Here is a 173881-nt window from a genome sequence, read left to right as displayed (position 1 = left end):
GTACCTCCACGATTGAAACTGTCAGGATGAAATCTATGACCCGCAGCAACGTGTGTCAATAAATCGACGACATGACTTTACTCTGACAGGTGACAGGCATCATGCCTGACGTCCGGTTGGGGTATACCCCAACCGGATACATGGGGCCCAGCGCGCAATTTCACGCCGTTACTACCGAAACCCCACTCCGATGGTCGGTACTCGTGGAACACCAAGATCTCGGAGCGTGTTGGCGGCTTGATGCTTCCACCCTGAACTTCAGGATTTCTACAAGGCTATTCTTCTGTCCTTACCCGGTGTGGGGCGGTGGAGAAATGTGCGAGGGTGCCCAGAATGAATATGAAGATGGGAAGATACCAATATTGAAGGTCGCCATCGCCAAGGGGCCAGGCCCAGAAGGATACCGTAGTCGAATAGGTGCGACCAAAAAGAGCACTTAAGAACACGTAGACCACGGGAACGAGACTTTGAAGACGGTATCCGAGAATTGGTGCCGCAATCATTTGGATGCCAATAAATCCGATGGCGTTACGGACTAGTTCCGAGCCGATGACCGATCCTAAGAGTGACGAAAGAATCGCAACTACCACGGTAACGATAATGGGTGTAATTATTAGGATGTAGTCCAGGTTTGAGATCCTTCGTGCGGCGGTTACGTATCCGGGACGTTCACCTGCTTCCAGACTGTACGAGACGGCTATGCCACATGCGAGAGGGAAGATTGCATAAAGTCGAACGCTGCTAAATGGTGATGATGTTCCCATGGATGGGAAAGAAAGTTCGAAATCGATCATCACTATACAAAGCACTATGGCCACAGCTGGCACGGCAAATAGCAGCATTGTTCTGCTGGACTTCAACCACCACCTCACGGCAGCTCAATTGAAACGGAACAGTCCATCAGTGCCGGCAGCGTTGCATTAAACCATTTCCCTTGATCTTTCTCCGACATGGCCAAGATTTTGGTGACAGACCCGGTCATGTCATCGGACCCCCCAACATTTTGCGGGGACACCCCGGTTTCGGGGGCTGCCATCTTATGAATCAGCCAACTGACAATGGTCATGGAAGCATTCTGACGGTCCAGCAATGCTTGCTCATCGCTACAGTATGCGTACCCTGATGGTTGGAGGAAGCCATTGGCTAGGGACTGGATGACAACTTCAGGTGTGCCGCGGAGGCCGATTCCAATACGAAGGCGGTCCGGATTAGTTGCCTCGGCACTCGCTTCGACGACAGGGGGGACAATGGCCCCGGTCGCCCTTAGCGCTTGTAGCGCTGCCGGGATAGTGGCACGTAGGTTGGGGTTATTCTCCTGCTCGGGGTACAGGCAGACTACTGGCTGGCTTCCTTCGCATCTGACATCGGAGGGTGGCCGCGCTGTGGTTGGATACGGGCCAAGTGGAGCTGCGATGGCGACGCTAGCCATGACCGCGATGGTCATCAAAACCAAGGATGAAATGGTGCGGCGAATGACATTGCGTTTGCTGACTTGCATGCCAATCATCGTTGCCCACATTAGAAAAACGATGAAGCAAGAGATATTGAACACGATGGTCGTCGCGACTGCTCGGTAATCCATCGCGTACTGGATTCGACAACAATCCGAGAGGGACAATCCAGCCATATATCGGAGAGGAAAATAGGGTACCGCCCAGGCGAATCCCAGCCATGTGTAGGAGAGTAAAAATACCAGCGGCAGACCAATCGGAAGCGCGGCTACTCGACCAATCAACAATCCCATACCTGAATGTGCTGCAACAACGGCCATAAACGCAACGAAGATCCAGGGATTCGGTGCCCCTGTGGCTCCCCAAGTGTTGCGCGCAGCCAGGAGGAATGCCACGATCTGGATCACGCCACCCAAGGCTAGGGAGGGCCATATTCGTTGCCAGTATATTGACATGCCGGATCTAACTGGTGTGATCTGTGCTTTGGTACCCCTGCGAATTCGCGATCCTTCGATGGCTGCGACAGCAGCACAAATAGGCGCAGAGAGAATGATGAAGATTCCGGAGCTTGAGAGTGTCGCCTCCCAATATCCAGCAAATCTCGTTGGATCAAATGTTGAAAGAACGAAGACGCCGACGAGAACTAAGGATGCCGGCAGCGCCCACAGAGAAGGGCGAGACACCCACGGCAAGACAGGACGGGGCATTAGGCTTCATCTTCAATCAGATCAGCATAGGAATTAGCAACACGCTCTGGAAGCGTTGCTCCGATACTTGACCGATTAATGAAATTCGACACAGCGTCCGAATATACGGCGGAGCCACGGTCCAAGACGGTGATTCGGTCGAACACGTCGTGGACGTCTTCGATTTGATGGGTTGAAACTATGGCATGGACTTCATCGGGGAGATCCAGGAGCAACTTGCGGAATCGATTCCGCTGGTTTGGGTCCAAGCCAGCAGTCGGCTCATCCAAAAGCAGAACTTCAGCTTGATGGACCAAAGCGCCGGCGATCCCCATTCTGCGCAGCTGTCCGCCCGAGAGCGTCTTGACCGCATCGCTACCCTTGTCCAGCAAACCAACGCGTTCAAGTGCTCCATGCGAGTCATCCCAAGCGTCCGCACGATTCATGCCCTTGAGCCAACCGACGTACGCTACGTGCTCACGCACACTAAGTCCCGGAAAGAAGCCCATCTGTTGTGGCAGCCATGCCACAGTCGCCCTGTAGGCTCGTTTTGACCGAGGGCTTGCGGGCGACAAACCATTGAGGGAAATTTTTCCGCGAATGGGACGGAAAACATCGGCGCACAATGATAGCAACGTCGATTTTCCCGCCCCATTCGGTCCCAGCAACACCGTTCTTCCCGACGAGAATTCAAGATTAAGGTCCTCAAAAACCCTGGGCCTATGTCCGTATGAGAATGTACAATTGCTGATCTCAAGCGTCAAGAAATGATTCCGAATCGTGTGTAGGTATGGGTGCTCGGTAGGTAAGAATGAATCTTAGTACCGGATTGTGACCGCTGACACGTTGACCGAGTAGGCGCCAGCGATACCATCGATCGTGTAGTGGAATTGGTCAGAATTGAGACCATGCCCCCAGTTGCTCACGCCGCAGGTATTTGCCCGCGTTCCGATACTGGCATCAGGAAAGATGCCGTGCTCGTCGTACATGTTCAGAGTGACGTTCGTTGCAACTCCTGAGGATGTGCTGCATCCGGAGAAAGTGACAGTCGTGTCGTTGGAATCAACCTGCGAGTCCTGCCAGCTTCGTGAAACTGAAGCCTTTTCCGGCCCCTGACATGCTGGTGTTGATTGTTCCCTCGGCGAATGCGGGTGACACCAAAAACATGCCACTTGACAATGCCATTGCACCCAACGTCATGGATGCCATCATGCGTTTTCTATTCATTTCATTCCCCAGAAGATGATAGTAATGAGCGTCACAGATATTTGAGCGACAGGCTTGACGTTTCCATCCGAGTCGTAAGTAGTCAAGCGTTGCCAGAATTATTAGCCATCCGGACCGTGGTTCAACTATGGATGAGAGGGCCGTCTCACGTGTTTGACACTTTTGAAATCTCTGCTTCGGGTCTGTTGCCTGTTGGTGGCCCAACGACGCCCATCGGTAGCCTGAAGCCGCCAACGAAACAGGGTCCTACAAGCAGATACTCAGATCGCCGACCGCCTCACCATGAAACAGCGCAACGTCCAACACCCGCACCGCTGCATTTGAACCGGTCACGTCATGAATGTCGTGGATAGATTGACCAAAAGGCTAGGTGATTCGCCGAGTCGGTCGTCAAATAGTGGGCTACTTGATACTCGTCCTTGTCACTACACCCGACTGATTTCATGGCCTTGGCCTGTAATCTCGGGGCGTTTCGCCAAAGACAGCCACACCTCAGCGCTGTTAGGTCGAGTCCGGCTCAACAGTGCTGCCGCCAGCCAATAGACGTCCATCTGGTGCACTGACACCCCGGCTCTGGAGAGATCGCAACCAGCCAGCTTGGTAGCTCACCCTTCCACAAGTTTCAGGGACGGCTTAGCGCCAGAATTCCGTGTGACGATCCCCGACCCCGTGTCATCTCTGCCTACCGGACCCAGGTTCAGGTGGGTGGTCATGTCGAGGGTGAAGCGTCCGTAGGGGTTGATGTGTGTCCAGAGCAGCGGGGTGAGCCCCCTGCGGTCTTCGGGCTCGAGCAGTTCGTTGAACTCTGGGACTTCGAGTACGGTTTGCAGCATCAAGGTATTGACCAGGACCAGCGAGGACTGGAGCAGGTGCAGGGCGAGCATGGACACTTCGGTCGTTTCACGGTCAGGACCGGTGAGGTCACGGTTTTTGCCGTAGAAGACAACGTCGTTGCCGCTATTCCAGTTCTCCACCACCTGCAGCCCGGAATTGATCTCTCTGCGGAGGTCTTCGTTGGCGAGGTAGTCTGCGGCGAAGATCGTCCGCACCGCCCTGCCAAGTTCCTCCAGCCCCTGGTAGGTGGGATGTTTCGGGCCTCCCCTGGTGAAACGGCGCAGGATCGTTTCCGACTCGGCGGTGCCGAGCTTGAGGGCGGTGGCGTATTTGACCATCTGGTCATATTGCTGGGCGATGATCTCCCAATTGACCGGACGGGACAGCACCGCATTGATCTCCCCGTAACTTTCTTCATTGCTGGCACGGTAGAGGCGGATGGAGCCGATGTTCTTCAACCGTGGCAGCAGCTTGAAGCCCAGGAGCTCGGTGAACGCGAAGCCCACGATCGAGGCGCCGTGGGTGTCAACGTAGTTCGCTTCAATCTCCGCTTCGGTGTCGTGGCGCAGGACGCCTTCGATCATCGCTGCAACCTCGGACGAGGAGCAGTTCTTCAACTGGCTATAGATGCAGGTCGACTTCTTCTCCACATGCCAGTAGATCATCACGCCGGGGCCGCCGTAGCGGTTGTGCCATTCTGTCATCAGATTCGATTCCCAGGACCCGAACTTCTTCGAATCCGATGCGCACGCGTTCCCTTCACCCCACCAGGCCGGGGTCCTGGCCTCGAACGTCGCGTTGACGACTTTCACGATGGCCCGGCGCAGGTTGTCCTTCGTGATGAAGGTCCGGCGGACATGGCGCAGCTCCCGCTCGCTCTCCCCATGACCCCCGGCATCAGTGACGGCCTTGATGCCCATGTTCGTCCCCAACCCAAAAAGACAGAGCAACAACCTTCGCTGAAGGGTTTCCCGGTCAAGGACCTCGCGGGAGGCGACAGAGACGAATTCCTCGGTAAACCCAGTCAGGAAGTCCGCCTCCTTGAGAACCTCAAGCAAGTCCAGGGTTCCCCACCGCGCCAGGACCTCGTCCTTGAGTTTGCCCAGGTTGGCCGGCTCGTCGAGCTTCTCCAGCTTGGGTACCTTGATCCAAGGCGCCCCGCGGCGTTTGGTAATCGTAACCCCACCGGTGGTATCACCCAGGAGCCCGTTGTCCAGTTGCTCCAGTGACCTGGCCATTCTCAACTTCAGATCGGAAATGAACGCGGCCGGGTCCAATGGCTTGCGCAGGGCCTCATAGTGAAGCTCACGTGAAGCGTCGAAGTCCTGGGGCAGGTCATCTTCGGGGTCACGCCACTTTCCTGCCCCATCGACAAAGACCTCCCGGCGGCGCAAAGCATCCCGTAAAGACACGAGCAGGCAGAGCTCATACGGGATCCGCTCAATCCTGCCCTTCTCATCCCGGAGAGCACCCTCCCCGGACTTGGGCACCACCCCGGCGACCGGAACTACCTCCGTGGCGGCGAAGAACTGGTTTTTACTGCCGGTATCCGCGTACCGTTTCAGCAACTCGATGGCGTCCATGATGGGGCGGAATGCCGTGTTGTGACAGCGGAACCGCAGCACGGACAGCAAGGCCGGCAGCATGCGGCGGTAATGATTCGAATATGAACCTCGCAGCACTGTCCGGACTTTGCCCTGGAACACGGTCTCGTTGGCTTTTGCTTCCTGGATCAGCTGCCGCAGGGTTTTCTCGCTCACCACCGGGAACACGGCCTTCCGGACCGTCTCATCCGGGCATGCGACCGCCGTTTCTGCCAGTTTGAAAAGCAACGCCGTCTTCCCACGGACCCTTTGCAGGTCCCCGGTCAGTTCCTTCTCAACCTTCCGGACGGCACTGGTGTTGATCTTCAGCACCAGCACGAGCAACAGATCCACCAGGCTGTCGGCGATCTCCGCCGTGCGTTGGTGACACAAGGCCGCCAACAACGTCAGCCGCACCGGGGCCGGCGCGCCCCAGAAATCGGATGGATACATCCGCGCGGCCCTGGACCGCCACGTGCTCACGACCTTCTCCGACACTCCGGCGAACAAACCGGAGGGAAGATCTAGGCCCTGAGCTGCTGAAAGCTTCTCCACTTCCGCCAGCAGCGATTCCAAACCAGCCGGGCCCGGGTCAGCCTTCAACACCGACAACAAGGACCCCGCTGTACCGTCAGCTATGAGCGCTTCTAGGCCAGCCGAGCCGTCCGGTCCCAGAACCTTGAGCACGCCAGCACACAGGCGCTGCTCAAATAACGCCCTGCCGGCACCAACAATCCTGCCCGCACGCCCAGGCGGCTCAATCTTCTCTTGACGGCACCGGGACAGCAAAGCCTCAAGAAGCGCAGCTTCACGTACCTCCGACGGGTAAACCCTCTCGGCCAGCCACTCCGCCAGCCGGTCCTCATCGGGCGACGTGAACTCCCGAAATCCAAAGTGAGACCTGATCTCGGCGCGATGGTATTTGATTGATCGCCCGCCCCAATAGGAATCCAGCGCATCGATAGGAACAGAATTCTGCGCGGCAATGTAGCTCAAAGCTCCCAGTGGTAGATCAGCAGGGCCAACCGGGAATCTGGCATGTTGCTGAAAGAACTTCAAAAGTACTGCAAACCCTGCTCGGGTCGCTCCTGACTTCCTAGCCAGCAATGCCACATCATCATCAACCAGCGTCCACGAATCCAGAAGTTCACTCGTCAGCTCAAGTCCCATGCCAGAACTCAACCACACCTAGATTGCCCCTGGCGACACATTCAGGAGTACCGGGCCTTAACTACATCGAGCAGAATCCAGCAACAGGTTACTGACCCAGCTCCACTACTGCCACCGGAAGGTTCTGCCAGCGAGTTGGGCCACTCCCCCGCAATGACAGATGATTGCACCGTGGAGGAATTAATAGAGATCGCGATCGAACGCGGGCTCGACGCTGAACTCGGAGCTGCGCAGATTTGGGCAGCTGCTACGGCCGAGCGGGACCGACTCCCCTCCATACCTCGTGCTGAAGACAAGCTGCCGGGTATTCACCAAGCGTTGAGCCAGACCGGAGCTACGCTACACATTGCACGTAGAGCGACGTCGATCGTCGGGTTCTACCTTCTCGTCCTTGGCCCACGAACCAATTCCTTTGAGGTGCTCTATTTGGCAACCGCGCCCCAAATGTGGGGCGAGGGCATCGCCCGCGCCCTGCTGGCCGACATCCAACATTTCGCATTGGAGCGCGCCGCTTCGCTTGAATTGTGGGTCATTGCGGACAACACCCGAGCCATCACTACCTACACCAGATCGGGTTGGCTGCAGACCTCGGACTCAAAAGTGCGAAATGCGTCAGGCAAGCTTGAACATCGCTTAGAACTGCTGCCCCACTAGCCGTTCCTGCGCCGGCTGCAACCTTCAGCTGGCTAGACTGGCATGCATGATTCAGATCGTTGACGGGCCATCAGCGCCAAGCGGCACGGCTGTTCTCCATGATGCTGTTCGCCCCATTTGGACGTCGGAGGTGATTTCGTGGCTGCTTGGCTCACCGCCCGATGATCGCCAACTAAACGTCCTGGATCTAGGAGCTGGGACTGGTCTAGGAACCCGTGCCCTTGCAACCCTCGGACACTCCGTCACCGCGGTTGATACAGCCGAGGACATGCTCTCGGTGCTCCGCAAAAGCTGTGAACGGCTCCCACCCGTAACTGCGAGTCGAATCACCACTGCCAGCGGCTCTGCGGAAGACATTCCTTTGGACGATCAAAGTGTTGACGCCATTATCTGCCTCCAAGCCTGGCACTGGGTTGACCCTACATTGGCTTTACATGAATGTGATCGTGTGCTGAGGGAAGACGGCATGATGAGTATGGCTTGGCATACTTGGGATCGCAGCAGCGAATGGGTGAAGGAGCTTGCCGCAATCGTGGAGCCGGGCGGTTCTCCTCCCGACCAAACCCGAAGTGTGCCCCGAGAGTTTGCCGGGCGGGGCACCTTTGATCGCAAAGAATTCCCCTTCAATTACGAGCTGTCCCTGGAGCAGCTCATTGGGCTTGCCAGCTCATGGACTTTCGTTTCTCAGAGACCCGATCAAGAAAACGTCCTGGAACGAATACGTTTACTGGGCGAACTGGCCCGGTCACCAGAAACTGGCCTAGTTAGCTTTCCCCACATCACAGCTGCCTTTCGGCTGAGCCAGCCCATAATGGGAGCTATCTCGTGAAACCTATTACTTTGACTGGACAATTGATATGTGGGGGCAGCGATGAGCTCGCAGCAGTCCAGGAGTTCCTACCTCGACATATTGAATTGACGCTTGCCGAATCAGGGTGCATTTCCTTCTCCGTGGAACAAAGCGAGGATCCATGGGTCTGGAATGTCTCCGAGCGTTTCCAAGACGCTAGCGCTTTTGAGTTGCACCAAGCGCGCGTTAAAGCCAGTGATTGGGGACGTGTAACTGCCAAAATCAAACGCAGTTATTCCGTGACTGGCCTGTCTTAGCTTCTAGTCAGATCCTCAGCGAGCATTACGATGATGCCGCTAGGGCCACGGACATAACTGAGTTTGTAAATGTCCTGGTAGTTGGCCACGCCACGAAGCGGGTAGCAGCCGTGACTCGCGGCAATTTTGAGTGCGGCGTCGATATCGTCAACAGAGAAAGCAACGCGATGCATGCCGATTTCGTTGGGCAGCGTGGGCTCAGTTTGAATGGCGTCAGGGTGAATGTACTCGAAGAGCTCAATCCGACCGGTGCCATCTGGTGTTTGGAGCATCGCGATTTTGGCATGGTTGTCATCTAGTCCGACGGCGGTGTCGGCCCAATCTCCACTGACTGTGTCCCGACCTACGAGGGTCAGTCCAAGGTCGGTAAAGAAGGCGATAGTCGCGTCGAGGTCCTGTACGGCGATACCGACGTTCTCGAGTTTTATGGGCATAGGCGGCACTGTATCAAGTGAAGAGCGACGGCGGGAGTCGTTTTCTGTTGATCAGCAATCAGAACGCGCATCCTCGGCCCGCTCATAGACGCCCAGGACAATACTAGATTCGGTGCGATTCTCGAGCGCCGAGGCTAGGCAGGACTTGGCGTTGCGCTGGCCCCGATAGTCGGAATCGACTGCTAGTTCATGCACCACCACTGTATTGCTCGGAGCCAAGACCATATTCTCGATCCGAACATCCGTGGTGATCATCGCTGAGAGAGCCGTCCGCCAACAAGAGCAAGCAGGCCTGGGCCCAGTCGGCTATCTCAGCCAGTGAATCCGAGTCCTCATAATATGGTGCAACAGAGAACGCTGCACTGAACACCGCCGCAACCTCCACCCAAACTGACTGGGGTGCTACGCCGTCGGACGTCTCATAGACGGGCTGCAGCTCGAGGGGAGCATCAAGCATCCCTAAATCCTAGTGGTGCCTCCTAGCTCGGGCGGCAAACTCGTCAAGGGCGCCCACAGTATCCTTCGCTAACCAAATGCGATTGCGCTTTCCGGTTGAGATTTGGCTCAGGATACCAGCGTCAACCAGGCGGTTGATGGCGACTTGGGCGTTGACGGTCGAGATACCAAGTTGAGTTGCGGCAGCAGCACTGTCAAGAACTGGCTGGCGAAGCAGTATGCCCAGGAGTCGGTGAGCTGAGGAATCTCGCCGCGCCTGAATGAGATCGCTCCAGCCGCGCTGGATGGTTTCAAGGTCCGCCACGAGAGTGCGGCCATTGTGCACCGCCGCAAACGAGGCCTCGGCAATAGAGCGGACAATCGGTGCAATATCCCCTGTGCGGTAAGCGCTCAAGGCATCAAAGTAACGGCCTGTGTCCTGGAGCAAACCTGCGGAGACTGGAATTGCCACATTGCGTGTTAGCTGCCCTCCGCGCAACATCGCCTGGATGAGCGCGCGGCCCACCCTGCCATTGCCATCGGGGAACGGGTGGATTGTTTCGAATTGGGCATGGGCAATCGCCGTCTGAGCAAGAACAGGGAGGTCTACGCGATTGGAGAACAGCACGAAGTCGTCCATCAGTTCAGCAACACGGTCGTGATGGGGTGGGACGAATTGGGCTGTATGCGGACCCAGACTCCCGCCGCCTATCCACACCTGCTGTTGGCGCCAGTGACCGACGATGTCGGGGCGACTTTCCTCGAGCAATGCGCGGTGTATTTCCAAGATCGCCGGGCCGTCAATGGTTTCGGCCAGGTTCAGGGCAGCTTGCATGGCTCTGACGTTGCCCACGATCAGCTGCGCATTCCGCGATGAATGGGCCCCGAGCTCTGCCAAGGCGATCTGCCGCGCTCCGCTGCTTAAGTTCTCAATTTCTGAGCTGGACGCACTTTCGGTGCGTAGGAGAATCGATGCGAACGGCGCCGCAACTTGTCCAACCTCTGCATCGAATCGGGCGAGTTCGCTAGCGGCCTCTTCCGTCAGTGCCTGTAGCTCGCCATCGAGATGGAATCTCAGATCGGCAATGAAGGGTGGCACCGCAGCCAGGTACGGCCCAGTGGTGGGGCGCTTCTGCGTTCGTGAGCCGTACGCGTCTTGAAGGCTCTGCCAGGGACGTTCTTCATAGCCCAGCGATGGCCAGGGAGCGTCGATTTTATCCGTTGGCATGAGTCAATCATAGCAATGCTTAGTTTGATATCCATTGCTATGGCGAATCTCTATTCCCAATTGTGCCGTGAACCAATCCCACTCCCCTGACGTATCTCTGGATGAAGGCAACTTTTGCCCGCATCAACCCGCATCAACAGGGAAGCGTGGGTCACCTCATGAGTGCACCGATTCCACAACGCCACAATCCTCTCAATACCACCCTGCGACTAGTGGTTCCTGCAGCGCTATCCCTTAACGCTGTGGTGCACCTGCAACTTGCTCCGTATTATCAAGAAGCCATCCCCGGTGGCATTGGGCAAGGAAACTTGTTCCGCATTGAGGCCGCAGCGGCAATACTCGCGGGCTTGTACGTTCTGATCCGTGGCAGCCGCCCTGCCTATGCAACAGCACTAGTGGTGGCTGGCGGTGGCCTCGTTGCCGTCCTGGTCTACCGCTACATCGATGTTCCGGCTTTGGGTCCCTTCCCTGCCATGTATGAGCCCGTTTGGTTCTTTCAAAAATCACTCAGCGCCGTTGCCCAAGCAGCGGGTGCCGCCCTGGCCGCCGTCGGACTTTTCAGGCTTCGCCACAGCAAGTAAACACCGCGCCGATAAACAGTTTCTGGCCAGCTGAACTATCCGGGCCCATACTGCGTATTAGCGGCAGGAGGATTGGATGCATCTGGATCAGCAGCAGGCACTGCGCGAGTTGCACGGCGACTATGCCCAGTTGCTCTGGCGCTTTGTGATGCGGCTGGTGCATGACCGGGCGCAGGCAGAGGACGTGGTCCAAGAAACCCTGCTGCGTGCCTGGCAGCATCCAGAGGTTTTGGCGCGGGAACCCAACGCTCTGCGGGCCTGGTTGTTCACCGTGGCCCGGAATCTGGTGATTGACGACTGGCGCAGCGCCCGCCATCGGCACGAGTTTGGCACGGCCCAGCCGCCCGAAACCCCCGACGATGATCAGAGCGAAAGGATTCTAGACGCCTGGCTGGTGGGTGACGCCCTGGCCACCCTCACCCCGGAGCATCGTGAGGTGATCCGGCAGGCGTACTACGGCGGCAAGGACACAACGTCGATCGCGGCGGCACTGGAGATCCCTGAGGGAACCGTCAAACCCCGGCTGCACTACGGCTTGCGGGCGCTGCGTCTGGCACTTGAAGAAAGAGGGGTGAGCGGCTGATGGATGCCTCGGATCCTTATGCGCTCTGGGATGCGGCCTACGTGCTCGGCTCCCTGCCCGCGGCCCAGCGCCGTGAATATGAGCAGCATCTTTCAGGCTGTTCGACGTGCCAGCATCAGGTGGCGGCGTTGTCCGGGATGCAAACTTTGCTGGCGCTCTGCCGTGCTGAAAATGCTGCCGCAGCAGCGCCGGCAGATGACGCGCCGTCGCCCGTAGTTGCGCCGCTCTATGCCGGATTGGCCGCGCATCTTGCCCGCAGGCGTCGCCGCTTTACCTTGGCTGCGGCAGCCGCTTCCATCATCTTGGCAGGTACGACGGCGGCCATCACCACCGGGATTAACTCCGGTACCACTCCCCCGTCGTCGGCTGTCAGTAGTGCCTCCTCGAGCGTGCCTCTCGCGTTCGTCGGTACCTCGCCGCGTGGACTTACCGCGACGGGTACGCTGTCCAGTTATCCTTGGGGCACGCAAATTAGTTGGCACTGCAACTACGCTCAGGGAGCTGCGTACGCAGGTGATCCGGCGGGCCAGGATTATGTGCTGGTGATGGTGTCTGCCGCCGGGGCGGAGACCACCGTGGCTAGTTGGACGGCCGGCCCAGGCAGTGAGGTGACACCCGCCGCAGCAACTGCCACCCCGGCGCAATCTATCGCACGGCTGGATATCCGGGACAGCAGCGGGGCCACGCTGCTCAGCGCGGCCCCGTAAGGTCTGCCGGTTCACCTCCCGCAGGAACCAGAGAGGTTGTGACTCTAGTATCCGCTGCCGATCTGTGCCGGAGCGGATGTGAGCGCCGGGGTTGGAGTGACTGTCGGGGCATGGGTGACCTTGGCGCCGTCGGCCCCGATGACCCACCAAATTCCACCGTAACCTTGGCCCGAGACATCCCCGGGATTCTTGTCTGCTGCATAGGTGTACAGGGGTAGGCCGTTGAGCGTGACTTGCGCGGCGCCGTCGACCCCTGTGATGGTACCGACGGTTCCGGTGACTCCAGTGATGGTGGGCACCATGCTACTGGTACTGACCGCCGGCCACAGGCTGGCGCAGGGGCCCGAACAGGTGCTGGCCTTCTCTTGGGGTGTGTCGTGATCGAAGAAGTAGACAGTCATTCCGGCCCCGTTGACCAACACCTTGCCCAAGGTGGTGCTCGCCGTATGAAGATCGCTGGTGGTCGAGGCGGGGTTGGGGCTTGTGTCATGTGAACCTGCCGGAGCGGTGGAGCTGCCGCAGGCAGTCAGGAGTGCCAGTGGCAGTGCCAGTGCTAAGGCTCTGACGGCAATCCAAAGTCTGGTGTGAGATTTCATGGGAGGCTCCCGTGGCCGATGTGACGTGGCTGGTGGAACCAGGACGGTTCCATATCCAGCAAACGGCACAGCGGCACCGAGGGTTCACCGCCGTCGAATATTTCTGGCAGCGGGTCACGAAAATATCCAGCAGCGGTTCCGTGGGTTATGGCGCGAACTGTACCGCAGCTGTCTCCACCGTTGACGCTGTCCGACCCGGAGCCTTCTGATTGTCCCAATTCTGATTGTCCCAATACAGGTTGGTATGAACAATGACCAGCTCCGGGGACGGCGCACCCCAATCGGTGAGGTCTGCTCCTGTATGAGCGTCACTGACCAGCGTGACATCATAGCCCCGGGCGAAGGCTCCGTGGATGGTGGAGCGAATGCACATATCGGTCTGAGCCCCGGCGACGACGAGCTTTCCGACGCCCTTGTGTGCCAGCACCTCTTCCAGAGCAGTGCCTTCGAAGGAATCTCCATACATCTTCGGAACCAGCGGCTCGCTTTCCAGCCGGACGAGTTCTGGGACGTAGTGCCAACCCTCGCTGCCCGGGACCAGCTCGGCGTCCGAGTGCTGCACCCACACCACGGCAGTTCCGGCCGAACGTGCCTTGTCAACGAGGGATTTAATATTGGCAATGACCGCTTCGGAATTGTAGCTCTCGGCCATCACGTCATTTTGAACATCGATCACAAGCAGCGCCGTATTCGGTCGATTACTGAGCGTTGTCAAGGGAAATCATCTCCTGCGTGGTTGAGTTTCACGTCCCCAAAAACACACTACGCGGTTGGCTAGCTGAGGTGAATAACCTCGGCGGATGGTTCATTACTGACGAGTGGTGTTACTCCCCTGGACTCTTGTGGACGGCGGGCAGCTCCACCATAGAGGAGGGATTGCCTGAGGGTTTACGGCTCATGGGTTTGAGCTCACTGACCAGCACGCTAAGCACAATGAGCACTGCGCCCACCAGGGCTAGAGCTGGCAACCGGTCCCCCGCGATGCGTCCGATGACGCCTGCCCATACGGGCTCCCCCGTGTAAATGATGGTGGCCCGCGTGGGATCAACCGATTTCTGCGCCCAATTCATGGTCAACTGAATGAGGCAACTGGCAAGACCCAGGCCCACTCCGGCCACAAGCCATACCCAGGAGAACTGCGGGATGGATTCGCCAGTGAGTGGCATAGCCAAGAATGACAGCACGCTGCACACCAGCAATTGCACCACCGTGACGCGGCCTAAATTGACCTTCGGGGCAAAGAGGCTGATCAGCACGATCTCTCCTGCAATGGCCACGGTGCTCACCAGGGTGGCCACCTCGCCTGGGCCCAACCCGACCTGGAAGGCATCTGGACCAGCCAACATCACCAGTCCGGCAAACGCCAGCGCCGCCCCGATGAAGGCCATGGTGTGAGGCCGCTTCCGGAAGACCGCCCACTGCAGAAAGGGCACTAGGGGAACGAAGAGTGCTGTGAGAAAAGCCGAGGTACTGCTGCTGATGGTTTGCAGCCCCACGGTTTGAAGGCCATAACCGAAGAAGATCATGACCCCAATCGCGGCCCCGGCGCCCAGATCGGCCCGGCTCATCCCCCGCAGGACGCGGCGGAAGATCAGGCACGCGACTAAAGCTGCGACGGCGAAGCGCAGGCCCACAAAGAACATCGGCCCGCTGTACCGCATGGCCAAGTGCACCACCAGATAGGTGCCACCCCACACGGCCGTGATGGCCAGCAGCGCCAATTCCGGCTTGCTGAGCGAAAGAGGGTGCGGTCGACGCGCGATGGGAACCATTCTGCCCATCTTAAGGCACACGGGCGAGAGGCACGCAGGCGAGTCACGGCGTTGTGCTTCTCGCCTCCGTTCGCGCCAGCTCAACGCGGGGGTTCAGGTGCTCCCAGCTTTTCAGTTCCCAGACCTGCCGTTCCCATCCCCAGCGCCGCATGGAGGTAGGCGATGGCGTCCTGATTGCCGAGTCCCAGGGAGCGGATTTGGTGGGCGTATTCTTCAGCGGCCTTCTGCGCCTGACGTGGGATGGGATCCTCGTGCACAGAGACGAAGGTGCCGTGCCGGCCGCGGGTCTCAATGGCTCCGTTGAGCTCAAGTTCGCGATACGCCCGGGCCACAGTATTGGGCGCTAATCCGAGATCCGCGGCGAGTTTCCGAACGGTCGGCAGCCTGGTTTCAGGAATGAGTTCGCCCTGGCTGATGAGTCGGAGGATTTGAATCCGGATTTGTTCGAACGGTGGCACTGCCGAACGGGGATCAACGCTCAGCATGGTTAGCGTTCGCCGCTCGTGGTGGCTTCGGTATCCATCAAAATCTTCGGCCACAACCGATACCGGAAGTAACTGTGGGAGCTGCCATAAGTAAACATTAGAAGAATGGCGAGGAATCCCCAAGAGATGAGTAGCTGGCCAAGATTGAGCCCCGCCGAGACGGCAAGGCTGGGCTCCATAGCCTCGGTCACGCCGAGGGCACCCGCACCAAGAGCCAGCCACGCAACGCTTGCCGTCAGCAGATGGAGCTTTCGGAAAGTGTCTGCCCGGATGGCGTCGGCCCACGCGAGCTCCAAGGGATCACTGACGGGCTGGGGCGTCTGCACAATTCTGCGGGACACCAAGACCGCGCCCAGCAGCGCTAGCACCGCTACCGCCAGGGATGGTAAAGCCATACTGCCCCAAAAGGCACTCAAGCTGATTGCCTCCATCGCGCCGAGCACCAAAGCAACGACGAACACCAGTCCCGCCAAAATGATCAGTAGCGGAGCCATTCGAACCCGCCATGGACTCAGGTAGTCCGCTGGTGAGATGGACATGGCCCTAGCCAGTCGAGGGGCATCCGGCCGCTTGGTGAATAGAGAATCCCGAAGTGCCAAGGCAACGTCAAAGACGTTCATTCCAATCAGGACTGCGGGCAACACCACCAGCCACGAATAGCTGAAGCTAAAGTCTGGCTCCGGCGTCAGAAACAAGATGCAGGACGCAACGAGAGCGCCTGCCAGTGCCCCAAACATTGATGCCGTGGCACTGCGATGGAGCCTGCGGCTGACGGAGGCATTGATTTCATCCGTCGCCATCGGTAGCCCCACCCGCTGCCAAAAGGTGAACACTTCCTTGCGTTGCACGCGTTTGCTTTGAGCGGCCAGCAAATTGCCCACGATGATGAGGAAGATTGTCCCCGTGGCGATCCATAGGAATACTGAGTCGGTTGGCATTGGGCTCCTCAAATTGATTGCTTGTACCAATGTATCATTACAATGTTTTTGAGCGCGATGTCTTTGAGTAATCGACTCAGGAACGCTTTTGTTACTACCTCTGTTGCTATCGCCAGTGCTAGCTGCGCGTATGACCGTTACAGGTGGGATTCGCTGTGAAGGTGAGCCCGTCCGCCGTCGTGATTGAGAATGCTGAGGATTTCCACAGGTGCCTCATGGGCACAGATGGCATGCGGGACCATGGTGGAGAACTCCGCCACCTCCCCCGGGTGAACCAGAATGGTGCGCTCCCCCAGTTCTAGGCGCACTATGCCGGTGAGCACGGTGAACCAGTCGCGGCCGGGATGGACACCGAGCTGCTCCGGTCGGTCGGGGGTGATGCGGAGCTTGGCGACCGTTTTGCCGTACAGGCCGTCGTCGCTGGAGAGGATCCAGGTTGTTAGGCCTTGTGACTGTCCGGGTTGTGGGCGGATTACCACGTCCTCATCGGCTGAAGATTCCACCAGCGCATCCAAGGTGGTGTCTAAGGCTCGACTGATGGGTATGAGTTGGTCTAGTGCAATCCGGCGGTGACCCGTTTCGATGCGGCTCAGGGTCGAGGTACTGAGTCCACAGCGCGCCGCGAGACTGTCCAAAGACCAGCCACGAGCCACACGCAGGCTACGGATTCGTTGGCGAATCACTGAATCAACATCGGATTCTTGCGTCATGCGCAATAGTCTATGCCGCTAACGAATGTGAAAGCTACCGTAGGAGCATGACTAAACATGAACCGCTCCCATCCCACGCCAGCAGCGGCCACTCGCATCATGGCGCCCCGGATCATGGCCACTCACATCATGGCCACTCGGGCCGCAACCATGAGGGCCATGGTCACGAGCATGCGAACGACGCCGAGCTGGCGCAAATGTTGGATCTGGACGCTCACATTTTGGGTTCCTACTTGGCGGAGGCAACGGCGTGGGCGGCAGAGCTTGCCGTGACTACACCGGCGGCCATTATTGACGTAGGCGCCGGGTCCGGCGTCGGCTCCCTCGCCCTGGCCCGTCGATTCCCAACAGCTCACGTGACAGCACTGGATATGTCGGCACAGATGCTCGGAAAAACCCTCGAGTTGGCCGCAGTGAATGGACTTGATGGCCGCATCACGGGTATCCAAGCCAATTTGAACGAGGGGTGGCCTGCGAGCGCAACTGCTGATCTGATCTGGGCTTCATCCTCGCTCCATGAACTGTCCGATCCGGAGCGAACCATGGCGGACATGTTTACCCATCTCAGCCCTGGCGGGCTCCTGATGGTGGTTGAGATGGACAGCCTCCCCAGCTTCCTTCCGGAGAGCGCAACGGAGGGGGACGTTGTAGAATCTGGCCTGGAATCACGTCTCCATGCGGCGTTGGCCAGTAATGGCTGGAATCAGTATCCCGAGTGGACGGCAGGGCTGGAGCGTGCCGGATTCGTCGTTGAGCGCCGTCACTTCCCCACTACTGGCAGCACGACCCAAGAGTTGGCTGCCCGCTACGGGCGCATCTTCCTGAGCAAGATCGGCGGGGCGCTCGCCGAGTCGTCCTCCGCCGTGGATCTGGCTGCCCTTGATGTGCTGTTGGGCGATGGGCCGGGGTCGTTAGAACGTCGCGGGGACTTGGTCGTTCGAGGACACAGGACGGCATGGGCGGCGCACAAGCCAGTGTCCTAGCCTCGTTACCAGGCTCGACGCCGGACCTTCCCTAGTTTCGATGGCGCATCCTAGCTAGTCTCGAATCATGACGACAATTATTTGGGCGCCCGGAGACCTGATCGTGGCCAGCAATGAAGGCGTCGAGGTACGCCTGGCCGGAGTTAGAACCAACTCGGAGGTTCCTTTCTACATGGGCGATGTTCCCGATGAGCGTGGCATCCGAGTGGATCTTGTGGGTGTCGCCAGCCGGGTGACCATGGATTTGGACATCGCCTACACGGCTGCCATCGAGTCGTGGATTCTCGAGCGCAAGTCTCATGGCCAGGAAGCCGCAGGCGCGCGCCCCCTCATGCCCGGCGAGGTGGTGCTCAGCGCCGTGAAGCCCGCTATTACGGACAACCACGACACCGACTACCGCTTAGTAGCCAGCCATAGTGCGGGGACAGGAACAGAGTGGGACGGTTCTTGGTTTTTTGTGCCAGAACCACCTGCAGCCGTCAATCACATAACTATCGAGTTCACCGTCAACGGCAGACCCACTGGCAAGAGCTGCCGGGTGCAGCTCGATTAGCGGTGCGCTAGATCCGCACGCCGACGGCTCCCCCGCGCACGCTGACGGCTCCCCGTAGGCTGGGCTCATGACGCTGAACTCCCCCGCCATGGAACCTGACACCTTACTTGCCGGCCCCCGTGGACGGCGGTTGTGCTTGGAGCTGGCGGGTCTTGCCGCTGCGGAAGGCGCCGGTCCCGGGGAGAATGCTTTTGCCTCGGCCATGTTCTATGCCGCGCATGAGATGGAGCCGGACCAAGGGAAATCGCGGGTCCTCTTTGGCCCCGGTGCAGAAGATCCGCCACACCCCACGGCAGAAGAGACCGCAACCCTGTTGGACGCCGTTCCGGTATCCCCGCTCACCGAGAAATCGCTGCTGACCGCCCTCACCGCCACGGTGAACTCTGCCCGCTACTGGCAGGAGCCCGACGGTGAAGATGTACTGGGTGCGAGCGCTCCCATGCGCCGTGCGCTGCATCGCTTCGCCGAACACCTACTGGCATCCCCGCTCGTGGAGTGGTGGATGGCTCCCCTAGACCCGGCCGGGCAATGGGCGGTCACCTTCGTTGATGATGAGCCCGGGCCTCCCGTCGAGTTGAGGGACTCCACGGATACGCTTGCTCAATGGCGCTTGGACACCCTGGCGGAGGAAGCCCGAGCCGCCAAGGAACGTCCCGCCGACCCCGCCGCGAACTGGAGCGGACAGTGGTGGTCCATGCCGCCGCAGGGTCTGAGACATAGCACCCGCATGATGCACGGGCGCGGCCCTGTAGGACTGTGGCTAGTTGAAGACGGGTTCGGGCAGGAGGAAGCCTACGTGGAGCATCTCGAGACAACCCCAGACCCGCGAGTCTTTGAGATCGAATCCCCTGAGGCATGGGCCCAGTTGTGCCGTGAGCATGCCGTGGAGGTCACAGCTTCCAAGCGTCACGATTGGTTCCGGACCACGGGGCGCACTGGGCGCTGGCTGGTGCCGGACTGGGCGCTCCTGAAAGACAAGTACGACGCCGTTCACCTCACCATGGGCGGCTACCTGAGCACCGCCGGCCGCGCCATAGCCGTTGATGGCGAGTTCTCCAGTGTCTTGGCGGGCTGGGACCCTGACGCCACGTTCTGGCTCAGTGACCTGGCTACACAACCCTCAGGTTCGCAGGTACCTGACGCGCTGAACTCTCCGCGGCAGCGATGGTTGCAGGGTACGGAAGGTCCACACGGCAGGGAAGGTCATGAATGGGCAATGTCCACGGATGCCATTGCTTCCCTATGGCGAGGCAAGACTCATCCCGGAATCGCAGAGTGGTCTCTTGCTGGGGTCACTCGTAGCACCGGTTACCGGGTGTCATCCGTAACCGGTGCGGTGGGAAGTGGCATGGAGGCATGGGACCGCGCCTCCGAGGATGTATTGCGATGGGCCGTCAAAACCCGCAGCGGTTTCACCGTCAATACAGCCGATCCCGTCGCTGAAGATCAGCGCGTACAGGTCACTGCTGGGCTATGGGGCGTACGGGTGATTGAACCCGTAGAGGTAGTAGCCGTGGTGAACACGCCAGACCGTGTGGGCTTCTCGTACCGTACCTTGCCGGGACACCCTGTCAGTGGTGAAGAAGCATTCATTGTGCATCGTAACGGTATTGGCGACGGTGATGAGGTGTTCTTGACCATCCGCTCATTGACGCGCGCGGCGCCGCAGCAACCTTGGCGCTTCCTTTTCCCGGCGTTGATGGTGGTGCAGAAGCTTGTTCGACGCCGTTATCTGCGAGCGCTGCGCTGAAGCGCCAGAAGTCAACGCCGGATGAGCAACAAAAACGTTAGAATATACTTTCGAATCCTTGTCTAGTGTGCCACGTGCCGTGTTTCCGTGACCGTCACCAACTCCGTCACCGTACACATATTTTCCGCCCCGCAGTGCCGACGCAACGGCCGCCACCAGACATGCAACGATGGCGAAAGCAAACGCCACGGCGAGCCCGTCGGCGAACGGGCCCGAAATCAGTGAGGGGAAGAACCCGCGGCCGGTGAGGTAAGCGGCGTCGGACGCGGGAAGCTGAGCCAACGCGGTGGGGCCCAACAAGGACTGGACGGGGTTGTAGCCCAACAACGAGGCGAACAAGACGGAGACCGGAGGCAGCCCGGCGACCCGTCCGGCGTCGGCCGCGGCAACACCATGGGTCATCAGGCCTGCATTGAGGGTCGCCGGTAGGGTTCGAGCCAGGCCGATGACCATGAGGGAGAAGAAAATGCCGATGGAGAGCACCATGGCGGAGTTCTGGAAGGTGGTGCTCATGCCGGCGCCCACACCCCTGTGGTTAGGTGGCAGGGCGTTCATGATGCCGGCACGGTTGGGGGCTGCGAACAAACCCATGCCGAGACCGTTGAGTAACAGGGCCAGGGCGAACGTCCAATAGTCGAAGTTGACGGGCAGGATCAGCAACCAACCGAAACTCAGCGCGGCCACTACCATGCCGCCTGTGGCGAGCAGCCGGGCGCCGTGGCGGTCCTAGATGGCACCGGAGATGGGGCCGGCGACCAGGAATCCGGCAGTCAGCGGGAGCATATAAATCCCGGCCCACAAGGGCGTGTCAGCGAAACTGTAGCCGTGGCGCGGTAGCCAAATCCCCTGCAACCAAATAATGAGAACGAACATCAGCCCGCCACGACCAATGGCGGAGAGCAGGCTGGCCAGGTTGCCGGCGGTGAATGCGCGGATGCGGAAAAGCGAGAGTTCGAACATGGGATCGGCCACCCGGTTTTCCACCCCCACAAAAATGCCCAGGACAGCCGCCCCGCCGATCAACGCGGCCAGCACCCACGGGTTGGTTCATCCCATAGTGTGCCCTCCGTAGGGCTGGATGCCGTAGGTAATACCCACCAAGACGGCAATCAGGCCCACGGCGAACGTGATGTTGCCCCACCAATCCAGACGTGCCGGCCGGCGTTTGCCAGTGTCGTGCAGGCGCAGGTACGCCCAGACGGTTCCGAAGACTCCCACCGGTACTGAAACGAGGAACACGAGTCGCCAGTCGATGGGCCCAAGCAGCCCGCCAATGATGAGCCCTCAGAAGGACCCAGCAATGCCGGCCACCTGGTTCAGGCCCAGGGCCAGGCCTCGCTGGTCGACAGGGAAGGCGTCGGTGATGATGGCGTTGGAATTGGCCATCAGCATGGCGCCGCCAACACCTTGGAGGATGCGCATGATGATCAGCCACATGACGGCCGGGGTGCCCTGCATCCATGTCACCGCCAGCAGGATCGAAAACACGGTGAAGATGGCGAAGCCGGCGTTGTACATTTTCACGCGGCCGTACATGTCGCCCAGCCGGCCAAAGCTGACCACCAGCACGGCTGTGACCACCATGTAACCCATGATCAGCCACAGCAGTAGGCTCGTGTTGCCCGGTGCCAAGGGGTTGATGCCCACCCCTCGGAAAATATCGGGCAAGGCGATCAGCAGGATTGAGGCGTTAATGGTCGCCATCAGCACGCCGAGGGTGGTGTTGGAGAGGACGATCCACTTGTAGTGCGGTTTGGCTAGGTCCCGGGCTCGTCGATCCGCCCGCTTGTTTATACCTTTGTTTATACCTTTGTTTACACCCTGCGGCTTTGCTTGAAGCATGCCTTGTCAGCCCCTCGAAGAGTTCCGGGGCAGGGGAATTTGCTTACCTCTGCTAACTAATAATGGTAGTCCTGCGGCGGCCTCAGGACCCTGTAAGAAGGCTGGGAAGAATCTGGACGCACTGCAGCGGCCATGGATAGGGTTGAGCCATGAGCCTGACACCAAGCACTGATGCGACCGCAGCCGATTGGATCAGTTCCTCTGAGCTGCTCTGGCCCGAATTAGTCTCTTTTGGTCCGGCAGGCTTCCCAGGCCATGCCCGGCTACGTTTTATCTCCGACCCCGTCCGGGGCGGACAGTCCGAAAACGAAGCCGGGACCTACGGCGGGACACTTTCCGAAGCGGAACGGCTGGCCATCGCGGTGTCCGTCCTGCGCAAACACACCTCGACGCCGGATGAGCTCTTCTTCGCATTTTGGGACGGCTTCGGATTTGCCATGCCCGCTGCCCGCTTCGAAGTCCCCAACCGTGAGTTCTTTTTGTACAGCGGAACGGTTGCGGAGAATGGAAGCTGGGACATTGCCGTTGCTGACCAGTCCCCCGGACAGCCGTGGATGCCTGATCCGGCCTTCATCTGGCCCGCCGATCATACGTGGTGCATCGCCAATGACGTGGACCCTCACTGGGCAGGCGTTGGTGCCGGCAGCGAAGCGATAGCTGAACTTTTGGCCGAACCGCGGTTGGATGCCGTGGCTGCCAAGCCCGCCGAAGACCAGCCACATTATTACTAGCCCTCACTGGCTAGCCCCTAATGACGGCTTGGGCAGGACGCGGGTAGGGGGATGCTGGCAGGATGTCACTATGCCCAGCGTCCACGAAGTACCCCAGCTAATGCCTCAGGTCCGCCAATCGTTGGAAGTGCACGGAGTCATCCATGAGGTGCTCCCCTGCCCCGACGAACTCTCCGACACCGCACTAACAGTGCAGCTCACAGGTATGCAGATTGGTGGCGTCACCCCCTTCGGCATCGAGGGGCTGCCCATTTATGTGGACAACGCCGTCCTCGAACAAGACCACCTCATCATGGGTGGCGGGAACCGCACCAGCAAAATCCGCCTCGTGCCCACAGAATTAGGCAAGCTCCCCGCCGTCGCGCTTGTGGCAGGATTGGCAACACCCAAGGAGGAAGCGGCCCTATGATCTTCGGTAAAACGCCCGTGCGCCATGTGGGGATAAACGACTTCAGCCCGCCGGACCCCGATGTGTGGCCAGCCACCTTGGCGCCGGTGCAGCAGATTCTGCGTGACGGGATGGATCTTGGCCGCGCCACGGTATTTGTCGGCGAGAACGGCTCCGGGAAGTCGACCCTCGTTGAGGCCATCGCCATGGCATTTGGGGTCAATCCCGAGGGCGGTTCCACCGGCGCCAGGCACCACAGCCGCCCCACCGAATCCGATCTCCATTCCTACCTGAAACTCACGCGCAACATTGGTACCAGCAAATTCGGCTATTTCCTGCGTGCCGAAACCATGCACGGCTTCTTCAGCTACTTGGAGGACAACCCTATATGGGGACTACCTGAAGCAAAGTTTCACGAAATGTCCCACGGCGAATCATTTCTGGCCCTGATCATCGACAGGTTCCGCGGCGGTGGCCTGTGGGTCCTCGATGAGCCCGAATCCGCGCTGTCCTTCTCCGGTTGCCTGTCGCTGTTGAGCGTCCTGACGCAATTGTTGGACGAGGGCGATTCCCAAGTCATCCTCTCAACGCACTCCCCCGTACTGGCATCGCTGCCGGGCGCGGATATTTATGAAGTGGGGCCTTGGGGGTTGCGCCAGAATAGTTGGGAAGACCTTGAACTCGTGCGCAACTGGCGTTCGTTCATGGACGCCCCGCAGCGGTTCCTAAAATACATTTAGCCGGGTGGCTCCGCCGCAATATGGCGGGGCCACCCGGCTTCACTACGCCTCTAGAGGCGTGCTTAGTGAGTCAATGCTCGGGCCAGGTGCGGCTCCACGAGTTCGGCGTAGCGGGCCTTGACGGTGTCGACTACCTCAGCGAACGGCAGGTTCCAGATGTCCTCGTTGAAGATTTCCACCTCCACCACCCCTTTGTAGCCTGCCTCGGCAACCCACTGGCCGATGGCTGCGAAGTCAATGACGCCGTCGCCCATGAACCCGCGCGACAGCAGCGCGTCGGCGGCGATGGGCAAGTTGAAGTCGCACACCTGGTAGGAGGCAATCCGCCCCTGCGCACCGGCGCGGGCAATCTGCTCCTGCAGGGAGGGATCCCACCAGACATGGAAGGTGTCCACCACGACGCCCACTGCCTCCACCGGGTGCGGCGCAGCCAAATCCAGTGCCTGCCCCAGCGTTGAGAGGACCGCACGGTCGGCGGCGAACATCGGATGCAGTGGTTCGAGCACCAGCCGCACTCCGTGTTCCAAAGCGAAGGGAACCAGCTCGGCCAGCCGGTCAGCCACGCGCTGGCGGGCCAGCACAATGTCCTTGCCACCTACGACGGCGGTTGCCTCGCCTCCCCCATCAACGGCACCCGGTGAGACGCTGAAGTCGGGAAGCCCGCCCACCACCATGATGATTTCCGTGGTGCCCAGGGCCTTCGCCTCAAGGATCGCTGCCTTGTTGTCTTCCAAAGCCGCAGCTTGGCCGGCCGGATCAGCAGCGGTCAAAAAACCGCCACGGCACAGGCTGGAGACCTGCAAACCCGATGCCTTGACCATCTCAACGGCATTCTCGAGTCCAACCTCTGCTACCTTGTCGCGCCACAGGCCAATGTGTTTCAGACCCGCTGCAACGCTCAGGGCAAGGGCTTCGGCGAGCGATGCCTTCTTGATCGTTGCGGTGTTAATGGACAACTTCTCAAAGCTGCTCATGCGTTAACTCCTTCCAAAACGCTGTTATCCAGCGTCGCAACAGAGTTGATACCCGCTGCGCTCAAGAAACCGGCCATGCGCGTGGCCGCCAGCTCAGGGTTGAGCAGCAGTCCCGCCGTGTTGGCCAGCCGGAACAGCTTGACCAAATGGTTCACGTCGCGGCCGGAATGCAACCCGCCAATCATCTGGAAACCTGCCTGGTAACCATTGAGCCAGGCCAGGAACGCGATGCCCGTCTTATAGAAATACGTGGGCGCTTCGAAGATGTGCAGACCCAGATCCCGGGTGGAATCGAGGATGGCACGCGCTTCGGTGGGGCGGCCGGCGTCGTACTCCTGCAAGGCGGTCGATGCAGCAGGGGCAATCGCAGCAAAGATGCCCAAGAGCGCATCCGAATAATGCGAACCATCGCCATCAATCAGCTCGGGGTAGTTGAAATCGTCCCCGGTGTACAGGCGTACCCCCTCCGGAAGCGAGGCCCGGAGCGCAACTTCATGTCCGGCGTCGAGCAAGGAAACCTTGACGCCGTCCACCTTTGCAGCGTGCGTCTCGATGAGTTGCTGGAAGGTGGCTGTGGCGGTAGCGACGTCATCGCTGCCCCAGTAACCTGCCAAGGAAGGATCAAACATGGTGCCCAGCCAGTGCAGGACAACAGGTTCCTTGACCTCTTTCAGCAGCGTGCCATACAGCGTTAGGTAATCTTCGGGGCCGCTGGCAACCTTGGCCAGAGCGCGGGAAGCCATGATGATGACCTTCGCGCCGGACGCCTCGACGACGGCGATCTGTTCCCGGTAGGCGGCCAATACGGCAGCCAACCCAGCCTGACCAGACTCGACGTCGGCCGGGTCCAGCTGGTCGGTGCCGGCGCCACAGGCGAGCAGATCGCGCACGGTGCGCTGCGGGGTCGCGATGAGCGCGGCCTCGGCAGCGGAACGGTTGATGAGCTCCTGCGTGGCGATCCAGTCCAGACCCATGCCGCGCTGAGCGGTGTCCATGGCGTCGGCAATACCCACGCCCCAGCTCCACAGCTCGCGGCGGAAGGCGAGTGTCGCGTCCCAATCAATATCAGCCGGCGCGCCGGGAACGTTGTTGCCCAATACCTTGGGGGTCACGTGCGCGGCGGCGTACACCTTGCGTGAGGTGATGAGTTCGGTGGGCTTGCGCCACGGTCCCGTTGCATTTAGCGTCAGCGTTTCCAGCTCACCGCCGGGTAGCGGAAGGGTGATTGAAAGTGTCATGGTTAGAGCTCGATTTCCGGGATGTCCAGGGTGCGGCGCTCTGCGGAGGACTGCAGTCCGAGTTCGGCCAACTGCACGCCGCGAGCTGCTGAGAGCAAGCCAAAGCGGTGCTCGCGGCCGGCGATGACATCGCGCAGGAACTCTTCCCACTGCAGCTTGAAGCCGTTGTCCAGATCGGCGTTCGCGGGAACTTCCTGCCACTGTGCGCGGAAGGATTCGGTGACGGGCAGATCCGGGTTCCATACGGGCTTGGGTGTGTGGGCGCGCTGCTGGGCGACACACTTGTTCAGGCCGGCCACGGCTGAACCGTGCGTGCCATCGATCTGGAATTCTACGAGCTCGTCGCGGTAAACGCGCACGGCCCACGATGAGTTGATCTGGCCGATGACTGGGTCCCCGGCCGGGGTTTCCAGTTCAAAGATGCCGTAAGCGGCGTCGTCGGCAGTTGCCGTGTACTCCTTGCCAGCCTCGTCCCAGCGCGCCGGGATATGCGTGGCGGTCTTGGCGTTGACGGTCTTGACCTTGCCGATGATGCCTTCGAGCACGTAGTTCCAGTGGCAGAACATGTCGGTGGTCATGCCGCCGCCGTCTTCCTTGCGGTAGTTCCACGAGGGGCGCTGAGCGCTCTGGTGATCGCCTTCGAACACCCAGTAGCCAAACTCACCCCGGATAGAAAGGATGCGGCCGAAGAAGCCTTCGTCCACCAAACGGCGCAGTTTGACCAGACCGGGCAGGTAGAGCTTGTCGTGCACGACGCCTGCGGTGATTCCGGCGTCCTTGCCGATCTGTGCCAGCTCGATGGCCTCTTCGAGGGTCTCAGCCGTGGGCTTCTCGGTGAAAATGTGCTTGCCGTTAGCCATGGCCTTCTTCAAGGTGGCGGCACGCAGGCTGGTCATGGAAGCGTCAAAAACGACGTCGACCGTGGGATCGGCGATGACGGCATCCAGATCGGTGGACCAGTGCTCAACGTTGTGTAGCTCGGCCAGTTCCCGGACCTTAGCTTCGTTGCGGCCAATAAGGATCGGCTCAATAGCCACCTTGGTGCCGTCTTCGAGCGTCAGTCCGCTATCGCGCAGGGGCAGGATGGAGCGCAACAGGTGCTGGCGGTAGCCCATGCGTCCGGTGATGCCATTCATGGCAATACGGATGACCCGCTGCTTGCTTCCTGACTCAGTGCTGGCGGCATTGCCTGCAGAAGTGGACACGGCAGCTGCCTGCTCAGTGGTTGCGGTAAGAGTCATGTGATGCTCCTGAATGGTGTTGTTGGTATGTACCGTGGTGGGGTGACGCGGCCGATAAAGTGGAAAGCGCTTTCCCATCTGTGTTTAATCTATCATTGGGTTGAGTAGTTCACAAGGCCACGTCGCTTTCGCCACACCGGCGAGTTTTCCCTGGTCACGAAGTTCTCACCCCGTCTACACAAATAAGAATAGGGATCCACTGTGCCCGTCAACCTCACCGAAGTGGCCCGCCATGCTGGCGTGTCGCTAGCCACTGCTTCACGCGTATTGAATGGTTCAGCGCGCAGTCCTGCCCCAGATATCAGCGAAAGGGTGCGGGCCTCCGCGGAAGAATTGGGCTATGTTGCAAACGCGCAGGCTCAGGCGTTAGCCCGTTCCACCACCGGCCTAGTGGGGCTGGTGGTTCATGACATTGCCGATCCATACTTCTCAGCGATCGCTCATGGGGTTCAGGAGATGGCGCTTCAATCACGCCGACAAGTCCTGTTGGCAGGCACTGATCTGGGCGGCGAAGATGGCACGCCGCGCAGCGCCGAGCTGGCGGCTGTAAAGGCGTTTATTTCCTACCGCACAGACGCCATCATATTGGCCACGTCCCGTTTCCTGGAGGAAGACCCGCTGCTGGCCAAGAGTTTGGAGCGTTACATCAAGAATGGGGGCAGAGTGGTCACATTGGGCACAACCTCCATCCCCGAGGCCAGAGTCGTGACCATCGGCAACTTTGACGGGGCCCGCGAGCTCGCGGCTGCACTACTGGCAAGAGGGCTCACTCGCTTTGCCATTCTTTCAGGCCCGCACGAACGTAATACTGCCCGGTCGCGCGTTGCGGGGTTCATGAGTGCCTTGGCGGCAAGTTCGCTTGAGCCTTTGGCTGTTGTCCCCGGACCGTTTACGAGTCGTGGCGGCTTCGATGCCACTATCGAGTGCCTTGATACTTTGAAAATCACCTCTGGCCAGGACGAGGCTGAGTCCCCCTTGTGTATCCTGGCGGCAAACGACGTCATGGCCCTTGGTGCCATGACAGCGATCCGTTCCCGAGGACTGCGGATTCCCGACGACGTGCAGGTGGCCGGTTTCGATGACATTCCAACCCTGCGGGATCACTTTCCCGGATTGAGTACTTACCGGTTGCCACTTGAAGAAATAGGTCGCCTCGCAGCAGGGTTGGCTCTAGACCCTGATGCCCGGCCTCTGGCGACAGTCACAGGAACTGTGATGTTGCGTGAAAGTGCTGGACAGCCCACCTTTGTTGCCGATGGGGCATAATCACATCATGAGCACAGAAGAGAGCCCCGGACAGATCATGAGCAACGATGAAGCCTGGCGCTTCCTCGAGCACACTCGCTTCGGCAGGTTGGCCCTGAGCGTGGGCAACCAGCCGGATATCTTCCCCATCAACTACCTTGCCCATGACGGAAAACTCCTCATGCGCACCAACCCTGGAACCAAGTTGGCTGAGTTGACCATCAACGACTCGGTGGCTTTTGAGATTGACGGACTCGCCGAGAACGAAGCCTGGAGCGTAGTACTCAAAGGCACGGCACGGGTCTTGGAATCGCAAACGGAAATTGATGCCGTTAGTGAGCTTCCCTTGGCACCGTGGCTCCAAACGCTGAAGTACACCTTCGTGGAAATCGTCCCGAGCAGTGTTAGTGGCTTCCGCTTTCAGCTGGGTACCGAGCCCGAGCGGTACTGAGTCCGAATCTGGCTGATCCAGAGTCCGGGGCTGGCTACACAGCGTATGGGAGTCCTAAGTGCGGATTCCTGCGCGCCGTTTCGAAGGCCATCCGAGTCCGGATCTCGTCGTCTTCTTGGTCGTAAGGTGTCGGCGCAGGAGGCTCGGGGAGATTATCGGGGTCCCAAGTCTCTTCATTGTCGTCTGCCTGAGTGAGGGCACTAGCGACTGCTTCGCTAACAGCTCCAGCCACTTGGTCAGCGACAGCTTCGGCGACCGCCAGTGAAAAAGCCTGAGCCAGCTCCGTTTCCTGCTGTCGAGTTGCATCATTGCGGTTCTTCTGGCTCTTGCCCGCCATTGCACGATCGATCAATTTCTTCAACCATTTCGGGTAGGCAGGCGGCTGCTTCTTCTCTGCGACTTCTGGTGGATGGAACCTGCCGGATGGGGAGGTCCAAGAGACCTTGCCATTGCTTTCCATATGCGGAGTCCAGCCTCGGAGCTTCACGTCCTGGCGCTCTGGTTCATCGATGCAGCGTCGCTTTCCGTGCCGATCCTTGTCGTCCTTGAAATGTTTGAGCAAGTGGTGGCGTGCGCACAAATTTTCAAGATTGTTGTAGATAGATCTACCCCCAGTTTCAAAGCTCTTTATGTGGTCCACATCGCAACTGATGGATTTTGCGAGGCAGCCGGGGAACTGACAGTACTCTTCCCGGATGCGCAGCATTGTCCGCATGGCTGAACCGATACGGTAGCGGTCAGGAGCAATGTCGAGCGGTTCGTTGCTGATGGGGTCAACGAGTAACCGGAGCATACTGGGGGCTTGAGAAGCAAGGCGTTTAGCGACTTCCATGCTGATGGGTCCGCATCCTTCCATCCATGCGGGTTCATTGGTCATGCCAAGGAGCGACAAGGCAGGAATCAGCACGATGGGAGTGACTTGCGGCAATGGTGGCCAAGGAGCCACGTCATAGGCCAAATCTTCGGCCACAGTGGTCCCCTGGAAGCTGGTTTCGCTACCGGCGCCTGGGTCAGAATCGGCTCCGGCACGCTTTAACGATGGGACATGAGCTGTGGCGTTCCAGTCGGGGAAGTTTCGAGGATCTGGTTCCCTAAAGTCTGGATGGTTGTAGTTAGGATCCTCAAAATCTGGGATCTGCCAGGGACTGAACTTGGCTGCGCACCGGTTTGGGTCGGGGAACGCGCCTTCACCGCAGGGATCCGGCTCTGGTTGGAGATACCAAAGATTCTTCCTCGGCGCCCCTTGCCAACCTAAAATCGGTCCTGCTGGCCCCTGTTCATTTTCATCCGGATTGTTTAGATCGGCCCCGGTTAGATCGGGATCGGCCACATCGGCCACATCGGCGCCATCCTGGCCCAGTTCGCTGGCCGAGGATACATTTGGGGCAGGTGATGACTCGGGTGCACTGGCAGGTGCGGGACTATGGATGCCGTTCTGGTCCATGCTTTGGCGCAGGAGCAGTGCCGCGGCAATATCTGCTCGCAATTGCGGTTGCGTTCTGCTCTCATGGGGCCCGCGTGCCGCCTGAGCTGTGAAGTTGCACTGATCCCAAATGGCTTCAATGGTGGGTGCTGGAGCATAGAGGCTGAGCCAGGACATGCCGTCCTGGCCACGCGATATGCGCACATTTCTCTCTGCAAAGGCACGACGGGTACGTGCCGTGATGGTTTCCGGGTAGCTGCGTTCACGCAACCGGCGGGCAGTGGCGCGAAAGCTTGGAAGTGTTTTGGTGAGAGCGTGCTCAAGTAGTGTCTGCTCAAAGGCGTCAATAGTTTCCTGAGCGATTCGTGCCGAACGCAGCAGAGACGTCTCTTCGGCGATGACCACCGCATGGTCCCAGCACAGCTCCCCTGCCGTGAGCACCTCCATGGTGGCCGGCAATTGCCGAACCAGCGTTACTGAATGATCGATCAGTCGCCAAGCGTATCCCTCCGCAACGTGCAAAATCGTTGCCAGTTCCGTGGTGATCTGCGCTAAGGCGCCATTCTTCTGCCACGCACCGAGGGATAGCAGTCCACCTTCTATGACGGAGGCTGAATCGAGCCGCTCAACCATGACGGCGACGAGAGCGGCGCACTGGTTTTGATGCCGACGTAAGGAAGCCACGGCGTCTCCACAGCTGTCCATCAAGGCGCGAATGCCCTCTAACTGTGAGTGCCGTTGTGCGCCGGAATTCTCGGGAAGGGGCAGTGCCGGCAGCCCGACGAGAGGCTCAATGTCAGAGGCAAGCGGTTCAATGGTGGGAAGAGCAAGCCCGTCAATCAATTCCGCCACACGAGCTGTGGCGGATAGATTCTCCCGATCAATCGGGAATCCAGATGAATTGCCCATACCACAATTCTAGATTATATGTATGGCAAGATCAATAGATTTTGAAATCTTCCCGTATAAATACTCTAAGATGTCCCCAGAATTCGCGACACAACACAGAAAAGCCAGCTGCCGCCGTCGTACTTGAGAAGAGTACGTCCGGCGGCAGCTGGGGTGGAGATCTGCGACGCTCGTGGCTTAGCAGCGGAATGTCAGTGGCTTACCAGCGATGCGCCACGTCAATCACAATCCGCGAGGTGTTCCCCGGTCCATCCAGGACAAACACCGTGAACGGGAGCCGTGCCCGGACTCCTAATGCGATGGTGGTGCTGCCTTCGAAGCTGCCTGCCATGGCCAGCTGGCGGAAGGTGGTGTACCCGGCCAGGTTGAAGAGTTCATTGGGGTTGGTCGGGGTGTAACTGGAGGTGCCGGAGCTGGTGTAGGCGGGGGCCAGCACGGTGACCTGGAGATCGGCCGCACCACGCACGGGAACCGCCTGGCCGCTACCGGGGCGCTGAACCACTGACACGTACTGCACGGAGTAGCCGTTGGCGTGACCGTTGACGTCGATCACCATGCGGTCAAAGCACGCATGCTGCCCGGCTCGGACATTAGCTACCGTGGCGCTGGAACCGGTCCCGGCAGTCTTGGCCAACGAACCCCACACGATGCCGCAATAGGGTGCTGCTTGAGCTGGCGCCGGTGCGACGAGAATGAATGCCGCCAGCAACCCCACAATTGCCAGCCAGGCCTTGATGTACTTCATGGGAAACACCCTCTTTGAAAGTGAGAACTTACCCAGGTTTGGGTTATTTCACGTTATGCCTTGGCTGGCTCTGCGGTACCCGTTAATACGGAAGATCCGCTGAACTGTTATGGCTACCCCCAGGAGCGCAGGGAATCGTTATCCAGGTCTCCTAAGATGCTGCTTCGTGATGCGCAGCAGTAAGCTGATTGCAATCACCTTTACACTCCTGGAGTTCCCCCATGACCGCGCGCAGTTCCTCTCAACCGGCCCATCAGCCCCACCTCGATGGCAAAGATAGTGCGCTGGCCGCTCGGGCCACCGGAGTTTCATGGCAGGCGTCGGTGCTGCGTTACTATTCGCTGACGAAACCGCGGGTGATGTTCGGGAATGTCCTCACGGCAGCGGCTGGTTTCCTCTTTGCCAGTCCGGGCCGAATCGACTGGTGGATGTTTCTGGCCGTCTGCCTCGGCACCACACTGGTTATTGCTTCCGCGTGTGTACTGAACAACGTCTTGGACCGAGATATTGACACCGTCATGGCCAGAACCAAGAAGCGTGCCACAGTCACCGGCGGGGTGGGTGCGCGCAATGCTGTCATCTACTCCACCATTTTGGGGCTAGCTGGCGTGGGCGCTCTGATGGCATGGACCAACACGCTCGTAGTCATCGTGGGCCTGGGCGGTTTCCTGGCCTATGTGGTGCTCTACGGAATGCTCGCCAAACGTCTGAGTATCCATGGCACATTGGTGGGCAGCATCTCGGGAGCGGCACCCATCTTGGGCGGATACGTAGGTGCCAGCAACGCGCTCGACGCCGGAGCCGGCATTGTCTTCCTCATGCTCTTCTTCTGGCAGATGCCAGCGTTTTACTCGATTGCGATTTACCGGCAGGCTGAATATGCCCGCGCCCAGGTGCCGATCATCTCGGTGGTCCGCGGCATCGCCGCCACCAAGGCCCAGATCCTGGTCTACACGGTTGTTTACGTTGCCGTCTCGCTCCTTCCCCAGCCCTTCGGCTACACAGGCTGGGTATACACCGCAGCCACGGCGGCACTCGGTGCCGGTTGGCTGTTTATGGCCGTTCGCGGACTGCGCGCCACTGATGATGACCGCTGGGCACGCGTGATGTTCCGCTATTCACTGATCATGCTGTGCGCTGTTTCCGTATTGCTCGCCGTTGGCCCACGACTGCCATAGCCTTCCCGGCCGTACCAGAAAGCATTTCCAGGGCTCTGCAACAGGCACGGAGCCCTTGACCTTCGGAGCGAATAGGCCTGAAATGGAGTAAGACCACAATGGCTCTGCCCACGTGGCTGGGCTTCAGGGTCTGGTTGACGGATTGCTTAAAGGTCTGATGACCGCGTCCATACAGGAGCGTGGCGGCTACGGTGCCGGGAGGTCGATGGAAATGATGTTCCTCGTACTTGCAGTGCTCGTCACAGTCACTACGGTGGCCACGGTTGCCTTGGCCGGATCGCGCAGTCATCGGAAAAACGATCCCGATGCCACCTTTTGGTATGTGTTCACGGGCATGTGCGTGGTCGCTCCGATGATCCTGATCCCGGCCATGAGCAACCGAGTACTCTCGTGTGCTCTGCTGCTGCTGGCCGCTGGCACCGCCGTCGCTACTCAGCTGTGGTGCCGCCGACATGCGGATCTGCTGGCCGCCACTGGGCACCAGGCCGAGTTGGCGGCAGCATTCACGCAGATATCTCACCGCCACCAAGCCCTGATCACGCAATGGAGTCGCTACGAGTTAGACCCGGGTGCCGCCATCGACTTCCCCACCATGAGCGATGTCCGTGTTCCTGAGACATCGGCCCTGATCCGGGCGGTGACGGCCGCTAACCAGTTGCAGCCAGTCACCGACGCCAGGATTGTCCCGGACACAGTGCACTCTGCTTTTTCCCTCATGACGGACGACGGCGTAGCCACCTACCAGCGTGCCGTCGCCGAGCTGGAGGTAGCTCTTGAGACGGCAGAAGCCGCGGCCCGCCGCTACCAGCGTGGCTGAGGCAGCAGCGCCGCTACTGAACCACTAGCACCGGAACCGGCGACTGGTTCACGACCGCGGAACTAACAGATCCCAGCAACAGCCCCATCAAGCCACCGTGACCACGGCGCCCAACGACGAGCATGCGTGCGCCCTGGGCCACTGATGCCAATCCGCTAGCTGCCGAACCCTGCAGCAGCCGTGCAGAAACGGAGGCCGGGACGTCTTCACCAAAGGCCTGAAAAAGTGCATCGCTCAAAACTTTACGGGCACCCTCCTCGAAGCTGCCAATGCCCAACGCGGCGTAACTGGAGTGTTTGGTTGGCATTTCCCAGACAGCAACAGCATCGACCACACCGCCCAATTCGGCTGCCAAGCGCGCGCCTTCCTTGAGTGCATTCACCGAGGATGGTGAGCCGTCAACACCGACAACAATACGAACTTCTGGTGTAGCTTCAGACACGAATTGCTCCTTAGAACTGCGGGCTTGTCCCGTTACCTGCATTCTTCCGTATGAAACATAAAGGAGGTAATTGGCGCTCTCTCGGTGCGCAACGTGGGCCACCGGCCCACTGATTCACGGGCTTGGGACCGGCTGCACAGGTGTGCCTTGCTGGCCCGGTTCGCCTGATGGCACCGGTTGCGCTGGTGCACTTGGTTGCACCGGCTGTGCGGGTTGCGCTGGTGCACTTGGTTGAGCGGATGGCTCCGGCTGTGCCGGCTGGTTGGGTTGGAGAGGAGCCTGCAGGGTCCCGGGCACGGGCGAGATCACCTCCCCGGGCTTGGGATCATTGACACCGGCCACGTACGGAGCGGTCGGCGCCAGCATGAGCGCCGGCGGCTGGTTCAGCGGCTTGGCGCTCAGTCCGGGAGTCTGGGCGGCTTGGTTCATGACAGCGGCCCAGTTGCTGCCGGCGAGCTGGTTTCCGTCAATGTTCGGGTAGTAGACGCCGTTGATGGTGATGTCTTGGTTGATGTACTTGTCCGCGTTGCCCTTGTAGCTGCCAAACCAGGAGGCCGTGGCAATGCCGGAGTTGGCACCGATGGTCCAGGTCTGGATGTTGCCGTCAGTTGTGCCGGTCTTGGCAAAGGAGGAGCTCTTGTCGTTGAGCGGAATCGCGTAGCCGGAACCATTGGTCAGCATGTACTGCAGCGCGTAAGTCACACCCGCCGCCACTTCGGAAGTCATGGCCCGCTGGCAGCCGGCGCCCGGAACCGGGTAATTGGTTCCTGCCGCATCCTTGACGGAGACCAGGGCAATGGGGCTGCAGCGCACACCATCGTTGGCGAAAGTGGCAAACGCCGTCGCCATGTCAATGGGGGCCACATCGTTGGTGCCGATCAGGGCGGGGATGTTGGAGAGGTCATAGGGCTTGTTGGTGTGCCCGTCCTTGACCCCGGCCGCCGTCGCCATCTTCTGGATGTTGCAGAAGTCCAGGGCCGTGGCCGTCTGGAACGTGACCGTGTTGATGGAGATGGCCAGGCCAAGGTAGGCCGTCATGGAATGGTAGTCGTTGGGGCCGTCGTTGGGCAGCAGGGATTCGCCCGGCACTGACGGGTCATAGGAACCGGTGGTGGTGCCGCAGGAATTCTTCCACGGATACCCTGCGGGGTAATAGCGCACGGCACCATTGATGGAGGTCATCATGGAGTGGCCGCTGTTGAGCCATTCGGCAAACACGAACGGCTTGAATGTGGAACCAATCTGGAAGCCGCCTGCACCGTGGAGGGGTTGGCCACTGGCATCGTTGACGGGCAGCGCAAAGTTGCCCATGTAGTTCCCGGGATCAGGTGCCGGGTTGTAAACCGTGTTCTGCGTCATGGTGAGGACCTTGCCGGTGCCCGGCTGCACACTGACGACGGCGGCACCGCGCTCGAGTGGGTCGGCCCCCGAGATGGTGCCATTGACCTGTTCCTGGGCCACGTTCTGCAGTGCCGGGTCCAGGGTCGTCTTGATGGTCAGTCCGCCACCGTACAGGAGCTTGGTGCGCTCCTCCACCGTGGCGCCGTAGGCCTTGTCGTTGAGTATCAGCTGCTGGACGTAGTCGCAAAAGTACGGTGCCATGGCGGCAGCAGTGCAGCCCTGGCCGGATTTTGTCACATGTAGCTCCAGCGGTGTCTTGACCGCGGCATCATGGTCCTTCTTGCTGATCTTGCCTTGCGTCAACATCCTGGCCAGGACGTCGTTTCGGCGCTCCACCAAATGATCGGGCTGCGTAATGGGGTCGTAATACCCCGGGTTATTGACCACCCCAGCCAGGGCGGCGGCCTGAGGCAGAGTCAGCTTGGCGGCGGTGGTGTTGAAGTACAGTTTGGCAGCGGATTCAATACCGTAGGCGCCGTTGCCGAAGTAGATGATATTCAGATATCCGGCCAAGATATCGTCCTTGGACATTTCTTTTTCTAAGCTGATCGCGAGGCGAATCTCATTGACCTTGTCGGTAACGGTCTTGTCCATCCCGAACTTGGCCTGGTCCGTTTTGCCTTCGGCCACGAGCTGTTCAATGAGCATGTTGTTCACGTACTGCTGGGTGATGGTGGAGGCGCCCTGCCTGCCGCCCTGGGCGGTAGCTACGAGAGCGCGCAAGATACCCGTGGGGTCTACTCCCCCATGGTCGTAAAAGCGGGAATCTTCGATGGAAACAATGCCCTCTTTGATGAAAGGTGACATGTCCGCCAACCCAACAATCTGACGGTCTTGGGCATAGAGGGTGGCGATCGTGGCGCCGTTGGCGGCCAGGATCGTCGTGGCCTGCGGCGGCGCCTTCATATCCAATACCTGTGGGGCATTGCTAATGAAGTCATCGGCGCCGTGCATAGCCGTTGTGGCGATTGCGGCGGCCGGGACAAAGAGGGCAGCCACGAGGGTTCCGGAGATGGCACAGATAGCAAAGAACCGCCCCCACTGGGCGAGGGTCTTGCCAGTTCCGAGACCCTTACTGCTTCCAAAGAGTCCACGCCAGCCTGTGAGCCAGCCTTCCCGACGGAGGAGACTAGTCCTAGCCGCCTTTCCGCTCGGACCCCCGTCAACCTTCTCGTATGCTTGCCCATTCGGGGGCATACCCTTTGCCGGGCCTGGTTTCGGTGTTGCGTCCTGGGCCATGCACGTTCCCCTCAATAGCTGCTGCCGTTTGGCTGGCCGCAATCAGTAGCTAGCGGTAATCAATTAGCACTTAGCGGCACGGGCCCTTTTAGAGTGTGCCTTAAAGATGGGAATTTCCTGAAAACGACCCTGAAAACGGCACCGTCATGCTCTGGGAAAGCGTGGTCTAAAACTGCTGCTCTGAAGGTGGTGTTGTGACAGTGTTCCCCGGTGGGACCTTCCACACAGCTTGTCATTCGTGAAAGTGTGGGTCCATGGAACAGCAGCTGCCCTACCCCACCGCCTACACGGTTGAAGACTTCGCTCAACGGCTGGCCTTGGTCAAAACTCGGATGGCAGCTGCCGCCCAGCGCGCCGGGCGCACGGTAGCGGATGTTCGGCTACTGCCGGTCAGTAAGACTGTGGACTCGGCAAGGATGCGCCACGCCATTGCGGTCGGCTGCAAAGACCTAGGCGAAAACAAAGTGCAGGAGGCCCTGCGTAAAAGTCGTGAACTAGCGGACATCCCCGGACTGCGATGGCATGTCATTGGCCATCTACAAAGTAACAAGGCAAAGTTAGTAGCCGAATTTGCCCACGAATTTCAGGCGTTGGACCGGCTCAGCGTCGCTACCGCCTTGAACAACCGGCTCGCCACAGCGGGACGAGTTTTGGAGGTCCTGGTCCAGGTCAACACCTCGGGCGAGGACAGCAAATTTGGGCTGCCACCGGAGGAAGTGGGGGCCTTCCTCAAAGAACTCCCAGCCTTCGAGCACCTGCGCATCAAAGGGTTCATGACACTGGCAATCCACAGTGCAGACGATGCCCGGGTTCGCGCTTGTTTCCAAAGTCTCCACAGCGTCAGGGAGCAATGGCGGTCGATGGCGCCATCCGGCGTCGACCTTTCAGAATTGTCTATGGGCATGTCCGGCGACTTTGAACTGGCCATTGAGGAGGGCTCCACGGTGGTGCGGGTGGGGCAAGCGATTTTTGGGGCCCGTGCCCTGCCAGACAGTTATTACTGGCCTGCCCCCGGAGCCTGAAGCCAAGGTAAAAATAGCCATGAAATGCGGTCAATGGCGGCGCCGTAGGCCATGGGGTCGTATGCTCGGGTCATGGCTAAATTTTTCGACATCCACCCGAACGATCCGCAGGCGCGCTCCGTCAGCCAGATCGTTGAAATCCTGCGGTCTGGCGGTTTGATCGCATACCCCACGGACTCCTGTTACGCGCTGGGTGCGCAACTGGGAAATCGTGAAGCTCTGGACCGTATCCGGACCATTCGCCAGCTCGACAAGCATCATCATTTCACGCTGGTCTGCAAAGACTTTGCTCAGTTGGGCCAATTTGTCATGATCGACAATGACATTTTCCGAAGCATCAAGGCCGTCACACCTGGTCCCTACACCTTTATCCTGCCGGCAACGCCGGAGGTCCCGAAGCGGCTGGCGCACCCGAAGAAGCGGACCGTTGGTGTCCGTATCCCGGACAGTCGCCTCATCCACGACATTCTTGAAGAACTCGGTGAGCCCATGCTCTCCAGCACATTGTTGCTCCCCGGCGAGGAAGAGCCGCTGACGCTGGGATGGGAAATCAAGGAAGCTCTGGACCACGTGGTTGACGCCGTGATTGATTCCGGCGACGTCGGCGCCGAGCCCACCACAGTGGTGGACTTCTCCAGCGGTTATGCAGAAGTGGTGCGCCGCGGCATGGGCGATCCCAGCCGTTTCGAATAATACGTTTCGAATAGGGTCTAGAGCCAAACGAGAGTGGCGTACCTGCGGCCTTTTGATAAGGCGTAGCTCTGGAACTTGAGGCTAGTTATGGTTAGCGTGGAAGTGGCCGGACAGCGCGCTGAGCCGGTCAGCTGAAAAGCTAGCCAACCAGTAAGAACAAGCAAGAACCTGAACAGAATAAGTGCAAGCACACAAACAGGATTCGAGGGAGTTTCAATGGTCACCAAGAGAACAGCCCACACAGGTTACACAGTGCCCGGTCTGTCACTGCAGGACGGACATCAGGTCGCAACGTTGCTTCAGGGGCGGTTACACGCCCTGAACGATCTCCAACTGACGCTCAAACACGCGCACTGGAACGTTGTTGGCAGGGATTTCATCAGCGTTCACGAGATGCTGGACCCCCAGATCGAGCTCGTCCGGGCCATGGTTGATGAGACCGCGGAACGGATTGCCACCCTCGGTGTCTCCCCCAACGGCCTGCCTGGAGCGCTCGTGACCGCACGTTCCTGGGACGATTACTCCATTGGGCGCGCACACACTTCGGCTCATCTCGCGGCGCTGGATATGGTGTATTCCGGATTCCTCAAGAGTCACCGCGAAACTCTGACTGCCGTGGGCGAGGTGGATCCGATCACCGAGGACATGATCATCACCCAGTGTGCCCAGCTGGAGTTGTTCCAGTGGTTTATGCGCGCGCATCTGGAGGACGACGCCGGTGACCTCGCCAATGCCGGCAGCAAGACCGAACGTTCGGCAGCGGCGAAAGCCCCCAAATAGTGCCGGGCCTTGTCCCTGTCCTGGGCGCTCGTACGGATTATCCGCACACCGCCATTGTGACCGGCGCCGACAGAGGCATTGGCAAGGCCACTGCCATTGCCTTGGCCCGCAGCGGATACGATGTGGGATTCACGTGGCATGACGATGAAACTGGTGCAGCAGACACCGTCCAGATGATTGAGGGTTTGGGTCAGCGAGCAGTTTCGGTGTGGCTGGATACCACCGATGCCGCCAGCTGTGCCCCGGCGATCACACTGCTGGCCGACGCCCTGGGGTCACTGGGGGTGTTCGTGAACAACGTGGGCATCGGGCTGACCAAATCAGTGGTGGACACCGAGCTGCACGAGTGGCAGCGAATTCTGGACACCAACCTCAATGGCGCCTTCCTCTGCCTGCAGGCGGCTGCCAAGTTGCTGATCGCCGGTGGTGTTGGTGGCCGGATCGTGGTGGTGACCAGCATTCATGCTCATCAGCCGCGTTTTGGGTACGGTGCGTATTGTGCCTCGAAGTTTGGCTTGGACGGTCTGACCAAGACCCTTGCCGTGGAACTGGCCGGTCACGGCATCACCGTCAATGCCGTTGCACCGGGAGAGATTGCCACGCATCTTCCCGACACCGAAACCAGGCACCCGCATCAGATCCTCCGCCCAGGCATTCCATTGGGATACGGCGGAACAGCCGAGGAAGTGGCCAACGTGATCGTCTTCCTGGCCTCCCCCGAGGCGAGTTACGTCACTGGCGCCAGCTGGGAGGTCGACGGCGGCATGGCGGAAGTAGGCGCCCAGGCCAGCTCGCACGTGAGCAACAATGACTGGCGAGAAGCCACCAACGCAGGCACCAGCCAAGCGCGACGATAACCGCTTGCAGCGTGGGCGCCGCCGGCGGTAGCCTCCGCCGGAGGCGCCGCTGGCTACATTCGCTTCTTGACCTTGGCGGTGGCCGGTGCACTCCATGGGTCTGCGGGCCAGGGATGCCTCGGATAACGTCCGCGCATCTCTGCCCGGACCTGAGAGTAGGGTCCGCTCCAGAAAGAGCTCAGATCATCCGTCACGGCGAGCGGCCTGCGGGCGGGCGACAGCAAATGGAACAGCACTCGCACCCGGCCGTTGACCAGCCGAGGCGTTTCTGCCAGCCCAAAACATTCCTGCAGCTTTACAGCGGCCACGGGAGGGCCGTCGTCGGATACCTCCGGGTACTCAATCCGGATGTTCGAGCCACTGGGTACAGCCAGTGTCTCCGGCGCCAGTTCCGCCAACCGGGATGCTTCGGGCCAGGGCAGCAGACGCCGTAACGGATCACTCAGTGACAGGGAGGAGAGTGCCTTACCAGCCGCCACAGATTCCAGTTCAGGCCCCAACCAGTCCGGTAAGCGCTGCAAAAGTGCGGCGTCACTGACGTCGGGCCACGGTGCCCCCAGTTCACGGTGCAGCAACGCCAAGCGGCGGCGAAGTTGATCCGCCGCTCCAGACCAGGCGAGCAGGCCCAGCCCCTCCTTAGCCACTGCGGAAGCCACAGCTTCGCGGCCTTGCGCTGGCGTGGCCTTCGCGGGAGTCGACAGCAAAACAATGGCGCCAAGCCTGCGTTCCCGGCGTCCGGAGACCTTGCCGTTGCTGAAAGTTGCTACCACCGAGTCCTGGAGCATATGTGCGGCGACCGTCTCCGCATGCTGCTGATCCAAGGGCGCTGCTGAGCGGATGATGGCGCCGGTTCCGGCCGCATCGCGGCCCTGCGCGCGGGAGACTTCTGCCACGGCCAGCCACTCATGACCTGTCAACGAACTGCCAGCCGGCAAGCCCGCACGGGTGCCCGAGGAGAGCAGATATTGCTGCCCGGCAGCGTTTTCCACCAGCCTGGCCACCCGGTCCGGGAAGGCGAGTCCGACGACGAACCCCACCCCCTCGGCGGCACTCACCTTCCGCGGGTGCGCACCAGCCGATGGACCGGCAGCGGGGCTAGCTGCTTTATCTGTGGCACCGTTGCGGGTGTCCTTGCGGAGAAGTTGTTCGAGCCTGCGTACTGCCTGACTCCAGCGGTGCGATCCCGGATCGCGGCCGGAGCGCATACCGGAGAGTAGAGCGCTCAGATCAGCGCCGGGGGCTCTGCCATCTCCGGACACCAGGGCCACAATCTCAGCTGCCATTTTGGCCCCAACGACTGGAGCGCCGTCGAGCAGGGCACGGGCGAGGCGTGGGTCGGCGGGTATATCAGCAAGTGTCCGGCCCAAGTCCGTGGCGTGACCGGTGGCATCGAGGGCTCCGAGCTCGCCGAGGATTTCCACGGCGGCGGCCAGGGCGGGAGCCGGAGGCGCGGTGGGTAAACGCAGCCCCACTCCCCCTGGTGCGCCCCAGCAAGCGAGCAACAGGGCCGCGGCGCTCAGCTCGGCAACTGCAATCTCCGGCATGGGATGCGCCGGAGCTGCCGCGAAAGTCTTCTGCTCATAGCAGCGCACCACGGTTCCGGGACCTAAGCGGGCAGCGCGGCCGGCACGCTGATCCGCCGAGGCGCGTGAGGTGGAGACGGTGACCAAACCGGTCATACCGCGGGCAGCATCACGCCGGGGTTCACGTGAAAGTCCAGAATCCACCACCAAGCGAACTCCGGGCACTGTCAGCGAAGATTCCGCCAGCGACGTGGAGACGATGATGCGCGGCAATCCCCCGGGCTCACGCGCAGAAACAGCACGGTCCTGCTCACGGGCCGACACCTGACCGTGCAGCTCCAACACGTCGATGCTGGGCTCAGCAGAATCATGTGGACCAGCAGAGTTGGGTTCGGCTGCGTGCTGGCGAGCGGAGCGCAGCCGGTTTGCTATATAGGAGACTTCCCAGGCCCCGGGGGCAAATACCAGCGCGTCAATGGATGGATCTACAGATAGGGCCGCGGCATGCGCGGTGGCAGCGGTGTCTGCTACGTGATCCAAAAAGGAGCGAGTGATGCCGCGCTGGTCCATGCGCGGCTGGGCTGAGGGGGCCCACCTGATCTCCAGGGGGAACAGCGCTGAGGGACAGTCAACCACGGGCGCCGGGGACCCGGCGTCGTCCGCTGCCAAGAGCTCAGCAAAGCGGGCGGCGTCGAGCGTGGCGGACATGGCGATGAGGGTCAGGTCGCTGCGCAACTGCCGGACTTCCCCGAGTAGGCCGAGCAAGAGGTCCGTGTCGAGGCCGCGTTCGTGGACTTCGTCAAGGATGACTGCGGCCACGCCCTCGAGCCCCGGATCGTGCAAGAGGCGGCGCAACAGGATGCCAGGGGTGAGGAATTCAATGATCGTCTCGGCGCTGCTGTGGCTCTCGCCGCGCACGGTGTAGCCGACTTTGCCACCTAGCGCCGTGCCATCAAGGGACGCTAACCGCCGGGCCGCCGAGCGGACGGCCACTCGACGCGGCGCAGTGACCAGAACCCGGTGGGCGGCGGTGGCGCCGAGTGCGTTGGCTGCCAGGGGTGGCACCAGCGTTGTTTTGCCGGTGCCAGGAGGCGCCTGGACAACGGCCGAGAGACTCTCGTGGGCGGCACCTCCGTTGGTCCGCTGTGGCCCGGCGCCCTTGAGGATGGCGGCCAGATCGGGCAGGGACTGAGCAAAAACCAGTCCCTGCCCGATCGTGGCAATGTTGAAGGGTCCGCCCGGGATTTCAGCCTGAGCGGGAGTCGACATAAGAAATCAGCCGATCTGCAGTTCGCCCATGTCATCCCAATCGCTGCCATCCACCTTGCGGGAAATGATCTTGGGTGTGGAGACCAGGGCCGGGCGCATGGTTTCCAGGCCGGCCTTGAAGTGCTCGCTATTGACGTGCTTGCCGGCGGCATCGTCGTCCAGGAAAGCCTCGACGAGAACGAACTCGTTCGGATCAACGACGCTGCGTGACCAGTCGAACCATAGGTTGCCTGGCTCGGCGCGGGTTGCTTCGGTGAAGGGGGTCACAAGGTCGATGAATGTTGCGGTGGCTTCGGGCTTGACTTGGTATTTAACAACAATGAAGTACATGCCTCTAGCCTATCTCGATGAGGGGACATGCTGGGATTGCGCCGGTGTTGCGAGGCGGTGTTGAGAGGCGGTGGACCAGTAGCGGGCTACCAGCCGCGCTCACGCCACTGGGGCAGGGAGGGGCGTTCGGCGCCGATGGTGGTTCCGTCACCATGACCGGGCAGCACTACTGCGTTGTCCGGGTAGACGTTGAAGAGGCGTTCCTCGACATCGTTCACCAGTGAGGTGAATCGTGCTGGATCGTCTTGGGTGTTGCCGACGCCGCCGGGGAACAGGGAATCTCCGCTGAAAATGATGGGCGCAGCATCAGATCCTGGCTGCAGGACATAAGCGATGGAACCGGGGGTGTGGCCGCGCAGATGAACTGCCACTAGCTCGATTCCAGCCACAGACAGCGTTCCATCGTGGACCAACGCCAGGTCAATGGCCACGCCGGATTCTTTGGCAATACCGGGGATGTCATCGGTGCCGGCAGCCGTGGGCACACCGCTGTGGGACACGAGCCCGGCCAGCGCGCGGACATGATCCCAGTGTTGGTGTGTCGTGGCGATCATGGCCAGAGATGTGGGCACCTCGGCGTCGCCGGTTGCATCCTGGAGTAGCTCCTTGATGGACGGGAGATCATCCGCTGCATCAATGAGGATCTGTGCGCCGGTGCCCTTGGCGGTAATCAAGTACACATTGTTCGCCATGGCCGAGACCACGTTCCGGCGCACTGTGTAGTCGGGAAGGTCGTATAGCAGCGAAGAGTCAACAGTCATAAGAGAACCCTATCCCCAGTGAAGGGAATCAAACTTGACTCAGCGCCGCTCTCGGCCGAACGAACGCGAACAATATGACGTATCTGAATCAAAAGGTTCGGAATAAGTGCCAGCCTAGGTGCCGGCGTCGAACTTGAGAGAAGTAACGTTTTGCTTCGGGGCAAGTTTGTGACGCAACAATTAGAAATATTACTTCTCTTTTGCGTTCGGAGCGTTCACGCTGGAGGAATGAGCAAAACACGCACCTCAGTCCCGGTTCTAGATCTCTCCACCGCCCGCAATTCGGACGGCTTTTTCAATATGGAGTTCATCGACGCGCTGCGCGACGCCGCGCACAATGTCGGGTTCTTCCAAGTCATCAATTACGGCGCCGCCGAGGGCCAAGTTGAGGAACTATTGGAGACGGTGGCAGGGTTCTTCCGCTTGCCGCTGGAGCAGCGCCTTGAGCTGGATAACCGCAGCTCCGCCCAGTTCCGCGGGTATACCCGCCTGGGCAAGGAAATTACCCGAGGCCGTGCCGACTCCCGCGAACAGATCGATTTCGGTCCCGACCGTGAGCCGCTGATCGATGTCCCGGAGGATCAGCTGTTCCTGCGCCTGCAGGGACACAACCAGTGGCCCGATCAGTACCCTGAGCTGGAACGCACGGCTTTGCAGTGGACGGCGTTGATGGCGCGGATCGGCGTGGATCTGCTCGAGGGCATCAGCGTTGCGTTGGGTCTGCCGGAGGATTACCTGGCCGAACCGTTCACCTTTGCGCCCGCATGGATGGGCAAGTTGGTGCACTATGTTGGTGGTCAGGTTCCAGAGGCTGGCACCCAGGGTGTTGGTGCGCACGCCGACTACGGCTTTGTCACCTTGCTGTTGCAGGACAATGTGGGCGGTTTGGAAGTTCAGCCGCACGGTCAAGAAGACTGGATCCCGGTCGAGCCGATTCCCGGTGCCCTCGTGGTGAACTTGGGCGAAATGCTTGAGGTGGCCACCAATGGCTACCTCATGGCCACCATCCACCGCGTAACCGCTCCCCCGCCCGGCGTGGACCGCTACTCGGTGCCGTTCTTCTGGTCCCCGCGCCTGGACGCCGTGATTGATACCGTGCCGTTGCCGCCTGCTCTCGCTGCCGAAGCCCGTGGCGTCAGCGATGATCCGGACAACCCGATGCTATCCTCCTACGGCTCCAACGTGCTCAAAGGCTGGGTACGTGCCCACCCGGAAACGGCAGCCATCCACTACCCCGAACTCGGCTAATACACGCGGCGCTTGAAGCCGCGCAGGACGACCCAGAAAAACGGCGACGCCGAGAACTGTAGAAGCAGTTCGCGGCGTCGCCGTTTGTTAATACCTGGGTGCTTGGTTGCTGCTAGCTGTTCTCGGAGCCGATTTCCGGGGTGCCCTTGCTGGACTGACCCTTGCTGGAATTCTCAGCGCTGGACTTGCCCTTGTTAACGGCATTGAGAAGTCCGCTGGCTGCTCCGCTGGAGGATTCCGTGGACCCGCCGCCGACCATGCCCTGCAGCAAGCCGATGATGTCCAGACCCGTGGAGTCCTTGATCAGCTGCGTTGTCTGCTGAACGCCGTTGGAGACGTTCTTGCTCAACTGGCTGGCGCCGTCGTTGGAGATGACTGTCATGTCCTTGATGGCTGCCATGGGAGCTGCCACCTCGCGGGCCATGGCGGGGAGAACTTCCAGGACCTTGCTGAGGATAGCGGCCTCGTTGAACTTCTCGTACGCCTCAGCCTGAGCTGCAATACCGGCGGCCTCGGCCACACCCTTTGCCTCCGTGGACTCGGCCTCAGCCTGACCGCGGGACTTGATGACAGCTGCATCGGCGCGGCCTCGAGCCTCGACCACAGCAGCTTCGGCGTTACCGCGAGCGGTGGATGACGCGGCGTCCGCCTCGGCGGCAACCCTGTCACCCTCGGCCGTGAGCTTGCGCTTGGCAAGTTCTACGGTTGCTTCGATTTCAGCAGCCTCGGAAGCACGACGGCGTTCCTCCAGTTTGGCGTCAGCCTGCTGGATCAAGCGGTATTTCTCGGCGTCGGCCGGCTTGCGAACTTCGGTGTCAAGTTCCCTCTCGCGCAGTTCCGCGCGGCGCAAGGCAACCTGCTGATCGCGGATGATGACCTGCTCCTGCTGTTCGGCGGCGGCGAGGGGGCCAGCCGCATCGGCCCGAGCCTGGCGGGCATCTGCCTCTTCCTTGAGCTCGGCACGCTTGATGATCAACTGCTGCTGAGCAAGCGCAACCTGCTCGTCAGCAATGGCTTTGGCCTGCTCTGCTTCCTGCAGGAACTGAGCTTCAGCGATCTTGGCGTTCTTTTCGGCCAAAGCGGCCTCGGGGCGACCCAAGTTCAGAAGGTAACCGGAGTCGTCGTCGACCGACTGGATCTGGAAGGTATCGATCTCCAGGCCCTGGTTGTGCATGGAGTGCTCGGCTTCTTCTTTCACACTCTTGGCGAAGGTGGCACGGTCCTTGATGATGGATTCCACTGTCAAGGTACCCACGATCGAACGCAGTGAACCGGAGAGGGTTTCCTGCGTGTAGTGGTCAATGGCGTCCTGCTGGTTGAGGAAACGCTGGGCTGCCTTGCGGACGGAATCGGCGTCGCCACCGACCTTGACCTGTGCGACGCCCGTGAGGTGAAGTTTGATGCCGTTCTTGGAGATGCCCTCAATCTTCAATGAAACCTGCCGTGAGGCCAGGGACAGAGGGTACGCGCGCTGCGTGAAGGGGTTGATGAAGATGCGGCCGAACACCACGCGCTGGCTGCTGGGATCTGGCTGGCTCTTGTTGTCCTTGGAGGAGATGACAAGGGCCTGGTCAGGACTGGCAATATGCAGAGCCATCCGGGAGATGACGGCAGCGACGATGATGAGCACCACCAACACGCCGAGCCCAATGAATAAGGGAATGAGGGTCAAATAAGACATGACGCCTTTCGGGTTCACGGCGGCCATGCTGAGACCCACGGCCCGCCTAGTGGCTTCAATCCTACGGACTCCGGCGGTATTCTCCATTTATTGGAGTAACGTGTTCGCACATTCAGGCACCGACACCGGCGATGCAGTGTGTCAGTTGGAGAACAAACCGCAGATTGGCTCCATTTCGGGGACACGAAAGGGACTTGACGTGAATGATTCAAACGGCTGGGGCATCATTATCGAAGATGACGGGCCGGCGCTGATCATCATCTTCCTATTCATTTGCCTTGCCTCCATCGCCTTCCAAATTATGGAGAACGCCCGCCAACGCAGGAAGCTCGCAGTGGTGGCGGGCCCCAACCAGGAAATGCGGGCGAACCGGCGGATGTTTTTCTACACAGTGCTCGTCATTGGCCTTTTGACCCTCGTTGGCAACTACATCATGGGCATCACCTCCAGCTTGGCAGCATCGCACCCTGGCTCGCTGGAGGATTCAGCCGGCTTCCTCTCCCTGCCGGGCACGGGCACCACCCTGGTGACAACGGGCCTCTATGCCCTGGCCATTCTGGTCACCGCCGCCTTGATGCAGAAGAAGGAAAGGCTGGCGTTTCCGGAGCTGCTGGCGGACCTCAATGACGCACGAATATTTGGCGTCCGTGACAGTGCCCGCCAAGTTGCCCATTACAGGACTGAACTGGACCAGCTCAGGGCGGAACATGACTCGAAACGTGCCGGCCCCTTCACCGGTGAAGACTTTGAACGCCTTTTCACCTCGCACGAGTCACCTGGGCGGCCCGGCCTCGTCGAGCAGCTGAAGTATTTGAAGACTGAACAGCACCACCGCGCCCGGACCCGGAACTTTCAACACAACATTTTGCTCAACTACCGGATCACCACCGGCAAGTGGATCCTGCCTTTTGCAGTGCTGGCCGGGCTCTCCTTGTTCTTCACCGTGCGGGAGTCACTGGCCGCGAACGACGGCGATGGTGACTTTTCGCTGGCCATCGCCTGGGCGGTGGCCAGCCTTTTGGGATTGGCAGCCACCGCGGGCCAGTATTTTAGTGACGTGGGCAAGGTACTGTTGGTTGCCCGCAGGGACTACATCTCACATCAGACGCAGGCGGAATGCCTGAAAATACTGGCCGATGCCGAGGCGGACCTGGCCGCGGTGGACGCGGCCGAACACGTTGGCGGCGCTGTGTGCGGCTGCATCCACGATGATGGATGGGAGCCGATCCTCAGCATGGGCCGGTGGGCCCTCCGGCGTCCTACACGCAGGCGCTAGCCAGGCATTCCGGCCTGGACGGGGACCAGGCTGATGGCGTTGCGCCGGTGGATGTTCTTGGCATTGCGGTCAAAGCCCTTGGCGTCCATGTTGTTGCCCAGCCTGAAGGCGGCAAGCGCCTCGTCGTAGAGCTCGTTCAGGCGCTTCCCGGAATATTCGCCCACTGTGCCGTCCGTAAACGTGATGGTGATTGTTGCCTTGGCCGGGAAATGCCGGGGCATGCGGACGAACCCGTCAGTGTCCTGCTTCAGTTCAATCATGGGGCTTCCGTTTCTGTTGGAGGCCGTTTCATTAGGAGTGAAAAGGCGCTGCCGCCGCCCATTTTGGGTTGGCGTGGAAATCAAGGTTCTCATACAGTGTGTGGGCCGCGTTATTCGAACCCCAACTGGCAGTTCCACGTGGGATTTCCAGCCCCGGGCGCTGCGCATGATGAGCAGGATCGTTCACGATAAGGGGCAGGCGCGGGAAATATGAAAAACCGAACAACGTTTTCAGTTATGGCCGGCGCTTTCCTGATCACGGTTCCCTGCGACTATTCAGCATCTCGCGATCGATCATGTGCCCGGGCGTGACCGCTAAGGGAGAGCAGTTTCGCTACGGCCCCATGCATGGAACACCGGAACCGGGCTTCGACGCCAAACGCCTCCCCTGCGACATGCGTACCCTCAAAGTGATCGGGACAGACCTCATCTACGAGGTCGATAAGACACCCACGGCAAACGTGCGGCCGAACATCACCATCAAGTTCACGCAGTACATCCGTCTGGCTCGGACGTGGCGAGATTGTCTCTTGGAAACGGTCGGAGGAGGATCTGATTGTAGAGATCCTGACGCTGGTGCAGGTGGACGATGCGGACCGCCCCGGCGCCGGAAGACGGCGTGCCCACGGAATCCGTTGCTGGTGTACTGCCCAGGACTGTGCAGCCGTCGTCGGCAATCATCTGGAGATCGACCCGGCCGGGCTTGCCTTCGCTAGTGTTAACTAGATCAGGTTCAACGGGTGTTCTCTCAGCCCCGCGTGGAGCACCCGTGTCACTGCAAGCGAATATAGCCACACGTCCTGGCCGCCCCGCAATCGGGGCCGCCCGGACGTGTGCCTTGTGTTAGGCGAGGCGCTTGCGGACCATTTCAGAGACGGCCTTGCCGTCAAAGCGGCCGGCGATTTCGGCGGTGACCGGCTTCATGGCCACACCCATCTGGCGCATGGACAGTTCGCCCTGTTCGGCTTCCAGCCCGCTGATGATCCGGTCTACAATGGCTGCGGCTTCCTCGGCATTCAGGGCCTTGGGCAGGTAGGCCTCGATGACTTCAGCTTCCGACAGCTCTGCTGCGGCACGGTCGGGTTCGCCGGCTTCGGTGTAGATTCCGGCGGTGTCGTGGCGCTTGGCCGCTTCCTTCTGCAGCAGGGTGATGACCTGTGCGTCGTCGAACTCAACGGGGGTCTTGCCGCCCTTTTCACGCGTTTCAATCTCGCCCAGCACGTTGCGGACAGTGGTCAGGGCAATCTTGTTGCCGGCTTTCATATGCGTGACGACGTCTTCTTTGAGTTTCTGCTTCAGCGTGGACATTGGATTCCTTAAATTTGGTCACTGTGGCCGCACTGCGGCCGCCATGGTCAATTATCCCATCCAGCAACAGCCGCAATGTGCACAGCGGGCTTGATGGCAGCGATCGGCAGTGCGGCTGCTGCGGGTGGCCCCTCTGGAGGCGGCGGTAGGCTGATGGCACTACTTGGGGAGGCAGTCATGGCTGGACAGGGCAGCAGTTCTTTGAAGAAGGTCCTCTGGATCGTGCTCGGGGCGGTGGCGCTCTGTTTCGCCATCGTCCTGCTCGTCACGGACCCGGCCGCGCTGGGAGGCTGGCTGGCCCTAGGACTTGGCATCGCCGTCGTACTGGGCATGGCGGTCAAGATGATCCGTGCGCCCAGAGGCAAGAAGCTGCGGGCAGGGCTGGCTCCCATCGCCGGCGCGGCCGAGACCTACCAGGAATTGCTGCTGGGCCGGGAGTCGACCAGTTCCGCGATTGAACATTCGTTCCCGGCTGTGCCGGACGACAAGGCGAGCAGCGGGAGCTGAGGGGCGCCGCATGCAAGCTTGCACGGAAATGGCGGCGCAGACGGCGAGTTGTTTGCGCGCTGCCCTCCACGGCACAGCAGTCCACTCAGCCACGGAAGCCAAAGGGCTCGAGTGGGATGCCACCCTGCTGGCCGACGCTCCCGTCATCATCACCGAACCGCGTGGCTGGAACGGACTCTATGTGGCGCTCACCCGTTGCACCCAGGAGCTGGGACAGCTGCTGGTGGCATGAGCGGCCAGCAGCTGGGTCGGACCTGTTCGAACATGTCTTCTATGTGACTGCCTGTCCGCCCGGCGTATAATTTCTACGCAGCCAAACCAACAGAATCCAGGTGGTTCGCATGCGGACCGAAATCAGCGGGAAATGGGTGCGCGCCATGGTGGGCGGCACAACGGTGGTGGACAGCAGGGCACCCCTCATCTTTTGGGAGCAGAAGTTCCCCATCCCTGCCTATGCCTTCAGCCTGGACGAGGTCCGGATGGACCTGTTGGTGCCGGCGAACTCCGCCCCATCTGGCGCGCCGACGTTCTTCGGACCCAAGGGGCCCGTGGCCCAATGGTTTGACGTGCATGCCGGCGGCAGGGTGCTGCCCCACGCCGCATGGTGCAGGGACGATCCCGCCCTCGAGGGCCGCATCACTCTCACCTGGGCCCCGGAGGCGTTTGACCGCTGGCTCGAGGAAGAAGAGGAAGTCCACAGCCATCCGCGTGATCCCCACAAGCGTGTCGAGGCACTGCCCAGCTCCCGGCACATCACCGTCAAGCTCGACGGCGTGCTGCTGGCGGACAGCACCGAACCTGTTCTGCTCTTTGAGACCTACTTGCCCACCCGGTACTACCTTCCGCGCGCTGACGTGCGCCTTGACCGGCTGAGCGCCAGCAACAACCGCAGCCACTGCCCGTACAAGGGATACGCCGAGGACTACTGGGACGCGCCGGGCTCCCCCTCGGTGGCCTGGTCCTACCCCGACCCCTACCCGTCAGTGGCGCGCATCAAAGACAGGATTGCGTTCTACAACGAATCAGTGGATATCACGGTCGACGGGGTGGCCGTTCGACGTCCCCGGTCCATCTTCTCCAACACCAAGAACCGGCCCAGCGCATGAACGGCGCCGGCCCAAAACACACCGGCCGGAGCGATAATGAAGGCCTTGACCCTGCCGCGCTCGCCGTCCGGGACGCGGTCACGGCCCAGAGCTTCGGTCCCACAGCCCCGCATCCAGGGCAAACAACGTGGCCGTGACCCTGTTGGAGGCGCCCGTCTTCTCATAAATGTGCTCCACATGGTTGCGCACCGTCTTGGGCGCGATGACCAGCTCCGCCGCAATGGCCTTGTTGTCCATCCCCCGGCACAGCAGCCTGAGCACCTCCGCCTCCCTTGCCGTCAAGGCGGCAGGCAGGATCCGCCGTCGTGCCTCCTTGTGCCCGGCAGCCTGCAGGACACTTTCGACGGCGGCCCCCGCCAACCTGCCCGACCCCACCTCCGCACGCAACCGCGCAGCAGCCGCGGCCGGGACCATGGCCGGCCGGTGCGGACGCAGCTCTAGAGCGCTCTGGTAGGCGTCGGCGGCGGCCAGGATGCGCTGTCCCGGATCCAGCCCGGAGGCACCAAGCCCGCGCGGATATCCCGATCCGTCCAGGCGCTCGCGGTGCGCACCGGCCAGCTCCGCCACCCGCCGCATGCCGGGCACCCGGCCCAGGATGCGCTCGCTCAGGAACGGGTACAGCTGCAGGCGCTCGCGGTCCATGGATGACAGCGGCCCGGCCTTGTCCCAGACCCCGTTGGAGACGCCCATCCGGCCGAGGTCATGCACCCAGCCAGCCCGGCGCAACGCCAGCACCTCCGGAGGGCTGCATCCCTGGTGCACCGCGGCATGCGCCGCCAGGAAAGCCACCTGGCGCGAATGCCCGGCCGTCCACGGCGACTTCAAGTCTGCAAAATCGCCCATCGCCGCCAGCACCGTGTCCAGTTCCGCGCCGCTGAGCAGGGGTTCGGCCGGGCCTGCCGCCAGTGCTGCGGGCCAGGGGTCCAGTTCCAGCAATCCGTCGGTCAGCTCTGCGGCGCGGGCGCAAAACAAATCCGCCAGCACGGGATCGAACGCGGTGCCGCGGCGTTCCTTGACAATCCCCACTGCGGCGGCCACACCGGCTGTGCGGAGGAAGACTTCCGCGGTGTCGGCCAACTGGGCTATGCGCATCTCCAGCGGGATCCGGGCTCCTGAAATCCCGGCGGGCAGCCCCTTGCCGTCCCATCGCTCAAAGGTGTGGCGCAGGATCGCCGGCATGTCCGCATCCAGGCCCACCCGGTTGGCCAGCTGGCCCGCGGAGGTGCAGTGGGACCGGATCAGTGTCCGCATGGCGGTTGCCGCGGTTGCCGCAAACTGGAAGCGGCGGGCCGTGCGCTGGACCAGCGGCAGCGCCGTGCCGGTGTGGCGCAGCATCAGTGAAAGCATGGGCAGCCCGTGCGCGTCGATGAAGTAATAGTCAGCACGGAAGGCAATGTCGTCCCCGAACAAGTCCGCGAGCTCGTGGGAATCGGCGTGGCAGCCGATCCATGCAATCAAGTTCGCGTAATAGATGCGGCCCCGGGCGCCCTGCCCGATTCCCAACAGTTCAGCCATCCGCAGCCCCAGCAGCGTGGCCCGCAGCATGTGCTCCATGGGCTGGCCGAGCCCCAGATCGATGGCCAGAGACAGTGCCGCCAGCAGTTCCGCGCGGCTGGTGGTGCCCGGATCCCGCAGCACGGCTTGGTTCCGCGGCGCTGCCGGCTGACCCCCTGGAACCCGGCCCGGGGGCGGTGTTTTGACGCTGTCCGAACCGCGCTCAGCCACCCTCCCATTGTAAAACCGGAGCGTGGTCATGCACCCGCCGCAGGTCGGCAATGTTCAGCTTTCGCACGCCCCTGTTCCGAGGCGCCCAGGATGATCACCGCCCGGTTCATGCCGCACCCGCCTTTCCGGCAAGCGCCGTGTGACCGCGTTGCGTCCGGACCCCTGCGCGCCCCGACTCCGCCTGCGGTGCTGTGGACGGGAATCGCACGGTCATCTCGGCCACGAACAGGCCGCGCTGCGGCAGCCAAAAGTCAGCCAGATGTGCCTGCTCCGGCAGCGGTTGCGGAGCTCCGGCACTGTCGCCGTCGATCGTCGCGTGGCTGTTCTTGACCATCCACACGCTCAGCGGCTGGGCCTGGTACTGCTGGCCGTTGGGGACGGTTCCGGTGAGCCTCAGCTTTCCGGCATGCAGCGCCGGGCCCATGAACCTGCCCATGGCGGCCAGCACCTTGGGCGAATGCCACCACGGATCAGGCATGAGGTGCGCCAGGGAGGTGAGTGCCGCCGTCGTGCGCGTTTCCCGGAACTCAAGGTCCCAACGCACGACGCCGGGCACGCCCACCGACAGTTTGAAGGGTCCCTCCCACCGGAACGGGACTTCGGCCAGACGGGTCCCGGCAAGGGCGGCGCCGAAGTACCGGGCGCAGCTCACCTCGGGCGGGGCGTCGGCATAAATGGTCCAGCCGACCGTGGGCCGGTAAAGCCACAGGGCGGTGTAGGCGGGGCCGACTGAGCTGGCCGGGAAGCGCCGGAATGCAAGGTAGTGCCCGGAACTGAACGGCATGCCCATGACGGCGTAGCCGGCGAACCGTTCGCAGTTTCCGGCCGGCAGGGCGGCGGTGGACTCCGCCAGCTCAGCATGGGACCGGGGTGAATTGCTGGTCATGATGTGCTCCTTCACGTTGTGTGAAAAGCGTAAATCCGCGGGGCCCGCCGGGGCATGGGGCCGACGACCCATCTTTGCGCAGAGTCTATGGTGTGGGTTTTCTATGGGTTGGCGTGGCGGAACTGTGCAGGGACGCCGCGGCAGGCTGACCCAACCCAGCAAGCCCGACCTTTCCAGACAGCCATGCTCGATCCCAATGATGCGCATGCCGCAATCCCGCGTTCCGAGATTCATGCCATCGGCGCGGCAATGGACATCCTGTGGGATGCAATGGCCCCTGCTACAGATACGACACGGTACCGATCATGGTCAGGGTGCGCATCGGCGCGATTGACGGTGCCCGGGTTTTCAGCCCACGTTTGAGCGATACGTCAATCCGCAGACCGTTGGCAAGATGACCGTGCGCGAGGTCTGCAAGGAGTACATGCTCTTCCTCAGGCACCAACAGTCCCCGGATGGATCCTTCCACGAATAAGCCATCGACGCCTTCCAGTTTGGGCTCCGGGAAGTCAAGGGCGCCGGCGCTGATGCCGCAGTTTTGAACAGTGAGACGCAGAACAATGAGACGCAGAAGTGGGAGAGTCTGGGCAGCATCGTAAAGCTGAACTGACGCTCACGCCCTCCCACTTCAGGGTTGCCGCGGCACCGGCGGGCTCAAGGGATCGGGCGGAAAAATCGGGTCCGGCGGGGTGGGGTGCGGATAAGGTTCGTTTGGCTCCAGGGGCCGGTAAGGATCGGGCGGCACCGGCGGGCCCGGAGGCTGTGTTGGATCGGGGTGCCGGGCGGTAGCTCGGGGTCTGGGATGCTCTGTGAGGCTGGTTTATGGCTCATGGTCTTACGCTACGCCGCACCAATTCGAGAGGGAACCCCCAAAGGCGGCAGGTCGGCGTCGTGCTTCAGGTCCGGTTGCTTCCCGGGACACTCAGGAAAAACGCAGCTGATGCTGGCATAGTTCCTACCTTCGGGAAGACTATTTCGTAGAGGCTGGGCATGCGCAAAAAGTTGATTGTCGCGGGAATATTGTTGGTGGTGGCCATCGCTGCCATCTGGGGTGGGAGCGTCATTTACGCGTCGGTGGAGAACGGAAGGGCCGCGGACCAGCTCTCGCTGTCGACTCCAACTTCCGGGGCCGGACCGGTGGGCACGCTCGACGCCGCCGAACTGTCCGGAACGTGGAAAATATCGGCAGGCTCGCAGGCAGGCTATCGGGTGAAGGAGGTGCTCAACGGCCAGGATGTGACGGTGGTCGGTCGGACAACTGAAGTATCCGGGGAAGCGGGCATTGACGGCACCAGTCTGACGTCCGCGACAGCCGTGGTGGAGATGGGCAATGTGGCCACCGATAACGGCAGCCGGGATCGGCAGTTTCAGGGCATCCTGAAAACGGCTGAATTCCCCACCTCAACATTCACGCTCACCTCGCCCGTGGATATTGCCGCAATTGCAGGTGGGTCCGCATCTGCCGAGGCGTCCGGGGAACTGACCATTGCCGGTGTGACGCGAGCCGTGACGGTCAGTTTAAAGGCGCAGACCATGGACGGCAGCGTCGAGGTTCAGGGCTCCATCCCGGTCACGTTCTCCGACTTCGGCATTGCCGCGCCGGACCTGGGCTTCGTCAAGGTGGAGAACACCGGCACCATCGAGATGCTGTTGCAGCTGAAGAGGTAGCGCCCGCCGGTTCAGTCGATCCTAAACGCGAGGCCTCGAACAGCCAGCTCTTCGCCAAGGATCCTGATTGCGTTGGGTCCTACGCCGTGCAGTGCCAGGAGTTCCTTGGCGCTGTGGGTGCTGAGTTGTTCGAAGTTGCTGATACCCGCAGTGGCCAACGCCCGGGCTGCCGGGTTCGAGATGGAGTTCGAGAATTCGGGCGCTGTGCCGCTGTTGGGATTGGTCATGGCTTCATTGTTGCACCAAGGATCCGCAGGGCACCGTGAGGAACGCCGCACTACTCGCCATACAGGGTTCCGGCTGGAATGTCGGTGCCTGCACATACCCTTGAGGCAGCAGGTTTTGTCCACGTATCACGGGTTCAGAACGAAGACCCGAGAATGCAAGGACGTGCCCTCATGATGGGAGCCCACCACGCCGCCAGCGGTGCCGCCGTTTGGCTGGCCCTGACCACCCAGTTCGACGTCGGACTGGGTCATCTTGCGCAGGTGGTTCCGGCACTTCCGGAGCAGCTCACCGTTGGCATGGGGCTGCTGGACCTGACGCCCACGTCCGTGGTGGCCGGGGCGCTGGTGACTGCCGGGGCCGCGCTGGTGCCCGACGCCGACCACCGGAATGCGACCATTGCCCATTCGCTGCCGCCGCTGTCCAACATCATGTGCATCCAGGTGGGGAAAATGTCCGGCGGACACCGGCACGGCACACACTCAATCCTGGGCATGGCCGTCTTCATCGCCATCGCAGCGCTGGCCGGCATGTGGACCATGGAACTGCGTGGTTGGGGCACGATATTTCCGGGTGCCGGACTGTTGGCGGTCATGCTGGCATCCTTTGCGGCCAAGGCGCTGAAGTTCGTTCCTGACACCATGCGCAAGTTTCCGTGGGCGTTGGGGATCGCCGTCGGCACGTTCGTCACGCTCTTTGCCCCGCAGCACGAGTACTGGTTCCCGTTGGCCATGGGACTCGGTGTGGCCGCGCACATCCTAGGCGACATGCTGACCACTGGCGGTTGCAACCTGTTGTGGCCGCTGCGTATCAGGCCGCCGCGCTGGCTGCGGAGGATGCCGCTGGTAAAGAACATCTGGCGCCCCAGCGGAAATGTGGCCATCCCCATCCTCGGCAACGCCGGCTCGGTGCGTGAATGGCTCGTGTTGGTTCCGGTCAGCGCCTACGTTCTCTGGGCCATGGCGGATGCGGTGTTTTCATGACACTGATGCCGGCTGACGGGGCTAAGGGTTCGGCGTCGCTTCACTTCGACGTACCAAAGGTCGGCCGTGTCTGCGCCTGTTCCGCCTGGCCGGTACATGCGCGTGGGATCCTGCTCGCGGCGGGCAACGACCCGGTACAGGTGGCCGTACAAATCCTCCGCGCGGCCGTTCATCTGGCTGCCAAGCAATCTACACCGCTGATCGATTTGCAGCGCCTCTAAAGGGTCCGCCAAGAGCTTGTCCATGGTTCCCGGATCAAAGCGCCGGACCCGGTACAGTCGGGGTGCAGCTTCTGGGCAGCGCGTCACCGCACCCGAAACGAGATGAAATCCACCTCCCGTGTGCCCTGCTGAACGATAGCTAGGGGCCGCCCCGCAAACGGTAGCTGGTGCCCGTGCGGAGATGAATGCAACTGGCTTCCTCGGCGTATTCGAATAGGCCAGCAAGCCCGAGGTCTGGGTGCGATAGGTGAAGATGTCGCCATCATCCATGGTCACCTAGTCCCTTTCCGCCGCACCGCGGCAAGAAATTAGCGAAACACTGACAGTATTTGCCGTGCTGCCGGTGTAGATCAACGCCTGATGATGGCCCAAATCAGCCATACCGGAACTTGAAGCATCGCCAGAATCCATGCCGTTCCAGTCATGGGAATCCAGAATTCTGATGCCGGAAATGCAAAGGACAGGGTCAGCCCCAGCACGGTTGCGCCGACCGTGAGCGACGTGAAAATACCCAACATGATCAGGTGGAACCTGGTCCGGCTCATGCGCCGCTTCTTTGGGTTAATTGTTCTTGGAACCTGAAAATGGGCAGGGTCCTGAGGCCGGATTTGTGCCGGGGATGGGGCTTGGACCATCGATTGCTGCGGCAATGACACAGACATCGGCACTGGCCGTGGCCGCGCCGGCGCATGGTAGCTCGGAGGCGCGTGCTGCGGCATTCTCTGGGTGGGCACTTGTTGTCTGGGAACATCAGGGCGCGGCGTGCTCCTGGCACCGGCGGCAGAATCAGGCTTCAACGCGTTGTAGGGGGCCGGCAAAAGGGTATCTGGGTCTGCCACCACTAGAGGCAGGCCGGCAGGGATTTTCCGCAATGTCAGGGGTGTATTTTGGGCGGGGACAGGGACCGGTGACGCCACCACGGCCAGCGGCTGTGCGGCAGGAGCGTCAGCAACCGGAACGTCAGCCGCACGCTGGGCAACAGCAACAGCAACAGCAACAGCAACAGTCTGGACAGGGGCCTCAGTCGCCCTGGCTACGAGCGCCAAGGTGAGCCGTTCGTCCTTCCTGACGTCTGCTGTGATCCAAGCACCCGGGTTCCGCGACCACTGAAGGAAGTCACCGGCGTCGAACGTTGGCTTGTTGTACTTGGCCGCATTCCTTGCCTTGCCGGATTGCGAACCGACTTCCGCAGTCACTAGCGCCTCGCACTTGGACTTGGTCACGCTGCCAACCGGCTCCAGGCCGAGAAAGACGGCGATGGCTTCCATTTCTTGGCGCGAGTACGTCTTGCCCGCTTCGTCGATGACGGTTCCGGTGAAGCAAACCCGCGCGCCCTTGACGAGGACGGCGGAAATGTCTTGATGGCCAGATTCATCATGGCACGGATCCAGGATCGGGTGCCCGGTCCTGGCTTCCACCCCGCGCAGGAGAGCCCGGGTATGGGCGTTCAGGCTGGTGCGTTCCGCGGTGGTTCGCAAGTGACCGGCCAGCACTGCGTCGGCGGAATCCCCGGCAGCGATCAGCCCTCCCAAGCTGAAGTTTCCGGGGTCCTGGCCGCGAGCCAGAAGGTATCCGGTGCGCTGCTCCGGATCAGGAAAGACGTCGGCGAAAGCATTGTATGTCGTGCCGGAGCCGGCCATGTCACGCACGGTGCGGGCACGGTCCAGCGCGCACGGTGCCCGCAGTCGTTCCGCCTCGCGGCGCGTGAGTTGGCTGCTGTCAATCTCCACACCGAGGGGCATGGGCATAAGGTACCCGTTCCGTTTCAATTCGTAGTCCAAATAGCCAAGGGACTGGTCAATGTCCACGCCCACAGGTGTCCTTCCTGCCAGATAAGGAGCCATGGCCGCCCACGCTTCCGTCAGCAGCGGCGCCAGTTGGACGTCGCTGGCACTGATTCCGTAGGCAGCCCGGGCATCCCCAAGATCGCGTTCGGGATTGACGAGGGTGGTGAGCTCGAGACCGTCGTCTGTCACGAGGGCAATCTCGATGGGGCGTGGACGCCACGCCCGCCCTTCATCGCCCACGCTGCTGACGCCCAGGTAGACATTGCCCCGGGAAGCCACTTCAGTTCCACCCGACTGCAGGAATCGTCGGATGCGCTGGTCCACCTTCAAATCCTTGGGCTGGATGTCACGCCGCAAGACCAGACCGTCCATGCTGGTGCAGCGGCTCAATGCCACATACAACTGGCCGTAGGCAAAAGTTCCGCCCGCCAGGTCAACAACCATGCGTTCAAGCGTCTGACCCTGGCTCTTGTGAATGGTGATGGCCCACGCAAGTCGGAACGGCAGCTGCGTATAGGTGCCAACAATTTCGTGGCGCAACCGCCCCGCCTCAACCACCGGGCGGTTGATTTCCCATGTGTGCGGTCCCACCTCAGCCTGGGCGCCGCCCGGGAGTTCAACGTCAACGCGGACTTGACCCTTCTCCGTCCGGTGACCCGTGATTCGGCCAATAGTGCCATTGGCCCAACGCCTGTCTGCATCATTGGAGAGAAGCATGATTTGGGCGCCGACCCGATATTCAAGGACATCCTCTGTTGGTCTGTCGAAACCGTCTGCATCCCCCGAGAAAGTCGCGACATGTTGCAGCGCAGGCAGAGGCAGCTGTTCAAGCATCTCGCGGTTCCTGGCACCGGCAATCCGGTTGGTTGTTGACAGAGTCAACCAGAACTCATCCAGCGGAGGCAGAAAGGAAGAGTCTGTTCTGGTGTTGAGAACCGCACGCTCGACATCCTGCAGTGCGCCTTCGCGGACCGAGTTGAGGACGTCCACCAGCTGTGAATCGCCGACCTGGCGAAAGACCTTGGTTAACTCCACGAGCGGGAATTGTTCACGGTCATAGCTGTCTGCTGCGAAGAAATAAGGTGAACTGTAGCGTGTGCTGAAGTATTCGGATTCTGCCTCGGTCACTACTGGCGGGAGCTGGTAAAGATCACCCACCAGCACAATTTGGACGCCGCCAAACCGTGTGCCGGGTTTTGGGCCAAACCGCTCAAGGGCAGCGGCAAGGCAGTCAAACAGATCGGCCCGGATCATGGACGCCTCATCAATGATCAGCGTGTCCAGGCTCTTGATGGTCTTGGAAAAGCGCCCCGGGTAGTACTCGGTGGAATTCACGAACTCCACGGTCGTTCGCGGACTGAAGGAGAACAACCTGTGAATGGTGTAGCCCTCGACATTCAGCGCCGCGATGCCCGTAGGCGCTGCCACTATGACATTTCTACCTGTTGAGGCGAGGAAGTGCCGCACCAAAGTGGACTTGCCAGTACCGGCCTTGCCCGTCAAGAACAGGCTGTTGCCACGGTCGAGCAAGGCCAGTGCTTCCCTGAACTCGTCAGTCAGCACAATATTGTCGGCACCTTCAGGCAGCATGTCCAAGTACTCCTTCATACGGTTGTAACCACAATCATGGCATCACGGTGTGACATGCCAGGCTTCCGTAGTACAAACGACTCCTCCCTGCGTCATCTTCCTGCCTCGCCAATGGCATTCTGCACGGGAGAGGCTGTTAACATGGCTCTTGGAAGCACGACGGCGGTTCCTTTCGTCGCGCCGTTGGTCAAAGTTAGGTTTAAGGCTGGGCATGTACATAAAGATTTGCGGTTTGCAGACTGCTGACACCGTCGCCGCGGCCGTGGATGCCGGTGCTGACGCCATCGGATTTATCTTTTCCCCCAGGAGCCCCCGCACCATCACGGCAGAACTCGCCGCGGAACTGGGGCGAAAGGTGCCAGTCGGCGTGGAGACTGTGGGCGTGTTCCGCAACCAGCCCATGGACGAGGTCCTGGACATGGCCCGCAAAGCGGCCGTGACCACCGTCCAATTGCATGGAGACGAGAGCCTGGCGGACATGGCAAGCGTGCACGCCGCTGGCTTCAAGGCGCTGCGGGCGTTCTCCGCAGATGCCTACAACAACCTCTCCCGTGACGAGAAGCGTGACTGGGAATCCGAGCGGATCCTCCTTGACGCCGTCGAACCTGGCGCCGGTTTCACCTTTGATGCGGCGGTGTTGACAGATGGCACACCCAACGGCTTCTGGCTGCTGGCCGGAGGACTCAACCCTGCAAATGTGGCTGCTGCCGCCTCGGCCATGAAACCTACCGGCGTGGATGTCTCCAGCGGAGTGGAATCCAGCAGGGGAATCAAGGATGAGCAGTTGATCCGCGATTTCATCCTAGCCGCACAGACAGACTCCTAGAGTCGCCAAACCACTGGTGCCTTTCACGCAATCCCGGAACTCAACTCGGCGGGTTCGGGGCCCAAGCCCGCAGCTGGAGAAAGCACGGCTCCGCACCAGGGTAGCGGAAACGTTAGCGGATCCACCTTTGACGTGGATGATGCCGCTACATACGAATTCACCAAGGAAGTTCTGACGCAGCTCGCTGCGCTTACTCCTGGCTCGTACCTGCACATTGGCGGCGACGAATCGCATGTGACCCCGCACAATAAATACGTGACCATGGTCGATGCATTCAGCCGCCAGGTCAACGATTTGGACAAGACGGTCATTGGTTGGAACGAGTACTCCTCTGCGAACCTGCCTGCTGGATCCGTGGTCCAGTACTGGAACCGCGGATTGCAGCAAGCTGCAGACCGTATTTTGGCCAACGATTCCAAGGTGATCCTCTCGCCGGCCTCGAAGACCTACATTCCGCAGCGGCAGGACAACTCCGAGACTGTCGGTGGAACCTGGGCCTGTGGTGGTCCTTACACCCTGGCGAACCATTACAACTGGGACACCGGGGACTTTCCTTCCCGGCGTTGGTGAAGATCGAGTGTTGGGTGTTGAAACGGTCCAGTGGGGCGAATGGTTCCGAGGAATGGAACAGACCGAAAGCTACCAGTACCCGCGGTCACTGGCCACCGCAGAAGTGGGCTGGTCTGCCCAGGCCAACAACCGTCGCTACGACGATTTCGTCCAGCGAGCCGGCGCCTTGGGTGGGAGGAATGGCGCTGCAAGATCTGACACACCTCAAGACCACCGGAGCTAATTGGGCCACGGCACCTGACGCACCTGAATCCGCGCCAAATCTGATAGATCCGGCAACTCTGCCCGCAACATCCCTTGTTGACTTGGCGATTCCCGCTACCGAGTTCGACGGCGGCGAGTACCTCACGCTTCAAAGCGTGCCGGCCAACGCGTGGCTGCTGCTGGCCGTCCACGATGGCTCCAGCGAAGCGAGAGCCGCGGCGACAAATCGTGGGGTGCGAAGCAATGCAGCAGGTGAAGCGCCGTTGAGTGTCCCCACTGGTCTCGCTGCTGGCGAGTACGTGGTGACCGTTCAGGACCCTGAAGGCGTACTGATTGGTTTTGCCGCTTTGGCCATCGCCGAAGAAGTCCTCCCGACAGAAGAGCCACCAGATGACCCAACGACGGACCCCACCACAGAACCCACAGCCACAGCCACTACAACGGCCCCGGTTGTCACAGACCCAGCCACGGACAGCACTACCAGCGCTGCCCCAACGCAGGGAACGGCGTCGCCCACGGCACCGTCCAACGGGACCAATCAGGATGATTTGGCCGCCACAGGCGCCTCATCAACCTTGATGATTGGTGGTGCAGCTTTCGCGCTCATCGCCGGTTTGGTCATTGTGGCCGAATCTCGCAGGCGCTCCAGCCAGCACTAGGTACGAACACACAGAAGCCGGGCACCCCTTTTCCCGAAGGGTGCCCGGCTTTTGCCGCCATATTTTCAAGCCTTGCGAACGCTCCATGCCCAAGCGATCAAGGGGATTTGCAGGGGAAGTCTGATGGCGTGGATTCGCTTGCTCGCAGCTGTTCCCTCTGGCCCGATCGCGCGTCTCAAAGCAGAGACGTGTCCGGCGGTGAATCCCACAAACATGATCGTTGTGGCAATAGCCGTGACTTTGCGGGTACGCGGAATTAGCAATCCAGCAACGGCGAGAGCCTCCGGGGCGGCTGACGCCAGAACCCACTGGTGACGTGTCATCACGCCCCGCTTGTCACCTTTGTCACTGCACAACGACGGCGGAACCACTGGATAGTAAAACGCAGGATTCCTCAGATGGTTGATAGCACTGGCACCCAGGAGGGCCGCCAAGCCCCACGTTTTCACGGTATCTACTCGCGGCATGGACTTCTCTCGATCGTTCCAAAATGGTTTTCGCACAAGCATAGTGGGGGCTCGGAGGAATGGTGTGAGGAAAACGGGAATAGAAGCACCACATTGGGTGCTTACTTTCGTGTGCCGTTGTTCTACAGCGGCAACTAGCCCTGTATATTTCTGGCACCTTTGAACTTTTCCGCACCATACGATCAGGACCCCACCATGTCACTTTCCACCGCTGAAGTCTCCGAAAGGCTTTCAGCCCGGGACCGCACCACCCTCGGCGTTCTCCTCGTTTCAGCCTTTGTGGTGATCCTCAACGAAACCGTCATGAACGTGGCCCTGGCCAAGTTGATGCACGAGTTTGATGTCTCATCCTCAGCCATCCAATGGCTGGCAACCGCGTTCATGTTGACCATGTCCGTGGTCATCCCCACCACGGGCTACCTGCTTAACCGTCTGTCATTGCGCACTATTTTCATCCTGGCGATGGGGCTTTTCTCGGCCGGTACACTCCTGGCAGGGCTGGCTCCGGGCTTTGAAATCTTGCTGGTGGCCCGCGTCGTTCAGGCTTCCGGCACCGCCATCATGTTGCCGCTGTTGATGACCACCATTTTGGATCTGGTTCCTTCACATCGCCGTGGTGCCATCATGGGCAACGTCTCGATCGTGATCTCGGTGGCTCCTGCCATTGGTCCCACACTGTCCGGGCTGATCTTGCATTCGCTGTCCTGGCGTTTCATCTTCCTACTGGTGCTTCCCATTGCATTGCTGGCCTTGATTTTGGGTGCACGGCTGCTGCCAACAGGTGGCGAACGCAGCCGCTCCAAGCTGTCCGTGCCCTCGCTGCTCATTTCCATTCCCGCCTTCGGTGGCTTGGTCTACGGACTCAGCGGTATTGGATCGCCCGACGCCGGCACTCACCTGATTGCCCTCGTGGCCCTAGGTGTCTCACTCGTTTCGCTGGCAGCGTTTGTGCTGCTGCAGCTGCGACTCCAGCGCAGCGATAGCGCGCTCCTAGACATGCGCCCCTTCTTGCACCGCCAGTTCACGCTGGCCCTAGCACTGATGGTCATGGCGATGCTGGCTCTGTTTGGTGTCATCATCTTGCTACCGCTGTACCTCCAAAACGTGCGCGGCCTGGATGTCCTGAATACCGGACTCGTGATGCTCCCCGGCGGCATTCTCATGGGCCTGCTGGCACCCGGGGTGGGTAAGTTGTTCGATAAAGTCGGCGCCCGCCCACTGCTCATGCCCGGTGGTCTGCTGCTATCTGCAGTCCTCTTCGGCTACACACAGCTGAACGAGACCACGCCCCTGGCCATGATCATCGGCATGCACCTTGCCATGTCCCTCGCGCTGGCGTTCATTTTCACGCCCGCTTTTACCGCTGGCCTGAACCCACTCCCGCATTCACTACATTCACACGGCTCGGCTCTGCTCTCCACCTTGCAGCAGCTCGGCGGTGCGGCTGGGACGGCCCTGCTGGTGGGTGTCATGGCTGCTGGAACCGTGGCCGCCGCCGCGGCAGGGAAGGATGAGATCGCTGCCCAGACCGCAGGATTCAGCAATGGTTTCATGGTCGCGGCATGCGTGGCCTTGGGCATTGTGGTCGTTGCCGCTTTCATGGGCAAGTCCGACGCCGAACCCTCCTCGGATGTGAGTGTCACCACCGAAAAGACTGCCACCGCCATCCACTAAAGTGTCCACCAGAGCTTGAGTCTGAGCTTGAGTCTGACTCGAAGTCGGGGACTGGGCCCGGTTCGTTGCCTGTAGTTGTGGCAGCGAGCCGGGCTTTGTCGTTTCTACAGTCGGGAGTCCAGCGAAGAGAACGGGTCAAAGACTGCACCTGGCCCAAAGGCTAATGCTGCGAACCGCTCACCAATGATGCGGTGGGTTTCGCCGTCCGGATGCAGCGCGTCCGGCAGAGGATGTTCCAAGGAGTCCGCTTCACCGTAAAGAGCAAGCCCATCTAGGAAATGTAAGTTCGAATCATGCTCTGCGCGCGAGTGCACGATCCGCTCCAACTCCTTGCGAATACTACGCAAGCTGAGTTTTCCGGCGGCAATCTCTGCAGGATCTCCGGTGGCCGTGAAACGCATTCTCCCTTCTGCGAAGGCAGCCATGTCAAACGCTCCAGGCCCCGGGGTATCTTCGTGGATGCCGCAAAAGATCGGTGAAATCACCAATAGCGGTGTGTCTGGGTGCCCGTCGCGGATGGTATCCAGGAACCCGTGGACGGCTGGTCCGAAGGCGCGCAATCGCATCAGGTCTAGGTTGACGAGGTTGATGCCTATCTTGAGACTGATGGCATCAGCTGGGGTGTCTCTCATGGTGCGCGCCGTGAACGGATCCAGCAGGGCGCTGCCACCAAAGCCGAGATTTGTCAGTTCCACCCCACCCAAGCGAGAAGCGACGGCTGGCCAGATCGCCGTCGGACGTGTGGCGTTGGAGCCGTGGCTGATAGAGCTGCCGTGGTGCAACCACTGGGGGCGTCCACTGTCACGCTGGGGTGCAACAGCTGCATTGCTTCGTAGCGCTAGGAGTTCGGTGGCTTCATTGTGGGGAAGCCAAATTTCGACATTCTTGAGTCCCTCTGGCAGTCCGGTGAAGCTGTTAGTGCAGAGTGGACCTTCGGCCCGGGAAGGAATACCCGTGGCCATGTCTATGGTGGTCAAAGTGCCACCGTTGGTGACGGACTCCCCCAGAACGGTTCCGTCCACGATAAGTTCAATGACTCCATCTGGCCGGGCCGGCGCTCCCGCGTACGTGGTACGGGAACGTAAGGTGTCCAACTCAATGACCGTGGCGGTGGTTTCGAAGGCGATGCGCACTCCCGAGGGCTGCTGCTCCACCATCAAAAGTTGGGGATCACCGTTAGCCTGTGCACGGGCGGCAGCGGGCAGCCGATGCACGATCGTGCCAGTTGCGGTGCTCTCAAGTTCAAGGGCACCGCGAATGAAGACGGACGGGATGGGCTGGGTGGTAATCACATTGCTCCAGAATGAAGGTATAGCCGTGTATCTATGTTTGCTGCAGGCTCCATCCTTGCACGCGTGACTGAAAACTTTTTCGTTCATGCACCACCAAGTACCCCGGTGGGATTAGTGCTGAGCTGCTCCGGCAAAACTTTTCGCTGCTTCCAGTGCCGGTGTTGTCTCCGGTTGCAGTGCCGCTTTGGCCTTGCTGCGGCGGGCCCGGAATATTCCGATAACCTTCTCAAGCAGGATTCCCAGAAGACCGGCCGCTACCATTGCGGCTACCAGGCCTAACAGCGGGTGTTCTTGCAACCACGTACCTGCCACCGCCCCAATAGCCACCGAATAGATGGCCCATAGGGTTGCTGAAAGTGCGGATACTGCCATGAACTTCCGCTGAGGGTATCTGGTGGCACCTGCAGTGAGATTGACGGCAACTCGGGCAACGGGGAGGAATCTTGCCACCAGAATCATCGCTACTCCTCGATATTCAAGCTCCGTCCCGGCTCTCGTAAAGGCCCGCTGCATGACTGGACGACGCATCCAGGCAAACCGGCTGATGCCGATTCTCCGCCCCAGCAGGTACGCGATGTTATCGCCCAGAAAAGCGGCTACGGCGGCCGCCGCCACCAATAATCCAAGGGCTGCCAGGCCATGGCTCACTGCCAATGCGGCCACTGCCACCACCACCGTCTCGCTGGGAATCGGCGGAAAAAAGCCGTCCAGCAGACAGAACAGCACCACTACCGCATACGCCCACGGTTGCCCGGCAGCGGCCATCAAGAAATCAGTCATGAGCACACGCTGCTGTCAGGGTGTTTTGCGAGAATTTCCATAGCTTCAACGCTACGGACAGCTGCGGGGCACCACTAGGGGGCAAACCCCCCACTTAGCCCTGAGGAAACCCTGAGTGAGGGGCGCATATTTCTAAGCGCGCCATCAGGGCGAGTTGCGCCAAGAGCTGTTGGGCGCTTTGCTAGACGGCGTCTTCCTCAACATCGCTGGGACCGGAAAGGTTCATCTCCAATAACGGCACCACCTTGGATTTAGTGACGAATCGGTGAACGATCCAGAGCCCCAGGAAGATGGGGATGCCAATGTAGGAGGACAGGACTTCGACACCGCGGCCGGCCAGGACAGCCTCATAATTTTGCCCGGCAATCACCAAAATGAGCACCGCGAATGCCAGTGCCGGACCGATCGGGAAGAAGGACGCCCTGTACGGCAAATCGTCAACCGTGTTTCCTTGGGCGAGGAATCCCCGCCTGAAACGGTAGTGCGAGACGGCGATTCCCGCCCAGACAATGAACCCACTGAGCCCTGAAACGTTGAGCAGCCAGGCATAAGCTGCACCCTGCCCTACGATGGCGCTCAAGAAACCGAAGAGTCCGACGCCGGATGTGGCCAGTAGCGCCGCCATGGGCACGCCCCGCGCGTTGACTCGGCCGAAAATCTTCGGTGCCTTCCCATCACGGGCCATGGCATAGAGCATGCGTGTGGAGGCGTAGAGCCCGGAATTGCCTGCCGAGAGAATGGCTGTCAGGATAACGGCGTTCATCAGCGCTGCGGCGAAGGCGATCCCTGCGCGTTCAAACACCAAGGTGAACGGGGAAGCGGCAATATCTGCCTCCCCCGATGACAAAAGACTGGGGTCGGTGAAGGGAATCAGGCAGCCGATGACGAAGATGGCACCGACGTAAAAGATCATAATGCGCCAGAAGACGGAGCGGATTGCACGCGGAACCTCTCGCCGCGGGTTCTGGGCCTCGCCAGCTGCAACACCGACCAGTTCGGTGCCTTGAAAAGAGAACCCGGCAATCATGAAGACGGAAATGATGGAAACCCATCCGCCATGGAACACATCCTCGCCCGTTTGCCAGTTCGTCATGCCCGATGGGCCGTCGCCTAGGATGCCAAAGATCATCAGCACACCGGCGATGAGGAATAGGATCACGGCAACAACTTTGATCGAGGAGAGCCAGAATTCACTTTCACCAAAGGCTTTGGCTGAGAGAGCATTCACTCCGGTCAGCAGTAAGAGGAAGCCACCGGCCCACACCCAGCCCGGCACTCCTGGGAACCAAAAGTCCATAATGATGCCCGCAGCAACCAACTCCGCGGCCACGGTTATGGCCCAGTTGAACCAGTAGTTCCAGCCAACGGCAAACCCGAATGATGGCGACACAAAGCGGGTTGCATAGGTCTGAAAAGAACCGGCCACAGGAATCTTGGCAGACATCTCACCCAAGGACTGCATGAGCAAGAAGACCATCAGGCCCACAAGAATGTAGGCGAGAAGTGCTCCACCGGGACCGGCCTGCGCGATGGTGCCACCGGAAGCCACGAACAGGCCCGTGCCAATGGCGCCACCAATCGCGATCATTTGAAGATGGCGGCTTTTGAGGCCTCGCTTAAGCTCGTTGTCCGCCTCGACCGGTTGCGGCCCGTGAGTAGCGCTGACCGCAGGCTTGAGGGCTTCGGTTTTTGTGTCCCCGGATTGATTGCTCATCATTGGCTAAGTGCCGCCTCTCGAGACGTAAGAACCTGTGACGTGGTGGCGGAGAGAACCCTTGCATAGTCCAAGGATTGGTACTGCTGATGCATGTGTGTGACTTTCTGGCTGTGTGCCCCGACGAGTCTCATTCACGAACAGGACACTTCATTATGACGGGGAATTGGCATCCACATGGAATTAGTGATCTGCATCATGCTCATGTGCCGAATGGATGCGCTTGAACGCGGCAAGAGTTGGCGCTTCGCAGGGCAATAGTTCACACGGAGTTGGTCTGAGCGTCACGTTGGCAGGGCAGGCTCCCAAGAGTCATGCCTTGTGCCCAACGAATATCCCGCCGCTAAGGAAAACTCTTGAGAAACAAACAATGGAGATTGCGCACCGCAGTCGGACTCGCCACCCTAGCAATGGCTGGAAGCGGCGTCGCTGTTGCACTGCCGGCCGTTGCTGACACCCCCAACACGGTGCGCATCAATGAGGTCATTCAGAACAACGACACCATTGCCGACGGGGTTGAACTCATCAACACCGGCCAGCAGGCTGTGGATGTTTCTGGGTGGCACATCTCCGACAATAAGCCGGAAAACGTCATAAATTTGCCGGCCGGATCAATAATTGCCCCCGGCGGCTACCTGATGGTGACGGTGGACGATGACACCGCTCCGGTGAAGTTTGGCTTCGGAAAAGAAGACGAAGCCAAGCTCCTCGGTCCCGACGGGACCACAGTGGTGGACTCCTTCGCCTGGAGTGGTCATGTGAGCACCTCCTACGCCCGGTGTTCCGATGGAACCGGAACATTCGCTGTTTCACCGCAGGCCACGCCTGGTGCCGCAAACATCTGCACGGCCCCAGTCGCCGGAAACCTGGTCATCAATGAGATCGAGTCCAGCGGCGGGGAGCCCGGCGATTGGATCGAACTCCTGAATAAAAGTGCTGTTGAGATTGAGTTGGGCGGACTCTCAGTCCGCGATAGCGATGACTCCCATGTCTACACCCTGCCGGCAACTGTCGTGGCGCCGGGGGCCTTCATGGTCTTGAACGAGGCGGAATTCGGCTTCGGGCTCGGTGCCAGCGATTCCGTGCGCCTCTTCGACACGGACGGCGCCACACTCATTGATTCACACACGTGGACTGCCCACTCCCCCACCAGCCTGGGCCGTTGCGCGGACGGAACTGGCGATTTCGCCACCACCGCCACCGCTACTAAGGGTGCTGCGAACGACTGCGTAGCTGTTGCGACGCCAGCGATCCTCGTGAACGAAGTAGAGTCCAGCAATGGCAACCCCGGTGACTGGATTGAATTGTTCAACGCGGGCACAACCGTGGTGGATCTCTCTGCTTGGGTAGTGCGCGACAACGATGACAGCGCCAGCCACGCAGCGGTGCTCCCCGATGGTGCCAGCATTGCTCCGGGCGGTTTCTACGTGGTTGAGGAAAACATGCTCGGCTACGGCCTGGGCAAAGCTGACTCAGCCCGCATCTACCTCCCCGGCGGCCAGGTACTAGTTGATTCCTATTCCTGGACTGCGTGGGGTAACGACGAACACGCCCCGACAACGTTTGGCCGCTGCGCCGATGGCACTGACAACTGGGCAGTGACCACCACTTCCACTAAGGGCGCCCCGAATGACTGCGGCCTCCCCATCCGCATCAATGAGATAGAGTCCGACGGCGGTGTCCCCGGCGATTGGGTAGAACTCACCAACATCGGTGCCACCCCAGTAGATATCTCTGGATTCCTGATCCGTGATGATTCAGAGAAGGCACCCTTCGCCGTTCCTGCCGGAACCACGCTGGGCGCGGGCGCCTACATTGCACTTGATGTTGATACGGCGTTTGGACTGGGCAAGGCTGATGCCGTGCGGCTCTCCGACGCGACCGACACTCAAATTGACGCTCACAGCTACAAAGCTCACGCGGCAACCACCTGGGGACGCTGCCCGAACGGCACTGGTGAGTTTGTGCAGACCAGAGAAGCTACCAAAGGCGCAGCCAATGCTTGCGAAGGCGATCTGATCACGGCCGTATGGCCCGGTTCTGACGCTGTTGCGACCGCAGATGTTGCAAACACCTTCGGCGCTGACATGAGTGGCTTGGCCTTCGAGCCACAGGCCACTGCAGGTGCCGGTACCTTGTGGGCTGTCAACAACGGTGCTGGCTCCTTGCACCGACTGGTTCAAAGCGGTGAGGATTGGGTGGAACAAGGTAACGATGTGTGGGCTGGCATCACGACCCTGCGTTACGCCGATGGCGCCGGTGAGGTTGATGCAGAAGGCGTCGCCATGACGTCCGCCGGACCTTCGGCCGGAATCTTTGTGGCCTCCGAACGAAACAACGCAGCCAGTGGTGTCTCCCGTCCGTCAATTCTGCGTTACGACGCCCTTGGTGGGGCTGACACCTTGGCGGCGACCGCCGAATGGAACCTCGTAGAGGACCTGCCTGTGATCGGCGCGAACGCCGGGCTTGAGGGAATCGCCTGGATCCCCGATACCCAGCTGGTAGCCCAGGGGTTCGTGGACGAATCCACTGCCACCGCCTACAACCCCGCTAGCTACCCGAACCATGGTGCGGGACTGTTTTTCGTTGCGGTGGAAGCCAACGGCATGATTTACGCCTACGCCCTGGACCAGGATGGTTCCGGTTACACCCGCGTGGCCACCATTGAGAGCGGGTTCCCCGGTGTCATGGAACTGGAACTAGATCCGGCCACCGGTTTGCTCTGGGCTATCTGCGACGACACCTGCGAGGGTCGCAGCGCAACTCTGGAAATCACCGGCAGCGGCGAAGGCGCCGGAAACTTTGCGGTCACACAGGTCTTTGAGCGCCCCACCGGCATGCCTAACCTGAACAACTAGGGCTTTGCCATTGCCCCGGCGGTGTTCTGTGTGGATGGGTTCAAGCCTGTGGCGTACTCCGATGACGGACAAACCGACGGGCACGCACTGCGGACCGGCACCATGAATTGCGCCACGACTACAGTGCCAGAGGTGCCCGGCGCCGGTGAAGCCGTTGACGGAGAGCCGAGCCCGAGCAAGTCCCCTCAGGGCACAGATGTACAGCAGCCCAGCCAAAATGCTGCGGACAAGCAAGCTTCTGGTTCCTCGCAGGATCTTGCACAGACCGGAGCAAATGGTGCTGGACTCCTTGGTGGTGCAGCCCTGCTGTTGCTCGGGGGCATGACTGCCTTGGTGTTTGCCAACCGCCGGAGACTGAGTAACCACTAGTTTCTACCGACAGTAAAGAATCACCATTAGAGACACAAGACAGCAGGGTCATCGCTGCTGAATCACTCTGAAAGGGTCGGAGCGCTCGCACATGCGGACGCCCCGGCCCTTTCTGGTTTGAAGCCTGATGCGTTTAAAGCCTATTGCGCGGTCGCTTCTGTCGGCGAGGTGCTTGGAGCCATGGTCGCAATAAGCGCGTACTCAAGGGCAACATCAGGTAGGTCATGATCGGCGTCAGAATGCAGACGTTTAGCAGAACGGCCAGTGCCAACGGCCAATCGCTAGTGACTGGCCCCAGCAAGAAATTTGCCAACAGGCTCACGGGTAGGAATGGCAGGAAGATACTTATGGCCTGCTTCCACCGGGGAGGCACCACCGTTTCTGGAACCGTTATCGAGACATCTCCGGGTTGGTCAAACCAGCCTTCGATTCCCGTTCGATGCTCTACACGGGTGATTTCCATGAGGCCACCACTGCCGTCCATCCACCATTTCCGCTCATGCGAATCGTCCCAGGCGAGCAGTGTTTGCGCGTCGGAAAAGCGGTACATGACGTGCCATTCATTGGAGTCCAGTTTGCTGCGAACCCATCCGGACCCGAGGTAGCCAGGCCACTCTCGGGCAAGCTCCTGCCCAGCCAAGGCCCAGGCAGCGAACTGGCGGTGACAGCCGGGCTGGACGGTACGGGCAATGGACACAGTGACGGGTTGAAGTTGAGGCACCGCACTAGTGTAGTGCCCCACGCAAGCCACTTCCACCATGTGGACACCTCGCTACGAGGGCGTCAGGGAGTAGACAACACCAAGAAGGCGCCGGCCGCACCCAACAGGGCGGACCGGCGTCGTACTTCTTGGGGCGGGTTCTAGTCCACCACTACCCGGGGGAATGCGTCCGGGAGTTTGGCGGTGAGCCAGCTGAGCAGTGGGCCGAGCTGGAGGAGAGTAGCGTTGGCGCGGCCTTTCAGAATTGTAGGGGGGTTCCCGGGGCACGCCATGGTTTGTGTGAATTGCCTTGGAAGGGCGCTAGTGGCGCGGCTTTTCGTAGGTGCCGTGAGTGGCGATGAGTCCCATGATGACGGTGATAATAACGATGACTCCAATGACAATGGCTAGTCCCCACATATTCATGACAGTCAGCTCCTTCAGCTCAGCGGCACAGTGGCCGGCGGCGAACGGTCAGTGGCGGAAATTTGGGTTCGCCTACCCCCATCATGCACCCGCGGGCCAGATCTCTCCAGAGGTGTGCAGACAGGGGAACATGGGCGCCGCTATTATCGAAAGGAATTCTCGTGATCAGCGGAGCCCCCATGGAACTCGGAGCATTCTCAGCCAGTCTCGCGGTCAAGGACCTCAAAGAGTCGGTGGCGTTTTAGGAAAAGCTCGGATTTACCCTCACGTGGGTGATATTTCGCAGAACTGGCTCGTGATGAAGAACGGCGAATCCGTCATTGGATTGTTCCAGGGCATGTTTGAAAGGAACTCGTTGACGTTCAATCCGGGCTGGAGCCAAGATGCCCAAGCTATCGCCCCTTTTAGCGATGTACGTGAAATTCAACAGCAGCTCAAGGAAGCGGGCCTAGAGGTTATGGCCGAGGCGGATCCCGATTCCACCGGGCCGGCCAGCTTCGTGATTCTCGATCCGGACGGTAACCCGGTGATTGTGGACCAGCACGTGTAAGACACCAGCTCAATCAGTATCAGCGCCAACCACCATTTCACTAGAGGAACGCTATGAAACTGACATTGACGCAATTCGTGAGCCTTGACGGCGTATCGCAGGGTCCCGGCTCCCCCGATGAAGACACCAGTGGCGGCTTTACACGCTGTGGGTGGTTCGTCCCGCACATGGATCAGGACTTCATCGCTCAGGCATCCAGGTGGCTCGACCTCGCCGACGCCCTACTGCTAGGGCAACGCACCTACACCGCCTTCGCCCGCGATTGGCCGCTCATCACCGATCCGCAGGACCCGTTCACAACGCGCATGAACAGCCTGCCCAAATACCTCGCCTCGAACACCCTGACGGCGGGTTCCTGGGACCCCACCACCGTTCTCTCCGGCGATATCAACACCGAACTCCGGGAACTCAAGGCCGCCCGAGGCGGAGAAATTCAGATTCACGGCAGCTCCACCCTCGCCCAGTCACTCTTCGCAGCAGGGCTCATCGATGAGCTCCGGCTCGTGGTGGCTCCCGTGGTGGTGGGTAGTGGCCGCCGACTCTTCCCCGACGGCGCCACACCCGCCGGGCTGAGACTGCTCGCCAGCCGCACCACACCTGGAGGCCTCGCGCTGCACAGTTATCAGCTCACCGGGCCTCCCGGCTATGCCACTTACACCGGTGTGCGGGACGTCCCCTCTTCCTAGAATGTGACCTTCGTGAAGTTCGACGGCGGCCCTCACCGTGGGAGCGCATCCGAGCCTACGTGTGCGAGACCTGGTGTACGATCCCACGCTGCCTGTCACCAACGAAACGTGCTGGCCTGCCACGATGCCTGTGCCCAGATCACGTCAATTCTCAGTTTCACGACACTTTCCTATGGGCTTCTATAGACGCTCGAGACACTGTTCCGTATCAGGGAGCCACCGGGCAATAAGTCGGGTCAAGCCTAAGGAATCTGGCAGCTGCGGAAACACGCCAATTCGAAAATTTCCGACATCTACTGCATTTGCTCCGGTGAACGACCGGCTTAAAGGACGATGCCGGATTCCCCGTTCAAACAAACCCTGACTGGACGCTGCGACAGTTCCAAAGGCAGGGAAGTGACCATTCAAGGCTCGCTAAAGGGTGCTGCTCATCTATTGGAAGTACCTGCCAAAGCATTATCGGCCTTGGGGACCATCGGTACAGCGGTTGGCGCTAAGCGTGCGATCGTGGTCCCAGGCTGCGGTTCATCTGGTGCCAGAGTCGGTTGCACTCCGCTGGTGCATCAGCGATTACTGGGTTTTGACGGATCAGGCGTGTGGGCCGAGATGGCGGTAGAGCGTCGCCCGGCTCCACCCAACCAAACGTGCCGCGTCTTCGGCGGTGCGTCCCTTCGCACGGGCGTCCTTCGCGATCGCGAGCTTGTCCGCGATTACCAAAGGGTCCGAGAGCGGCCGGCCAAAGCGGGTACCCGATTGCCGGGCCGCGGCGATCCCGGCATTGACGCGCTCCACGATCAATTCGCGCTCATACTCGGCCAGGGAGGCCAGCATGTTCAGCATCATCCGCCCCGTGGATGTCGCCGGGTCGATCCCGTCCGAAATGGATCGGACCTGCACACCGCGTTCACGCAGCAGGTTCACGGTGTTCAACACATCGACCAGGGATCGGCCGAACCGGTCGACCCGCCAGACCACCACGGTGTCCCCGGCCTCGGCGTACTCCAGGAGCTTCTTCATCCCGGGCCGCTCGATCGCGGTCCTGCTTCCGGAGGTGACATCGGCGAACACGTCGCGTTTTTGCACCCCGTCCTTGAGCAGCGCGTCAAGCTGCAACTGGGCATCCTGGCTCGAGGTGCTCACCCGCGTGTATCCCAAAAGTCTCACTCAGCCATTGTGGCTCAAAAACCCCTCGGCGACAATCAAGTAAGACGTTTTACGGTGAGACGACTTTTTGGAACAAAATCCCTCCCGGGAGTTCAATGCGACCGGTGGTCAAAATTGGTTCAGGTCCGGTGTCTCGAAAAGCTGTAGTTTTCTGAGACTGCTCAAATTGGCAGAATCAGCCTGCGGCCCTTGGATTTCCTTTAAGATACCCGCTCTGGGGTTGTTTTCGACCTCGAGTCGGGTCATGAGTCGTGTTAGGACCCGTGTTTCGGCACCAGACCTTCGCGCGCGCCACGACTGGGGCGGTGAAGCCACGCGACGTTCACTGTGAAAAGAATCCGTTCAGGAGCTAGATCAGTGCCGTACTCTGTTGCGCTGATTCCACGCTCAGGCCTCGGTTCCACCATCTACTCGCAGCACGACGCCGGTAATGAAGGCAGCCTGGTCCGAAAGCAGGAAAGCGGTTGCGTTGGCAATGTCTTCAGGCTGGCCCAGGTGCTTCATCGGGATCTCAGCAGCGTAGGCTGTCTGGGCCTCGATGGGCAGGGAAGCCAGTGCTGCGGTTTCAATGGCGCCGGGGGCCACGGCGTTTACGCGGATGCCTTGTTCGGCGGTTTCCTTGGCAACGCTACGGGTCAGGGAAACCACGCCGTGCGTCGACGCACCGTAGGGGGTCAAATACGGGGTGGCGCTGATGCCTGCCAGCGAGGCGATGTTCACGATTGAACCACGTCCCTGTTCCATAAAATGAGCAACCTGGGACTGCATAGCCATGAAGGTGCCGCGCAGGGTCACGTTGATGGCGCGGTCCCAGACCTCCGCGGTGACCTCCTGCATGGGCGTGGGCATAGATCCTACTCCTGCGTTGTTCACGGCCATGTCCAATCGACCGAAAGACTCGATGGCGAAGGGAACCAAGGCGTTGACCTCCTCGACGTTGGCGACATTGGCGTGTTTGTAGACTGCTCGACCCCCGGCGGCCACGATAAGCGAAACGGTTTCGGCACCAGCCTCGTCGTTGACGTCCGAAACGATGATCGAGGCACCATCAGTGGCCAGGCGCAGGGCGATGGCGCGTCCGATGCCGGCTCCGGCTGCAGTGACAAGGGCTACCTGGTTTTCAGAAAACATGGGAACGTTCTTCTCCTATTGGGAAATATGATGTGGAAATAGGGGTGGTGTTGTGGTGTTATTCGGATACGGTCTCGCGCCGGGATGCCCAGCGCCGCAGCAACAAGGCTAGCAAGACGGCTGCGGCAATTCCTACGATCGTGAAAATGACTCGTTCAATGGTCAGCTCTAATCCGCGCTCGAGATCACCGAGGGAGGCGAAGATCAACAGCATCGGCGTTAGGACCATTGCCTGCATGAGGTAAGCCCCGCCCGCGGAATACCAGATGAGGAAGAACAAGCACAGACCGGCGACAATAAGGGCACCCCAGAAGGGCAGGAGCAACACGGCGAGCAAAGCGATCACGGCCCCCAAAAAGGTGCCTATGAGACGCCCGTTAAGGGTTTCGCGACGCTGATTGGCCAACGGCCGCAAGGCCATCAAGACGGTGACCGCGACCCAATAACCATGGGGAATGTTGTTGGCTAACGTCCAGTACATGATTGCAGCACACAACAGGCCTACTGCGATACCGTGCTCCCACGCAGCACGTTTTTCCAACCGGAAGAGTCGGGGCCTGGAACTTGAGCAGGCGCACTATCAGGGCACCGGCCAAGCCGCCGGCAAGAATCCACAGCACTGCAGACCACCAGCTGAGGTCGATGGGACCGGGACCAAACAAGATCACCATGACCGGCGTCAATGACAGTAGTCCGGCAGAGCGCTGGTTCGTAACCGCAAAAAGAATCGCGGAAATAAACATGAGGATCGCGATGGCCCAGGGAGTTGAACCGGCCAAGGACGCCAACCCGCCAAGAGCAGCACCCACGATCACCAGTAGTGCTGCTTGGCGCGGTTTACTCACGGGAGTGACCGCCATCCCCAAGCCCATAGCCAGACCAAATCCCATGCTGGCCGAGGCTCCTCCCAACATACTCACGATGATGGAAGGAACCATGATTGTGACCAAGAGTTTGAGCGTTATCGGCAGGGTCCCCGGCTGGGGACGACTAAAAATCACCATGGTGTCGTTACCTTTACATAGGTTCGTGGACGGTAGGAGTACCGGTCCTCCACGGCAGGATGTGATGAAAAGCTCGGCATAAATATCACGATACCGTCAGGGATTCTCCCTGCACCCACGAGGGAGCATCATTATCCCCACAGCAGGAATCGCACACCAGCTCCGTACTATCTGCTACACGTACAAGATGTGTGACTGCCTCGACAGTCTTGTACCGTTCTTTGGCCAGCGCAAACAGTCCGCGTCCTCGGACTTGTCCCTGATTTTCGATGTTGAAACCGGTCCTTGGATTCCCTCCGATGCCTGTGCCGCTGCCCTTCCTTTTACGACCACGCGGAGCCGTATCCTCGCGAATCTTCTATATGCGGCGTCTCCTGAATCGAAGCCACCAACTTGTGCGAGCAACGCCAATTCACCGAGGCAGCAGTCTGCCGATCGGGGAGCGAACGTGTCATTAGGAGGCCCGCGGACACGCCGCATATACGCGGCTGCAGTGCTAGATAGCCCCTTGGAGAGATTGAATGCTCAATCGGCCAGGGACTGGTCCAGTGGTTTTTGAAGCGTGAGGTAATTTGTGGGGTCTACAGCCAGGATTCTGCCATCGAGTACCAGTGTGGGGGTACCTTCGAGTCCAAGTTCAAGGGCATCTTGCAGGTCGTTTTCGACTCGCTCTTTGATCTTTTGTGAGGCGAAGTCGGCGCGAAACTTCGTTGGATCAAGGTGGAGTTTCTGAGCGTAATTGATGAAGACTTCCGCTATTCCTGCGCGGCGGCCATTCCAGTCGTCCTGGTTGTCGAAGATGTATGCCGACATTTCTTCCAGTGCATCCTGTTCTGCGGCTGCTTCCACTGCTTGGGCGGCGGCTTTGGAGTTCTCATGCATTGACAGAGGGAAGTTCCTCACTACGATGCGTAACTGGTCGTGGTAGTCGTTTTTGGCCTGCTGGATCACTGCGTCCATGTGGGCGCAGTAGGGGCATTGGTAATCAGTGAATAGGACCAGGGTCGCTTCGGGTACGGCGGGATCATTGATCACCCTGGCGTTGTTGGGGACCAGTTTGGCTGCTAATTCGGCTGACATTTTCGAAGGTTCGGCTTCTGTCGAAGGCGTGGCAGGTGTTTCTGCGGATAGTGTGCTTCCTGGATGTTTCGCAGTTTCTGAAGGTGCTGCTACAGGAAACCAATGTGCTGGCGGCCAGCAGGGCGGCCACAACTAGGGCAAGGGTGGGCTTGCGCATTGCTTCTTTCGGGTGATGTGTGCGGAAGGCGGATTTTCCGGTGTCGAGCTCACGGCCGTGGCCCTTGGGTTACGGTTAGGACGGGGCAGTGGGCGTGCCCGAGGCATTCGAGGCTGACCGAGCCCAGCATCATATGGATAAATTCGTGTCTGCCCCTTGTGCCTAGCACCAGCATTTGGGCCTGTGCTGAGGCCTTGATGAGCTCGGCTGCCGGGCGCCCGTGGGTTATGCGTTTTTGTGCTGGCACGGGGCAGCCGTTTTCGAAGGCCTTCGAGATGGCTGCGGTTTGTCGTTCTTTGGCGTCACGCTCAAATGCTGTTTCATCGAATTCAATGGTGCCGTTGTAGAAGTTCGGTACGGTCCAGCAAGTGATCACGAGGAGCCGAGTTTGCAGTGATGCTGCAAGCTCGGCTGCCTTCCGCAGTGCCGCAATTGAAGAATCGGAGCTGTCGACGCCGACGATAATCGGAGCTGGACCGGTGAGAAACGTCAAGTCAGGTTCCTTCCTAAAAGGTCATGTGGTGGGCGGACGAGGTATCAGCTTGGGCGGGGACTGCAGGATGTGGTTCCCTATCAGAGGTGGACGAGTTCGATGCCTGCAAGTGCGATGCCTGTGACGAGAATGGTTGAGGCTGCGGCCAGGATGAAGGGTCGGGCTCCGACCCGGATGAGGTTGCGGATCTTCACCCCACATCCCAGTCCAAACATTGCGGCGGACAACAAAGCCGTTTGCGCGAGGCTTCCTGCGTGGATGAGGCCCTCGGGCAGGTCCAGTGTGGAACGGAGCACGATCATGACCAGGAAGCCAATGATGAACAGTGGGACGATCGCAGGACGCTTTTCATCGGGTTTGACGTTTCCTGACCGGCGTTGGCGAATGCTCAAAATCGCGACGATCGGGGCGAGCAGCAGGATGCGGGCGAGTTTGACGATGACGGCGACAGCCAGCGCCCCGCCGCCGATTATTCCTCCGGCGGCGACAACCTGAGCGATCTCGTGGATGGAGCCACCGGCCCACATGCCGTTGAGTTCAGGCTCCATGCCCAGCAGCTGGCCGAGCAAGGGAATCGCCGGAATCATGAGTGTGCCGAAGATGACCACCATGGCCACGGCGGTGACCACGTCCTCTTCGTCTGAGTCGGTGACCCCTTCGACTCCGGCCACAGCGGCGGCGCCGCAAATGGAGAAACCACATGCTATGAGCAGGACCTGGGCGGGACGCATCTTCATCAGCCGCCCGATCAGGATGGTTCCGAAAATGCCTCCGGCCACGATGCACACGATGACCACGAGCATGGGCGCACCGAGGGAGACAATGTCTGAGAGCACCAGTTGCAGGCCCAGGAAGACGATTCCCAATCGGAGCAGCTTCTTGGAAGCCAGCGTCAGTCCCGGTGCCGTGGACTCGGGTAGGCGAACCACGTTGGTCAGGGCGATGCCGAGCACGATCGCGACGATCAGTGGGCTGACACCGGGAAGGAAGACGTTAACGGTCATCGCGATTGCCACAGCGACCGCACACAAAAGCAACCCGGGGGAATATTTTTTCAGTGCGTAGGAGCCGCGGCGGGTTGTTATGGGATCTATCTGTTGTATTTGCGTTGACATACTTCCATACTTCACTGATCCCCGTCAGCCCGATAGACGGCAATTTCGCATCAAGGTATATGCTTTTGATATGAGCGAAGCTTGGCCGAACCTTCAGATGCTGGAACTCTTCGTTGCCGTGGTGGACGAAGGCAGCGTGGGGGCTGGCGCACGGAAAGTGGGGATGGCGCAGCCCAACGCAAGCCGAGCCATCGCGGAGCTGGAGACGGGGATGAAAACGGCTTTGCTTGAGCGCAGCCCCCGCGGTTCCGTACCCACGGTGATGGGATTGCTGCTGGCCGTTCAAGCCCGTGAACTACTTGATGCCGGGCAACGCTTCAACGATTGGTCACGGTCCAGCCGCAGCAACGAAACGTTGGAACTTCGTGTGGGGGCCAGCATGACCATCGCAGAAACCCTGCTGCCGGTCTGGCTGACAGAGTTGAAACGTCGATTGCCGCCGGTCCGCATCGAGGTGCAGGTGCTGAATTCGGCGCAGGTTCTCCAAGAAGTACAAAGGGGCATTCTTCAACTGGGTTTCGTTGAGACCCCGAACGTTCCCGTGCAGCTGAATGCGCTGGTCGTCCAAGAGGATGAGTTGCTGGTAATTGTCGCTCCCAACCATGAATGGGCGAACCGGACAAGCAAGATCGGTTTGCAAGAACTGGCGGAAACCCCCTTGGTTGTCAGGGAGCCTGGCTCAGGTACCCGCGAGGCGCTGCAAGAAGTGCTGGCTGGGTTCGTCACAGTCGAGCCGATGCAGGTGCTTGCCAGCAACGCCGCGGTGCGCGTTGCTGTTGCTTCCGGGGCGGGTCCTGCTGCCCTGAGCGAACTCGCCGTTCGAAGCCAGCTCGAGAGCGGGGACCTGTTGCGCGTTCCCTTTGAGGGTCAAGGGATCAGCCGCCCCCTGACGGCCGTCTGGTCAGGACCTCGACGATTGACAGGAGTCGCGGCCGAACTGGTCGCTGTGGCCGCTGCCAGACCGTAACCCCGGCAGAAAGACCCATCCTCGGTGAAGTCTCATCAGCATCCGTACAAGATGCTCCTCCTGTAGTCCCAAGCCCCAAGCAGTACCCGTGCCTTGGGCGGTCTGACATGCCAACCCTTCCGGCTCAACATCGTCCGCCTCTTACCCGCAAGCCACAAATTAAATACGGGGTAGAGAGCTGTAAGTAACCCAGACGGGCTGAGAAATCGTCAAGGCAGCACCTTCATGAATCCGCATGGTTCCTCGGCCATGTGCTTTACTCTCGTCTGAGGACGAGCTTGCCGCGAGCCCTCCGGGTCTGTACTTTCGCCAGCGCAGCCAGGGCATCTGCAAACGGATAAACCTGCTCAAGCTCCAAATGAAATTCCCCTGCGGCGATCTGCTCCATGAGTTGCACCAGGTCAGCAAGAACATCCATTTGGTAAGGGATCCCCGTCATGTGCACGCCGCGTTCGGAGATGTGTGCATCTCCGGAGATCGACACCAATGTTCCACCGTCCTTCACGACGGGCAAACTTTCCACCGAGGTGCCCGGTTGCACCGCCAAGACAGCGTCGACGCCATTGGGCATCCACTCCAGGATCTGCTCGCGCCAATGGGGGTTGCCGTAGTCAACTACCTTGTGCGCGCCGAGCGAAAGCATGTAGTCGTGATTGGGTTTCGACGCGGATGCGGCAACGTGCCATCCGCGTTGGCGTGCAAGTTGGATGGCGACCGTGCCGATCGCCCCCGAGCCACCAGCAATGAAGAGCGACCCGTCAACGGGCGCCGTAGCCAGTGCCCCCAATGCCTTCAGTGCGGTGTTCCCGGCTACGGGTATCGCGGCAGCCTCAACGAAACCCAATCCGGTGGGAATGGGCATTATGAGCGACGTCGCCTTGACGGCGACGTATTCCGCCCAGGTTCCGCCTTTGGGCTGCATGGAGCTGACAAACGCAATGCGCTCCTCCGGCCGATGGCCACGGACTTCGCTGCCGATCTCTTCGATCACCCCAGCAGCTTCAATCCCGATCGGAAAGGGATATTTCGCGTCGTTGGGCAAGAAGTAGGAATCATGGATCCCGACGCCCACTGCTCGGACCCGCACCAGTAACTCGTCGGCGTCGATTTTCGGAACTGGCACTTCTGCCAACTCAACGACGTGTGCACCGGGATGTGGAATGACGAATGCTTTCATACCGTGACTATTCTCCATTATTCGAGGACGGATGGGGCGTGCTCAGACCGCTGCCGGACCAATTGGGGGGTGTTGTTCGGCTTCGACACCTCCGTCATTGACGGAGCCGTGAACTCCATTCAACCAAAATTCGCTTTGGATCCGGTGGTCTTCGGCTTCACCCTTGCCATTATCCTGATCGGCTGTGCCATTGGTGTCTGGTTCGCAGGGCAACTGGTCGATGTGTGCCAACTACAACCCTGCAGCAGTTGGACTGCATTCCGCCCCGGAAACCTTAGGCCAAAGGTTAGGAACTCACAGTTCCCGGTTGGCAAGACGTGGCGGCGGAGAGTTTACCGACTCTCGGACCCTGAGCGTGGTGTCATCAAATAATTAGGACCCGCAACCCTGACCGATTCCCTGCGGGCGTTAGGGGAAAACCCGCACCACCATGCTTGATACCTTATTCTCAGAATATTAGCTACGACAAAGCCGACCTTTAGCACCGTTCAGTCTTCCGCGCCGTCCTCATCGTCGTCGAGTCCGGCCGTGTCTGGATCACGCAGCGGGCGCAGGGTGCCGCCCGCCGGCTGCGTGGCGGTGAAGTTATAACGGCCGAGCAGGTTGAGGTTCTTGTGTTTCAGTGGGGAGAGCCGGGCCACGTCCTCGTCCCGGATCACGTGGCCCTCGGTGCGGAGCTGGGCGACTGCTGCGTCAAGGTAGCGGGTCGTCCAGAGCACGACGGCGTTCAGGACCAGGCCGAGCGAGCCGAGCTGGTCCTCCATTCCGTCGCGGTACGCCTGGTGAATGGTGCCCTTCTTGCCGTGGCAGATCTCGCGCGCCAACTTGTGGCGGGACTCCTGCACGGTGAGCTGCTTGTGCATTTGCCGCCGGTAGGTGTCATCCACGGGGTCAACGACGGCAAGTAGGTGCAGGGTCTTGGCGATCCTCCCGTACTCGGCGAACGCTTGACCGAGCGGTGTGGGGCGGCCCTCGTGCCCGAACATGCGCAACAGGTCATAGGCGCGTACCTGGTTGGTGACCAGGGAGCCGGCGACCCGCAGCATGTCCGGCCAAGCGGTGAGCACCTTGTTCACGTTCACCTTGTTGTTGCGGGCCAGGGCCTCCAGCGATCCGTAGCCGTCTGCCGGCTCGGCGCCGGGCATCTGGGCCTTCCAGAACCGTTGGTCTTGGAGGTCCTTGAAACGCGGGGAGAAGCGGTAGCCGAGCATCTTGAAAATACCGAAGACGATGTCGGAGTAGGAGGCGTTGTCGGTGGCGATCATCTCCGGCTTTACCCCGCCGTCCAGGTTCAACAGGGCGTCCAGGATGAACAGGGAGTCACGTGGGGTGCCTGGCACCACCATCTGCCCGATGCCTGCCACCTGGTCATTGATCGCGTTCAGCCAAGTAACGCCCTTCTGCTTCGCGAAGTACTTCGGCGAGGGCGCGGCATTGATGGTGCGCACGGGAACGACGAAGCGCAGACCGTCGACGGAGGGAAGCACGCCCTTGCCCCAGAACTGCACGATGGGCACCTTCGCCTGGGCTTCGATCAGCGCAGCGTTCGCCGCGGCGATGGTGGTGGCGCGCAGGTAATACTGGTCAACATGGACCAGCCGGGAGCGGGTGAGCGCCTCATAGCCCGGGTTGATCACCGGGGTCATGCCGATGTTGCAGGCCTCCGAGACAAGCAGCGCGACGAGCGAGGTGCTCAGGTCTTTCATGCGGGTCCTGCCATCGCCCAGGTGCACGAAGGCGTCCAGAAATCCGGTCCAGGCGTTCACCTCGAAGAGCAGGTCCGGCAGGTCGATCTTCGGGAGCATCTTCTCCACCCGTCCGCGCAGCCACGCCAGCGACTTCGGCTCCCCGAGCGCGTGGAGCTTCTCCACATTCAGTTTCGCCCGCCCGCTTGGCTGCACCTCGATGCTGATCTTCGCGTCGTCGCCGGCTTCCTCGAGGCGCTCGGCCATCTGCCTCCAGGTGGCATCCAGAACCTCGAGAAGTTCCCGCAGGTGCGCCTCGGCATCTTCGTCCAGGCTCAGGCCGGCCAGGATGTCCTCGCGCACAGCCTCCCACCCCGCGCCCATGAGCAGGCGTGCGCGTGGGTCCGACCAGCGGTGTGAAGGCGAGGCGAAGATGTCCCGACGCTTCAGGGCGCGGAAGAGTTGTTCCAGGACACAGACCACGTACGCGTCGCGGTCCACCATTCCCTCCGGTTGCTCGGCATTCGCATAGACCGCCTGGTGCCAGTGCGGCGGCACGAGCGTGTCGTCGACTTCCCGGGGTAGCAGCGGCTTCTCGCCGACCTTCCGGCGCGAGAGTGCGGGCAGCTTCTTCACCCCGGCCAAGATCCGTACCCCGCCGGTCGCTGCTTCCAGTGCCGAGGTCTCACCCAACAGTGACAGGAACGGTTTGACGGTGTTGTAGCGCAACGCCAGCGCCCCACGCAGCGCGGTTTGTGCCGAATCGCCGTCCTGGGGCACCAAGGTCACCACCGTGGAGGCCGCGCCCGACATCACCGACCGGGGTGCGACCTCCTCCAACGCCCGCCACAGCGCGGCCACGTCCACCTCGCCACCGTCCTTCTCGATGGACTCCAGCTTCTCGAAGAACACCTTCGCAGCCCTGGCCACAATCCGAGACGCCTTCTCCAGCTGTGGAAGGGTGGACAGGCGTTGCTTGTCAGCGGTGCGCTTCGCGGTGCGGATCAGCCTGGTCGCCATCAGGATCTCGAACAGATCCAGGGCATCATCGATCGCCTTGGCCTCCAAATGGCGCATCACCGCGGTGAGTATCGCCGTGCGCTTGGGTTCCGCTGTCCGCTCCAGCTTCGGGGCCTTGGTGCCCAGCCCGTACCGGGCCAGCGTGGAGAGCCTGTTCGGCGGTATCTGTTCGAGCTTCAGCCGGCCCAGCCCGAAGGCGGCAATGTCCTCAACCCGTTGCAACGCACCCTTCATCGCGGTGCCGGTGCTCCGCGTTGGCGGTCGACGCATCCGCTCCAGGTCCGAATACCGAGTGCCCTCCGGTGTTTTCAGCGTGGCAACCAAGTCCCCGGGCAGCGCCGGGTCCGCCCGCAGGGCGGCCTTGGCAACCGTGGCGTGCAGCCGCTTCTCGGCGGTGGTGCGGACCTCGGAAACCTGTCGGGCCAGCACGTTCACCCCGGGTAGCAGCACCCGGTGCCGGCGTAGCCAACCCGCCGCGTGGTTGAACAACGCGACCGGTCCCTCGGCGTGCGTCCACGCCCGCCCGTGCAGGAATGCCCTGAATATCCGCCCGTGGGCGGGGTCCTCGTACTGGTGGTAGCCGTACGCATCGCGGATCTCCCACGCGTGCTCGTACGCCGTCTTTGGCCGCTCGGTGTATTCCTTGAGGCAGGACGGATCCTCAATCTCCAGCTGTTCGGCCAGATGTTCAACGATCGGCCATGGCACGGCCAAGGGGTCCTCCAGGAACAGCCCGATGTACCGGACCGTGCACATCTGCAGGGCGAAGCCCAGGCGATTGTGGTCACCTCGCCGCTTCGCGATCAGGTTCCGGTCCTCGTCGTCGAGGAAGAAGAAGCGCTCCAGCTCGGTCCGCGTCGGTTCCTCGGCGAACCTTCCATAGGCCTCGGCCTGCTCATCAGTCAGAAATTCCACGGGCATAAGACTGACAATAGCCGTCCCACCAGTGATCGAGAGCCTTCCGGCGAAACTCCGCGCAACCTGGATCGCCTGTGTTAGATGAGCATGATCAAATGCTTAGCGCCAACGGCTGTACCGGTAGTCCCCAAGGCCGATTATGATCTCGACATGACTACCCTGCTTCCACCATCTGCGCTGCCCCTTTCAAAGGTCGAGCAGGCGCTCGTTGATCTGGCGAGAAAGACCATCGATTCAACCACCGATGCCGGTCCCGGGGAAGACGGCATTCACACCATGGGCGCTGCCGTAAGGGCTGCCGATGGTCGGATGTTCACTGGGGTGAACCTCTACCACTTCACCGGCGGACCATGCGCAGAATTGGTGGCGCTCGGGGCAGCGCGCGCAGCGGGGGCGACTGAACTGACACACATTGTGGCCGTAGGAAACCACGCCCGTGGCGTGAAGAATCCCTGCGGCCGTGACCGGCAAATCCTTGCCGACCACTACCCGAACATACGTGTGGTTATGACGTCACCAGGAGGGCCCGTGAGCATTCTCGCCAGCGATCTGCTGCCGCTTGGATACGACTACAACGCTGAACAGCTGTAACCCCGAATCCAAGTCCCGCAGGAGGTTGCCGCAACGGAAGCCTGATCGCGCCTGTGATTGCGGCCCCGTTTAGGCAGCGTGCGGAGTGATAGTCACGCTGAGCTCGGAGTCTAGAGCGACGGCGATTCGCTCCAGTATGGGGATCGTGGGCACGGCTCCGCCAGCCTCAAGCCGGGATAGTGCCGACTGGGTCATGCCAGCCCTGGCGGCGACCTCGGTCTGTGACAGACCCAGCGCAAGTCGGCGTTCGCGAACTGCCTGGCCGATCAAGAACGCCCGCTGTGCCTCGCCGTAGCCTTCACGATAGTCCGCAGTGCCTCGGCGATGGTGTGCGACCTTTTCATAGGAGTTGTGCGTAGGGTTCATTTCAACTTTCCTCACGTTCGTAGATGGTATGCGCGGCACCATGGGACTCTTCGCAGGTCCGCTGCGCTCGTATGGCTCGTTCAACCTCGAACATCTCGGCACTGCGGGTCTTGTGGAACGTGGTGAGCAAGACCACCCGACGACCAGGTGCCAGCCAATAGGTCACCCTGGTCTGCTGGCGGAGCAGACGGAACCGCAGCTCGCGAACCTTCCCGCCTAGATAGCGAGCATACGGTTCGCTGAGGGTCTCGGCGTGTTCGGCAAGCAGGCCCAGAAGGAAGTCGACACGACCAAAGTCGCGGCCAGTGAGGCTTTCCAGCCATGCCCGCACCTCGGGTTCCATCTCGACCTCGTACAGCTCGGCCATGCACCCTACGCTATATACATTTCACGCTATATGGAAGACGTGACTGACGACGATCGAGCATCGCGCCTGTCCCGTAGAGGTTCCCCTTGCGGGACACCAAGCAGTCCCCAACGAACAGATCAGGGCTTGTTGGTGACTACAACCAGAGAATCTCGTGGTGACATAAAATCCGGATTGGTGACACGCTGGTGACACGAAACCCGGATTAGCGGCACGTAGCGACGGATCCTACACTTGGGGCATGGATTTAACGGTTTCTGCGGCACTCACGATTCCCTCCAGCGAACTCAGCTGGCGGTTCTCGCGTTCTTCAGGGCCCGGCGGTCAGCATGTGAACACCTCCGATAGTCGGGCAGAATTGCTGTGGAACGTGGCCGAATCGGCGGTGCTGTCTGAGGAACAGCGCGTGCGTTTGCTTGAACGCTTCAGCAGACGGCTCGTGGACGGCGTCATCACGGTGGCCGCGCATGAACAGCGCTCGCAGTTGCGCAATCGGGAGATCGCCCTAGAGAAATTGGGTGTGCTTGTGGCTTCGGCGCTGGCCCCCGCAGCTACTCCCCGCAAGAGCACCAAGCCCACCCGGGGATCCAAACGCAGGCATCAGGCAGCGAAACAGCAGCGCTCCGCGACGAAACAGTTGCGGCAACGCCCTCACACGGATTGAGCTCGTCAGAACACTGGAGACTGTTGGGACAGGGGCGCCACTAAATGTTGGCGACCGTTAGGGTTGAGCCATGACACAGACTGTAGCGGTTTTGCTGGCAGCAGGTGCTGGAACCAGATTGGGGCTCGGGCCCAAGGCTCTCCTACCTTTCCGCGGAACCACACTCGTTGGACATGCAGCAGCGGAACTGCTCCGTGGTGGCTGTGCTGAAGTCTTTGTGGTGGTGGGCGCTGGCGCCACCCAAATGCGGGCCACTCCCCTGCCCCCAGGTTGCCGGATTGTGGAGAACCCACGCTGGGAAGAAGGTATGGGTACCTCCTTTGCCGCAGGGATCACGGCTGTGCTCAGCAGCAGCTGTACTAATGGCAGTGATGGCGCAGGTGGTGCCGGGAGTGGGCCCATCCTCGTGGCTCTGGTGGACCAGCCGGGAATGAACTTTGGGCTCATCCAGATTCTGCTCGCCCTGCACCGGCCCGGACGCATTACTGCCGCGGGATACCGCTCGACTTCTGGTGTGGAGGAATCTGGTACCCAAGATGCTGGCTCTATGACTGCTGGCGTTGAGCGCTCCGGCACTGCGGATGCCACCTCTGCAGTACCAGACCGGAGTAAGTTGCGGCGCGGGAATCCCGTGGTGTTCTCCCCCGAGCATGCCTCCGCAGCAGCAGCGGTGGCCACGGGGGATTCCGGCGCCCGAGCATACCTCGCCGCACATCCGGAGCTAGTAGATGTAGTCGATTTCAGTCCATACACCGATGGTTCGGATATCGACACCCCAGCGGACCTCCATCTGTTGGAACAATAAGTCCCAAACGGACCAATGCTCTCCAGGCCCACAGCGGTTCCTGCGGGGCATCGAAGATGTGACATGAAAGACGTGACCCGGCCGCAGGGAATACCGCCCCAATTCTCTAGGTTGTGCCAGACGTTGTCCATCAACTCAACTCTGGAGATGTCCTTGAACTTGTTTTCCCCCGTCACCCTCGGCAGCTTAGAACTTCCCAACCGCGTTGTCATGGCGCCGCTGACGCGGTCCCGGTCCGGTGTGGACGGTGTTCCCGGGGACTTGGTGGTTGAGTACTACCGCCAGCGCGCATCCATGGGCCTGCTGACCAGCGAGGGTGTCTACCCCAGCTTTGCCGGCCAGGCATTCGTGCGTCAGCCGGGACTAGTCACCGATGAGCAGATTGCTGGCTGGAAGCGCGTCACCGACGCCGTTCACGCAGATGGTGGGCGCATCATCGCCCAGGTCATGCACTCGGGCCGCGTCACCCACCCGGACACCAACGGCGGACGCCAAGTAGTAGCCCCGAGCGCCATCGCAATCGACGGCGTGACCCGCACCTATGAGGGCAAGGCGCCTTACCCGGTCCCCCACGCACTAGAAGAAGGCGAACTGGCTGGCATTGTCGGCGAATTCGTCCAGGGTTCCCTCAATGCCATCGCTGCCGGATTCGACGGCGTGGAACTCCACGGAGCCAACGGGTACCTGCTTCACGAATTCCTGTCCCCTGCATCAAACCAGCGCACTGACGGATACGGCGGCAGCCCCGCGAAACGTGCGCGTTTTGTCATTGAAACCGTGCAGGCAGTGGTCCAGGCCGTTGGCGCCGACAAGACGTGGCTGCGCATCTCACCCGAGCACAACATCCAGGGGGCACTGGAAACGGATGCAGCCGAAACGTTAGCCACCTATTCGGCGCTGGTAGAAGGCATCGCCCCTCTGGGTCTGGCCGGACTGAGCATTTTGCACAAGGATCCTTCGGGGAACCTGGTACAGACGCTGCGTACCCGTTTTGGTGGTCCCGTGCTGTTGAACACCGGGTTTGAGTCCGTCACTACGCTCGCCGATGCCCGGTCCCTGACCGAGTGGGCCGACGCCGTAGTGGTGGGCCGCCCTGCCATTGCCAACCCGGATCTGGTCCGCCGCTGGGCTGAGGACCTCCCACTGAACGAGCCGGATTTCGCCACGTTCTACACCGAAGGCGCGGCCGGCTACACCGACTATCCCTTCTGGGCGAACTAGTCTGGACCATCTAGCCCACCGCTAGCCGGCCAGCACTCCACCGAGACTCAAGAATCGCGTAACATTCGACGTCGGCACCCGCCCAAGTGCCGACGTCGAACGCGTTCTTGGAACCTTCGTTTAGCATGGGAGGCATGCGATGGTTTCTTCGATGAGGCGGGAAGCGTCCTTTGGCGCGCATCCCTCCCCGGGGCTACCCCGGGGCACGAAGTATTGCCTGATCCATGCACCGCGGGTGCCTCACTGCGCTCCGCGCAGCAGCGCACCCGCACAGACAGCCAGGTCATCGGAGAAGCCATCGCACTCATGACTCCATCCCTGAATTCACCAGTGACAGCGCCAGTAACAATGGCAGCGGCCACGCTCAAGCGCACACCACGCCCGACGCACTCAGCCATCGCGCAAACCTTGGCTCAAGCCTTTCTGGCTTCCCCGCAGTGGCACAAGACGGATCTAGTAGACGCCGGTGCCCACGTTCTGGGAGCACGACGGCGTTGGCTGGGACCACTGGTTACTCACGTATTGCGAGGGTATCCGCGCCCGCCGCTGGATGCTCCGCGCGAGCTTGCCGCCATGATCGGCGGCTGTGACGCCTTCCTCGAGGCAGCCGCCAAGGCCGCCCAGCAACGCAAACCCATCTTGATCACCAACTATGTGTTGGCGCCATCGGCGGCCCGTGATCGTCGACAAACAGGCGTACCCCGGATCGACACCCTGGGCGAGCTGGCCCAACGTCTCAAGCTCAGCAGCGGCGAACTGGAATGGTTCGCGGATCCAAAGCACTGGAACCGAACGGCTGCTCGCAAACTGCAGCACTACCGCTACGAATGGCGGACCCGTCCGGGCAGGCTCCCCCGGCTGCTCGAGATTCCGGCTCCGCGCCTGCGCTCCATCCAGCGCACCGTGCTGCGGGAACTGCTCTATCCGGAGGAGCTTCATGATGCCGCGCACGGGTTTGTGCCGGGCCGCAGCGCCGTCACAGGAGCGGCCCAGCACACCGGGCGGGACGTGGTGCTGAACCTGGATTTGGTGTCCTTTTTTGCCAAGGTCACGGCCGGGCGCGTGTTCGGCACGTTGCGGCAGTCAGGCTTCACGGAAGCCGTGGGACACCGGTTGACGGGCATGCTCACTCACGTGGTTCCGCCGCGGGTACTTGCCCAAATGCCTGCTGGCGGGGACGCTGCCGAGCGGTTTGCGCTGCGCCAGGCCCTCTCCTTACCGCACCTTCCGCAGGGCGCCCCCACCTCGCCCACGCTCGCGAACCTGTCCCTGCGCCGGCTGGATTCGCGCCTTGCTGGCCTGGCTGAAAAGTTCGACGGCGGCTACACCAGGTACGCCGACGACCTCGCCTTCAGCGGCGGCCGCGACATGGCGCGGCGCGCGGATGCATTCGTGCGGGCCGCCACCGCGATCATTGACGATGAGGGGCACAGTGTTAACCGCTTGAAGAGCCGTGTGCGCCCGGCCGGTGTCCGCCAGAGTGTGACCTCGGTGGTGGTCAACGAGCGCACCAATGTTCCCCGCGCCGACTTTGACCGTCTCAAGGCCATCGTCCACAACTGCCGCGTGCACGGCCCGGAATCGCAAAACTGGAATGGGCACCCTGATTTCCGCGGCCACCTGCTGGGACGCATTTCCTGGGTCGCTGCCCTGAATCCGGCACGCGGCGCCAAACTCCGCCAGGATTTCCTCCGCATCCAGTGGTAGCACCCCACCCAGTGGTGAGACGGGGCGGTCGGTGCGTGCCGCCGTCGTGGTTCAAACCTTCGAGAAACTCCCGCCCTACGGGTTGATGGTTCGGTTGAGGTTCTTCAGGAGTTGCTTGAACCGTCTCTCGCCGTTATCGCTTAGCCTCACCAGCGTGTGGCCGTAACGGTTCTTCCGTTCCTTGCTGACCTCGACCATGCCGCGCTCCTCCAGGTCCCGAATGATTTTGGAGAGGTCCGTGATGGACAACCCTGTCGATTCCTGCAGCGCTGGGTAGTCCGCCTGTTCCACTTGGTGCAGGTGCGCCAGCGTGACAAATCGCTTGGGTGCCAGCAGGTGGGGGTCCAGGTCCTGATAGCTCATTGCTTCCTGCCCCTGCGGAAGAACAGGAACAGGTAAAAGGCCAGCCACGCGGCCGGGGCCAGCCCGGCAATGATCCAGGCTTCCGGAAACGGCACCGTCTCGCCGCGCGTGAGCCCCCGCCAGATGGGCAGCATCAACCACGTGGTAAACGCGATGGTGGCGATAAGTCCGGCCTTGATCCGGGGCTCGTTGGGGCGGGCTTTCCGATCCGAGATCCAAAAATTGGAGGCTGCGATCGCTGCTGCCCCGGGAAGGAGCGCCCACCAGGGATGCCCGGACATGGCAAGCAAGCCCGAAAGCAACCCCGTGACAACTGCCGCGGCCGCATAGAGGTGATCGCGCAATTTCAGCTGCCGCTTGGGCGGGGCCGGGATCGAGGCGAGCAGTTTCTCGGCCTGTTGCCGAGTCACCACACCGGAGCCGGGCGTGTCATCCTGTTGCTTATCCATATCTCAAGCTTTGCATTTAGTTACAATAAGTGCAACTAGATGCAGACTCTGGCCACGCAGCAATGTGAACCTTGGAAACCGGGGCCTGCTGCATGAATGTTCGGGAAAACCACATTAGAGAGGGCGCGTCCGGGAAAATTCCCCAGAAGGTGAGGGAGGGTTTTGGTGGAGGCCGGCCCGTCAGCTCCACAGCGCCACATGAACTTTTGAGCCACGGTGTGCCAGGCCCCGGGACCCCCGCTGGGCCACCATGGCAGCGGTTGCCGCAGCCGTGGTGGCGAAATGCTGCAGCTCCCGTGCGGCGCCCGTTGACCGGCCGCGGTCCAGCATGCTCGTCCACCACATCCCGACAATCGGCATTCCGGCGCTCGCCACGGCAACTAGGGCGCCCGTGCGCAGCTCGGTGCGCACCACGTGTTCCAGGGCCAGCATGACTCCTTCCCCGGACCTGACGGCTGCGAGGGCAGCCGTTTCACTGGTTAGTGCCACCATGTTTGGCGTGTTTCCGCCGGCCGCCAGCCACCGCCCCTCCTCGGTGGCATCCTCGATGCCGCGGGGTCCGGAAAACCATTGGTGTTCACGCAGCCGGGGCGCAGCGACCTGGCCGTGCGCCCTGCCCAGCGGGTGTGAGGGCGCGGCAACCAGCACCCGGCTGTACCTCAGGATCGGCAGGCTCTCCACCCCGGCCATGACCGCCGCCTCCGGCCGCGCGCCCAGGGCAATGTCGTAGGAACGGCGGGTGAGCAGGGCCGGCACATCCACAGCAGGCTCAACCACAACCTCCAAAAGGGCGCCGGGCATGCGCCCGATGAAGACGTCCAAAAGGCGGCCCGCCGCATGCTCGGCAAACGCAGCCGTTGCCAGCACCCGCAGCCCGCCGACGGAGTGCCGAGCCTGGGCCACATCGCGGCGAATCGCTTCGGCGAGCCCCACGAGCTCTTCCGCGTGCACGGCAAGTGCCCGGCCTCCCTCCGTCAGGGCAATTCCGCCGCCTGCCCGAACAAACAAGACATCGCCGAGGTCGCGGCGCAAGGCCGCCAGCGCGGAGGAAACTGCCGGCTCGCTGATCCCCAAAGCTGCCGCTGCCGCGCGCAAGGACCCTAATTCGGCCACCATGCTAAAAGTCAGCAGCTGTCTCAACGTCATCGACATAGCCTCATAACCTTTCGCTTATCTCGATGTTGACATGCCGGACACAGTTGGACAAGGGTTGCTTTTACTGGGACCCGTGCGTTCCGCCAGGCCCCGCGATGCAAGGGGTGGATTGTGCAGATTCCGGCTCCGTTTGACTATGAACGCGCCACTGATGTGGCCCATGCGATCATGCTTCTCAAACGCCATGGACCAGAGTCCCGGGTCGTGGCGGGAGGGCACAGCTTGTTGCCCATGATGAAGTTGCGGCTGGCCCGGCCCGAATGGCTGATCGACATCAACAACCTCGCCGAGCTTGACTTCATCCACCGCAACGGCGACACCCTGTGCATTGGGGCGCTGGTCCGCCACACAACCCTCCTCGAGTCGGAGGAGGTGGCGCGCCACTTTCCCATCATCCGCGAGGCTGAGCAGGTGATTGCAGATCCGGTGGTGCGCAACCGCGGCACCCTCGGCGGCTCACTGTGCCAAGCCGACCCGGCGGAAGACCTTTCAACAGTCTGCGATGTCCTGGCTGCGGTCGCCGTCATCAGGGGACCCGGCGGTGAACGGCTGGTGCCGATGGCGGAGTTCCACAAAGGACCCTACGAGACGGCTGTTGCACCGGATGAACTCCTGTGCGAGATCCGCCTTCCCATTAGCAGGCACTCCTCAAGCTCCTATGTAAAGGTTGAGCGCCGGGTTGGTGACTGGGCCGTCGTTGCGGCAGGTGCCACTGTGACACTTGCCCCGGACGGACTCATCGGCGACGCCGCCGTCGGCCTGACCGCCGTCGGGCTCGACGGCACTGTCCCATCGGTGGCAGAGACGCTTCGCGGACAGCCGCCCGGGGAGGAATTGTTCGCGGAGTCCGGGCGTCTGGCAGCCGCCGCCTGCCGCCCCGTCGAAGACCAGCGCGGCCCGGTCGACTATAAACGCCACTTGGCAGACGAACTCACCCGCAGGGTCCTGCGGCGTGCCAGTGCCCGTGCGGCACAAACCCTGACACAAGCCCAGGAAGGTTGAAGACCATGCAGATCAGCATGATCATGAACGGGGACGAGGTTACCCGCGAGGTTGAACCCCGCGTCCTGCTCGTCCATTTCATCCGCGAGGTTCTGGGGCTGACAGGCACCCACTGGGGTTGCGACACCTCCAACTGCGGCACCTGCGTGGTGCTCATGGACGGCCAACCGGTCAAGTCCTGCACGGTGCTGGCGGCCATGGCCGACGGCCATGACATCCGCACAGTGGAAGGTTTGGCGGACGGCGCAGTGCTCGATCCGGTGCAACAGGGCTTCATGGAGGAACACGGCCTGCAGTGCGGCTTCTGCACTCCCGGCATGATGCTCACCGCCCGGGCACTGCTGGACCGCAACCCGCATCCGGATGACACCGAGATCCGCCAGGCCATCTCCGGGCAGATCTGCCGGTGCACCGGCTACGCCACCATTGTCCGTTCCGTGAAATGGGCCGCCAACCACCCACTGAGCAGTGAAGCCGGAGAACCCGAGGATTCGCCCACCACCGAGGATGTGAAGGCATGACCACCGTCTCTGAACATGCACCGAACCCGGCGGCTGGGGATCCGGACCGGCCCGTCGGCTACGGCCGCATGCAACGCAAGGAGGACCCGCGGTTTGTTCGGGGCAAGGGCACCTACGTTGACGACATCGTCCTGCCCGGCATGCTCCACGGAGCCATCCTGCGCGCGCCCGTCGCCCACGCCCGGCTGGTGTCCATCGACACGAGCGAGGCGCTGGCCCACCCGAAAGTCCTGGCCGTCATCACCGGCAAGGACCTTGAAGCCCTCAACCTGGCATGGGCGCCAACCCTGTCCGCTGATGTGCAGGCGGTTCTGGTCACCGACAAGGTCCGCTTCCAGGGTCAGGAAGTCGCGTTTGTTGTTGCCGAGGACCGGTATGCCGCCCGCGACGCACTGGAGCTGATCGACGTCGACTATGAGATGCTGCCCCCTGTCATGGATGCCCGCAAGGCCCTGGACGACGGCGCCCCCGTCATCCGCGACGACCTCCCGGGCCGCACCGACAATCACATCTTTGACTGGGAGGCCGGGGACGCGGCCGAGACCGACGCTGTCTTCGCCAGTGCCGACGTCGTGGTGGCCCAGGAACTCGTGTACCCGCGGGTCCACCCGGCACCCATGGAAACGTGCGGCGCCGTCGCCGACTTCGACGCCGTCGACGGCCGGCTCACGCTGTACGAGACAACTCAGGCCCCGCACGCCCACAGGACGCTGTTTGCCATGGTGGCCGGCATCCCCGAACACAAGATCCGGGTGGTCTCCCCCGACATTGGCGGCGGCTTTGGCAACAAGGTGGGCATTTACCCCGGATACATTCTGGCCGTGGTTGGCTCGATCGTCACGGGCCGGCCGGTGAAGTGGGTTGAGGACCGCTCAGAGAACCTGATGTCAACCTCCTTTGCCCGCGACTACATCATGCAGGGCGAGATCGCGGCGACCAAGGACGGGAAGATTCTGGCCCTGCGCACCAACGTCCTGGCCGACCACGGCGCGTTCAATGCCACGGCCCAACCGACGAAAAATCCCGCCGGCTTCTTCCACATCTTCACCGGCAGCTACGATCTGGCCGCCGCGCACTGCAAGGTCACCGGCGTCTATACCAACAAGGCCCCCGGCGGCGTGGCCTACGCCTGCTCCTTCCGTGTCACCGAGGCCGTCTACCTCGTGGAACGGATGGTGGACATCCTGGCCCGGAAGCTGGACATGGATCCGGCCGAGCTGCGGCTGAAGAACTTCATCAAGCCCGAGCAGTTCCCCTACAAGAACAAGACCGGATGGGAGTATGACTCGGGCAACTACGAGCCGGCCATGCGGCTGTCCATGGAAATGGCCGGGTATGAGGAACTCCGGCGCGAACAGAAGGAAAAGCGGGAGCGCGGGGAACTCATGGGGATCGGGATCTCCTTCTTCACCGAAACTGTGGGCGCCGGCCCGCGCAAGCACTTCGACATTGTGGGCCTGGGCATGGCCGACGGCGCCGAGCTGCGCATTCACCCCACCGGAAAAGCCGTGGTGCGCATCTCCGTCCAGTCCCAGGGCCAGGGCCATGAGACAACGTTCGCCCAAATCGTCGCCGAGGAGCTGGGCATCCCGCCGGAAGACATTGACGTGGTTCACGGCGACACCGACCAGACCCCGTTCGGGCTGGGCACGTACGGCAGCCGGTCCACCCCGGTCAGCGGCGGCGCCGTCGCCATGGTCTCGCGCAAGGTGCGGGACAAGGCCCGTTTCATCGCCGCGGCCATGCTGGAGACCCGGGCCGAGGACCTGGAATGGGAGAAGGGCCGCTGGTTCGTCAAGGGCGATCCTTCGGCAGGCAAGACGATCACCGAAATCGCCCTCGGTGCGCACGGCACACTCACCCTGCCCGACGGGATCGACGGGAACCTCGACGCCGAGGTCACTTACGACCCGCCCAACCTGACCTTCCCATTCGGCGCCTATATCGCCGTCGTCGACATTGACCCCGGCACCGGCCACGTCAAGGTGCGCCGCTTCATCGCCGTCGATGACTGTGGGACACGGATCAACCCAATGATCATCGAGGGCCAGGTGCACGGCGGCCTGACCGACGGCGTGGGGATGGCGCTGATGGAAATCATTGCCTTCGACGAGGACGGAAACTGCCTCAGCGGTTCGTTCATGGACTACCTGATCCCCACAGCCATGGAAGTCCCGGACTGGGAGACCGGGTACACCGTCACACCCTCCCCGCACCACCCGATTGGGGCCAAGGGCATCGGCGAGTCTGCCACTGTCGGATCCCCGCCGGCCCTGGTCAATGCCATCGTTGACGCCCTGGCACCGTACGGAGTCACCCACATGGACATGCCGTGCACGCCCGCCAGGGTGTGGGCTGCCATGCAGGGCCGGCCAAGGCCGCCGGTCTAAATGAAAAGCAATGAGGATGCCCGTGCGGCACGGGCCGAAGAACTCAAGGAGCGGCGGGAGCCTTTCGTGCGCGCCACCGTTGTGCGCGCCATGCGCCCCACCAGCGCGCATGCCGGCAACACCGCCCTGGTGCTGCCCAACGGGGACATTGACGGCTTTCTCGGGGGCACGTGCGTGGAGGCGTCCGTGCGCGAGTACGGGCTGCAGTCGCTGGCAACCAAGGAGCCCCTGTTGTTGCGGGTGGTGCCGGGCGAGCCTTCCCATGTCCACCAGGAGGGCGCGGTAGAAGTCACCAACCCGTGCCTGAGTGGTGGCACCATTGAGATCTTCCTCGAACCCCAGCTGCCGGCCCCCCGGGTGCTGGTTGTCGGCACAACCCCGGTCGCCGAGGCGCTGTCGGCACTGGGCGCCGTCCTTGACTTCGATGTGCAGCTCACTGCCGGAACCGCAGCCGATCCCCGGGCCGATGATGCCGCTCTCATCGTGGCCTCGCACGGCCGGGAGGAAGAGCCAGCACTGGAAGCCGCGCTCCGGGCCGGCGTGCCCTACATCGCCCTGGTCGCCAGTGAAAAGCGCGGTGCCGCCGTTCTGGCCTCACTCGAGGTCGACGACGGCCTGCGAGAGCGCGTTCATAGTCCGGCAGGGATCCCCTTGGGCGGACAGACGCCGGCCGAAATCGCATTGTCGATCCTCGCCGAGCTTGTCGCCGCACGGGCCGCTGCACGTGCAGGGGCAGGAGCACGGGCAGGAACCACCGGCGCAGACGACGGCACCAACACTTCCGCGGACACTGCAAGCCCCGCGGCACCGGCCAGCGCCATCGACCCCATCTGCGGCATGAGCGTCGCCGCCGTCGAAGCCAGCCTGCACACCGATCACGATGGTGTGCGCGTGTACTTTTGCGCCCCCGGATGCAAAAAGGCGTTCCTGGCGGATCCAGGCCGATATGCCACAGTCCACTGAACACCGGGTGGCCGTCCTGGTGTTGGCCGCCGGGGCGTCGCGACGGCTGGGCAGGCCAAAACAGCTCCTGCCCTACACCGGCGGTGTGTTGCTGGACGCAGCCCTGGCCACGGCCCGAGGCAGCGGAGCGGACCAGGTTGTGGTGGCTTTGGGCGGTTCCGGAGATGAGGTGCGGGCGGTAGTGGACACCAGTGGCTGCACTGTCGTGGAGAACCCCAACTACGGCACGGGGTGCTCGTCGTCGATCGCGGCTGCCCTCCCCTCCCTGCACCCGGACACGGAGGTGCTAGTTCTCCTGCTGGGCGACCAACCGGGCGTCACGGCCGCAACCGTGCACCGGCTGCTCGAAGGCCGTGGCGATGCGCCCCTTGCCGTGTGCCGTTATGCCGACGGCATCGGCCACCCGTTCGCGTTCGACAGCACCGTCTTCGCGGCACTTTCGGGCCTGCACGGGGACAAAGGTGTCTGGAAACTGCTCGAGCAGCGGGCCGCCGATGTCGTTGAAGTCCCCGTGCCTGGCCCAATCCCGCCCGATGTGGACACCGAGGATGACTACTTGCGGCTGCTGGCCGGGCAGGGCGGTGCCGGATGAGCGGGGCGGCCCGCTCCGGTGCCGAGGGCGAGGTGCAGCAGCTGATCCCTGATGTCCAGTCGCTGGCAGCGACCCTTGACGACGGCGACTACCTGACCGACGTCGGACTGGCCACCGCCTTGTTCCTTGCCATCCGGTTGCCGCAACCCATCCTGCTTGAGGGTGAGGCCGGCGTCGGAAAGACGGAGGCCGCGAAGGCGCTGGCGAGGGTGCTGGACACCCCGCTGTACCGGCTGCAGTGCTACGAGGGCATCGACGCTTCAGAGGCCCTCTACGAGTGGAACCACCAGCGCCAGCTGCTGGGCATTCGGCTGGCCGAGGTCCGTGACAGGGAGCTGGGCGAAGAAGACCTGTTCAGCGAGCAGTACCTGCTCCGCCGTCCCCTGCTCAAGGCGATCGAACACCCCGGCCCGCGCCCGGCCGTCCTGCTGCTGGACGAGATCGACCGGGCCGACGCCGAGTTTGAGGCGTTCACCTTCGAACTGCTGGCCGAGGCGGCGGTGACCATCCCGGAACTGGGCACAATCAGCGCCACGCACCCTCCCATCGTCGTGCTGACCAGCAACCGGACCCGGGACCTGCACGATGCCCTGACCCGGCGCTGCCTCTACCACTGGATTGACTACCCGGCGCCGGAGCGCATCGCTGAAATCGTCCGACGCCGGGTCCCCGGCAGTTCTGCGCCGCTCGCCCTGGGCGCGGCCGCCGCCATCACCCGGCTGCGTTCCCTGGACATGGCAAAACCGCCGGGCATCGCCGAGGCCATCGACTGGGTGGCGGCGCTGACAATGCTGGGCGTGGGGCGTCTGGATGCTGCGGCTGTGGACCAGACCTGGGGTTCGGTGCTGAAAAACCGCGATGACCTGGACTTGGCATGGGCGCGCGGAGCCGCCTGGGTGGCCGGGTCCGATGGCTAGTGGCGTGCCTTCGGTTGGCTCTGGTCCTTCGGTAGGGGCTGTGCCTCTGGGTGGCGCCACGGTGGGCGGGCCCGTCGTCGAAGCAGCCGCACTGGTTGTTGGATTCAGCACCGCCCTGCGCCGCGCGGGGCTGCCCACTTCCCCAGACCGGGCCGCGTGGCTGGCCCAGGCACTGCGCCTGATTCCCCCGTCCACCCGCGACCGCCTCTACTGGGCATGCCGGATAACTCTCGTGTCCACCAGGGAGCAGCTTCCCGTGTTTGACGCCGTCTTCTCAACGGTGTTTGACGGCCGACCAGATCCCGCCGACATCCGCGGTGACCCCAACAATTTGCCTGCCGCCGGCTCCGAAGGGCCGGCCCGGGCAGCGCCGGCAGAGCAACGCCGGGACACCCCGGCAGCTTCGTCTCCCCGGGCGCGCACGGCGGCCGCCGCGCCCGGCAGTGACGGCCACGCCGAGGGTCAGGAACGGGATGCGGTCCTGGCCATGGCCTCCGTCGATGAACAGCTGCACGGGATGTCCTTTGCCGAGCTCACGCCGGAGGAGGTCCTGCGGGTGCGGGCCCTTGTGCGGCGCATCGTGCTTGCCACCCCGGTTCGCCGCAGCCGCCGTACCAGGAAGTCCCGCCATGGCGGTGCCACCGTGGATATGCGCCGCACCCTCCGGGCGGCACGCCGGGTGGGTGCTGCGGCCGGTCTTCTCGTCTATGCCCGCCGCCGCACCCGGCCTCGCCGCCTGGTGTTCCTGTGCGATGTGTCCGCATCCATGGAACCGTACACGCACATGTTCATTTCTCTGCTCCAGGGCGCCGTGGCGGGTGCCGGCGCCGAGGCCTTTGTCTTTTCGACCCGACTGACCCGCCTAACCCGGCAGCTCTCTGGGGGCAATCCGGACCGTGCCCTGATTCTGGCAGCCGCAGCCGCACCGGACTGGGCCGGAGGGACGCGCTTGGCGGAGAGCCTGCGCCGCTTCATTGACGGGCATGGTCGCCGCGGACTGGCCCGGGGTGCTGTCATCGTGGTGCTCTCGGATGGCTGGGCGCAGGACACACCCGAAGATGTCGCCGCCCAAATGGCCCGGCTGCGGCGCCTGGCCCACCGGATCATCTGGGTCAACCCACGCAAGGCCGGCTTGGATTACCAGCCTTTGGTGGGCGGCATGGCGGCAGCACTGCCGTATTGCGACGTGTTCGTCAGCGGCCACAGCTACGAATCACTGCAAGAGGTAGCGGCCGCCATCCGTGCCGGCACCACTAACTAGTCATCGCCGGTGATAATCCCGCGCCGGGCACTGAGCAGATCCACACCGGGACGGGCTGCCACGTGCTCCTCGACGGCGTCAAGCACGGCAACAATCCGGCTGCGGTCAGCAGCCACCAAACCAACACCAACAACACCACGCCGGTGCAGGTCTTGGAGGCCCGCCTCTGTGACAGAGACGTCAAAATGTTTCCGGAGCTCGGCCATCAGGGGCCGCAGCACGGAGCGTTTCTCCTTCAATGAATGAACGTCGCCAAGCAACAGGTCAAACTCGATCCAGCCAATCCACATGCCCGTCCCTTTCCTCCACCAATGCTCCCACACCTGATATGGGGCGGGCCGGGTGTCTGCTGTCAGGGTGCCCAGCGCTCAGCTTCAAGTCCCGGCGGACACCCCGACAGAAGGCACCTTTCGCTGCATGGCACTAGCTCGCAGGTCCGCACAGCACGGCCCCAACAGCCTGCCTGCCACGTGACTTGAGTGCGATAGCGTCGCCCAAAAAGCAACCATTGCTGCGACAGCGTCGCCCAAAAAGCAACCATTGCTGCGACAGCGTTCAGAGGGGGCACCGGTGGGGCGTTGACTTGAGGTCATATGCTGGTGCCATGACGACGACGTCGATTGCTTCCGCGGCCGCTCTTTCTGCCAAGCTTGCCGAAACCGGTTATCTGGCTGATGAGGGGCTGTCTACCATTGCCTATCTCGCTATGGCCATGGAACGGCCCTTGCTGCTTGAGGGCGAACCGGGCACCGGTAAAACGGCTATGGCCGAGGCGCTGGCACAGGCTTTCGGACTGCCCCTGATCCGGCTGCAATGCTACGAAGGCATCGAAGCCAGCCAAGCTCTCTACGACTGGGATTTCACGGCCCAGATCCTGCACCTACGCAGCGTCGAGGCAGGCGGGGAAAACCGCAGCACCGCAGATCTGGAGAGCTCCCTCTATGACGAGCGCTTCCTGCTGGCCCGGCCCATCCTGAAGGCGCTGCAGCAAAGCCCGGCAGTTCTGTTGATCGATGAAATTGACAGGGCCGATGACGAATTTGAGGCGTTCCTGCTCGAGGTCCTCTCCACCTACCAGGTCTCCATCCCAGAATTCGGGACTGTCAAGGCCGCCGTCCCGCCCCTAGTGGTCCTGACCTCCAACCGCACCCGCGATCTGCATGACGCCCTCAAACGCCGCTGCCTGTATCACTGGATTGACCACCCGGGCTTGGCCCGCGAGGTGGAGATTGTCAGGACCCGGCTCCCCCAGGTCCCGGCGTTGCTGGCCGAGCAAGTGGTCCGGGCCGTCCAGCAGATCCGTGCCACCGACGATGTCATGAAGCCGCCCGGCGTGGCTGAAACCCTCGATTGGGCGCGCGCCCTGCACCTGCTGGGCAGTGCCGAACTGGATCTGGAATCGGCGGCGGCCAGCATCGGCGCGCTGTGCAAGTACCGCGAGGACACGCAACGCGTTTCGGCTGCGCTGGCCAGGATGCTGGGCTGATCCATGGCCGCGGCAACAAACAGTGCTGAGGCGATGCTGTTGGCCTTTGCCGCCGCCGTTCGGGCTGCCGGCGTGAAGGTCACCGCAGAGCACTCACGCAGTTTTGTTGACGCCGTGGCCCATTTGTCGATCGAGAATCGAGCTGATGTGTTTTGGGCTGGGCGTGCCACCTTATGCGCCGCCCCTGAAGACTTGGATGTCTATCAGCGAACTTTTGAACGCTGGTTCACGCCAGTGCACGCCGCCCCCACAACCGAGAAGGGCGCAGCCACCACCGTCAAGGCTGCGTCGCTTGACGAGGACGACGCCGGGCCGGACGGTACCGAACAAAGCGAAGAGTCCCTGCGTGCGATTGCCAGCCGCCACGAACTCTTGCGGCACCGAGATGTGGCCACCCTTGACCCCGCCGAGAGGGCCCTTCTACACCGGCTGTTCGGCGAGTTAACCGTCGTCTTGCCCTCGCGTCCATCCCGCCGGAAACAGCCGTGGCGCAACGGGCAGATTGACCGCGCCCGCACCTTCCGCGAACAACTGCGCCATGGGGGCGAGCCCGGCCCCCTGAAATATGCACGAACACCCAGGAAGCTACGCCGGATCGTCTGGCTCATCGACGTTTCGGGCTCCATGTCCCCGTATGCGGACAGTCTGCTGCGGCTGGCCCACCATGTGCTCCAAGCCGCCCCGCGCCAGGTCGAGGTGTTCACGCTGGGCACCAGACTGACCCGGGTTACCGCAGCCCTCCGCATGCCGGACGCCGACGACGCGCTAGCCCTAGCCGGGCGCACCGTGCCGGATTGGTCTGGTGGCACCCGGTTGGGCGAGGTGCTGCGGGCCTTCAACGATCGGTGGGGACAGCGCGCGGTGGCGCGGTCCGCCGTCGTAATTGTGGCAAGCGACGGCTGGGAACGCGGCGATCCAGCGCTCCTGGGCAGACAGGTGGAACGGCTGCACCATGTGGCGCGGCGCGTCATCTGGGCCAACCCGCACCGGGGGAAGCCCGGCTACGAACCCGTGCAGCAGGGAATTAGGGCCGCCCTACCGCACGTTGATGACTTTATAGGGGGCCATTCATTGAAGAGCTTCGAGGAGTTGTTGGCTGTGATGGGTCATGCGTGAAGTACTCAAGGATTTAGTCGAGGCTGTGACGGCCGGGCACACGGTGGGACTGGGGACGGTGGTACGCACCTTCCGCTCGGCCCCGCGGCCGGCGGGTGCCTCCATGATGGTCGACGCCGATGGGCAGGCCGTGGGCTCCGTGTCCGGCGGGTGTGTGGAGGGCGCCCTGTATGAGTTGGCCACCGAGGTGGCGGACAGCGGCACCCCGGTGTTGCAACGGTATGGGATCAGCGACGATGCTGCCTTCGAGGTGGGGCTGACGTGCGGGGGCATCATCGATGTCTTTGTCGAAGCCGTCTCTCAAGCCACGTTCCCGGAATTGGCCCAGGTCGCTGCCGATCTGGACGCGGACCGGCCCGTAGCCGTGGTGACTGTCATTGAGCACCCGGATCCGGCCTGGCTGGGACGCCACTTGGTGGTGCGTCCGGACGGATTTGCGGGCTCGCTGGGCTCGGCGCGCGCCGATCACGCTGTCAGTGATGACGTGATGGGCCTGCTGGCAGCCGGGCGCAACACCACGCTCATGTACGGGCCCGACGGGGAACGGCGCGGGGACGGGATGCGTGTTTTTGTGGCCAGCTTTGCACCGCAGCCACGCATGCTGGTGTTTGGCGCCATCGACTTCGCCGCGGCAGTGGCACGCCAAGGTAGTTTCCTGGGATACCGGGTCACAGTCTGTGATGCCCGCGCCGTTTTTGCCACCAAGGCCCGCTTCCCCGTAGCCGATGAGGTGGTGGTGGAATGGCCGCACCGCTACTTGCAGGCCCAGATTGACGCTGGATGGGTGGATCCGCGCACCGTCATTTGCGTGCTGACCCACGATCCGAAGTTTGATGTGCCGCTCTTGGAAGTGGCGCTGCGCCACGAGGTTGCCTATGTGGGGGCCATGGGCTCGCGCAAAACACACGATGACCGCATGGAGCGGCTGCGCGAGGCCGGGTTGACGGAAGCGGAACTAGCTCAGCTCTCCAGCCCGATCGGCCTGGACCTGGGCTCACGCACCCCGGAAGAAACGGCCGTATCCATTGCAGCCGAAATCATCTCGCTGCGATGGGGCGGGCAGGGGCGCCGGCTCAGTGACATGGACGTGCGAATACACCATGTACCCGTCGCGGACGCCGCACATGAGGATGAAAGCGGGGATTCCACGCTCTAATGCGGAAAGGCGGGCGGGGGCTCTAACTATCCTCCTGCCCGTCATGTAACGTGATGCACATCATGGGCTGGAGACAGGCAATGGCGTCTGAACTCCAAGGAAACTAGAGGAGTTCTCAATGGCGAGTTCCATATCCATCACCGTGGACGTTGACGGGGTCAGCTACACGGACGACGTCGAACCCAGACTTTTGTTGGTCCAGTACCTTCGTGAGCGGTTGGGAAAAACAGGCACCCTGATTGGTTGTGACACCACGAACTGCGGTGCCTGTACTGTGCACCTGGACGGTGTCAGCGTGAAATCATGCACCATGTTTGCCGTGCAGGCGGACGGGCATCGGGTCACCACCATTGAGGGCATGTCCCAGAACGGGAAACTCGCCCCCTTGCAGGAGGCCTTTCACCAGTGCCACGCACTCCAATGCGGTTTCTGTACGCCGGGCATGATCATGCAATCGGCCTCGCTGCTCAAAGAGAACCCGCACCCCACCGAAACCGAGATCCGGGAAGGGCTCGAGGGCAACCTCTGCCGTTGTACCGGTTACCAAAATATTGTGGCTGCTGTGAAGTCCGTGGCAGACGGTGTCCAATACGACGAGTCCGGTGTCTCCGTAGCCCCTTCCTTAGCCGAGGACGATTCCGAAACGGCAGGTGTGTCATGACGGCGACAGCAGAAAGCGGCGTAGCAGGCAAGGACCGCGCCGAGATTGGCACAGCCCGGCTCCGCAAGGAGGACGCGCACCTGATCACGGGACGCTCGCGCTTCACCGACAACATGGTGCTTCCGGGCATGTTGCACCTGGCCATGGTGCGCAGCCCCTTTGCGCACGCCAAGATCACCTCCATTAACGTCTCCGCGGCGCAGTCCTCCCCCGGCGTCGTAGCCGTGTTGACTGGAGCCGATGTGGCGGACGAGCAGGGTTCGCTGCCGAATGCATGGCCGGTCACCCCGGATCAGAAGGCACCCAGCCATCCCTCAATCGCCGTAGATGAGGTGGCCTTTGCCGGTGAGATCGTGGCGGTGGTGGTGGCCCGCAGCGTGGCCGCCGCGCGGGACGCCGTCGAACTTGTCGATGTTGAGTACCTCGAGCTGCCGGTGGTCATGGACCTGGAGGAAGCCGCTACGGATGCGGTGCTGGCGCACACCTCGCTGGAGTCGAACAAGTCCGCAACGTGGGTGTTTGATTCGGCCGAGGCCGGCACCGGCACCGCCATTGATGAGGCGCTGGCAAACTCCGATGTGGTGGTGGAGCGGACCCTGTACCAACAGCGCCTCATTCCGGCATTCATGGAACCACGCTCTACGGTGGTGGATCCCACGGGTCAGCAGATCACCATGTGGAGCGCCACGCAGATCCCGCACATTCTGCGGCTCATGCTGGCGCTGACACTGGGCATCGCCGAGAGCAAGGTTCGGGTGGTCGCTCCGGATGTGGGTGGTGGTTTTGGCGGGAAGCTGCAGGTCACTCCAGAGGAAGTCATCACCTTGTTGGTGGCTCGGCGCATGGGTAAGCCGTGCAAGTTTACCGAGACGCGCAGTGAATCATTACAGGTGGGCCACCACGGCCGTGCGCAGGTGCAGCGGCTGAAGATTGGCGCCACCAAGGACGGCATCGTCACGGGTCTGCACGTGGATCTGTTGGCGGATATGGGCGCCTACCTGGGTCTGATCACCTCCGGTATCCCGGTGCTGGGCGCTTTCATGTACAACTCGATCTACAAGTTCCCGGCGTACCACTTTGAGTGCCACAACATTTTCACCAACAAGGCCTGGACGGATGCGTACCGTGGGGCCGGCCGGCCAGAAGCCACCTTCGCCATTGAGCGGATGATGGACGAACTCGCCACGGAACTGAACATGGATCCATTGGAGCTGCGCGAGAAGAACTGGATCAAACACACCGAGTTCCCGTTCACCACGGTGGCCGGGCTCGAATACGACACCGGTAACTACGAGGCCGCCACCGAAAAGGCTCTCGGCCTCTTCGGTTACCAGGAGCTGAGGGCCGAACAGAAACGGCGGCGTGATAGCAACGCGACTGTGCAGTTGGGCATTGGCATCTCCACCTTCACAGAGATGTGTGGACTCGCTCCGTCCCGCGTGCTCGGTGCGCTGAACTATGCGGCCGGCGGCTGGGAACACGCCCAAGTACGGGTACTGCCCACTGGCAACGTGGAAGTCGTCACCGGTTCTTCGGCGCATGGGCAAGGCCACGAAACAGCGTGGAGCCAGCTTGTTGCTGACAGGCTCGGCGTGCCGTTTGAGAACGTTGAGGTGCTGCACGGCGACACGCAAGTGTCCCAACGTGGCCTAGACACCTACGGTTCCCGGTCCTTGACAGTAGGAGGCATGGCCGTCTTGGCCGCCGCGGACAAGGTCATTGAAAAGGCCAAGACCATCGCGGCCCACATGATGGAGGCCAGCGAAGCCGATCTCGAATTCGCCAACGGCTCCTTCACCGTCAGGGGTACCGAGCAGTCCACCTCCTTCGGTGAGATTGCCTTTGCCGCGTTCTCCGCGCACAATCTGCCCGATGGCATGGAACCGAATCTGGACTCCGAGGCCACTTTCGATCCCGTCAACTTCTCCTACCCGCACGGCACCCACCTAGCGGCCATGGAGGTGGACACCGAAACTGGCGAAGTCAAGGTCCTCAAGTACGTGTGCGTGGACGATGTTGGGGTGGTGGTGAATCCCATGCTCGTTGAGGGCCAGGTCCACGGCGGCCTGGCCCAGGGCATCGCGCAGGCACTGTTCGAAGAAGCTGTCTACGACGACGCCGGCACCCTGGTCTCAGGATCGTTCGTAGATTATCTGGTCCCCAGCGCCCCGGATCTGCCGCACTACATCACAGCGCGGACAGAAACCCCGGCCACGAGTAATCAGCTCGGCGCCAAGGGCGTGGGCGAGGCAGGCACCATCGCCTCCACCCCGGCCATTGTCAACGGAGTGCTGGACGCCATCCGCCACCTAGGCGTGCAAGATATCAAGATGCCCTGCACACCAGCCCGTGTGTGGCACGCCCTGCAGGAAGCCAAAACCACCGGAGGTGTGCAATGATCCCCAGCGCGTTTGATTACGCCGCGCCCACAACGGTTGCCGAGGCGCTTTCGCTCCTGGCCGCCGCCGATTCAGCCGGTGACGACGTCAAGGTGCTCGCCGGCGGCCAAAGCCTGATCCCCGTCATGAAACTGCGCATGGCAGACCCTTCCATGGTGGTGGACTTAGGACGAATACCTTCGCTGTCAGGCGTCACGGACGACGGCGGGTCCCTCACCATTGGTGCCATGACTCCACACCACGTGGTGGCAACAGATCCCCTGATTGCCAGCTATGCGCCGTTGTTGGCGCAGGCCGCCGCAACGGTGGCTGATCCTCAAGTCAGGCATCGCGGCACCATTGGCGGGGCACTAGTTCACGCGGATCCGGCCGGCGACATGCCAGCTCCCATCTTGGCTCTGGAGGGGGTGTTCAATCTGCAGGGGCCGGGTGGAACCCGCTCAGTGAAAGCCGCTGACTTCTTCCAGGGCTACTTCACAACGGCAGTCGAAGAAGGCGAGATTCTCACCAGCATCACGGTGCCCAAGTACACCGGGTGGGGATCACACTATGAGAAGTTCACCCGGGTGGCCCAGCAATGGTCCATTGTTGCTGCGGCGGCTCTAGTTCGGGTGGAAGCTGGCGTGATTGTCGAGGCCCGATTGGGGCTGACCAATATGGCCAGCACTCCCCTACGTGCTACCTCTACTGAGGCTGCGCTCGCAGGCTGTGCCGTGGAGACCAGTGCCATCGCTGCAGCTTGCACCAACGCGGCCGACGGAACGGATCCGGCCAGCGATTTGAATGGGGATGCCGCCTACAGGCGCCATCTTGCGACGGTGCTGGCCAAGCGTGCGGTGCTGGCCGCCGTCGGACTTTCAGAGGAAAGAGGGTAGGAACGCTATGGAACTCAAACACCACTTCAGCGTCCCGTCGTCGCTGGAAGATACGTGGCACTCCTTCAACCAGCTGGAAGAGATTGCGCCGTGTTTTCCCGGTGCCACCCTGACCGGGGTGGATGGTGACACCTTCACCGGCACAGTCAAGATCAAACTGGGACCCATCGCCATGCTCTACACGGGCACGGGTCGCTTTCTCTCCCGCGACGAGGCCACACACACCGTGGTCATCGAGGCGCAAGGGAAGGATAAGCGTGGCAACGGCACGGCCGGAGCAACCGTCACGGCGGTGCTGGCACCTGACGGTGAGGGCACCACGGTGGACGTTTCCACTGACATGAACGTCACGGGCAAGCCCGCACAATTTGGCCGGGGCGTCATTCAGGACATCTCGGACAAGCTGTTGGAACAGTTTGTGCAGTGCGTGATCCGTAAGGCGGAAGGTCCGGTGGATGAGCCGGAGGAGACTGAGTCGGCCCCTGTGGTCCCGACTGCCGAGGCCGAGGCCCCGGTGACCCCAACTCCCCCACCACCGGCAGCGCGCCATGCTGCCCCTCCCGTTCAGGCAGCCCCTTCGCAGGCCGCACCGGAACTAGATTTGGGTTCGGCGGTGTTGCCGGTGCTGGCCAAGCGCTTTGGACCGGCTGTGCTCGCGGCCGTGGCAGTTCTGGGCGTGATCATCTGCCTGTGCCGGCGAAGGCGTCGGTGACCCTCGTTAAGTTTCCAGCTCTGAGCGGCGAACTCTGAAACACCGACCCCTGAAACGCTCACCACTACGCTCCAAACCGGCAGTGTAGTGCCGCTTCCACCCAGCGTCTGCAGCCCTCATGCAGCGCTCACTTGTCCCTAGTGGAAGGCCGGGATGCCGGTGATGTGGCTGCCCAGGATAAGGGTGTGGACTTCGTCGGTGCCCTCATAGGTGCGCACGGATTCGAGGTTGTTGGCATGGCGCAGCGGCGAGTAGTCCAGGGTGATGCCATTGCCACCGAGGATGGCGCGGGCATCGCGGCAGATCTGGATGGCTTCGCGGCAGTTGTTGAGCTTGCCCACGGAAATCTGTACCGGTTCCAGCGTGCCGGCATCCTTCATCCTGCCGGTATGGATGGCCAACAGGGTTCCCTTTTGGATTTCCAGGAGCATGTTGACCAGCTTCTGTTGCGTGATTTGGTAGGCGGCCAGCGGCTTGTCGAATTGCAGCCGTTCCAGTGAGTAGGCCAAAGCCACTTCGTAGCTGTCGCGGGCGGCGCCCATGGCTCCCCAGATGATGCCGTAGCGGGCCTCGTTGAGGCACGAGAAGGGTCCGCGAATACCCTTGGCGCCGGGCAGCATCGCTTCTGCCGGAAGCCGAACATCCTTGAAGCTGAGATCGCATTGAATGGAGGCACGCATGGATAGTTTTTGCTCGATGGGTGTAGACGTGAAACCCGGGCTGTCGGTGGGCACGAGGAAGCCGCGAACGCCGTCGTCGGTCTGCGCCCAAATAACGGCGATCTGTGCAATCGAAGCGAGCCCAATCCAGCGCTTGGCGCCGTTGAGCACCCAGCCGTCGCCGTCGCGGCGCGCGAAGGTGGCCATGGATGACGGGTCTGAGCCTGCGGTGGGTTCGGTCAGGCCGAAGCAGCCGATGATCTCGCCCTTGGCCATGCCGGGCAGGTACTGGGTCTTTTGCTCCTCGGAGCCCCATTTGTGGATGGCGCTCATGGCTAGGGAGCCCTGCACGCTGACGAAGGTGCGGAGGCCCGAATCGCCGGCCTCCAGTTCCATGGCGGCGATGCCGTATTCGACGGCGGAGCGGCCCGGGCAGCCGTACCCGTCGAGGTGCATGCCCAGCAGGCCCAGGGCCCCCATTTCCGCGACGATTTCCGTGGGAAACACGGCTTCCTCGTACCAAGCGGCAATGTTGGGGCGGATGTGTTCGTCCACGAAGCGACGCACCGTACTGCGCAATTGAAGTTCCTGCTGGCTCAGTAACGCATCAAGGTTGAGCACATCCGAACGCTGTGCGGTCCCGGCAAGCGCGGCATTGTTGGTCATCGTGATTCCTTCGGGGTGCGGGCGAAGAAGCGTCCGGTTGTGTTCAGGGCCGCCTCGCTGGACTGATCTTTCTCAACAAACGTGCAGTACGGCCAGTGAATCACGTTTCTCTGCCCGAGGGCCGCAGGAGCCCCATTTCCTAGGCGTGCACCATGGCCTGCCCCCGGTCGCGGACGCCGAGCTTGGTCAGACCCCCAATATGGGCCTTCACCGCGGTCTCGGCGTGGAAGAGCGCCTGGCCAAACTCGGCATTGCTGGATCCGCATGCCAGCCACCGAAGGTGACGATCCCCCAGGCTGGCACTTTCAGCCTGCGGAGGCCCTGGCCGTTGTGGCACCCGCCGCCTCCCTCCGATGTGCTCTTCGGCGTTCTCTGAGGCGGTCTCTTAGAAGTAGTGCCGGATGATTTCTGGCTCACGGTACGCTCGTCACGCGCGGTGGTGCCGTGGAATCCCTGATGACCAACTCCGTAGCGAGTTCCATATGCGCTGAATCCAGTGCCTCACCTTTGGCCAATCGCAGCACGGCCCGCAAAGCAGCCCGGCCCATCTCCTGGAGTGGCTGCGCCACGGACGTCAACCGTGGCAGGGTTTGTTCCGTCAGCGGCGTTCCATCAAAGCCCACCAAACTCAAGTCATCCGGCACCCGCAGACCAAGGCGCCGCGCTACCTCGAGAACCCCGAGGGCCACCGAATCGGAAGCAGCGAATATTGCCGTGGGAGGGTCCGCAAGAGCCAGGAGTTGACGCGTGCCGGAAACCCCGAAGGGCGCATTGAATGCCCCGGCCAGAATATATTCCGGTCGGGAGGAAATCCCGTGACCCATCAAGGCCGCAAGGTACCCGTGGAGCCGGGCAACGCTACATTCAGCAGCGTTGGGACCACCCAAGTAGGCGATCTTGGTGTGTCCGAGGGAAATCAAGTGTTCGGTGGCTTCTTTTCCACCGGCCCAGTTTGTGGCGCCCACACTGCTATACCCCTGGCGCGGAAGATTGAGTGGATCGATTACCACGACCGGAATGTTGCGTTGCTGGAATGATTCCAGCAGGGCGGCAGTCATCTCCGAGGTGACCAAGATCAGGCCCTTGCGCCCGGACTCCACCATGCGCTGGGCCCACTCCTCATGGTTGGCCCGGTGCAGCTTCGCCGGGGTCACGTTACTCACCACTACGTCTACGTCTTCAAGGGCGGCACAGTCCAAAATACCTGTCACCAACTCCATGGAGTAGGGGGTGTTCAGCCCGTCAATGACAAGATCCACCATGGCAGGGCCTGCCGACCTGGCCCTGCGCTGCATGGGTGATTCATAGCCAAGCTCGGCCAGGGCTGCCTGAACCCGAATACGCGTGGCGTCAGCAACATCATCGCGCCCATTGATCACCTTGGAGACCGTTGGCGCCGAGACGCCCGCCAAGGCGGCGACCGTCGCTAGAACTGGCTTCGTCTTTGAATTCAGGTGTTTCACAACTTCACCAGCTTCTTTCGAAATGTTTCAACAGTGGAAGTGTCCAACATTTCCGCGGTGAGAGTCAAACGGACATAAATAATTCTTGACGTGTGATGGGAATCACGGCTATGTTCTTTCCAATTGCAGAATTAGTTGCGAAATATTTCGAAACGTATGAATGTCCCACGCGTCATCAGCAGTTCCCGAAGCCACGCACTCACTACCTATCAATGGAGATATGAAATGGAACAGAAAACAACCTCTCGCCGCTCCTTCCTCACCCTGGCCGGACTTGCCCCACTGGCCGTCTGGGGCCTCAGCGCCTGCGGAACCTCCGGCCCCGGCGGAGACACGGGAGCCGCCGGAACCGCCAGCATGTGGTCGCTGACAGGACCTCCCGGTGAGACCATCCGCAAGAATTCCGTTGACGCCTTCAATAAGGCCAACGCAGACGCCCAGGTCAAACTTACCTTCTTCCAGAACGATGCCTTCAAGACCAAGATCAAGACCGCCATCGGCGCCGGTGAGGCTCCCACCATGATCTACGGATGGGGCGGCGGCGGATTGAAGACCTACGCACAAGCCGAACAGGTGATTGATTTGACGTCCTGGCTCGAGGAGAACCCCAAGGTCAAGGACAAGCTGTTCCCGTCTGCCTTTGGCGCAGCGACAATTGATGGCAAGATCTACGCTCTGCCCAATGAAACCGTGGCACCCATCATCCTCTTCATCAACAAGACACTCTTTGAGAAGGCAGGCGCCCAGCCGCCCAAGACCTGGGATGACATGATGGCCCTGACCAAAACGTTCAACGATCTTGGCATCGCACCCATCTCGCTTGCCGGCCAATCCCGCTGGACCTCGATGATGTGGTTGGAGCTCATGTTCGACCGTATTGGAGGCCCGGAGGTCTTCAACGACATCTTCGCCGCGAAGGAAAACGCCTGGTCCAACCCAGCGGCCATTGAGGCCTTGACGAAGATCCAGGACCTGGTCTCCGCCAACGGTTTCATCAAGGGCTTCAACTCCATCACCGCAGATTCCAACGCCGATCAGGCGCTGCTCTACACCGGCAAGGCTGCCATGATGCTCCATGGTGCGTGGACCTACGGTGGGATGAAGGCCGACGGCGGCGACTTTGTTCCCGGCGGAAACTTGGGTTGGGTTGATTTCCCCACAGTGGCTGGCGGAAAGGGCGATCCAAAGAACGGGGTGGGCAACCCCGGTCAGTACATGTCCATCTCCGCCAAGGCAACCGCGGAGGAACAGGCCACGGCCAAGAAGTACTTCGCCGAAGGACTCCTGAGCCCGGCCGAGGTCACCGCCTGGATTGAATCCGGAGCAGTGCCCATTGTTGTCGGCATTGAAGACCAGCTGGCTGCTACGGCAGACAAGGACTTTTTGACGTACGTCTACAACACTGCCAAGGATGCTCCGAACTTCCAGCAGTCCTGGGATCAGGCCCTGAGCCCAACAGCTGCCGAAGCATTGCTGAACAACATTGATCAGCTGTTTACCAAGTCAATTACGCCGGAAAAATTTGCCAGCAACATGAATGCGACTCTTGGCCAATGAGCGCATCCGTGACCACCACTGAGCGAGGCTCAGGAACGCAACGGAAAGGCAGGCGCACTGGCGGGAGCAAAGTAGCTGGAGCTGGTGGGCAGGCTGACAATCAGAAGTCCCACTCCCCCGCTACTGGAGCCTTGAATTGGCTCGTGGTTCCGGCATTAGTACTCTTCCTCGTCTTTGCCATGGTCCCGTTGGCAGGCGTGCTGATCCTCAGTTTTACCGACTGGGACGGCATTGGGGCCATCAATTTCAATGGTGTGGAAAACTGGTTACATTCCTTTAGCGACCCCACCATGTACAAGGCATTGGGCCTGACGTTCCTCATCATGGTCCTCACCTGGGTCATCCAGACGCCCATCAGCCTGCTGCTGGGTACTTTCACGGCAGGATCACAAAAGTACCGGGCCCTATTGGCCGTGCTGTACTTCCTGCCGCTGCTGCTCTCCTCTGCGGCAATTGCCATTGCCTACAAGTCTCTGCTGGATCCCAACTTTGGTCTGGCAGCCGGATTGCACATGCCGATCTTGGCGCAGGACTGGCTGGGACAGCCCCAGTTGGCTCTCGGCGTCGTGATTTTTGTGGTGTCCTGGCAGTTCATCCCCTTCCACACCCTGATTTATCAAGGTGGGGTGCGTCAGATTCCCAAGTCGCTGTATGAGGCGGCGTCCATTGATGGTGCGGGCCGGGTCAAACAGTTCTTCTACATCACGGTGCCACAGCTCAAATACACCATTATCACCTCCTCAACACTCATGGTGGTGGGTGCAGTGACCTACTTTGACATGATCTTTGTGCTGACCGGTGGCGGGCCTGGCAATGCCACCCGCAACCTTGCTCTCGATATGTACCTGACAGGCTTCAAAGCCAACCAGATGGGCCAAGCCAGCGTCACGGCCGTGATCTTGGTGGTGTTGGGGCTCGGTATCGCCTTGTGGCTGCAACGCCTCGGCGGCAAAGACAAAAACGGCAGCCAATTGGAAGGCATGTAACCATGGCAACTACTTTGCCCACACAGGCGAGCCCCACCAAGGGCACTATTGGCTCGGCTCAGGGTGTTGGTGCCCGCCTAAAAAAGTTGAACCTTCCAGCGGGTGCAGCCGGCTGGCTCTGGCTGGCCATCATTATCATCCCCGTCTACTACATTGTGGTGACCTCGTTTAAGTCTCAGGCCGGCTATTTCAGCCAAAACCCCCTGGCCATACCCTCGGACCCAACGCTGGACAACTACAAAATGGTGATTGCCAATGACTTTGGCCGTTACTTCCTGAACAGCGTCATTGTCACATTGGGCGCGACCGTGCCAGCCGTAGGATTCTCCTTTATGGCTGCCTTCGCCATTGTGCGCGGCAAAAGCCGGTTCCTCAAAGGGGTCAACGGCCTGTTCTTAATGGGACTAGCCATCCCGCTACAGGCCACGATCATTCCGGTTTATCTGCTCATCATCAAGATGCACCTCTATGATTCGCTGCTAGCCCTGGTATTGCCGTCCATTGCATTTGCCATCCCCCTTACCGTGTTGATTCTGTCCAACTTCATCAGGGACGTTCCTAATGAATTGTTCGAATCCATGCGACTGGATGGCTGCAGCGAGTGGCAGACCATGTGGCGACTGGCCCTCCCCCTGACCAAGCCGGCCATCGTGACGGTATCCATCTACAACGGCTTGGGCGTCTGGAACGGCTTCCTACTGCCGCTGATCTTGACCCAAAGCCCGGAACTGCGCGTACTCCCCCTGGCACTCTGGACATTCCAGGGCCAGTATTCGGTCAATATTCCTGCCGTTTTGGCCTCCGTGGTCCTGACCACGCTGCCCATCCTGGTGCTTTACATCATTGGCCGACGCCAATTGCTCAGCGGCCTCACCGCAGGTTTCAGCAAGTAGCGCCTCAGCCAAATAGATTTCTCGAAAGGACACTATTCATATGGCACCTCATCTGGCACCGCAGAAAGCTGCCCTGCGTGTGGGAATGGCCGGCTACGCCTTCATGGGAAGCGCCCACTCCCATGCGTGGCGCAACGCGCATCGCTTTTTCGACTTACCTCTCACCCCGGAACTGACGGCAATCGCCGGACGTAAGCAATCCGCCGTCGAACATGCCGCCGCACAGATGGGCTGGGCTTCCACGGAAACTGATTGGCGGGCACTGATTGAACGTGACGATATTGACCTGATCGATATCTGCACGCCCGGAGACACCCACGCTGAAATCGCCATTGCAGCACTGCAGGCCGGCAAGCACGTCTTGTGCGAAAAGCCGCTCGCCAACAGTGTGGCCGAGGCCCAGGAAATGGCTCAGGTCGCGGCGGAGGCGGCCCGCAACGGGGTGTTTGCCATGTGCGGGTATTCGTACCGCCGCACCCCGGCCTTGGCGCTCATGAAAGCTATGATCGCCGACGGCAAGGTCGGGACCATCCGCCACGTTCGCGCCCAATACCTTCAAGACTGGCTCTCGGATGAAAACGCACCCCTGACCTGGCGCATGGACAAGGCCAAATCCGGCTCGGGGGCGCTGGGAGACATTGGCGCACACAGCATCGACGCAGCCCAATTCGTCACTGGCCAACGCATCACCGGCGTCTCCGCCATCATGGAAACCTTCACCACTCAACGCCCCATCGGCGGCGAATTCGTGGGTTTGGGCGGGAATTCCGCCGTGGACGCCAGCACCAAAATGGGACCTGTCACCGTTGATGACGCGGTTATCTTCACTGCAAGGTTCGACGGCGGTCCCATCGGCGTGTTCGAGGCGACCCGTGCCGCTCTAGGCCGAAAAAATGCCATGCGCCTGGAAGTTAATGGCTCGCTGGGTTCCTTGGCGTTCGACTTCGAGGATATGAACTTCCTGCAGTTCTACGATCAACGCGACGAAGCCGGCTCCCGCGGATTCCACCGCATCATGGTCACCGAACCCGAGCATCCCTACGTGGGCAACTGGTGGCCCACCGGGCACGGACTGGGCTACGAGCACGGCTTCACGCACCAAGTGGTGGACCTGGTCACGGCACTAGGCAACAAAACCGAACCCACGCCGTCGTTCGCTGAAGCTTTGGGCGTACAACGCGTCCTTGCTGCGGTGGAAGACAGCGCCCTGAACAACAGCATCTTCACCACAACAGAGGAAAATTCATGACAGAGACAAAAAACGCACTCGTGGTGCGTGGCGGCTGGGACGGACACCAGCCCGTTGAAACCACCGAACTATTCATCCCGTACCTGCGTGCGAACGGCTTTAGCGTCCGCGTCGAAGAAAGCCCGGCCGTCTACGCCGATGCCGACTACATGGCCGGAGTCGATTTGATCGTGCAGTGCAACACCATGACCAGCATAGAGAAGGAGGAATTTGAGGGCCTCCGTGCCGCTGTTGAAAATGGCACCGGCTTGGCCGGCTGGCACGGCGGGATCGCCGATTCGTACCGCAACAACTCAGATTACCTGCATCTGATTGGGGGGCAGTTTGCCTGCCACCCGGGGAATCATCCCGACGAGGCCACGGGCGAACAGTCGGATAACTACGTCCCCTACACCGTCACCATGGCCCCGGCCGCCGCCACCCATCCCATTACCGAGGGTATTGGCGACTTCGATCTGGTGACTGAACAGTACTGGGTCTTGGCAGATGACTACATTGATGTCCTCGCCACTACCACCCAGAAAGTCCGTCCGTGGGACCCCTGGAACCGTGAGGTCACCTCCCCCGCAATTTGGACACGCCAGTGGGGCAAGGGACGCATCTTCGTCTCCACCCCTGGCCACCGTGTAGAAATTCTTGAAGATCCCAACGTCAAAACCATCATCGAAAGAGGCATGTTGTGGGCCAGCCGCTAAATATTCTCACCATCGGCATTGTGGGCTGTGGAAACATCATCACCCAGTATCTACAGACGCTCCCCGCCCTGGACACCCTGCGGTTAGTTGCCGTTGCGGATCTGGATGTGGCGCGAGCACAGGCCGTGGCCGCTGATTTGCCTGGTGTGCGCGCACTCTCGGTGGATGAATTAATGGACGACGACGAGATCCAGTTGGTCTTGAACCTCACCATCCCTGCCGCGCATGCGCAGGTCGCGCTGGCGGCCATCGCAGCGGGCAAGCATGTCTATGGCGAAAAGCCGTTGGCTGCCACGGCCGAGGAGGCGGCCACCGTTTTGGCTGCTGCCGCTGCTGCCGGTGTCACGGTTGGTTGCGCACCGGACACTGTTTTGGGAACGGGCACTCAGACGGCACGCCGCGCCATCGATGACGGGCTCATTGGCAGGCCCATTTCGGCAACAGCCACCATGATGTGCCCCGGGCATGAGCGTTGGCACCCTAACCCGGACTTTTATTATGTGCCCGGTGGCGGTCCGCTGCTCGACATGGGCCCATACTACGTCTCATCCTTGGTGACGTTGTTGGGACCGGTGAAGTCCGTGATTGGTGCTGCCAGCCACACCCGTGATCAGCGCACCATCGGTTCCGGTCCCCGCGCCGGTGAGGAAATCCCCGTATCAACGGACACCCACGTCAGTGGGGTTCTCATTCATGAATCCGGCGCCCTCTCCACCGTGATCATGAGCTTTGACGCCGTGGCAACACAGGCGGCCAATATCGAGATCCACGGCGAAACCGGCTCGCTGATTGTTCCGGACCCCAATAGGTTCGACGGCGAGGTACAGCTGCGCCGCCTGGACGATAGCGAGTGGGAAACGCTGCCCGTTTCGGCAGGCTATGTGGATGGCTCACGCGGCATTGGTCTACATGATCTGGCCGCCACTGCTCCCGGAACGGAACCCCGCGCAGGCGGAGCTCTGGCCTACCACGCACTGGAGGTCATGGAATCGGTGCTGAAGTCAGCTCATACCGGCGCGCTCGTCACCATTGCCAGTACCTGCGAGCGTCCTGCTGCGGTCCCGCTGATTCGCTTGGCCGGTACTGAAATCCTGGCCCGCTCCGCCTAGAACTGAACCACAAGAGAACTGAACCACAAGGGTCCGTCCTAGCGCTGTAGCATTGCGCCAGGACGGACCCTTTTTGGCTGAACCCGGGGCAGGCTAGGCACACGGACGGCGAGCGCCGCGAGTGATCACTACTGTGCCAGCATCTCCTTCTTGATCTCTGCCTTGAGGACCTTCCCTACCTTGGAGCGCGGCAGATCCGTCCAGACTTCGATACGTTTGGGCGTCTTCACGCTTCCCAGCTCGGCCTTGATGAACAAGCGCAGTGCGGCAACATCTACCGCTGCCTTCGGATCGACTTGCACCACGGCAGTGACTGCTTCTCCCCACTTGGCATCGGGCAGCCCCACCACGGCACAGTCCCGCACCCCGGGATAGCGCATGATCGATTGCTCCACCTCCGCGGAGTAAACATTGAAGCCGCCGGAGATGATCATGTCCTTAGCCCGGTCCACAATGAACAAAAAGCCATATTCGTCCAGATATCCAATGTCTCCGGTGTGGTGCCAGCCAAATCTGCTCGCTTCTGCCGTGGCCTCAGGGTTCTTGTAGTAGCCGGCCATGACCAGCGAGCTGCGCACCACGACCTCACCGCGCTCACCCGCGCCTAGAAGTTCTCCGGCGTGGTCCATCACGGCGACTGTCACTAATGGTGCCGCACGCCCAGCTGATGAAAGCCTCTCCACCGCCACGGATCCGTCGGGACGGAAATGCTCCGACGGAGCCAGTGTGGAGATCATCATGGGCGCCTCGGTCTGCCCAAACAGTTGTCCCATCACCGGACCAATGCGTGCCAAGGCCTCCTCTAGCCGAGAGGTGGACATGGGCGCGGCCCCGTACCAGAAGCATTGCAGCGAGGTAAGGTCCCGCTCATCCAGATCCGGCAGCCCCAACAGCATGTAGATCAGTGTGGGCGGTAGAAACGTGTGCGTAACGCGGTGCCGTTCCACCAACACCGCAAACTCGGCAATGTCAGGGCTGGGCATGATGACGATCTCCCCGCCGCGCGCCAGAATCGGAAAGCACAGCACTCCTGCAGCATGCGTCAGTGGTGCCAGTGCCAGATACACCGGCCTACCCACGAACGGGTAGGCCATCAGCACAATGGCCGTCATGGTCTCCACATTGCGGGTGGTGAGCATGACACCCTTGGGTTTACCGGTGGTTCCACCCGTACCCACGATCAGAGCCAAGTCATTGACCAATTCGTCCCGCCCCTGATCCGGCTCCCTGCGCCCACTGTCGGCAGACCCGGTGGCGAGCCAGCGGGCGAAGGAGGTGCCGGCGTCGTCCGTCCCATCGAGACACACCACCGTGGTGAGCTGCGGCAGATCGGGCAAGATGCGCTTAACCATTGCGGCGAAGGATTTCTGGTAAATCAACACCTTGGCGTCAAAGCGATCCAATAGCTCCCGGTTTTCGGCTGCCTCGCTGCGCGGGTTGATGGGACTCCACACGGCACCCACCCGGGAAATACCAAACACCACGGAGACGGCGGTGGGATCATTGGCTGACAAAATGGCCACCGTATCCCCCGGCCCCACACCACTGGCACGCAGGGCAGCATCAATACGCAGGCTCAGCGTCTGTACCTGCCCATAGCTGAGCGTCTCCCCATTAGTGGTGAGGCAGGGGGCATCCCTCCCCAGAGATGCCCCCTTATCCAGATAGTCACTCAGGCGCATGGCTGCTCCTTGCGATCCACGGCATTGCACTCCATGGCATTGTCCTCCACCGCGCCTACGACAGCCGGGTGACGGACGGGTTCAGCACCAGACCGAAGCTGCGCAGTTGGCCCAGCAGGTTCCGGTGCCCAAACGCCTGGCAGGCAGATGCGAAACCCGTGCGCAGCGGCGCCTGCTGCAACAGTGAATACGCCGCATAAGCCTGCAGTAACCCCGTCTGCTTGTAGTTGGAGTTACCGTGGATGACCACATGCGCCCTGCCCAACGGACCGGAGGCCATGACCGAATCCACGGAGTTATTGATCCGGGGGTTCTCCCGAGGCGGCATACCAGCCTGCACGGACCCGGCAATCTGCGCCAACGCAGCCTCCTGAGCCTCTGGATCCAGAGGGCGGATCTGCTCTTCGAACATCTTGGTCGTGGCAATGACGCCCTCCATGACCGCGCGTTCCATGACGCCGCCGGCCACCTTGACGTTGGCCACCCGGGGATCGTTCTTGAACCAGACCGGGTGAGAGGTGCCGCCCCAGGGCACGGCGATGGCCGTTTGGTGCTGACCCGGCACATTCACCTCGAAGGTTGAGGTCGGCGCCCACTGCACATATTCGTTCTGCTGTAGGTAATAGTGGTTGGCCTTCAGGATGGTGAAGATGGTTTGGGTCGAGGCGTACGTGGGGAAGCCGCGCCACAGCACCAAAATGTCCAGGGTGTCCAGACCCGGTTCCTCAAGGGCAATGTTCGCGGCAATCTCACCGGTGGTGTACATCTGGGCGGTGCCAGGGGCCAGCAACAACCCCTTCTGCGCAAACGCAGCACCCCAGGTCTCACAGCAGTGCATCACCCAGTCCTGCTCGCCTGTGGTGTCCAGGTAATGGGCACCCACAGCGAGTGCAGCTTGGACCGCTTCGCCACCGTACTTGATGAACGGACCGACAGTATTGCACACCACCTGTGCGCCGTCGAACAGCTGAGTGAGCGCCTCAACCGTGTGCTCGACCTCAACCACGTCATACTCCACGGTGTCGATGCCCGGCACCTTCTCAACCACCTCACGCACGCGCTCACCGTCACGCCCTGCGGCAATGAACGGCACGTTGAACTCACGCAAGTACTCAATGATGAGCCGTCCGGTGTACCCAGTGGCGCCGTACACAACTACTGGCTTTTTCGCCGATGTTCCCATGATCAAGACCCCATTCCGCCGTCAACGGCCAAGCCGGTTCCGGTGATGAACCCGGCTGCATCGGAGGCCAGGAACACCACGGCGTTGGCCATGTCGCTCTGTTCGCCCAGGTGACCCATGGGCGTTAGCCCCACCACGGAACCCACCGCGGTCTCAACGTCCGGGAATAGGCCAATGTCCACCACATCGGTGGCTAGCTTCATTCCCATGGGATTGCCGATGAGCCCCGGGTACACGCAGTTCACTCGTACCCCGTAGCCAAGAGCTCCGGATTCGGCTGCGGCGATGCGGGTGATCCGGTCCACCGCGGATTTGCTGCCCGAATAGCCGGACAACGCAGGGAAGGCGATCAGGGCTGAGACCGAGGCGATGTTGACCACGGCGCCACCCTTACCCGCGGCGCCGTCGGGCTTCATGGCTTTGAACGCGTTCTTTATGCCCAGCGAGGTGCCCACCACATTCACATCCAGCATCTTGCGTAGCGCAGCCGGGTCAAAGTCGATCAGTAAGCTGGTGACTTCGATGCCGGCATTGTTCACCAGGATATCCAAGCCGCCCAGGGCCGAAATGACCTGCGGCATGGCGGTGTTCCAACTGGCCTCATCCGTGACGTCAAGGTGGACGAAGGTGGCCTGCGCACCGTCAGCCCTTAGCTCGGCTGCCTTGGCTTCCCCTGCCACGGCATTCACATCTCCAAGAACGACGGCGGCCCCCGCCTTTGTCAGTGCCGTGGCGATCGCTGCACCCAGGTTTTGTGCACCTCCGGTCACCAGTGCCTTGCGGCCCGTGAGCAAAAAATGGTTCATCTAGAACTCCTCCTTGAGTTTGACGCGCCAATCCCACCCCCATGCCGCTTGCGAGGGGGGGTAGTCACCGGCCACTCCGCTCACCATAAGACGGACGATGAAGCGCTGTCTAGCCTTTTTTGGACAGTTGTATAAATTCTCCTTTCCACGTGGGCCGGGCACGGCTCATGTCCGGATCGCTGATTAATCCGGGTTCTTCGGGCTATAGTGGCGATAGAACGGAGGCATTATGACCCATCGAAACGTTGCCATCAGAGCTGCCGAATCGAATGCCGGCTCCGATGTCGCCAGCGCCGATGCCCTGAGTTCTGAGAGTCGGCAGGCGGAAAAGTTTGAGGTGCGCCGCGCCGAGCTGGCCGCCGCTGCATTGGCTACCTTGTCCGAGTTCGGTTACGCTCGCACCAGCTTGCGGGAGATTGCCCAGAAGTCCGGATTTTCGCACGGTGTCTTCCACTATTACTTCCGCGACAAGGTAGAGCTCATCACCTACTGTGTGCGCGAATACAAGCTCGCCTGTGTAGGGCATTATGACGCAATAACATCCAACGCGACCTCTGCTGAGCAAGTGCGTTTGGCTTTCGCTGCAGCCTTGTCCGCCTCGGCTCGCGACGACACCGCCATGCACCGGCTTTGGTACGACCTGCGCAATCAGAGCATGTTTGCCGACGACTTCCAGGCCGATGTTACCGAAGTAGACATCAGTCTCGAGACCATGATCTGGACCGTTGTCAGTTGCTATGCAGCCTTCCATGACACCGAAATAGCCTTGCCACGGCGCACTGTCTACGCCCTCATCGATGGCATGTTCCAGCAGTGCTTGCTTGACCTCCATGCGGGAAATCTGGATGCGCCAGCTACCCTTCAGCAAGGAGTCTGGCAGCTATTCCCCCGTCTCCTGGCGGGGTTCGGGATCCCCTGACATGGCCTAACTGCCGGCTCGCGGATATCGGGGACGCGCAGGCAACCGCACCCGCTTCAGAGCACGAACATTCACGGCAAACCTCAAGGTTTCAGCGCCGCAAAAAATACGGCTACCGGCACTAAGGGCCCGTATAGTTAGTCACACTATGGACGACCCCCCAACACATATGCCCTGGCCCCTCTCCCTATCTGCCGGATTGATTCCGGCACCCACAGGAGAGGGGCGCCTCAATGTATGAATGGATCATGATCGGCATTGGCTTGGTCCTCACCGTGGGTACCGGCTTGTTCGTTGCCTCCGAGTTCGCGCTGGTAAATCTGGACCGCAACGACCTTGAAGCCCGCGCCGCGCGCGGGGAAAAACGTCTGGGCCCCACCATCAAAGCCCTGAAGATCACCTCCACGCACCTCTCCAGCGCCCAACTGGGCATCACCCTCACCACCCTGCTCACCGGCTATACCTTTGAACCAGCTATCAGTTCCCTGCTGCGCGGCCCGTTGCTGGGGGCAGGTGTTCCGGAAGCGATCGTGCCAGGCATCGGCGCAGTGATAGGCATCTTCATTGCCACGGTGTTCTCCATGATCATTGGCGAGCTGGTTCCCAAGAACTTCGCACTCGCCCTTCCGTTGGCCACAGCCAAGGTAGTGATTCCCTTTCAGGCGTTGTTCACCACCGTCTTCAAGCCCGTGATCCTCTTGTTCAACAACACCGCCAACGGGATCATTCGGTCCTTCGGCATCGAGCCGAAGGAAGAGCTCTCCGGCGCACGCAGCGCCGAAGAACTCAGTTCGTTGGTTCGCCGCTCTGCTCTGGAGGGGGTCCTGGACCAGGACCACGCCACGCTGCTGCATCGCACGCTGCGCTTCTCCGAGCTCAGCGCCGCCGATGTGATGACGCCGCGCGTGCGCATGGTCGCCGTGGACGCGGAGCACCACGCCGAGGACATCATTACTCTGGCCATCCAAACAGGATTCTCCCGTTTCCCGGTGATCGGCCGGGACCGCGACGAGATCTTGGGCGTGTTGCACGTCAAGGCGGCCTTTGCCCTGCCCATGGAACAACGCACGACGCACCTTGCCACTTCTCTGATGCATGCACCATTACGGATCCCCGAATCCATGGGCGTTGAATCACTCTTAGGACTACTGCGCCAGCAGGGCCTGCAGGTCGCCATCGTCTCCGATGAACACGGCGGAACCGCCGGAATCGTCACTCTCGAGGATCTCGTGGAGGAGATCGTCGGGGAATTGGAGGACGAACATGACAAGGTCCGTGTCGGTGTCGTGAAAACCGGACGATCAGTGATCTTTGATGCCTCTCTGCGCCCGGACGAGCTGCTGGACCGCACCGGGATTAAAGTTCCGGACGGCGAGCAATATGACACCCTGGCAGGTTTCGTCACTGACCAACTGGACAGAATCCCCGAACTCGGCGACCAAGTGTCCCTCTCAGAGGGCACCCTGCGCGTTGAACGCGTATTGGGAACCCACATCGAGCGCTTGAAATTCACTCCGTTGGACCCTTCCCGGAGCGAACACGACCAGATCATCGAGAACATGACCCAGGACCTAACCCATGAGTGAATATCTTCCCGGAATCATCTGGCTCGTCGTGCTGCTGGTCATCAACGCCTTCTTTGTCGGCGCGGAATTCGCCGTCATATCCGCCCGCCGTTCGCAGATCGAGCCCAAAGCTGAGGCCGGTTCCAAGGCAGCGAAAACTACCCTCTGGGCCATGGAACATGCGACATTGATGCTGGCCACCAGCCAGCTGGGCATTACCGTGTGTTCCTTGGTGATCTTGAATGTCTCCGAGCCCGCGATCCACCATCTGCTCGAAATCCCGCTTGGCTTAACCTCCCTGAGCGCGGAGACTATCGGCATCATCGCGTTCATCGCGGCGCTACTGCTGGTCACCTTCTTGCACGTGGTGATCGGCGAAATGGTCCCGAAGAACATTTCCTTCTCGGTACCTACACGTGCAGCCCTGATCCTGGCTCCGCCGCTGGTCATGGTGGCCCGCATCGTCAAACCGGTGATCTGGAGCCTGAACGGCATCGCCAACGCCATCCTGCGCCTCTTCCGGGTGGAGCCCAAAGACGGGGCCACGAGTGCCTACACCCTGGATGAGGTGGCAGGCATCGTGGAGCAATCCACCCGTGACGGGATGCTCGACGACGTCAGCGGCACGCTGAGCAAGGCGTTTGAGTTCACCACCAAGAAGGTCTCCGATGTTGAGGTTCCACTCCGTGACATGGTCCTGTTGCCGGAGGGTTCTTCCCCCGCCGACATTCAGTCTGCGGTGGCCAAACACGGGTACTCCCGCTACATCCTTGTGAATGCTGACAGGGAACCTGTTGGTTACCTGCACCTGAAGGACGTCATGGACTTAACCACGGCCCAGAAGCTTTACGAGGCGGTTCCGGCGAAGCGAATTCGAGCATTGGCCTCCACGTTCAGCGGTCATGAGCTCGAAGATGCCTTGGCGGTTATGCGCCGAACCGGTGCCCACGTGGCAAGGGTGTTCGATGCGGAGGGGAACACCACAGGTGTGCTCTTCCTGGAGGACATCATCGAGGAACTGGTCGGCGAGGTGCAGGACGCCACCAGCGCCTAAGTAGCACGGGCGAGACACCGGCGGGGCTGCAACCTTTCAAGGTTGCAGCCCCGCTTTTTTCGCTCGATTCCCCAAGGCTCTTGCCAGGGCCAGTGGCCAGGGTGGATCTCCTGTTCTAGGGAACGGAAATTTCGCGGAGTTGTTGTGATGCCTTTCTCCAGGCGTTCAGTTGATCTTGACCCGGAGGTCTTTCTGGGCTGGTTGCCCAATCTTCTAGGACTTTTCCGCCAGTGGATTCTCCTAGGAACTTGATGTCACGCTTTTTTGGACTCGGTAGCCATTTTGGCGCCGATTTGTTCGGCGTGCGGAACGTCGGCGATTTCTGTGAGGTAGGCCTGCGCGAACCTATCCGCCGTTGATACGGCTGCCTAGGACCCCCTGGTAAGTGCAACGGTTTGCGAACTACGCTACAGACCACAATCGAACGGGACCATCCCTCACCGGGTGGATGGAGAGCCGTTCTGTCCTTCACCCGAGCTGCACTTCCTGATTTTCACGGGAGCGTCAGCACGAGTTAAACAAGAAGTCCGCCTTACCCACCACAGCATGTGGTGGGTAAGGCGGACTTCTTTAGTCGCCTATCGACTGGTGGTCCACGCGAGGACTACATGTGCCAGAGTGCTACATGTGCACGGCTGCAACACCTGTGGGCACTGCTGCGTCGGCACGGCGTCGGTACATCAGGGCCGTCACGATGGCACCAACCACCAGCAATACGGCGCAGGCGAAGTACGCACCCGAGTAACCGCTGACGAGGGTTTCCAGTTGCCCCTTGCCGCCGTCGATGGCCGTAATGGTTGCCCCGGCAACCAAGGTGTTCAACACGGCTAGGCCGATGGAGCCACCCAGCTGCTGCGATGCGTTCACGGCGGCGGATGCGGCGCCGGCATGATGGCTGTCAACACCCAAGGTGCCTACGCTCATGGCCGATGAAATAATGGCACCGAGACCAAGAGCAATGATGAACATCGGCACAGCCACGTGCAGAGCGTAGCTGCTATCAGCCTTGGCCGACATCAGCAGGACCGAGCCAATGGCGGAGATCATCATGCCGGCCGGAACCAGCACCTTTGCGCCCAGCTTGGGCATGAGAACCGAGGTAGAAACTACGGCAGCGATCATGATGCCCAAGCACAACGGCAGCACGGCCAGGCCCGTTTGCAATGGGGTGAAACCGAGCACAATCTGCAGGTAGTACACCAGGTACAAGTTCACCCCAAAGACTACGGCGCCAGATACGAAGATAGCGAGCATGGAGGCTCCGCGATCCCGGTCCAGCACAATGTGCAGCGGCAGCAACGGAGACTTTCCCCTGCGTTGGATCATGACGAAGACAACCAGCAGAATCAGGCCGGCGGCCAGGAAACCCCAGGTGCGCGCGTCAGCAAAGCCGTGCTCTTCAGCATTGGTAAACCCGAAGACCAGTGCAAAGAAGCCCAAGGAGGCAAAAATCGCGCCCGGAACATCCAGCTTCACGCCGCGCTCACGCATTGTGGGGGCGATGGCAATCAGGCCAACAACAAAAGCAATGGCAGCAAATGCAATGTTGACGTAGAGGGTCCAGCGCCAAGAGAGCGTTTCCGTCAACACGCCACCGAGCAGCAGACCCACAGCGCCACCGGCACCGGCGAGAGCACCGAAAATACCAAAGGCCTTGCCGCGTTCTGCGGGATCGGTGAAAGTGGTGGTCAGCAAGGAAAGAGCCGCCGGAGCCAACAGGGCTGCGAAGATACCTTGCAATACGCGCGCGGCCAGCAGGATCGCGAAAGTGGGGGCAGCGCCACCGAGTGCCGAGGCGACGGCGAAACCTACCAAGCCAATGAGGAAAATCTGCTTGCGGCCCATCAGGTCAGCAATACGGCCTCCCAACAGGAGCAAGCCGCCAAAGGCGAGAGCGTAGGCCGTGATGACCCACGGTCGGAGTGTGTCCGAAAAGGCAAGTTCAATCTGGGCGCTGGGAAGCGCCACGTTCATAATGGTTGCATCAAGCACCACCATGAGTTGGGACATGCCGATGGCCAGCATCGACCACCAGCGAAGTCCGACCCATTTTGAGTCAGGTTTGGAGTCCAGTTTGGAGCCAGGCCTGGAGGGTGGCGTCGGATTGACGTTTAGTGGTTGCGTTGCAGTGCTCATGTACCTTTTGCCTCAGTGTGAATATTGAAACCATCCCCTTGGAATAGCTATTCCGTTAAGCATATCGCATCCGGAACAGCTATTCCGCACTGCGTTGTCTCACGCTACACTTGATGTGACATCGCTTGATTTTCTCCTGCCATCGAAAGCTCCACCAGCATGCCACTGACCCCTTCGATTAAGAACCACTCCCCCGACGGCCAGAGTATTGGCGACCATAACGTCGTCGTCCTTAACGAGCGTGACCGAGCTTTGAACAACGCAGCCCACGAGCTCTTTTCCAGTAAGGGTCTCAGCGTGCCCCTGGCCGATATCGCCAAGGCGGCAGGGGTGGGGGTGGCAACCCTGTACCGGCGCTACCGCGACAAGGACCTCTTAATCCTGGACGTTTACCGAGAGCATCTTGCCTACGGTGAGCAATTGTCGATTGACGCCAACGGCCACGAGGACCCCTGGGAAGGATTGATCTACTTCTTGACCAAGTCCACGGAGCAATTTCTGCGCGATCACGGCATGCGTGAATTGATTCTGGGCGGCTATATTGGCGGAGTCGGCTGGGCGCGAGGCTCCTCCCACCAAGAGCTTCACGAAGTCCTAGACGCACTCCAACATCGGATAGCGCATCAGCTTGAATTCTTGGTGGCACGGGCCAAGGAACAGCATGTGGTCCGCGACGACTTTGAGCCCACGGATATTCTCCTGATGTCAGCCATGGCGCACGTGGCAGCGCCCGTCAAGGCATCAGGTTGGCCCGTTTCCGCGCAGCGAGCCTTGACGCTGTTGATTGAGGGCATTCGCCCACCCGCAGAGGCCAGCGCCGCCAGCAAATAGCTTTGGCTGTCACTGCCGATACGGAACCCAAAATTATGGGACACTCCAAACGCGTCAGAGAGAACGCTAAAGTCACCAAGGGCGAGCCCACAGCCGCAACGGTCGCCCCGCACGATGAGCTCACTGGCCGCCAATATACTCTCGCGACCAGCACTGCAGTAGCTTCGAACATTGACCAGCATGGTGCTGCTCGGCCCCGGGCCATGCTGGATTCTGTGCCGGCATTCAGCGCCCCACCGTCACATCAGCAAACTCTCCCGGATTGGAATCGCGCCAGACCATTGCCTGTCGCTTCAGCACAATGGAGGCTGCCAGCACTGCAGGAACCACGGACATATGGGGCAAGGACCCACGCGAGCCCCACCGCCGGCCTCCTCAGTTGGCTGAAACAAGGCTATAAACAAGCCGGGGTGATCATGGGGTAATCAGAACGGAACAGCACCTTGGTCCGCAGCATCGTATTGGCGTACTGCACCAGGATGCGCGGGAAGTACTTCAGCGACCGGCCCGAGAGATCGATGTAAACCTTGGTATTCCTCGCCGCAACGGCCAGCGCCTCATCCTGTCAGGGAAATGACGGGTGGGCCATGATTTGACCACCGATCCGGACCTGCAGGAAGCCCTCCTGCAGGTCCGGCGCGGCACCGCGTTCATCGCCCGCAAACTCAACGAGCTCTCCGATAAACCGCTCGACGGCGACTCCCTCATTCCCTGCTAGAGCCGCCGACACCTCGGCGCACACCTCGGTTACAAGGCGCGTACGATCGCCCGTCTCATTGAATGGGCGGCGACTGGGGTGGAGACACCCATGCATTCCTCCCCCACCGCACGCAACCAGGAAATCGGCTTCGGCGCGATCCTGTCCTCCATCGCGCTACGTGCTCTCACCGATCATGCCGCCGTGCACCTCAAGGTGGAATGGCGCGAGCTGCCCGATAACAACTGGTCAAACCAAGTCAAAGCCGCCAGGGCCGCACCGTGCCCGCCAGTGAAACTGGCTGGACGCGCAGCCGCGCAGTCTGGCTGCACGCCGTCGACTTTAACAACGGCGCCACCGTGTCAGATATCCCCGCACCCATCCTCGAACGACTCCTGGCCTTCATCACTGGCGCATGGAATACCCGCGGCACCATCACCAACGCACCTAAGGCTCCCGACTGGATCTAACTTGGTGACAATCTGAGGATAGGGTGGCTCTAGGTCCGCCGACGCATCACTGCGGTGGCGGACCTTTGTGCGCTGGCAACAGTGCCGAACTTGCCAGGCAAGATGTTCTTGTGCCCAATTCTCCACTGAACGGATGCAATCCCCATGCCTCACTTTGACCTCGTCATCATCGGCACCGGCTCCGGAAATTCCATCCCGGGCCCAGAGTTTGATCATTGGAACATTGCCATCGTGGAGGACGGTCATTTCGGCGGCACCTGCCTAAACGTCGGCTGCATCCCCACCAAAATGTTCGTGCATCCGGCGGAGTTGGCCGACGCCGCCCGCCACGGCAGGGCGCTGGGAATCGATGCCCAGCTGAACTCCGTGGACTGGCCGGGAATCCGTGACAGGATCTTCGGGCGGATCGACGCCATCGAATCCGGCGGCAGGCAATACCGCGAGGGTCCCGAGTGCCCCAATATCACCGTCTTTGCCGGGCGCGGGCGCTTTTCCGGACACAAGGAGCTGCACATTGACCTGCACGACGGCGGCAGCACCCACGTGACCGCCGACAGATTTGTTCTGGCTGCGGGTTCGCACGCTGTGGTACCGGATACTCTCGGCCTCGCCGATAGCGCCACCCAGACCGCGGCCGTCTTTCATACCTCCGATTCGATTATGCGATTGGAAACGCTACCCGCCAGCATGGTCATTTTGGGCGGCGGCTATATTGCAGCCGAATTTGCGCACGTATTTTCCTCCTTTGGCGTGCACGTTACCCAAATCGCGCGTGGGAAAAGGCTGCTCAAGTCTCAGGACGAGGACGTCTCGGTCCAGTTCACGAAGGAGGCCGCGGCGCGCTATACAGTCCTGCTCGAGACCAAGGTGAGTAGCGTGGCGGACACGGCGGACGGCGTCGAACTTCAACTGAAGGGGCCAAACGGGCCGCAATCCTTGACGGCTGAGGTGTTGCTGGTGGCCACAGGGCGCAAACCCAACGGAGCCAACCTGGATGTAGAAAAGACCGGGGTCGCCCTGGACGGACATGGCCGGGTGGTGGTTGATGAGCATCAGCGCACGGACGTCGACGGTATTTACGCGCTGGGCGACATCTCCTCCAAATACCAGCTCAAGCATGTCGCCAATCACGAGGCCAAGGTGGTTAAGCACAACTTGGCGCACCCAGAGGCGCTCATCAGCTCAGATCACCGATTTGTTCCGGCCGCGGTCTTCAGCGATCCGCAGATTGCCTCAGTCGGGATCACCGAGGCGCACGCCATCAAGGCCGGAATTGGGTATGTGGTGAAAGTGCAAAATTATGGCGACATTGCTGCAGGTTGGGCGCGCGAGGACTCCGGTCATTTCCTGAAGGTCCTCGCCGACCCCTCCACTGGCCTGCTGCTGGGCGCACATGCGATTGGTCCGGAGGCGGCCACCATCATCCAGCCGCTGATTCAGGCCATGCATTTTGGCCAAACCGCCCATGATGTGGCTAAGAAGCAGTACTGGATCCATCCCGCCCTGTCTGAACTGGTGGAGAATGCGCTGCTGGGCCTGCCGGAGGCTACGGCTTAGAGCAGTCCAGCCACCCGTTGTACGCCTGCCCGGATCTGCGGAATGGAAGCGGCGCTAAAAGATAAGCGGATGAAGGGTGCGGGCGGCTCGTCAACAAAGTACTGTTTGCCGTCGCCGATCAGCACGCCTGCTTGGTGGGCCGCAGTGGTCAATGCCGTGGAATTACTGCCTTCGGGAAGCTTGACCCAGAGGTGGATGCCGCCGGTGGGAATGTTTGGCACCTTTGCACCGGTCATGGAGGTGTGAATCTCCTCCACCATGGCATCACGGCGCTCCAGCAATCCGGCGCGCAGTCGTGTCACGTGGCGCGGCCAGGCGGAGGAGGTCAGCAAGCCCAGCGCGATTTCTTGTGTGAGCGGTGGCACGCACATGTCATCGGCAATACGGGCGGTGCGCAGACGTTCCCCTGCCGGGCCTCTTGCAGCAATGGCACCCACGCGTAATCCTGGTGCGGCAGGCTTGGTCAAGGTGGCGATCGAGACTACATGCCCATCCGGATCCTGGGTGAATAGTGGCGGCGGAGCGTTTCCATCGAGGGACAGGTTTCGTGCCCAATCGTCCTCGATGATGAAGGCACCGTAGCGCTTCGCCAAAGCCAGCACCTCCACGCGACGTTCGGGACTGAGGATGGCACCGGACGGGTTCGCGTAACAAGGCTGGAGATAAATGAGCTTAGCGTGCGTGCGCTCCAAAGCATCGGCGAGTTTTGCCGGAATAATTCCGTGCTCATCGGCCTGCACTGCGGCCAGATTCAGGCCGGCAGACTGTGCGGCGATGGCTGCCCCGGGGTAGCTGGGGCTTTCGGTGATGAGCGTTGAGCCTGGATCGGCCAAGGTGCGCATCGCAAATACCAGCGACTGCTGCCCGCCCGGCATGATCAGCATGTCCTCTGGTTCCGCGCTGAGCTGCCCGGCAAATGCACGACGCAATTCCGGCAGTCCCATGGGCGGAGCCATGGTCCACGCCCGGTGGCTTTTTGCGCAGCGCACGCCGAGCGTGCGCAACTCATCGAAGGGCTGCAGCTCGGGAGCCAGATAACCCCACGATAATTGAACGTGACCGGATGTGCTCTGTGAATGGAGCCGTCCAGCACGTACCGCGTCAACACGGGAACGGCCTAGGGTGGAAGATTGCCAGGCGTAATCGGGTTCGGCTAGATGGTTGCGGCTAGATGTGAAGGGCTGCTCCGGATGCGGCAGCTCGTTCGACTCCACCCGGCCGGCAACAAAGGTGCCACGGCCTGGCTCGGCCCTGACGACCCCCAGACCCGAGAGCGTGCTGATGGCTTGGGTAATAGTCACGGGGCTGGCGCCATAGGTCTTGGATAGCTGCCTGACGGAGGGCAGCTTGTCCCCCACCCGCATCAAGGCCGCCTGCTGCTTGAGCAGCTCAGAGATATCGGCGGCCCTGTTGTTGATCGACATAAGCACCAGTCAATAACGTTACTGTCGAAAGTCCAACACAGTGTTACTCAACGTTTCGGGAACTTTGGAACATGTCATGATCCGGAATCAGGAGAATTGGTCCTCAATCATGAGAAGACGACAAGTCCATAGATGGCGAAGACCGCCAAATGGGTGGCTCCGTGCATGGCTGTCACCTGCTTCGCAGCGAAGGTGCTAACCGAGAGCAGCAGTGTCACGCCGAGTAGCAACAGGTTGGCCGGCGACTCGGCCAGAACCACATCTTGGCCCGTGAGCATCCCGATCAAGAGCACTGCCGGGATAGTCAGGCCTACGGTTGAGACGAGAGCACCATGGCAGAGATTGTTGACTCGTTGCCCTTCGCCCGCCAAGGCGGCACGCACAGAGGTGATGGATTCCGGGAGGAAGACGATCATGGCGATGAGTAGGCCCGAGAGCGCAACGGGAGCACCTGCGCGGCCCAGGCCGTCGTCCAAAAGAGTTGCCATATCGTGCGAAAGCAGCACGATCGGCAGCACCGTGACAAGCAACAGAACCAAGCGCAATAAGATCTCCTTTCGGTGCTTGACGAAGATCGCCGCAATCGGCGTTGCATCGGAGGACACCACAGGGGAAGACGAGATCGCAGCTGAGGAGGAGACGTCGTCGTCCTTGGTTGTGGATCTTGATTTGGCACTGATTTTGGGGGCAAACAGTCCGGGATCGACCTCGGTGAAGTCGCCAGCCTGGGCGCCCATCTGGCGGACAAGAAAAAATGCGTACAGACCAAGGGCGAGCACGATGACGGGGATGCTCTGGCCAGATGTGTACGAACCATCGCGACCGATGAGGGCTGGAAGGGCAAAAGCGATCGAGGTGAGGACGATGATCATGCCGAGGTAGGCGGAGGTGCCGGTTCGGTTGTGTTTGAGGGAGCCGTGCCTGAGCCCGCCGAGCAATAGTGAGAGGCCGACGACGGCGTTGAGGATGATCATGGAAACGGCCATCACGGAGTCGCGCGCGATGGTGGCGTGCTCGCCTGGGCCCAGCATGACAGCGGAAATGAGGACCACTTCGATCAGTACGATCGAGAGCGTCAGGACCAGTGAACCGTAGGGGTCACCGAGACGGCGGGCGAGATGCTCGGCCTCATGAACCACTCCGAACGCGCAGACCAAGATGACGGCGACAATGGCCAATAGCGCGGTGACAAGCAGTGGTAAGGGCACCGGTGGATTCAGGAGTGGGCCCAGGAACATCAGGGCTGCGACTGCACCCCAGCCGACAATTATTCGGCCGATCGCGACGGGGGTGAAGATTGAGCCTTTGGCTGCTGCAAGCATGGGTTCAAACCTGTTCTACGAGGTCGTCCCCGAATCAATTGAACAAACGGGCCGTCCCGTTCGTGATCCTGTGTGTCTTGGCACTGTAGCTCCAAGGCATCAACCGGCGTCTATTCGTGGCGGGTTAAGAAGACTTGCGGTCAATGCGGCTAACTTTCTCAGCATAGGACAGCCGGGTTGTGGGGGCCAATCAAACTGGTAGTTGCTCTGCGGTGCTGCTCTGTGGTGCTGCTCGAAGTCGTAATCGGAGGACGGGCTCAGATGAGGCAGTGCACAAAATCCCAGCCGCGTGCATCTCTGCAGCGAAAATTTTGAACTGGTGTGTCATCTGCAAGTTAGAACTGACCGTCGGCCATGGTCTCCGGATCCAAATCATCCGCACCCCGTGCTGGGTAGTGCAAAAGAATCTTGTATCGCATAGTCAAGGCTAGGTCCGCCGATGTGAACTGAGCAGGATACGGCTCCCGGAGTGACAATGGAGGCTTTGATTGGCAACCAACAACGCCCGCGACCATCGCCGCACCACCGCCCGACCCACCGCCCTACCCCACCGCCGCACCAACCGCGAATCCACTCCAAGCGGCTAAGCTAGATGTGGCCAGATATCGGGCCCGAGGCGGTCCGGCTTCGACACCCACGGAGGAAAGTACCCCATGAATACTTCACGCATGAACGTCGAGTCGTTCAACCTTGACCACCGCACCGTCGTTGCGCCGTATGTGCGCGTGGCCGACCGCAAGCAGTTGCCGCATGGCGATGTCTTGACGAAGTATGACGTTCGGTTCACTCAGCCCAACGTGGCTCATCTGGACATGAAATCCGTCCACTCCTTGGAGCACCTTTTCGCCGAATGCTCACGTAACCACTCGGATGCTGTCATCGACTTCTCTCCTATGGGCTGCCAGACAGGCTACTACCTGATCCTTGCTGGCGAGCCAGATCTGCCGGCCGTCATGGACCTGATTGAGGCCACGCTTAAGGAAGTTCTGGAGGCCAGCGAAGTGCCTGCCGCCAATGAAATCCAGTGCGGCTGGGGCGAAAGCCACTCTCTCAGCGGCGCCCAAGACGTCGCCCGGACCTTCCTCGCCAAGCGCGACGAATGGGCGCAGGTCACCGCGTGAGCTCTTCTGTTGTGAACGCTAGTAATCCCGCGGGGCTGAATCGCGCGCAGGGCAGTCCCGCTGAGGTTATTGTCATCGTCGCTATGGAAGAGGAATTAGCTCCCTTCCTCCAGCTAGCCGAGTCGGTGGCTGAGCCGGTCCAGGTAGGTAACTCCATCCACCGTGCGAGCGTTATCAACGGCCATAACATCTTGCTGGTTCACGGCGGCATTGGGCTGGTGAACGCGTCCGGCGCGGCGACCTCTGCTCTGCTGTTGACCCAGCAGAAGAACGACGGCGCGTCCCCTCCCCTGGTGATCAGCGCCGGCTCAGCCGGTGGACTGGGTGACGACGTCAAGGTCGGCGATGTGGTCATCGGCACCGACACGATCAACGCCGATGCCGACGCTCGCGCCTTTGGCTACCAGCTGGGTCAGGTTCCCGGCATGCCGGTGTCTTACCCGTTGCCGGAGGCGCTCATGGCGCTCATTGATGCCACGCCGAAGTCGCTCGCGTCCGCAGGAGAAGGAATGGTGAACACCGTCCACCACGGGCTCATGGTCTCCAGCTACAAGTTTGTGGGCCACGACCGGGCCCCAGTCATCAAGGACCGGTTCGACGGCGTGCTCTCCACGGACATGGAATCGTCTGCGATCGCACAGACTTGCCACGTGTATGGCGCACCCTTCGTAGCCATCCGCGGGATTTCCGATCTATGCGGACCGGCATCCGACGCTGATTTTCTGACCCATGTGGACGACGCCGCGGAGCGTTCGGCACAGATTGTGCTGGCAGTCATTGATACATGGTTTACGGCTGGCTCACCCCGCCCGTAAACCGGACAATGACTGCGGTGATCTGTTCAATGAAGTCGGCGACGGGTTCACGTTCGCTGGGTTCGCTCTGCACCCGTTGCACCAGCGCTTCGGTGATCCCACCAATCAGGACCAGGCTGGTCAGCCCGCCAGGAGCGGAGCTGATCAGCCCGGCTGCGGCAAAGTCCTCGAAGGCGTCATCCAATGCTGCTGCCAAACGGCGAATCGTGAGACGGCGTTGTTGTTCCAGCACCACGGAAACGCCCACCGTCTCTACTTCCATGACCCTTGCTTTGCGATCATCCGTTAACATCGGGCCCAGCACCTGTGCAACAAGAGTGCGGGTGGCGGTCAAGAGGTCCTGCCCCGGATCGATCGGCCGGGCATCGATAGCTGCCAGCACCTCTTCATTGAGGTCGAGGTAGAGTCGCGTCAGCAATTCGTGGTGGTCGGCGTAGAGCTGATAGAAGGAACGGGTGGAGACCTTCGCGAGTCGGCACACGGCTTGAACGGGCGTGGCTGAGTAGCCTGCGGTGCCGTAAAGCTCCAGTGCCGCATCGAGCAGCCGCTGCCGGCGGTCCTGATCGCGCTTGAATCGGTCGGTCCCATGCCACATTTCGGCTTCTGGGTTGAAGTCTGCGGTCATCTCAACTGCCCCTTCTGCATTGAAAACAGATATTTTCAGTGTAATACTGCTCACATGCCGTACCTCGTAAAGCCCGAGCACCTCGCCCCTGCGGTTCTCGATCCTATACCCGTCAACGACGCCCTGCCGCGTACCGCCGTCATTGGCGCAGGTTCCTCCGGCATCACCGCAGCCAAAGCGTTGTATGAGGCTGGGATTCCCTTCGACTGTTTCGAACAAGGCAGCGCCCTAGGTGGCAACTGGCTGCTGGACAACCCCAATGGGCAATCCGCCTGCTACGAAACCTTGGAAATCAACACCTCCGGCGCCCGTATGGCGTTTTCTGATTTCCCCATGCCTGCACACTACCCACCGTATCCGCGCCACGAGCAGATCTACGCCTACTTTGAAAAGTATGTGGACCACTTTGGCTTCCGCCACACCATCACTTTCAACACCACGGTTCAGGACGTCAGCCGAGATGCCGACGGCGGCTGGCTGGTGCGCATCAAGGGCCCGCAGGGAGAACATGCACAGAAGTACGACGCCGTTTTGGTCGCGAATGGTCATCACTGGGACCCGCGCTGGCCCGAACCCACCTATCCAGGAACCTTCGACGGCGAACAAATCCACGCTCATGACTACCGTTCCGGTGATCAACTACAGGGCCGCGACGTGGTGGTTGTTGGCGCAGGAAACTCGGCCATGGACATCGCGGTCGAAGCGTCCCATAGGGCCAACACTGTGTCTTTGTCCATTCGCCGCGGACAATGGGTGCTACGCAAATTCCTGCTCGGCAAGCCCAGCGACCAGGTGGCGCTGCCCGGTTGGCTGCCATGGTGGGTCACGGGTGTTCGGCTGCGCATTGGCGCCATCACCTCAGGCGGTCTGCGCAAGTATGGGCTGCCCCAACCTGAGCACAAACCGGGGCAGTCCCATCCCGTGCAATCGGAAGAGATCCGCAAACGTCTTGCCGCCGGCAAGGTGACGGTCCGCCCGGGCATTGAGCGCTTTGACGGCGATGCCGTGGTATTCCTCGACGGCACCCGCACCCCTGCCGATCTGATCGTCTGGGCCACCGGATATAAGGTCACTTTCCCGTTCCTTGACCCGGCCCTGATCGCTGCGTCCCAGAACGATCTCCCGCTCTTCAAGCGCACCGTCCATCCGGATCTGCCGGGGTTGTATTTCATCGGTTTGGTGCAGCCAGTGGGTGCGGTCATGCCCCTGGCCGAGGCCCAGAGTGTGTGGATCGCCGAAACCTTGGCCGGACGCTACGCACCCCCGCGGGTTGCTGAGATCCGGAAGCAGATGGCCAAAGACCACGAGCGCAACAAGCGCCAGTTCTATGCGTCCCCGCGGCACACGATGGAAGTGGATTTTGACCATTACCTGTGGGACCTCGACCGAGAACGACGGCGTGGCTATCAGCGCGTAGCTAACGGCGCCCAGGCGTTCCCTCGGCACGGAGACGATCGGTCCAACGATGATCGGAGCCAGCCATGACCAAGACGAACAGCTCGAACAGCCCACACGGCCCGCACAGCCCAGCAAAACTCAGCGGAAAAGTTGCGGTGGTCACCGGAGGTGGCAACGGGATTGGGCGTGAAATTGCCCGTCTCCTTGCTGCGCAGGGCGCCAAGGTAGCCATCGGTGATCGCGACGGTGAAGCCGCCCGGAGCGCTGCCCAAGGACTTGCGGGGACCTTGCTCGGCGTCGACCTTGACGTCACCTCAGCACGGTCCTATGCCGCGTTCCTCGACACAGTTGAGGCGGAATTCGGAGCCATCGACATCCTCGTCAACAATGCCGGTGTGATGTGGGTGGGCAGCTTCGATGAGGAGAGCGAAGCTGCGGCGGAACGGCAAATAGCAGTGAACTTGCTCGGCGTCATCCGTGGCGTGAAGTTGGTGGCTCCGGGGATGGTGGCGCGCGGTTCGGGCCACATCATCACGGTCGCCTCGGCATCCTCCATTCTCACCACACCCGGAGAAGCCAGTTACTCGGCCAGCAAGCACGGTGTCTTGGGCTATCTCAAGGCGGTGCGCGAGGAACTCCACCGCTCCCCCGTCCAGATTTCCGTCATTGTGCCCGCCGTGGTGGATACTGCATTGGCGGCAGGGACCGGCACGGGAGCTTCGAAATTACTGGCGCCGGAGACCATCGCCGCAGCCGTGCTGCGCACCATTGAGCGTCCACGTTTTGAGGTCAGCATTCCGGGCTATCTGGGGCCGGTGGTCCGGGCGGTCAATATCTTGCCTGCCGCACTGCGGGATGGATTGATGCGGCGCCTTGTCCCCAATCAAGTGCGGCAAGTAGACCGCGGCGCACGGGCAGATTACGAATCCCAGTTCGGCGACCATGCGTAATGCGTAGGAAACTCACGTAAGAAGCCCAGCAGGAACAGACTCAGACGGAAAGGGACCAGAAGGAGAGCTGACGCGGGTCACTGTGGTGGGGACCGGCGTCGTGCCTGAACTATCCTGAAGGTTGCTGACAGCTACGGAATGGAAGATCTTTGACACTGCGCGTCCTCGTCCCCTCGGCCCAGTTTGCGCAAGCGATCCGGGGTCCGGAAATTGATGCAATCCTCTGGCATATTAACGACAGCCCGGAGGATGCGCCGGCCGCCGATGTCCTGGTCACGGAGCGGCCGCGGGAGTTCGAGAATCGGGCACGGGTGGGGAGCATCCCGGGTCTGCGCCACGTGCACCTACTCTCGATTGGCTCGGATTGGATCCTGGGCCACATGCCAGCTGCTGTCACACTCAGTAATTCTCGCGGTGCGGTGGAAGATGCCACAGCCGAGCACGGCATGGCGCTGATTCTCGCTGCACTGCGTGAGCTGCCGACGGCGGCCGTTCAGCAGCGCAGGCATGACTGGGCGCCGCTGTGGACCAGCTCGCTGCACGGATCGGTGGTTTTGGTATTGGGCTATGGCGGGGTGGGCAAGGAGCTCTTTTCGCGGCTGGGGCCCTTTCGCCCGGCCGCTTTAATTCCCGTTGCTAGCCGGGCCCGAGTCCTCGATGACGGGCGCCAGATCCACGGCACGGTGGAACTGCCGGAACTGCTTCCTCAGGCGGACGTAGTGGTGGTGACGCTCCCCCACAACGAGTCAACAGCCCACTTGGTGGATGCAAACTTCCTGGCCCGTATGAAAGATGGGGCGCTGCTGGTCAATATTGGGCGTGGTCCTGTTGTGGACACCGACGCGCTGCTAGCGGAGCTCAGTTCAGGGCGGCTGCGGGCTGCTTTGGATGTCACCGACCCGGAACCGCTGCCCGCCGATCACCCTCTCTGGGATGCGCCCGGCTGCCTCATCACCCCGCACATGGCAGGTAATACCGCTGAGTTCGTTCGGCTAGCCACGGAGATAACGGTTGAACAGTTGGGCCGGATCTCCCGGGGCGAGGCGCCGCTCCATCTGGTGGAGTGAGCGGGGCCGGTTCGAATCAGGGGAATAGCTGCAGCGGCGCTGGCTCAGCTGCGCTTCTCGATATCGTCCACCACCCACCGGCCGCCGTCACCGCTGCTGCCGCTGTCCCCTTTTCTGTCGCTACCACCGTCCCAGAGGACATTGACGGCCAGCGGTAACTGATGCGAGGCACTTTCCACAATATGCATGAGATAGCCAGCCGTGTTGGGAAACGCCACCAGATCTCCGGCAGCAACTCCGGCCGGAAACTCGAAGCGTCGGCGCAGCAACAGTTCCTCCTCGATGCAATAGGCCCCCACGAGAAATGCGCTGTCATTGCTTCGCTCCCGTCGCGGGTTCGTGGCGTGAACGAGCACTGGATCCAGCAGGAAGTCCGCTGACGTGGATCTGCATTGCGTCCTGTTCATATGCAAGCCCACCAGCGGGACTCCATCACTGCGGCGCTTAGCGAAGGCCACTTCGGCGAGTGTCAGCCCGCATCCGTCCAGCAACGATCGCCCAGGTTCGCAGCGCAACTGAATCTGCGCTGCGGTCAACGCTTGGGCCACGGAGTGCTCAGACTGAGCCGATTCCGGAACTGCGGTGAGGACCTGATCGAGCCACTCACCCCGGATCAGTTCCTGGTGATAGGGGTAGACGCCAGTGCCGAGCCGATCGGACTTCCAGGTGAGCGTTTCGTCCCCCTCCGGCAAGTCTTTCAACGTGGTCCAGAACCCCTCCCACTGTTTTCTGCTATCTAGATAGGACATCGGTATACCACCACCCATGTCCACAAAACGTGGTGCGTGGCCCAGCGTGCGCAACTGTTCGATGAGTCCGAGCGATTCCACAATCCCGATGGCACGGGCCTGCGCTTGGTAACCGTTGAGGTGAAAGTGGATGCCAGCGACCTGGACGCGACTCTTCAGATCACTGTCACCCATGACTTCCACCCACTGGTCGGCAGAGAGTCCAAAACGGGTAGCCGGAATCGATGAATGGGTGACAGCCAGCCGCAGCGCTACCTTCAGCGGTTGCTCCTCGGCACCCGCCAGTTCAAGTGCGTCACGCAATTCGTCGTCATTGTCCACGCTGATAATCACCCCGGAAGTGATTGCCAGTTTCAGCAATGCTGGGGACTTCACCGCCGCCGTAACGATGATGCTTTCTGCCGCAACACCTCTTTCTAGGCACTGCCGCAGTTCGTTCAAACTTGCCACATCGATACCGCAGTTCTCGCGAACGGCCTGGTCAATGGCTCCCATGGTCTTGTTGGCTTTGCGGGCAAAATAGATTTGAAAGTCGATTCCGTGGGCGGCAGCAGCCGAGCGCAGCTCTGAGACGTTGCGTCCCATGGGCCGGAAATCGTGAATATTGACCGGCGAACCGTGAGTCTCGATCAACTCCCTGCACTGCTGCGGATCATTGAGTAAATCCTCCATCCACGGTTCCAGCCGTGCTGTCAGCGGTGCGGTACCGTTCATTTTCTGGCGCATCATCACTCTTTCAGTACTGATTCTTCGGCTGGTGTGGGTTGTTTGAGGAGTGGCCCTGTGGCGGGTGACGGTTTTGCGGCATTCAGCGCAACGTGCCCGGCGATTCGCTGAGCCCACAGTCGGTGTTCGCCATGCAGAGAACGATTGAGGGTGTCGTGACCCAGCGTGGGGTCCTCGGTGGGGCGTCCCACGGCTGCCAACGACTGTGTTCTGGAACCGTCGGAAGCTATGCACGTTGCGTCCCGGTCGGTCAGTAGGCCACGCTCGCCAGGGCGGACCGAAACATGACCGTCCCGCAGCAGACCCAGGTATAAGCCACTCACGGGATCTCCGTCCGGGGCCGGTGCCCCCAGCACGCCGGGACTCGGAGTCACCGCGTCAATGAGCACTACGCCCGGTTCGGGCTCCTCACTGGCAGGAGTCATGTGAAGAATGCCGGAGTCGAACAGCGCCAGTAGTTTACGGGCAGTGAGTTCCGGTGGCCCAAAGGCGAAGCGTTCGAGGTTGCCAGCTACCCGTAAAAACTGTCGCCAATCTTGGCGGCTTCGCGAGCTTCGATCCATCACCGCAACCAACTCGGGATACAGACCTGACCACACCCGGGCCCACAGCCAACCCGTGGTGAGTGGTGCCAGAAAATGGTTGGCCAAAAGACTGTGGCGCAGCAGTTCCGCTGGTGCCCAGTCCTCTGGCAGCCAATCTTCTGTCGCCAAATTTGCCGGCCCAGGTGAGCTCGTCATGCACGCAGCGCCACTTTCAGCAGCTACGGACACACCAGTCAACGCAGTACGCCACAGCGTCACGGCACTCGTCTGCACACCCATGATCTGGGCACATTCTTGAGCACAGCGCAACAGAATTGCCCACAGCCCAGCCAACCGTCCGGCGTCGGACGTGGCTTGATGAGGCCTACCCCACTGCCACAACTGAGGCTTGAACCGCTCAAGGCAGGCAGTAATGGCGGGCGACACAGTCTCGCTCTTGGGGTCCATGAGCAGGCCACTGCGTGAGGCAAAGGTGATGCGCTGTGGCTCGCGTCCGCTGGGAATGTAACGCAATTTTCCTAGCTGCGCCCCGCTCGTGAGGCCCTGCCACGAGCCGCCGCGGCCTTCGGTGAGGAGCAGCGCCACGTCGTAGGCCGTCAGCGCGGCGCCGCGGATCCACACGCTTTGCTCCGGCCGGATAGCCGCGGTGGTCAAGGAGCTATAGTTGCCGATCAGCGGGTGCGGATTCAGCGCGCCTGGCAGGAGTTCGAGGGGCGGAGGTCGCCTAGGCGAAGCGTCGCCCAACCCATGCCCAGTTGCCAACAGCACCTCCTCATAGGTTGAGCTTCCGAAGGGTCCCTTGAGCATCCATTGAGTGCCCAACCGTTCGACGCCGGTCACGACGTAGGGACGGTGGCTCACGGTAACGTTTCCATGCTGGCGCAAGAACTCGAATTGTTCTCGCAGGTAGCGGCCTACCAAGGCCCGTGGCGGATACTTTTCACCGCTCAGCTCAGGCGCGGCATGGTGCACCCAATTAGCGAAGTTCTCGCTGGTGAGGCTTGAGGAGGCGTCCACAATGCCAGCGTTCACGTTCAGGCGCAGCGCCTGGGGCTGGGCTTCTCGCCACACACTGCCTGAGCCGGGAGGGTGTGGGTCGTAGACGTCCACCCGGATACGCGATCTTGAGCCGGGCGGGATCAGATCATGGAGTGCAAGCAGTGCGAACAAGCTTTTGGGTCCCCCGCCCACCACAGCAATTCGGATCATGAAGCCGTGACTTCTTCGGGGTTGGCGGCCTGCCCCGGCTCGGTTGCTGGCCCTGATTCTGGCTTTGGCTGTGGTTCCGGCTCAGGTTCGGGATCCGCATTCAAAGTGGCGCGCACCCACGCATCGTTGTAGACGGTTTCCAGATAGGGCACCCCGGTATCGTGAACCATGAAGGCAATGCGTTTGCCTGGTTCAAGGTCTGGCAGCACTTTGCCCATGGCAGCAACGATGGCCCCGGTGGAGGCCCCCGCCAGGATTCCTTCCCGGCGGGCCAGCAGCCGGCAGCCGCGCACCATCTCGATTTCCTCCATCGCAAAGACGAGGTCCGGCTCGGCTCCAGCAGCAAGTTCCGGCACAACACCGGCACCGAGACCGGGAAGTCGTCGGATCCCGGACTGCCCGCCAAAAAGAACAGAACCTACCGAATCCACTGCAACAATTTTGGTGTCCAGCTCATGTTCGCGAATGTAGTTCTGACATCCCAAGAGTGTTCCGGTGGTGCTGGTCGCGATGAACAGGTAGTCCAAGTTCCCGCCGGAACCGGCAATGATTTCGGGCATGGTGGACTCGAAGTGTGCCCGTGGATTGGCCGGCGAGCCATACTGGTTGCTGGTCACGGATCCAGGGTGTGCCACCAACAATTCCCGCACGCGGCGGCGGCGGGCGGCGAGTTTATTTCCGTCGGCAGGAGTCTCCACCAGATCGACCGTGGCTCCATAGGCCCGCATAAGTTCTAGTGCCACAGTGTTGGCATTTTCATCGACCACTGCCGTGAATCGCAGGCCTCGCACAACACACTGCCGGGCTAGGGCAATACCCAAATTTCCCGAGGTCGATTCAATGATCATGCCGCCAGGTACTAACTGGCCAGAACTGAGCAGTTCTTCGATCAAACCATTAGCCGTGCGCTCTTTAGTGCTGCCGGACAGTTGGAGCAGGTCAAGCTTTGCGTAGATTTGGGCGTCATGAGACTCGAAGAGTCGGCTCACTTGCACCGTCGGGGTCACGAAGGGATGAAGCGTTTCTGAACTACTCATATGCCTTTTCTCCCATTCCTGATCGATACTTCCTGATCGATACTGCCTTGTTACCGGCGAATATACCGAAACCACAAGCATCGAGATAGCCCCACGGGCCCAACACTAGTGAATCATGGCCTTGAGATACACGATGCCAACACCCGGAAGCGTCGTCACAAGCGCCGCCCCGAAGCGATAGTGCAGCTTGCGGGTCCATCTTCAGGAGCTGAGGAATCCAAAAAGAGCCAGCAAACTTACATCTACCCAGAGAGCAACCCAGACGGCGGTGTCGTCATCAACCAGATCCAAAACGCCGAAAAGGGCAATCGTTAAGGGAATAATCGCCGCCAGCAGAAGACCAGCCGAATGGCTCAGGGCGTACTTGGAAGATTCCATGAAACGCGGCGACCCCTCAGGCGTCTCGCTCAGATGGGTAACCACATTGGAGAGGAAGTGAGCAATCCAAGAAACGACTACAGCCAACAGTAAATGTCCATGGAATTGAAACAAAGCATAGCTGCCTTCATGGCTTTAGGCTTGGGTATGAGGTGGAATTTCAGCATCTCTCGCGTGTGCCGAGGAGGGGATTCTTGTGGCACTTGAAATCATGGCCAGCAAGCTATTCGCTCCCGCACTCAAGAGCGGATTCCTGTCACGTCCCCGGCTTACTGGAGTGCTGCGTCAAAGTACCGCGTCGAAACTGGTACTAGTCTCCGCGCCAGCCGGATTCGGAAAGACAGCTTTCTTGGCCGATTGTTTGGCTCAAATGCTCGATGAGGAGAACGCCTTAGCCTGGCTCTCTTTGGACGTCTCTGACCGTGATCCAGCGACTTTTTGGACCGGCGTCGTGACCGCTCTCCAAAAAGCAGTTCCCGGGCTTGCTGCAGGCGTGATGGAACAGTTGACATCATCGCCTTTGCCGGTTGAGCAGGTCCTCATCACCGTGTTGCAGGGGCTCGCCTCCTGGTCTGAGGTACCGGATGGTCAACGGCACGAGAAACTGCACGGCAGCGATTCAACGCCGGAGTCCGAGAAAGAGTCCCCAAAGCACGAGCTCTGGCTGATGATCGACGACTACCATTTAGCCGATAACCGTGAGATAGCTACAGGCATGGTTTTCTTGCTTGAGCTTCTTCCGCCTTCTGTGCATGCGCTCATCAGCACCCGCGCAGATCCGGACCTTCCACTCTCGCGGTGGCGGGCTCGAGAGGAGCTTCTGGAAATTCGCGCCGCGGATCTCCGCTTCACCGCCGAGGAAACCGTCGAATATTTCAACGCCGTGCACGGTGTTGATTTGAAGGCTGCGGAAGCGGCCGCACTCTCGGACAAAACCGAGGGCTGGATCGCGGCACTTCAGCTTGCAGGCCTATCGCTCAAAGGACACACGGACGTGGCTGGATTCATCGGCCGCTTCACCGGCGACGACCGGTACATCTTGGACTACCTCCTCGAGGAAGTGTTGGCACAACAGCCCGCGGAAATCCGCTCCTTCCTGCTTCACAGCTCCGTTCTTGATCGATTGACCGGTCCACTGTGCGACGCTGTGATGGGTGGCGATGCAGTCACCAGCGGGGTGAGCGGGGAGAGTATGCTCGCGGCCATGGAGCGAGAAAATCTCTTCCTGATCCCCCTCGATCATCAGCGCCAGTGGTACCGATACCACCGCCTGTTCGCCGATATGCTCCGTGCCCGGCTCCTCAGCGAAGAACCGGAACTGATTCCTCAGTTGCATGAGCGCGCGAGTCACTGGTTCGAAGGTGAGGCAATGGCGGCGGAAGCAATCGGCCATGCCCTCGCTGCAAAGAACTTTGATCGGGCCGCGCACCTTATGGAGATGGCCGCGACCCAAATTAGGCGCGAGCGGCGCGATGCCCTTTTTCTCGGCTGGCTCGATGAGTTGCCGTACGAGGTAGTGCGGCTCAGCCCGGTGCTGACAGTGTTCAGAGCCTTCAGCCTGATGGCGGCCGGCGAGCTCGACGACGTCGAACCTCACCTTGTCGAGGCCGAACGCACCATGGCCGCTGTCCCACAAGGAGATGACTCACCTTGACCCGCGGCGGCAAGACGGTGGAAGTCCTCAACACTGATGCCGAGGGACGCCTAGTCATGTGCGACGCTCTGGTGTTGGCTGTCGAGGCCGGGGTCGATGCCGTTGTGGACATCGCGACGTTGACAGGAGCGTGTCTGCGGACTTTTGGCACCGAAATTGCCGGGATCATGGGCAACAATGAGAGCATCCTGGCACAGGTGGAACTCGCTGCTCGGGCGGCGGACGAGCCCGTGTGGCGGTTGCCGCTGCCACCGCAGCTACGAGCCGATCTCAATTCCGATATCGCAGATCTGAAAAACATCGGCGGTGTTAACGCGGGGTCCATCACCGCCGGGCTCTTCCTGCAGCAATTCGTTTCCGGAAAACCGTGGGCCCACATCGACATCGCTGGCACCGCTCAGGCACCTGCCAGCAGCAGGTGGATCCCGCGTGGCCCTACAGCTTTTGGTACGCGGCTCCTTATTGAATTGGCCCTCACCTTCGAGCCGCCCACAACGCATTGGTTCTAGGGAAACTTTGAATCTGGGGAAACGCAGTGAACCTCAGGGCTAGTGTTTTACACGCAGCTTGTTGATGCCGACAACCGCAGCGGTGATGACGCAGCCCACGATAAAACCAGCTAAGCAGGAGAAGGCGGTGTTCACGAGCCAGCCCAACACCGCACCTGCGGAACCGGTGGCGTCGTGGACTAATATCTCCACATGATGAACGAAGCCATAAGGAGCATGCCAGCCCAGTTCGTCCATGCCCACCAGCAGCAAGTGGCCACCGACCCACAGCATCGCAACAATACCGACCTTACTCAGGATGGACATCAGAATCGGCATTCCCTTGACCAGTCCGCGGCCAACTTTGCGCGAAACGGTCGAGGTCTTGCTGGCCATGTGCAGGCCAATATCATCCATCTTTACGATCAGTCCAACTACACCGTAGACACCTACCGTCATGAGGAGGGCAATCAGGATCAGAATCAGCGTCCGGTTAATGAAGCTCTCATGGGCTACCTCGTTGAGGGAGATGACCATGATTTCCGCCGACAGCACCAGGTCGGTGCGAACGGCAGCACTGATGATGGTCTTCTCATCACGGACCCCGTCCTTTCCGTCAGCCCCATGATGTTTAAGGACGCCCATCGCCTCAAGGATCTTTTCAGCGCCCTCGAACACCAGATAGGATCCACCGAGCATCAAGATCGGTGTCAGAGCCCACGGAGCAAACTGCGAGAGTAATAGGGCGACCGGCAAGATGAAAAGCATCTTGTTCCGGATGGAACCCACCGCAATCTTCCAGATGATGGGGAGTTCACGTTTCGGTGACAAACCCGCAACGTATTGCGGTGTGACAGCAGCATCGTCAACCACCACGCCCAGAGACTTTACGCTGGCCTTGGCTGCGCCCACTGCAATGTCATCCAGAGACGCGGCGGTGACCTTCACCAGTGCTGCGATGTCATCCAGTAGTGCTACGAGGCCACCGGCCATACCAAAACTCCTTGTATTCTTCATTGTCACGTTGTCGCGTTGTCGTGGAAAGTCTTTTGAAGTTTACAACGCCGTGCCAGTTGCTAGTGATCAGCTTTTGCTGATGAAAGCCAAGAGTGCGGCATTGACTTCCTGCGCGTGTGTCCAGATTAGTCCGTGGGGAGCTCCTTCGACTTCCACGTACTTGGCGTCAGGCAGCGCCAGGCGAAACTTCCGGGCAGTGGCATCGATGGGGAGGATATTGTCTTTGGTGCCGTGCAGGATCAGTGCTGGTTTGCCACTGGCACGAACGGCCTCCACATCCTTGCGGAAGTCTTCAATCCATGCTGAAACGACGGCGTACGCGGCCACCGGTGCACTGGCGGTTGCCGTGTTCCAACTTGCCGTCACGGCTTCCTGGCTGATCCGTGAACCGAGGTTCTCATCCAGGTTGTAGAAGTTGACGAAGAAATTGGTAAACCAAGCGAAGCGGTCATCCTTGGCCGCGGCCTCGATGCCGTCAAAAACCTCCTGGGGCACGCCGTCGCTGTCCACCAAGAATGGCTCCAGCGAGGCTAGGAAAGCGAGCTTGGCGATGCGACCATGCCCATAGCTGGAGACGTACCGGGCCAGCTCGCCGGTGCCCATGGAGAACCCAACCAACACCACATCGCTCAGGTCAAGTGTCTCAATGACTGCGTTGAGATCAGCAGCGAAGGTGTCGTAATCGTAGCCGGTAGTGACCTTGCTGGACTGGCCGAAGCCGCGGCGATCGTAGGTGATGACCCGATAACCGGCCTCTAGCAGTTCGCGTGTTTGACGCTCCCAGCTGTGACCGTCGAGCGGATAGCCGTGGATCAACAGGACAGCCTGCCCGGTGCCGTGATCCTCGTAGTACAACTCGATATCTGTGCTGTTTTGCGTTCCCACTGTCACATAAGCCATTGTCTAGTTCCTTTGGTGTTCGGAGCCTGGAGGCTTGGACGTTTCGAGGCCAAGTCAGTTCCGGCAAGACGGTGATTGGTGATGTGTTCGAAAGCCTATTGCCCTGAGCCAAAACCCGCCACAGTTCGGGAAGTATTCCGCTCTTGGCCCAACGGTGCGACAGCACATGTTCAACGCTCACGGACCATTCACCAACAGTCCCCTGCCCTATTCCTTGACCGCTGCGAATCTCATGCAAACGCTACGAAAATGCTAGATAAGGCACTCCTGCTTGAGTCTGTGGACCCTGCTCATGGCAGCGTCTCAAGCCGACTATGATCATCTATAGTGCTCCGGAATTTCTGGCCACGGCCAAGCATTCTTCGAGCAGATCAGGGGAATCTACCGGTGGTTCTACGGGGTCACCACTAACGGGAGCGCTGCATGGGAAACCACTTTGAACGGTACGCCGAGGTCGCTGAAATCTTGGCGCGGCATGGTCTGGGCTCCCTCGCGACAAGGATTGGTTTGGGCCGCTTGCGCCTAGGCGCAGGACCGCGGTCCGGCGATGATCTCACCAATCCTGAACGGTTGAGACGGGCGTTGGAGGAACTGGGGCCAACCTTTATCAAGCTCGGGCAGGTGCTTTCCACTCGGCCGGACATTGTGCCACCGGAGTACCTTGGAGAACTGTCAAAACTTCAAAGCGAGGCTCCGCAGGTTCCTGCGCAAACCATCCGCTCGCTCATCGCGCAAGAACTCGGCGCTAGCCCCGAAGAACTCTTCAAAAATTTTAGCGATACACCTCTGGCAAGTGCCTCGATTGGTCAGGCACATGCAGCAACCCTGCATGACGGAACCGCCGTGGTGGTCAAGGTGCGTAGGCCCGGCGTCGTTGCCCAAGTTCAGGAGGATTTGGAAATCCTTAGCAATCTGGCAAAACAGGCGGGTCGAAATTGGGCGGCGTTGGCGGACTTCAACCTTGAGGCGATTACTACCGATTTTGCCGCAACGCTTCGTGCGGAACTCGATTACCTGCAAGAAGGCAGCAATGCGGAACGCTTTGCACGTAATTTTGCCAATGATTCAAGTATCCACATTCCGAAAATCTTCTGGGAGACCACCACATCCCGAATACTCACCATTGAGCGCATCTATGGCCACAAGATCGACGACGCCGAAATCCTGGCCTTGCCTGCCATCGAGCGGAACGCTCTGGCTGAGCTAGCAGCCAAGGCAGCCGTGAAAATGATTTTTGAGGACGGCTTTTTTCACGCGGACCCGCACCCGGGCAATTTGTTTGTTGAATCAACTGATTGCATAGCTTTGATTGATTTTGGCATGGCGGGCGAAGTTGGTGATGAACTCCAAGCACAACTCAGCAACTTATTGTTGGCTTTCAGTTTCAATGACCCCGACCGAATCGCTAGGGCACTGCTGGAGCTCTCCATCAACCGACCCGCCACGGATCGTGTTCATTTACGGCAAGACGTTTTACGCTTCATGAAGCTCTACCAGGGGCGGCAACTGGGACAAATCGAAATCTCACCCTTGATCACTCAACTTCTGTCCATATTGCGCAACCACCATCTGCAAATGCCCGGTGAAATGGCCATGCTGACCAAAATGATTTTTATGACCGAAGGCATGGGCGTGAGGCTAGACCCAGCCTTTAGCCTCGGCACTGTCATCAAGCCGTATGCCGGCAAAATCGCGTTAAGCCGCGTCCTTCCCCGTAACCTGCGGCGCAGCCTCTTTCAGTGGGGTATTGAGGCTGCAGATCTCGGTGCCAACCTCCCTGAGAAACTGCGGCGCCTACTTGATGTTCTGGACGACGGCATCGAGGTCCACTTGCGCTCGGATGAACTGGCTCCCATGATGACTCGTGCTGAGCGAATTGGTAACCGTTTAGTTGCCGGAATGATCGTTGCAGCGTTTATTCGAGGGCTGGGTGAACTTACAGCAGCTGATCGAGAAAGGCTGAACACGTGGCAAAATGCTCTGGTTGCTGGCGGGGTTGGGGCAGTGACGGCACTTGGCGGCTACTTGGCATGGACCGCGAAGGCGCAGCGACGGTAGTAATAATTCCTGTAGGGCAGGACCTTGGACTCTATTGGTAGTTTGCTAGCAAACCTAGGATCAAGCCATGACGAACGCACCAGCCCCACCCCAGGAACTACCTGCCAATGAGTGCTGGGCATTGCTTCGTAGCGTTTCGGTTGGGCGGTTAGCTCTCTGGGTCACCGACCATCCCGATATCTTCCCCATCAACTACGCAGTTGACCACGGATCTCTGGTGTTTCGCACCGGCGTTGGCGCAAAACGCGAGGCAGCCCTGAGTGGAACTCCCGTGGCGATGGAAGCTGACGGTGTGGATCCCAGCACTGGTGTCGCATGGAGCGTTGTGGTTAAAGGCGCTGCAGCGCTCGTGGAATCGACAGAGGATGTCTTGGATACCTTTTCGATCCATCTGTTCCCCTGGCAAGCCGGCCACAAGGATTCGTTCATCCGTATTACCCCTACCTCCGTTACTGGACGCAAGTTCACGGTGGTGGCACCGGCCCATTGGTGGACCGATCAAGCGACTGCACCCCATACAGCTACAGAGTGAACAGTACAGATACAGCCCCCGTCCAGTAATCACCTTCCCCTTTCAAAGGAACACAAGCCATGCAGCAGATCACCATCATTGGCAGCGGAAATATGGCACGCGCCCTTGCCGTCCGTGTGCTTCAAGCTAGGCATTCCGTGCAGATCTTGGGCCGAAACGGAGAAAAGACGCGTGAGCTTGTTGAATTTCTAGGAGCCGGGGCTCAAGGTGGCATAGAGGGGGCACCGATCGAAGGCGGCATTGTTTTTCTTGCGGTCCCCTATGAAGAGGCCAAAAAAGCGGTTGTCTTCTACGGAGAAGCACTGGCATCAAAGGTGGTGGTGGATATCAGCAACCCGGTGAACCTAGCCACCTTTGATAACCTCTCGACCCCTGCTGGAACCTCCGCGGCTGAAGAGATCGCGCTACACGCGAGCCCTGACGCGTTCGTGGTCAAGGCCTTCAACACCTGCTTTGCGGGCCCTCTGGAGGCTGGTTCGGTGTCGGGAAAGCCCTTAGACGTTTTCATCGCAGGCGACGCAGAACAGGCAAAGGTTAAGGTCAGCGCGGTGGTTGCCGCGTCAGGGATGCGTCCCATCGATGTCGGCCCGCTCCGACGGGCCCGCGAGCTCGAGGCCATGATGCTTCTGACCATGGGCCTTCAGGTCAGCCCCGAACATGAGAACTTCAATTGGGATACATCATTGAACCTTCTCCCCTAGGCTAGGTGGCAAAGCTATATGCCAAAGAATGAATAAGCCAGCCGGACAAGAGTGCGTCATACCAGCCGCCGGGTAGGGTTTACCTCCGGCCCAAATCCCAACCCCGGAGAGGAGGACAACGATGACAAAATTGGTTGCCTCCGATGCAGGGAAGGCAAACATAGTTGCAGCGCCAATCACGGTCTTCATCGTTGACGACCACGAACTGGTTCGGCGCGGCCTGCGGGAGCTACTCGAAGGCGAGGGGTTCAAGGTCATCGGCTCCACGGGTTCGGCATTGGAGGCCGCCAGACGTATTCCTGCTGTACATCCAGACGTGTGTGTTTTGGACGCGCGCCTACCCGACGGAACCGGCATCGAGGTTTGCCGTGACGTCAGGTCGGTGGATCCGAGTCTTCGTTGTCTGATTCTGACTAGTTACGACGACGAGCAGGCGTTGCGTGGTGCGGTCCTTGCCGGAGCATCCGCCTATGTCTTGAAGGAAATCGACGGTACGAACCTCCTGACCTCCATTCGCCGCACGGCAAGGGGTGAATCGCTTTTCAACGCTGAGCTCATGTCCAGCGTGGTTGGGGCTTTGGCCGAACCGGAAGGCGGGGATCCACGGATGGGCGCACTGACCCCGCAGGAAGCCCGTGTGCTCAAACTTATTGGACTCGGAATGACCAATCGTGAAATCGGCGCTGAAATGTTCCTTGCCGAGAAGACGGTCAAGAACTACGTCTCATCACTCTTGGCAAAGCTGGGCTTCGAACGCCGCACCCAGGCTGCAGTTTTTATTACTGACACACGGTGGCAGACCCCACCGGAACGTCATTTTCGTTAGTTGGCAGGCACACACCACATGAGCCGAGTGCCAGTGTGTTCGCTACTTTTGACTTCAAAAGTTTCCTGGAGAATTTCGGCTCTCTGGTCCATGTTTGACAATCCGCTGCGGTGCTCAGTCTCACCCACTCCCACTCCGTTGTCCTCGATGGTGACAGTGACGCCCTCCGGCGTCACAATAACGGACACTTCAATGGCGCTCGCCTCTGCATGCCGAACTGCGTTACTGAGCCCTTCGGATAAAACCGCCAGAAGGTGCCTGGAGGTGTCTTCGGAAATCGCAGAGTCTACGGGGCCGGCCAGATTCAATCGAGGGGCAAAAGAAAGTGGTTTCAGTGCATTACGAACCAACCGCAGGATTTTGTTGCTGAGTAACTCCGTCTCCCGGGAACTGACCCGCAAAGAATATATGGTGTTGCGCAAGTCTCGAATGGTCTCGTCCAATTCGGTGGTGACGGCCCGGATCCTGTCAGTAGCCGTCTTCTCATTCACAAACCGCTGTAAACTCTGGATACTCAGTCCGGCAGCAAAGAGCCGCTGAATGACCACGTCGTGCAGGTCCCGTGCAATGCGGTCCCGCTCGGTGAACACCACTAATTGTTCACACAATCTATGTGTTCTCGCCAATTCCAAAGATAAGGCGACATGCGATCCAAAGACGGCGCTCATTTCAACAACGATCGCTGAGTAGGAAGAAGATCCTAGCTCGCGTGCCAGCACCAATAAGCCCTGGTTGGCGCCTTCGGGGCCCAACGAAATGACAATCATGGGCCCAAAAAGTTTTCCGTCCACCTCCCCGATCAGACTGGTGGCATCATCGAACACGGCCGGGGCACCAGTTCGGAGCACCTGCATGATCGCCGGTGAGTCCAATGCCAAGGAGCGGTCCGCCAGCAGTGGTGCCTGAGCGCCAGCTGCGGCGGCAACATACAATCCGGTGCCATGGTCGGAGGGCAGCCCAATCATGGTCAGTGCCGAATCCGACTCAGCCAAGGCAGTAGCCGCAATCACCTCCAGGCTGCTGCAGGTGAGGTTGCCGTCGTCGTCCATCATGGGGCCGGTGACATTCATGCAGGCTTCCAGCCACTGCGAACGGCGCTTGGCATCCCGATGCAGCCGAACATTTTCGATGGCAACACCAGCCGCCGCAGCCAAGGCAACAGCCAATTCCTCATCTTCTACCGTGAAATCTTCACCGTCGGCCTTCTCGGTCAAATACAGGTTCCCGAAGACGTTTCCCCTCACACGCACAGGGACGCCGAGAAACGACACCATGGGCGGGGGGTGTTTGGGAACCCATCAGAGGAGGGGTGCTCGTGCAAATCGTGGAGCCGCAATGGTTGGGGGTGACTGATGAGTAGACCCAAGACGCCGTGTCCGGTAGGTAGCGGACCAATACGGCGGATCAATTCCTCGTCTATGCCGACGGTCATGAAATGACTCAGTGATTGATCTTCAGCTAATACGCCCAAGGCGGCGTAGCGAGCGCCCAAAAGCGTGCAGGCGGATGTCACAACCCGCTCAAGAACAGCGTCCGGGCTGAGCTCCTCAGCGACGGAAACGACGGCGGCCAGCAAGCCGCGCATTCTTTCCTGCGTCGAGATCAGTTCCCCAGCCCGGTCTACAAACTCCCGCAGTAAGTCCTCGATCCGGGCATCTGCAGCCGTCGGTCCCATTGGCTCAGTTTTTTGCGTACGAGCTTCCGTCACCAGAGCCACCTTTGATCGAACAACCGGCGTGCGTGTTGAAGCCTCAAGAGGCCTCTCGCTGGTCACTGGCTACCCCGAGTCAGCAGGGGGGGCGGATACCGGATCTTCCCCGGTGAGAAACACCGTGCGTGGATGGCTGTGATCAACCGTCAAACGATCTCTTCATTCACCGCACCGGCGCCTTCACGGCGTCCCGCTCACCGTGAACCACTAACACCGGGCAGCTGGCATGTTCAGCGCAGGCTGAACTGACCGAGCCCAGCAACATCCCCTTGAACCCACCATGACCACGAGATCCGACAATGAGCATCTGCGCCGATTTAGCGGATTCCATCAAGACTTGAGCGGGCTTGCCGCGAACGCAGATCCCACTAAATCCCTCTGGTTCGTTGCCACCAAAAGCCTCATGGACTGCCTCCTTTTGAATCTTGTGTGCATCTTCATCCGGGTTCCAGTCCGGGACTATGTAGGAGCCAAAGGCCGTCTCTAGATGCCATGCCGTGACCGCAGTGATGGTTGCATCCAGTGCCTGTGCTAGTGTTTGCGCCCATTTGAGAGCTAGGACTGACTCTTCGGATCCGTCGACACCAACCACAATGAGCGCCCGGTCCGCAACCTTGTTTGTTTCCATGGTTTCCTCCATCGACCGGTTTTTCCTGTGATCCCTAGAGTTCCATGATCACCGCCGTCAGCTGTCACTGCACAGGGCCAAAAGTCCCTAAAATTCGATCCTTGGCAGTGCCATTGTTAACATGACGGAGGTGTCCTTCCTGCGTCGGCCAGCCATTCCAGCATTCCAGCTGCGGTGGCTGGGCAGTGAGAAACCAGCCGACGGCGGCAAGACGGAGAGAATCATGGATATCCAGAATGAACCGGTCACTTTCATCGTGGGCGTTGACGGATCAGACTCATCCGTAGAAGCCCTGCGCAAAGCGCTCTGGTTAGCCGAACCCCTCGGCGCACAGGTCAAGGCCTTGACCTGTTGGAACTATCCCAGCGCCTACACCGTGCCCTATGCGTTGGGAAATTTTTCTTTCAAGGAGACGGCACAAAAGAGCCTCGACGACGCCGTGGAGAGAGCATTTGGTCTGGACTTGCCCCGAGACCTAACTACCCAGCTGATTCAGGGATCAGCCAGGCCCGTTCTCATTGAAGCCAGCAAGGACGCGGCCCTTCTGATTCTGGGACGGCGCGGATTCGGTGGATTCAAGGAGCTATTGATGGGCTCAGTGAGCTCTGCCTGCGCTGCCCACGCATCGTGCCCCGTCCTGATTGTGCGCGCACATGATGAATAGAGCCGCTCGGTACAGGCGGAGACTATAGGTGGAGAGGACAGGCGGACAGCATGGGAGCGTGATTGGCGGCTGCCCCCAATAAAGCTGGCGTAGGCTAGAAAATCCACAAACACATCCTTTCCTGGGGGCAGTTACACCAACGCATGGCGAACAACGACACCACCACACTCTGGACTTCCCTAAGCCGGCTGGCCCCACAACTAAGGCCCATGATGTGGCCCCTCATTTGGGGTTTCCTCAGCGCCCTCGCGGCCAGCGCCGTGGCACTGGCCATCCCGCAGGTGTACCGCTCCCTCGTCAACACGGCGTTTCTCCCCGCCAATGGAACGCAGTCACTGTGGATTGGGGCCGCCGTGGTCCTGGTCTTGGGCATCCTCGAGGCCGGCTTGATCGCCCTGCGCCGCCAGTTTGTGTTGGTCCCGGTCAGCACCGTAGAAACGCGCATGCGCACCTCCTTCTACCGGCACTTGCAGCAACTCGCCGTGGAATTCCACGATCGCTGGGGCTCCGGACAGCTTCTGAGCCGGGCCATGAGCGATCTGAACTTCATGCGCCGTTGGATGGCTTTTGGCGCCATCATGCTGGTAGTGACGGCGCTGACCGTGGTGATTGGCGTGGCGCTGATGTTCTCCATGAGCTGGGAATTGGGCCTGATTTTCCTCGCCGCCGCCGTGCCGATCGTCATTTTCGGCTACCGCTTCCGGCGCTCCTACGGCCGGGTCAGCCGCAAGAGCCAGGATCAGGCCGGAGATCTGGCCACCACCGTGGAGGAATCCGTCCATGGCATCCGCGTGCTGAAGGCGTTTGGCCGCGGTCAGGAAGCATTGGATTCATTTGCGTCTCAGGCGCAAGAGCTGCAGGCCACCGAAATTCATAAGGCCAAATCCCTCGCCATTTTCTCTCTGGTGGTCTCGCTGCTGCCCGAGCTCGCCTTGGGCGCAGGCCTGGTGGTGGGCATCCTGTTGGTTTCGGAGGGAAGGCTCGACGTCGGAGCCTTAGTTGCGTTTTTCGCCACAGCTGCCGTGGTGGCTGGCCCTGTGGAATCGATGGGCCCACTGCTCGCCATGACGTTTGCGGCCAAAACCGCCCTAGACAGACATTTTGAAGTTATGGACGCCGTGAACACCATCACCGATCCGCAGTCCCCGGCATCATTGACTCAGGTGCGCGGCGAGCTTGAATTTAGGGACGTTCATTTCCGCTTCCCAGACAGCCCGGACGGCACCCCCGATCTACTGAACGGGATCGACCTGACGCTGCAGGCGGGCGAAACCATGGCGCTGGTGGGTGTGACCGGCAGCGGCAAAAGTGCCTTGCTCAATCTGGTGCCCCGGCTCTATGACGTCACCTCCGGCACGGTTCTCCTCGATGGCACCGACATTCGTCAGCTGTCTCTGGCCGAGCTCCGCCGGCACGTCTCCGTTGCCTTTGAAGACACCACCCTGTTCTCCCATTCGGTACGTGGAAACGTTTTGCTAGGCGCGGCCAATCACCCCGAATTATCCGAAGACCAGGTGCTGGAACGAGCCTTGGATGTGGCGCAAGCAGGATTTGCCTATTCTCTCGCCGACGGCGTGGAGACCTTGATTGGCGAGGAAGGACTCAGCCTGTCCGGTGGCCAGCGGCAGCGCATTGCCCTGGCCCGTGCCATAGCCGCCAGGCCCGCCGTCTTGGTGTTGGATGACCCGTTGTCGGCGCTCGATGTGAACACCGAAGAGCGTGTGAGCGAGAGGCTGCGTTCAGAATTGGCGGGCACCACCACCTTGATTGTGGCTCACCGCCCATCCACTGTGGCCATGGCCGATCGGGTGGCCTTGTTGCAAGAAGGGCGCATTACCGCCGTGGGAACCCATACCGAACTACTCGCGGGAAACAGTCACTACCGCTATGTGCTGGCTAGTCTGACGGAGGAACCGCGCGATCTGGACAGCGATTCAGATGACGAACTACCGGATGACCTTGGTGCCGACACGCACGAACCGAAGGGAGCCCGAGCATGAGCCGCGGCAAGAAGCGCAAGGAGGCTGCGACGTCGAACATTCAGGGCACCACGGATGAGGATCGGGTAGATCTGAGCCGCGAGGCCAGCCGTGCCGTGCGCCGTCGATCCGTGAAGCTCTTGGGTGCGTTGCTGCGTCCGGTGCGGTTGAGATTCGCCATCACAGGGGCGCTCGTGGTGCTGTCCCAGGCGGCGAAAGTTGCCGGTCCGCTGCTGATTGCCTACGGGATTGATACGGCGCTGCCCGCGCTCACCGCGAAGCCCGATTCAAATCCCCTGCCGCTGATTGTCACCGGCGGTGGCTACATTGTGGCTGCGCTGCTCAGTTCTTGGCTGACGGCGACGTATCTGACGGCGACCGCGCGGCTGAGTCAGGCGATGTTACTGGATCTGCGCATTCAGGTCTTCCGGCATACGCAGCGGCTGAGCATGGAATTTCATGAGAAGTACACCTCTGGGCGCATCATTTCGCGTCAAACATCAGACTTGGAGGCCCTGCGCGAGCTGCTTGATTCGGGCATTTCCTCGCTGGCCTCTGGGCTGGTCTTCATGGCGTTGACGGCTGTGTCGATTTTCGCGTTGGATCCCATCACTGGCTTGCTGGTACTGGCGTCGGCGGTGCCCATGTTCATGCTCTCGCGCTGGTACCAAAAGCGTTCGCAGGCCGCTTACCGCTCTTCGCGCGTGGTGTCCGCGGCGCTGATTGTGCACTTCATCGAGACCATGACGGGCATTCGTGCGGTCAAGGCGTTCCGGCGCGAGGAGGAGAACGCGGCCAAGTACGATGCTCTCGCCGAGGATTACCGCCGCGTGACAGTCACCTCCATCAACTTGAACGGCATTTTCCAGCCCGGGTTGGTGCTGATTGGCAATGTGGCTGTGGCTGTTGTTTTGCTCGCCGGCGGCTTCCGTGTGCTCGGTGGCGCACTGGAAGTGGGCGCGCTCCTGGCCCTGCTGCTGGCCACCAAACGCTTCTTCCAACCGGTGAGCCAGATGGCCATGTTCTATAACTCGTTCCAGTCTGCCCAGGCTGCTTTGGAGAAGGTGTCTGGCTTGTTGGAGGAAGTGCCCAGCGTCCGTCCGCCGCGGCATCCCCGCCCGCTGCTGGTGGCAAGTGGCGATATCCGCTTCACTGGTGCCCAGTTCCGTTACGGCACCGGGCCCGTGGTGCTGCCCAGTTTGGATCTGCATATTCCGGCCGGTCAGACGGTGGCCGTGGTGGGTGCCACCGGCGCCGGAAAGTCCACGTTGGCCAAACTGATGGCCCGTTTCTATGACGTGAGTGCCGGCTCGTTAACCCTCGACGGCGTGGAGTTGCGTGAACTCTCCACCGCCGATTTGCGCCGTGCTGTGGTCATGGTGACGCAGGAGGCATTCCTGTTCAGCGGCACGGTAGCCGACAATATTGCCCTGGGTAACCCGGGTGCCAGCCGGGCCCAGATCGAGGCCGCCGCCCGCGATGTGGGCGCCGATGACTTCATCCGCACCCTGCCGGAGGGCTACGACACGGATGTGAACAAGCGCGGTGGCCGTGTCTCAGCTGGACAGCGGCAACTCATCTCCTTTGCCCGGGCTTTCTTGGCCAATCCTGCAGTGCTCATTCTTGACGAGGCCACTTCTTCGCTGGATATCCCGTCGGAACGGCTAGTTCAGGCCGGATTGCAGAAGCTGCTGGGTACTGTGGGCGCTGAAAGTGGGGACGGCACTAAGGGCGGTGCTGCTGCCACGGGTGCCGGAGCGGGCGCGACGGGCCGGACGGCGCTGATCATCGCGCACCGACTCTCCACCGTTGTCATGGCAGATCGGGTCCTGGTAGTCCACAATGGGCGCATCGTGGAGGACGGATCCCCCGCGGAATTGATCGCGGGCGGCGGACGTTTTGCCGCGTTACACGGGGCGTGGCAAGACTCCTTGGTGTAGTTCTGCACTCTGGGTTAGTTCTAAAAAGGGGCACGGCTGCCAACGCAGCCGTGCCCCTTCGTCTGTTATCTCTGCTGCGTTGCTGTTGCAGGTATTTTGCTTCAATTAGTTGTGCGCAATTCGATTGTGTACAATCAAGTTATGTTGGAGAACGAATACCACCTCGATTCCATGGTTTGCTTCGCCACTTACTCCGCGTCGAACGCGGTAGCCAAGGCTCATAGAGTTGCCTTGGAGCCATGGGAGTTGACCTATACGCAGTACATTGCACTGCTAGAGATCAGCACTGTGACCGAGGGTCTGACCGTTGGCGATCTTGGCAAACGCATGAGCCTGGATTCCGGGACGTTGTCCCCAGTTTTGCGCAGATTGGACGAACGTGGGTTGGTGCGCCGGGCTCGCACCTCCCCCGATGAACGCGTGGTTACCGCATCACTGACCGAGACGGGTGCTTCGGTACTCAAGGAGGTGCTTGTTGCCTTAAAGGTTCTCCGCGGCGCCTATGGCTTCGATTCCGCCGAGCAGGCTCGCGCGTTGGTCAAGGAGCTGCATCGCATCACCGAAGGTATGCGCGCATTGGCTTGACAGTGACTCTGGATCAGCAGCCCTGATCCATCCCCTACTTTTTCCCAATAACTAATGTCTACGAAGGGCACCCCCATGACACCCCTGTACACCGCCGAAGCCATCGCTACCGGAGCTGGCCGTGACGGCCACGTCCGCTCCTCCGATGGCGGCATTGATTTGAACCTTGCCATCCCGAAGTCCATGGGCGGGTCCGGGGCGGGAGCCAACCCCGAGCAGCTTTTTGCCGCTGGCTATGCGGCCTGCTTCCATTCGGCACTGCAGATGGTTGCCCGCATGCAAAAGGTGGACATCGCCGACTCCTCAGTGGGCGGGCAGGTCCACCTAGGCTCCAACGGCCAAGGCGGATTTGAACTCTCCGTTCTTCTGGAAGTTGTCCTTCCGGGGCTGGAGCACGACGCTGCTCAGGCGCTGGCCGATGCCGCTCATCAGGTCTGCCCCTACTCCAATGCCACACGCGGAAACATCGAGGTCACCATTACGGTCTCTGACGACTAACCTTTTGCGCTTTGGGCTGTGAGACTACAAGAGAGATGGTTCGTGGCTCACCACTGAGGCAACTTCGCTACGCCCCTACCGAGTGGTGAACCCACCGACGGTCGGATTGAATCACTGAGTCGTAAAGTCGGCGATAAGCCAGTTCGCAAGCACTGCTAACTCGCTCGCTTGAGAGTTCGGATCTGAACTTACAGTAGGGCTAGTGCCATCCAGGACATGTGAGGGAGAGTAATTGTGACGGTTCCCGCGCTGATGGCGGCTGTTTCGTCGCTGCGAGGCGTCACCCGCAGTGGTTCTTCCACGATGTCCTTGTTGCATGGAAATCCGCATCATGCAACGTTTGCGCGGTCTCTGTGTGGCTACCGTTCATGCTGCTGACATCGACGCTCACTTCAACGGTTGCGGTCAAGCTGTGGTTGATCAAGAAAGGTGACAAGAACACAAAGCTCTCTCCAGTGGGGTCATCGAAGGTGACCACGGAACCGACCCTAAGCTCCAGAACGGCCCTTGTGCCAACGCTGAGGGTGCCAACGCTGAGGTGAGAGCGAATGGGTAGAACGTGCTTGGCGGCCAGGCTGGGTCGTTGGACACGGTCATGATCGGAGCCATCACCTTGGCCAACCAGATCGGGATGCCCAGCTGGTTCGAGGACTACGCCGCAACTGCTCGAGTCAGACGGAGTGCCGCCGAGTCTGACGCTGATCCCCTGCCTGACTCGGCGGCTGACGCACGGCGCACCCCTGGTCCACAGTGTGAACCAGAGGCGACAATGGGAATAAGGGAGTACTGGCATCCGATTGCCATAGATAGCCTCATCCACAGAGCGCTCACCCATCGGGGCACCATCCTCACTACCTCATGCCCGCAACAAAGGAAGCAATGCAAACCACAGGACCCTCCGCCATCGTCACCCGGTCGTGGCCGCTCGTTGCCGTTTTGGCAGTCACTGGCGCCTGCGCATCGTTCATGTTCACGTTGGTGGTGCCCATTCAGGCTCAATTGCCAGAACTCTTGAACGCTCCAAGAGAAGCCACGGCCTGGGTGGTGACCATTACGCTTCTTACCTCGGCCGTTGTCACTCCCATTTCCGGGCGGTTGGGCGATCTCTTCGGCAAGCGCAAGATCATTTTGGCCCTACTGCTCGCATTGATCATCGGGAACATTCTGGCAGCCGCCTCAACTGATCTGACGTTACTGCTAGTGGGGCGCGCCTTGCAGGGGCTGATGGCTGGTGTCATCCCGCTGGGCATTGCGGTGCTGCGGGATCATTTGCCGGCGGAGCGAGTTGGCGGGGCGGTGGCGCTAATCAGCGGGTCATTCGGCTTTGGTGCCGCACTAGGCCTACCCATCAGTGCCACCATTGCGCAGACCCTGGACTGGCACGCCCTGTTTTGGACCGCTTCGGTGGCGGGCCTGGCATTACTGATCCTTGTGGCACTGATTGTGCCCAAGGATACGGAGTTCGCGGCCGGCAGCTTCGATTACATTGGCGCAGCCGGTCTCTCCGCCGGTCTTTCCGGAGTCCTGGTGGCCGTAGCGCAGGGCAATGTGTGGGGTTGGACCTCACCGGCGACACTGCTCATGGGGTCCGGGGGCATTGTGCTGCTGATCGTCTGGGGAATTTTTGAGCTCCGACTCAAAAACCCCGTCGTTGACCTCCGTGTGGCCGCACGACCGGCCGTGCTCATGACCAACCTCGCCTCGGTCGCCCTCGGTTTTGCATTCTTCTCCTCGCAGATCCTGTTTCCCCAGCTGCTCCAGCTGCCCACGGACACCGGCATTGGACTTGGCCAGTCACTGATCTCCATTGGCCTGATCCTCGCCCCGGCTGGTCTGGTACAGGTCGCCATGGCGCCAGTGGCCGCCCGGCTGAACCGCAATGTCGGCGGCCGGGCCACCATGGTGGTCAGTGTCATCATCATCGCTTTCGCCTACGCCTTGGCGCTGCTGGTATCCTCAGAAATCTGGCATATTTTGGTGGCAAACGCGCTGATAGGAGCTGGCATCGGCATTGGTTACGCCTCCATGCCACTGCTGATTATGGGCGCTGTGGAACCCACGGAAACAGGCGCCGCGAATGGCTTGAACTCTCTGATGCGTTCACTAGGCACCAGTAGCGCGGCCGCCGTAATGGGCGCAATTTTGGCCGCATCCGGCGCCGGACACTCTGCACCCACGGCGGCGGGATTCCAACTGGGTTACACGATAGCCCTCGGTGCAACCGTGCTGGCTGGTGCACTGACCCTGTGCATTCCACGGCCGCGACCTGAGGAAGCACACTTCGTTTCGCTCCCGGTCGATGTTCCTGAGCTGAATCCGGACGCTTCCCAGCGCTGAGACCGCAGCAGTACAGTGAGTAATTCAATGAGAAATTGAGGATCCTGCTCGGCCAGCAACCCCCACGAAGGGTCCAAGAAACTGACGCGCGTTCGACTCGATCTGTTCGTTTCACTTGATGGTTTCACCTCGGCGACGGAGCAATCCGCTGAAAATCCGATGGGTGAGGACTGGGGACGCCTGACAGCGAACTACGCAGCAACCCGCACGTTCAACAAACTTGTCTTCAACGACACCAGTGGGGCCGGCACCACTGGTGTCGACGACGCCTACGCCAGCGCGTTCTTTGACGGTATAGGCGCCGAGATCATGGGTGCGGGTATGTTTGGCCTGCACTCGTTTCCCAACGATCCGCAGTGGCAAGGATGGTGGGGTGCCCGGCCACCTTTTCGCTGCCCGGTCTACGTCCTCAGCAGTTCTGCGCCCCGTCCGATGATCCCTCGAAAAAGCGGAACAACTTTCCACTTCAGAAATTCGGCAATTGAGGATGTGCTCGCCGAAGCCACCGAGGCGGCCGGTGGCTTGGACGTGAGGATCGGCGGTGGGGTTGGCACGGCGCGCAGCTACCTACGAGCGGGCCTGGTGGATGACCTGCATTTCATGGTGGGCCCGATCATTTTGGGTCAGGGAACACGACTCTGGGACGGGTTGGATGGACTTGAAGTCACCCATCACGTGAGGACAGAGGTGGCCGAGAGCGGCACCATCCACGTTACTTTCAGGCGAAAGGACGCTCGCTGACTGGAAGTCAACTAACTCTGGTCAACGCGAGCTGGTGCCAGGCTGGACAGAGTTTCCGCCGGAATTGTTGCCATAGCTATTTCCACTCGTTCCGCTGTCCGTCTTTGGCAGCTGGTCCTGTTGGACGCCGTCGTTCTGGGTTGTGCCTGAGGTAACCGTGGGACTAACCGTGGCGGCCCCACGGCGACTGCCGTGATGCCAACCACTGAAAAACTGCCAAGGGTCATGGCCGCGGTGATTACCGCAGCCACCTTCGTGCCGCTGTTCCGAGCAGCATGACTTACGCCTCTCTGTACCCCACTGAAGTACCCGCTAGAGTTCCTGCTGCCCATCATCCTCACGAATCCTGTGTCCGCACTTGTAGGTGGTGGGAGCCAGCTTTTCCTTGACTTGCAACTTCCATCGATGACGGCGCAGCGAGGCTACTTGCTCAGCATGTCCACGAATGCCACGCTGGCAGCAGAAATCTGGGCGCGGGCGGCGTCGCCACTGATGGTTGGCTGACCATCACCGGATTGGGGACCACAGTCACCGAAGTTTGAATGGACGGCCCCGTCGATGACCTTGTAGTTGGTATCTGCGGGCAACAGGGACTTGGCGGCATTGATCTTGGCCGGCGTGGCCAGTCCGTCATTCGATGCGGAGATCGACAGCACCGGAACACCCAACGCAGTCATCTCTGTTGCCGGGTAGGAAGCCAAGAAGAGCAAGCCCACCACGGCATTTTTGGGCGCAGTGGCAAAGTTCTCGGCATCCATTGCCGAGACCACGCCTCCGAGTGAATGCCCACCAACCACCCACTGCATAACTGGTGGATGGCCATCCCGTGCAGCGGCAAAAGCTCCGAGGGAAAAGAAGGCGATACCGAACGGCTGTTTCTCAATGACGACTGTGTGTCCAGCTGCGGCTAAGGGCCGAAGAATGGCAACATAGGCGCGTGCGTCGACCAGGGCACCTGGCTGGAAAAACACGCCCACTTTGTTCGCAGTTCCAGTGGGAGCGAGCACTATCTGATCCGTGGACTCAGTGATTCTAACCGTGGCATCTGAGTGCATCGCTGATAGCGAGGGCTCCGTTGCGGCCGAAGGAACTAGCCACCAAACCACGGCCAGAACCGCCGCGGACGCCACAATCCCGACCCATCTAAGCGGCTTCAACCGGCGATGAATAGCTGTGGACCTGAACCAATAGTGCACTGCAAACACCGCGGCTGTCAGGAAAACAACAGCAAGTAAAATCGCGTAAGCAGGATGCCCATGCTGCACCATGGTGCCCGCAGCCACGGCCGCCAGGATGGTCACGACTACCCCGAGTAGGGACATAATCCGTGCCGCCCACAAGAGGGTGATGTCGCCGCGGTGAGCCCGGAGGTCGCGGCGCAAGGCTCGACTCGCCCCGGACGGTTCCGCCGCAGCGGGTTCAGGCTCTAAACGGGTCATTTTTCGCTCCACATTGAGGACACACACGGCAGCATAAACAATGGCACATCAGTACCAGATGAAATTATCTCAGCGGAGCCCACTACGGCACCCGGATACCAGCCAAACCGCTCATACTCGAGAGTAATCCTCATTCCACCTCCCTGTCGGTGGTCACGGCGTGAAACCCTAGTCAGTCGGTGAATCGAGACTTAGGCTAGTGGCAGCTGCGAGGCAATTCGTCCTGCTTACACCTGTCCGCAGAAGGGCGAGTGCCAGCACTACATCATCACAGTAAATGCCAAAGAACTCCCCGACCCCGGGTGGGCAAGGATTTCTCCGGACACCTCGCCTTCTGGAAAGAGTCCGAGGTGTCCTGAGGTGGCAGACGCACCGGGTCAGATATGAACTGCCTCATATATCACCGCACCCGCTCCCCTACAGCGCTAAGGTTGATGGCGGTGCCCGCTGCTGCGTGCCTCGAGGCTACGGCCCGTGAGGACCGACGTCGTGAGCACCCGCATCGCTCCACTCACCGGTTCGCAGGAAGACTGTCATGACTCTCGCTCGCCCCTTGGCCAACAAACTATTCCCGGCTGCAACAGCTCTAGCCGCAGCCCTGGTTCTTGCCGGCTGTACACCCGCAAGTACGACGCCGGACGGCAGCTCCGATCCCGGCTCACCTGTCACCGGTGGGAACCTTGTCTACGCCTCCGGCGATGCCGAGCCCAGCTGCCTGGATCCGCACGTTGGCGGTAACTATCCTCAGGCCCTGGTTGCCTCGCAGTACTTGGAGACGCTGTACACCAAGGACGCGGACGGCAAGTTGATCCCTTGGCTCGCAAAGGACTCCACGGTGTCCGAGGACGGGCTGACGCGGACTGTTTCAATCCGTGACGGCATCAAATTTACCGATGGCACCGCCTTGGACGCCGCGGCCGTCAAGGCCAACTTTGAACACCTCTTGGACCCTGCAACGGCATCCTCCACCGGTTACCTTGCGCTGGGGAAGATCGCGTCAATGAAGGCCGTCGATGCGAGCACCCTCGAACTGAAGCTCAAGACGCCGGACAATTCCCTGCTCGAGTCCTTCTCCATGCCGTGGGTGGCGATCGAATCCCCCACAGCCTTGAAGCGAACCCAGGAAGAAAACTGTGCAGCTCCCGTGGGCACCGGACCGTTCAAGGTGGAGTCGTGGAAGAAGCAGGACTCCGTGCAAATGGTCCGCAACGCCGACTACGTCCTGCCGATTTCAAACGCGGCCCATGCAGGACCGGCCTACCTGGATTCCATCACCTGGCGCTTCATCCCCGAGGCAGCTACGCGTTACGCGGCACTGCAGGCCGGTGAAGTAGACATCATTGACAACGCCCAGCCAGACGCCATCGCCACGGCCGTGAAGACTTCCACCATCAAGCACTTGGACGCACCTCGCCCCGGAGCAGCCAACCGAATTGAGCTGAACTCCTCCAAGGCCCCGTTCAATGACGAAAAAGTCCGTGCGGCTTTCATTCACGCAGTGAACGTCAACGCGAGCGTTGACTCCTTGTTCTTCGGCACCGCCAAGCGATCCTACTCACCACTCTCGAGCGTGGAGTCCTTGGCTTATTCAGAGGAGTCGCTCTTCGAGTACGACCCCACCAAAGCTGGCGAACTGTTGGACGCGGCCGGGTGGAGTGAACGCGATTCGCAGGGCTACCGCGTCAAGGATGGTGTCCGGCTCTCCCTGACCTTCCCCGTGAGCACCAGCCAGTCCATCCCCGCCGAGCAGTCACTCTTTGAGCAGATGCAAGCAACGGCCAAGGAATCCGGCATCGAGATCAAGATCAACTTGCTGGATATCTCCAGCTGGTACGGCGAATTGTTCTCCAACAGCTACAACCTGGTCTCCGCTCCGTACACCAAGGTTGGTCCGAGCGTGCTGTCCATCCTCTTCCATTCTGATTCCACCATCCCTGCGCCGTCGGGCTACTTCGCCAACCTGTCCCAAGTCAAGGACCCGGCACTGGACGCCTTGCTGGAGCAGGCCGGATCCACCAAGGATGAAGCCGAGCGCAAGGATCTTTACACGCAGGCACAGAAGAAAGTGCTTGAGGGCAACTACCTGTTGCCGCTCTACGATCAGCAGAACCACTTCCTCTACTCAGAGAAGCTCAAGAACGTGGGCGCCACCACCGCCGTGGCCTCACCTATCTTCTTCGATACCTGGTTGGCTAACTAGCCTGCATTTCTCCAGAGCACATCATGACTGAATCCACGAAGATCCCAAGCGGCACCTCCGGCACTGCCCAGCCATCCGGTTTTGCTGGGCGGGCTGCCTCCGCCGCGCGCTGGCTGTTGGGCAAGCTCGCCGGGGGAATCTTTGTGCTCTGGGCCGTTGCCACGGCAATTTTCTTTGGACTCCGGATGATTCCCGGGGATCCAGCCGAGGCCATCATGGGCGGCCCAGGGTCGCAGGCTTCGGCCGAAGCCCTGGCCGCAGCCCGTGCCCAATATGGCTTGGATCAGCCGCTGTACGTGCAGTACTTTGGCCAGCTGTGGCGACTGGCCAAGGGGGACTTTGGCACCTCGTATTCCTTGAAGAGCCCCGTCGTAGAGGTTCTTGCCGAGCTGGTTCCGTCCACGCTCATCCTCGCTGGACTTGCTCTGCTCGTAGCGTGGGTCTTGGCGTTGGTAGTCTCAGTGCTGTCCACGCGCAGCGGTTCGCTGGGTTCGGCACTGGGCTCTGGACTGGAAATAGTCTCGGCGGCCGTCCCGCACTTTTGGCTGGCCAGCGTTCTGATCATGCTGTTTTCCACTATGCTGGGGTGGCTTCCGCCGGTCAGTACCAATACGCCCTCAGGGTTGGTGCTGCCCGTCATCACCTTGGCCTTGCCACTGGCCGGCTTCATGGGTCAGCTCATGAGAGACACCATGGCCGAAGCCCAACGTTCAGCCTTTGCCCTATCAGCCCGGGCACGCGGAGAGTCGGAAACCGGCGTACTGCTGAGGCATTCCCTACGGCACGCTGCGCTGCCCGGGATCGCGCTCTCCGGTTGGGCGTTGGGGTCTCTTCTCTCCGGCGCGGTGGTGGTTGAAGCCATCTTTGCCCGGCCAGGTCTGGGCCGTTCACTACTCTCAGCCGTCACAGCACGGGACATCCCCCTCGTCACCGGTGTGGCCCTCTTCTCGGCCGCCGCCTACGTATTGATCATGGCGTTTTCCGATGTTGCCGAACGCTTGGTTGATCCTCGGATTGGCAAGTCATGAGCATCCACGCCCCGAACATCCCCAGGCTTGTGGCCGCCGTCGTACTACTCTTTTTTGTGCTGGCCGCCATAGCGCCCAACCTTCTCGCCCCCGTGGATCCACTGGCCATTAACCCTACGCAAGCGTTCTCGGCTCCGGGCCCCGGGCATTTTCTGGGCACCGATGAATCGGGGCGCGACATCTACTCGCGCATCATTCATGGCGCCCGGTCCTCGCTACTCATCGGAGCTGCTGCGACGGCGATTGGGCTGGGCCTGGCGTTGGTGCTGGGTACGATAGCTGGCTTTGGTGGACGGTGGCTGGACTTTGGTGTGGGCCGCGTCCTTGAGGTGCTTTTTGCCCTGCCTGGATTGCTGCTGGCACTGGTGTTCATTGCGTTGGCGGGGCCCGGGGTTACCACCACCGTGATCGCCGTTGGCCTGACTTCGGCGCCCGGATACGCCCGCATGATTCGCGCGCAGATCATTGCGCTGCGCACCTCGCCCATGGTGGAGGCCGCCACGGTTCTGGGACGACGCCGGTCACGAATCCTTCTCATTCACATCTTGCCTAACGCGCTGGCCCCGTTGGCAGTTTTGGCAACGCTGGGGCTGGGTCAGGCAATTCTGTGGGCGGCCTCTTTGAGCTTCCTGGGTCTGGGTTCTCCGCCGCCGGCCCCTGAATGGGGCACCATGCTTTCGGCTGGGCGCACGTACCTTTCGCTGGCGTGGTGGATGACGTTTTTCCCGGGTCTGGCCATTGTGCTGGTTGCCGCTGCCGCAACCGTCCTGTCCCGAACAATGAAGTCAGCAGGTACCCGATGAACGCTACTGATCCCCTTCTGACTGAACACCTGCTGGTTGATCCCCTTCTAAGGGTCGAGGATCTGGAGGTTTCCTTCGGTGGTAACAGCGTTGTACGCGGTATTTCCTTCACGGTGAACCCGAGTGAATGCTTGGCACTGGTGGGTGAATCCGGGTCCGGTAAATCTGTGACCGCCAGATCCTTGATTGGTTTAGCAGGGCCCGGCTCCCGAGTGAGCGCCACGACCCTGAACGTTGTAGGCCAGGACGCGAAGAGCTTTTCGCAACGAAACTGGCGCGCACTCCGTGGCAAAGAGGTGGGGCTCATCCTTCAGGATGCACTGACCTCGCTGGATCCGCTGCGGACGGTGGGCAAGGAAATTGACGATGCCCTGCGTTTGCACACGTACGGTTCCGGCACGAAGCGTGCGGCACGCGTGGTTGAATTATTGGCGGCCGTTGGTCTGGATGATCCGGTCAGCAGGGCATCCCAACGATCGGGTGAACTCTCTGGCGGGATGCGTCAGCGGGCGCTGATCGCGTCGGCGATTGCGCTCGACCCGCAGCTCATCATCGCCGATGAGCCCACCACAGCCCTGGATGCAACTATTGCCGCATCCGTCATGGAGTTGCTGGGTGAGCTTCGCCAATCGGGTTCGGGCATGCTGCTGATCAGCCATGACCTTGCCACCGTGGCCAGCGTGGCCGATTCCATTGCCGTCATGCAGGCCGGTCGCATCGTGGAACGTGGACCGCGCGAACAAATCTTCAAGGATCCGCAACACCCGTATACGCGGGCGCTGTTGGCGGCGGTTCCGGCTGGCAAGCCCCGTTTTACCAGGCTCTCCCCTGTGAGCAGTGAGGCCCAACTGCTACAAATTGCACCCCTGGCACCTGAGACACCTAGGGTGACAGAAGGTGAGGTGGCGGCCGTCGTACATCCTCTGTTGAGCGCACGGGGGCTGGCCAAGAGTTTCCCCCTGTCCAAGTCCGTCAATTTCAAGGCCGTGCGCAACGTCAATTTCGAGCTATTGCCGGGTAAAACTCTGGGCGTGGTGGGCGAATCTGGATCCGGAAAGACCACCACGGCCCGGATAGCGCTGGGCTTGCTGCCGCCCGATGCCGGCACCGTGGAACTACTCGGTGAACCGTGGAGCCAGGTGCCCGAGCGGGCCCGCCGAAGCCGCCGCTCATCGTTGGGCGCGGTGTACCAGGACCCGTTGTCGTCGTTCGATCCGCGGCTTTCCGCCGGCGAGGTATTGGCTGACGCCCTCAGTTTTGGGCAGACGCGGAACCCGCGCGCCTACACCGGACGAATCAAGGAGTTGCTGGGGTTGGTGGGCTTGACGCCCGAGGTGGCACAGCGCAATCCGGCCACTCTCTCGGGCGGACAACGCCAGCGCCTGGCCATTGCCCGCGCCCTCGCCCCGAACCCGAAGGTGCTGATTTGCGACGAACCGGTCTCGGCGTTGGATGTCTCCGTGCAAGCCCAGGTGCTTGACCTGTTGGACGAGCTGCAGCAGCGACTTGGCCTGAGCTACCTGTTCATTTCCCATGATCTCGCCGTGATCAGACACATGAGTGATAACGTGCTGGTCATGCGCGCGGGCGAGGTGGTTGAATCCGGGGCGACGGAATCGGTTTTCACGGATCCGCAGCATGAGTACACGCGTTCCCTCCTGGCGGCCGCTCCCCCGTCGCTGAGCTCCATAGGGCAGTGAATTCGATGGAGCATTGAATTCGACGGGCCGGCTGGGCCGGGCCGATTGAGTACCTGGCTAAGAGTCGGTGGCGTTCTCAAAGGTCTGGATGGACCGGCTGGCCAGACGCAGAATGATCTGTGATGCGCCGATCCGCTCAATGTGTACGTACTCGCGGTGCGCGGCAAATCCGGCGGCGTCAGGGTAACGCTCCAAGATGACGATCTGTTCAGGGTTCTCTGCTCCCTGGAAGAAGTCGTAGGACATGTTTGCAGGTTCTTTGCGGGTGGCCGCAGCCATTTCGCTAAGCAACTGCAGGACCGTATCAACCTCGCCGGAGTTCACCGTGTAACGGACAACAACCTGAAAAAAATGTCTTTGTCATGTGCACCAACCTTGCTCTTGAATCATGCGGACGTAGAGGACCCACCCTAGTGGCTGGCAACCGATTGCATGAGTTTGCTCAGCGATCATCAGCAGGGGCATCCTCGGCTATTGCTTTAGTGCCTCTTGCCGCCGACACCGGGGACGGAAGCGACCTGCTTCATCCACGCAGCGATCTGGGCTTCGTCCACATCGGCTAGGGATGCGATCTCCACGCCCCGGGTCGACTTGCCCATCCCCACCGGCGTTACGGGCGGGACGGGATTGAGTGCGGCCCCGTTCACAAACATGAGCTTGACATGGCCCACGAAGGCTCCGCTGCTGAAACACCAGCCATCGCCTACGCCGTAATACGCCATGCCCCACTTAACGGAGCGTTGCAGCCCGGGCAGGGTCTTGGCCGCGAGCTCATCGATGGCGTCGGCAATACCACGCTGTGGTTGCGGAAGGCTGGCGATATAGGCGAAGACCGGTTTGTCACCGACAGCTGCTTTCGCGGGGCTTGCCCTGCCGGTCATGGCTTCGTGTAGCTCGAAGGTGCCTTTCGCCCGGTCCGCCGTGGACAGGCTCGGTCTGTTGGCATCATTCTTGCCATGCTCCCCGCTGGTCATGGCTTCATACTACTCCGCGGCTCCAGAACACGGCACCCCAGCGTGCTGTCAGTGGATCGATCGAGTCGGCCCCGCACCGCCGTCGACCATCTCAGGGGCACCAAACTCAGGGGCAGTAAATTCTGGGGCGTTCCGCAGGGGCAATTTCCTGATGGCCGCGCACACCGTCAGCACCCAACCCAACAGACCGGCCAGGCAGATCCGCTCGGCGAGCCCAAGCAGCTCCGGCGTCATGATGGTGGTCAGAATCAGCGATGCGAGTCCGGCGCCTGCAATGACGGTGAAGGCCAATGCCGCCGGGTATGCGCTGGCCAGCTCATGGCTCGACCGGAT

166 protein-coding genes, 2 pseudogenes and 1 riboswitch (1 of these 169 running past the window's edge) are annotated in these 173881 nt (G+C 60.8%); of the genes and pseudogenes, 91 read left to right on the top strand and 77 right to left on the bottom strand.

Annotated elements, in window-relative coordinates; translation table 11 throughout:
• Positions 1-868: 868 nt before the first annotated feature.
• The 3 genes from AB0O97_RS05110 to AB0O97_RS05100 form a co-directional block, all read right to left on the bottom strand.
• Entirely contained in the window at positions 869-1858 is a 990-nt protein-coding gene (locus tag AB0O97_RS05110) for a hypothetical protein (protein WP_363880679.1), read from the bottom strand.
• Between the two features lie 299 nt (positions 1859-2157).
• A complete protein-coding gene (locus tag AB0O97_RS05105) occupies positions 2158-2901 on the bottom strand; it encodes an ATP-binding cassette domain-containing protein (RefSeq protein WP_363880675.1) in 744 nt (247 codons plus the stop codon).
• Positions 2902-3969: 1068 nt separating this feature from the next.
• Complete coding sequence (locus tag AB0O97_RS05100; RefSeq protein ID WP_363880672.1) at positions 3970-6951, bottom strand: Tn3 family transposase; 2982 nt, start codon at positions 6949-6951, stop codon at positions 3970-3972.
• A 171-nt stretch (positions 6952-7122) separates the two neighbouring features.
• Between AB0O97_RS05100 and AB0O97_RS05095 the strand changes: the two genes are divergently transcribed.
• Genes AB0O97_RS05095 through AB0O97_RS05085 form a run of 3 tightly spaced genes read left to right on the top strand, consistent with a single transcriptional unit; the run spans position 7123 to position 8712 of the window.
• On the top strand, positions 7123-7605 hold the full coding sequence (locus AB0O97_RS05095; protein ID WP_363880669.1) for a GNAT family N-acetyltransferase: 483 nt from the start codon (positions 7123-7125) through the stop codon (positions 7603-7605).
• A gap of 46 nt (positions 7606-7651) precedes the next feature.
• Positions 7652-8434 (top strand): class I SAM-dependent methyltransferase, encoded by a 783-nt coding sequence (locus AB0O97_RS05090; protein ID WP_363880666.1) that lies wholly within the window; start codon positions 7652-7654, stop codon positions 8432-8434.
• The gene (locus AB0O97_RS05085) at positions 8431-8712 is read left to right on the top strand and encodes an antibiotic biosynthesis monooxygenase (RefSeq protein ID WP_363880663.1); all 282 of its coding nucleotides are present in this window, start codon (positions 8431-8433) and stop codon (positions 8710-8712) included. The genes AB0O97_RS05090 and AB0O97_RS05085 overlap by 4 nt, the downstream gene beginning before the upstream one ends.
• Here AB0O97_RS05085 and AB0O97_RS05080 read toward each other — a convergent pair.
• From AB0O97_RS05080 to AB0O97_RS05070, 3 genes are all read right to left on the bottom strand, one after another.
• Positions 8709-9146, bottom strand: a complete 438-nt coding sequence (locus AB0O97_RS05080; RefSeq protein WP_363880660.1) for a VOC family protein — start codon at positions 9144-9146, stop codon at positions 8709-8711. The genes AB0O97_RS05085 and AB0O97_RS05080 overlap by 4 nt on opposite strands.
• 51 nt (positions 9147-9197) lie before the next feature.
• The gene (locus AB0O97_RS05075) at positions 9198-9365 is read right to left on the bottom strand and encodes a hypothetical protein (protein ID WP_363880657.1); all 168 of its coding nucleotides are present in this window, start codon (positions 9363-9365) and stop codon (positions 9198-9200) included.
• Between the two features lie 247 nt (positions 9366-9612).
• Complete coding sequence (locus AB0O97_RS05070; RefSeq protein ID WP_363880654.1) at positions 9613-10809, bottom strand: Fic family protein; 1197 nt, start codon at positions 10807-10809, stop codon at positions 9613-9615.
• Positions 10810-10910: 101 nt separating this feature from the next.
• Between AB0O97_RS05070 and AB0O97_RS05065 the strand changes: the two genes are divergently transcribed.
• From AB0O97_RS05065 to AB0O97_RS05055, 3 genes are all read left to right on the top strand, one after another.
• A complete protein-coding gene (locus AB0O97_RS05065) occupies positions 10911-11390 on the top strand; it encodes a hypothetical protein (RefSeq protein ID WP_363880651.1) in 480 nt (159 codons plus the stop codon).
• Positions 11391-11466: 76 nt separating this feature from the next.
• The gene (locus AB0O97_RS05060; RefSeq protein WP_363880648.1) at positions 11467-11973 is read left to right on the top strand and encodes a sigma-70 family RNA polymerase sigma factor; all 507 of its coding nucleotides are present in this window, start codon (positions 11467-11469) and stop codon (positions 11971-11973) included.
• Complete coding sequence (locus tag AB0O97_RS05055; RefSeq protein WP_363880645.1) at positions 11973-12680, top strand: zf-HC2 domain-containing protein; 708 nt, start codon at positions 11973-11975, stop codon at positions 12678-12680. Before AB0O97_RS05060 ends, AB0O97_RS05055 begins: the two co-directional genes overlap by 1 nt.
• A gap of 44 nt (positions 12681-12724) precedes the next feature.
• On the opposite strand, the gene AB0O97_RS05050 is transcribed toward AB0O97_RS05055, so the two are convergent.
• The 6 genes from AB0O97_RS05050 to AB0O97_RS05025 all read right to left on the bottom strand — a co-directional run bounded on the left by AB0O97_RS05050 (position 12725) and on the right by AB0O97_RS05025 (position 17181).
• Positions 12725-13276 (bottom strand): hypothetical protein, encoded by a 552-nt coding sequence (locus AB0O97_RS05050; protein WP_363840706.1) that lies wholly within the window; start codon positions 13274-13276, stop codon positions 12725-12727.
• Between the two features lie 145 nt (positions 13277-13421).
• The gene (locus tag AB0O97_RS05045; protein WP_363880698.1) at positions 13422-13952 is read right to left on the bottom strand and encodes a cysteine hydrolase family protein; all 531 of its coding nucleotides are present in this window, start codon (positions 13950-13952) and stop codon (positions 13422-13424) included.
• A 148-nt stretch (positions 13953-14100) separates the two neighbouring features.
• A complete protein-coding gene (locus AB0O97_RS05040; RefSeq protein ID WP_363880642.1) occupies positions 14101-15048 on the bottom strand; it encodes a DMT family transporter in 948 nt (315 codons plus the stop codon).
• 80 nt (positions 15049-15128) lie between these two features.
• The gene (locus AB0O97_RS05035) at positions 15129-15533 is read right to left on the bottom strand and encodes a GntR family transcriptional regulator (RefSeq protein ID WP_363840711.1); all 405 of its coding nucleotides are present in this window, start codon (positions 15531-15533) and stop codon (positions 15129-15131) included.
• Positions 15534-15535: 2 nt separating this feature from the next.
• Positions 15536-16471: a hypothetical protein gene (locus AB0O97_RS05030; protein WP_363880639.1), complete on the bottom strand. Its 936-nt coding sequence runs from the start codon at positions 16469-16471 to the stop codon at positions 15536-15538.
• 137 nt (positions 16472-16608) lie between these two features.
• Positions 16609-17181 carry a helix-turn-helix transcriptional regulator gene (locus tag AB0O97_RS05025; protein ID WP_363880636.1) on the bottom strand — a complete coding sequence of 191 codons (573 nt, stop codon included), beginning with the start codon at positions 17179-17181 and terminating at the stop codon, positions 16609-16611.
• 47 nt (positions 17182-17228) lie between these two features.
• Here AB0O97_RS05025 and AB0O97_RS05020 point away from each other — a divergent pair, with 47 nt between their 5' ends.
• The 3 genes from AB0O97_RS05020 to AB0O97_RS05010 all read left to right on the top strand — a co-directional run bounded on the left by AB0O97_RS05020 (position 17229) and on the right by AB0O97_RS05010 (position 20467).
• Complete coding sequence (locus AB0O97_RS05020; protein ID WP_363880633.1) at positions 17229-18164, top strand: class I SAM-dependent methyltransferase; 936 nt, start codon at positions 17229-17231, stop codon at positions 18162-18164.
• 67 nt (positions 18165-18231) lie between these two features.
• A complete protein-coding gene (locus tag AB0O97_RS05015; protein ID WP_363880630.1) occupies positions 18232-18717 on the top strand; it encodes a hypothetical protein in 486 nt (161 codons plus the stop codon).
• Positions 18718-18784: 67 nt separating this feature from the next.
• On the top strand, positions 18785-20467 hold the full coding sequence (locus AB0O97_RS05010; protein ID WP_363880628.1) for a DUF1990 domain-containing protein: 1683 nt from the start codon (positions 18785-18787) through the stop codon (positions 20465-20467).
• Here AB0O97_RS05010 and AB0O97_RS05005 read toward each other — a convergent pair.
• The 4 genes from AB0O97_RS05005 to AB0O97_RS04990 are packed head-to-tail and all read right to left on the bottom strand — an operon-like array spanning position 20363 to position 22309.
• Complete coding sequence (locus AB0O97_RS05005) at positions 20363-21151, bottom strand: hypothetical protein (RefSeq protein WP_363880625.1); 789 nt, start codon at positions 21149-21151, stop codon at positions 20363-20365. The two genes, AB0O97_RS05010 and AB0O97_RS05005, sit on opposite strands and share 105 nt — an antisense overlap.
• Positions 21152-21193: 42 nt before the next feature.
• Complete coding sequence (locus AB0O97_RS05000) at positions 21194-21502, bottom strand: hypothetical protein (protein WP_363880622.1); 309 nt, start codon at positions 21500-21502, stop codon at positions 21194-21196.
• Between the two features lie 12 nt (positions 21503-21514).
• A complete protein-coding gene (locus AB0O97_RS04995) occupies positions 21515-21706 on the bottom strand; it encodes a hypothetical protein (RefSeq protein WP_363880619.1) in 192 nt (63 codons plus the stop codon).
• 45 nt (positions 21707-21751) lie between these two features.
• Positions 21752-22309, bottom strand: a complete 558-nt coding sequence (locus tag AB0O97_RS04990; protein ID WP_363880616.1) for an MFS transporter — start codon at positions 22307-22309, stop codon at positions 21752-21754.
• 149 nt (positions 22310-22458) lie between these two features.
• Between AB0O97_RS04990 and AB0O97_RS04985 the strand changes: the two genes are divergently transcribed.
• From AB0O97_RS04985 to AB0O97_RS04975, 3 genes are all read left to right on the top strand, one after another.
• Complete coding sequence (locus AB0O97_RS04985) at positions 22459-23040, top strand: hypothetical protein (RefSeq protein WP_363880613.1); 582 nt, start codon at positions 22459-22461, stop codon at positions 23038-23040.
• Positions 23041-23110: 70 nt separating this feature from the next.
• Positions 23111-23449 (top strand): YbaK/EbsC family protein, encoded by a 339-nt coding sequence (locus AB0O97_RS04980; protein ID WP_363880610.1) that lies wholly within the window; start codon positions 23111-23113, stop codon positions 23447-23449.
• Positions 23446-24168: an AAA family ATPase gene (locus tag AB0O97_RS04975; protein WP_363840737.1), complete on the top strand. Its 723-nt coding sequence runs from the start codon at positions 23446-23448 to the stop codon at positions 24166-24168. The genes AB0O97_RS04980 and AB0O97_RS04975 overlap by 4 nt, the downstream gene beginning before the upstream one ends.
• A 62-nt stretch (positions 24169-24230) precedes the next feature.
• Here the strand turns inward: AB0O97_RS04975 and AB0O97_RS04970 are convergent, their stop codons facing one another.
• From AB0O97_RS04970 to AB0O97_RS04960, 3 genes are read right to left on the bottom strand one after another with little or no spacing between them, the layout of a single operon-like run.
• On the bottom strand, positions 24231-25142 hold the full coding sequence (locus AB0O97_RS04970) for a sugar phosphate isomerase/epimerase family protein (RefSeq protein WP_363880607.1): 912 nt from the start codon (positions 25140-25142) through the stop codon (positions 24231-24233).
• Positions 25139-26380, bottom strand: coding sequence for a dihydrodipicolinate synthase family protein (locus AB0O97_RS04965; protein ID WP_363880604.1), 1242 nt, complete (start codon positions 26378-26380; stop codon positions 25139-25141). Before AB0O97_RS04965 ends, AB0O97_RS04970 begins: the two co-directional genes overlap by 4 nt.
• A gap of 2 nt (positions 26381-26382) precedes the next feature.
• Positions 26383-27516 carry a Gfo/Idh/MocA family oxidoreductase gene (locus AB0O97_RS04960; protein ID WP_363880696.1) on the bottom strand — a complete coding sequence of 378 codons (1134 nt, stop codon included), beginning with the start codon at positions 27514-27516 and terminating at the stop codon, positions 26383-26385.
• A gap of 306 nt (positions 27517-27822) precedes the next feature.
• Between AB0O97_RS04960 and AB0O97_RS04955 the strand changes: the two genes are divergently transcribed.
• The gene (locus AB0O97_RS04955) at positions 27823-28887 is read left to right on the top strand and encodes a LacI family DNA-binding transcriptional regulator (RefSeq protein ID WP_363880601.1); all 1065 of its coding nucleotides are present in this window, start codon (positions 27823-27825) and stop codon (positions 28885-28887) included.
• 7 nt (positions 28888-28894) lie between these two features.
• Entirely contained in the window at positions 28895-29317 is a 423-nt protein-coding gene (locus AB0O97_RS04950) for a pyridoxamine 5'-phosphate oxidase family protein (protein WP_363840747.1), read from the top strand.
• A gap of 34 nt (positions 29318-29351) precedes the next feature.
• On the opposite strand, the gene AB0O97_RS04945 is transcribed toward AB0O97_RS04950, so the two are convergent.
• Together AB0O97_RS04945 and AB0O97_RS04940 are read right to left on the bottom strand one after the other, a co-directional pair.
• The gene (locus AB0O97_RS04945) at positions 29352-31649 is read right to left on the bottom strand and encodes a DUF222 domain-containing protein (protein WP_363880598.1); all 2298 of its coding nucleotides are present in this window, start codon (positions 31647-31649) and stop codon (positions 29352-29354) included.
• A 199-nt stretch (positions 31650-31848) separates the two neighbouring features.
• Positions 31849-32394 carry a hypothetical protein gene (locus AB0O97_RS04940; protein WP_363840753.1) on the bottom strand — a complete coding sequence of 182 codons (546 nt, stop codon included), beginning with the start codon at positions 32392-32394 and terminating at the stop codon, positions 31849-31851.
• Between the two features lie 221 nt (positions 32395-32615).
• Between AB0O97_RS04940 and cyoE the strand changes: the two genes are divergently transcribed.
• On the top strand, positions 32616-33572 hold the full coding sequence (gene cyoE, locus AB0O97_RS04935) for a heme o synthase (RefSeq protein ID WP_363840756.1): 957 nt from the start codon (positions 32616-32618) through the stop codon (positions 33570-33572).
• 157 nt (positions 33573-33729) lie between these two features.
• Positions 33730-34389: a hypothetical protein gene (locus tag AB0O97_RS04930; RefSeq protein ID WP_363840761.1), complete on the top strand. Its 660-nt coding sequence runs from the start codon at positions 33730-33732 to the stop codon at positions 34387-34389.
• A 13-nt stretch (positions 34390-34402) separates the two neighbouring features.
• Here AB0O97_RS04930 and AB0O97_RS04925 read toward each other — a convergent pair whose 3' ends face one another.
• On the bottom strand, positions 34403-34831 hold the full coding sequence (locus AB0O97_RS04925) for a universal stress protein (RefSeq protein WP_363840766.1): 429 nt from the start codon (positions 34829-34831) through the stop codon (positions 34403-34405).
• A gap of 114 nt (positions 34832-34945) precedes the next feature.
• Positions 34946-37471, bottom strand: a complete 2526-nt coding sequence (locus tag AB0O97_RS04920) for a transglycosylase domain-containing protein (protein WP_363880595.1) — start codon at positions 37469-37471, stop codon at positions 34946-34948.
• A gap of 254 nt (positions 37472-37725) precedes the next feature.
• Here AB0O97_RS04920 and AB0O97_RS04915 point away from each other — a divergent pair, with 254 nt between their 5' ends.
• The 4 genes from AB0O97_RS04915 (at position 37726) to AB0O97_RS04900 (ending at position 40823) form a co-directional block, all read left to right on the top strand.
• Positions 37726-38493, top strand: coding sequence for a YggS family pyridoxal phosphate-dependent enzyme (locus AB0O97_RS04915; RefSeq protein ID WP_363840772.1), 768 nt, complete (start codon positions 37726-37728; stop codon positions 38491-38493).
• A gap of 72 nt (positions 38494-38565) precedes the next feature.
• Complete coding sequence (locus tag AB0O97_RS04910; protein WP_363840774.1) at positions 38566-39186, top strand: L-threonylcarbamoyladenylate synthase; 621 nt, start codon at positions 38566-38568, stop codon at positions 39184-39186.
• Between the two features lie 216 nt (positions 39187-39402).
• Positions 39403-39966, top strand: coding sequence for a DNA starvation/stationary phase protection protein (locus AB0O97_RS04905; protein WP_363880592.1), 564 nt, complete (start codon positions 39403-39405; stop codon positions 39964-39966).
• Positions 39966-40823 carry an SDR family oxidoreductase gene (locus AB0O97_RS04900; RefSeq protein WP_363880589.1) on the top strand — a complete coding sequence of 286 codons (858 nt, stop codon included), beginning with the start codon at positions 39966-39968 and terminating at the stop codon, positions 40821-40823. The genes AB0O97_RS04905 and AB0O97_RS04900 overlap by 1 nt, the downstream gene beginning before the upstream one ends.
• Before the next feature lie 53 nt (positions 40824-40876).
• On the opposite strand, the gene hrpB is transcribed toward AB0O97_RS04900, so the two are convergent.
• The 3 genes from hrpB to AB0O97_RS04885 form a co-directional block, all read right to left on the bottom strand.
• On the bottom strand, positions 40877-43615 hold the full coding sequence (hrpB, locus tag AB0O97_RS04895) for an ATP-dependent helicase HrpB (RefSeq protein ID WP_363880586.1): 2739 nt from the start codon (positions 43613-43615) through the stop codon (positions 40877-40879).
• 6 nt (positions 43616-43621) lie between these two features.
• Positions 43622-43945, bottom strand: a complete 324-nt coding sequence (locus tag AB0O97_RS04890) for a putative quinol monooxygenase (RefSeq protein ID WP_363840786.1) — start codon at positions 43943-43945, stop codon at positions 43622-43624.
• Between the two features lie 86 nt (positions 43946-44031).
• Positions 44032-44706 (bottom strand): MBL fold metallo-hydrolase, encoded by a 675-nt coding sequence (locus AB0O97_RS04885; RefSeq protein WP_363880583.1) that lies wholly within the window; start codon positions 44704-44706, stop codon positions 44032-44034.
• 228 nt (positions 44707-44934) lie between these two features.
• Between AB0O97_RS04885 and AB0O97_RS04880 the strand changes: the two genes are divergently transcribed.
• The gene (locus AB0O97_RS04880) at positions 44935-45954 is read left to right on the top strand and encodes a 2-oxoglutarate and iron-dependent oxygenase domain-containing protein (protein WP_363840792.1); all 1020 of its coding nucleotides are present in this window, start codon (positions 44935-44937) and stop codon (positions 45952-45954) included.
• Positions 45955-46066: 112 nt separating this feature from the next.
• On the opposite strand, the gene AB0O97_RS04875 is transcribed toward AB0O97_RS04880, so the two are convergent.
• On the bottom strand, positions 46067-47635 hold the full coding sequence (locus AB0O97_RS04875) for an SPFH domain-containing protein (protein ID WP_363880580.1): 1569 nt from the start codon (positions 47633-47635) through the stop codon (positions 46067-46069).
• Positions 47636-47834: 199 nt separating this feature from the next.
• On the opposite strand from AB0O97_RS04875, the gene AB0O97_RS04870 reads away from it, so the two are divergent.
• Positions 47835-48911, top strand: coding sequence for a hypothetical protein (locus AB0O97_RS04870; RefSeq protein WP_363880577.1), 1077 nt, complete (start codon positions 47835-47837; stop codon positions 48909-48911).
• Here the strand turns inward: AB0O97_RS04870 and AB0O97_RS04865 are convergent.
• Together AB0O97_RS04865 and AB0O97_RS04860 are read right to left on the bottom strand one after the other, a co-directional pair.
• Complete coding sequence (locus AB0O97_RS04865) at positions 48908-49171, bottom strand: hypothetical protein (RefSeq protein WP_363880574.1); 264 nt, start codon at positions 49169-49171, stop codon at positions 48908-48910. The genes AB0O97_RS04870 and AB0O97_RS04865 overlap by 4 nt on opposite strands.
• Before the next feature lie 687 nt (positions 49172-49858).
• Positions 49859-49951: riboswitch (TPP riboswitch) on the bottom strand.
• Positions 49952-50014: 63 nt separating this feature from the next.
• Entirely contained in the window at positions 50015-50479 is a 465-nt protein-coding gene (locus AB0O97_RS04860) for a GatB/YqeY domain-containing protein (protein ID WP_363840803.1), read from the bottom strand.
• Positions 50480-50632: 153 nt separating this feature from the next.
• Here AB0O97_RS04860 and AB0O97_RS04855 point away from each other — a divergent pair, with 153 nt between their 5' ends.
• The 3 genes from AB0O97_RS04855 to AB0O97_RS04845 all read left to right on the top strand — a co-directional run bounded on the left by AB0O97_RS04855 (position 50633) and on the right by AB0O97_RS04845 (position 52092).
• Positions 50633-50986: a hypothetical protein gene (locus AB0O97_RS04855; RefSeq protein WP_363880571.1), complete on the top strand. Its 354-nt coding sequence runs from the start codon at positions 50633-50635 to the stop codon at positions 50984-50986.
• A gap of 10 nt (positions 50987-50996) precedes the next feature.
• A complete protein-coding gene (locus AB0O97_RS04850) occupies positions 50997-51218 on the top strand; it encodes a hypothetical protein (RefSeq protein ID WP_363880568.1) in 222 nt (73 codons plus the stop codon).
• 109 nt (positions 51219-51327) lie between these two features.
• Entirely contained in the window at positions 51328-52092 is a 765-nt protein-coding gene (locus AB0O97_RS04845) for a DUF427 domain-containing protein (protein ID WP_363880565.1), read from the top strand.
• Between the two features lie 78 nt (positions 52093-52170).
• Here AB0O97_RS04845 and AB0O97_RS04840 read toward each other — a convergent pair whose 3' ends face one another.
• The 3 genes from AB0O97_RS04840 to AB0O97_RS04830 all read right to left on the bottom strand — a co-directional run bounded on the left by AB0O97_RS04840 (position 52171) and on the right by AB0O97_RS04830 (position 55172).
• Positions 52171-53817: an HD domain-containing phosphohydrolase gene (locus AB0O97_RS04840; protein WP_363880562.1), complete on the bottom strand. Its 1647-nt coding sequence runs from the start codon at positions 53815-53817 to the stop codon at positions 52171-52173.
• Positions 53818-53923: 106 nt separating this feature from the next.
• The gene (locus AB0O97_RS04835) at positions 53924-54703 is read right to left on the bottom strand and encodes a hypothetical protein (protein WP_363880559.1); all 780 of its coding nucleotides are present in this window, start codon (positions 54701-54703) and stop codon (positions 53924-53926) included.
• Between the two features lie 280 nt (positions 54704-54983).
• The gene (locus AB0O97_RS04830; RefSeq protein WP_363880556.1) at positions 54984-55172 is read right to left on the bottom strand and encodes a hypothetical protein; all 189 of its coding nucleotides are present in this window, start codon (positions 55170-55172) and stop codon (positions 54984-54986) included.
• Positions 55173-55693: 521 nt separating this feature from the next.
• Between AB0O97_RS04830 and AB0O97_RS04825 the strand changes: the two genes are divergently transcribed.
• Positions 55694-56371 (top strand): YceI family protein, encoded by a 678-nt coding sequence (locus AB0O97_RS04825; protein WP_363880554.1) that lies wholly within the window; start codon positions 55694-55696, stop codon positions 56369-56371.
• 11 nt (positions 56372-56382) lie between these two features.
• Here AB0O97_RS04825 and AB0O97_RS04820 read toward each other — a convergent pair whose 3' ends face one another.
• Positions 56383-56598 carry a hypothetical protein gene (locus AB0O97_RS04820; RefSeq protein WP_363880551.1) on the bottom strand — a complete coding sequence of 72 codons (216 nt, stop codon included), beginning with the start codon at positions 56596-56598 and terminating at the stop codon, positions 56383-56385.
• A 171-nt stretch (positions 56599-56769) separates the two neighbouring features.
• On the opposite strand from AB0O97_RS04820, the gene AB0O97_RS04815 reads away from it, so the two are divergent.
• Positions 56770-57579: a metal-dependent hydrolase gene (locus AB0O97_RS04815; protein WP_363880548.1), complete on the top strand. Its 810-nt coding sequence runs from the start codon at positions 56770-56772 to the stop codon at positions 57577-57579.
• Here the strand turns inward: AB0O97_RS04815 and AB0O97_RS04810 are convergent.
• Both AB0O97_RS04810 and AB0O97_RS04805 read right to left on the bottom strand, forming a co-directional pair.
• Positions 57540-58070, bottom strand: coding sequence for a hypothetical protein (locus tag AB0O97_RS04810; RefSeq protein WP_363880545.1), 531 nt, complete (start codon positions 58068-58070; stop codon positions 57540-57542). The genes AB0O97_RS04815 and AB0O97_RS04810 overlap by 40 nt on opposite strands.
• 80 nt (positions 58071-58150) lie before the next feature.
• Complete coding sequence (locus AB0O97_RS04805; protein WP_363880541.1) at positions 58151-61195, bottom strand: AAA family ATPase; 3045 nt, start codon at positions 61193-61195, stop codon at positions 58151-58153.
• A 193-nt stretch (positions 61196-61388) separates the two neighbouring features.
• Here AB0O97_RS04805 and AB0O97_RS04800 point away from each other — a divergent pair, with 193 nt between their 5' ends.
• The 4 genes from AB0O97_RS04800 to AB0O97_RS04785 are packed head-to-tail and all read left to right on the top strand — an operon-like array spanning position 61389 to position 63436.
• On the top strand, positions 61389-62003 hold the full coding sequence (locus AB0O97_RS04800) for a phosphoribosylanthranilate isomerase (RefSeq protein WP_363880539.1): 615 nt from the start codon (positions 61389-61391) through the stop codon (positions 62001-62003).
• Positions 62004-62033: 30 nt separating this feature from the next.
• Positions 62034-62573 (top strand): family 20 glycosylhydrolase, encoded by a 540-nt coding sequence (locus AB0O97_RS04795; protein ID WP_363880693.1) that lies wholly within the window; start codon positions 62034-62036, stop codon positions 62571-62573.
• Positions 62488-62796 (top strand): family 20 glycosylhydrolase, encoded by a 309-nt coding sequence (locus AB0O97_RS04790; RefSeq protein ID WP_363880536.1) that lies wholly within the window; start codon positions 62488-62490, stop codon positions 62794-62796. The genes AB0O97_RS04795 and AB0O97_RS04790 overlap by 86 nt, the downstream gene beginning before the upstream one ends.
• Positions 62753-63436: a hypothetical protein gene (locus AB0O97_RS04785; protein WP_363880533.1), complete on the top strand. Its 684-nt coding sequence runs from the start codon at positions 62753-62755 to the stop codon at positions 63434-63436. The genes AB0O97_RS04790 and AB0O97_RS04785 overlap by 44 nt, the downstream gene beginning before the upstream one ends.
• A 65-nt stretch (positions 63437-63501) precedes the next feature.
• On the opposite strand, the gene AB0O97_RS04780 is transcribed toward AB0O97_RS04785, so the two are convergent.
• Positions 63502-63903, bottom strand: coding sequence for a MauE/DoxX family redox-associated membrane protein (locus AB0O97_RS04780; RefSeq protein ID WP_363880530.1), 402 nt, complete (start codon positions 63901-63903; stop codon positions 63502-63504).
• Between the two features lie 195 nt (positions 63904-64098).
• Here AB0O97_RS04780 and AB0O97_RS04775 point away from each other — a divergent pair, with 195 nt between their 5' ends.
• Complete coding sequence (locus AB0O97_RS04775; RefSeq protein ID WP_363880528.1) at positions 64099-65577, top strand: MDR family MFS transporter; 1479 nt, start codon at positions 64099-64101, stop codon at positions 65575-65577.
• Between the two features lie 104 nt (positions 65578-65681).
• Here the strand turns inward: AB0O97_RS04775 and AB0O97_RS04770 are convergent, their stop codons facing one another.
• The 3 genes from AB0O97_RS04770 to AB0O97_RS04760 form a co-directional block, all read right to left on the bottom strand.
• Complete coding sequence (locus AB0O97_RS04770) at positions 65682-66869, bottom strand: SGNH/GDSL hydrolase family protein (RefSeq protein WP_363880525.1); 1188 nt, start codon at positions 66867-66869, stop codon at positions 65682-65684.
• Positions 66870-66980: 111 nt separating this feature from the next.
• Positions 66981-67649 carry a DedA family protein gene (locus AB0O97_RS04765; RefSeq protein WP_363880522.1) on the bottom strand — a complete coding sequence of 223 codons (669 nt, stop codon included), beginning with the start codon at positions 67647-67649 and terminating at the stop codon, positions 66981-66983.
• 181 nt (positions 67650-67830) lie between these two features.
• Positions 67831-69366 carry an amino acid permease gene (locus AB0O97_RS04760; protein ID WP_363880519.1) on the bottom strand — a complete coding sequence of 512 codons (1536 nt, stop codon included), beginning with the start codon at positions 69364-69366 and terminating at the stop codon, positions 67831-67833.
• Between the two features lie 353 nt (positions 69367-69719).
• Between AB0O97_RS04760 and AB0O97_RS04755 the strand changes: the two genes are divergently transcribed.
• Positions 69720-72221 carry a lamin tail domain-containing protein gene (locus tag AB0O97_RS04755; protein WP_363880516.1) on the top strand — a complete coding sequence of 834 codons (2502 nt, stop codon included), beginning with the start codon at positions 69720-69722 and terminating at the stop codon, positions 72219-72221.
• A gap of 48 nt (positions 72222-72269) precedes the next feature.
• On the top strand, positions 72270-72590 hold the full coding sequence (locus tag AB0O97_RS04750) for an LPXTG cell wall anchor domain-containing protein (RefSeq protein ID WP_363880513.1): 321 nt from the start codon (positions 72270-72272) through the stop codon (positions 72588-72590).
• Between the two features lie 133 nt (positions 72591-72723).
• On the opposite strand, the gene AB0O97_RS04745 is transcribed toward AB0O97_RS04750, so the two are convergent.
• Complete coding sequence (locus tag AB0O97_RS04745) at positions 72724-73311, bottom strand: antibiotic biosynthesis monooxygenase (protein ID WP_363840858.1); 588 nt, start codon at positions 73309-73311, stop codon at positions 72724-72726.
• Positions 73312-73984: 673 nt separating this feature from the next.
• On the opposite strand from AB0O97_RS04745, the gene AB0O97_RS04740 reads away from it, so the two are divergent.
• Together AB0O97_RS04740 and AB0O97_RS04735 are read left to right on the top strand one after the other, a co-directional pair.
• Complete coding sequence (locus AB0O97_RS04740) at positions 73985-74266, top strand: VOC family protein (protein WP_363880510.1); 282 nt, start codon at positions 73985-73987, stop codon at positions 74264-74266.
• Between the two features lie 53 nt (positions 74267-74319).
• The gene (locus AB0O97_RS04735) at positions 74320-74952 is read left to right on the top strand and encodes a dihydrofolate reductase family protein (protein WP_363880507.1); all 633 of its coding nucleotides are present in this window, start codon (positions 74320-74322) and stop codon (positions 74950-74952) included.
• 588 nt (positions 74953-75540) lie between these two features.
• Here AB0O97_RS04735 and AB0O97_RS04730 read toward each other — a convergent pair.
• The 3 genes from AB0O97_RS04730 to AB0O97_RS04720 form a co-directional block, all read right to left on the bottom strand.
• The gene (locus AB0O97_RS04730) at positions 75541-76116 is read right to left on the bottom strand and encodes a recombinase family protein (protein WP_363880504.1); all 576 of its coding nucleotides are present in this window, start codon (positions 76114-76116) and stop codon (positions 75541-75543) included.
• 387 nt (positions 76117-76503) lie between these two features.
• Positions 76504-77247, bottom strand: a complete 744-nt coding sequence (locus tag AB0O97_RS04725; RefSeq protein WP_363880502.1) for a glucose 1-dehydrogenase — start codon at positions 77245-77247, stop codon at positions 76504-76506.
• 58 nt (positions 77248-77305) lie between these two features.
• Positions 77306-77728 carry an FUSC family protein gene (locus AB0O97_RS04720; protein ID WP_363880499.1) on the bottom strand — a complete coding sequence of 141 codons (423 nt, stop codon included), beginning with the start codon at positions 77726-77728 and terminating at the stop codon, positions 77306-77308.
• Positions 77729-77889: 161 nt separating this feature from the next.
• Here AB0O97_RS04720 and AB0O97_RS04715 point away from each other — a divergent pair, with 161 nt between their 5' ends.
• Positions 77890-78333, top strand: a complete 444-nt coding sequence (locus tag AB0O97_RS04715) for a hypothetical protein (RefSeq protein WP_363880496.1) — start codon at positions 77890-77892, stop codon at positions 78331-78333.
• 443 nt (positions 78334-78776) lie between these two features.
• Here AB0O97_RS04715 and AB0O97_RS04710 read toward each other — a convergent pair whose 3' ends face one another.
• From AB0O97_RS04710 to AB0O97_RS04700, 3 genes are all read right to left on the bottom strand, one after another.
• On the bottom strand, positions 78777-79331 hold the full coding sequence (locus tag AB0O97_RS04710; protein WP_363880493.1) for a thioredoxin domain-containing protein: 555 nt from the start codon (positions 79329-79331) through the stop codon (positions 78777-78779).
• A gap of 206 nt (positions 79332-79537) precedes the next feature.
• The gene (locus tag AB0O97_RS04705; protein ID WP_168615470.1) at positions 79538-79981 is read right to left on the bottom strand and encodes a universal stress protein; all 444 of its coding nucleotides are present in this window, start codon (positions 79979-79981) and stop codon (positions 79538-79540) included.
• A gap of 80 nt (positions 79982-80061) precedes the next feature.
• Complete coding sequence (locus AB0O97_RS04700) at positions 80062-81096, bottom strand: YeiH family protein (RefSeq protein ID WP_363880490.1); 1035 nt, start codon at positions 81094-81096, stop codon at positions 80062-80064.
• Positions 81097-81166: 70 nt separating this feature from the next.
• Between AB0O97_RS04700 and AB0O97_RS04695 the strand changes: the two genes are divergently transcribed.
• Positions 81167-82063, top strand: coding sequence for a LysR family transcriptional regulator (locus tag AB0O97_RS04695; RefSeq protein ID WP_363880487.1), 897 nt, complete (start codon positions 81167-81169; stop codon positions 82061-82063).
• Between the two features lie 256 nt (positions 82064-82319).
• Here the strand turns inward: AB0O97_RS04695 and AB0O97_RS04690 are convergent, their stop codons facing one another.
• Entirely contained in the window at positions 82320-83240 is a 921-nt protein-coding gene (locus tag AB0O97_RS04690; RefSeq protein ID WP_363880484.1) for an NADP-dependent oxidoreductase, read from the bottom strand.
• Between the two features lie 488 nt (positions 83241-83728).
• Positions 83729-86866 carry a Tn3 family transposase gene (locus tag AB0O97_RS04685; protein WP_363880481.1) on the bottom strand — a complete coding sequence of 1046 codons (3138 nt, stop codon included), beginning with the start codon at positions 86864-86866 and terminating at the stop codon, positions 83729-83731.
• Positions 86867-87013: 147 nt separating this feature from the next.
• On the opposite strand from AB0O97_RS04685, the gene AB0O97_RS04680 reads away from it, so the two are divergent.
• Positions 87014-87454: a cytidine deaminase gene (locus AB0O97_RS04680; RefSeq protein WP_363880478.1), complete on the top strand. Its 441-nt coding sequence runs from the start codon at positions 87014-87016 to the stop codon at positions 87452-87454.
• A 69-nt stretch (positions 87455-87523) separates the two neighbouring features.
• On the opposite strand, the gene AB0O97_RS04675 is transcribed toward AB0O97_RS04680, so the two are convergent.
• Together AB0O97_RS04675 and AB0O97_RS04670 are read right to left on the bottom strand one after the other, a co-directional pair.
• Positions 87524-87820 carry a helix-turn-helix transcriptional regulator gene (locus tag AB0O97_RS04675; protein ID WP_363880475.1) on the bottom strand — a complete coding sequence of 99 codons (297 nt, stop codon included), beginning with the start codon at positions 87818-87820 and terminating at the stop codon, positions 87524-87526.
• A gap of 1 nt (position 87821) precedes the next feature.
• Complete coding sequence (locus AB0O97_RS04670) at positions 87822-88187, bottom strand: type II toxin-antitoxin system RelE/ParE family toxin (protein WP_363880472.1); 366 nt, start codon at positions 88185-88187, stop codon at positions 87822-87824.
• A 241-nt stretch (positions 88188-88428) separates the two neighbouring features.
• Between AB0O97_RS04670 and arfB the strand changes: the two genes are divergently transcribed.
• From arfB to AB0O97_RS04650, 4 genes are all read left to right on the top strand, one after another.
• Positions 88429-88851, top strand: coding sequence for an alternative ribosome rescue aminoacyl-tRNA hydrolase ArfB (gene arfB / locus AB0O97_RS04665; RefSeq protein WP_363840875.1), 423 nt, complete (start codon positions 88429-88431; stop codon positions 88849-88851).
• A gap of 70 nt (positions 88852-88921) precedes the next feature.
• Positions 88922-89656: a nucleotidyltransferase family protein gene (locus AB0O97_RS04660; protein ID WP_363880469.1), complete on the top strand. Its 735-nt coding sequence runs from the start codon at positions 88922-88924 to the stop codon at positions 89654-89656.
• A gap of 147 nt (positions 89657-89803) precedes the next feature.
• The gene (locus AB0O97_RS04655) at positions 89804-90877 is read left to right on the top strand and encodes an alkene reductase (protein WP_363840880.1); all 1074 of its coding nucleotides are present in this window, start codon (positions 89804-89806) and stop codon (positions 90875-90877) included.
• Between the two features lie 213 nt (positions 90878-91090).
• The gene (locus tag AB0O97_RS04650; protein WP_363880466.1) at positions 91091-92584 is read left to right on the top strand and encodes a reverse transcriptase family protein; all 1494 of its coding nucleotides are present in this window, start codon (positions 91091-91093) and stop codon (positions 92582-92584) included.
• 75 nt (positions 92585-92659) lie between these two features.
• On the opposite strand, the gene AB0O97_RS04645 is transcribed toward AB0O97_RS04650, so the two are convergent.
• The 3 genes from AB0O97_RS04645 to AB0O97_RS04635 all read right to left on the bottom strand — a co-directional run bounded on the left by AB0O97_RS04645 (position 92660) and on the right by AB0O97_RS04635 (position 94542).
• Entirely contained in the window at positions 92660-92947 is a 288-nt protein-coding gene (locus AB0O97_RS04645; protein ID WP_363880462.1) for a transcriptional regulator, read from the bottom strand.
• Positions 92944-93396 (bottom strand): hypothetical protein, encoded by a 453-nt coding sequence (locus AB0O97_RS04640; protein ID WP_363880459.1) that lies wholly within the window; start codon positions 93394-93396, stop codon positions 92944-92946. Before AB0O97_RS04640 ends, AB0O97_RS04645 begins: the two co-directional genes overlap by 4 nt.
• A gap of 180 nt (positions 93397-93576) precedes the next feature.
• Entirely contained in the window at positions 93577-94542 is a 966-nt protein-coding gene (locus AB0O97_RS04635; RefSeq protein ID WP_363840892.1) for a LysR family transcriptional regulator, read from the bottom strand.
• Positions 94543-94662: 120 nt separating this feature from the next.
• On the opposite strand from AB0O97_RS04635, the gene AB0O97_RS04630 reads away from it, so the two are divergent.
• The 7 genes from AB0O97_RS04630 to AB0O97_RS04600 are packed head-to-tail and all read left to right on the top strand — an operon-like array spanning position 94663 to position 102197.
• Complete coding sequence (locus tag AB0O97_RS04630; RefSeq protein WP_363840895.1) at positions 94663-95553, top strand: xanthine dehydrogenase family protein subunit M; 891 nt, start codon at positions 94663-94665, stop codon at positions 95551-95553.
• 5 nt (positions 95554-95558) lie between these two features.
• Positions 95559-96074 carry a (2Fe-2S)-binding protein gene (locus tag AB0O97_RS04625; protein WP_363840897.1) on the top strand — a complete coding sequence of 172 codons (516 nt, stop codon included), beginning with the start codon at positions 95559-95561 and terminating at the stop codon, positions 96072-96074.
• Positions 96071-98464: an aerobic carbon-monoxide dehydrogenase large subunit gene (locus AB0O97_RS04620; RefSeq protein WP_363880456.1), complete on the top strand. Its 2394-nt coding sequence runs from the start codon at positions 96071-96073 to the stop codon at positions 98462-98464. Before AB0O97_RS04625 ends, AB0O97_RS04620 begins: the two co-directional genes overlap by 4 nt.
• Positions 98465-99427, top strand: a complete 963-nt coding sequence (locus AB0O97_RS04615; RefSeq protein ID WP_363880453.1) for an XdhC family protein — start codon at positions 98465-98467, stop codon at positions 99425-99427.
• Complete coding sequence (locus AB0O97_RS04610) at positions 99411-100019, top strand: nucleotidyltransferase family protein (RefSeq protein WP_363880450.1); 609 nt, start codon at positions 99411-99413, stop codon at positions 100017-100019. The genes AB0O97_RS04615 and AB0O97_RS04610 overlap by 17 nt, the downstream gene beginning before the upstream one ends.
• The gene (locus AB0O97_RS04605) at positions 100016-100936 is read left to right on the top strand and encodes a MoxR family ATPase (protein WP_363840909.1); all 921 of its coding nucleotides are present in this window, start codon (positions 100016-100018) and stop codon (positions 100934-100936) included. Before AB0O97_RS04610 ends, AB0O97_RS04605 begins: the two co-directional genes overlap by 4 nt.
• A gap of 4 nt (positions 100937-100940) precedes the next feature.
• Entirely contained in the window at positions 100941-102197 is a 1257-nt protein-coding gene (locus AB0O97_RS04600) for a VWA domain-containing protein (RefSeq protein ID WP_363880446.1), read from the top strand.
• Here the strand turns inward: AB0O97_RS04600 and AB0O97_RS04595 are convergent.
• A complete protein-coding gene (locus tag AB0O97_RS04595) occupies positions 102194-102487 on the bottom strand; it encodes a DUF503 domain-containing protein (RefSeq protein WP_363880443.1) in 294 nt (97 codons plus the stop codon). The two genes, AB0O97_RS04600 and AB0O97_RS04595, sit on opposite strands and share 4 nt — an antisense overlap.
• 314 nt (positions 102488-102801) lie before the next feature.
• On the opposite strand from AB0O97_RS04595, the gene AB0O97_RS04590 reads away from it, so the two are divergent.
• From AB0O97_RS04590 to AB0O97_RS04560, 7 genes are all read left to right on the top strand, one after another.
• Positions 102802-103683 (top strand): MoxR family ATPase, encoded by an 882-nt coding sequence (locus tag AB0O97_RS04590; protein WP_363840918.1) that lies wholly within the window; start codon positions 102802-102804, stop codon positions 103681-103683.
• 3 nt (positions 103684-103686) lie between these two features.
• A complete protein-coding gene (locus AB0O97_RS04585) occupies positions 103687-104799 on the top strand; it encodes a VWA domain-containing protein (RefSeq protein WP_363880440.1) in 1113 nt (370 codons plus the stop codon).
• Positions 104792-105955, top strand: coding sequence for an XdhC/CoxI family protein (locus tag AB0O97_RS04580; RefSeq protein WP_363840923.1), 1164 nt, complete (start codon positions 104792-104794; stop codon positions 105953-105955). Before AB0O97_RS04585 ends, AB0O97_RS04580 begins: the two co-directional genes overlap by 8 nt.
• Positions 105956-106073: 118 nt before the next feature.
• Positions 106074-106616, top strand: coding sequence for a (2Fe-2S)-binding protein (locus AB0O97_RS04575; RefSeq protein WP_363840926.1), 543 nt, complete (start codon positions 106074-106076; stop codon positions 106614-106616).
• Complete coding sequence (locus tag AB0O97_RS04570; RefSeq protein WP_363840929.1) at positions 106613-109015, top strand: xanthine dehydrogenase family protein molybdopterin-binding subunit; 2403 nt, start codon at positions 106613-106615, stop codon at positions 109013-109015. The genes AB0O97_RS04575 and AB0O97_RS04570 overlap by 4 nt, the downstream gene beginning before the upstream one ends.
• Positions 109012-109890: a xanthine dehydrogenase family protein subunit M gene (locus AB0O97_RS04565; protein ID WP_363880437.1), complete on the top strand. Its 879-nt coding sequence runs from the start codon at positions 109012-109014 to the stop codon at positions 109888-109890. Before AB0O97_RS04570 ends, AB0O97_RS04565 begins: the two co-directional genes overlap by 4 nt.
• Positions 109891-109897: 7 nt before the next feature.
• Entirely contained in the window at positions 109898-110602 is a 705-nt protein-coding gene (locus AB0O97_RS04560; protein ID WP_363880434.1) for an SRPBCC family protein, read from the top strand.
• A gap of 137 nt (positions 110603-110739) precedes the next feature.
• Here the strand turns inward: AB0O97_RS04560 and AB0O97_RS04555 are convergent, their stop codons facing one another.
• From AB0O97_RS04555 to AB0O97_RS04545, 3 genes are all read right to left on the bottom strand, one after another.
• Positions 110740-111927, bottom strand: a complete 1188-nt coding sequence (locus AB0O97_RS04555) for an acyl-CoA dehydrogenase family protein (protein ID WP_363880431.1) — start codon at positions 111925-111927, stop codon at positions 110740-110742.
• Between the two features lie 139 nt (positions 111928-112066).
• Positions 112067-112264, bottom strand: coding sequence for a LuxR C-terminal-related transcriptional regulator (locus AB0O97_RS04550; RefSeq protein WP_363880428.1), 198 nt, complete (start codon positions 112262-112264; stop codon positions 112067-112069).
• 76 nt (positions 112265-112340) lie between these two features.
• On the bottom strand, positions 112341-113390 hold the full coding sequence (locus AB0O97_RS04545; RefSeq protein ID WP_363880425.1) for a LacI family DNA-binding transcriptional regulator: 1050 nt from the start codon (positions 113388-113390) through the stop codon (positions 112341-112343).
• A 225-nt stretch (positions 113391-113615) separates the two neighbouring features.
• Between AB0O97_RS04545 and AB0O97_RS04540 the strand changes: the two genes are divergently transcribed.
• The 6 genes from AB0O97_RS04540 to AB0O97_RS04515 are packed head-to-tail and all read left to right on the top strand — an operon-like array spanning position 113616 to position 119879.
• Complete coding sequence (locus AB0O97_RS04540) at positions 113616-114947, top strand: extracellular solute-binding protein (protein ID WP_363880422.1); 1332 nt, start codon at positions 113616-113618, stop codon at positions 114945-114947.
• Complete coding sequence (locus AB0O97_RS04535; RefSeq protein WP_363880419.1) at positions 114944-115933, top strand: sugar ABC transporter permease; 990 nt, start codon at positions 114944-114946, stop codon at positions 115931-115933. The genes AB0O97_RS04540 and AB0O97_RS04535 overlap by 4 nt, the downstream gene beginning before the upstream one ends.
• A gap of 2 nt (positions 115934-115935) precedes the next feature.
• Positions 115936-116826 carry a carbohydrate ABC transporter permease gene (locus AB0O97_RS04530; RefSeq protein WP_363880416.1) on the top strand — a complete coding sequence of 297 codons (891 nt, stop codon included), beginning with the start codon at positions 115936-115938 and terminating at the stop codon, positions 116824-116826.
• A gap of 40 nt (positions 116827-116866) precedes the next feature.
• Entirely contained in the window at positions 116867-118075 is a 1209-nt protein-coding gene (locus AB0O97_RS04525) for a Gfo/Idh/MocA family oxidoreductase (protein WP_363880413.1), read from the top strand.
• The gene (locus AB0O97_RS04520; protein WP_363880410.1) at positions 118072-118770 is read left to right on the top strand and encodes a ThuA domain-containing protein; all 699 of its coding nucleotides are present in this window, start codon (positions 118072-118074) and stop codon (positions 118768-118770) included. The genes AB0O97_RS04525 and AB0O97_RS04520 overlap by 4 nt, the downstream gene beginning before the upstream one ends.
• Positions 118755-119879, top strand: coding sequence for a Gfo/Idh/MocA family oxidoreductase (locus AB0O97_RS04515; protein WP_363880407.1), 1125 nt, complete (start codon positions 118755-118757; stop codon positions 119877-119879). Before AB0O97_RS04520 ends, AB0O97_RS04515 begins: the two co-directional genes overlap by 16 nt.
• A gap of 128 nt (positions 119880-120007) precedes the next feature.
• Here the strand turns inward: AB0O97_RS04515 and AB0O97_RS04510 are convergent, their stop codons facing one another.
• Genes AB0O97_RS04510 through AB0O97_RS04500 form a run of 3 tightly spaced genes read right to left on the bottom strand, consistent with a single transcriptional unit; the run spans position 120008 to position 123550 of the window.
• The gene (locus tag AB0O97_RS04510; RefSeq protein ID WP_363880404.1) at positions 120008-121561 is read right to left on the bottom strand and encodes an AMP-binding protein; all 1554 of its coding nucleotides are present in this window, start codon (positions 121559-121561) and stop codon (positions 120008-120010) included.
• Between the two features lie 55 nt (positions 121562-121616).
• Positions 121617-122744, bottom strand: coding sequence for a DUF5938 domain-containing protein (locus AB0O97_RS04505; RefSeq protein WP_363880401.1), 1128 nt, complete (start codon positions 122742-122744; stop codon positions 121617-121619).
• Positions 122745-122746: 2 nt separating this feature from the next.
• A complete protein-coding gene (locus AB0O97_RS04500) occupies positions 122747-123550 on the bottom strand; it encodes an SDR family oxidoreductase (protein WP_363880398.1) in 804 nt (267 codons plus the stop codon).
• Positions 123551-123779: 229 nt separating this feature from the next.
• On the opposite strand from AB0O97_RS04500, the gene AB0O97_RS04495 reads away from it, so the two are divergent.
• The 3 genes from AB0O97_RS04495 to AB0O97_RS04485 all read left to right on the top strand — a co-directional run bounded on the left by AB0O97_RS04495 (position 123780) and on the right by AB0O97_RS04485 (position 127088).
• Complete coding sequence (locus tag AB0O97_RS04495; protein WP_363880395.1) at positions 123780-124469, top strand: helix-turn-helix domain-containing protein; 690 nt, start codon at positions 123780-123782, stop codon at positions 124467-124469.
• 233 nt (positions 124470-124702) lie between these two features.
• Positions 124703-126055 carry a hemolysin family protein gene (locus AB0O97_RS04490; RefSeq protein WP_363880392.1) on the top strand — a complete coding sequence of 451 codons (1353 nt, stop codon included), beginning with the start codon at positions 124703-124705 and terminating at the stop codon, positions 126053-126055.
• Positions 126048-127088, top strand: coding sequence for a hemolysin family protein (locus tag AB0O97_RS04485; protein ID WP_363840990.1), 1041 nt, complete (start codon positions 126048-126050; stop codon positions 127086-127088). The genes AB0O97_RS04490 and AB0O97_RS04485 overlap by 8 nt, the downstream gene beginning before the upstream one ends.
• A 621-nt stretch (positions 127089-127709) precedes the next feature.
• Here AB0O97_RS04485 and AB0O97_RS04480 read toward each other — a convergent pair.
• Positions 127710-129224 (bottom strand): MFS transporter, encoded by a 1515-nt coding sequence (locus tag AB0O97_RS04480; RefSeq protein WP_363880389.1) that lies wholly within the window; start codon positions 129222-129224, stop codon positions 127710-127712.
• 159 nt (positions 129225-129383) lie between these two features.
• Here AB0O97_RS04480 and AB0O97_RS04475 point away from each other — a divergent pair, with 159 nt between their 5' ends.
• The 3 genes and pseudogenes from AB0O97_RS04475 (at position 129384) to AB0O97_RS04465 (ending at position 132779) form a co-directional block, all read left to right on the top strand.
• A complete protein-coding gene (locus AB0O97_RS04475; RefSeq protein WP_363840995.1) occupies positions 129384-130055 on the top strand; it encodes a TetR/AcrR family transcriptional regulator in 672 nt (223 codons plus the stop codon).
• Positions 130056-130635: 580 nt separating this feature from the next.
• A pseudogene (locus tag AB0O97_RS04470) lies at positions 130636-131186 on the top strand (maleylpyruvate isomerase family mycothiol-dependent enzyme); the annotation flags it as partial.
• Between the two features lie 180 nt (positions 131187-131366).
• Positions 131367-132779, top strand: a complete 1413-nt coding sequence (locus tag AB0O97_RS04465) for a mycothione reductase (RefSeq protein WP_363880386.1) — start codon at positions 131367-131369, stop codon at positions 132777-132779.
• Here the strand turns inward: AB0O97_RS04465 and AB0O97_RS04460 are convergent.
• Together AB0O97_RS04460 and AB0O97_RS04455 are read right to left on the bottom strand one after the other, a co-directional pair.
• Positions 132776-134203 carry a PLP-dependent aminotransferase family protein gene (locus tag AB0O97_RS04460; protein WP_363880383.1) on the bottom strand — a complete coding sequence of 476 codons (1428 nt, stop codon included), beginning with the start codon at positions 134201-134203 and terminating at the stop codon, positions 132776-132778. The two genes, AB0O97_RS04465 and AB0O97_RS04460, sit on opposite strands and share 4 nt — an antisense overlap.
• 107 nt (positions 134204-134310) lie before the next feature.
• A complete protein-coding gene (locus AB0O97_RS04455; RefSeq protein WP_363880380.1) occupies positions 134311-135525 on the bottom strand; it encodes a calcium:proton antiporter in 1215 nt (404 codons plus the stop codon).
• Between the two features lie 653 nt (positions 135526-136178).
• Between AB0O97_RS04455 and AB0O97_RS04450 the strand changes: the two genes are divergently transcribed.
• Both AB0O97_RS04450 and mtnN read left to right on the top strand, forming a co-directional pair.
• Positions 136179-136646, top strand: a complete 468-nt coding sequence (locus AB0O97_RS04450; RefSeq protein ID WP_363841007.1) for an S-ribosylhomocysteine lyase — start codon at positions 136179-136181, stop codon at positions 136644-136646.
• A complete protein-coding gene (gene mtnN, locus AB0O97_RS04445) occupies positions 136643-137461 on the top strand; it encodes a 5'-methylthioadenosine/S-adenosylhomocysteine nucleosidase (RefSeq protein WP_363880377.1) in 819 nt (272 codons plus the stop codon). Before AB0O97_RS04450 ends, mtnN begins: the two co-directional genes overlap by 4 nt.
• Here mtnN and AB0O97_RS04440 read toward each other — a convergent pair.
• A complete protein-coding gene (locus tag AB0O97_RS04440; protein ID WP_363841012.1) occupies positions 137436-138140 on the bottom strand; it encodes a TetR/AcrR family transcriptional regulator in 705 nt (234 codons plus the stop codon). The two genes, mtnN and AB0O97_RS04440, sit on opposite strands and share 26 nt — an antisense overlap.
• Here AB0O97_RS04440 and AB0O97_RS04435 point away from each other — a divergent pair, their 5' ends adjacent.
• The 3 genes from AB0O97_RS04435 (at position 138141) to AB0O97_RS04425 (ending at position 141501) form a co-directional block, all read left to right on the top strand.
• On the top strand, positions 138141-139571 hold the full coding sequence (locus tag AB0O97_RS04435) for an NAD(P)-binding domain-containing protein (protein WP_363880374.1): 1431 nt from the start codon (positions 138141-138143) through the stop codon (positions 139569-139571). It begins immediately after the preceding gene.
• The gene (locus AB0O97_RS04430; RefSeq protein ID WP_363880371.1) at positions 139568-140434 is read left to right on the top strand and encodes an SDR family oxidoreductase; all 867 of its coding nucleotides are present in this window, start codon (positions 139568-139570) and stop codon (positions 140432-140434) included. Before AB0O97_RS04435 ends, AB0O97_RS04430 begins: the two co-directional genes overlap by 4 nt.
• A 149-nt stretch (positions 140435-140583) precedes the next feature.
• Positions 140584-141501 (top strand): 2-hydroxyacid dehydrogenase, encoded by a 918-nt coding sequence (locus AB0O97_RS04425; RefSeq protein WP_363880369.1) that lies wholly within the window; start codon positions 140584-140586, stop codon positions 141499-141501.
• Between the two features lie 44 nt (positions 141502-141545).
• On the opposite strand, the gene AB0O97_RS04420 is transcribed toward AB0O97_RS04425, so the two are convergent.
• From AB0O97_RS04420 to AB0O97_RS04405, 4 genes are all read right to left on the bottom strand, one after another.
• Entirely contained in the window at positions 141546-142979 is a 1434-nt protein-coding gene (locus AB0O97_RS04420; protein ID WP_363880366.1) for an alanine racemase, read from the bottom strand.
• Entirely contained in the window at positions 142979-144730 is a 1752-nt protein-coding gene (locus AB0O97_RS04415; protein ID WP_363880363.1) for an FAD/NAD(P)-binding protein, read from the bottom strand. The genes AB0O97_RS04420 and AB0O97_RS04415 overlap by 1 nt, the downstream gene beginning before the upstream one ends.
• Positions 144727-145767: a pyridoxal-phosphate dependent enzyme gene (locus AB0O97_RS04410; protein WP_363880361.1), complete on the bottom strand. Its 1041-nt coding sequence runs from the start codon at positions 145765-145767 to the stop codon at positions 144727-144729. The genes AB0O97_RS04415 and AB0O97_RS04410 overlap by 4 nt, the downstream gene beginning before the upstream one ends.
• Before the next feature lie 201 nt (positions 145768-145968).
• Positions 145969-146145 carry a hypothetical protein gene (locus tag AB0O97_RS04405; RefSeq protein WP_363841033.1) on the bottom strand — a complete coding sequence of 59 codons (177 nt, stop codon included), beginning with the start codon at positions 146143-146145 and terminating at the stop codon, positions 145969-145971.
• 196 nt (positions 146146-146341) lie between these two features.
• Here AB0O97_RS04405 and AB0O97_RS04400 point away from each other — a divergent pair, with 196 nt between their 5' ends.
• Both AB0O97_RS04400 and AB0O97_RS04395 read left to right on the top strand, forming a co-directional pair.
• Positions 146342-147799: a hypothetical protein gene (locus tag AB0O97_RS04400; protein ID WP_363880358.1), complete on the top strand. Its 1458-nt coding sequence runs from the start codon at positions 146342-146344 to the stop codon at positions 147797-147799.
• On the top strand, positions 147796-148308 hold the full coding sequence (locus tag AB0O97_RS04395) for a M17 family metallopeptidase (RefSeq protein WP_363880355.1): 513 nt from the start codon (positions 147796-147798) through the stop codon (positions 148306-148308). The genes AB0O97_RS04400 and AB0O97_RS04395 overlap by 4 nt, the downstream gene beginning before the upstream one ends.
• A gap of 39 nt (positions 148309-148347) precedes the next feature.
• On the opposite strand, the gene AB0O97_RS04390 is transcribed toward AB0O97_RS04395, so the two are convergent.
• Together AB0O97_RS04390 and AB0O97_RS04385 are read right to left on the bottom strand one after the other, a co-directional pair.
• Positions 148348-149280, bottom strand: a complete 933-nt coding sequence (locus AB0O97_RS04390; RefSeq protein WP_363841041.1) for a DUF808 domain-containing protein — start codon at positions 149278-149280, stop codon at positions 148348-148350.
• A 90-nt stretch (positions 149281-149370) separates the two neighbouring features.
• On the bottom strand, positions 149371-150204 hold the full coding sequence (locus tag AB0O97_RS04385) for an alpha/beta hydrolase (RefSeq protein WP_363880352.1): 834 nt from the start codon (positions 150202-150204) through the stop codon (positions 149371-149373).
• Positions 150205-150786: 582 nt separating this feature from the next.
• On the opposite strand from AB0O97_RS04385, the gene AB0O97_RS04380 reads away from it, so the two are divergent.
• The 4 genes from AB0O97_RS04380 (at position 150787) to AB0O97_RS04365 (ending at position 154321) form a co-directional block, all read left to right on the top strand.
• A complete protein-coding gene (locus AB0O97_RS04380; protein ID WP_363880349.1) occupies positions 150787-152262 on the top strand; it encodes an AarF/ABC1/UbiB kinase family protein in 1476 nt (491 codons plus the stop codon).
• A gap of 67 nt (positions 152263-152329) precedes the next feature.
• The gene (locus AB0O97_RS04375) at positions 152330-152794 is read left to right on the top strand and encodes a pyridoxamine 5'-phosphate oxidase family protein (protein WP_363880346.1); all 465 of its coding nucleotides are present in this window, start codon (positions 152330-152332) and stop codon (positions 152792-152794) included.
• Between the two features lie 59 nt (positions 152795-152853).
• Complete coding sequence (locus tag AB0O97_RS04370; RefSeq protein ID WP_363880343.1) at positions 152854-153495, top strand: NAD(P)-binding domain-containing protein; 642 nt, start codon at positions 152854-152856, stop codon at positions 153493-153495.
• A 121-nt stretch (positions 153496-153616) separates the two neighbouring features.
• Positions 153617-154321, top strand: a complete 705-nt coding sequence (locus AB0O97_RS04365; protein ID WP_363880340.1) for a response regulator transcription factor — start codon at positions 153617-153619, stop codon at positions 154319-154321.
• On the opposite strand, the gene AB0O97_RS04360 is transcribed toward AB0O97_RS04365, so the two are convergent.
• The 3 genes from AB0O97_RS04360 to AB0O97_RS04350 all read right to left on the bottom strand — a co-directional run bounded on the left by AB0O97_RS04360 (position 154318) and on the right by AB0O97_RS04350 (position 156660).
• Positions 154318-155595, bottom strand: a complete 1278-nt coding sequence (locus AB0O97_RS04360; RefSeq protein ID WP_363880337.1) for a histidine kinase — start codon at positions 155593-155595, stop codon at positions 154318-154320. The two genes, AB0O97_RS04365 and AB0O97_RS04360, sit on opposite strands and share 4 nt — an antisense overlap.
• A complete protein-coding gene (locus AB0O97_RS04355; protein ID WP_363880334.1) occupies positions 155562-155996 on the bottom strand; it encodes a GAF domain-containing protein in 435 nt (144 codons plus the stop codon). Before AB0O97_RS04355 ends, AB0O97_RS04360 begins: the two co-directional genes overlap by 34 nt.
• 199 nt (positions 155997-156195) lie before the next feature.
• Positions 156196-156660, bottom strand: coding sequence for a universal stress protein (locus tag AB0O97_RS04350; RefSeq protein WP_363880331.1), 465 nt, complete (start codon positions 156658-156660; stop codon positions 156196-156198).
• A 121-nt stretch (positions 156661-156781) separates the two neighbouring features.
• On the opposite strand from AB0O97_RS04350, the gene AB0O97_RS04345 reads away from it, so the two are divergent.
• The 7 genes from AB0O97_RS04345 to AB0O97_RS04315 all read left to right on the top strand — a co-directional run bounded on the left by AB0O97_RS04345 (position 156782) and on the right by AB0O97_RS04315 (position 165404).
• On the top strand, positions 156782-157324 hold the full coding sequence (locus AB0O97_RS04345) for a universal stress protein (RefSeq protein WP_363880328.1): 543 nt from the start codon (positions 156782-156784) through the stop codon (positions 157322-157324).
• Positions 157325-157467: 143 nt separating this feature from the next.
• Entirely contained in the window at positions 157468-159324 is a 1857-nt protein-coding gene (locus tag AB0O97_RS04340; protein ID WP_363880325.1) for an ABC transporter ATP-binding protein, read from the top strand.
• The gene (locus AB0O97_RS04335) at positions 159321-161243 is read left to right on the top strand and encodes an ABC transporter ATP-binding protein (protein WP_363880322.1); all 1923 of its coding nucleotides are present in this window, start codon (positions 159321-159323) and stop codon (positions 161241-161243) included. The genes AB0O97_RS04340 and AB0O97_RS04335 overlap by 4 nt, the downstream gene beginning before the upstream one ends.
• A 141-nt stretch (positions 161244-161384) precedes the next feature.
• On the top strand, positions 161385-161828 hold the full coding sequence (locus tag AB0O97_RS04330; RefSeq protein ID WP_363880319.1) for a MarR family transcriptional regulator: 444 nt from the start codon (positions 161385-161387) through the stop codon (positions 161826-161828).
• Positions 161829-161903: 75 nt separating this feature from the next.
• Positions 161904-162326: an organic hydroperoxide resistance protein gene (locus AB0O97_RS04325; RefSeq protein WP_363841054.1), complete on the top strand. Its 423-nt coding sequence runs from the start codon at positions 161904-161906 to the stop codon at positions 162324-162326.
• An 879-nt stretch (positions 162327-163205) separates the two neighbouring features.
• Complete coding sequence (locus tag AB0O97_RS04320) at positions 163206-164663, top strand: MFS transporter (protein ID WP_363880316.1); 1458 nt, start codon at positions 163206-163208, stop codon at positions 164661-164663.
• 81 nt (positions 164664-164744) lie between these two features.
• Complete coding sequence (locus AB0O97_RS04315; protein WP_363880690.1) at positions 164745-165404, top strand: dihydrofolate reductase family protein; 660 nt, start codon at positions 164745-164747, stop codon at positions 165402-165404.
• A gap of 422 nt (positions 165405-165826) precedes the next feature.
• Here AB0O97_RS04315 and AB0O97_RS04310 read toward each other — a convergent pair whose 3' ends face one another.
• Positions 165827-166843 (bottom strand): alpha/beta hydrolase, encoded by a 1017-nt coding sequence (locus AB0O97_RS04310; protein ID WP_363880313.1) that lies wholly within the window; start codon positions 166841-166843, stop codon positions 165827-165829.
• A 535-nt stretch (positions 166844-167378) separates the two neighbouring features.
• Here AB0O97_RS04310 and AB0O97_RS04305 point away from each other — a divergent pair.
• The 4 genes from AB0O97_RS04305 to AB0O97_RS04290 are packed head-to-tail and all read left to right on the top strand — an operon-like array spanning position 167379 to position 172574.
• Complete coding sequence (locus tag AB0O97_RS04305; RefSeq protein ID WP_363880310.1) at positions 167379-169043, top strand: ABC transporter substrate-binding protein; 1665 nt, start codon at positions 167379-167381, stop codon at positions 169041-169043.
• A 23-nt stretch (positions 169044-169066) separates the two neighbouring features.
• Positions 169067-170071 carry an ABC transporter permease gene (locus tag AB0O97_RS04300; protein WP_363880307.1) on the top strand — a complete coding sequence of 335 codons (1005 nt, stop codon included), beginning with the start codon at positions 169067-169069 and terminating at the stop codon, positions 170069-170071.
• Positions 170068-170874 carry an ABC transporter permease gene (locus tag AB0O97_RS04295; protein ID WP_363880304.1) on the top strand — a complete coding sequence of 269 codons (807 nt, stop codon included), beginning with the start codon at positions 170068-170070 and terminating at the stop codon, positions 170872-170874. Before AB0O97_RS04300 ends, AB0O97_RS04295 begins: the two co-directional genes overlap by 4 nt.
• The gene (locus AB0O97_RS04290; RefSeq protein ID WP_363880301.1) at positions 170871-172574 is read left to right on the top strand and encodes an ABC transporter ATP-binding protein; all 1704 of its coding nucleotides are present in this window, start codon (positions 170871-170873) and stop codon (positions 172572-172574) included. Before AB0O97_RS04295 ends, AB0O97_RS04290 begins: the two co-directional genes overlap by 4 nt.
• 57 nt (positions 172575-172631) lie before the next feature.
• Here the strand turns inward: AB0O97_RS04290 and AB0O97_RS04285 are convergent.
• From AB0O97_RS04285 to AB0O97_RS04275, 3 genes and pseudogenes are all read right to left on the bottom strand, one after another.
• A pseudogene (locus AB0O97_RS04285) lies at positions 172632-172904 on the bottom strand (antibiotic biosynthesis monooxygenase); the annotation flags it as partial.
• 149 nt (positions 172905-173053) lie between these two features.
• Positions 173054-173548, bottom strand: a complete 495-nt coding sequence (locus tag AB0O97_RS04280) for a DUF1801 domain-containing protein (RefSeq protein WP_363880298.1) — start codon at positions 173546-173548, stop codon at positions 173054-173056.
• Between the two features lie 48 nt (positions 173549-173596).
• Positions 173597-173881 carry the 3' portion of a DUF998 domain-containing protein gene (locus AB0O97_RS04275; RefSeq protein WP_363880295.1) on the bottom strand. The gene runs 438 nt beyond the window's last position, so only the last 285 of its 723 coding nucleotides appear in the window; the start codon falls outside the window, past its right edge; the stop codon is at positions 173597-173599.

It is taken from the genome of Specibacter sp. NPDC078692 (assembly GCF_040686835.1).
In the GTDB taxonomy this organism is placed as follows: domain Bacteria; phylum Actinomycetota; class Actinomycetes; order Actinomycetales; family Micrococcaceae; genus Specibacter.
The sequence above is the reverse complement of the archived record's forward strand: the minus strand, read 5'-3'. Positions and strand labels throughout refer to the sequence as shown.

Bases quoted from the DNA above. Each gene is read 5' to 3' on its own strand.
- AB0O97_RS05100 (WP_363880672.1), bottom strand. From the start codon at position 6,951: ATGGGACTTGAGCTGACGAGTGAACTTCTGGATTCGTGGACGCTGGTT.
- AB0O97_RS05090 (WP_363880666.1), top strand. From the start codon at position 7,652: ATGATTCAGATCGTTGACGGGCCATCAGCGCCAAGCGGCACGGCTGTT.
- AB0O97_RS05080 (WP_363880660.1), bottom strand. From the start codon at position 9,146: ATGCCCATAAAACTCGAGAACGTCGGTATCGCCGTACAGGACCTCGAC.
- AB0O97_RS05070 (WP_363880654.1), bottom strand. From the start codon at position 10,809: ATGCCAACGGATAAAATCGACGCTCCCTGGCCATCGCTGGGCTATGAA.
- AB0O97_RS05065 (WP_363880651.1), top strand. From the start codon at position 10,911: ATGAAGGCAACTTTTGCCCGCATCAACCCGCATCAACAGGGAAGCGTG.
- AB0O97_RS05060 (WP_363880648.1), top strand. From the start codon at position 11,467: ATGCATCTGGATCAGCAGCAGGCACTGCGCGAGTTGCACGGCGACTAT.
- AB0O97_RS05055 (WP_363880645.1), top strand. From the start codon at position 11,973: ATGGATGCCTCGGATCCTTATGCGCTCTGGGATGCGGCCTACGTGCTC.
- AB0O97_RS05050 (WP_363840706.1), bottom strand. From the start codon at position 13,276: ATGAAATCTCACACCAGACTTTGGATTGCCGTCAGAGCCTTAGCACTG.
- AB0O97_RS05040 (WP_363880642.1), bottom strand. From the start codon at position 15,048: ATGGTTCCCATCGCGCGTCGACCGCACCCTCTTTCGCTCAGCAAGCCG.
- AB0O97_RS05035 (WP_363840711.1), bottom strand. From the start codon at position 15,533: ATGCTGAGCGTTGATCCCCGTTCGGCAGTGCCACCGTTCGAACAAATC.
- AB0O97_RS05030 (WP_363880639.1), bottom strand. From the start codon at position 16,471: ATGCCAACCGACTCAGTATTCCTATGGATCGCCACGGGGACAATCTTC.
- AB0O97_RS05025 (WP_363880636.1), bottom strand. From the start codon at position 17,181: ATGACGCAAGAATCCGATGTTGATTCAGTGATTCGCCAACGAATCCGT.
- AB0O97_RS05020 (WP_363880633.1), top strand. From the start codon at position 17,229: ATGACTAAACATGAACCGCTCCCATCCCACGCCAGCAGCGGCCACTCG.
- AB0O97_RS05015 (WP_363880630.1), top strand. From the start codon at position 18,232: ATGACGACAATTATTTGGGCGCCCGGAGACCTGATCGTGGCCAGCAAT.
- AB0O97_RS05010 (WP_363880628.1), top strand. From the start codon at position 18,785: ATGACGCTGAACTCCCCCGCCATGGAACCTGACACCTTACTTGCCGGC.
- AB0O97_RS04990 (WP_363880616.1), bottom strand. From the start codon at position 22,309: ATGCTTCAAGCAAAGCCGCAGGGTGTAAACAAAGGTATAAACAAAGGT.
- AB0O97_RS04985 (WP_363880613.1), top strand. From the start codon at position 22,459: ATGAGCCTGACACCAAGCACTGATGCGACCGCAGCCGATTGGATCAGT.
- AB0O97_RS04980 (WP_363880610.1), top strand. From the start codon at position 23,111: ATGCCCAGCGTCCACGAAGTACCCCAGCTAATGCCTCAGGTCCGCCAA.
- AB0O97_RS04975 (WP_363840737.1), top strand. From the start codon at position 23,446: ATGATCTTCGGTAAAACGCCCGTGCGCCATGTGGGGATAAACGACTTC.
- AB0O97_RS04970 (WP_363880607.1), bottom strand. From the start codon at position 25,142: ATGAGCAGCTTTGAGAAGTTGTCCATTAACACCGCAACGATCAAGAAG.
- AB0O97_RS04965 (WP_363880604.1), bottom strand. From the start codon at position 26,380: ATGACACTTTCAATCACCCTTCCGCTACCCGGCGGTGAGCTGGAAACG.
- AB0O97_RS04960 (WP_363880696.1), bottom strand. From the start codon at position 27,516: ATGAATGGCATCACCGGACGCATGGGCTACCGCCAGCACCTGTTGCGC.
- AB0O97_RS04950 (WP_363840747.1), top strand. From the start codon at position 28,895: ATGAGCACAGAAGAGAGCCCCGGACAGATCATGAGCAACGATGAAGCC.
- AB0O97_RS04945 (WP_363880598.1), bottom strand. From the start codon at position 31,649: ATGGGCAATTCATCTGGATTCCCGATTGATCGGGAGAATCTATCCGCC.
- AB0O97_RS04940 (WP_363840753.1), bottom strand. From the start codon at position 32,394: ATGAAGTACATCAAGGCCTGGCTGGCAATTGTGGGGTTGCTGGCGGCA.
- cyoE (WP_363840756.1), top strand. From the start codon at position 32,616: ATGACCGCGCGCAGTTCCTCTCAACCGGCCCATCAGCCCCACCTCGAT.
- AB0O97_RS04930 (WP_363840761.1), top strand. From the start codon at position 33,730: ATGACCGCGTCCATACAGGAGCGTGGCGGCTACGGTGCCGGGAGGTCG.
- AB0O97_RS04920 (WP_363880595.1), bottom strand. From the start codon at position 37,471: ATGGCCCAGGACGCAACACCGAAACCAGGCCCGGCAAAGGGTATGCCC.
- AB0O97_RS04915 (WP_363840772.1), top strand. From the start codon at position 37,726: ATGGAACAGCAGCTGCCCTACCCCACCGCCTACACGGTTGAAGACTTC.
- AB0O97_RS04910 (WP_363840774.1), top strand. From the start codon at position 38,566: ATGGCTAAATTTTTCGACATCCACCCGAACGATCCGCAGGCGCGCTCC.
- AB0O97_RS04905 (WP_363880592.1), top strand. From the start codon at position 39,403: ATGGTCACCAAGAGAACAGCCCACACAGGTTACACAGTGCCCGGTCTG.
- hrpB (WP_363880586.1), bottom strand. From the start codon at position 43,615: ATGTCGACTCCCGCTCAGGCTGAAATCCCGGGCGGACCCTTCAACATT.
- AB0O97_RS04890 (WP_363840786.1), bottom strand. From the start codon at position 43,945: ATGTACTTCATTGTTGTTAAATACCAAGTCAAGCCCGAAGCCACCGCA.
- AB0O97_RS04885 (WP_363880583.1), bottom strand. From the start codon at position 44,706: ATGACTGTTGACTCTTCGCTGCTATACGACCTTCCCGACTACACAGTG.
- AB0O97_RS04880 (WP_363840792.1), top strand. From the start codon at position 44,935: ATGAGCAAAACACGCACCTCAGTCCCGGTTCTAGATCTCTCCACCGCC.
- AB0O97_RS04875 (WP_363880580.1), bottom strand. From the start codon at position 47,635: ATGTCTTATTTGACCCTCATTCCCTTATTCATTGGGCTCGGCGTGTTG.
- AB0O97_RS04865 (WP_363880574.1), bottom strand. From the start codon at position 49,171: ATGATTGAACTGAAGCAGGACACTGACGGGTTCGTCCGCATGCCCCGG.
- AB0O97_RS04860 (WP_363840803.1), bottom strand. From the start codon at position 50,479: ATGTCCACGCTGAAGCAGAAACTCAAAGAAGACGTCGTCACGCATATG.
- AB0O97_RS04855 (WP_363880571.1), top strand. From the start codon at position 50,633: ATGGCACTACTTGGGGAGGCAGTCATGGCTGGACAGGGCAGCAGTTCT.
- AB0O97_RS04850 (WP_363880568.1), top strand. From the start codon at position 50,997: ATGCAAGCTTGCACGGAAATGGCGGCGCAGACGGCGAGTTGTTTGCGC.
- AB0O97_RS04845 (WP_363880565.1), top strand. From the start codon at position 51,328: ATGCGGACCGAAATCAGCGGGAAATGGGTGCGCGCCATGGTGGGCGGC.
- AB0O97_RS04835 (WP_363880559.1), bottom strand. From the start codon at position 54,703: ATGACCAGCAATTCACCCCGGTCCCATGCTGAGCTGGCGGAGTCCACC.
- AB0O97_RS04825 (WP_363880554.1), top strand. From the start codon at position 55,694: ATGCGCAAAAAGTTGATTGTCGCGGGAATATTGTTGGTGGTGGCCATC.
- AB0O97_RS04820 (WP_363880551.1), bottom strand. From the start codon at position 56,598: ATGACCAATCCCAACAGCGGCACAGCGCCCGAATTCTCGAACTCCATC.
- AB0O97_RS04815 (WP_363880548.1), top strand. From the start codon at position 56,770: ATGATGGGAGCCCACCACGCCGCCAGCGGTGCCGCCGTTTGGCTGGCC.
- AB0O97_RS04810 (WP_363880545.1), bottom strand. From the start codon at position 58,070: ATGGATGATGGCGACATCTTCACCTATCGCACCCAGACCTCGGGCTTG.
- AB0O97_RS04805 (WP_363880541.1), bottom strand. From the start codon at position 61,195: ATGAAGGAGTACTTGGACATGCTGCCTGAAGGTGCCGACAATATTGTG.
- AB0O97_RS04800 (WP_363880539.1), top strand. From the start codon at position 61,389: ATGTACATAAAGATTTGCGGTTTGCAGACTGCTGACACCGTCGCCGCG.
- AB0O97_RS04785 (WP_363880533.1), top strand. From the start codon at position 62,753: ATGGCGCTGCAAGATCTGACACACCTCAAGACCACCGGAGCTAATTGG.
- AB0O97_RS04780 (WP_363880530.1), bottom strand. From the start codon at position 63,903: ATGCCGCGAGTAGATACCGTGAAAACGTGGGGCTTGGCGGCCCTCCTG.
- AB0O97_RS04775 (WP_363880528.1), top strand. From the start codon at position 64,099: ATGTCACTTTCCACCGCTGAAGTCTCCGAAAGGCTTTCAGCCCGGGAC.
- AB0O97_RS04765 (WP_363880522.1), bottom strand. From the start codon at position 67,649: ATGACTGATTTCTTGATGGCCGCTGCCGGGCAACCGTGGGCGTATGCG.
- AB0O97_RS04760 (WP_363880519.1), bottom strand. From the start codon at position 69,366: ATGATGAGCAATCAATCCGGGGACACAAAAACCGAAGCCCTCAAGCCT.
- AB0O97_RS04735 (WP_363880507.1), top strand. From the start codon at position 74,320: ATGAAACTGACATTGACGCAATTCGTGAGCCTTGACGGCGTATCGCAG.
- AB0O97_RS04725 (WP_363880502.1), bottom strand. From the start codon at position 77,247: ATGTTTTCTGAAAACCAGGTAGCCCTTGTCACTGCAGCCGGAGCCGGC.
- AB0O97_RS04720 (WP_363880499.1), bottom strand. From the start codon at position 77,728: ATGTACTGGACGTTAGCCAACAACATTCCCCATGGTTATTGGGTCGCG.
- AB0O97_RS04715 (WP_363880496.1), top strand. From the start codon at position 77,890: ATGGGACCGGGACCAAACAAGATCACCATGACCGGCGTCAATGACAGT.
- AB0O97_RS04710 (WP_363880493.1), bottom strand. From the start codon at position 79,331: ATGTCAGCCGAATTAGCAGCCAAACTGGTCCCCAACAACGCCAGGGTG.
- AB0O97_RS04700 (WP_363880490.1), bottom strand. From the start codon at position 81,096: ATGTCAACGCAAATACAACAGATAGATCCCATAACAACCCGCCGCGGC.
- AB0O97_RS04695 (WP_363880487.1), top strand. From the start codon at position 81,167: ATGAGCGAAGCTTGGCCGAACCTTCAGATGCTGGAACTCTTCGTTGCC.
- AB0O97_RS04690 (WP_363880484.1), bottom strand. From the start codon at position 83,240: ATGAAAGCATTCGTCATTCCACATCCCGGTGCACACGTCGTTGAGTTG.
- AB0O97_RS04685 (WP_363880481.1), bottom strand. From the start codon at position 86,866: ATGCCCGTGGAATTTCTGACTGATGAGCAGGCCGAGGCCTATGGAAGG.
- AB0O97_RS04680 (WP_363880478.1), top strand. From the start codon at position 87,014: ATGACTACCCTGCTTCCACCATCTGCGCTGCCCCTTTCAAAGGTCGAG.
- AB0O97_RS04675 (WP_363880475.1), bottom strand. From the start codon at position 87,820: ATGAACCCTACGCACAACTCCTATGAAAAGGTCGCACACCATCGCCGA.
- AB0O97_RS04670 (WP_363880472.1), bottom strand. From the start codon at position 88,187: ATGGCCGAGCTGTACGAGGTCGAGATGGAACCCGAGGTGCGGGCATGG.
- arfB (WP_363840875.1), top strand. From the start codon at position 88,429: ATGGATTTAACGGTTTCTGCGGCACTCACGATTCCCTCCAGCGAACTC.
- AB0O97_RS04660 (WP_363880469.1), top strand. From the start codon at position 88,922: ATGACACAGACTGTAGCGGTTTTGCTGGCAGCAGGTGCTGGAACCAGA.
- AB0O97_RS04655 (WP_363840880.1), top strand. From the start codon at position 89,804: ATGTCCTTGAACTTGTTTTCCCCCGTCACCCTCGGCAGCTTAGAACTT.
- AB0O97_RS04645 (WP_363880462.1), bottom strand. From the start codon at position 92,947: ATGAGCTATCAGGACCTGGACCCCCACCTGCTGGCACCCAAGCGATTT.
- AB0O97_RS04640 (WP_363880459.1), bottom strand. From the start codon at position 93,396: ATGGATAAGCAACAGGATGACACGCCCGGCTCCGGTGTGGTGACTCGG.
- AB0O97_RS04635 (WP_363840892.1), bottom strand. From the start codon at position 94,542: ATGACGTTGAGACAGCTGCTGACTTTTAGCATGGTGGCCGAATTAGGG.
- AB0O97_RS04625 (WP_363840897.1), top strand. From the start codon at position 95,559: ATGCAGATCAGCATGATCATGAACGGGGACGAGGTTACCCGCGAGGTT.
- AB0O97_RS04620 (WP_363880456.1), top strand. From the start codon at position 96,071: ATGACCACCGTCTCTGAACATGCACCGAACCCGGCGGCTGGGGATCCG.
- AB0O97_RS04615 (WP_363880453.1), top strand. From the start codon at position 98,465: ATGAAAAGCAATGAGGATGCCCGTGCGGCACGGGCCGAAGAACTCAAG.
- AB0O97_RS04610 (WP_363880450.1), top strand. From the start codon at position 99,411: ATGCCACAGTCCACTGAACACCGGGTGGCCGTCCTGGTGTTGGCCGCC.
- AB0O97_RS04605 (WP_363840909.1), top strand. From the start codon at position 100,016: ATGAGCGGGGCGGCCCGCTCCGGTGCCGAGGGCGAGGTGCAGCAGCTG.
- AB0O97_RS04595 (WP_363880443.1), bottom strand. From the start codon at position 102,487: ATGTGGATTGGCTGGATCGAGTTTGACCTGTTGCTTGGCGACGTTCAT.
- AB0O97_RS04590 (WP_363840918.1), top strand. From the start codon at position 102,802: ATGACGACGACGTCGATTGCTTCCGCGGCCGCTCTTTCTGCCAAGCTT.
- AB0O97_RS04585 (WP_363880440.1), top strand. From the start codon at position 103,687: ATGGCCGCGGCAACAAACAGTGCTGAGGCGATGCTGTTGGCCTTTGCC.
- AB0O97_RS04580 (WP_363840923.1), top strand. From the start codon at position 104,792: ATGCGTGAAGTACTCAAGGATTTAGTCGAGGCTGTGACGGCCGGGCAC.
- AB0O97_RS04575 (WP_363840926.1), top strand. From the start codon at position 106,074: ATGGCGAGTTCCATATCCATCACCGTGGACGTTGACGGGGTCAGCTAC.
- AB0O97_RS04570 (WP_363840929.1), top strand. From the start codon at position 106,613: ATGACGGCGACAGCAGAAAGCGGCGTAGCAGGCAAGGACCGCGCCGAG.
- AB0O97_RS04565 (WP_363880437.1), top strand. From the start codon at position 109,012: ATGATCCCCAGCGCGTTTGATTACGCCGCGCCCACAACGGTTGCCGAG.
- AB0O97_RS04560 (WP_363880434.1), top strand. From the start codon at position 109,898: ATGGAACTCAAACACCACTTCAGCGTCCCGTCGTCGCTGGAAGATACG.
- AB0O97_RS04555 (WP_363880431.1), bottom strand. From the start codon at position 111,927: ATGACCAACAATGCCGCGCTTGCCGGGACCGCACAGCGTTCGGATGTG.
- AB0O97_RS04540 (WP_363880422.1), top strand. From the start codon at position 113,616: ATGGAACAGAAAACAACCTCTCGCCGCTCCTTCCTCACCCTGGCCGGA.
- AB0O97_RS04535 (WP_363880419.1), top strand. From the start codon at position 114,944: ATGAGCGCATCCGTGACCACCACTGAGCGAGGCTCAGGAACGCAACGG.
- AB0O97_RS04530 (WP_363880416.1), top strand. From the start codon at position 115,936: ATGGCAACTACTTTGCCCACACAGGCGAGCCCCACCAAGGGCACTATT.
- AB0O97_RS04525 (WP_363880413.1), top strand. From the start codon at position 116,867: ATGGCACCTCATCTGGCACCGCAGAAAGCTGCCCTGCGTGTGGGAATG.
- AB0O97_RS04520 (WP_363880410.1), top strand. From the start codon at position 118,072: ATGACAGAGACAAAAAACGCACTCGTGGTGCGTGGCGGCTGGGACGGA.
- AB0O97_RS04510 (WP_363880404.1), bottom strand. From the start codon at position 121,561: ATGCGCCTGAGTGACTATCTGGATAAGGGGGCATCTCTGGGGAGGGAT.
- AB0O97_RS04505 (WP_363880401.1), bottom strand. From the start codon at position 122,744: ATGGGAACATCGGCGAAAAAGCCAGTAGTTGTGTACGGCGCCACTGGG.
- AB0O97_RS04500 (WP_363880398.1), bottom strand. From the start codon at position 123,550: ATGAACCATTTTTTGCTCACGGGCCGCAAGGCACTGGTGACCGGAGGT.
- AB0O97_RS04495 (WP_363880395.1), top strand. From the start codon at position 123,780: ATGACCCATCGAAACGTTGCCATCAGAGCTGCCGAATCGAATGCCGGC.
- AB0O97_RS04490 (WP_363880392.1), top strand. From the start codon at position 124,703: ATGTATGAATGGATCATGATCGGCATTGGCTTGGTCCTCACCGTGGGT.
- AB0O97_RS04485 (WP_363840990.1), top strand. From the start codon at position 126,048: ATGAGTGAATATCTTCCCGGAATCATCTGGCTCGTCGTGCTGCTGGTC.
- AB0O97_RS04480 (WP_363880389.1), bottom strand. From the start codon at position 129,224: ATGAGCACTGCAACGCAACCACTAAACGTCAATCCGACGCCACCCTCC.
- AB0O97_RS04475 (WP_363840995.1), top strand. From the start codon at position 129,384: ATGCCACTGACCCCTTCGATTAAGAACCACTCCCCCGACGGCCAGAGT.
- AB0O97_RS04465 (WP_363880386.1), top strand. From the start codon at position 131,367: ATGCCTCACTTTGACCTCGTCATCATCGGCACCGGCTCCGGAAATTCC.
- AB0O97_RS04460 (WP_363880383.1), bottom strand. From the start codon at position 134,203: ATGTCGATCAACAACAGGGCCGCCGATATCTCTGAGCTGCTCAAGCAG.
- AB0O97_RS04455 (WP_363880380.1), bottom strand. From the start codon at position 135,525: ATGCTTGCAGCAGCCAAAGGCTCAATCTTCACCCCCGTCGCGATCGGC.
- AB0O97_RS04450 (WP_363841007.1), top strand. From the start codon at position 136,179: ATGAATACTTCACGCATGAACGTCGAGTCGTTCAACCTTGACCACCGC.
- AB0O97_RS04435 (WP_363880374.1), top strand. From the start codon at position 138,141: ATGCCGTACCTCGTAAAGCCCGAGCACCTCGCCCCTGCGGTTCTCGAT.
- AB0O97_RS04430 (WP_363880371.1), top strand. From the start codon at position 139,568: ATGACCAAGACGAACAGCTCGAACAGCCCACACGGCCCGCACAGCCCA.
- AB0O97_RS04420 (WP_363880366.1), bottom strand. From the start codon at position 142,979: ATGATGCGCCAGAAAATGAACGGTACCGCACCGCTGACAGCACGGCTG.
- AB0O97_RS04415 (WP_363880363.1), bottom strand. From the start codon at position 144,730: ATGATCCGAATTGCTGTGGTGGGCGGGGGACCCAAAAGCTTGTTCGCA.
- AB0O97_RS04410 (WP_363880361.1), bottom strand. From the start codon at position 145,767: ATGAGTAGTTCAGAAACGCTTCATCCCTTCGTGACCCCGACGGTGCAA.
- AB0O97_RS04405 (WP_363841033.1), bottom strand. From the start codon at position 146,145: ATGGAATCTTCCAAGTACGCCCTGAGCCATTCGGCTGGTCTTCTGCTG.
- AB0O97_RS04390 (WP_363841041.1), bottom strand. From the start codon at position 149,280: ATGGCCGGTGGCCTCGTAGCACTACTGGATGACATCGCAGCACTGGTG.
- AB0O97_RS04385 (WP_363880352.1), bottom strand. From the start codon at position 150,204: ATGGCTTATGTGACAGTGGGAACGCAAAACAGCACAGATATCGAGTTG.
- AB0O97_RS04375 (WP_363880346.1), top strand. From the start codon at position 152,330: ATGACGAACGCACCAGCCCCACCCCAGGAACTACCTGCCAATGAGTGC.
- AB0O97_RS04370 (WP_363880343.1), top strand. From the start codon at position 152,854: ATGCAGCAGATCACCATCATTGGCAGCGGAAATATGGCACGCGCCCTT.
- AB0O97_RS04365 (WP_363880340.1), top strand. From the start codon at position 153,617: ATGACAAAATTGGTTGCCTCCGATGCAGGGAAGGCAAACATAGTTGCA.
- AB0O97_RS04360 (WP_363880337.1), bottom strand. From the start codon at position 155,595: ATGGTGTCGTTTCTCGGCGTCCCTGTGCGTGTGAGGGGAAACGTCTTC.
- AB0O97_RS04355 (WP_363880334.1), bottom strand. From the start codon at position 155,996: ATGGGACCGACGGCTGCAGATGCCCGGATCGAGGACTTACTGCGGGAG.
- AB0O97_RS04350 (WP_363880331.1), bottom strand. From the start codon at position 156,660: ATGGAAACAAACAAGGTTGCGGACCGGGCGCTCATTGTGGTTGGTGTC.
- AB0O97_RS04345 (WP_363880328.1), top strand. From the start codon at position 156,782: ATGACGGAGGTGTCCTTCCTGCGTCGGCCAGCCATTCCAGCATTCCAG.
- AB0O97_RS04340 (WP_363880325.1), top strand. From the start codon at position 157,468: ATGGCGAACAACGACACCACCACACTCTGGACTTCCCTAAGCCGGCTG.
- AB0O97_RS04335 (WP_363880322.1), top strand. From the start codon at position 159,321: ATGAGCCGCGGCAAGAAGCGCAAGGAGGCTGCGACGTCGAACATTCAG.
- AB0O97_RS04330 (WP_363880319.1), top strand. From the start codon at position 161,385: ATGTTGGAGAACGAATACCACCTCGATTCCATGGTTTGCTTCGCCACT.
- AB0O97_RS04325 (WP_363841054.1), top strand. From the start codon at position 161,904: ATGACACCCCTGTACACCGCCGAAGCCATCGCTACCGGAGCTGGCCGT.
- AB0O97_RS04320 (WP_363880316.1), top strand. From the start codon at position 163,206: ATGCAAACCACAGGACCCTCCGCCATCGTCACCCGGTCGTGGCCGCTC.
- AB0O97_RS04310 (WP_363880313.1), bottom strand. From the start codon at position 166,843: ATGACCCGTTTAGAGCCTGAACCCGCTGCGGCGGAACCGTCCGGGGCG.
- AB0O97_RS04305 (WP_363880310.1), top strand. From the start codon at position 167,379: ATGACTCTCGCTCGCCCCTTGGCCAACAAACTATTCCCGGCTGCAACA.
- AB0O97_RS04300 (WP_363880307.1), top strand. From the start codon at position 169,067: ATGACTGAATCCACGAAGATCCCAAGCGGCACCTCCGGCACTGCCCAG.
- AB0O97_RS04295 (WP_363880304.1), top strand. From the start codon at position 170,068: ATGAGCATCCACGCCCCGAACATCCCCAGGCTTGTGGCCGCCGTCGTA.
- AB0O97_RS04290 (WP_363880301.1), top strand. From the start codon at position 170,871: ATGAACGCTACTGATCCCCTTCTGACTGAACACCTGCTGGTTGATCCC.
- AB0O97_RS04280 (WP_363880298.1), bottom strand. From the start codon at position 173,548: ATGACCAGCGGGGAGCATGGCAAGAATGATGCCAACAGACCGAGCCTG.